The organism is Paenibacillus sp. OAE614 (assembly GCF_040546645.1).
Lineage (GTDB): Bacteria > Bacillota > Bacilli > Paenibacillales > Paenibacillaceae > Paenibacillus_AQ > Paenibacillus_AQ favisporus.
This window is the reverse complement of record NZ_JBEPOD010000001.1, coordinates 1,684,965-1,915,650: the sequence shown is the minus strand read 5'-3', so window position 1 is coordinate 1,915,650 and position 230,686 is coordinate 1,684,965. Positions and strand designations below refer to the sequence as shown.

221 protein-coding genes and 2 pseudogenes (2 of these 223 only partly in view) are annotated in these 230,686 nt (G+C 53.9%); 36 read left to right on the top strand and 187 right to left on the bottom strand.

Annotated features, from left to right (window positions below; all coding sequences use genetic code 11):
* The 77 genes from ABIE48_RS09195 to ABIE48_RS08815 all read right to left on the bottom strand — a co-directional run.
* Positions 1-2,482: the 5' portion of a DNA translocase FtsK gene (locus tag ABIE48_RS09195; protein ID WP_483312650.1), read on the bottom strand. It extends 197 nt beyond the left edge of the window; only the first 2,482 of its 2,679 coding nucleotides appear in the window; its start codon is at positions 2,480-2,482; the stop codon falls past the left edge of the window.
* A gap of 78 nt (positions 2,483-2,560) precedes the next feature.
* Positions 2,561-2,779, bottom strand: coding sequence for a YlzJ-like family protein (locus tag ABIE48_RS09190; protein ID WP_116231218.1), 219 nt, complete (start codon positions 2,777-2,779; stop codon positions 2,561-2,563).
* Complete coding sequence (locus ABIE48_RS09185) at positions 2,776-3,534, bottom strand: ClpP family protease (protein WP_145021850.1); 759 nt, start codon at positions 3,532-3,534, stop codon at positions 2,776-2,778. The genes ABIE48_RS09190 and ABIE48_RS09185 overlap by 4 nt, the downstream gene beginning before the upstream one ends.
* 258 nt (positions 3,535-3,792) lie before the next feature.
* Positions 3,793-5,472 (bottom strand): ribonuclease J, encoded by a 1,680-nt coding sequence (locus ABIE48_RS09180; protein WP_094593820.1) that lies wholly within the window; start codon positions 5,470-5,472, stop codon positions 3,793-3,795.
* A gap of 304 nt (positions 5,473-5,776) precedes the next feature.
* Positions 5,777-6,664, bottom strand: coding sequence for a 4-hydroxy-tetrahydrodipicolinate synthase (dapA, locus tag ABIE48_RS09175; RefSeq protein WP_145021853.1), 888 nt, complete (start codon positions 6,662-6,664; stop codon positions 5,777-5,779).
* Between the two features lie 50 nt (positions 6,665-6,714).
* Entirely contained in the window at positions 6,715-7,932 is a 1,218-nt protein-coding gene (dapG, locus tag ABIE48_RS09170; protein ID WP_105443600.1) for an aspartate kinase, read from the bottom strand.
* A gap of 458 nt (positions 7,933-8,390) precedes the next feature.
* On the bottom strand, positions 8,391-8,987 hold the full coding sequence (locus tag ABIE48_RS09165; protein ID WP_116231223.1) for a dipicolinate synthase subunit B: 597 nt from the start codon (positions 8,985-8,987) through the stop codon (positions 8,391-8,393).
* Positions 8,984-9,883, bottom strand: coding sequence for a dipicolinate synthase subunit DpsA (gene dpsA / locus ABIE48_RS09160; RefSeq protein ID WP_076168027.1), 900 nt, complete (start codon positions 9,881-9,883; stop codon positions 8,984-8,986). Before dpsA ends, ABIE48_RS09165 begins: the two co-directional genes overlap by 4 nt.
* Before the next feature lie 250 nt (positions 9,884-10,133).
* A complete protein-coding gene (gene dut, locus ABIE48_RS09155; protein ID WP_192714730.1) occupies positions 10,134-10,580 on the bottom strand; it encodes a dUTP diphosphatase in 447 nt (148 codons plus the stop codon).
* The gene (locus tag ABIE48_RS09150) at positions 10,555-11,784 is read right to left on the bottom strand and encodes a M16 family metallopeptidase (RefSeq protein WP_397341322.1); all 1,230 of its coding nucleotides are present in this window, start codon (positions 11,782-11,784) and stop codon (positions 10,555-10,557) included. Before ABIE48_RS09150 ends, dut begins: the two co-directional genes overlap by 26 nt.
* Before the next feature lie 190 nt (positions 11,785-11,974).
* Positions 11,975-12,964: a polysaccharide deacetylase family protein gene (locus ABIE48_RS09145; protein ID WP_145134886.1), complete on the bottom strand. Its 990-nt coding sequence runs from the start codon at positions 12,962-12,964 to the stop codon at positions 11,975-11,977.
* Between the two features lie 592 nt (positions 12,965-13,556).
* On the bottom strand, positions 13,557-15,653 hold the full coding sequence (pnp, locus tag ABIE48_RS09140; RefSeq protein WP_116231227.1) for a polyribonucleotide nucleotidyltransferase: 2,097 nt from the start codon (positions 15,651-15,653) through the stop codon (positions 13,557-13,559).
* Positions 15,654-15,803: 150 nt separating this feature from the next.
* Positions 15,804-16,073: a 30S ribosomal protein S15 gene (gene rpsO, locus ABIE48_RS09135; protein WP_076168040.1), complete on the bottom strand. Its 270-nt coding sequence runs from the start codon at positions 16,071-16,073 to the stop codon at positions 15,804-15,806.
* A gap of 161 nt (positions 16,074-16,234) precedes the next feature.
* Positions 16,235-17,215: a bifunctional riboflavin kinase/FAD synthetase gene (locus ABIE48_RS09130; RefSeq protein WP_438822497.1), complete on the bottom strand. Its 981-nt coding sequence runs from the start codon at positions 17,213-17,215 to the stop codon at positions 16,235-16,237.
* The gene (truB, locus tag ABIE48_RS09125; protein ID WP_116231229.1) at positions 17,215-18,135 is read right to left on the bottom strand and encodes a tRNA pseudouridine(55) synthase TruB; all 921 of its coding nucleotides are present in this window, start codon (positions 18,133-18,135) and stop codon (positions 17,215-17,217) included. Before truB ends, ABIE48_RS09130 begins: the two co-directional genes overlap by 1 nt.
* On the bottom strand, positions 18,132-19,109 hold the full coding sequence (locus tag ABIE48_RS09120; protein WP_145021874.1) for a DHH family phosphoesterase: 978 nt from the start codon (positions 19,107-19,109) through the stop codon (positions 18,132-18,134). Before ABIE48_RS09120 ends, truB begins: the two co-directional genes overlap by 4 nt.
* Before the next feature lie 25 nt (positions 19,110-19,134).
* The gene (gene rbfA / locus ABIE48_RS09115; protein ID WP_076168050.1) at positions 19,135-19,488 is read right to left on the bottom strand and encodes a 30S ribosome-binding factor RbfA; all 354 of its coding nucleotides are present in this window, start codon (positions 19,486-19,488) and stop codon (positions 19,135-19,137) included.
* 14 nt (positions 19,489-19,502) lie between these two features.
* Complete coding sequence (gene infB, locus ABIE48_RS09110; RefSeq protein ID WP_192714731.1) at positions 19,503-22,127, bottom strand: translation initiation factor IF-2; 2,625 nt, start codon at positions 22,125-22,127, stop codon at positions 19,503-19,505.
* Positions 22,120-22,443: a YlxQ family RNA-binding protein gene (locus tag ABIE48_RS09105; protein ID WP_076168054.1), complete on the bottom strand. Its 324-nt coding sequence runs from the start codon at positions 22,441-22,443 to the stop codon at positions 22,120-22,122. Before ABIE48_RS09105 ends, infB begins: the two co-directional genes overlap by 8 nt.
* Positions 22,436-22,744 (bottom strand): RNase P modulator RnpM, encoded by a 309-nt coding sequence (gene rnpM, locus ABIE48_RS09100; RefSeq protein ID WP_076168056.1) that lies wholly within the window; start codon positions 22,742-22,744, stop codon positions 22,436-22,438. Before rnpM ends, ABIE48_RS09105 begins: the two co-directional genes overlap by 8 nt.
* 25 nt (positions 22,745-22,769) lie before the next feature.
* The gene (gene nusA / locus ABIE48_RS09095) at positions 22,770-23,867 is read right to left on the bottom strand and encodes a transcription termination factor NusA (protein WP_105443609.1); all 1,098 of its coding nucleotides are present in this window, start codon (positions 23,865-23,867) and stop codon (positions 22,770-22,772) included.
* A gap of 38 nt (positions 23,868-23,905) precedes the next feature.
* Positions 23,906-24,367 carry a ribosome maturation factor RimP gene (gene rimP / locus ABIE48_RS09090; RefSeq protein ID WP_192714732.1) on the bottom strand — a complete coding sequence of 154 codons (462 nt, stop codon included), beginning with the start codon at positions 24,365-24,367 and terminating at the stop codon, positions 23,906-23,908.
* A gap of 195 nt (positions 24,368-24,562) precedes the next feature.
* The gene (locus tag ABIE48_RS09085; RefSeq protein WP_192714733.1) at positions 24,563-28,879 is read right to left on the bottom strand and encodes a PolC-type DNA polymerase III; all 4,317 of its coding nucleotides are present in this window, start codon (positions 28,877-28,879) and stop codon (positions 24,563-24,565) included.
* A gap of 196 nt (positions 28,880-29,075) precedes the next feature.
* Positions 29,076-30,524: a proline--tRNA ligase gene (gene proS / locus ABIE48_RS09080; protein ID WP_192714734.1), complete on the bottom strand. Its 1,449-nt coding sequence runs from the start codon at positions 30,522-30,524 to the stop codon at positions 29,076-29,078.
* A gap of 52 nt (positions 30,525-30,576) precedes the next feature.
* Positions 30,577-31,848 carry an RIP metalloprotease RseP gene (gene rseP / locus ABIE48_RS09075; protein WP_105443611.1) on the bottom strand — a complete coding sequence of 424 codons (1,272 nt, stop codon included), beginning with the start codon at positions 31,846-31,848 and terminating at the stop codon, positions 30,577-30,579.
* Between the two features lie 216 nt (positions 31,849-32,064).
* A complete protein-coding gene (locus tag ABIE48_RS09070; protein ID WP_105443612.1) occupies positions 32,065-33,204 on the bottom strand; it encodes a 1-deoxy-D-xylulose-5-phosphate reductoisomerase in 1,140 nt (379 codons plus the stop codon).
* An 18-nt stretch (positions 33,205-33,222) separates the two neighbouring features.
* Positions 33,223-34,023, bottom strand: a complete 801-nt coding sequence (locus ABIE48_RS09065) for a phosphatidate cytidylyltransferase (protein WP_192714735.1) — start codon at positions 34,021-34,023, stop codon at positions 33,223-33,225.
* Positions 34,024-34,044: 21 nt separating this feature from the next.
* Complete coding sequence (locus ABIE48_RS09060; RefSeq protein WP_192714736.1) at positions 34,045-34,812, bottom strand: undecaprenyl pyrophosphate synthase; 768 nt, start codon at positions 34,810-34,812, stop codon at positions 34,045-34,047.
* A 71-nt stretch (positions 34,813-34,883) separates the two neighbouring features.
* Entirely contained in the window at positions 34,884-35,438 is a 555-nt protein-coding gene (frr, locus tag ABIE48_RS09055) for a ribosome recycling factor (RefSeq protein WP_076168076.1), read from the bottom strand.
* A complete protein-coding gene (pyrH, locus tag ABIE48_RS09050; RefSeq protein ID WP_076168079.1) occupies positions 35,438-36,166 on the bottom strand; it encodes a UMP kinase in 729 nt (242 codons plus the stop codon). The genes frr and pyrH overlap by 1 nt, the downstream gene beginning before the upstream one ends.
* Positions 36,167-36,368: 202 nt before the next feature.
* Entirely contained in the window at positions 36,369-37,019 is a 651-nt protein-coding gene (tsf, locus tag ABIE48_RS09045) for a translation elongation factor Ts (protein ID WP_076168081.1), read from the bottom strand.
* A gap of 151 nt (positions 37,020-37,170) precedes the next feature.
* Entirely contained in the window at positions 37,171-37,869 is a 699-nt protein-coding gene (gene rpsB / locus ABIE48_RS09040) for a 30S ribosomal protein S2 (RefSeq protein ID WP_105443615.1), read from the bottom strand.
* 206 nt (positions 37,870-38,075) lie between these two features.
* A complete protein-coding gene (locus tag ABIE48_RS09035) occupies positions 38,076-38,711 on the bottom strand; it encodes an endolytic transglycosylase MltG (protein ID WP_192714737.1) in 636 nt (211 codons plus the stop codon).
* Complete coding sequence (locus ABIE48_RS09030) at positions 38,708-39,295, bottom strand: hypothetical protein (protein ID WP_181152878.1); 588 nt, start codon at positions 39,293-39,295, stop codon at positions 38,708-38,710. Before ABIE48_RS09030 ends, ABIE48_RS09035 begins: the two co-directional genes overlap by 4 nt.
* A 45-nt stretch (positions 39,296-39,340) precedes the next feature.
* Positions 39,341-39,652, bottom strand: a complete 312-nt coding sequence (locus tag ABIE48_RS09025) for a hypothetical protein (protein ID WP_105443617.1) — start codon at positions 39,650-39,652, stop codon at positions 39,341-39,343.
* A gap of 246 nt (positions 39,653-39,898) precedes the next feature.
* Entirely contained in the window at positions 39,899-41,308 is a 1,410-nt protein-coding gene (locus ABIE48_RS09020; RefSeq protein ID WP_105443618.1) for a flagellar assembly protein A, read from the bottom strand.
* A 30-nt stretch (positions 41,309-41,338) separates the two neighbouring features.
* The gene (locus tag ABIE48_RS09015; RefSeq protein ID WP_145156753.1) at positions 41,339-42,127 is read right to left on the bottom strand and encodes a FliA/WhiG family RNA polymerase sigma factor; all 789 of its coding nucleotides are present in this window, start codon (positions 42,125-42,127) and stop codon (positions 41,339-41,341) included.
* A 12-nt stretch (positions 42,128-42,139) separates the two neighbouring features.
* Positions 42,140-42,538 (bottom strand): hypothetical protein, encoded by a 399-nt coding sequence (locus ABIE48_RS09010; protein ID WP_076168097.1) that lies wholly within the window; start codon positions 42,536-42,538, stop codon positions 42,140-42,142.
* Positions 42,539-42,540: 2 nt separating this feature from the next.
* Positions 42,541-43,038, bottom strand: a complete 498-nt coding sequence (locus tag ABIE48_RS09005) for a chemotaxis protein CheD (RefSeq protein ID WP_192714738.1) — start codon at positions 43,036-43,038, stop codon at positions 42,541-42,543.
* Positions 43,031-43,624 (bottom strand): chemotaxis protein CheC, encoded by a 594-nt coding sequence (locus ABIE48_RS09000; protein WP_285855177.1) that lies wholly within the window; start codon positions 43,622-43,624, stop codon positions 43,031-43,033. The genes ABIE48_RS09005 and ABIE48_RS09000 overlap by 8 nt, the downstream gene beginning before the upstream one ends.
* A 36-nt stretch (positions 43,625-43,660) precedes the next feature.
* Entirely contained in the window at positions 43,661-44,122 is a 462-nt protein-coding gene (locus tag ABIE48_RS08995; RefSeq protein WP_105443621.1) for a chemotaxis protein CheW, read from the bottom strand.
* 80 nt (positions 44,123-44,202) lie between these two features.
* A complete protein-coding gene (locus tag ABIE48_RS08990; RefSeq protein ID WP_192714739.1) occupies positions 44,203-46,287 on the bottom strand; it encodes a chemotaxis protein CheW in 2,085 nt (694 codons plus the stop codon).
* A gap of 13 nt (positions 46,288-46,300) precedes the next feature.
* Positions 46,301-47,695 (bottom strand): protein-glutamate methylesterase/protein-glutamine glutaminase, encoded by a 1,395-nt coding sequence (locus ABIE48_RS08985; protein ID WP_192714740.1) that lies wholly within the window; start codon positions 47,693-47,695, stop codon positions 46,301-46,303.
* A 35-nt stretch (positions 47,696-47,730) separates the two neighbouring features.
* Positions 47,731-48,645, bottom strand: a complete 915-nt coding sequence (locus tag ABIE48_RS08980; protein WP_192714741.1) for a MinD/ParA family protein — start codon at positions 48,643-48,645, stop codon at positions 47,731-47,733.
* Positions 48,642-50,081, bottom strand: coding sequence for a flagellar biosynthesis GTPase FlhF (gene flhF, locus ABIE48_RS08975; RefSeq protein ID WP_192714742.1), 1,440 nt, complete (start codon positions 50,079-50,081; stop codon positions 48,642-48,644). The genes ABIE48_RS08980 and flhF overlap by 4 nt, the downstream gene beginning before the upstream one ends.
* Positions 50,078-52,111: a flagellar biosynthesis protein FlhA gene (flhA, locus tag ABIE48_RS08970; protein ID WP_076168118.1), complete on the bottom strand. Its 2,034-nt coding sequence runs from the start codon at positions 52,109-52,111 to the stop codon at positions 50,078-50,080. Before flhA ends, flhF begins: the two co-directional genes overlap by 4 nt.
* A gap of 21 nt (positions 52,112-52,132) precedes the next feature.
* A complete protein-coding gene (gene flhB, locus ABIE48_RS08965; RefSeq protein WP_325168650.1) occupies positions 52,133-53,221 on the bottom strand; it encodes a flagellar biosynthesis protein FlhB in 1,089 nt (362 codons plus the stop codon).
* A 22-nt stretch (positions 53,222-53,243) separates the two neighbouring features.
* On the bottom strand, positions 53,244-54,032 hold the full coding sequence (gene fliR / locus ABIE48_RS08960; protein ID WP_192714744.1) for a flagellar biosynthetic protein FliR: 789 nt from the start codon (positions 54,030-54,032) through the stop codon (positions 53,244-53,246).
* Positions 54,033-54,045: 13 nt separating this feature from the next.
* On the bottom strand, positions 54,046-54,315 hold the full coding sequence (gene fliQ, locus ABIE48_RS08955; RefSeq protein WP_076168126.1) for a flagellar biosynthesis protein FliQ: 270 nt from the start codon (positions 54,313-54,315) through the stop codon (positions 54,046-54,048).
* Positions 54,316-54,347: 32 nt separating this feature from the next.
* Complete coding sequence (gene fliP, locus ABIE48_RS08950) at positions 54,348-55,100, bottom strand: flagellar type III secretion system pore protein FliP (protein ID WP_089546549.1); 753 nt, start codon at positions 55,098-55,100, stop codon at positions 54,348-54,350.
* Positions 55,097-55,630, bottom strand: a complete 534-nt coding sequence (locus tag ABIE48_RS08945) for a flagellar biosynthetic protein FliO (RefSeq protein ID WP_105443623.1) — start codon at positions 55,628-55,630, stop codon at positions 55,097-55,099. Before ABIE48_RS08945 ends, fliP begins: the two co-directional genes overlap by 4 nt.
* An 8-nt stretch (positions 55,631-55,638) precedes the next feature.
* Positions 55,639-56,004: a response regulator gene (locus ABIE48_RS08940; RefSeq protein ID WP_076168133.1), complete on the bottom strand. Its 366-nt coding sequence runs from the start codon at positions 56,002-56,004 to the stop codon at positions 55,639-55,641.
* Positions 56,005-56,030: 26 nt separating this feature from the next.
* Positions 56,031-57,305, bottom strand: coding sequence for a flagellar motor switch phosphatase FliY (gene fliY / locus ABIE48_RS08935; RefSeq protein ID WP_105443624.1), 1,275 nt, complete (start codon positions 57,303-57,305; stop codon positions 56,031-56,033).
* A complete protein-coding gene (gene fliM, locus ABIE48_RS08930; protein ID WP_076168138.1) occupies positions 57,295-58,293 on the bottom strand; it encodes a flagellar motor switch protein FliM in 999 nt (332 codons plus the stop codon). The genes fliY and fliM overlap by 11 nt, the downstream gene beginning before the upstream one ends.
* A gap of 34 nt (positions 58,294-58,327) precedes the next feature.
* Positions 58,328-58,795, bottom strand: a complete 468-nt coding sequence (locus ABIE48_RS08925; RefSeq protein ID WP_076168140.1) for a flagellar basal body-associated FliL family protein — start codon at positions 58,793-58,795, stop codon at positions 58,328-58,330.
* Entirely contained in the window at positions 58,792-59,016 is a 225-nt protein-coding gene (locus ABIE48_RS08920; protein WP_076168142.1) for a flagellar FlbD family protein, read from the bottom strand. The genes ABIE48_RS08925 and ABIE48_RS08920 overlap by 4 nt, the downstream gene beginning before the upstream one ends.
* Before the next feature lie 56 nt (positions 59,017-59,072).
* Entirely contained in the window at positions 59,073-59,891 is an 819-nt protein-coding gene (gene flgG, locus ABIE48_RS08915; RefSeq protein WP_094593773.1) for a flagellar basal body rod protein FlgG, read from the bottom strand.
* An 83-nt stretch (positions 59,892-59,974) separates the two neighbouring features.
* A complete protein-coding gene (locus tag ABIE48_RS08910; RefSeq protein ID WP_116231250.1) occupies positions 59,975-60,364 on the bottom strand; it encodes a TIGR02530 family flagellar biosynthesis protein in 390 nt (129 codons plus the stop codon).
* Entirely contained in the window at positions 60,361-60,987 is a 627-nt protein-coding gene (locus tag ABIE48_RS08905) for a flagellar hook capping FlgD N-terminal domain-containing protein (RefSeq protein ID WP_145021926.1), read from the bottom strand. Before ABIE48_RS08905 ends, ABIE48_RS08910 begins: the two co-directional genes overlap by 4 nt.
* Before the next feature lie 18 nt (positions 60,988-61,005).
* On the bottom strand, positions 61,006-62,472 hold the full coding sequence (locus tag ABIE48_RS08900) for a flagellar hook-length control protein FliK (protein ID WP_192714745.1): 1,467 nt from the start codon (positions 62,470-62,472) through the stop codon (positions 61,006-61,008).
* Between the two features lie 78 nt (positions 62,473-62,550).
* Positions 62,551-63,486 (bottom strand): MotE family protein, encoded by a 936-nt coding sequence (locus tag ABIE48_RS08895; protein ID WP_192714746.1) that lies wholly within the window; start codon positions 63,484-63,486, stop codon positions 62,551-62,553.
* A 42-nt stretch (positions 63,487-63,528) separates the two neighbouring features.
* The gene (fliJ, locus tag ABIE48_RS08890) at positions 63,529-63,978 is read right to left on the bottom strand and encodes a flagellar export protein FliJ (RefSeq protein ID WP_105443629.1); all 450 of its coding nucleotides are present in this window, start codon (positions 63,976-63,978) and stop codon (positions 63,529-63,531) included.
* Positions 63,979-63,987: 9 nt separating this feature from the next.
* Positions 63,988-65,307, bottom strand: coding sequence for a flagellar protein export ATPase FliI (gene fliI / locus ABIE48_RS08885; protein ID WP_076168156.1), 1,320 nt, complete (start codon positions 65,305-65,307; stop codon positions 63,988-63,990).
* Complete coding sequence (locus tag ABIE48_RS08880) at positions 65,294-66,139, bottom strand: FliH/SctL family protein (RefSeq protein WP_089546542.1); 846 nt, start codon at positions 66,137-66,139, stop codon at positions 65,294-65,296. Before ABIE48_RS08880 ends, fliI begins: the two co-directional genes overlap by 14 nt.
* Positions 66,132-67,148, bottom strand: coding sequence for a flagellar motor switch protein FliG (fliG, locus tag ABIE48_RS08875; protein ID WP_076168160.1), 1,017 nt, complete (start codon positions 67,146-67,148; stop codon positions 66,132-66,134). Before fliG ends, ABIE48_RS08880 begins: the two co-directional genes overlap by 8 nt.
* 11 nt (positions 67,149-67,159) lie before the next feature.
* Positions 67,160-68,740 carry a flagellar basal-body MS-ring/collar protein FliF gene (fliF, locus tag ABIE48_RS08870; protein WP_145021935.1) on the bottom strand — a complete coding sequence of 527 codons (1,581 nt, stop codon included), beginning with the start codon at positions 68,738-68,740 and terminating at the stop codon, positions 67,160-67,162.
* Positions 68,741-68,838: 98 nt separating this feature from the next.
* Positions 68,839-69,150, bottom strand: coding sequence for a flagellar hook-basal body complex protein FliE (gene fliE, locus ABIE48_RS08865; protein WP_076168164.1), 312 nt, complete (start codon positions 69,148-69,150; stop codon positions 68,839-68,841).
* A gap of 41 nt (positions 69,151-69,191) precedes the next feature.
* The gene (flgC, locus tag ABIE48_RS08860) at positions 69,192-69,635 is read right to left on the bottom strand and encodes a flagellar basal body rod protein FlgC (RefSeq protein ID WP_234489631.1); all 444 of its coding nucleotides are present in this window, start codon (positions 69,633-69,635) and stop codon (positions 69,192-69,194) included.
* 12 nt (positions 69,636-69,647) lie between these two features.
* Positions 69,648-70,055, bottom strand: a complete 408-nt coding sequence (flgB, locus tag ABIE48_RS08855; protein WP_105443631.1) for a flagellar basal body rod protein FlgB — start codon at positions 70,053-70,055, stop codon at positions 69,648-69,650.
* A 527-nt stretch (positions 70,056-70,582) separates the two neighbouring features.
* Entirely contained in the window at positions 70,583-71,986 is a 1,404-nt protein-coding gene (gene hslU / locus ABIE48_RS08850) for an ATP-dependent protease ATPase subunit HslU (protein ID WP_076168169.1), read from the bottom strand.
* Positions 71,987-72,002: 16 nt separating this feature from the next.
* On the bottom strand, positions 72,003-72,545 hold the full coding sequence (hslV, locus tag ABIE48_RS08845) for an ATP-dependent protease subunit HslV (RefSeq protein WP_145948937.1): 543 nt from the start codon (positions 72,543-72,545) through the stop codon (positions 72,003-72,005).
* 18 nt (positions 72,546-72,563) lie between these two features.
* On the bottom strand, positions 72,564-73,904 hold the full coding sequence (gene trmFO, locus ABIE48_RS08840) for an FADH(2)-oxidizing methylenetetrahydrofolate--tRNA-(uracil(54)-C(5))-methyltransferase TrmFO (RefSeq protein WP_145021938.1): 1,341 nt from the start codon (positions 73,902-73,904) through the stop codon (positions 72,564-72,566).
* Between the two features lie 25 nt (positions 73,905-73,929).
* Complete coding sequence (topA, locus tag ABIE48_RS08835; RefSeq protein WP_145134945.1) at positions 73,930-76,032, bottom strand: type I DNA topoisomerase; 2,103 nt, start codon at positions 76,030-76,032, stop codon at positions 73,930-73,932.
* A gap of 53 nt (positions 76,033-76,085) precedes the next feature.
* Positions 76,086-77,204 (bottom strand): DNA-processing protein DprA, encoded by a 1,119-nt coding sequence (dprA, locus tag ABIE48_RS08830; protein WP_354518715.1) that lies wholly within the window; start codon positions 77,202-77,204, stop codon positions 76,086-76,088.
* A 128-nt stretch (positions 77,205-77,332) separates the two neighbouring features.
* Entirely contained in the window at positions 77,333-78,262 is a 930-nt protein-coding gene (gene sucD, locus ABIE48_RS08825) for a succinate--CoA ligase subunit alpha (protein ID WP_076168177.1), read from the bottom strand.
* Positions 78,263-78,296: 34 nt separating this feature from the next.
* Positions 78,297-79,457, bottom strand: a complete 1,161-nt coding sequence (gene sucC, locus ABIE48_RS08820) for an ADP-forming succinate--CoA ligase subunit beta (protein ID WP_076168179.1) — start codon at positions 79,455-79,457, stop codon at positions 78,297-78,299.
* A gap of 320 nt (positions 79,458-79,777) precedes the next feature.
* Positions 79,778-80,248 (bottom strand): MarR family winged helix-turn-helix transcriptional regulator, encoded by a 471-nt coding sequence (locus ABIE48_RS08815; protein ID WP_089546539.1) that lies wholly within the window; start codon positions 80,246-80,248, stop codon positions 79,778-79,780.
* A 337-nt stretch (positions 80,249-80,585) separates the two neighbouring features.
* Between ABIE48_RS08815 and ABIE48_RS08810 the strand changes: the two genes are divergently transcribed.
* On the top strand, positions 80,586-82,178 hold the full coding sequence (locus ABIE48_RS08810) for a YifB family Mg chelatase-like AAA ATPase (RefSeq protein ID WP_192714747.1): 1,593 nt from the start codon (positions 80,586-80,588) through the stop codon (positions 82,176-82,178).
* Between the two features lie 685 nt (positions 82,179-82,863).
* Here the strand turns inward: ABIE48_RS08810 and ABIE48_RS08805 are convergent.
* The 12 genes and pseudogenes from ABIE48_RS08805 to rplS all read right to left on the bottom strand — a co-directional run bounded on the left by ABIE48_RS08805 (position 82,864) and on the right by rplS (position 93,593).
* Positions 82,864-83,223, bottom strand: coding sequence for a phage holin family protein (locus ABIE48_RS08805; RefSeq protein WP_192714748.1), 360 nt, complete (start codon positions 83,221-83,223; stop codon positions 82,864-82,866).
* A gap of 355 nt (positions 83,224-83,578) precedes the next feature.
* Positions 83,579-83,965, bottom strand: coding sequence for a YraN family protein (locus tag ABIE48_RS08800; protein ID WP_260869272.1), 387 nt, complete (start codon positions 83,963-83,965; stop codon positions 83,579-83,581).
* Entirely contained in the window at positions 83,962-84,264 is a 303-nt protein-coding gene (locus ABIE48_RS08795) for an EscU/YscU/HrcU family type III secretion system export apparatus switch protein (protein WP_192714749.1), read from the bottom strand. Before ABIE48_RS08795 ends, ABIE48_RS08800 begins: the two co-directional genes overlap by 4 nt.
* Positions 84,261-86,318, bottom strand: a complete 2,058-nt coding sequence (locus tag ABIE48_RS08790) for a hypothetical protein (RefSeq protein ID WP_192714750.1) — start codon at positions 86,316-86,318, stop codon at positions 84,261-84,263. Before ABIE48_RS08790 ends, ABIE48_RS08795 begins: the two co-directional genes overlap by 4 nt.
* A gap of 440 nt (positions 86,319-86,758) precedes the next feature.
* Positions 86,759-87,442 (bottom strand): annotated as a pseudogene (locus ABIE48_RS08785) (ribonuclease HII); the annotation flags it as partial.
* A gap of 622 nt (positions 87,443-88,064) precedes the next feature.
* Complete coding sequence (locus ABIE48_RS08780; protein ID WP_192714753.1) at positions 88,065-88,814, bottom strand: amino acid ABC transporter ATP-binding protein; 750 nt, start codon at positions 88,812-88,814, stop codon at positions 88,065-88,067.
* Between the two features lie 18 nt (positions 88,815-88,832).
* Positions 88,833-89,510 (bottom strand): amino acid ABC transporter permease, encoded by a 678-nt coding sequence (locus ABIE48_RS08775; RefSeq protein ID WP_192714754.1) that lies wholly within the window; start codon positions 89,508-89,510, stop codon positions 88,833-88,835.
* 19 nt (positions 89,511-89,529) lie between these two features.
* A complete protein-coding gene (locus tag ABIE48_RS08770; RefSeq protein WP_192715335.1) occupies positions 89,530-90,324 on the bottom strand; it encodes an amino acid ABC transporter substrate-binding protein in 795 nt (264 codons plus the stop codon).
* Positions 90,325-90,514: 190 nt separating this feature from the next.
* A complete protein-coding gene (locus ABIE48_RS08765; protein ID WP_076168205.1) occupies positions 90,515-91,351 on the bottom strand; it encodes a YitT family protein in 837 nt (278 codons plus the stop codon).
* 145 nt (positions 91,352-91,496) lie between these two features.
* Positions 91,497-92,363, bottom strand: coding sequence for a ribosome biogenesis GTPase YlqF (ylqF, locus tag ABIE48_RS08760; protein ID WP_145157514.1), 867 nt, complete (start codon positions 92,361-92,363; stop codon positions 91,497-91,499).
* Between the two features lie 48 nt (positions 92,364-92,411).
* Positions 92,412-93,032 carry a signal peptidase I gene (lepB, locus tag ABIE48_RS08755; protein ID WP_105443639.1) on the bottom strand — a complete coding sequence of 207 codons (621 nt, stop codon included), beginning with the start codon at positions 93,030-93,032 and terminating at the stop codon, positions 92,412-92,414.
* A 216-nt stretch (positions 93,033-93,248) separates the two neighbouring features.
* Positions 93,249-93,593, bottom strand: a complete 345-nt coding sequence (gene rplS, locus ABIE48_RS08750) for a 50S ribosomal protein L19 (RefSeq protein WP_076168209.1) — start codon at positions 93,591-93,593, stop codon at positions 93,249-93,251.
* Between the two features lie 448 nt (positions 93,594-94,041).
* Here rplS and ABIE48_RS08745 point away from each other — a divergent pair, with 448 nt between their 5' ends.
* The gene (locus tag ABIE48_RS08745; protein WP_192714755.1) at positions 94,042-95,319 is read left to right on the top strand and encodes an MFS transporter; all 1,278 of its coding nucleotides are present in this window, start codon (positions 94,042-94,044) and stop codon (positions 95,317-95,319) included.
* Between the two features lie 97 nt (positions 95,320-95,416).
* Positions 95,417-95,965 (top strand): helix-turn-helix domain-containing protein, encoded by a 549-nt coding sequence (locus tag ABIE48_RS08740; RefSeq protein WP_192714756.1) that lies wholly within the window; start codon positions 95,417-95,419, stop codon positions 95,963-95,965.
* Between the two features lie 114 nt (positions 95,966-96,079).
* Here ABIE48_RS08740 and ABIE48_RS08735 read toward each other — a convergent pair whose 3' ends face one another.
* The 10 genes from ABIE48_RS08735 to trhA all read right to left on the bottom strand — a co-directional run bounded on the left by ABIE48_RS08735 (position 96,080) and on the right by trhA (position 103,756).
* Complete coding sequence (locus ABIE48_RS08735) at positions 96,080-96,322, bottom strand: hypothetical protein (protein WP_192714757.1); 243 nt, start codon at positions 96,320-96,322, stop codon at positions 96,080-96,082.
* 21 nt (positions 96,323-96,343) lie between these two features.
* Positions 96,344-97,303 (bottom strand): GNAT family N-acetyltransferase, encoded by a 960-nt coding sequence (locus ABIE48_RS08730; protein WP_145021970.1) that lies wholly within the window; start codon positions 97,301-97,303, stop codon positions 96,344-96,346.
* 392 nt (positions 97,304-97,695) lie between these two features.
* Entirely contained in the window at positions 97,696-99,051 is a 1,356-nt protein-coding gene (locus tag ABIE48_RS08725; RefSeq protein ID WP_192714758.1) for a dipeptidase, read from the bottom strand.
* Positions 99,052-99,197: 146 nt separating this feature from the next.
* Entirely contained in the window at positions 99,198-99,959 is a 762-nt protein-coding gene (trmD, locus tag ABIE48_RS08720; RefSeq protein ID WP_192714759.1) for a tRNA (guanosine(37)-N1)-methyltransferase TrmD, read from the bottom strand.
* Positions 99,959-100,480: a ribosome maturation factor RimM gene (gene rimM, locus ABIE48_RS08715; protein ID WP_192714760.1), complete on the bottom strand. Its 522-nt coding sequence runs from the start codon at positions 100,478-100,480 to the stop codon at positions 99,959-99,961. Before rimM ends, trmD begins: the two co-directional genes overlap by 1 nt.
* A gap of 125 nt (positions 100,481-100,605) precedes the next feature.
* Positions 100,606-100,836, bottom strand: a complete 231-nt coding sequence (locus ABIE48_RS08710) for a KH domain-containing protein (RefSeq protein ID WP_076168224.1) — start codon at positions 100,834-100,836, stop codon at positions 100,606-100,608.
* A gap of 22 nt (positions 100,837-100,858) precedes the next feature.
* Entirely contained in the window at positions 100,859-101,131 is a 273-nt protein-coding gene (gene rpsP / locus ABIE48_RS08705) for a 30S ribosomal protein S16 (protein ID WP_105443645.1), read from the bottom strand.
* Between the two features lie 87 nt (positions 101,132-101,218).
* On the bottom strand, positions 101,219-102,601 hold the full coding sequence (gene ffh / locus ABIE48_RS08700; RefSeq protein WP_076168228.1) for a signal recognition particle protein: 1,383 nt from the start codon (positions 102,599-102,601) through the stop codon (positions 101,219-101,221).
* Positions 102,602-102,625: 24 nt separating this feature from the next.
* Entirely contained in the window at positions 102,626-102,982 is a 357-nt protein-coding gene (locus ABIE48_RS08695) for a putative DNA-binding protein (protein ID WP_145021981.1), read from the bottom strand.
* A gap of 126 nt (positions 102,983-103,108) precedes the next feature.
* Positions 103,109-103,756 carry a PAQR family membrane homeostasis protein TrhA gene (trhA, locus tag ABIE48_RS08690; protein ID WP_116231771.1) on the bottom strand — a complete coding sequence of 216 codons (648 nt, stop codon included), beginning with the start codon at positions 103,754-103,756 and terminating at the stop codon, positions 103,109-103,111.
* A gap of 229 nt (positions 103,757-103,985) precedes the next feature.
* On the opposite strand from trhA, the gene ABIE48_RS08685 reads away from it, so the two are divergent.
* The 4 genes from ABIE48_RS08685 to ABIE48_RS08670 are packed head-to-tail and all read left to right on the top strand — an operon-like array spanning position 103,986 to position 106,765.
* Positions 103,986-105,011, top strand: coding sequence for a glycosyltransferase (locus ABIE48_RS08685; protein WP_192714761.1), 1,026 nt, complete (start codon positions 103,986-103,988; stop codon positions 105,009-105,011).
* A 19-nt stretch (positions 105,012-105,030) separates the two neighbouring features.
* On the top strand, positions 105,031-106,038 hold the full coding sequence (locus tag ABIE48_RS08680) for a polysaccharide pyruvyl transferase family protein (protein ID WP_192714762.1): 1,008 nt from the start codon (positions 105,031-105,033) through the stop codon (positions 106,036-106,038).
* A gap of 51 nt (positions 106,039-106,089) precedes the next feature.
* Positions 106,090-106,524 carry a hypothetical protein gene (locus ABIE48_RS08675; protein ID WP_234489606.1) on the top strand — a complete coding sequence of 145 codons (435 nt, stop codon included), beginning with the start codon at positions 106,090-106,092 and terminating at the stop codon, positions 106,522-106,524.
* A gap of 37 nt (positions 106,525-106,561) precedes the next feature.
* On the top strand, positions 106,562-106,765 hold the full coding sequence (locus ABIE48_RS08670; protein ID WP_105443649.1) for a hypothetical protein: 204 nt from the start codon (positions 106,562-106,564) through the stop codon (positions 106,763-106,765).
* 113 nt (positions 106,766-106,878) lie between these two features.
* Here the strand turns inward: ABIE48_RS08670 and ftsY are convergent, their stop codons facing one another.
* The 12 genes from ftsY to ABIE48_RS08610 all read right to left on the bottom strand — a co-directional run bounded on the left by ftsY (position 106,879) and on the right by ABIE48_RS08610 (position 119,463).
* Positions 106,879-107,892: a signal recognition particle-docking protein FtsY gene (gene ftsY, locus ABIE48_RS08665; RefSeq protein ID WP_116231274.1), complete on the bottom strand. Its 1,014-nt coding sequence runs from the start codon at positions 107,890-107,892 to the stop codon at positions 106,879-106,881.
* A gap of 31 nt (positions 107,893-107,923) precedes the next feature.
* On the bottom strand, positions 107,924-111,493 hold the full coding sequence (gene smc, locus ABIE48_RS08660; protein WP_192714763.1) for a chromosome segregation protein SMC: 3,570 nt from the start codon (positions 111,491-111,493) through the stop codon (positions 107,924-107,926).
* 156 nt (positions 111,494-111,649) lie between these two features.
* A complete protein-coding gene (gene rnc, locus ABIE48_RS08655; protein WP_076168242.1) occupies positions 111,650-112,357 on the bottom strand; it encodes a ribonuclease III in 708 nt (235 codons plus the stop codon).
* A gap of 12 nt (positions 112,358-112,369) precedes the next feature.
* Positions 112,370-113,608: a beta-ketoacyl-ACP synthase II gene (fabF, locus tag ABIE48_RS08650; RefSeq protein WP_145023174.1), complete on the bottom strand. Its 1,239-nt coding sequence runs from the start codon at positions 113,606-113,608 to the stop codon at positions 112,370-112,372.
* Positions 113,609-113,728: 120 nt separating this feature from the next.
* Complete coding sequence (acpP, locus tag ABIE48_RS08645) at positions 113,729-113,962, bottom strand: acyl carrier protein (protein WP_019638123.1); 234 nt, start codon at positions 113,960-113,962, stop codon at positions 113,729-113,731.
* A gap of 99 nt (positions 113,963-114,061) precedes the next feature.
* On the bottom strand, positions 114,062-114,811 hold the full coding sequence (fabG, locus tag ABIE48_RS08640) for a 3-oxoacyl-[acyl-carrier-protein] reductase (protein WP_076168247.1): 750 nt from the start codon (positions 114,809-114,811) through the stop codon (positions 114,062-114,064).
* Positions 114,812-114,856: 45 nt separating this feature from the next.
* On the bottom strand, positions 114,857-115,795 hold the full coding sequence (gene fabD, locus ABIE48_RS08635) for an ACP S-malonyltransferase (protein ID WP_192714764.1): 939 nt from the start codon (positions 115,793-115,795) through the stop codon (positions 114,857-114,859).
* Between the two features lie 114 nt (positions 115,796-115,909).
* Positions 115,910-116,899 carry a beta-ketoacyl-ACP synthase III gene (locus ABIE48_RS08630; protein ID WP_144025357.1) on the bottom strand — a complete coding sequence of 330 codons (990 nt, stop codon included), beginning with the start codon at positions 116,897-116,899 and terminating at the stop codon, positions 115,910-115,912.
* Between the two features lie 11 nt (positions 116,900-116,910).
* Entirely contained in the window at positions 116,911-117,909 is a 999-nt protein-coding gene (gene plsX / locus ABIE48_RS08625; protein ID WP_105443654.1) for a phosphate acyltransferase PlsX, read from the bottom strand.
* Positions 117,893-118,489, bottom strand: coding sequence for a transcription factor FapR (fapR, locus tag ABIE48_RS08620; RefSeq protein WP_076168257.1), 597 nt, complete (start codon positions 118,487-118,489; stop codon positions 117,893-117,895). The genes plsX and fapR overlap by 17 nt, the downstream gene beginning before the upstream one ends.
* Before the next feature lie 228 nt (positions 118,490-118,717).
* The gene (rpmF, locus tag ABIE48_RS08615) at positions 118,718-118,891 is read right to left on the bottom strand and encodes a 50S ribosomal protein L32 (RefSeq protein WP_036645943.1); all 174 of its coding nucleotides are present in this window, start codon (positions 118,889-118,891) and stop codon (positions 118,718-118,720) included.
* 62 nt (positions 118,892-118,953) lie between these two features.
* A complete protein-coding gene (locus ABIE48_RS08610; protein ID WP_076168259.1) occupies positions 118,954-119,463 on the bottom strand; it encodes a YceD family protein in 510 nt (169 codons plus the stop codon).
* Between the two features lie 176 nt (positions 119,464-119,639).
* Here ABIE48_RS08610 and ABIE48_RS08605 point away from each other — a divergent pair, with 176 nt between their 5' ends.
* On the top strand, positions 119,640-120,872 hold the full coding sequence (locus tag ABIE48_RS08605; RefSeq protein WP_192715336.1) for a nucleotidyltransferase: 1,233 nt from the start codon (positions 119,640-119,642) through the stop codon (positions 120,870-120,872).
* Here the strand turns inward: ABIE48_RS08605 and ABIE48_RS08600 are convergent.
* Entirely contained in the window at positions 120,862-121,920 is a 1,059-nt protein-coding gene (locus ABIE48_RS08600) for a SepM family pheromone-processing serine protease (protein WP_354518705.1), read from the bottom strand. The genes ABIE48_RS08605 and ABIE48_RS08600 overlap by 11 nt on opposite strands.
* Before the next feature lie 84 nt (positions 121,921-122,004).
* Here ABIE48_RS08600 and ABIE48_RS08595 point away from each other — a divergent pair, with 84 nt between their 5' ends.
* Complete coding sequence (locus tag ABIE48_RS08595) at positions 122,005-123,237, top strand: nucleoside recognition domain-containing protein (protein WP_192714765.1); 1,233 nt, start codon at positions 122,005-122,007, stop codon at positions 123,235-123,237.
* Here ABIE48_RS08595 and coaD read toward each other — a convergent pair.
* The 3 genes from coaD to ABIE48_RS08580 all read right to left on the bottom strand — a co-directional run bounded on the left by coaD (position 123,234) and on the right by ABIE48_RS08580 (position 125,144).
* A complete protein-coding gene (coaD, locus tag ABIE48_RS08590) occupies positions 123,234-123,728 on the bottom strand; it encodes a pantetheine-phosphate adenylyltransferase (protein WP_076168267.1) in 495 nt (164 codons plus the stop codon). The genes ABIE48_RS08595 and coaD overlap by 4 nt on opposite strands.
* Entirely contained in the window at positions 123,712-124,326 is a 615-nt protein-coding gene (gene rsmD / locus ABIE48_RS08585; protein WP_192715338.1) for a 16S rRNA (guanine(966)-N(2))-methyltransferase RsmD, read from the bottom strand. Before rsmD ends, coaD begins: the two co-directional genes overlap by 17 nt.
* Before the next feature lie 497 nt (positions 124,327-124,823).
* Complete coding sequence (locus ABIE48_RS08580; protein ID WP_116231283.1) at positions 124,824-125,144, bottom strand: WGxxGxxG family protein; 321 nt, start codon at positions 125,142-125,144, stop codon at positions 124,824-124,826.
* Positions 125,145-125,510: 366 nt separating this feature from the next.
* Between ABIE48_RS08580 and ABIE48_RS08575 the strand changes: the two genes are divergently transcribed.
* Together ABIE48_RS08575 and ABIE48_RS08570 are read left to right on the top strand one after the other, a co-directional pair.
* Positions 125,511-125,876: a hypothetical protein gene (locus ABIE48_RS08575; RefSeq protein WP_192714766.1), complete on the top strand. Its 366-nt coding sequence runs from the start codon at positions 125,511-125,513 to the stop codon at positions 125,874-125,876.
* 143 nt (positions 125,877-126,019) lie between these two features.
* Positions 126,020-126,346, top strand: a complete 327-nt coding sequence (locus tag ABIE48_RS08570; RefSeq protein ID WP_105443685.1) for an SPW repeat protein — start codon at positions 126,020-126,022, stop codon at positions 126,344-126,346.
* A gap of 230 nt (positions 126,347-126,576) precedes the next feature.
* Here ABIE48_RS08570 and ABIE48_RS08565 read toward each other — a convergent pair whose 3' ends face one another.
* The 7 genes from ABIE48_RS08565 to ABIE48_RS08535 all read right to left on the bottom strand — a co-directional run bounded on the left by ABIE48_RS08565 (position 126,577) and on the right by ABIE48_RS08535 (position 131,747).
* Positions 126,577-126,816, bottom strand: a complete 240-nt coding sequence (locus tag ABIE48_RS08565) for a hypothetical protein (RefSeq protein WP_145022011.1) — start codon at positions 126,814-126,816, stop codon at positions 126,577-126,579.
* Between the two features lie 145 nt (positions 126,817-126,961).
* On the bottom strand, positions 126,962-127,075 hold the full coding sequence (locus ABIE48_RS08560; protein WP_192714767.1) for a sporulation protein YjcZ: 114 nt from the start codon (positions 127,073-127,075) through the stop codon (positions 126,962-126,964).
* 122 nt (positions 127,076-127,197) lie between these two features.
* Positions 127,198-128,010: a glycoside hydrolase family 25 protein gene (locus ABIE48_RS08555; RefSeq protein WP_186325905.1), complete on the bottom strand. Its 813-nt coding sequence runs from the start codon at positions 128,008-128,010 to the stop codon at positions 127,198-127,200.
* Between the two features lie 185 nt (positions 128,011-128,195).
* A complete protein-coding gene (locus tag ABIE48_RS08550; protein WP_145022017.1) occupies positions 128,196-128,444 on the bottom strand; it encodes a helix-turn-helix domain-containing protein in 249 nt (82 codons plus the stop codon).
* Positions 128,445-128,498: 54 nt separating this feature from the next.
* Complete coding sequence (locus ABIE48_RS08545; protein ID WP_145022020.1) at positions 128,499-129,152, bottom strand: SGNH/GDSL hydrolase family protein; 654 nt, start codon at positions 129,150-129,152, stop codon at positions 128,499-128,501.
* A 129-nt stretch (positions 129,153-129,281) separates the two neighbouring features.
* A complete protein-coding gene (locus tag ABIE48_RS08540; protein ID WP_145022023.1) occupies positions 129,282-129,872 on the bottom strand; it encodes an HD domain-containing protein in 591 nt (196 codons plus the stop codon).
* Between the two features lie 204 nt (positions 129,873-130,076).
* Complete coding sequence (locus ABIE48_RS08535) at positions 130,077-131,747, bottom strand: glycoside hydrolase family 13 protein (RefSeq protein WP_192714768.1); 1,671 nt, start codon at positions 131,745-131,747, stop codon at positions 130,077-130,079.
* A gap of 237 nt (positions 131,748-131,984) precedes the next feature.
* Here ABIE48_RS08535 and ABIE48_RS08530 point away from each other — a divergent pair, with 237 nt between their 5' ends.
* The 3 genes from ABIE48_RS08530 (at position 131,985) to ABIE48_RS08520 (ending at position 135,224) form a co-directional block, all read left to right on the top strand.
* The gene (locus tag ABIE48_RS08530) at positions 131,985-132,410 is read left to right on the top strand and encodes a hypothetical protein (RefSeq protein ID WP_192714769.1); all 426 of its coding nucleotides are present in this window, start codon (positions 131,985-131,987) and stop codon (positions 132,408-132,410) included.
* Between the two features lie 114 nt (positions 132,411-132,524).
* Positions 132,525-134,510 (top strand): GTP-binding protein, encoded by a 1,986-nt coding sequence (locus ABIE48_RS08525; RefSeq protein ID WP_192714770.1) that lies wholly within the window; start codon positions 132,525-132,527, stop codon positions 134,508-134,510.
* 45 nt (positions 134,511-134,555) lie between these two features.
* Positions 134,556-135,224, top strand: a complete 669-nt coding sequence (locus ABIE48_RS08520; protein WP_192714771.1) for a tetratricopeptide repeat protein — start codon at positions 134,556-134,558, stop codon at positions 135,222-135,224.
* Between the two features lie 63 nt (positions 135,225-135,287).
* Here ABIE48_RS08520 and ABIE48_RS08515 read toward each other — a convergent pair whose 3' ends face one another.
* From ABIE48_RS08515 to fabF (ABIE48_RS08495), 5 genes are all read right to left on the bottom strand, one after another.
* Positions 135,288-135,920 (bottom strand): GDSL-type esterase/lipase family protein, encoded by a 633-nt coding sequence (locus ABIE48_RS08515; protein WP_354520605.1) that lies wholly within the window; start codon positions 135,918-135,920, stop codon positions 135,288-135,290.
* A gap of 154 nt (positions 135,921-136,074) precedes the next feature.
* Positions 136,075-136,503, bottom strand: coding sequence for a GNAT family N-acetyltransferase (locus ABIE48_RS08510; protein WP_076168379.1), 429 nt, complete (start codon positions 136,501-136,503; stop codon positions 136,075-136,077).
* 303 nt (positions 136,504-136,806) lie between these two features.
* On the bottom strand, positions 136,807-137,523 hold the full coding sequence (locus tag ABIE48_RS08505; protein WP_192714773.1) for a class I SAM-dependent methyltransferase: 717 nt from the start codon (positions 137,521-137,523) through the stop codon (positions 136,807-136,809).
* 107 nt (positions 137,524-137,630) lie between these two features.
* Positions 137,631-138,077, bottom strand: a complete 447-nt coding sequence (locus ABIE48_RS08500; RefSeq protein ID WP_145022044.1) for a zinc ribbon domain-containing protein — start codon at positions 138,075-138,077, stop codon at positions 137,631-137,633.
* Positions 138,078-138,207: 130 nt separating this feature from the next.
* On the bottom strand, positions 138,208-139,446 hold the full coding sequence (gene fabF / locus ABIE48_RS08495; protein ID WP_192714774.1) for a beta-ketoacyl-ACP synthase II: 1,239 nt from the start codon (positions 139,444-139,446) through the stop codon (positions 138,208-138,210).
* Between the two features lie 253 nt (positions 139,447-139,699).
* Here fabF (ABIE48_RS08495) and ABIE48_RS08490 point away from each other — a divergent pair, with 253 nt between their 5' ends.
* Positions 139,700-140,548, top strand: a complete 849-nt coding sequence (locus tag ABIE48_RS08490) for a helix-turn-helix transcriptional regulator (RefSeq protein ID WP_145022049.1) — start codon at positions 139,700-139,702, stop codon at positions 140,546-140,548.
* Positions 140,549-140,649: 101 nt separating this feature from the next.
* Positions 140,650-140,949 (top strand): hypothetical protein, encoded by a 300-nt coding sequence (locus tag ABIE48_RS08485; protein ID WP_105443693.1) that lies wholly within the window; start codon positions 140,650-140,652, stop codon positions 140,947-140,949.
* A 121-nt stretch (positions 140,950-141,070) separates the two neighbouring features.
* Here ABIE48_RS08485 and ABIE48_RS08480 read toward each other — a convergent pair whose 3' ends face one another.
* Genes ABIE48_RS08480 through rpiA form a run of 4 tightly spaced genes read right to left on the bottom strand, consistent with a single transcriptional unit; the run spans position 141,071 to position 142,949 of the window.
* Complete coding sequence (locus ABIE48_RS08480) at positions 141,071-141,268, bottom strand: YwbE family protein (protein WP_076168389.1); 198 nt, start codon at positions 141,266-141,268, stop codon at positions 141,071-141,073.
* A complete protein-coding gene (locus ABIE48_RS08475; RefSeq protein WP_076168391.1) occupies positions 141,265-141,732 on the bottom strand; it encodes a MarR family winged helix-turn-helix transcriptional regulator in 468 nt (155 codons plus the stop codon). The genes ABIE48_RS08480 and ABIE48_RS08475 overlap by 4 nt, the downstream gene beginning before the upstream one ends.
* Positions 141,733-141,789: 57 nt before the next feature.
* Positions 141,790-142,254, bottom strand: coding sequence for a VanZ family protein (locus tag ABIE48_RS08470; protein WP_145022051.1), 465 nt, complete (start codon positions 142,252-142,254; stop codon positions 141,790-141,792).
* 14 nt (positions 142,255-142,268) lie between these two features.
* Positions 142,269-142,949, bottom strand: coding sequence for a ribose-5-phosphate isomerase RpiA (gene rpiA, locus ABIE48_RS08465; RefSeq protein WP_181909017.1), 681 nt, complete (start codon positions 142,947-142,949; stop codon positions 142,269-142,271).
* 112 nt (positions 142,950-143,061) lie between these two features.
* On the opposite strand from rpiA, the gene ABIE48_RS08460 reads away from it, so the two are divergent.
* A complete protein-coding gene (locus ABIE48_RS08460) occupies positions 143,062-143,259 on the top strand; it encodes a hypothetical protein (RefSeq protein WP_105443696.1) in 198 nt (65 codons plus the stop codon).
* On the opposite strand, the gene ABIE48_RS08455 is transcribed toward ABIE48_RS08460, so the two are convergent.
* The 11 genes from ABIE48_RS08455 to ABIE48_RS08405 form a co-directional block, all read right to left on the bottom strand.
* Entirely contained in the window at positions 143,260-144,162 is a 903-nt protein-coding gene (locus ABIE48_RS08455) for a GNAT family N-acetyltransferase (RefSeq protein ID WP_105443697.1), read from the bottom strand.
* A gap of 25 nt (positions 144,163-144,187) precedes the next feature.
* Entirely contained in the window at positions 144,188-144,868 is a 681-nt protein-coding gene (locus ABIE48_RS08450) for an HAD family hydrolase (protein WP_145022053.1), read from the bottom strand.
* The gene (locus ABIE48_RS08445) at positions 144,861-145,298 is read right to left on the bottom strand and encodes a hypothetical protein (RefSeq protein ID WP_145022055.1); all 438 of its coding nucleotides are present in this window, start codon (positions 145,296-145,298) and stop codon (positions 144,861-144,863) included. Before ABIE48_RS08445 ends, ABIE48_RS08450 begins: the two co-directional genes overlap by 8 nt.
* 27 nt (positions 145,299-145,325) lie before the next feature.
* Positions 145,326-145,850 carry a GNAT family N-acetyltransferase gene (locus ABIE48_RS08440; RefSeq protein ID WP_192714775.1) on the bottom strand — a complete coding sequence of 175 codons (525 nt, stop codon included), beginning with the start codon at positions 145,848-145,850 and terminating at the stop codon, positions 145,326-145,328.
* A 224-nt stretch (positions 145,851-146,074) separates the two neighbouring features.
* Positions 146,075-146,992: an EamA family transporter gene (locus tag ABIE48_RS08435; protein WP_145022060.1), complete on the bottom strand. Its 918-nt coding sequence runs from the start codon at positions 146,990-146,992 to the stop codon at positions 146,075-146,077.
* 333 nt (positions 146,993-147,325) lie between these two features.
* The gene (locus ABIE48_RS08430; RefSeq protein ID WP_192714776.1) at positions 147,326-148,276 is read right to left on the bottom strand and encodes a GNAT family N-acetyltransferase; all 951 of its coding nucleotides are present in this window, start codon (positions 148,274-148,276) and stop codon (positions 147,326-147,328) included.
* Positions 148,277-148,479: 203 nt separating this feature from the next.
* A complete protein-coding gene (locus ABIE48_RS08425) occupies positions 148,480-148,953 on the bottom strand; it encodes a DinB family protein (RefSeq protein WP_192714777.1) in 474 nt (157 codons plus the stop codon).
* A 105-nt stretch (positions 148,954-149,058) separates the two neighbouring features.
* Complete coding sequence (locus ABIE48_RS08420) at positions 149,059-149,805, bottom strand: GNAT family N-acetyltransferase (protein ID WP_186325908.1); 747 nt, start codon at positions 149,803-149,805, stop codon at positions 149,059-149,061.
* Positions 149,806-149,860: 55 nt separating this feature from the next.
* Positions 149,861-150,607 carry a nucleotidyltransferase family protein gene (locus ABIE48_RS08415; protein WP_192714778.1) on the bottom strand — a complete coding sequence of 249 codons (747 nt, stop codon included), beginning with the start codon at positions 150,605-150,607 and terminating at the stop codon, positions 149,861-149,863.
* A gap of 60 nt (positions 150,608-150,667) precedes the next feature.
* Positions 150,668-151,480: an ABC transporter permease subunit gene (locus ABIE48_RS08410; RefSeq protein ID WP_192714779.1), complete on the bottom strand. Its 813-nt coding sequence runs from the start codon at positions 151,478-151,480 to the stop codon at positions 150,668-150,670.
* A complete protein-coding gene (locus tag ABIE48_RS08405) occupies positions 151,477-152,364 on the bottom strand; it encodes an ABC transporter ATP-binding protein (protein ID WP_192714780.1) in 888 nt (295 codons plus the stop codon). The genes ABIE48_RS08410 and ABIE48_RS08405 overlap by 4 nt, the downstream gene beginning before the upstream one ends.
* Before the next feature lie 219 nt (positions 152,365-152,583).
* Here ABIE48_RS08405 and ABIE48_RS08400 point away from each other — a divergent pair, with 219 nt between their 5' ends.
* Together ABIE48_RS08400 and ABIE48_RS08395 are read left to right on the top strand one after the other, a co-directional pair.
* Positions 152,584-153,186 (top strand): TetR/AcrR family transcriptional regulator, encoded by a 603-nt coding sequence (locus ABIE48_RS08400; protein WP_192714781.1) that lies wholly within the window; start codon positions 152,584-152,586, stop codon positions 153,184-153,186.
* A gap of 115 nt (positions 153,187-153,301) precedes the next feature.
* Complete coding sequence (locus ABIE48_RS08395; protein ID WP_354518694.1) at positions 153,302-155,350, top strand: LTA synthase family protein; 2,049 nt, start codon at positions 153,302-153,304, stop codon at positions 155,348-155,350.
* Here the strand turns inward: ABIE48_RS08395 and ABIE48_RS08390 are convergent.
* Entirely contained in the window at positions 155,280-155,927 is a 648-nt protein-coding gene (locus ABIE48_RS08390) for a CBS domain-containing protein (RefSeq protein WP_145022077.1), read from the bottom strand. The genes ABIE48_RS08395 and ABIE48_RS08390 overlap by 71 nt on opposite strands.
* Positions 155,928-156,093: 166 nt before the next feature.
* On the opposite strand from ABIE48_RS08390, the gene fsa reads away from it, so the two are divergent.
* Positions 156,094-156,768, top strand: a complete 675-nt coding sequence (gene fsa / locus ABIE48_RS08385) for a fructose-6-phosphate aldolase (protein ID WP_076168422.1) — start codon at positions 156,094-156,096, stop codon at positions 156,766-156,768.
* 209 nt (positions 156,769-156,977) lie between these two features.
* Here the strand turns inward: fsa and ABIE48_RS08380 are convergent, their stop codons facing one another.
* The 7 genes from ABIE48_RS08380 to yicI form a co-directional block, all read right to left on the bottom strand.
* On the bottom strand, positions 156,978-157,757 hold the full coding sequence (locus ABIE48_RS08380; RefSeq protein ID WP_145022079.1) for a DeoR/GlpR family DNA-binding transcription regulator: 780 nt from the start codon (positions 157,755-157,757) through the stop codon (positions 156,978-156,980).
* Between the two features lie 105 nt (positions 157,758-157,862).
* Complete coding sequence (locus tag ABIE48_RS08375) at positions 157,863-158,594, bottom strand: LutC/YkgG family protein (RefSeq protein ID WP_192714782.1); 732 nt, start codon at positions 158,592-158,594, stop codon at positions 157,863-157,865.
* Positions 158,591-160,096 carry a LutB/LldF family L-lactate oxidation iron-sulfur protein gene (locus ABIE48_RS08370; RefSeq protein WP_192714783.1) on the bottom strand — a complete coding sequence of 502 codons (1,506 nt, stop codon included), beginning with the start codon at positions 160,094-160,096 and terminating at the stop codon, positions 158,591-158,593. The genes ABIE48_RS08375 and ABIE48_RS08370 overlap by 4 nt, the downstream gene beginning before the upstream one ends.
* Entirely contained in the window at positions 160,074-160,823 is a 750-nt protein-coding gene (locus ABIE48_RS08365; protein ID WP_076168430.1) for a (Fe-S)-binding protein, read from the bottom strand. The genes ABIE48_RS08370 and ABIE48_RS08365 overlap by 23 nt, the downstream gene beginning before the upstream one ends.
* Before the next feature lie 183 nt (positions 160,824-161,006).
* Positions 161,007-163,076: a bifunctional aldolase/short-chain dehydrogenase gene (locus ABIE48_RS08360; protein ID WP_192714784.1), complete on the bottom strand. Its 2,070-nt coding sequence runs from the start codon at positions 163,074-163,076 to the stop codon at positions 161,007-161,009.
* A 212-nt stretch (positions 163,077-163,288) separates the two neighbouring features.
* Complete coding sequence (gene bcbE / locus ABIE48_RS08355) at positions 163,289-164,572, bottom strand: bacillibactin exporter BcbE (protein WP_192714785.1); 1,284 nt, start codon at positions 164,570-164,572, stop codon at positions 163,289-163,291.
* A gap of 204 nt (positions 164,573-164,776) precedes the next feature.
* Positions 164,777-167,098: an alpha-xylosidase gene (gene yicI, locus ABIE48_RS08350; RefSeq protein WP_145022090.1), complete on the bottom strand. Its 2,322-nt coding sequence runs from the start codon at positions 167,096-167,098 to the stop codon at positions 164,777-164,779.
* A 119-nt stretch (positions 167,099-167,217) separates the two neighbouring features.
* Here yicI and ABIE48_RS08345 point away from each other — a divergent pair, with 119 nt between their 5' ends.
* Positions 167,218-168,132 carry an AraC family transcriptional regulator gene (locus tag ABIE48_RS08345; protein ID WP_192714786.1) on the top strand — a complete coding sequence of 305 codons (915 nt, stop codon included), beginning with the start codon at positions 167,218-167,220 and terminating at the stop codon, positions 168,130-168,132.
* A gap of 40 nt (positions 168,133-168,172) precedes the next feature.
* Here the strand turns inward: ABIE48_RS08345 and helD are convergent, their stop codons facing one another.
* On the bottom strand, positions 168,173-170,524 hold the full coding sequence (helD, locus tag ABIE48_RS08340; protein WP_192715340.1) for an RNA polymerase recycling motor HelD: 2,352 nt from the start codon (positions 170,522-170,524) through the stop codon (positions 168,173-168,175).
* Positions 170,525-170,890: 366 nt separating this feature from the next.
* A complete protein-coding gene (locus ABIE48_RS08335; RefSeq protein ID WP_192714787.1) occupies positions 170,891-172,711 on the bottom strand; it encodes an adenine deaminase in 1,821 nt (606 codons plus the stop codon).
* Between the two features lie 208 nt (positions 172,712-172,919).
* Here ABIE48_RS08335 and ABIE48_RS08330 point away from each other — a divergent pair, with 208 nt between their 5' ends.
* Genes ABIE48_RS08330 through ABIE48_RS08320 form a run of 3 tightly spaced genes read left to right on the top strand, consistent with a single transcriptional unit; the run spans position 172,920 to position 175,680 of the window.
* Positions 172,920-173,864, top strand: a complete 945-nt coding sequence (locus tag ABIE48_RS08330) for a D-alanyl-D-alanine carboxypeptidase family protein (RefSeq protein ID WP_192714788.1) — start codon at positions 172,920-172,922, stop codon at positions 173,862-173,864.
* A gap of 24 nt (positions 173,865-173,888) precedes the next feature.
* Complete coding sequence (locus ABIE48_RS08325) at positions 173,889-174,578, top strand: response regulator transcription factor (RefSeq protein ID WP_145022100.1); 690 nt, start codon at positions 173,889-173,891, stop codon at positions 174,576-174,578.
* Complete coding sequence (locus tag ABIE48_RS08320; RefSeq protein WP_145022102.1) at positions 174,571-175,680, top strand: sensor histidine kinase; 1,110 nt, start codon at positions 174,571-174,573, stop codon at positions 175,678-175,680. The genes ABIE48_RS08325 and ABIE48_RS08320 overlap by 8 nt, the downstream gene beginning before the upstream one ends.
* A gap of 61 nt (positions 175,681-175,741) precedes the next feature.
* On the opposite strand, the gene ABIE48_RS08315 is transcribed toward ABIE48_RS08320, so the two are convergent.
* Positions 175,742-176,797, bottom strand: coding sequence for an FUSC family protein (locus ABIE48_RS08315; RefSeq protein WP_192714789.1), 1,056 nt, complete (start codon positions 176,795-176,797; stop codon positions 175,742-175,744).
* Positions 176,798-177,042: 245 nt separating this feature from the next.
* Here ABIE48_RS08315 and ABIE48_RS08310 point away from each other — a divergent pair, with 245 nt between their 5' ends.
* A complete protein-coding gene (locus ABIE48_RS08310; RefSeq protein WP_145022107.1) occupies positions 177,043-177,552 on the top strand; it encodes a hypothetical protein in 510 nt (169 codons plus the stop codon).
* 39 nt (positions 177,553-177,591) lie between these two features.
* Here the strand turns inward: ABIE48_RS08310 and ABIE48_RS08305 are convergent, their stop codons facing one another.
* The 5 genes from ABIE48_RS08305 to ABIE48_RS08285 form a co-directional block, all read right to left on the bottom strand.
* Positions 177,592-178,674: an AI-2E family transporter gene (locus tag ABIE48_RS08305; RefSeq protein ID WP_192714790.1), complete on the bottom strand. Its 1,083-nt coding sequence runs from the start codon at positions 178,672-178,674 to the stop codon at positions 177,592-177,594.
* A 117-nt stretch (positions 178,675-178,791) separates the two neighbouring features.
* Positions 178,792-179,433 carry a phosphatase PAP2 family protein gene (locus tag ABIE48_RS08300; protein ID WP_354518688.1) on the bottom strand — a complete coding sequence of 214 codons (642 nt, stop codon included), beginning with the start codon at positions 179,431-179,433 and terminating at the stop codon, positions 178,792-178,794.
* Positions 179,434-179,760: 327 nt separating this feature from the next.
* Positions 179,761-181,515, bottom strand: coding sequence for an ABC transporter ATP-binding protein (locus tag ABIE48_RS08295; RefSeq protein ID WP_354518686.1), 1,755 nt, complete (start codon positions 181,513-181,515; stop codon positions 179,761-179,763).
* A 309-nt stretch (positions 181,516-181,824) separates the two neighbouring features.
* On the bottom strand, positions 181,825-182,430 hold the full coding sequence (locus tag ABIE48_RS08290; RefSeq protein WP_192714792.1) for a hypothetical protein: 606 nt from the start codon (positions 182,428-182,430) through the stop codon (positions 181,825-181,827).
* A 22-nt stretch (positions 182,431-182,452) separates the two neighbouring features.
* On the bottom strand, positions 182,453-182,980 hold the full coding sequence (locus tag ABIE48_RS08285) for a MauE/DoxX family redox-associated membrane protein (protein ID WP_192714793.1): 528 nt from the start codon (positions 182,978-182,980) through the stop codon (positions 182,453-182,455).
* A 286-nt stretch (positions 182,981-183,266) separates the two neighbouring features.
* On the opposite strand from ABIE48_RS08285, the gene ABIE48_RS08280 reads away from it, so the two are divergent.
* Positions 183,267-183,926, top strand: coding sequence for a winged helix-turn-helix domain-containing protein (locus tag ABIE48_RS08280; protein ID WP_192714794.1), 660 nt, complete (start codon positions 183,267-183,269; stop codon positions 183,924-183,926).
* Positions 183,927-184,026: 100 nt separating this feature from the next.
* Here the strand turns inward: ABIE48_RS08280 and ABIE48_RS08275 are convergent, their stop codons facing one another.
* Positions 184,027-184,233, bottom strand: a complete 207-nt coding sequence (locus ABIE48_RS08275) for a DUF1657 domain-containing protein (protein ID WP_076168463.1) — start codon at positions 184,231-184,233, stop codon at positions 184,027-184,029.
* Between the two features lie 145 nt (positions 184,234-184,378).
* On the opposite strand from ABIE48_RS08275, the gene ABIE48_RS08270 reads away from it, so the two are divergent.
* From ABIE48_RS08270 to ABIE48_RS08255, 4 genes are all read left to right on the top strand, one after another.
* Positions 184,379-185,239, top strand: coding sequence for a DUF421 domain-containing protein (locus tag ABIE48_RS08270; protein WP_192714795.1), 861 nt, complete (start codon positions 184,379-184,381; stop codon positions 185,237-185,239).
* 12 nt (positions 185,240-185,251) lie between these two features.
* Positions 185,252-185,734 carry a stage V sporulation protein AC gene (gene spoVAC, locus ABIE48_RS08265; RefSeq protein ID WP_192714796.1) on the top strand — a complete coding sequence of 161 codons (483 nt, stop codon included), beginning with the start codon at positions 185,252-185,254 and terminating at the stop codon, positions 185,732-185,734.
* A gap of 8 nt (positions 185,735-185,742) precedes the next feature.
* The gene (gene spoVAD, locus ABIE48_RS08260; protein ID WP_192714797.1) at positions 185,743-186,753 is read left to right on the top strand and encodes a stage V sporulation protein AD; all 1,011 of its coding nucleotides are present in this window, start codon (positions 185,743-185,745) and stop codon (positions 186,751-186,753) included.
* A 221-nt stretch (positions 186,754-186,974) separates the two neighbouring features.
* On the top strand, positions 186,975-188,159 hold the full coding sequence (locus ABIE48_RS08255) for a foldase protein PrsA (protein ID WP_192714798.1): 1,185 nt from the start codon (positions 186,975-186,977) through the stop codon (positions 188,157-188,159).
* A 159-nt stretch (positions 188,160-188,318) separates the two neighbouring features.
* Here the strand turns inward: ABIE48_RS08255 and ABIE48_RS08250 are convergent, their stop codons facing one another.
* On the bottom strand, positions 188,319-189,743 hold the full coding sequence (locus tag ABIE48_RS08250) for an NAD-dependent succinate-semialdehyde dehydrogenase (RefSeq protein ID WP_192714799.1): 1,425 nt from the start codon (positions 189,741-189,743) through the stop codon (positions 188,319-188,321).
* Between the two features lie 300 nt (positions 189,744-190,043).
* A complete protein-coding gene (locus ABIE48_RS08245; RefSeq protein WP_192714800.1) occupies positions 190,044-191,303 on the bottom strand; it encodes an MFS transporter in 1,260 nt (419 codons plus the stop codon).
* Positions 191,304-191,647: 344 nt separating this feature from the next.
* Here ABIE48_RS08245 and ABIE48_RS08240 point away from each other — a divergent pair, with 344 nt between their 5' ends.
* The 3 genes from ABIE48_RS08240 (at position 191,648) to ABIE48_RS08230 (ending at position 194,320) form a co-directional block, all read left to right on the top strand.
* Positions 191,648-192,424, top strand: a complete 777-nt coding sequence (locus ABIE48_RS08240) for an ABC transporter permease (protein WP_089546469.1) — start codon at positions 191,648-191,650, stop codon at positions 192,422-192,424.
* Entirely contained in the window at positions 192,421-193,221 is an 801-nt protein-coding gene (locus ABIE48_RS08235; protein WP_145022120.1) for an ABC transporter permease, read from the top strand. Before ABIE48_RS08240 ends, ABIE48_RS08235 begins: the two co-directional genes overlap by 4 nt.
* Positions 193,222-193,309: 88 nt before the next feature.
* Positions 193,310-194,320, top strand: coding sequence for an ABC transporter ATP-binding protein (locus tag ABIE48_RS08230; protein WP_192715342.1), 1,011 nt, complete (start codon positions 193,310-193,312; stop codon positions 194,318-194,320).
* Positions 194,321-194,419: 99 nt separating this feature from the next.
* Here ABIE48_RS08230 and rfbA read toward each other — a convergent pair whose 3' ends face one another.
* From rfbA to ABIE48_RS08145, 17 genes are all read right to left on the bottom strand, one after another.
* On the bottom strand, positions 194,420-195,307 hold the full coding sequence (gene rfbA / locus ABIE48_RS08225) for a glucose-1-phosphate thymidylyltransferase RfbA (RefSeq protein ID WP_145022123.1): 888 nt from the start codon (positions 195,305-195,307) through the stop codon (positions 194,420-194,422).
* Positions 195,308-195,366: 59 nt separating this feature from the next.
* Entirely contained in the window at positions 195,367-197,550 is a 2,184-nt protein-coding gene (locus tag ABIE48_RS08220; RefSeq protein ID WP_192714801.1) for a right-handed parallel beta-helix repeat-containing protein, read from the bottom strand.
* 160 nt (positions 197,551-197,710) lie between these two features.
* Entirely contained in the window at positions 197,711-198,940 is a 1,230-nt protein-coding gene (gene cps2T / locus ABIE48_RS08215; protein ID WP_192714802.1) for a beta 1-4 rhamnosyltransferase Cps2T, read from the bottom strand.
* Positions 198,937-200,337: a glycosyltransferase gene (locus tag ABIE48_RS08210; protein WP_192714803.1), complete on the bottom strand. Its 1,401-nt coding sequence runs from the start codon at positions 200,335-200,337 to the stop codon at positions 198,937-198,939. The genes cps2T and ABIE48_RS08210 overlap by 4 nt, the downstream gene beginning before the upstream one ends.
* The gene (locus ABIE48_RS08205) at positions 200,334-201,554 is read right to left on the bottom strand and encodes a hypothetical protein (protein WP_192714804.1); all 1,221 of its coding nucleotides are present in this window, start codon (positions 201,552-201,554) and stop codon (positions 200,334-200,336) included. Before ABIE48_RS08205 ends, ABIE48_RS08210 begins: the two co-directional genes overlap by 4 nt.
* Before the next feature lies 1 nt (position 201,555).
* Positions 201,556-202,818 (bottom strand): glycosyltransferase family protein, encoded by a 1,263-nt coding sequence (locus tag ABIE48_RS08200; RefSeq protein ID WP_192714805.1) that lies wholly within the window; start codon positions 202,816-202,818, stop codon positions 201,556-201,558.
* On the bottom strand, positions 202,815-204,035 hold the full coding sequence (locus ABIE48_RS08195) for a hypothetical protein (protein ID WP_192714806.1): 1,221 nt from the start codon (positions 204,033-204,035) through the stop codon (positions 202,815-202,817). Before ABIE48_RS08195 ends, ABIE48_RS08200 begins: the two co-directional genes overlap by 4 nt.
* A gap of 39 nt (positions 204,036-204,074) precedes the next feature.
* Positions 204,075-205,196 (bottom strand): GNAT family N-acetyltransferase, encoded by a 1,122-nt coding sequence (locus ABIE48_RS08190; RefSeq protein WP_192714807.1) that lies wholly within the window; start codon positions 205,194-205,196, stop codon positions 204,075-204,077.
* Positions 205,197-205,247: 51 nt separating this feature from the next.
* Positions 205,248-206,378, bottom strand: a complete 1,131-nt coding sequence (locus ABIE48_RS08185) for a GNAT family N-acetyltransferase (protein ID WP_192714808.1) — start codon at positions 206,376-206,378, stop codon at positions 205,248-205,250.
* Positions 206,375-207,859 (bottom strand): lipopolysaccharide biosynthesis protein, encoded by a 1,485-nt coding sequence (locus ABIE48_RS08180; RefSeq protein WP_192714809.1) that lies wholly within the window; start codon positions 207,857-207,859, stop codon positions 206,375-206,377. Before ABIE48_RS08180 ends, ABIE48_RS08185 begins: the two co-directional genes overlap by 4 nt.
* Positions 207,849-208,967, bottom strand: a complete 1,119-nt coding sequence (locus ABIE48_RS08175; RefSeq protein ID WP_192714810.1) for a glycosyltransferase — start codon at positions 208,965-208,967, stop codon at positions 207,849-207,851. The genes ABIE48_RS08180 and ABIE48_RS08175 overlap by 11 nt, the downstream gene beginning before the upstream one ends.
* Positions 208,968-209,037: 70 nt before the next feature.
* Positions 209,038-211,041, bottom strand: coding sequence for a heparinase II/III family protein (locus tag ABIE48_RS08170; protein ID WP_354518678.1), 2,004 nt, complete (start codon positions 211,039-211,041; stop codon positions 209,038-209,040).
* A complete protein-coding gene (wecC, locus tag ABIE48_RS08165; protein WP_192714812.1) occupies positions 211,041-212,312 on the bottom strand; it encodes a UDP-N-acetyl-D-mannosamine dehydrogenase in 1,272 nt (423 codons plus the stop codon). Before wecC ends, ABIE48_RS08170 begins: the two co-directional genes overlap by 1 nt.
* Before the next feature lie 81 nt (positions 212,313-212,393).
* On the bottom strand, positions 212,394-213,290 hold the full coding sequence (galU, locus tag ABIE48_RS08160) for a UTP--glucose-1-phosphate uridylyltransferase GalU (protein WP_192714813.1): 897 nt from the start codon (positions 213,288-213,290) through the stop codon (positions 212,394-212,396).
* A gap of 295 nt (positions 213,291-213,585) precedes the next feature.
* Positions 213,586-214,272 (bottom strand): CpsD/CapB family tyrosine-protein kinase, encoded by a 687-nt coding sequence (locus tag ABIE48_RS08155; RefSeq protein WP_145022167.1) that lies wholly within the window; start codon positions 214,270-214,272, stop codon positions 213,586-213,588.
* A complete protein-coding gene (locus ABIE48_RS08150) occupies positions 214,253-215,002 on the bottom strand; it encodes a YveK family protein (RefSeq protein WP_192714814.1) in 750 nt (249 codons plus the stop codon). Before ABIE48_RS08150 ends, ABIE48_RS08155 begins: the two co-directional genes overlap by 20 nt.
* Before the next feature lie 39 nt (positions 215,003-215,041).
* Positions 215,042-215,782: a tyrosine-protein phosphatase gene (locus ABIE48_RS08145; RefSeq protein WP_192714815.1), complete on the bottom strand. Its 741-nt coding sequence runs from the start codon at positions 215,780-215,782 to the stop codon at positions 215,042-215,044.
* A 334-nt stretch (positions 215,783-216,116) separates the two neighbouring features.
* On the opposite strand from ABIE48_RS08145, the pseudogene ABIE48_RS08140 reads away from it, so the two are divergent.
* The 3 genes and pseudogenes from ABIE48_RS08140 to ABIE48_RS08130 form a co-directional block, all read left to right on the top strand.
* Positions 216,117-216,320 (top strand): annotated as a pseudogene (locus ABIE48_RS08140) (helix-turn-helix domain-containing protein); the annotation flags it as partial.
* Between the two features lie 176 nt (positions 216,321-216,496).
* Positions 216,497-217,144 carry a metal-dependent hydrolase gene (locus ABIE48_RS08135; RefSeq protein ID WP_076168532.1) on the top strand — a complete coding sequence of 216 codons (648 nt, stop codon included), beginning with the start codon at positions 216,497-216,499 and terminating at the stop codon, positions 217,142-217,144.
* Positions 217,145-217,510: 366 nt separating this feature from the next.
* Positions 217,511-218,431: a cation diffusion facilitator family transporter gene (locus tag ABIE48_RS08130; protein WP_076169574.1), complete on the top strand. Its 921-nt coding sequence runs from the start codon at positions 217,511-217,513 to the stop codon at positions 218,429-218,431.
* A 52-nt stretch (positions 218,432-218,483) separates the two neighbouring features.
* Here the strand turns inward: ABIE48_RS08130 and ABIE48_RS08125 are convergent, their stop codons facing one another.
* The 9 genes from ABIE48_RS08125 to ABIE48_RS08085 all read right to left on the bottom strand — a co-directional run.
* The gene (locus tag ABIE48_RS08125; protein WP_192714816.1) at positions 218,484-219,647 is read right to left on the bottom strand and encodes a DUF2264 domain-containing protein; all 1,164 of its coding nucleotides are present in this window, start codon (positions 219,645-219,647) and stop codon (positions 218,484-218,486) included.
* Positions 219,648-219,736: 89 nt separating this feature from the next.
* On the bottom strand, positions 219,737-221,536 hold the full coding sequence (locus ABIE48_RS08120; protein ID WP_192714817.1) for an alpha/beta fold hydrolase: 1,800 nt from the start codon (positions 221,534-221,536) through the stop codon (positions 219,737-219,739).
* A 269-nt stretch (positions 221,537-221,805) separates the two neighbouring features.
* Positions 221,806-222,765, bottom strand: coding sequence for an L-threonine 3-dehydrogenase (locus ABIE48_RS08115; RefSeq protein WP_192714818.1), 960 nt, complete (start codon positions 222,763-222,765; stop codon positions 221,806-221,808).
* A 34-nt stretch (positions 222,766-222,799) separates the two neighbouring features.
* Positions 222,800-223,993 carry a glycine C-acetyltransferase gene (locus ABIE48_RS08110; protein WP_105443752.1) on the bottom strand — a complete coding sequence of 398 codons (1,194 nt, stop codon included), beginning with the start codon at positions 223,991-223,993 and terminating at the stop codon, positions 222,800-222,802.
* Between the two features lie 300 nt (positions 223,994-224,293).
* Positions 224,294-225,574 (bottom strand): Gfo/Idh/MocA family protein, encoded by a 1,281-nt coding sequence (locus ABIE48_RS08105; RefSeq protein ID WP_192714819.1) that lies wholly within the window; start codon positions 225,572-225,574, stop codon positions 224,294-224,296.
* Positions 225,575-225,762: 188 nt separating this feature from the next.
* The gene (locus ABIE48_RS08100; RefSeq protein ID WP_192714820.1) at positions 225,763-227,379 is read right to left on the bottom strand and encodes an extracellular solute-binding protein; all 1,617 of its coding nucleotides are present in this window, start codon (positions 227,377-227,379) and stop codon (positions 225,763-225,765) included.
* Positions 227,380-227,440: 61 nt separating this feature from the next.
* A complete protein-coding gene (locus ABIE48_RS08095; protein ID WP_145022185.1) occupies positions 227,441-228,325 on the bottom strand; it encodes a carbohydrate ABC transporter permease in 885 nt (294 codons plus the stop codon).
* A gap of 14 nt (positions 228,326-228,339) precedes the next feature.
* Positions 228,340-229,299, bottom strand: a complete 960-nt coding sequence (locus tag ABIE48_RS08090; protein WP_076168555.1) for an ABC transporter permease — start codon at positions 229,297-229,299, stop codon at positions 228,340-228,342.
* Between the two features lie 568 nt (positions 229,300-229,867).
* Positions 229,868-230,686, bottom strand: partial view of a LacI family DNA-binding transcriptional regulator gene (locus tag ABIE48_RS08085; RefSeq protein ID WP_192714821.1) — the 3' portion only. It continues 219 nt past the right edge of the window; 819 of the gene's 1,038 nt are visible here — the last part of the coding sequence; its start codon lies off the right edge, out of view; it ends in the stop codon at positions 229,868-229,870.

Sequence of the window (230,686 nt, the reverse complement as noted above, 5' to 3'; positions counted from 1 at the left end):
CGGCCTGATCGTACAGCTCGTCCAGCTGGTCGTCGGCATCCTGCGACGATTCCTCCACTTCGGGAACGAGACTTTCATCGTATTTGGCTTCCCCTTGCTCGCGGACATAGTTAACGATGATCTCGACTTCCTGATCGGTCATAAAAGCCCCCTGCACGCGGATCGGCTTGGACGCTCCCATTGGCATGAAGAGCATATCCCCGCGGCCCAGCAGCTTCTCGGCGCCTGCCATGTCGAGAATCGTCCGGGAGTCGACCTGGGACGATACCCCGAAAGCGATCCGCGACGGGATATTCGCCTTAATGACACCCGTAATGACGTCGACGGACGGCCGCTGGGTGGCGATGATCAGGTGAATGCCCGCGGCCCGCGCCATTTGGGCGAGGCGGGTGATCGCTTCCTCGACGTCATGTGCGGCGACCATCATCAGGTCGGCCAGCTCGTCGACGATGACCACGATATAAGGCAGCACCGCTGCCGGATTGTCCTTCATCAGGTTGTTATAGCCTTCAATATTGCGCGTGCCGGATTTGGAAAACAGCTCATAGCGCTTTTCCATCTCGACCACGATCTTCTTCAGCGCCAAGGAAGCACGCTTCGGATCAGTAACCACGGGCGCCATGAGATGAGGGATGCCGTTATACACGTTCAGTTCGACCATCTTCGGATCGACCATCAGAAATTTCACTTCATCCGGCTTCGCCTTATACAGGATGCTCGTAATGATGCCGTTAATACAGACCGATTTACCGGAACCGGTGGCGCCGGCGACGAGCAAATGGGGCATTTTTGCCAGATTGCCGACGATCGTCTGTCCCGAAATGTCCCGGCCGAAAGCGATCGACAACTTCGACGAGGCGTCTTGAAAGACCGGCGTTTCCATAACTTCGCGCATCGTCACGAGCGAAACCTCATTGTTCGGCACCTCGATGCCGATGGCCGATTTGCCCGGGATCGGCGCCTCCATCCGGATATCCTTCGCGGCCAAAGCCAGCGCGATATCGTCCGTCAGCCCGACAATCCGGCTGACCTTCACGCCGATATCCGGCTGGATTTCGTACCGCGTCACCGCTGGCCCGCGAACGACCTCAAGCACTTTCGCCCGTACGCCGAAGCTCTCCATCGTCGCCTCCAGCTTGCGGGCGGTTTGCTTATAATCGTTCTGATCGCCTGCCTTGCCGCCATTCTGGGGCTTGGAGAGCAGCCTGAAGGGCGGGAGCTTGTACGGCTTCGGCGGAGGCGCAGGCGGCGTCATCGCAAGCTCCAGCGCCTCCGCCGGCTCAACCGGACTTCCCGCGGATTCTCCCTGGAGATCCGCAGCGGTTACCGGCACCCCGCCGTCCGGCGTCCCCGCGGTATCCTCATGGAATTCCGTACTGATGCCTTCAGGCGGAAAAGCAGCCCCGGCAGCTCCGGCGTATGCTTCGTCCGATTCCTCCGGATCGACGTTGCCTTCGGATTTCACATGCTCGAAAAAGTCGCGGATGATCGGCGAAGATTCGTTCCGCTTCGGTTCCGCCCACAGCGGCTCCTCGTGCAGGTCGAATGCATCGTTCTCCACCGTCTCCACCGCCTCGCTGAACCGCCCGCCTGCCTCGGAACGGGTGTCCCTGACCGGTTCAAGAATATCGCTGCCGTCCAGCTCATCATCAGCAAGCGGCGGCTGCGCTTCGTTCTTGGCAAACCTGCTGCCGAACAGCTGGAAGAACACCGGGGCGCTCCGCTTCGGCTTCGGCGGCACGAAATCCTCGTCCAATTCATCCTCATCGTCGTCAGCCGGGAGCGGCTGTGGTTTCTTCTGCCTGGACGAAGCCGCCCTTTTGGAAGCGACCTTGGCCGACTGGCGGCGGTTGTCCATCCGCTTCTGGACATTCTCGCCGGCCTTCACCAACCTGCTGCGGAAGATTCGCATCAGGTCGACATACGACAGATTCGTAATCAGCATAAAGCTGATAATAAACATAACGATCATCATCAGCTTCGAGCCCAAGGTCCCAAACAGCCAATACAGAGCCGCAAACTCGATGGCGCCGATGTAGCCTCCACTGATGTCCTTATTCAGCATGGAGTGGTCGCCGCGGGCCGATGGCGACAGCAGCGCTCCCTGCAAGTCCGTATGTACCTGGGATAATATGTTCCCGGTGCTCAATGCGCCAACCGGACCCAGTTTCTTTTCCAATGAAGAAATGCTGCTCATAAGTACCAAGGCCAGTACCAACAGCAGAATTCCGCTTCTCCGCGTATTCCACCGTTTCGGCCATTTTCGCTGAATCATGACGCTGAGGCCCAAGTAGATTCCCACCAGGGGGATCACAAAATAAAACCGCCCTAACAGCAGTCCGAACATTTTGGATAATGACCACCCTACCGTCGCTTCACCGGATAAGGCGATAACGGAAAGGGTGATCAGTATAATTCCGTATATTTCGTATTTCAGCACATTGGTCAGTACTGCCTTCTTCTTCTTTCTTCGCTTAGCCAAAATGTCACCCCCGGCCAATATTATACCATATAATACCGTGGGGCACCTATGTTCTGTTTCTGCTGCTAAAGGTCCATTTTACAGTGTCGGAATGTAGCGAATCACCTGTCCTGGGGCAAACGCCGGGTTGAGGTACGATTCAAGCGGGCAGTCGAGCAGCCGGACGATTTCGGCCCGGCCCGCATCAAGCGGTTTGACTTCCATCAGGACGCCCTGCAGCCTTACCTCCGCCGTTTGGACAGGGGTAAAGCCCTCCTCCCACACAGCATCAAGCGGCATAATCGTATGAAGCATCATTGAGTAATCCCCTCCGCCTCAACCGGTTGTTTACGCTCATCGATCAGCTTGTTCAGCTTGGCCAGAGCCTGGCCTATGCCTCCTACTTCGTCCATCAAGCCGTATTTAACGGCATCCAGTCCGCCCACCGCCGTACCGATATCCCGGTTCAGCTCGCCGGTGCGGAACATTAATTCCTTAAACCGCTCCTCCGTAATCCGCGAATGGGAGGTGACGAAGCGGACGACGCGCTCCTGCATTTTCTCCATATATTCGAACGTCTGCGGTACACCGATCACAAGTCCGTTCAGGCGGATCGGGTGAATGGTCATGGTGGCGCTCTCGGCGATAAGCGAGTACGTCGAAGCTACGGCGATCGGCACACCGATGCTGTGCCCGCCCCCGACGACGACGGTGACGGTAGGCTTGGTAAGGGACGTGATCATTTCGGCGATGGCCAGTCCAGCCTCCACATCACCGCCTACTGTATTGAGAATAATCATAATTCCGTCCACCTGTTTGCTTTGCTCCGCAGCGACCAGCTGGGGAATAATGTGCTCGTATTTCGTCGTTTTGTTCTGCGGCGGAAGGACCAGATGCCCTTCGATTTGCCCGATGATCGTCAGGCAAAAAATGTTCGACTCGGTCCCCTGCGGCACGTTCATTTGTCCCAGCTGCTTCAGCGTATCCAATGCCGTCGGTTCCGGATTTACAGCAGGGGCTTGTTCCGGCGCCTCCGTTTCGCTCATCGGCGCACGGCGTGTATTTTGTGTCATAATGTCCTCGTCCTTTCCTAACCATATAATTTCCTGTCATTGTAGTATGGTGGAGGAAAGACATGAATTATTCCGAAAAAATAACCCTATTCACAGAGCCTATGCCCGGCCGTCTCTTCAGGTTCCAGTTCCTTTCAGAATCACTCATCACATCGTCATTAAACGACAAAAAAGCCCCCTTCCGCAGGAAACCGTCCAATATTGCCTGCGGAAAGGGGGCGACTGTGTGCTGTTCAAGACGCTGGTTTATTCAATTGATTACACTTCCATGATGATCGGCAGAATCATCGGTCTGCGGCGGGTCTGCTCATAGAGGAACCGGCCCAGTGCATCCTTCACGCCTGTCTTCAAGGAAGCCCATTCATTAACATTTTCACTCATCAATTTCTGCAGTGTACTGGAAACAATGCGGTTCGCTTCATCCAACAGCCCTTCCGATTCACGAACATATACGAATCCTCTGGAGATAATGTCCGGTCCGGACATGATCGTGCCGTCTTGTTTGCTCAGCGTAACGACTACAACCAGAATTCCGTCCTGTGACAGCAGTTTACGGTCGCGGAGGACGATGTTGCCAACGTCTCCAACGCCCAATCCGTCAATCAGCACGTTGCCAGCCGTTACTTTACCGGCTTTACGGGCAGATCCGTTCTGGATTTCGACGATCTCGCCGATATCCGTAATAAAGATATTGTCCGGATCTACGCCGACAGACTCGGCCAGCAGTGCGTGACGGCGCTGCATGCGGTACTCACCGTGGATCGGGATGAAGAATTTCGGCTTCATTAAATTCAGCATGAGCTTCAATTCTTCCTGACTGCCGTGACCCGATACGTGTACTCCGGAATTCGAACCGCTGTAGATGACATCCGCTCCGAGACGGAACAGCTCGTCGATCGTACGGCCGACATATTTCTCATTTCCCGGTACCGGTGTCGCGGCAATGATAACGGTATCACCCGGCAGAATATCAACCTTGCGGTGTGTGGAACGGGCCATCCGCGTCAATGCGGACATCGGCTCTCCCTGGCTGCCTGTGCACAATACGACGACGCGGTCGGCGGCCATTTTGTTAACTTCTTCAGGCTCGATCAGCATGCCGTCCGGCACGTGAAGGTATCCAAGCTCGGATGCAATGGAAACGACGTTTACCATGCTGCGTCCGATGACGGTAATTTTCCGTCCTGTGGATTCCGCCGCATTGACCACCTGCTGAATCCGGTGAACATTCGAAGCAAAAGTAGCGATAACTACGCGCTGGGATGATTTCCGGAAAATATCTTCAAGGACGACACCCACGTTTTTCTCCGATGGCGTGAAGCCCGGTTTCTCAGCATTGGTACTATCCGACAGAAGCGCCAATACGCCTTCTTCTCCAATAGCGGCCATCCGCTGCAAGTTCGCATATTGTCCGTTAACCGGCGTATGATCGAACTTGAAGTCGCCTGTATGAACCACGTTGCCTTCCGGCGTTGAGATGCAAATCCCGACCGAATCCGGAATACTGTGGTTGGTTCTGAAGAACGTTGCTTTCAGCGTGGAGCCGAGCGCCACTTCGGAATCTTCGTGAATCAGAATCCGCTTCGTTTCGCCAAGGAGATTGGCTTCCTTCAGCTTGTTCTCCACCAGGCCAAGCGTCAGCTTGGTTCCGTATACAGGAACGTTCAGATGCTTCAGCACGTAAGGCAATCCACCGATGTGATCCTCGTGTCCGTGCGTCAGCAAAATGCCTCTCACCTTGTCACGATTCTCCGTCAGGTAGGAAATATCGGGAATGACGATATCGATCCCGAGCATGTCCTCCTCTGGAAACTTCAATCCGGCATCTACGACTACGATGTCATTGCCGTATTGGATGACATACATGTTTTTCCCGATTTCACCGACGCCGCCCAACGCGAAAATCGCCAATTTATCGTTATTATTTTTTTTAGACAAATGAATCTAACCCTCCTATGGTTTTGGACGTCGTACCATTTAATATTTATATTTCAAAAATATACCGCACCCAGTCACTTGACCTCATTATACATGATAAAAAAGTCAAAACACAAGTCACCCTGAAAGTAGGCATTAGAGTTCCCCAAATCCATGCTGTTTATTTGAAATATCCTTATGAACAAAAAGCCCATTCGAAAGCAGCGTCCCTGCTTAGGCCTTAACCCAAAGGAATGCATCCTAAACACAAAAAAACAGCGCCCTGGTAAGGACGCTGTTTCTGTCAGCTTATATGAGGATTCAATTATTCCGCAAGCGAATGAACCAACCGTTCGATAAATTCCGCTTCCTTCTCATTCGGTCCGATGAGCGGAAGCCGTACGCCTCCGACGGAATGACCCAACAAATTGAGCGCATACTTGACAGCAGCCGGATTTGGCAGCGGAGTCGGGGTCTCAAACAGGCCCTTAAATACAGGAAACAGCTTCTGGTGAAGCCGTGCGGCCTGCACCTGCTCACCTTCCAAATAGGCCGTAATCATGTCCTTCATGGAAGCGCCGATGATATGTCCGGCCACGCTCACGATACCGTATGCTCCTACGGCCATGGCTGGCAGACCCGATGCATCGTCACCGGAATAAACCCGGAAATGCGCCGGCGCACCGGCCGCGATCTGTGTTACTTGCTCGAGCGAAGCGCATTCCTTGGTGGCAACCACATTCGGAATCTCAGCCAGTCTAAGCGTCGTCTCGGTGCTCAGGCCTACGACGGTCCGTCCTGGGACGTTATACAGCATAACAGGCAGTTTCGTGCTGCGGGCAATGGCTTCGAAATGACGGTACAACCCCTCCTGGTTCGGCTTGTTGTAATAAGGCACAACGAGCAAAACGCCATCGACCCCGAGCTTCTCGGCTTCCTGGGTCAGATGGATTGAATGCGCGGTGCTGTTGCTGCCGGTACCGGCAATAATTTTGCAGCGCCCTTTGGCATGGTCCACCGCAAATTCGAACAGCTTGAGCTTTTCTTCCTCCGTCAGCGTCGGGGACTCACCGGTCGTTCCGCAGACAACCAGTGATTCGGACCGCTGGTCCTCAATTAAGTAATCGATCAGCTTGGCGGTTTCTGTCCAGTTCACATTCCCCTGCTCATCAAAGGGAGTCACCATGGCCGTAATCAACCTACCGAAATCCATCTTGTACAACCTCCTAATAGGACGTAAAAGTGCGTTTTCCAGATTTATGACTATCGATGCAGCTCGAATTTAGCGTGCAGCGCCCGAAGAGACTGTACCATGTCCTCTTTTTTCACCAGCACCCATATGGTCGTATTCGAATCTGCCGACTGCAGAATTTGGATATTTTGTTCACTTAGGGATTCGACGATTTTGGCCATGATTCCCGGCACTCCGTTGATCCCGCCTCCGATGACGGAAACCTTGGCGCAGCCGGAAAGGCTCTTAGGCCGGAATCCCAAATCCTGAAGCACCCGGATCGCTTTCTCCGAATCATGGTCAAAAACGGTATAGACCGCTCCTGTCGGGGTAACATTAATAAAATCGACGCTGATGGAATTTTCAGCCATGGCTTTAAACACTCTGAGTTGAAGATTATCTCCTTCGTTCTCGCATTCCACCGTGATTTGAGTGACGTTGCTCACGTAGGCGATTCCCGTCACATACCGGTCCATGAAGCCCAGCTGAACGTCCCTGAAGCCTTCCGGCTGGGTAACCAGCGTTCCTTCATCTTCCGAAAAGGTGGACCGCACCCGCACCGGCACATGCGCCTGCATCGCGATTTCAACGGCTCTCGGGTGGATAACCTTGGCTCCGTATTGGGCCATGTTGCAAATTTCAGCGTAGCTTACGACGGAGAGCGGTTTGGCGTCTTCGACGATCCGGGGATCCGCTGTCAGAATCCCGTTGACGTCCGTGTAGATGTCAACCATTTCGGCACGCAGCGCCGCACCCAGCGCCGTTGCCGAAGTATCGCTACCGCCACGCCCCAAAGTGGTGAAGTCCCCGGTTTCGGTCTGTCCCTGAAAACCGGTGACGACGACCACCTGATGCGTTTCAAGCTCCTTCACAATCCGCTCCGGACGGACGTCCTTAATCCGCGCGTTGCCGTATTGATCATCGGTGACAAATCCGGCCTGAGCCCCGGTCAGCACCGTGGAGGTGATGCCTTCATCCTCCAGCAGGCTGCACAGCGTGGCAGCCGATATGATTTCACCGCAGCACAGCAGTAAATCCCGCTCCCGCGACGGAAGAGCGTTCCCGTTCTGGGAGACCCAGTCCAGGAGCGTGTCGGTCGCATACGGCTCCCCCTTGCGTCCCATGGCGGAAACGACGACAACAAGCTGATAACCGTTGTCCAGCTCGCGTCTGATGTGCTTGATGACGAGTTCCCTTGCTTGCGGAGTCGACAAAGATGTACCGCCGAATTTCTGTACTAAGATGCTCATTTCAATTCCCCCATGCTAGATAAGAACGGCAGAACGTTTAGCTGCGTCGATTTCCTGTGACGTGTACAGCCATGACGGCTGTACCCTTCCTCAGAGCCAAAGCATGAACACATGCGCTTTGGCCAGCAGTTCGTAATCGCAGCCTAGTTTCCTGTTCCCGCCCGAATCGGCATCCTAACAAGATCCGGTGCCGCATCCAACCGGGATAAGCAAAACAGGCTGCGATCACTTCGATCGAGTCGTCCTACATTTACTATTTGGTCTCTACGACCATTTGGATCATTCAACTTATGTCCTGTACACTGATATTTATCCGATTACGGCGGCCCGGAATAAACGATGCAAACAGCCCCGTGTCTTACGGCATGGGGCGCAAAATTACCGCCCGCAGCATCTGCTAGGGGCTGGACAATGCAGTTTCGGGTGCCGGAACTCGAAACGAATGCAGCCGATCTGGATTACGCGGAAAACATGCGTTGAATCAGCATAGGCTGCAGTTGTCTTCCTTCAAGAGCCGCATCGCACGCTTCGGGGATCAGCTCCATGTTCGCAACCAGCGAATTGGGCTTCTGCACCGGATTATCCTGACCGAACGGAACAAAATAAATGTTCTTGGTCACAAGCAGCTTGGCGATATTCGCTGCGTTTAATCCCAATCCGTCATTGGTGGAAATCGCCAGCACCAGCGGACGCAAATTCCGCATCTGTGCCTTGGCGGCCATCAAGACAGGACTGTCCGTAATGGCATTGGCCAGCTTGCTTGTCGTATTGCCCGTGCAAGGCGCAATGACCAGCACGTCGAGCAGTTTGGACGGTCCCAGAGGCTCCGCATCCACAATTGAGGTGATGATCTCGCTCCCCGTGATGTTCTTCAGCTGTTCCAGCCAGCTCGCGGATGTGCCGAAGCGGGTGTCCGTTACCTGCACCGAATTGGAGACAATCGGCACCACTTTGGCACCGGCGTCCATAAATCGTTGAATCTGCGGCATAATTTCAGCAAGCGTACAATGTGAACCCGTAATCGCATAACCTACCGTTTTACCCTGCAAGTTCATTCCCCATCCCCCCGAATCTTGATCTCGTCCGAAATCAACTGTACCAAAGCATTGGCAATAATCATTCCAGCTGTTTTGGGAGCTACGATTCCAGGTAATCCGGGAGCCAGCAAGGCCTTAATTCCCCGCTTCTCCGCATACCGGAAATCACATCCTCCGGGAGCCGAAGCAAGGTCAATAATGACGGCGCTTTGGGGCATTCTTGACAGGATTTGCGCTGTGACTATCATAGTCGGAATCGTGTTAAAAATCAAGTCGACACTTCGCACATGATCCTCCAAATCCCTTGTCAGGAAAGGCTCCCAGCCCATGACCTCCGCTCTGGCAAAATCCTTTTCTGACCTGACGCCGGCCCTCACCTTCGCCCCGAGCCCCTGCAGGCTTTTCGCCATCGTAAACCCGGTTCTCCCCAATCCCAGCACAATACAATCCGAACCGTGGATCGTAAACGGCGTATTCTGAATCGCCATCACCAGTGCGCCTTCCGCCGTTGGGATGGAATTAAAAATGGCAACGTCATCCCGGTCCAGCAGCTCCAACAGGCGTACCTCATGGCTTGCGCATAGGCTGCGCAGATAGGGTTTGGCCATTCCCGTATAAACGGTACAATGCGACGGAAGAGCGGCCAAATGCTCATCCAGCAGCTTTAAGGACTCTCCAGAATATGGCGTCTGGATCGCTCCTGTATCATCACACCCGACAACAGGCAGCACGAGAACGTCTGCCGCAGAAAGCAGTTCAGAAGAGAGGCGTTCCCACGAGACTCCCAGGACCCTTTCATTCAGCTTGTCGAATCCGACCACGCTGACGGTGGCATCCATCTCCGAACATTTACGGATCACCTCGATCTGCCGTGCATCCCCGCCTAGGAACACAATATGAACTCCAGTCAGCACAAGGATGTCACTCCTTTCAGAAACACTGTTATGAATCCATCATATGCCGCTGCCTAAGGAGGGGTGAAAGACGCCCGTCAAATAAAAAACGTCTGTAGGCGCACTGTTCAGGGAGCCGGACCGCATTTAACAGCAATTTCCCTTGCGATATAGGAAGCAGGGTCTCTGAAGCTTATATTTCCTTCTATGTAAAAAAGCCTGGAGACCGAACCCTTTCGGGAACGAACTCCAGGCTGTATTGAACTATAAATCATTTGCCGGTGTGTCCGAATCCGCCCTCACCGCGAACGGTATCGGACAGCACGTCCACCTGCTCAAACGTCACCTGCGGCACTTCCATGAACACCATTTGGGCGATGCGCTCGTTTCGGGTGATCGCAAATGGCTCCTGGCCGAGGTTGATCAGCAGCACCTTGATTTCCCCGCGGTAATCGGCGTCGATCGTTCCCGGCGTATTAAGGCAGGTGATACCGTGCTTCAGCGCCAGCCCGCTTCTCGGGCGGATTTGTGCTTCCAGCCCGTCGGGCATGGCGATGGCAAACCCGGTCGGGATGAGCCTGCGCTCCCCCGGCTGGAGGACGACTTCTTCTTCAACGGCGGCGTACAGGTCATAGCCGGAGGCGGAGCCGGACATTTTCTCCGGCAGCCGCACATCCTCGTGACCAGGCAATTTATGAATTTGTACGTAGTGTGACAAAATCGTCCCTCCTTAACCCAGCAATGGCGCGGTCCGTCGATCCGACCATCGCCAGCGCGAACGGCTGGCTGAACATCCGGTCCAGCACCGCGTTCACATCGTTCATCGTCACGTTTTCGATCTTTTCGATCATGTCATCGAGCGAAAAATGCTTGCCCAGCATCAGCTCGTTTTTGCCGAGCCGGTTCATACGGCTTCCAGTGCCCTCAAGGCTCAGGATCAGGCTGCCCTTCAGCTGCTCCTTCCCTTTGCGAAGTTCGTCCTCGCTCATCCCATGAACGGCCACATCCGCCAGCACCTCTTTGGTTAAGCCCATGACCTCATTGGTTTGCTTCGGCGCGGTTCCGGCATAGATCGTAAACAAACCGCTGTCTTCGTTGGAGCTGTGGTACGAGTAGACCGAATAAGCGAGCCCCCGCTTTTCCCGGATTTCCTGGAACAATCGCGAGCTCATCCCGCCGCCGATGCTGTTATTGAGCAGAATCATGGCGTACTGAAGCGGGTCGTGGATCGAGCACCCCGGGAAGGACAGGCAGATATGATTCTGCTCCGTCTTCTTTTTATGATACAAGATCCCGCTCTGGAATGAAGGCACGGTCAATTCGCTCACCCGCCCGCTGGTTTGGAAACCGCCGAAATGGCGTTCCAGCAGCTCCACAACGTTATCGTCAATGTTACCTGCCACGCTGATGACGGTGTTCTGGATCGTATAGTGCTCATCCATGTAGGCCCGTAGGTCGGAAGATCCCATGCTTTCCAGCTGTTCCTTCGTTCCCAGAATCGGATAGGCGAGCGGATGATCCCCGTAGACCGCCTTAGCCATCAGGTCGTGCACCATGTCATCCGGCGTATCTTCGTACATCGAAATCTCTTCCAAAATGACGTTCTTCTCCTTGGCCAGCTCCTCACCGTCCAGCTTGGAACGGAAGAACATATCGGCGAGCACGTCTACGGCGATCGGCAGATGTTCATCCAGCACCTTGGCATAAAAACAGGTATATTCCTTAGAAGTAAAGGCATTCACATTGCCGCCAATGGCATCGAATTCCTCGGCAATCGCCTTGGCGTCAAACCGTTCTGTCCCTTTAAACAGCATGTGCTCGATAAAATGGGAAATGCCGTTGTTGGCCAAGGTTTCGTGGCGGGAGCCTGTCTTTACCCAAATGCCAAAGGAAACCGACCGCATCGTCGGAATTTTCTCCATAACTACTCTAAGGCCGTTGCTTAAGTTTATTTTTTTCACGCGAGAGGCCCTCCTAAAATTAATCCAATGAACCTCCAGGCTGCCCCTGTCCAGTTCTAACTAGTAATCCGTTCTTCATGCAAATGATGGCCAAGCCGTAACTTTCCTGACTACAGCCAGCGCAATCCCTATCCTATCAAAAAAAGCCGTCTCACTCAACCTTGGGCGCCGTGACTCTCTCGGGGGACAGCGTCTGGCTGACCGTGCCCAGTACAAGGCCTTTCGCCTTGATCACCCGGATCATGCCCTTCAGCGCCTGGGAGGAGGAGGAGGTCGGATGCATCAGAATCAAGGTGCCCGGCTCCACCTTGGCCGAGATCTTGTTGACGATGGAATCAGGTGAAGGCTTCCGCCAATCCACCGTGTCCAGTGTCCACAGCACCGTCTTCAGGCCGAGGCTGGCGGCGATTTGGACAGTCTGCTGATTAAAATCTCCGGAAGGCGGCGCAAACCACTTGTTCGTCACACCCAGCGTATCCTTCAGCAGCTGCTGGGTTTTGCTGATTTCGAGCGTGGCCCGTTCGCGGCTCAGCTGGCTCATGTTGGGATGCGTATACGCGTGGTTCTCCAGCTCATGCCCCCGCTTCTGGATCTCCTTGGCCATCTCCGGGTTTTTCTTCAACCAGCTCCCGTCAAAGAAGAAGGTTGCCTTTACGTTCTCCGCATCCAGCGTATCGAGCATCGGAACGATGTACTCGTCTCCCCATGCGACGTTAATCATCAGCGAAACCATCGGCTTTTTCGGGTTTCCTTTATAAATCGGTTCAACCGCCAAATCGCCCAGGTTCACCTTGGGGGGAATTTGACGGTACACATATGTAATCGGAGCCGTGGCTCCCTGGGCCTTAGCCCGCTTATAGGTCTCGTCTACGTCGATCTCCAGGCCGTTGTACCCCGGAATGGCCTTCCAGACGCGGTCCACGACCGCATCTACCGGCGGAATCCGCGTGGCCTCGGCCTTCTCCTGAATCTGCTTGTACAGCGGATCCAGCTGCTTCTCGTCCGTCTGGGGCTCAAACGCGGTCTGAGCAGTCAGGTGGTGCCGTACGTCCTGAAAATAGTCCCCGACCGCACCGGTCTGCGCGAGCCCGACGATGGTGGCAAAACAGGCAAGCACGATGGCTGTCCGTCTCCCGTTCATTTTTCCGCTCATCTCCCTTAACATACTTTGTCCCATCATATGAAGGGACGAGCGGGATTATGAATGGAGGCCGCGAGAGAGCATCCGGAGGTTTTGACCGCGTTCAAAGGTAATTTTTCTTGAAATATCAGGAAAAAATGGCTCTGGAGTTTATCCATTCTGATATTATAAGAAAAAGCGTCTATCGATGTATCTTCAGAGAAGACAGACCGCATTCAAAGGTAATTTTTCTTGCAATATCAGGAAGCAATGGCTCTGAAGTTTATCCATTCTGATATTATAAGAAAAGCGTCTATCGATGTACCATCAGAGAAGACAGACCGCATTCATAGGTAATTTTTCTTGCAATATCAGGAAGCAATGGCTCTGGAGTTTTATCCATTCTGATATTATAAGAAAAGCGTCTATCGATGTATCTTCAGAGATGACAGACCGCGTTCAAAGGTTATTTTTCTTGCAATATCAGGAAGCAATGGCTCTGGAGTTTATACATTCTGATATTATAAAAAAAGAGCCAGAAGTGAGTACTTTCTGTCTCTTAGACTGCATATGGTAGCAAGCGTGGCTTCTTGACGAAGCCGTTCCGCTTGATTTAAGCCTTGGATTCTGCAACCAATACCGCTTTGCGCGACAGGTTGATACGCCCCTGCTGGTCGATCTCGGTCACTTTGACGGTGATCGTATCTCCGACATTCACGACGTCCTCAACTTTGCCGACACGCTCGGTCGAGAGCTGGGAAATGTGCACAAGTCCCTCTTTATTCGGAAGCACTTCGACGAAAGCGCCGAATTTCTCAACCCGTTTGACGGTGCCGACATAAATTTCGCCGACTTCGACTTCACGGACGATGCCTTCAATAATAGAGCGGGCTTTCTGGTTCATTTCCTCATTGGACGATGCGATGAAGACGCGTCCGTCCTGCTCGATGTCGATCTTCACGCCGGTTTCCTCGATGATCTTGTTGATGATCTTGCCGCCTGCGCCGATCACGTCGCGGATCTTGTCCGGATTGATGTTCATGACGATGATCTTCGGAGCATATGGAGACAACGTCTCTCTTGGCTTCTGGATCGCTTCCATCATTTTGCTCAGGATAAACATCCGGCCTTCTTTGGCCTGCTTCAGAGCGTCATTCAAAATTTGACGGTCAATGCCGGCAATTTTGATGTCCATCTGAATGGCGGTTACCCCTTCAGCCGTACCGGCCACTTTGAAGTCCATATCGCCCAGATGGTCTTCCATCCCCTGAATATCCGTCAAAATGGATACATGCTCTCCGTCTTTAATCAGGCCCATGGCTACACCAGCAACCGGCGCCTTGATCGGTACCCCGGCATCCATCATGGCCAGCGTGCTTGCGCAAATACTTGCCTGGGATGTGGAACCGTTCGACTCCAGCACTTCGGAAACGAGACGAATCGTGTACGGGAACTCGGTCTCCGATGGAATGACCTTCGACAGAGCGCGTTCACCCAGCGCGCCGTGGCCGATTTCGCGGCGTCCCGGTGCACGAAGCGGACGGGCTTCGCCTACGCTGAACGGAGGGAAGTTATAATGGTGCATAAAGCGTTTGGTTTCCTGCAAATCGATGCCGTCCAGAATTTGCACGTCACCGAGCGCACCCAACGTACATACGCTGAGAGCCTGGGTTTGACCACGAGTGAACAAGCCTGTACCATGCGTGCGCGGCAGAATGCCCGTATCGCATTCGATCGGACGGATCTCGTCCAGACCCCGGCCGTCAGGACGGACTTTATCGTGGGTGATCAGGCGTCTTACTTCTTCTTTGACAATATCATGCAGCACTTCTTTGACATCTTTCAAGAGCTCAGGCGTCTCTATGTATTTTTGTTCAAAGAAAGTTACCGTTTCTTCGTTGATCGCATCAATTGCGTCCTGGCGGGCATGCTTCTCGGCGATACGTACCGCTTCTACGAGGCGCTGTGCAGCGAATTCGCGTACTTCGGCATTAACCTGGGCGTCAACCGCATGGAGCTTCACTTCCATTTTCGGTTTGCCGGCTTTTTGCGTCAGTTCGTCAATGACGGAAACGATCTTTTTGATCTCCTCGTGACCGAACATAATCGCTTCCAGCATCGTTTCCTCAGGAACCTCGTTCGCCTCGGCTTCAACCATCATGATGGCGTCTCTGGTGCCTGCAACGACCAGGTAAATATCACTTTTCTCCTGCTGCGCGATGTCCGGATTAATAATAAATTGTCCGTCTACACGTCCTACGATGACACCGCCGATCGGTCCGTCAAACGGCACGTCCGAAATACTCAGCGCTGCGGAAGTACCGATCATGGCCGCAATATCCGGCGAGCAGTCCTGATCCACGCTCATGACAAGGTTCAGCACCTGCACATCGTTACGGAAGCCTTCCGGGAACAGCGGACGAATCGGGCGGTCGGTCAGACGGCTGGCCAGAATGGCCTTCTCACTCGGTCTGCCTTCCCGTTTGATAAAGCCCCCCGGGATTTTACCTACGGCATACAATCTTTCTTCATAGTTTACAGTCAGCGGAAAAAAGTCCAGATCCTTCGGTTCGCTGGAGGCGGTCACTGTACAAAGTACGGCCGTTTCCCCGTAGCGGACCATCACGGCGGCGTTAGCCTGCTTCGCGAGGCGTCCGGTCTCCATGACCAGGGTTCTGCCGCCCAACTGCATTTCAACACGACTTTCCATGAAATCCCTCCTTTATTACTCAATCAGTATTCCCCAGATGGGGATAATTCATATAGTCCTGCATAAAAAGCAACCCGGTTGCCCCGCTGTCACTCCTAGAAGGACAAACGGTGAACAACCAGGCTGCTTTCCGTAGAACAATATGGATTATTAACGACGCAATCCAAGTTTTTCAATCAGAGCGCTATAGCGTTTAACATCCTTGTTTTTCAAGTATGCCAACAGCTTACGGCGTTGACCGACCATTTTCAAAAGACCGCGACGGGAATGATGATCCTTCTTGTGCGTACGCAGGTGGTCTGTCAAATTAACGATGTTCTCCGTAAGGATAGCAATTTGCACTTCAGGAGATCCTGTATCGGACTCATGAGTTTTGTGCTCTTCGATCAGTTGTTGTTTGCGTTCTTGAGTCAATGCCATCCTGTTCACCTCCTTAACATAAATAATCGCCGTTAGCCTAGAAACCGTCGGTGAGATCGTGTATCCAAGCTAAGGTTTCCTTCAGCCCATAGGCATCCAGCAACGTTTATCAGTATAGCATACTTCACCGGCAAAAGTAAATGTTCGCCAGCGCGTAAGCTTTAGCGGCCCGACTTCAAAAGTTCTCTGGCGCGATCCGCGTCCGCCTGGATCTGGGCGATGAGTTCCGGTACGGAAGGGAACTTCCGCTCATTCCGGATAAAATGGACCAGTTCCACCGAGACCTGCTCGCCGTAAATTTCCCGGTCAAAGTCAAACAAGTGAACCTCAAAGCTTGGCACCGTTTCGTTCTCATGAAACGTTGGTTTGACCCCCACATTCATGACGCCGGGAAAAATCCTTCCGTTCAAAAAGGCTCGTACCGCGTAGACACCCTTAACCGGAATGACGAACTTATCGTCCAGTTTCAGGTTGGCCGTCGGAAAACCGATGGTACGGCCGCGTTTTTCTCCGCCGACAACGGTTCCGCGCAGCCGGTAGCTGCGGCCGAGCAGACGGCCGGCCCGCTCCAGGTCACCCCTTTGCAGCGCTTTGCGAATTTCCGTACTGCTGACCTTGCCGCCTTCCAGCTCGAACGGCGGGATGACTTCGACGTCCAGCCGGCCGTTCCCCAGCAGGCGGAGCATCTCGGCATTGCCTTCCCCCTTGTGGCCAAAGCGGAAATCAAAACCGACCACGGCCGCCTCGATGCCCAAGGGAAACAGCATGCCTTCCACAAATTCCTGCGGACTTACATGGGAAAAGGAATCGTTAAACTCAACGACGTATACGATATCGACCCCCAGGCCGGCCAGCAGCTCCTGCTTCTCCTGCAGGGGCGTCAAGCTGCCCTCGTAGTCCCCTTTCTTCATCACGTCCTTCGGATGCGGATGGAATGTCATGACGGCCGAAGGGATGTGCTTGCCCTTTGCCAGATTCACCGCAGAAGAGATGACACTGGCATGACCAAGGTGCACTCCGTCGAACTGTCCGATGGCTGCGACCTGCGGCTGGGTATGCTCCCGGATGACCTCCGCAGGCAGCGGGTACGATAAATATACGGTCTTCACTGTTCTTTCACCTGCAATTCCATAGATAATCATTATGACTCTGGCAGAAATACCTTGACCGGAGCAATGGCCCCCGTCTCTGCCTGTTTTTCGAAAATGCCGAGAAACGTTCCCTTTGGATCATACAGTCGTATGCATCCGGGCAGCATGACCTCCGGCGTAACCGCTCTGCCCGAGAGCCTCTGACCCTGCAAGGCGGCAGCCGCCTTGTCCTCGGCCACAGTATGTGCCGGAAGATGCCGGACCGCTTCGTCGACCGGAATCAAATGCTCGTCCAGCTCACCCGTCGCCGTCAGGCGCTCGATATCTTCGAGCGTGAGGCACTTCGAAGCCGGAATTCCTGCCGACATCGTGCGCTCCAGCTTCACCATCGTTGACGGCAGATGCAGAGCCCGCCCGATATCTACGCATAACGTCCGAATGTACGTCCCCTTGGAGCACAGAACCCGAAAGGAAATGTCCAGATAAGGGCCTTGCCAGGCCGAGCCGGTCATTTCAATTTCGTGAATCGTCACCTCGCGGCTTTTGCGCTCAACCGTCTTGCCCTCCCGGGCCAGCTCGTAGAGCCGTTTGCCTCCGACCTTGACCGCAGAGTACATGGGGGGCACCTGGGAAATCGTCCCTTCAAAAGAGTGGAGCACCTTCTCCACATCTTCCGGCGTGACATGGACCTCGTCCACAGATTCCGTGACCGTACCGGTCAAATCCTCAGTGTCGGTGGCAATGCCCAGCCGCAGGGTAGCTGCATATTCCTTCGGAAGCTCCTGCATGTACTCCACCACCCGGGTCGCCCGGCCGAGGCAGAGCGGCAGAACACCGGTAACTTCGGGATCCAAGGTTCCGGTGTGCCCAATCCGCTTCATTTTCAATATACGGCGCGCCTTGGCAACGACATCGTGGGAAGTCATCCCCGCCGGCTTATCGATGGCCAATACACCTTCTAAGCTGCTCATAAGAATTGTCTCACCCGTTCTATAACCTGAGGAATAATCGTATCCAGTGTTCCTTCGATCCGGCACCCCGCTGCGCGGACATGCCCGCCGCCACCAAACGTCTGCGCCAGGGCGGCTACGTCAACTTTGCCTGCAGAACGCAGGCTTACTTTGACCGCTTGGTCATTGATCACTTTGAATAAAATGCCGACCTCGACGCCCTGAATATTCCGCGGATAGTTCACGATTCCTTCCAGGTCATCGTTGGCCGCCCCGGCTTCCACCATATGCTCGGGAGTGACGTATACCCAGCTGATTTTGCCGTCCGGCGTCATCTCGAGTGTATTCAATGCTTTGACCAGCACCTTCATCTGGGGCAGGGTCATTGCCTCGAGCAGGGTCTCCGACAGCTCCGGCCCGTTGACCCCATAGCCGAGCAGTTCGGAAGCCGCCGCCATCACTTTAGGGGACGTATTGGAATAACGGAAACCGCCGGTGTCCGTCAGCAGCCCGGTGTAGATCGCGGTCGCAATCTCCTTCGTCCATTGAAATCCGAAAGCATGGATCAGATCATACAAAATTTCGGCCGTCGCCGCAGCGTCCGGCTTGATCAGCGTCGCGCTCCCGTAACCGTTGTTGGTCGGGTGGTGATCGATGTTTAAGATCAAGGCATCCGGAGCGAAGCATTGCTGCGTCAATCCCACTCTCCCAAAATCGGCGCAATCCACACAAATGACATGCTTGAATGAACGTTCCGGTGGATGAAGCTCCATATTCACGATCTGCTCTGACAGGCATAAAAATTTCATCCGTTCAGGAATCGGCCCTTCATTGATCAGAGTAAATTTTTTGCCCAGACATGAGAGAAGCCAGCCCACGGCAACTGTGGAACTGACTGCATCTCCGTCCGGCTGAATATGAGACACTACAAGATAATCATCATGCGTCAGCAAAAACTCCTTTGCCTGCTCAAGCGATTGTTCATAGGTCTGCATTGGCCGTCTCCTTTAAATCTTTTATTTAGTTATCTTCGTTTTTTCCGATTTCACCGAGGAGCTTCTCGATGTGACTGCCATACGCGATGGATTCGTCAAACTTAAAAATCAGCTCCGGGGTATGGCGCAGCCGGACTCGCTTGCCGAGCTCCGAGCGGAGAAAGCCATTCGCCTTCTCCAGAGCCTTCAGCGTGTTGTTCTTCTGCTCGTTATCCCCCAGAACGCTTAAATAAACTTTCGCCTGCGACAAATCGTTCGTCACATCCACACCGGTTACGGTAACGAAACCGATGCGCGGGTCCTTCAGTTCGCTTTGGATAAGCTGGCTCAGCTCTTTCTTGATCTGCTCTCCAACCCGTCCAGCCCGAATTTTAGCCATGCCTGTTCACCTCTCTACTTGCGCTCCACCGTTTCCATGATGAACGCTTCAATAACGTCGCCTTCCTTGACGTCATTATAGCTTTCCAAAGTAATGCCACATTCATAACCCTGTGCCACTTCTTTAGCGTCGTCCTTGAAACGTTTGAGCGTATCGATCTTACCTTCATGGATGACGATGCCGTCGCGGATCAGGCGGACTTCGGCGTTACGCGCGATCTTGCCTGATGTAACCATACATCCGGCAATCGTACCCACTTTGCTGATTTTGAAGAGGTTGCGCACTTCCGCGTGGCCGATAACCACTTCTTTATATTCCGGATCCAGCATGCCCTTCATGGCCTGCTCGATTTCTTCAATGACGTTGTAAATGACGCGATGCAGGCGGATATCCACTTTTTCCTGCTCGGCGGTTGCACCAGCCTGCGGATCTGGACGGACGTTAAAGCCAATGACGATCGCATTGGACGCCGCTGCCAGAATGATATCGGACTCGGTAATTGCCCCTGCGCCGCTGTGGATGATTTTGACGCGAACGCCTTCCACTTCGATCTTGGAGAGCGAGCCTTTCAGCGCTTCGACCGAACCCTGCACGTCGCCTTTGATAATGACGTTCAGGTCCTTGATCTCGCCGTCCTTGATGTGCTTGAACAGATCGTCCAGCGTGACGCGGACGTTGCTGCCAAGATCAGACTGACGCTGAGTGATGGCGCGTTTCTCGGCAATCGAACGGGCCTTGCGCTCGTCTTCAAATACCATGAACGGATCGCCGGCAAGCGGAACCTCAGTCAGACCGGTAATTTCCACCGGCGTAGATGGTCCGGCTTCCTTCAAACGGCGTCCCTTGTCGTTGACCATCGCCCGGACGCGGCCAAAGCAGTTGCCTGCCACAAACGCATCCCCGACTTTCAGCGTACCGTGCTGTACCAGCACGCGGGCCACCGGTCCGCGGCCTTTATCCAGCTCGGCCTCGATCACCGCACCGCGGGCGCGTTTGTCCGGATTCGCTTTGTATTCGTTCACTTCGGCGACCAGAAGGATCATCTCAAGCAGATCCTCAAGCCCCATTCTTTGCTTCGCGGATACGTTGACGAAAATCGTGTCTCCGCCCCACTCTTCCGGAACGAGACCGTATTCGGTCAGCTCCTGCTTCACTTTATCCGGATTAGCATCCGGTTTGTCGATTTTGTTCACTGCCACGATGATCGGCAGCTCGGCCGCCTTCGCGTGGTTGATAGCTTCCACCGTCTGCGGCATGACGCCGTCATCGGCAGCGACCACAATGATCGTAATGTCGGTAATTTGCGCACCGCGCGCACGCATGGCCGTAAACGCTTCGTGGCCCGGCGTATCAAGGAACGTGATCTTCTTGCTGTTGATCTCCACCTGATAAGCACCGATGTGCTGGGTGATGCCTCCGGCTTCGCCGCCGGTTACGTTCGTGGAACGGATGGCATCCAGCAGCGTCGTTTTACCATGGTCGACGTGACCCATAATGGTGACAACCGGCGGACGCGACTTCAGATCAGCCGGATCGTCGTTCTCTTCGACGGTCTCGAAGCGATCGTCCTCGACCACGATCTTCACTTCGACTTCGACGCCAAATTCGCCGGCAAGCAGCAAAATCGTATCGATGTCGAGTTCCTGGTTGATCGTTGCCATGACGCCCATCTGGATCAGCTTCTTAATGACTTCGGAAGCATCCTTATGAAGCAGTTTGGCCGTTTCGCCAACGGTCATGTTGCCGCGGACGATAATCTTCTTCGGCGTGTTGTCGATCTTCTCGCGCGGCGGCTGCTGAGACTGTTGTCTGCCGCGGTTGTTCTTACCACCGCGATTGTTCCGGTTAAATCCTCCGCCCTGGCGGTTGTCGTCAAAGCGTTTCGAACCGTTGCTGTTGCCGCGGTTCTGACCGCGATTGCCGCCGCCGCGGTTATCGTTGCTTCTGGAGAAGTTGTTGTCGCCGCCGGCGTTTCCTTGCGGACCGCGGTTTCCGGTGGATTGCTGCTGCGGGCGTCCTCCGCCCGAGCGCTGGCCGCCACCCTGCTGCGATCCTTGAGGGCGATTGCCGCCTTGACCGGATCCTTGGGGGCGATTGCCGCCCTGGCCGGATCCTTGCGGACGGCCTCCTTGGGAACCTTGATTCCGGTTATTCGATCCGGCACCCGCGCCTTGCGGACGGTTGCCCGATCCATTCGATTGACCTTGCGGTCTGCTTTGCTGAGATCCTGAGTGACTTCTGCGGGAATCTTGCCCGCCCTGCGGTCTTTGCGACCCTGTTTGTGTGGTGTTATTCAATTTATTATTCATACCTACCTGCTTTTCCTGTTGTTTTTGTGATGGGTCCGATCCGGCTGCCCGGCCGCCCTGGTTACGCTGAGTGCCTGCCTCGTTTCTGACCGCGGAAGTGCTCGCCACGGTCTGGCGGTCTCCGCCTTCCCGCTTGGCGGCCGCATTCGACTTAATATCCTTGAAAAATTGTTCCACCTTCGAGACCGCATCATTCTCCATAACGCTCATATGATTGTTAACGGGAATATCAAGCCTTTTCAAAATGGTTATGATTTCCTTACTGCTCATATTAAGTGATTTTGCATATTCGTACACGCGCAGCTTATCTTTACTGTCCTGTTTACTCAATATACTCCACCTCCGAATTATCTCCAAGACTCTTGGAGATCATTTCTGCGAATCCTTGATCCGTAATGGCGAGCACAACCCTTTCGGGCTTTCCAATGCTTGTGCCCAGGCTTTCCCGGTCAAATCCGATCACCAGAGGAATGTTGTATGTTCCGCATTTGTCGCGGAACTTTTTTTGTGTATTGGCTGAGGCGTCAGCCGCCAGCATGACCAGTTTCGCTTCGGAAGACCGGATCGCTTTCAGGACGATTTCGTCGCCGGTGACCACTTTCCCCGCCCGCATGGCAAGACCCAGGCGGGATAAAGTTTTACTCATCAACCGAACGTTCCTTTACGGCCAAAAATTCGTCTTCCACGAGCACAAAGTCATCTGCGAGCTGTTCGTAAATTTCCGGTTTGACATGATGCTTCAGAGCCCGATCCAGTGATTTGTTCTTCTGTGCCAGTTTAAAGCAAGATACTTTGCCGCAGAGATAAGCCCCCCGGCCCGACTTCTTGCCAGTCAGGTCGATCAGCACTTCATCTTCCGGCGTTTTGACAATACGGATCAGTTCCTTCTTGGGCATCATTTCCTGGCATGCCACGCATTTGCGCAGCGGGACTTTTCTTTGTTTCATGCCGCGACCCCCGTCCTGTTTGGAATTAATCGACGGAGACGGAATCTTGATGCATCTCACCCGAGGATGTTTTCGGTCTGCCGAATTCCTGTTCCGCCTGGCTCTCACTCTTAATATCGATCTTCCATCCTGTCAGCTTGGCTGCAAGGCGGGCGTTTTGCCCTTTGATCCCGATCGCGAGAGACAATTGATAATCCGGCACGATGACACGTGCCATCTTCTCGTCCTCAAATACAATCACTTCCAGAACCTTGGAAGGGCTGAGTGCATTGGCCACATACTCTTCCACCTGTTCGGAATAACGGACGATGTCGATTTTTTCACCGCGCAGCTCATTGACAATGGTCTGCACACGCAAGCCCTTCGGCCCGACGCAGGAGCCGACAGGATCCACTTCCGGGTTGCGGGAATACACCGCGATCTTCGAGCGGAATCCGGCTTCACGGGCGACGGAGCGAATTTCCACGACACCGTCAAAAATTTCTGGAACCTCCAGCTCGAACAATCGCTTCAAGAGCCCCGGATGCGTCCGGGACAGCATGATTTGCGGCCCCTTGGTCGTATTCTCCACCTTCGTGATGTAGGCTTTGATCCGGTCGGCGTGCTTGAACTTTTCGTTCGGCATCAGCTCGTTGAGCGGCAGCACCGCTTCCACCTTGCCCAGATCCACGTAGAAGTTGCGAGGATCCTGGCGCTGGACCGTACCGGTCACGATATCCTCTTCTTTGTCGACGAAGGCGTTATAAATCAGGCCACGCTCCGCCTCACGGATCCGCTGCGTAACGACCTGTTTGGCCGTCTGGGCGGCAATCCGGCCGAAATCCCGGGGAGTGACCTCGATTTCCGCAATATCATCAATTTGGAAATGCGGATTGATCTCGCGGGCGGCAGGCAGGGAAATTTCGGTGCGGGGATCCAGCACCTCTTCCACAATCAGCTTGCGGGCAAACACTTTGATAACCCCGGTATTCCGGTTCATGTCGACGCGAACGTTCTGCGCCGTGTTAAAATTCCGTTTGTAGCTGGAGATCAGCGCCGCCTCAATGGCTTCGAACAAAATGTCCTTGCTGATTCCTTTCTCTCTTTCCAACTCATTCATCGCTTCAATAAAATCCATACTCATTGGAAATCAATTCCCCCTTTCAAAGTGCAGCCTTGTATTTAAAAAACAATCGCCAGTCTGGCGCTGGCAACTTTTGCATACGGGATGCTGTATTCCTTCTTGCCCGCAGAAATGACAAGAACGTCATCCTCGAACGAAAGAAGCCGGCCTTCAAATTCCTTCTGGCCTTCTACTTGCTCGTAAACCGTTACAAAAACATCTTTGCCGACGGCTTTGGCTACGTCTTCCTTCTTCTTGAGCGGACGTTCGGCGCCAGGGGAGGAGACTTCCAGAAAGTAAGCTTCGGGAATCGGATCGTTCTCGTCCAGCTTCCCGCTCAGATACTCGCTGATCATCCCGCAGTCATCAATGTCGATGCCGCCTTCCTTGTCAACAAAGACGCGAAGAAAGTAGTTGCTGCCTTCCTTCACGTATTCGATGTCGACAAGCTCGAAGTTATGCTCATCCAAATAGGGCTGTACCATTTGTTCCACAATTCCTTTGATCTTCGGTGTGCTCAAAGATTATAACCTCCAAGGCTTCAAATATCCTATATACCAAAGAGTAAAGAGTGGGTCGCCCCACTCTTTAAACAACGGTTTTATCTACATGATTACCAAAAAAATTATAACATAGTCTGGGAGTACTGACAAGTATGATGCCTTGACTAAACCTTGTGCAGCAAGGGGTTAGGGCGTTGCACGCAAAAGACGGAATTAAAATAACGAAAGCTGGTTGCTCTCCGGAAGCCCCCTGAAGCAGCCCATCCCAGTGAGCAGCTCGATGATCGTCTTGCTCGCTTTGGATTTCTGCTGGAAATCCTCAATGGAGAGAAACTCCCCGTATTCGCGGGCGGCAGCGATGTTCTTGGCCGCGTTATCCCCGATACCGGCCAGCGCCGAGAACGGTGGAATCAACGATTCTCCGTCCACCGTAAACCGGGTTGCATCGGAACGGTAGAGATCGATCGGCTTGAACGTAAAGCCGCGTGCGGTCATTTCCAGCGCCATCTCGAGGATCGAGAGCATGCTTTTTTCCTTGGTTGTCGCCTGGAAGCCCTTCTGCTCGATCTCTTCGATTTGCCGGTAGATGGCCTCATAGCCCTGGCAGCACAGCTCGATATCGAAGTCTTCTGCCCGGACCGAGAAGTAAGTGGCATAATATTCGATCGGATGGTACAGCTTGAAGTAAGCCGTGCGCACCGCAGAGATAACATATGCAGCGGCGTGCGCTTTCGGGAACATGTACTGGATTTTGAGACAGGAATCGATATACCACTGCGGCACCTTGCACCGCTTCATCTCCTCGATCCATTCCGGCGTCAAGCCCTTGCCCTTACGCACGCTTTCCGTAATTTTAAACGCCAGGCTCGCATCCATGCCGGCTTTGTATATCAGGAACAGCATGATGTCGTCACGGCAGCCGATCACCGTTTTGATGTTGCAGGTGCCGTTCTTGATCAGCTCCTGTGCATTGCCGAGCCATACGCCCGTTCCGTGGGACAGGCCCGAAATCTGCAGCAAGTCGGCAAAGGAGGATGGCTTCGACTCAATCAGCATCTGGCGGACGAACTTCGTCCCCATCTCCGGCACGCCGTAGGTGGCCACCGGTGTCCGGATTTGTTCGGGCCTTACCCCGAGCGCCTCCGTTGAGTTGAACATGCTCATGACCTTCGGATCGTTCATCGGAATCGTCGTCGGATCGACCCCTGTCAAATCCTGTAACATCCGCATCATGGTCGGATCATCGTGCCCCAGGATATCAAGCTTGAGCAGGTTCGCGTCGAAGGCGTGATAATCGAAGTGGGTCGTCTTCCATTCCGCGTTCGTATCGTCAGCCGGGAATTGAACCGGCGTGATGTCTTCCACTTCCATGTAGTCAGGGACAACGACGATGCCGCCCGGGTGCTGGCCCGTGCTCCGCTTGACGCCGGTGCATCCGGCGGCGAGCCGGTTCAGCTCCGCTCCGCGCCACTTCTGGTGATGGTCTTCCTCATATTTTTTTGTATAACCAAATGCCGTTTTCTCCGCCACGGTACCGATGGTTCCTGCGCGGAATACACTTTTCTCGCCAAACAGCACTTTGGTGTAATTGTGGGCATGAGGCTGATATTCCCCGGAAAAGTTCAAGTCGATATCGGGAACCTTGTCGCCCTTAAAGCCAAGGAACGTTTCGAACGGGATGTCCTGGCCTTCGCCCTTTAGCATTTGGCCGCAGTTCGGGCATTGCTTGTCCGGAAGGTCAAATCCGCTCGGCACGCTGCCGTCCAGGAACCATTCGCTGTGCTTGCATTCCGGATTTTTGCAAATATAATGCGCGGGCAGCGGGTTAACCTCGGAAATGCCGAGGAAGGTCGCGACGACAGACGATCCGACGGATCCCCGCGAACCGACAAGGTAGCCGTCCTGGTTCGACTTTTTCACCAGCCGCTCGGAAATGAGATAGTTGGCGGAGAAGCCGTATTTGATAATCGGCTCCAGCTCCTTCTCCAGCCGCGCGACGACAACTTCCGGCAGGTCTTCGCCATAAATCGACCGCGCCGTGGCATAGCAAGTGTTGCGGATTTCCTCATCCGCCCCCTCGATAATCGGCGTAAACAGCTTGTCCGGGAACAACTCGTACTCCTCAAAGCGGTCGGCCAGATCGTTGGTATTCTTCACAACCACTTCCATCGCCTTCTCCGGACCAAGGAACTCGAATTCCTCCAGCATCTCTTCCGTCGTCCGGAAATGGGCATCCGGCTTGCGGATATCCTTCAGCGGGCTGAAGCCCGTGATGCCGTGAATCGTAATGTCCCGGAACAGCTTGTCCCGCGGCTCCAGGTAGTGCACATTGCCAGTGGCAATCACGGGCTTGTTCAGCTTTTCCCCGATCTCGCACACCGTCTTGATGGCGTTCTTCAGCTCAACGGTGCTTCCGACGAGCCCTTTATCTACAAGGTGCATGTACATCGTCAGCGGCTGAATTTCCAAAATATCATAGAACTCCGCCACCTCGGTCGCCTCCTCCACCGTCTTGTTCAGCACGGTCTCGAAGAACTCGCCCTTCTCGCAGCCGGAGATGACCAGCAGCCCTTCGCGCATCTCCTCCAGCTTCGATTTCGGGATGCACGGCACCCGTTTGAAATATTCGGTGTGCGACATCGACACCAGCTTGTACAAGTTTTTCTTGCCGATCGCGTTCAGCGCGTAGATTCCGCAGTGGAACGGACGAGAATTGGACAGATCCTTGCCGACGTAATCGTTCAGGCGTTCCAGGCGGGTCAGCCCTTTGATCTTCTCGGCATCGGCCAGCAGTCCGTCCAGAATGCCGGCGAGGGCAATCGTATCGTCAATCGCCCGGTGGTGGCTTTCCAGCGCCACTTTATACTTATCCGCCAACGTGTTGAGGCGGTGGTTTTTCATCGTCGGGTGAAGCAATCTGGCCAGCTCCAGCGTATCCAGCGCCGGGTTGTCCAGTTCCGGCATGCCGAGCCCCTTCAGGGCAGCCTGGATGAAGCCCACGTCGAACCGTGCGTTGTGAGCCACAAGTACGCCGTCACCGACAAACTTGACGAAGTCCTGGATGACGGGCTCAAGCTCCGGCGCATCCTTGACCATCTCGTCGTTAATGTTGGTCAGCTGCTGGATGTGATACGGTATTTTTTCATGCGGGTTGACAAACGTAGCGTAACGGTCGACTTCCTTGCCTTCATGCATTTTGACGGCCGCAAGCTCGATGATTTTGTTGTTCGTGATCGACAGGCCGGTGGTCTCGATATCGAATACGATGTAAGTCGCAGACTTCAAGTCTATCGGCTTCGGCTGCATGACGACCGGAACGGAATCGTTCACCACGTTGGCCTCGACGCCGTAAATCATCTTGATCCCGTTTTTCTTCGCGGCTTTCGCCGCTTCGGGATAACACTGCACGCCACCGTGATCGGACACGGCAATCGCTTTGTGGCCCCACTTGGCGGCTGTCTTGATGTACTGGTCGATTGGCGTCACGGCGTCCATCGTGCTCATCGTCGTATGCAGGTGGAATTCCACCCGCTTCTCCGGAGCATTATCCTTGCGGGTAGGTGGCGCCTGGACTTCGATCAAATCCGAAGGGATCATGACCAGCTCGGGAATCGTCATAAAGCGGTCCATCTCGACGCGTCCGCGGGCTTTCACCCATTTGCCGTTGGCCAGCAGGCTCAGAACTTTGACATCTTCCTTCGTCTTGGCGAACATTTTCATCTGCAGGGAATCCGTAAAGTCCGTCAGGTTAAACATGAACAGCGTGCTGCCGTTGCGCAGCTCTTTGCGGTCCAGGCCAAAAATCGTGCCCTGAACCGTAATTTTCTTCTCTTCGTCCTGGATTTCCTGAATCGGAACCGGTTGCTCCTTAATATCGTAACCGACCTGAAGAAAGACTTCCTCATCGTCACCCTCAGCTGCGCGCGTCTCCGCCTCCATGCTGGATATCATCTTCTGGATAACCTCACGCTCTTCCTCGAGCTTCTTCTGCTCGAACTCCTCGTACATTTCCCGCTGGATTTCGCCGACTTGAATTTTGACGCGGAGAGGAACCTCGAAGTAATGCGCGAAGAAACGAGTGAGCGCCTGGTCGATCTGCTTTTTTCTCGCCAGCTCCAGCGACGTATTGTCGGACATCGTGACCATGAGGGTTTCCCCGTCCAGCTCATGCTTAGCCCGGGCCATCCAGCCGTTGACGGAAGGAATTTCTCGGTGAACCCACTCCAGGAAAAGGTTCCAGTATGCGCCGACGATATCTTTGCGGTCTACTTCTTCCGCATATCTGAACACAAACGACAGCTTTGCAATATGCTGCATTTTCTCCTGAAGCCTCAGACAGAACGTCCGGTACACCTCACCGGGGACCAAGGTTTCCTTCCAGATGGTGATTCTCCATTCCTGATTGCTCCGGCTGATCTCCACCTGTTCGATATGACCATCCAGAAAATAGGGATCCACGATCGCGGGCGGTATTTCCCCCTGCTTCATCAGCAGCTCGAACCGTTTTCTCTTTTCCCCCACGTTTTCCATGCTCTCCTCCCCCTTTAAAGCGCTAATCCATAAACATGAAGAGCCTCTGTTCACAAAAATGTCTCGATCTCGTGCACCGACTCATTTCTGGCAGAAGCTCCTCATCATTATTTCATCCGGCCTCTCTACCGATCCGCCGGGTTCTTCCCTGCTTATGCGGGAAACGAATCAAACTCGCAGCTTGGCTGCCGCAGTATTAATACGCTCTGGCAAAAACGACGGTGTGCTTGGCAGGCTGCCCGCATACCAGACAAGTATGCTTCTCTTCCGCAGGCTCGAAAGGAATGTTCCGGCTGGTAGCCCCGGTCTCTTCCTTCACCTTGCTCTCGCAGATTTCCGAACCGCACCATCCTGCCAGTGTAAATCCGCGCTGCTGTTCCATGCTGCTCTTCATTTCCTCCAGCGTATCCACCGAGTAGAAATGGTCGTTCATAAACTGCTTCGCACGATCAAACATTTCCTTCTGGACCTGATCCAGCATCGTCTGAACTTCTTCGACCAGATTGGCCTGCTGGACAACCTTCTTCTCGCCGGTAATCCGGGAGACGAGCACGCAGACGCCGTTCTCCATGTCACGTGGACCGATTTCCAAACGGACCGGAACGCCGCGCATTTCGTATTCGTTGAATTTCCATCCCGGACGAAGGTCGCTGCGGTCGTCCACACGCACGCGGATGCCTGCCTGCTTCAGCTCGGCGAACAGCTCGTCCGTGCGGCCAACGACGGCATCCCATGTTTTCGGCGGGCCGATCGGAATCATGATCACCTGCGTCGGAGCGACCTTCGGCGGCAGCGCCAGTCCGCGGTCATCGCCGTGCACCATAATCATCGAGCCGATCAGGCGCGTGCTTGTGCCCCAGGATGTCGTATGCACGTATTCCTGCTTGTTGTCTCTGCTTAAGTATTGAATGTCAAACGCCACCGCAAAGTTCGTGCCCAGGTAGTGGGAGGTTCCCGCCTGAACCGCGCGGCCGTCCTTCATCATCGCCTCGATGGAGAACGTCTCCACCGCGCCGGCGAATTTCTCGGAAGGTGTCTTCTGGCCGGTAATGACCGGAATCGCCAAAAACTCTTCCACGAATTGACGGTACACTTCCAGCATCTTCATCGTTTCTTCGCGCGCTTCTTCTTCCGTCTCATGAGCGGTATGGCCTTCCTGCCACAAAAACTCGCTCGTGCGGAGGAACGGCAGCGTGCGCTTCTCCCAGCGGACGACGTTGGCCCACTGGTTAATGAGCACCGGCAGGTCGCGGTAGGACTGGATCCATTTGGCGTACATGTGCCCAAACATCGTCTCGGACGTCGGACGGATCGCCAGACGCTCCTCCAGCTTGTCTCCGCCTGCCTCAGTTACCCAAGGAAGCTCGGGATTAAAACCTTCGACATGCTCTTTTTCTTTCTGGAAAAAGCTCTCCGGAATAAAGAGCGGAAAATAGGCGTTGCGATGACCCGTTTCCTTGAAACGGCGGTCCAGATCACGCTGGATGTGCTCCCAGATTTCGTAGCCGTCCGGACGGAAGACGATGCAGCCGCGGACCGGCGAATAATCCATCAGATCGGCTTTCTTGATTACATCAATATACCAGCGGGAGAAATCTTCTCCCTGCGGCGTAATCTCCGTCACAAATTGTTTATCGTTTGACATAAAAATGGACTTCCTCCCAAGTTCACCCCGTTCTAGCCGGGGACATCATTAGTTATCCGTTAATCAATCGTAATATATCATTGTAGGTTACGGCAATCATTAATAGGAACAGCATGGCGAAGCCCACAAAATGGACCATGCCTTCCCGGCTCGGATCGATCGGCTTGCCCCGCAGCGCTTCGACACCGAGGAACACCAGCCGGCTTCCGTCCATCGCCGGGATCGGCAGCAGGTTGAAGATCCCCAGGTAGAGGCTGAGAATCGCCGCCCAATACGTCAGCTGCACGATGCCCTGCTTCGCGATCTGGCCCGTCACCTCGAACGTCCGCACAGGTCCGCCCAGATCGTCCATGTTAAACTGCTTGATCAGCTGGCCGAAGCCCTGGAAAATAATTTTGGTCGTATCGACCATCGCGACTCCCGCTCCGCTGAACGTTTCGCCGATCGACGCTTTGCGGCTTGGCAGCTGCGGCGTAATGCCTACCTTGCCGCCTTCCTGGCCTTCCATTGCACGCGGAGTCAGCGTCACATTAAATACCTCGTCTCCCCGGCGGATCGTCCATTCCATCGGCTTGTCCTTGGATTTGGAGGTCAGATCGATCATTTTCTGATAATCCGCGCCGATCTTCACGCCATCGATCGATTCGATGATGTCGCCCTTCTTCAGGTTCGCTTCATAGGCAGGCATTCCTTTGGAGATGTCGCCGATCTGCACGTACGTCGGATTTTCCAGCGGAATCCCCGCCATCTGCAGATGGACCCCGAAGAGTACGAAGGCCAGAATAAAATTCATCAGCGGCCCCGCAAAAATCGAAAGCGCGCGCTGCCCCACCGTCTTGCTGGCAAACTGGCGGTCTCTCGGGGCTATTTGCGTCTCATGGGATTTGGCGACCAGCATCGCCTTCGGATAAATCGGATACTGCTGGCTCTCGCCGTCCACGTTCAGGCGGACCTTCAAATCATCGACCATATCGATGAATTCCACTTCTCCGCGGATGACGTTCTTTCGGTTGTCCAGCTGATCCAGATATATCTTCTTGACTTCGCCGCCGCTGACGCGGACCGCGATGGTCTGGCCGGGGTGAATTTCCACGATTTCAGGATCTTCCCCCGCCATCCGGGCATAACCACCAAAAGGCAGCAGCCGCAGCGTAAACTGCGTTTCATTCCGTTTATAAGAAAACAGTTTCGGACCGAAACCGATCGCAAATTCCCGTACCAGTATGCCGGCGCGTCTGGCAAAGTAAAAATGGCCCCATTCATGCACCGTCACGATGACGAAAAACATGAGTACCGTCAAAAATACTACCTGCACCATTTCCAAGCGTCGCATCCCCCTTAATTTGTCTGAGACCGAAGTTTCTGTCGCATCTATATCATCAGATGGATTAAAGCCCACAGCGCGAAAAGAAGCTCGTCTTTAATTCAGTCTATATAGATTATCATTATTCTCCGGTCCCGCACAAGAGAATCACATTCTCGTCATTTTTTAAAATCAGGGGAGTAGAGTGATGTATTGTTATGCCGCTTGCGTGCCCGCTTACAACTTGGCAGCAAGCAGCCGCGTATTCCGGTCGCACTCCTCAATGTCCGCCAGCTGCGGATTCGGAATGTTGGCATGCCGGTCAAGCACTTCCTCAATAATATCCTCTATTTGTAAAAACGAAATCTCCCTGTTTAGAAACCGGCCTACCGCCACTTCGTTGGCTGCGTTAAAAGCGGTGGTTGCTGTACCACCCATTTTACCACATTCATAGGCAAGTCTTAAACAAGGGAACCGCTCCATGTCCATTTCTCTAAAATGCAGCTTGCCCACTTCGGCCAGCGACAGCCGTTTGGCAGGCGAATCCCAGCGTTCCGGGTAGGTCAGTGCGTACTGGATCGGTACGCGCATGTCCGGATTGCCCAGCTGGGCGATGATACTCGTATCGCGGAATTCCACGAAAGAATGAATGATGCTCTCGGGGTGAAGCAGCACGTGGATCTGCTCATACGGAAGGCCGAACAGCCAATGGGCTTCAATCACTTCCAGCCCCTTGTTGACCATCGTCGCCGAATCGATGGTGATTTTCGCACCCATCGACCAGTTGGGATGCTTCAAGGCATCCTCCACCGTCACCGATTGGAGCTGCTCCCGGGTCAAATCCCGGAACGAACCGCCGGAAGCGGTCAGCGTGATGCCGGTCAGGTCATCGCGGCGTTCACCGTTCAGGCATTGAAATATAGCCGAGTGCTCACTGTCGATCGGCAGCATCTTCACGCCTTTTCGCTTAATGGCCTCAGTGACAAGATGTCCTGCGGTTACAAGCGTCTCCTTGTTAGCCAGTCCAATGTGCTTCCCGGCTTCGATCGCCGCCAGCGTGGAATGCAGCCCCATGCTGCCTACCACTGCCGTTACTACCGTATCGGCGTCCGTGCCGGCCGCTACCTCCACCAGCCCTTCATTTCCATAGAAAATTTCCGTACCTGGCGAAACCTGCGTTTTCACCTGTTCAGCCAGTTCTTTGGTCGCGACCGAAACCTTCTTCGGTCTGAACTGATGAACCTGCCGGAGCAGCAGCTCCACGTTCGACCCGGCCGCAAGCCCTTCGATTTGAAAATGCTCCGGATGCTTCGATACGACATCCAGCGTCTGCGTGCCGATCGAGCCGGTAGAGCCGAGAACGCTTAATTTCTTCATATTGAACCTTCTCTCGTATTAATAAGGCATCAGCATCATGATATGTACGAACGGAAATACGATAATCCAGCTGTCGCAGCGGTCCAGGATCCCCCCATGACCCGGCAGCAGATTTCCCGAATCTTTGATGCCGTATACACGCTTGTACGCCGATTGGACCAGATCCCCAAGCTGACCGGCCACCGCGCATGCCAGGCCGATCGCCAGCGCTCGTCCGATCGTGAGCAGACCGCCCGACAGAAACGCAAAGACCGCCGATGTCAACATGGCGATCACCACACCGCCAAGGGCGCCTTCGATCGTTTTATTCGGGCTGATCGCCGGCCACAGCTTGTGGCTGCCGATCCATTTGCCCACGAAGTACGCTCCCGCATCGCTCGCCCATATCGACACCAGCAGCAAAAACGTCCAAAACACCCCGTGCCCGTCCGGGGCGCTGCGGGATTCAGCAATGTACGAAAAGCCGACGCCCACATAAACGGATCCCAGAAAGAGCAGGGAGATCATCTGAATGTCCATCTTGTTTTTGGTAACGACGGTCACCAGCAGGAACAGGAACAGAAGCAGCCAGATGACGTGCCCGAGTGGAAGCGGAAAGCTGATATCCAGCAGCTTCCACGGGAACATAAATACAAGCACGCCCAGGTATCCCAGCATGGCCGTACCGCGAAACGGGGATACCCGGGTCATTTTTACAAATTCATAATATCCGATCATTGCCATCGCCAGGACTAGAATGTGGTACGGCAGGCCGCCAAGCAGGCAAAATCCCAGAAAAACGACACCCGCAACAATTCCTGTGATCAGTCGTTGTTTCAACGGTATTCATCCCCCATCAGGCTAAGTCAGTCCGCCGTATCGACGCGTTCTGCGCTGGTATTCAGCAACCGCTTCGTATAAATGATTTCGGTTAAATTCAGGCCAGTAAATATCGGTAAACCACATTTCGCTGTACGCGAGCTGCCACAGCATGAAATTGCTGAGTCGCATTTCGCCGCTCGTCCGGATAATGAGGTCCGGATCCGGCATGCCTCCCGACAGCAAATGACGGTCGATCAGCTCCGGGGAAATCTCGCCAGGCGACAGCCTGCCTTCCTGAATCTGTTTGCCCAGTTCCTTCATGCAATCCGTCATTTCCTTGCGGCTGCCGTAATTGAGGGCGAAATTGAGGACAAGCCCGTCATTGCCGGCCGTCCGGCGCATCGCTTCCTCCATGGCATTCAGCGTGTGCTTCGGCAGACCGTCGCGGTCACCCATCATGCGGACCTGCACATTTTTTTGGATCAATTCGTCCAACTCGATCGCCAGAAATTCCTGCGGCAGACGCATCAGAAAGTCGACTTCGTCTTTGGGACGCTTCCAGTTTTCCGTAGAGAAAGCATACAGCGTTAAATATTTAATGCCCAGCTCGTCGGCAGCTATGGTTGCCCGCTTCACTGCCTTCATCCCGGTCTGGTGCCCGACGATTCGCGGCAGCCCGCGACTTTTGGCCCAACGCCCGTTGCCGTCCATAATGATGGCCACATGCTCAGGAACGTTGTCCATGGATCGCTCTGGCAAAAGCTGCGAGTCCTTCTGTTTCCACCACGATCGAACTCGTTTGATCATTCTAGTTCCTCCAAGCGGGTTTCTGCAAAAAAGACACAAACCCCACCATAAAAGGAGGGGCCGCAAGTCTCTTATACTTCCATGATCTCTTTTTCTTTAGCTACGAGCACCTTGTCGACTTCCGCAATAAATTTATCCGTCGTCTTCTGGATGTCTTCCTGATGACGGTGCGATTCATCCTCAGAAATATCGGTTTTCTCCATCTTTTTGATGTCGTCGTTGGCATCTCTGCGAATGTTGCGGATCGCCACTTTCGCCTCTTCGCCGAACTTCTTCGTCAATTTCACAAGTTCCGTGCGGCGTTCTTCGGTCAGCGGCGGAATCGAAAGACGAATGATGTTGCCGTCATTGGCTGGCGTAAGTCCGAGGTCGGACTTCATAATCGCTCTTTCGATATCGGCCAGCGAAGATTTGTCCCAAGGCTGGATGAGCAGCGTGCGCGGATCCGGCGTGCTGATGTTGGCCAGCTGGTTCACCGGTGTCATCGCTCCATAATACTCCACTTGGATCCGGTCAAGCAGTGCCGGGGCGGCGCGACCGGCGCGCAGTGTGGCGAGGTCTCTCTTCAAAGCGCCGATGGCTTTTTCCATGCGTTCTTCTGCGTGTTTTTTTACCGTTTCTGGCATTAGTCTACGCTCCCTTTAACAATCGTTCCGATTTTTTCACCCAAAACGACCCGTTTGATGTTCCCTTGCTCGGTAACAGCAAATACGATCAGCGGAATGTTGTTGTCCATGCAGAGGGATGATGCCGTGGAATCCATCACACCCAGATTCTTGTTCAGCACGTCCATGTAAGTAAGCTGTTCATACTTCTCGGCCGTACTGTCTTTGAACGGATCGGCGGAGTACACGCCATCCACTTTGTTTTTGGCCATCAGAATCACTTCGGCCTCGATTTCAGCCGCACGCAGGGCAGCGGTTGTATCGGTCGAGAAGAACGGGTTACCCGTTCCTGCGGCAAAAATGACCACGCGGCCTTTCTCCAGGTGACGGATCGCTCTGCGGCGGATATAAGGCTCTGCAATTTGCTGCATGGCAATCGATGTCTGTACGCGCGTCGGCACGTCGATTTGCTCCAGGGCATCCTGAAGCGCCAACGAATTCATGACCGTCGCGAGCATCCCCATGTAGTCGGCTGTCGCGCGGTCGATCCCGCTGGAACTGCCAGCGATGCCGCGCCAGATGTTGCCGCCGCCGCAGACGATTGCAACCTGAACGCCAAGATCCACCACTTCTTTGACTTGCTCTGCAATGGATCCGATCGTTTCCGCATCGATACCATAACCGTTCTGACCTGCGAGGGATTCCCCGCTGACCTTCAAGACAACTCGTTTAAATACAGGCTGTTCCAAATGTTTACCCTCCACTTTAAAGACATCACCATATGGCGCCAGTTGCTGCAACTAACGTTCGGCGGGCCCTATCCGGTAAACACCACACCAAACCGATGTCATTCTCTTCAGAAAAAAAACGTCTGCTCTTTTAAAAAAGAGGGAACACTGCGTGTTCCGCTCTTCTCTTGTTCTAGTTATAGATGCCGCAAAAAAAGGGCTCTTATTGTTTAACTTGCGCCATAACTTCTTCAACGAAGTTGTCGACTTTTTTCTCAAGACCTTCGCCCAGTTCGTAACGAACAAAGCGGCGGATGGAGATGTTTTCGCCGATGGTGCTGATTTTTTCGTTCAGCAGCTGAGAAATCGTTTTGTCCGGATCCTTAATGAAGGATTGCTCCAGAAGGCAGAACTCTTCGTAGTATTTACCGATGCGGCCTTCAACCATTTTTTCAACGATTTTTTCAGGCTTGCCTTCGTTCAAAGCTTGGGCTTTCAAGATTTCTTTTTCTTTCTCTACTTCTGCTTGAGGCACTTCTTCGCGGGAAACGTAACGCGGGCTCGAAGCTGCGATATGCATCGCGATGTCGCGAGCGAACTCTTTGAACTGGTCTGTTTTACCAACGAAGTCGGTTTCGCAGTTGATTTCAACCAGAACGCCGATTCTTCCGCCGGCGTGGATGTAAGCTTCTACAACGCCTTCCGTAGCTGCGCGTCCAGCTTTGTTTGCTGCTGCAGCCAGACCTTTTTCACGAAGGAGTTCTGTTGCTTTGGTGATATCACCGTTTGCTTCTTCCAGCGCTTTTTTGCAATCGAGCATACCTGCGCCTGTTTTTTCACGAAGTTCTTTTACCGCACTAGCACTTACTGCCATCGAATATTCCCTCCAAATAGGATGCTAATTTTTCAGCCAGGCGTCACACCTGATCTTTGTTTTCATCTTAAAAAAAGGGCAGTGAGAGGTTATCCACCTACCAACCACCCTTTTCATTTAATTCATGTCTATATTACGTAACTGTCGAAACTTAGGCAGAAGTTTCTTCGCCTTGGTGAGCTTCCACCACAGCGTCAGCCATTTTGCCAGTCAACAGCTTAACGGCACGGATCGCATCGTCATTACCAGGAATAACGTAGTCGATTTCGTCCGGATCGCAGTTCGTGTCAACGATACCTACGATTGGGATACCCAATTTGCGGGCTTCGGCAACCGCGATGCGCTCTTTGCGCGGATCGATGATGAACAGGGCGCTTGGCAGGCCTCTCATGTTCTTGATGCCGCCCAGGAATTTCTCAAGACGATCTTTCTCTTTGCGGAGAAGGATGACTTCTTTCTTAGGAAGAACAGCGAATGTGCCGTCTTCTTCCCATTTTTCGAGTTCTTTCAAACGGTTGATCCGTTTTTGGATCGTTTCAAAGTTAGTCAGCGTTCCGCCGAGCCAACGTTGGTTGATGTAGTACATACCGCAACGTTCTGCTTCTTCTTTGACGGAGTCTTGGGCTTGTTTCTTCGTACCGACGAAAAGAATTGTTCCGTTCTCTTCTGCCACGCTTTTCACGAAGTTAAAAGCTTCTTCGACCTTTTTAACTGTCTTTTGCAGGTCAATAATGTAAATTCCGTTTCTTTCAGTGAAGATATATTTATCCATTTTCGGGTTCCAGCGACGTGTCTGGTGACCGAAGTGAACGCCAGCTTCGAGAAGCTGCTTCATGGAGATAACTGCCATCTTCACACACCTCCTAAGTTTGGTTTTTTATTGTGTCCTCCGCTGCTTTCATTTCCCGTCAAGACTCTCCATATGGAAAGCACCCTTTACGAAATCCGACAGCGTGTGTTTTAACACCGTCATTTAATATACCATATCTAAAAGCTCGATGCAACGCCTAAGGGACGGCTTTTTTTACATGCAAAAAACCGTCCAGCCGATTGTCGTTAGCGTGACGGTTTTGTCGTAATTTTAGCGATGATGGAACTGAATTCCTCGCCGGGTGAAAACGTGTATTGGCCGGTCTGGATTTTCGTGCTGATCTTGAGAGATCGGCCTTTTTGCACGAATTGGTCGGCGTCGGCGATGACCCCCGCCTTCTCCAGCTTGCCGGCGACGTCTTCCAAGTTGTTCCCGCTGGCGATTTTCACTTCAACCGCTTTGGCCGCCGGCATAGAAGGCGTTTGCGGCTGCTTGGCTGCTGAAGCCTCACCGGATCCCGGAGTGACCGACTGCGGCTGCTTAGAAGCGGTAGGCTGCTGCGGCTTATCCGGCTGGGCCGGCTGTTTGCCCGCGTCCGCGGCCTTTGGCGCCTTCGCTGCGTCTCCTTTGGGAACCGAGCTCTGCTCAACCATCTGCTGCTTCCACTCCTCCTCGGTCATCAGCTTGTCCTCCTTGCCGACGACCATCAGGTCCATCGTCTCCGCCTGCTGCTCAAGCTCTTCCTTCGTCAGGCTGGCAGCTGACGGAGCCTCTCCGGCCGGGCGGCCGGTACCCTGCCCAAGGATCATCAGCTGCAGCAGGAGGGCTCCAAGCAGGAGACCCAAGCCGAGTCCCATCATGAATGTCCGATTTCTGATCACAGCGTCTCCTCCTGTTTCGCAAGCTGAAGAATCAACTGGATTTCGCCGCGGTGCATGCCGGTCATTTTTCCAATCGCATCAATGGATTTGCCTGTGTCGTACAACTCGAACAGCTCCGGGTACCTGTCCCTGATCGATGGCTGCTGCTCAGGCAGCGTTGATTCCGTTCCATTCTGACCCTCTAGATCTGCACCAGCTGCTGGCTCCAGGAAAGCTCCCGGCTCCACGGCCGCGGCCGTTTCACGGCTAACCGTGGCCTGTCCGGCAGGCAGGCTCTCCATTTGCGAAAGCCTGGCATCCTGCTGCACAACCTGCTGTTCAAGCGAAACGAGCCGCTGACGCATCTCCGACAGCTGTTCCTGCTGGGACAGCTGCTTGGCCGCCATATCCTGCTTCATTTGGGAAACAAGCTCGACGAGCTCGACGTTTTCATTTTCAATTTCGGCCATGTACTGCTCCAGTGTAGCCTCGACCTGCTTGACCACGCTGCCCTGCTGGCTCTGCTCCTCCTTCCGCTTAGGAAGCATCATGGCATACACCAACGCGGCAGCGCCCAATATAACAACGATTAACCAAGGTTCCAAGTAGCGGTTCTCCTTTGACTGTAAAATTCATGACGGGGCAACGGATCATAGGGAAACATCCAGATGATGTCCCTTGAAGGGGTGCTGCGCATTTTGCAGGTCCTCATGCTCCCCTGCCGATGGACTATCGGTTTGATTACGCCGATGCTTGTTCCGTCCGCCCTCATCCCGAACGGCGGCGTCCGCCGCTTCGTCCACCGATTCGCTGCGCTTGCTCATTTCCGCTGTTTCCTTAAGCTGCTGTTCGGCCAAAAACTGCTGATCCTGTGCAGGCCGGTGCTGGAGCTCGTTTTGCACCTTCCCGGCCTCGCTGGTCCGTGGGATCGCAATTTGCATTTCAACCGCCTTCATACTCATTCGTCTTCCTCCTCTTATCGATAGGAATCGTATCCAGAGTACTTTGCTTCTTTTTAGAGATTGTTCAAAAAGACCGCTTTTGATAAGAAACCGTCTATCGACGTACCTTCAAGGAAGACAGACCGCGTTTAAAGGTAATTTTTCTTGCAATATCATGAAGCAATGGCTCTGGATGTTTATACTTTCTGATATTATAAGAAAACCAATCGAGGCCAAAACCCGACCTTCTTGAACTCGCACTTTATATTAAATGTACGGAGCCATCGTAATATCGCCCTCATGATAATAAAATGAAACCCGTTCCGCCGGGTCCTTAATAAATCTGGTGTATCTGCCGATAACTATTTTAGAGCCTCCGTAGACCACTTTCACGACGTCAACGCGGGCCCGCACTGAATCTTCCAATGTTTTCTCGATTTCCAGTATACGTTCTTTCGCTTCCATCTGCTCCCGGTCATTCGATTTCTTGGTGGCGTTCAGTTTGAGCCTAAGCGCCATCTTGTCGGGCGGTAGCTGTCCTGAAGCAGCCAGCTGATTCAACAAATACAATGCCTTGTCCGTCTTGTCCTGCGCCTCCGCCAGCTGCCTGATCTTGCCCCGCAGTTCGGATAGCTCGTTTCTTAGCTCCGGCAGAACCCCCACCTCAATCGTCGTCATGGTGGACATGCTGTTGCCGATAGTTCTGGCAATGACCCGCTCTCCCGCCTGAATGACACCGCCGACGATCAGCCCTTTGGTAGCGTTGCACAGTACGTTTCTTCCTGCCCGGATGTTGGAGTGCATGATGCTCTGCGAGACGATGACATCTTCCCCGGCGATGACGTTGCCGTCCTGGATGAAAGAGCTTTTTACATGTTGGCCCGCTTTCACATAACCTTTGTTGTAACCGATGATCCCGCTCGTAATTTCAATGGACCCTTCCGCTTCCAGCTCCGCGCCCTCTACGCCGCCGACCACGCGGATATCCCCTGCCGCTTTCACACGGAATCCGGTCAGAACGTTCCCACGGATGACCACGGTACCGACAAAGTCGATGTTGCCTACACTGTAATCCACGTCCCCATTCACCTCATAGACGGGAAAAACGTTGATTTTTCCTTTATCCGTCGTGGCGATCAGGCCGTCGATGGCGGCATACATGGCTGTGTTTTCCGGGTCGACCACCACATTTTTTCCTACCTTAAAATAGGCTTCTTTGCCGGGCTTGAACGGGATCATTTCCCCGGTAACGCTGAGTCCCGGTTTGCCAGGCTCGGGCGGGATCCGTTTGGCGATCAGCTGGCCCTTCATGACATTGTTGAGACTGATCAGTTCTTTATAGTCCACTCTGCCGTCTTCGGTCTCGAGCGGCCTGTGCTCCTTGTCATCTCTGAGGTTGAAGGCATACTCGATCCGGCCGTCCTTACCGCTGACCGGCTGCTCACCGAAGGCAATCGCGGTCCGTCCAAACATGTATTCCTGAGGATGGCTGCAGATCCGGCTCAGGACCGCCTGGTCCATGCCAAACTGGACTTGATGGCTCCTCAAAAAGAGCTGAAGCTCTTCCTCCGTCACCTCAAAATCCTCGGAACGCTTGGAGAACTGCAGATAGGCGACGCTTTTATCCTCCGAAAAGGTAATATCCAAATAGGTTTCAAGCGCGATTGGAGCTGTCAATCGTTTTCCTCCTTTCTACTCGTGCAACGGTTAATCGTTTTGCATCAGTAAATCCCGGTTCTTCTCCAGCGTTGCGCGCAGCCGTAAAATGGCCTTGGAATGAAGCTGGGATATTCTTGAAGGTGAAAGTGACATGACTTCTGCTATTTCGCTTAAAGATAAGTCCTCATAATACAGCAGGGATACGACGGTTCTTTCTTTCTCGGTAAGCTTCTCAATTCCTTTAATGAGAGACTCCCGCAAATAAAACTCGTTCACTTTGTAATCCGGATTTTTGGCCTTGTCGTCGACCATCACGGACAGACGCGTCTCGGATTCCTCCTCGCGGATCGGGTCCTCCAGCGAGCAGAGTGACATGACCGCGACTTCCTGAAGCATCTGGTGAAAATCTTTCTCGGACACGTTCAAATATTCACTCATCTCCAAGTCCGTCGCAGACCTCAGGTACCTCTGTTCGAGCTGCTGATAGGCGTCCTCGATCCGCTTGGCCTTCTCCCGGACGGAACGGGGCACCCAGTCCCCCTGCCGCAGAGAATCGAGAATAGCTCCCCTTACCCGGAAAGAAGCGTAGGTCTCAAACTGCAGTCCGCGTTTATAGTCAAATTTGTCAATAGCATCGATCAGGCCCATGACGCCGTTGCTGGCCAGATCATCCTTGGAAACATTCCTTGGAAGGCCGATGGCAAGGCGGCTGGAAACATAATCCACAATGTGGAGGTGTTTCTCGATCAGGGACTTTTTTGCTTCAATATTTCCGTGTTCTTTCCATTGCTCCCAGAGCTCGGCATGATTCAGGTGAGAAGCTTTGCGCTCGCTCATTTCCCCCACCCCCTATTTTTCTGACAGGTGTCGAACGGCTTTCGCCAGTTCTTCCGGATCTTTCGCCGAAACCAGCTTCGGCGGATTGAGTGGTGTAAAGCCTCCCCCATCCTCTTGAACGGAGGCGGGCTTCGGCGTCAACAGATCATTTAACTCATCGCTCTCATCCGGGGTCGTCACATCGAACCGGGCACCCCGCTCCTGTTCGGCTGCTGCCTCCTGCTCCGCTTCGGGAACGCTGACCACACCCCATACCCAGCGGAGCAAAAAGGCAAGCAGAAACCAGATGACAAAGGATATCAGCCCTCTGATCAAGCTGGTCATAAACAGGTTGTTTCCCATCGAGATCAGCAGCGTCAGCACGAATCCGACAGCACCAAACACAAGGTTAAACAACAAATTTCCTTTCATGGCTACAATTCCTTTATACCCATTTGTACACTGCGCACGGACAGGATTCCGCTGCCTGAATCCAGTTCAATGGTTCGTCCGTGACTTCCGCCCGTGTCTTCGGCGATTAACGGGATATGAAGATTTGACAGCATCATTTTGCATGATTCCACATTCCTGGGGCCGATTCTCATCGTATCCCCGGTACCGGCCATCAGGAACATTTGCGATCCTCCGGCCATCTTGGCGACAATTCTGGAAGGCGAGGCACCTATGGCCACAAGCCGCTCCAGCAAGGCAGGCACTGCGGTATCCGCATATTTGGCGATATTCAGCTGCCCTTCACGGGCAATGTCTGAGGACGGCAGCATAATATGAGCCATACCCGCAATTTTGAGCAGAGGGTCGTGAAGGGTAATTCCGACGCATGATCCGAGGCCCAGCGTGCGGATGACCCCGGGATCGCGCACGACGTTCATGTCGGCCATGCCTACTTTAACGATGCTTTGCTCTTCAATCATTCTCTAGAGGCACTCCCAGGGCTTGAAAAATTTTCGCGAACGAGTCCGGATCGGGGATCAGAAAGAACTTCCCTTCCACCTCATGATCGCCCTCGAGAAAAGTCGTATCGATCAGCAGCGCATCGTCACCCATTTGGCCAAACTGGAGCAGCCCGTAGCTCAGAACGGCGCCGGCCATGTCCATCGCCAGGCCAGGGACCGTCGGGGACAAATCCAGCTTCGTAAAGTCGGCGAGCGAGGACAGGTACGAACCGGCCAAAATATTGCCGATCTCGCAGAGTGCCGATTGCTCCATCTCATCGAACATCCCGTCCTGGTCGACCTGCATGCCGGCCAGTCTCTTCAACAGGCTTTTGGCTGCTTCCGGGCTTAGAATAAAGAACAAATTGCCTGGAGCGTCGCCTTCCACCCTCAGAAAAATAGCAATGACGATTCGCTCGGCCCCGCCGACCCTGTCGGCAATCTCTTCAAAGGGAAGCAGCTGCACTTTGGGAACCGCCATATCGACCGGCTTATCGAGCAGGCGGGACAGCGCCGTTGCCGCATTGCCCGCCCCGATATTGCCGACTTCCTTCAGGACATCCATTTTGAATTCCTTAAAATGCTTAAAGACCTCCACGAACTACTCCTCTAGGCTTTCCAGCTGAATGATTTCGCTCTTCTTCAGCACCTCGGACAAGTTCAGCATGATGAGCAGACGGTCATCGCCGATTTTTGCCACGCCGTCCAGGTATCTGGCCTTAATGCCTCCGACGACTTCCGGCGGAGTCTCGATCCGGTCTCTGTTCAGATCGATGACATCATTGGCCGAATCGACGATAAAGCCGACTTCCATTTCGCCTACCACCACGATAATGATCCGCGTTTGGTCCGTATGTTCGGTTTCCGGAAGGCCGAAGCGTCCCCGCAGGTCGATCACCGGAATAACGACGCCCCGCAGGTTGATGACGCCCCTAACGAACGTGTATGTCTTCGGAACGCGTGTAATGGGAAGCATGCGCTCAATCGTTTGGACTTTGTCGACTTCGATTCCGTACTCTTCACTGCCCAGCTTAAATACAATGACTTTGATATCTTCTCCCATGCCCTAAACCTCCTTATTTAAATGCGGCGTATTTGCAATTCTTTACTGTCGCCGCAAGCCTTCCTTTATCGCAAACCTTCCTATTTAATGAAGACGTTCGGGTCCAGAATCAAGGCCACCTGGCCGTCGCCCAGAATGGTTGCCCCCGAAATTCCTTTGATTTGCGGCAGATACTTTCCAAGGTTTTTCAGGACGATTTCGTTTTGTCCGATAAATTCGTCGACGGCCAAAGCCGCCAAACGGTCTCCCTTATGGATGACGATGATCTCGGTTTCGCTTTCGTCCTCTTCATTAAAGTCAGGAACTTCAAAAATGCGGCTCAGCGAAATGAGCGGGATCATCGATCCACGGAAATCCACCATTTTGTTACCATGCACCTGGCGGATTTGCTCCTTCTTGACGATGCCTGTTTCCACGATCGAGCTGAGCGGGATGGCATATTTCTCGGATCCCATCTTCACGAGCATCGCGGCGATGATCGACAGGGTTAGCGGCAGCTGCACCGAGAAATTGGTTCCTTTCCCCGGTGTCGAATAAATGGTCACCTGCCCGCCGAGCGAAGTGATCTTTGCCTTCACGACATCCAGGCCGACTCCCCGGCCCGATACGTCGGAGATTTTTTCGGCGGTGCTGAAGCCCGGCGCGAACAGCAGCTGGTGCACCTGCTCGTCCGACATGCCCTTCGCTTCCTCCTCGGTGACGATGCCTTTCTTCAGCGCGGATTTCAAGACGTTGTCACGATAGATGCCGCGCCCGTCTTCTTCAATTTCGATAAAGACGTGATTCCCGCTGTGGAAAGCCCGAAGGTGTACGGTACCCGTCTCCGGTTTGCCGGCGGCAACCCGGTCCTGGGGCGACTCAATGCCGTGGTCGACCGCATTGCGCAAAAGGTGAACGAGCGGATCCCCGATCTCATCGATAACGGTACGGTCAAGCTCTGTTTCTGCGCCAGTAATGACCAGCTCCAGCTTTTTATCCAGCGATTTGGCCAGGTCGCGGACCATCCGCGGAAACCGGCTGAACACCGTATCGACCGGCACCATTCGCAGCTTCAGGACGATATTTTGCAAATCGGAGCTGACGCGGCTCATATGTTCTACGGTCTCGGTCAAAGCATGGTTCTGCACCTCCGAAGCCAGCTGTTCCAGGCGTACCCGGTCGATCAGCAGCTCGCTGAACAGGTTCATGAGCACATCGAGCCGTTCGATATCAACCCGGATCGTGCGGGCCGGAGCACCGCCGGTTTTGGCGGCCGGCTTGGCGGCTGCCGCAGGTTTGTTATCCTTGCTCTCTGCCGCTGGCGCAGCGGCTGCCGGAGCGGCAGCGTCAGGTTTCGTTTCTTCGGCCACAGCCGCCGCGGATTGGGCGGATGCCGCCCCCATCTCGGCCATTTGCTGCAGGGATTCGTGATCGAGTTCTACTACTGAGGCTTGGTCAATCTCCGAAACGTTCAAAATTTGCTGTTTGAGTTCGGCAGGATCTTTTTGTGTTATGTAGTAGAGTGAGAAGCTTTTTTCGAATTTTTCCTGCTCAATATCCTGCACGGTTGGATGGGACTTAATGACTTCGCCGGACTTCTCCAGCAAATCAAACACCATATAGGCGCGGACCGCCTTCAGCTGGCAATCGTCCCGAATGGCGACGTCAATATACAGCACGCGGTGCCCTTCCCCTATAGACTGCTGTAAAACGGAGTATTGAAATTCATCAAGCTGGATGGCGGTATTGGTTTCTTGCTTGGCCGGAGCGGAGCCTGCGGACTTCGCGCTGCCGGTGGAAGGGGCTTCTCCACGAACGATCGCCTGAAGGTCGGCAACGATTGCCGATACGTCGGCTTTCCCTTCGCCGCCCTGGGTAATATCCTCCACCATAGCCTCAAGTGCATCGAGCCCTTTAAACAGCGTGTCGAAGATAAAGTCCTGCATCACCAGCTTTTCGTTCCGTACCAGGTCGAGCACGTTCTCCATTTGGTGGGTCAGCGACGCCAGGTCCTCGAAGCCCATCGTAGCCGCCATCCCTTTCAGCGTATGAGCCGAGCGAAAAATAATCTGGACGATGGAGAGATCATTCGGTGTCTGTTCGAGCAGCAGCATGTTTTCATTCAAGGATTGCAGATGATCATTGGACTCATCGATAAACATGGATAAATACTGATTCATGTCCATTATGAGACACCTCCTAATAAGTTTGCTTTCCGTTGCCTACAGCCTGGACGAGCCCTGCGGCAATATTGTGAAGCGGTAATACATGACTCACGCAGCCAAGTTCCACTGCGGAACGCGGCATGCCGTATACGATGCAGGTCTCCTCGCTCTCCGCAAACGTGCTGGTAACCCCGGCATCGTACAGCCGCTTCATCATCTTTGCCCCGTCACTTCCCATCCCGGTCATCAGCACCACGTGGCGTTTCAGGGAAGGAAGCTCAAGCAGGGATTCGAACATGACATCCACCGACGGACGGTGGCCGCCTACCGGACTCTCCTCCGTCAGCGAGATCATTAAGCCCCGGTTCGGATCCGGCACGATTTTCGTATGATAGCCGCCCGGGGCAATATAAGCGAACCCTGGCTCCAATGCCATTCCCTTTTCGGCTTCAACCACGGTCAGCGGGCTGAACGTATTCAGCCGTTGGGCGAGGGATTTCGTAAAATTGGGCGGCATATGCTGAACGATGACAACGGGTGCCGGAAAATCGGCCGGAATGCCCTCAAGGAGCGTCTTCAGCGCCCGCGGTCCGCCGGTGGAGCAGCCGACCGCAACAAGCTGTGTATACGCGGTTGCTGCCCTGCCCTCCGCTGTCCGGCTGGGCTTGGCGGCATCCGTTCCCGCAGGCTTGGTTGTTTTCGCTTCTTGTGCCGAAGGAGCGGATTCCAGCACCTGGTGCGTCAGTTCGCGCGTTGTCCTGCTATTCGGGGAGTCCTGATGTTTCTTTCCTGCTCCAGGCTTGGAAAGCTTCGTCGCCTTGGGCTTGTCAGGCTGCTGCAGAACAACCTCCTTATCGGGAGCGCTCTCCTGCGCGGCTGCCCCGTTACGAGCGCCGGTTTCTTTCGCCAAGTCCGGGAGCGGACGCCTCCGCCCAAGCTTTGGCAGGACTGCCGTTGAAACCGGAGCAGCCGTGGCGGGCTTGTTCTTCCGCTTCTCCTCCTCCGCTTTCCAAAGCGCTCTCCGTTCCTTGGCCGCCATAGCTGCCTTCATCTGCTCAAGCAGGGCATCCCGAACGTCATCGATCTGCTGCGCATGCGCTACGGACGGCTTGCGGATAAAATCAAACGCTCCGGCTTCAAGCGCCTTGATCGTCTCCCTCATGCCGGCCTCATTGATGCCGGACAGCATGATTACCGGCAGCGGATGCGCCTGCATAATGACCGTAAGCGCTTCGAGTCCGTTCATCACCGGCATCTCCACGTCCATCGTAACGAGGTCCGGCTGCTGGCTTATAATTTTGTCTACGGCTTCCTTTCCGTTAACAGCCGTATCAACGACCCGAAATGCGGGATCCTTTTCAATGAGATCGGATACGATCTTCCGCATGAAAGCCGAGTCGTCCACTACTATGACTTTGTATGGCGTCATGCCGCTTGTTCACCTCTGTTCCTTAGTACAGAAAATCATTTTGTACGACGAAGCCATTTATGCATAAACCCTTTGATTCCTGTCAAGGCACTTGGTTCCGGGGGAGCCGGTACGAGCAAGTAACGGTATGCGATCCGCTGCAGATCCTTCGCTGCATTGCAGTTCGGGTATGCAAGGGAAAAGGGAACCTGCTTCTTCACGGCTTGTACAACATGACTGTCATCTGCGATGTAACCCAGCATGGTCGTTTCCACGCCCAGAAAACGCCGGGCCGCCATGGCGATTTTGTCGGCGGTTTGAGCCGCTTCCTTCTCATCGCCCGCCCGATTAATGATCAGCTTGAAGGTAACGCCCGGTTCCGCGCCGCTGACCACCTTGATTAAAGCGTAGGCGTCGGTGATTGAAGTCGGCTCCGGTGTGGTCACAACCAGGCATTCATCCGCCGAACGGATAAAGTTCAGGTTCTCCTTGGACAGCCCCGCGCCGGTATCGAAGATGATATAGTCCATCTCGTCTGCCAGTCCTTCAATCTGCTCCGTAAAATAAACCAGATCCTGCTCGGAGAGTGACAGCAGCTCGGATAACCCGGAGCCCCCGGCGATAAAAGACAACGAATGTGGTCCCTTCTCGATGATTTCGCTCGCCGACTTCTCACGCTGGAGCAAATGGTACAGGTTGAATTTTGGCGAGATGCCCATCAGTACATCGATATTGGCCATACCGATATCGGCGTCAAACACCAGCACTTTCCGTCCCATCGCCTGCAGGGCAAGGGCAAAGTTGAGCGTAAAGTTCGATTTGCCTACGCCTCCCTTTCCGCTCGTGACGGTGATCAGCTTGGCGGTTTTCCCCTTCCCGGTCAGCCTGGGTTCCATTCCGGCTTCGGCTCCTCTCCCGCCGGATCCCTGCTGCCGGATCAAATCCCTTAATGCTTGTGCCTGGTCCATCATGGCGCCTCTTCTCCAAGCAGCATACGACACAGCTTCTTGCTGTCCGGAAGCAGAAGGTCTTCAGGCACGTTCTGGCCGTTAGTCATGTAGGACAGGTACAGCGGGTATTCCCGGATCAGGTTAAAGACGGAGCCGCAGCTTCCGGTCTCATCCAGCTTGGTGAAGATCACCTTGTCCAGCCCATACTTGCTGAAGTGTTCTGTGATCTTCTTCATATCCTGGCTCTTGGATGTCAGGCTGAGCACCAGAAAGGTTTCGCTGTGGTCCGTTATGGCGGAAAACAGGCTTTGCAGCTCCGAGACGAGCAGTTCGTTACGATAGTTGCGGCCGGCCGTGTCCATCAGGATGATGTCGCAGTCCTGAAGGCGCTGAAACGCCCGCTGCATATCACCGGGCGACTGCACCACCTCCAGCGGGACATTCAGAATGGAGGCGTACGTCCGAAGCTGGTCAACCGCCGATATCCGGTAGGTATCGGATGTGATCAGGCCAACTTTCCGGTGAAAACGCAGCAGCTGTTCCGCAGCCAGCTTGGCGATGGTCGTCGTTTTGCCGACCCCCGTAGGACCTGCGACATAGACGATCCGAGTGCGGTTGGCAATGCCTCCGCCAAACCGCTCCGACAGGAACGCCAGCACCTGGCTGCGTACATGTGCAAACAATTCCGTATCCCCGAGCGTCCGGCCGCTCTCTTCCCAATGATCGAAGGAGGAGGTAATCCACTCCTCGATGAGGTCAAAGTCAACCTCCTGCTGGATCAACCGCTCCTGCAGCTTCTCCAGCACAGCCGGCAGCTGCTGCTTCATCATCGACTGGCGGGAGATTTTGGCCATCCACGCCTTCATTTCCTGCAGCTCTTCCAGCAGCTTGGCCTCCACACTGTTTTTGGCCTCCGGCTCTCTATCCTCTGCCGGCTGAGGCTGTTCAGAGCGGCTGAGTGCTCCGGTGGTCTGCCCCCGTTCCGAAAGAGGGAACGTTACGTTGGAAGGCGGCGTCTCGTTCGCAGCTGCTGATTCCCCATAGCCTGCCGTCTGGGTCACGGCCTTGCCGGCTTGAACGGATGTCATCTCCGCCCCCCGAGGCTCCGGACGAACAGGAGCGGCCTCCGGCTGGGCTTGATCAGCAGTAACCTGGGCGCCGGTTGCGGCAAGGGTCAGCTCGGCGGTCTTCTTGTATGCCTGCGGCACGGCCTTCTGTGGGACGGCCGCCTTTTGAGGAGCCGGGGCCTGCGCCTGCCGCTGTTTCGTTGCTGTATTCGCCTGTTCGTCTGCTTCCACCGCGGCGATGACCTCGATTTTTTTCTTCTTAAACATGCCCAGGAAGCCGCCCAGCTTGGTCTCCTTCGTGCTCAGAATGACGGCATCGCTGCCCAGGTCATTGCGGATTTGGAGCATAGCTTCAGGCATCGTATCGACCACATATCGCTTTACTCTCATAAGTTCACCACTCCGACACTTTGAATTTCTACATTGGGTTCAAGCTCGCTGTAAGAAAGAACCGGAATATCCTGCATGGTCCGCTCGATCACCTGGCGCAAATACATCCGGATGGTCGGCGAGGCAAGCAAAATGGGTTGCTGTCCCGATTGAAGCAGGCGGTTGATCTGCTCACTGAGCTTCTGGTACACCGTCTGGGTAGATACCGGGTCCATCGCCAGATAACTCCCCTGATCCGTCTGCTGGACGCTGTCGGCAATCTTTTTCTCCAGCGTTGGCCCTACCGTAATGACCTTTAGCGTCTCGCCTTCCCTGGAGAACTGCTGCGTAATTTGGCGGGATAATGCCTGCCGCACATACTCGGTCAGCACATCGGGGTCTTTCGTATATTGGCCGTAATCGGCCAGCGTTTCAAAGATCGACACCAAATCCCGAATCGAAATTTTCTCACGAAGCAGCTTGGCCAGTACTTTCTGAACATCTCCGATCGACAGCACCGACGGAATGAGCTCGTCGACGAGAACCGGATAATTTTCGCGCAAATTGTCGACCAGCGTTTTCGTCTCCTGCCGTCCAAGCAGCTCGTGGGCATGCTTTTTGATCAGCTCGGTCAAATGGGTCGCCACGACGGACGGCGGATCCACTACCGTATAGCCCGAAAGCTCCGCGCGATCCTTCGTCGCTTCGTCAATCCACAAGGCCGGGAGTCCGAAAGCTGGTTCCAAAGTTTCAATTCCCGTGATCGATTCGTCATCGTATCCGGGACTCATGGCCAGGTAGTGATTTAATAGTAATTCACCGCTTCCGACGGTATTCCCTTTAATTTTAATGACATATTCGTTCGGTTTTAGTTGAATATTGTCGCGGATCCGGATCACCGGGACCACAAGTCCCAGCTCTAAGGCGCACTGTCTGCGGATCATAATGATCCGGTCAAGCAAATCTCCGCCCTGCTGTGTATCCGCCAAAGGAATCAATCCGTAACCGAATTCGAATTCGATCGGGTCCACCTGCAGCAGGTTGATGACACTTTCCGGACTGCGCACCTCTTCGATCTGCTGTTCCTCTTCCAGCTGCTCCACCTCGATCTGCTTTTTGTCCATGTTCCGCTGCATCCGGTAAGCGGCAAAAGCGAGCAGCCCGGCCAGCGGAAGCGTCGTGATGAGATGAATCGGAGTAAACAGCCCGAGGAGGGCAATCGTCGCCGCCACAATGTACAGCAGCTTCGGGTACGACAGCAGCTGTTTGGTCAGATCGTTCGCCAAATTGCCTTCCGAAGAAGAACGCGTCACGATCAAACCGGAAGCCGTTGAAATTAAGAGTGCGGGAATTTGACTGACCAGACCATCCCCGATAGTTAGTACCGAGTAGGTGGACATTGCATCCTGGAAGGACAGGCCCCGCATGGCGATCCCGATAATAAAACCGCCGACCAGGTTGATCAGCAGGATGATGATGCTCGCAATCGCGTCCCCTTTGACGAACTTGCTCGCACCGTCCATCGCGCCGTAAAAGTCCGCTTCGCGTTCTACTTTGCGGCGCCGCTCCCTGGCCTGCTGCTCATTGATCATGCCGGCGTTCAGGTCGGCGTCAATGCTCATCTGCTTGCCGGGCATCGCATCGAGTGTGAACCGGGCGGCGACTTCCGCCACGCGTTCCGATCCCTTCGTGATGACGATGAACTGCACGACAACCAGAATCAGAAAGACGATAAAGCCGACGGCGATTTCCCCTCTGGCGATCCAGCTGCCGAACGTTTTGACGACGTCGCCGGCAAAGCCCTCGGACAGGATAAGCTTGGTCGTCGAAATGTTCAGCGCCAGCCGGAACAGCGTCGTAATGAGCAGAAGCGAAGGGAAAATGGAAAACTGCAGCGCTTCCTGCGTATTCATCGCGACGAGCAAAATAATGAGCGCGAGCGAAATATTGATGACCAGCAGCACGTCGAGCAGCCAGGACGGGATCGGAAGAATCATCATCATTACAATGCCGATGACGCCGGTCAGTATCGTTATCTCTTTTAATTTCAAAGCTTCCTTACCTCCGATCCCTTATCTCACTTTGCCTTTTAATTTATATACATAAGCCAGTACTTCAGCCACGGCTTGAAACAAATCGGCGGGAATCGAGTCCCCGATCTCCGCCCTTTGAAACAGCGCACGGGCCAGCGGCTTGTTTTCCATCGTAATCACGCCGTTTTCCTTGGCGATCTCCTTGATCCGCAGAGCCACAAAATCCTGGCCTTTGGCTACGATTTGCGGGGCTTCCATGTTCGAGCCCTCGTACTTCAGGGCCACCGCGAAGTGGGTCGGGTTCGTGATGACGACGTCGGCCTTCGGCACTTCCTGCATCATCCGCTGCATCGCCATCCGGCGCTGCCGCTCCCTGATCTTCCCCTTGATCAGCGGATCCCCCTCCATTTTTTTATACTCGTCTTTAATGTCCTGTTTCGACATCCGAATGCTTTTCTCGAATTCATACTTTTGATACAAAAAATCCAGTGCGGCCATCACAAACAGGGCGGCCCCTATTTTTAGGCCGAGCGTCATCGTCAAACTGGCCACAAAATGAAACGTCTTCTCAATATTAACCTCGGACAGCTTGCCGATATCCGCGATGGCACCCCTTAGCGTTTGATAAACGAGAAAGCCGATGATCACCAGCTTTAAGATCGATTTCGCGAACTCGACCAGAGAACGGACCGAGAATATATTTTTAAACCCTTTGATCGGGTCCAGCTTGCTGAATTTGGGCTTCAGCGATTCCCCCGTCAGCATGAAACCGACCTGCATCAAATTAGCGGCGAGCGCCATGACGACGACGGTAAGAAACACCGGCGCCAGCAGCAGCAAAATGTCGATGCCGTATTCCACGGCGAGGCTCATGACGTTGTTAATCGACAAATCCATGGTCAGTCGGTTCAGAAAAATGTCCTTGAACAGTCCGACAAGCCGCTCCTTGAACGATGAGCCGAAGATGAGAAGGCTGAAAAAGGAAGCCAGCAGAACGACCGCGCCGGTTAAATCCTGGCTTTTGGCGACCTGGCCCTTTTTCCGGGTATCCTGCCGCTTTTTCGGGGTCGCTTTTTCGGTTTTTTCTCCGCCAAACAGCTGCAGATCCAGGGGATACCTGTAGGACACGTTCCTTCCCTCCATCCTCACATTACGCAGGCTTGTGACCGATAATCCCCAGAAGCGTCTGCATCGACTCAAACATGATCCCGAACAAGTCGCCGAAAATATAGGAAAAGCTCGGTACCAGCAAAAACAGAATCATCAGTCCGACAATAATTTTCAGCGGCATCCCGACGGCAAATACGTTAAACTGCGGTGCGGTGCGTGCCAGAAACCCCAGCCCGATGTCTGTCAGGAACAGCGCCGTGACGAGCGGAGCCGACATTTGAAAGGCAAGGACAAACGACTGGCCGAACGTCTTGATCAAAAATTCCGACAAGCTGCCATCCGCCATTCTCATAAACAACTCGTTGGAAAGCGGAACCCAGTCATAGCTCCGGATGATGCCGTCTAGCAAATAGTGGTGCCCGTTCATCGTCAAAAACAGCAGCAGGGCAAACATGTACTTGAAGTTGCCCAGCATTGGCGCTGAGGTGCCCGTCATTGGATCCAGCACGTTCGCGATCCCGAAGCCGATCTGGATGTCTGTGAAGGAGCCGGCCGTCTGGATCACCATAAACAGCACATAGGCGACGAATCCGAGCAGCAGCCCGATCAGCACTTCCCTGATGATCAAGAGGACGTAAGTCACATCTGCCGGAACGCTCTGATGCACGCCATAAGTTAGGTACACAAGCGCAGATACGAAAAAAGCGATGCCTATTTTGAAAATATTCGGGACTCCTTTGGAAGAAAGCACCGGAACGACAACAAAAAAGGCTGTAATTCGACAAAAAATAAGCATAAAAACCGGCAGACTTTCCAGCAGCATGTTCATTGAATAAGTCCGCCTATCCGATATATTTGTACAAGTTGTCCAAAATGTTAAAGGTGAAGTCCACCAGCGTCGTCAGGATCCATGGCCCAAAGAAAAGAATCGCCAGCAGTACGGCCACGATCTTTGGCACAAATGCCAGCGTCTGCTCCTGAATTTGGGTTGTCGCCTGGAAAATGCTGATCACCAGACCGACGATGAGTCCCAGCAGCAGCATGGGCGCACTGACCTTCAGCACGGTATATACCGCCTGGCCGGCGAGACCGATAATAAATTCCGAATTCATGGCTGAGCATCCCGCCCCTTCTTCATACTCATTCAGGTATTAAAGCTCATCAGCAGCGACTTGACGACCAAATACCAACCGTCCACCAGCACAAACAGCAAAATTTTAAACGGCAGCGAGATCATGACCGGCGGAAGCATCATCATGCCCATCGCCATCAAGGTACTGGATACGACGATATCTATAATGAGAAAAGGAATAAAGATCATGAATCCCATCTGAAAGGCCGTTTTGAGCTCGCTGATCGCGAACGCCGGCACCATGACCGTGAGCGGAATGTCCTTGTAGGTATTCGGCTTTTCGATCTTGGTATATTTCATAAACAGCAGCAGGTCCTTCTCCCTTGTGTTGGAGAACATGAACTTTTTCATCGGTTCCGCCGCTTTGTCCAAAGCCTGCGTCTGTGTCAGTTCCCCTTTTAAATACGGCTGCAGGGCCACATCATTGATGGAGGAAAAGGTTGGCGTCATGACAAACAGCGTCAAAAAAAGAGCCAGCCCTACGATGACCTGGTTAGGGGGCATCTGCTGAGTTCCAAGCGACGTTCTGACAAAACCGAGCACGATCACGATCCGCGTAAAACTGGTCATCAGCACAAGCAGCGCCGGCGCGATGCTGATGACCGTGATGAGAAGCAGAATCGAGAGCGAGCTGGTGCTTGGCTTCCCTCCGGAGTCCCCTACCTGGATATCGATATTCGGTATCGGATCCGCAAAGGCGGCCGTCACCGAGAGCAGGCTGATCAATGTAACGATGATACAAACGAACAAAACCTTCTTTTTCATGGCTCCCTCAACCGATCTGTAGTATTGTCTTCCCGCAGGAGCTCTTCCATCTTCTCTTTACGGTTCGACATCCGGCGCAGCTTCTCGTCAAATACTTCATGAAATTCCGGCGTTTCCTCCAGACTGATCTCCTCGGATACCGGTCCCGTTTTGCGCAGCTTTGCAGCAAGCTTGGCCACCAAAGGCGTTAACCCGTTCTGCGAGTATGCCGGATCCTGTTCAAACGATGCCAGGATGACGGCGACCTCGTCAGGGTCGGTAATTTTATCGACGAGGCGAATATCTTCGCCTACGCCGACCAAATATACGCTGCTGCCGATTTCAATGACCTGGAGCGATTTGTTCGGTCCCAGCCCGACAGCCCCCAGCGTCCGGATCGAACGGCTGCTGAACCAAGTTTTATTTTTCCGGCCGAGAAAACGGATCAGAAGAATAATGAGTGCAATAATCACCGCCAGGACGATGATGACATAAACCAGGCTGAGGGCGTAATTACCGGAGCCAGGAAGCGGCGTATCTGGATTACTCATCTAAAGTCCTAAACTCCCAGCGTCTTATTGATGGCTTCAATAACGCGGTCAGTCTGGAACGGTTTGACGATAAAATCCTTGGCGCCTGCTTGGATGGCGTCGATGACCATCGCCTGCTGCCCCATGGCGGAGCACATAATGACCTTCGCGGCCGGGTCGATCTTTTTGATTTCTTTCAGCGCGGCGATCCCGTCCATTTCCGGCATCGTAATATCCATCGTAATCAGGTCCGGACGAAGCTCTTTAAACTTCTCGATCGCCTGGGATCCATCCTGGGCCTCTCCGACTACCTCAAAACCGTTTTTAGTCAAAATATCACGGATCATCATTCTCATAAATGCAGCGTCATCCACGATAAGAATTCGATTTGCCATTGATTAAAAATCCTCCCTAAATTTTGCTATTGTAATTTTTGTATTCGGTCCCACTGGCTGAGAATATCCGTGACACGCACCCCGAAGTTTTCATCGATAACGACAACCTCGCCTTTGGCGATCAGCTTGTTGTTGATCAGGATGTCAACCGGCTCGCCCGCCAGCTTGTCCAGCTCGATGATTGAACCTTGAGACATTTCCAGGATATCCTTAATTTGCTTCTGGGTCCTTCCTAATTCTACGGTGACTTTAAGAGGAATGTCCATCAATAAGTTTAAATTATTTTGATCGACCTGGCCGTACGAGCCACCTTGTAAATTCGCAAATTGCACGGGCTGCACATTGACGTTGCGGTTAGGCATAGACCCGTAATGCTGCGGCATGGCCGCATAAGGATTCTGCATGTTCGGATCGTATGCTTGCCCCGGCATGGAAGCGGGCATCCCGGCAGCTGGAGCACCGTAGCCCGGCGCTCCGGACGGCATTCCGTAATCCTGCTGCTGCGGAGCCGGCTGACTGGCTGCCGGAGGAGGGTAAGAGGCCTCAGGCTGAGATGCCGGCCGCTCAGGCGCTTCAACCGCTGGAGCCGCCTGCTGCATCGACTGCTCCGCCTCGTCCGAACCATGGATCAGCATGCTGACCATATCCTTGGCGAACTGGACCGGAAGCAGCTGCATGATCGTGGAATCGATCAATTCTCCGATTTTGAGCCGGAAAGAGATCTTGATCAGCGTCTGCTCGGAAGGCAGGCTATTAACCCCGTCGCCGTTGGCCATGTCCAGAATGTCGATGCCTGGCGGCGAAATATTGACGAACCGGTTAAATATCGTCGACATCGAAGTGGCCGAAGAGCCCATCATTTGGTTCATCGCTTCCTGAACCGCGCTGATATGGATTTCGTTCAGCTCCGCATCCTGCGGATCACCTTCTCCGCCCAGCATCAGGTCGGCGATGACCTGCGCGTCACGCGTTTTAATGACCAAAGAGTTGATCCCTTCAAAACCGTCCACATACGTGACATGAACAGCCACATGGGGCTTGGGGAACTCTTCCTCAAACTGGCTGCGGGTAATGATCGACACCTTCGGCGTCGTAATGTCCACCTTCTTGCCAAGCAGCGTCGAAAGTGCGGTGGCTGCACTGCCAAACGTAATGTTGCCGATCTCTCCCAGTGCATCCTGCTCCAGAGGCGTTAAATAATCGTCTACCGTCGAACCCGCATTCCGGGAGAAGTCGGCCGCTTCGGTCTGTTTCAGCAGGGCGTCGATCTCTTCCTGGGATAAATAATCTTTACTCGTCAAGTTCCTCAGCTCCTTCGCTGACAATTTCGTCGATTTGCACGGCCACGCGGTCTTTGACGGTACCCGGGCTTCCTATAAACTTCAACCGGTCACCAACCTTGATTTTCAGTCCCGAATGTACCGGCTTGGCCAGGCTGATGACGTCCCCTACATTCAATCCCAAAAACTCGGATACGGAGATATAAGACTCCCCAAGCTCGGCGATCATGCTCAGCTTGGCTTGGCTGATCCGGTTTTTGAGCGACTCGGCTTCCTCCGGCACGCTGGACTTCTTCTCCGATACAAACCACTGATGGGCCGAGAGCTTCGACATGATCGGCTCCAGCACTACATGCGGAATACAGAGGTTGATCATACCCGTCGTATCGCCGATTTTGGTGCTGAGCGAAATCAGGGCGATGGTTTCATTCGGTGAGACGATCTGCATAAACTGCGGATTCGTCTCCATCGCTTCCATCCGTGGAGAGATATCCAGCACCGTTTTCCACGCTTCCGCCAAGCTCTCGAACGCCCGGCTGAAAATCCGCTCCATGATCGTCGTTTCGATTTCGGTGAGCGAGTTGATTTTGGAAGGAGCGTTTCCGACTCCGCCCAGCAGCCGGTCCAGCATGGCATAGGCCACGTTGGGGTGTACCTCCAGCACCATTCTTCCTTTCAACGGTTCCGCCTCAAAAATATTGAGAATCGTCATCTTCGGAATCGAGCGGATAAATTCGTCATAAGGAAGCTGCTCGACCTGAACGACGTTAATTTGAACAAACGTCCGCAGCTGTGCGGAAAAATAGGTCGTCAGATAACGTGCGAAATTTTCATGAATCCGTGTCAGACTTCGGATATGATCCTTGGAAAAGCGGACGGCCCGCTTGAAATCATAGGAACGGATTTTTTTCTGGGTCTCTTCTTTTTTAAGTTCCTCCGCATCCATTTCACCGGACGACAGTGCGGCGAGCAGGGCGTCAATCTCATTTTGCGATAATACATCAACCAATCATCTCACCCCCTTACGGTTTCCGGTCGTTATGTTACAGCGGCGTCAAAACAAAGTTCGTGATGGAGATTTGTGTCAGTTTCCCTCGTGTCAGGGTTTTATTGATCAGATTGATCAATTTTGCGCTTAATTGGTCTTTTCCTTTGGAGCCCTTCAGTTCCTCGGGTCTCGTATCGGCGAGCGTCTTAATAATGATGGGCTTGATTTCGAATTCTTTGATCTTATCGAATTCTTCCTTCGATTTTTTGTCGTTCAATTGGAACGCAAAATTCATCAATACGATATAATCCTGATCCGCGAGATTGGTCTTGATATCCGTAATCTCCGAAGTGATTTCCACAAGCTCGTCTGCCGATAATTTTGGAGCCTCGATCGTTTGGGCGGCCGATTTCGTTTCGTTTGAACTGCTCCCGAAATATTTATCCATCAGCAAAAATGCGGCAAGCACGATCAGTGTAATCGCCAGCAGTATCGTTATTAGCCAGGGCAGCATCTTTTTCATGGGGATTCCTCCGTTTGTTGCACTTTAATAGTTGCGTTGTGAACGCCGATTTCCTGATTGTATTGCTTCACCAGGGAAATGACTTCCGCCGCTTTTTCCAAAACAATCATTCGTTTGCCCGTAACCAGGGTAATATACGTGTCCGGCGTTTCTTCCACTGTTTCGATAAGCAGGGCATTCAGCCATAATGGTGAGCCGTTTAACCGGGTAACTAAAATCATAGCAGGCCTCCTATGGAAATCGGAGGAGGACAGGCCTCCCCCGTCACTTCACTCTACTAACGCTTCAGATTGACAATTTCCTGCAGAACTTCGTCAGAGGTCGTAATGATCCGGGAATTCGCCTGGAAGCCACGCTGGGCGACGATCATTTCGGTGAATTCGCCGGTCAGGTCGACGTTGGACATTTCCAACTGCCCGGCTACGATTGCACCAGTTCCTGCATCTGCGTCGTTCCCCGTTGTAGGGGTAAGCGTTCCACCATCGTTGGCGTTCAAAGTCATCCGGTACAGGTTACCGCCGATTTTCTCTAGACCTTCCGGGTTCGTCACCTTACCCACACCTATAATCGTTCCATTATCGGTAGTCCCGTCAGCCAGTTTCTGAATAATGGTTCCATCTTGGGAAATCGAGAATGAAACGGTCTCCGCTTGAAGCGTAATAGGAGTTCCATCGGAATCGCAAACGAACATCCCATCTGAAGTCACCAGATTTTTTTGCGCATCCACATGGAAGTCACCGGCGCGGGTCAGAAATGGTGTTTCCTGATCGCCTGACAGTTTAATAAGAAAGAATCCGTCTCCGTCGATCCGCAGGTCTGTAGGAACGTTGGTGGTCATCGCGCTTCCAGCCGTATGAACGGTATCAATCGAACCGATGGACACGCCGAGACCAATCTGCTTGGCATTAACTCCGGCTTGGTCTGTTCCGTCCGGCGCGGTCACGCCCGATACAGTCTGGCTCATGACATCCTTAAACATGACCCGGCCGGATTTAAAGCCCGTCGTGTTAACGTTGGCGATATTGTTGCCGATTACGTCGAGCTTGGTTTGGAATCCGCGCATCCCTGAAACGCCTGAATACATCGATCTCAACATTGGTCTGTTTCCTCCTAGGTTTGTGAAATGAACTGCGTCAGTCGGTCAGCAGTTCCCTGGCTTTCCGGTTCGGGCCAGCCAGCTTACGACAGCACGACCGCGCTGTCGATTTGGGTAAACACGTTGTCTTTCATGGATTTGCCGTCCATCGCTGTCACGACCGTCCGGTTAGGAACGTTGACGATGAGCGCCATATCCTTCATCAGGATCAGCGATTCCTTGCTGCCTTTGGCGGCAGCCTTTTCAACGGCTTGGTTCAGCTTGTCCAGCTGCTCCCCTTTGATCTCGATCCCTCTTTGCTCCAGCCGCTTGGCCGCATGATTGCTGAACTTGAGCAGGCTTCCCTGCAGCAGTTCATCAAATGACGTCTGGGACGAGGCGTCCGGCGTTGCGGCCGGTTTCGAAGTCTTGACGGGTGCTGCCGGATATATCCTTCCGGGATAGAGCTGTCCGATCGTCATCCGTTCGTTCATGCCGATTCCCCGTTCCCGCCTGTCGTGCCCTCTCCTGCCGCTGCGCTTGTTGCCTCGGCGCCTGTCTCTCCGGTTTCAGAGGCGCTGCCCGCAGAACCTTCTGCCGCGCCGCCCGCATTCGACGCACCGTCAGTTGATGGCGTTTCGGTATCCGCCGGCGGAGTACCCTCTTCCTGCTTGGCATTCATGATTTCGACGATCTTCGTAATCGGAATCGCTACCGACCCGACGGAAGCGTACTGAACGCCGTCCTTGACGATAATCGAATCCACGATGCCCGTTTTGATCTCAGACGTACTTTCGCCTGATTGATCGGAGCTGCTTCCGCTATCGACCCAGCTGATCTGTTTGCCGATCAGTCCCGATACGTTGCCAAGGGACTGGCTCATGGCGTTCAGCTGGCTGGATATGTTCATCAGCTGCTCGACCGAGGTGAATTGGGCCATCTGGGCAATAAATTCCTTGTCCTCCATCGGCTGCATCGGGTCCTGGTTTTTAAGCTGGGTCACCAGAATGCTCAGAAACTGGTCCTTGCCGAGCGTCTGCGTCTTCGTGCTGGCCTTCTGCACGTTGGAAGCCGAGTAGTTAGGCCAAATGTTGCTTGTCGATACGATATCTGACATAGTTGTTCACCTCCGTTTTTACGCTTTGGCTGTAAATGTATTTCCTTGATCCGCCTGCTGCCGGGCAAGCCATTCATTCAGCTCGTCTCCCAGCTCAGCCACGGTCAAGGCATCTTCGGAGGAAGCGTTCTTGTCCTTTTGCCGGCGGTTCGGCTGCTGCTGACCCGATTGGGATTGACGGCCGTCGTGATACATTTGGGACTGCAGCGAAGGGTTTTGCGTTACCACAAGTTTCTCAACCTGCACACCCTGCGACTGCAACGTACTGCGGAGCTGACTCATCTGCTGTTCCAGCAAATCCTTGGCTCCGGCGTGCTCGGTCGTAAATTGGGCAACGAGCTGTCCGTTTTGCATCGTCAGCTTAATGTCGACCTGGCCCAAATGTTCCGGGTACAGCGATATTTTCGCTTCCGAGATGCCTTCTTGCTTCACGATTTCCAGCTTGTTTACGACAAATGTGCTCATTTCTTTGGCAAACTGCGTAACGGGCACCGCTTGCGCCGCTGCTTTATGAGGCGACTGAATGCCTTCTTTCATCACGAGATGCCCTGCCGTTACCGTCGTCTGGCTGGTAAGCGGATCCTCCGGCTTCGCCGCCGCTTCCACCTCTTCTCCGGAAGAAGGGCTTGCAGCGGATGCTGCTGTTTGCGCATCGGCATTCGGCTGCTGTCTCGTCAAGATCGTACTCAGCACGGCCTTGCCGCTTGCAGCGGATGCAGTATCGCCTGCCGGCTGCTGCCGGATCGCTTCCAGCAACGCGGATATGCGGCTGGCTTGTCCTTCCGCTTTAGGCTGAAACATTGGTGCCGCATCCTGTGGTGCTGCCGATTCCGAGTCCTTGACCAGAGCCGCCGGCTTACTTTTCCCAGGAGCTGTGGCGTTCTGAACCAGGTTATGGAACGTTTCCAGCAGTTCTGCCGCCTGCGCCGTGGTGTCCGCCCCCGTACTTGGCTGCTGCAGCACCGTGATCAGCTGGGTCAACGCATCCTGTGCGGCAAACCGTGCCGTCGCCGGGTGGTTGGCCAGTGCCGTCAAGGCTTGATCTCCCTCATTAGCCGGGGTGTCTTCAGATTGTGCTTCGCCGTTTCCTTGAACGTTCAGCAGCAAGGTGGTTACCTGCTGAATCCAGCTTTGCAGAGCGCTCAGCACTTCAGGGTCTTCGGCAATCGCTTCATCCAGCTGATCGGCATCCAGAAGAAGGCTTTGCAGCAGGGCTGCGGTGTTCTGCTCATCACTGTCCCCGTTCTCTTGAACCGCTGTCGTTTGAGCATTTTTCAGCAGCCCTTCCAAAAGTGACGCCACGCCGTTCATGGCCGAAGCTTCCTGCGAACCGCCTGCTGTACCTGTCATCAGCTGCGTCAACGAGACTCCAAATGCCGGTACCAGTGCCGTTCCCGCCGAGGCGTTTGCCGCACCGCCGCTTGTTCCTGCTGTCTTCGCTCCGGCTGACGCACCTGCGGAAATGTTTTGAAATATCAGGCTCATCTTTGTTTTCACCTCCTTTCGCGTGCAGTACTACATTCAAGTACTCTGTTGAAAAGAAGCTCTGGTTGAAAAGAATCTCTACTTGCTGCTTAGCAATTTGTTGAGAATGACAGCGCTCGTCTTCTGGTCTGTTTTGCTCATCGAATCCAAAATGCTTGACCGTGTCGAATCTGCCACGGCGCCCAGAATCGTCAGTACTTTGTCCGGACTGATCTTGTACATGGCCAGCAGCAGATTGGCTGCGCTGTCCGCGTTCATCGACCCGAACGTCTGGCTGATTTGAGCCTTGTCGAGCCCGGTTGACGACGGTGTCGTCTGTGCGGCGCTGTCCTTGTTCACTCTGGATTGAAGCGCCGCGATCGCCAAATCGCTGGATGACACGGAGTCCTTCATATTCAGCGTGATATCGGCCGCCATCTTCGGATCCATCTTGGCGAGGATGTTCATTCGGCTGTCGGCATCCATGGCGCTAAGCAGCTGAACGACCTCTTCCGTGGTCATATTCTGCAGAATCGGCGCCGCTTTGCTCGGGCTCATGCCGGCGTACATTTTCGCCAAGTTTTTGACCTGCTTCTCGTAATCGTCGGCGGTATTTCCCGTCTGTGCATCCGAAGCCTGCGCGCTGCTCTCCTGCAGCTGATCGATCTGCGTCTGCAGCGATTTGATTTTACTGTCCTGCTGCTGCCGGTCTTCCTTAGCCTTCTGAAGATCCGCTTCTTTGGCTTCCAGCTGGCTTTTCAGCTCCTTGATCGTAGCGGTCGCGCTCTCCACCTGTGCTTTCGTTTTGTCCAGCTTGGCCGCTTCCGGATCCTTAACCGGGTCAGGGACCCAGTTTTTCACAACCGGAATTTTGTTGGCAACGCCGAGCACTTCGTTCCGCACGTTGGTGTTCAGCAGCATCAGAAGCACGCCCAGAAGCACCACCGTAAAGATGATTGGTATAACAAAAAACAAAAACCGTTCAAATCCCCCTGTTGATTCTTTCTCTAATTCTTCAAAACCTGTTCTTGCCACAGTTGTTCCACCCCCAAGCCAGCAGCTCTATATCACGTTCACTCATCTCGCCCTAGCGCCCATGGCAAACCGTACGGTCGCCATCTCGTCAAGCTCGTTCTGCTCATGCAGGAGCGCCTGCTGCTGAAATGCCGTCTTTGCTTTATCCCGCGCTTTTAACCAGACGTTTTCATCCAGCATCTTTGTGGACAAATGCTTCTGCTGCATCTGAACCTTCATATTGGCTCTGTTCACATCCACATGCTTCATCCGTATGCATTGGTCCAAATATTCGACATACGCCTGAATTTCCTGAATCATGGAGACAGGAACGCATTGGCCTGCGGCTTCCTGAAGCTGCTTGACCATGCTCTCCCGGATATCCAGCAGTTCTCCCAGCGACTTTTCTTCCGCCTGAAGCTTGCCGATGGCGCTGGACAGCATCCATTCCGCCTGGGTACGTTCGTTGCTTTTGAGGTCGACAATTTTTTGGAACGCGTACTGAAATCTCATCCCTTAAGGTCATCTCCTTGAAAATTCGGAAATCAAACGTTCTTGAACCTGCTCCAGCGTCACTTTTTCGTCTACGCGCTGCTTGGTAAAATCCCAGATGGCCTGGATGGAATCGATGGCTTCATCGATTTGCTCGTTCGAGCCTTTTTGGTAAGCGCCGATGTTGATCAGATCCTCGGACTCTTTATAGACAGCCATCAGCCGCTTCAAATTATCCGCAGCGTCCGTCTGCTCGCGCGGCGCAATATCCTTCATCACCCGGCTGATGCTGGCAAGCACGTCGATCGCGGGAAAATGGCCCTTGTTCGCGATGCCCCGGTTCAGCACGATGTGCCCGTCCAGGATTCCCCGCACCGCATCCGCGATCGGCTCATTCATGTCGTCGCCGTCGACGAGCACGGTGTAAAAGGCGGTAATGGAACCTTGCGGCCCTGTCCCCGCCCGTTCGAGCAGCTTCGGCAGGCTCGCGAACACCGACGGCGTATAACCGCGCATCGCCGGCGGTTCGCCGATCGCCAGCCCCACTTCCCGCTGCGCCATCGCATACCGCGTCACGGAATCCATCATCAGCATGACGTTCATGCCCCGGTCCCGGAAATACTCGGCGATGGTCGTCGCGATCAGCGCTCCCTTGATCCGGATCAGCGCAGGCTGGTCGGAGGTGGCCACGATGACCACCGAGCGCTGCAGTCCTTCAGGGCCTAGGTCGCGCTCGATAAAATCGAGCACTTCCCGTCCCCGCTCGCCGATGAGCGCGATCACGTTGACATCCGCCGCGGTGTTGCGCGCGATCATGCCCATCAGCGTACTTTTCCCGACGCCGGATCCGGCGAAAATCCCGACCCGCTGCCCTTTGCCGATGGTCAGCAGGCCGTCGATCGCCCGTACGCCAATGCTGATCGGTTCCAGCACCCGGGGCCGGTTCAGCGGGTTGGGCGGCGTGTTATACGTCGAGCTGTGCGGCATTCGGGTCGGAATCAGTGAGCCGTCGAGCGGCTGCCCCAAACCGTCCAGCACCTTGCCAAGCAGCTCGGAGCCTACCTGAACGCTTAGCGGCTTGCCCGTGCCGACCACATCGCACCCCGGTCCGATCGACTGCAGCTCGCCGAGCGGCATGAGCAGAACCTTGTTGTCGCGGAAACCGACAACCTCCGCCTGCAGCGGCTTGGCGCCTTTGCTCGGATAAATGTAGCAGACGTCTCCGACGCTGGCGTCCGGGCCTTCCGACTCGACCATCAGTCCGATGACCTGGGTGACTTTCCCATTGATCCGGACCGGATCAATGTTCCGCAAATGCTCCATATACCGTCCGCTGTCAAGCACCTTCATCTTGGTCTCTCCGTTCCCCTTCGTCCAGAGCGATACGTATCAGCTCTTTTTTGATTTCGGTCAGCTGTGTTTCCACGCGGGCGTCGACGCTGCCGAACGAGGAGCGGATAACGCAGCCGTGATCATGGACCGTAGCATCCGGCAGGATTTGCAGCTCCGCTTGCGAATCGATCGCCACGCTGAGCTCTTCCCGGGCCGCCTGCACAAAAGCGAAATGCTCCGGCGCCACGCAAAGCGTAATTACGCCCTGCTCCCGTTTGCGGGACAAGTTCTTCCGAATGAGATCGATCGCATAATCCCGGTCCACGGTCAGCTGCTTGTCGATCACCTTCTCGGCGATGGCACAGCTCAGATCTACGAGAAAGGGCTCGGCTTCCTGAATGATCTGCTCCTTGATCATATAGGCATGCCGCAAAACCGACTGGGCTTCGGCCATCATTTCCTGAAGCTTGGCCGCAAGATCCGCCTCCGCTTTCTCAGCGCCTTCCCGGTATCCTTCCGCGTAGCCTTCCGACTTCACGGCCTCGATCAGGTGCTCGTCCTGCTCCCTGCGTTCCTGCCACCAGGCATTGATCTTCTCCTCGTTCTCGGCCAGTATCCGCTGCGCCTCTTCAGACGCCTCACGGATGTGACGCTCCGCGAACTCCTTGGCATCCTGCAGCATTTCCTGGCTGAGACGTTTACTCTCTTCATCCGCCTGGGCCCGGATCTCTTCAATCTTTACCTCGTTGTTTACCTCATCCTGCTCCGGAAGCGCATAGTGCCTTGCAAGATCCAGCCGCTTGAGGGCTTCCACCGGTACGTACTGCGAAGACTTAATCAAATTAGACAATGATGTCATCTCCTCCGCCGCGGGCGATGATAATCTCCCCAGCTTCTTCCAGTCTGCGGATGGTGCCTACGATGCGGGTCTGAGCTTCTTCGACGTCACGCAGCCGCACTGGCCCCATATATTCCATCTCTTCCTTGAAGGTTTCGGCCATCCGCTTGGACATGTTGCGGAAAATGACGTCCCGCACCTCTTCGCTCGCCACCTTGAGGGCAAGCTGAAGGTCGGCGTTCTCGATGTCGCGGATGATCCGCTGAATGGAACGGTTGTCGACGTTGACGATATCCTCGAATACGAACATTCTCTTCTTGATTTCTTCGGCCAGCTCCGGATCCTGAATTTCGAGCGAATCGAGGATCGTTCGTTCGGTTCCACGGTCGACCCCGTTCAAAATCTGGACGATCGATTCGATGCCGCCGGCATTCGTGTAATCCTGTGTCACGGTCGCCGACAGTTTCTGCTCCAGCACGCGCTCTACCTGGGCGATAACTTCAGGTGACGTGCTGTCCATAACCGCGATTCTTCTTGCCACATCCGCCTGCTTTTCCTGCGGCAGGGAGGACAGAATCGCCGCCGCCTGCTCAAATTGCAGATAGGACAGCACCAGGGCGATCGTCTGGGCATTTTCGTTCTGTATAAAGTTCAAAATCTGGTTCGGATCCGCTTTGCGGGCAAAATCGAACGGGCGCACCTGCAGCGTCGCCGTCAGACGGTTGATGACCTCCAGTGCTTTTTGCGAGCCGAGCGCCTTTTCAAGAATTTCCTTGGCGTAGTTGATGCCGCCCTGCGAAATATATTCCTGGGCCAGACAGATTTGATGAAACTCGGACATAATCAGGTCCTTTTCCACACTGTCCACTTTGCGCACATTGGCGATTTCCAGCGTCAGCTGCTCGATCTCGTCGTCACGCAAGTGCTTGAAAATTTGTGCGGACACTTCCGGTCCCAGCGTAATGAGCAGGATGGCCGCTTTTTGGCGCCCGCTCAGTGCCTGGCTGTTTGCTTTTGCCATAAATCCACCCCCTATTCATCCGCGAGCCATGTGCGCAGCAGGTTGACGAATTCATCCGGCTTTCTCTTCGCCAGCGTCTCCAGCTGTTTGCGCACCTGACTTTCGTTCGTCACGCTCTCCAGATTAATGGAAGGAAACTCTGCCGCAGGCGGCAGCGGAAGATCTTCTTCGATTTCCTCTTTGTTCTTGCGGCGGCGGTAAATCAGGTAACCTCCACCCGCAAGCAGCGCAAGCGCGGCAAGGCCGATTCCCCACAGCATGCCTTGGGAAAGCTTGATTCCGCTCGGCTGGGTAACATTACCACTGAAAGGTTGCGAATAGACCGAAACTTTTTTAGCCAAATCAGCGTCTGTATATGTAATACCGGAATCGGCAAGCGATGCCCTTACGATATTTACCAAGATATTCTGAATGGCATCTCTGGTTTGTTGATCTACACTGGTTTGTCCCGTTGGTGGTTCAACTGCTACGTTTATGGTTAAATCTTTTACGGTATACGGACTGGCAACGATGTCTTTGGTAATATGGTTAACCTCGTAATTAATCGTCTTGGACAAATCCTCGGAAGTTACGTCACCTGTGGACGAGTTACTTGGATACCCCGGCACCTGGGTTTGGCCCGTGCCCGCCACTCCGCTATCCGGATTGCTCTTACCCGTATAATTCTTCGAAATTTCCTGAACGCTGATTTCAATGCCTTTCATGTTCTCCGTATCTACCGGTGTCACCATGTTTTCCTTGCTCTGAACTTTATCGAAATTCAGCTTGGAGACGACGAGGACATCGACTTTATTCGGTCCCATGAACTGGCTCAGAAATTCTTTGACGTTCTGGCGAACTTCGCTTTCGAACTTTTTCTGAAGCGCAAAATTTTCTTCGACGGACGAGGACAGCGTTCCCGAACCGCCTTGGGCCGACGACAGCAGCTCCGTATTGCCCTCTGATTCGGTGATGGTAATATTCTCTACCGGCAGATTCGGTACGGCGGTCTTGACCAAGTTGAAGTACCCGTCGATCGTTTGCTGGCTTGGATGATAACCCGGCTTAAAGCTAAGCACGACTGAGGCGCTTGCTTTCTCCTGATCTTCTTCGCTTGCAAACACACTTTCCTTCGGCAGGTTTACTAGGACTTTAGCCTTATTAATGCCGTTCATGCTCGTGAGCAGCTGCTCGACTTCTCCGTTCAATGCGTTGTTGTACTTGACGTTAAACTCGCTGTCGGTTGTGCCGATCGATGATGATTGATCGAATGTTTTGAAACCGATGGATCCGTTCTGAATGAGTCCCTGTGAGCCGACATCAACCTTGATGCGGGCCGCCTCCGTACTCGGTACCGAAATGGATGTTCCGTTAGGACTCAATTTATACGGGATGTTGTTCGTATCGAGGTAGTTCATAATGCCTGCGGAGTCGCTGGCATTCAAGTCCTTGAAGGCCACTTCATACTCCGTTTTGGAAAACTGCATGGTCAGCACGACAATGGCGATGATAATAAAAGCGATCGTAGAAATGAATAAAATTTTCTGTTTTTTGCTGAATTGATTCCAGTACTGAACGACCTTGTCCTTATACTGGACGATTCTTTCGTTCACAACGTCACCCACCCCACCCGAAAACTTAGCATAAATCTATGAATGAATAGGTTCAGGCGATCCGCCAAATCCTTCGTTCACTCTTTTGTCTGCAGCCTTTAAATTTGCGTCCGCATGATCTCCTGGTACGCTTCGATCGCTTTGTTCCGAATCTGTGTCGTCAGCTCCAGGCTGAGAAGCGCTTTTTGCGAAGAAACCATCACCTGGTCCACATCAACTTGTCCGAGCATGAACTGATTGCTCATTTCTTCGGCGGCTTTCTCTTGCCCGGCCACCTGGTTCAGCGCATTTTCCAGATAAGATCCGAAATCGCTAAGGGATTGGGCTGGCGTCTTGCTTGCGCTTGATGCGCTTTGCTTCATGTCGAGCGGTTGGATGCTTTGTGTCGAAAACATCGAGTTTTGAATCATCAATGTCCCTCCTTACCTGCATTTATTTATTCAGACTAGGCTTATCGGCCTATTTCCAAGGCCTTCGTGATCATCGCTTTTGAGGAATTCAGTGCTGTGACGTTCGCTTCGTAAGATCTCGTGGCCGAAATCATATCGATCATTTCTTTGGCGATATCCACGTTAGGCATGTAGACATACCCTTGCGCATCTGCATCCGGATGAGTCGGATTGTATACCGGCTTCAGCGGCGTCTGATCCTCCTGGATTGCAGCCACTTTCACACCTTTCCCCGCGCTTTGTCCGTTCATTTGTGCTTCCAGCATGCTGGAGAAATCCGATTCATTCGGCGAAAGCACAACCATTTTGCGGCGGTACGGCACCGCTTTGCCGTCAACTACCGACGCTCTCGTCGTTTCTGCATTCGCAATGTTGGACGAAATGACGTCCATCCGCAAACGCTGTGCCGTCAGCGCCGAAGCGCTGATCCCAAAGCTGCTGTTCATGTTCACCCGCGATTATCTCCCTTCAATGGCTGTCCGCATCATTTTGATCTGGTCGTTCATCTGCTGGATGTAGGCGTTGTACTGAAGCTGGTTGTCAGCCAGTGCGGACATCTCCCGGTCAATATCCACATTGTTCATATTGTTGTTCATCGCTGTCGATTGGTCCTCCGTTACAACTGGATCCGGGACCGAATTCGTAGGACCAATGACGAAGTGCCGGGGATCGGTGACCCTGCCGCGAAGCTGAGGTGCAGATCCATTAATTTCCTGCTGGAGCAGGCTTTCAAATGACACTTCGGACCGTTTGAAATAAGGCGTGTCGACATTGGCAATGTTGTTCGCAATGACTCTCTGGCGCGCGTTTGCCGCCTGAAGTCCGCCTTCCAAACGTTGAAAGCTGACGCTGTTCAGCAAATCCATTCCGTATCCCCCTTATTTTCCATAACTTTACTATTTGTCCGTGGGGAACTTTCTTCCCAATTTCACTTTTTTTCGACAAAAGTCCTTAGAAATATTGCTTATTCTAGGTCTAAAGTAGAAAAAATTACTATATTGTCGTATATCCTAAGTTTCTTAAAGATTGGGACATATTACAATAAGAAAAAAGCCCTATCTTTTACCAGAAAGAAGGTCTTTATTCTTAATTTCTCTGAAAATTTTGCTAAATCTTTGCAGGATAAGGGTTTGTGGGCTTACATAGGACAGGCCTGTTGTCACATTTCGATAAAAACTCAGCCTGAATAGTCCTAGAATTTCAGATTTGCGAAAGTGTCGTAAAATAACCTCTCCCTTGCATACGAGCGCAGGATAGTAGTTATACCCTCCCAGAGAGGTTCTTACGATGTCGGCACTGTCCTTCCAACGGTCCCTTCCTTAGCACAACAAAAAAAGACATGCCCGAAGGATCTTCATCCTTCTGACATGTCCCCGCAGTGACGGTTGTCGGTTTACAATATATATTGGCTCAGATCACGGTCCTGGGCGATGTCGCCCAGCTTTTCGCGCACGTATTCCGGCGTGATGGTCATATTCTCCAAGGTCAATTCAGGCGCCTCAAACGACAAATCCTCGAGCAGCTTCTCCAGAATCGTATGCAGCCTGCGAGCACCGATGTTCTCGGTATTCTGGTTGACGGTCGCGGCAATTTTGGCAATTTCCCGGATCGCTTCAGATGAGAATTCGACCTCGATGTCCTCGGTTTTGAGCAGCTCGGTATACTGCTTGGTCAAGGCGTTCTTCGGCTCGGTCAGAATCGACACAAAGTCGTCGAGAGACAAGCTGCTCAGCTCCACGCGGATCGGGAACCGGCCTTGAAGCTCGGGAATGAGGTCCGACGGTTTGGCGATATGGAATGCACCTGCAGCAATAAACAAAATAAAGTCCGTCTTCACAGGGCCGTATTTGGTCATGACCGTCGACCCTTCCACGATCGGCAGAATATCCCTCTGGACGCCTTCACGGGACACGTCAGGCCCAGAGCCTTTGCCCTGGCTGGCAACTTTATCGATTTCGTCGATAAAGATAATGCCCGACTGCTCGGCACGAAGAATCGACTCGGCGATGACGTCGTCCATGTCGATCAGCTTGGTCGCTTCCTCCTGCGTCAGCACCTTGCGCGCTTCCCGGATCGGCAGCTTCCGCTTCTTCGTCCGGCGCGGCAGCAGGCTGCCGAACATTTCCTGCATGTTCATGCCCATCTGGTCATTCCCCTGCCCGGCCAGCATATCCATCATCGTAGGCGAGTTGTCCTCAACGTCGATTTCGATCATGTCGTCTTCCAGGCTGCCGGACTGAAGCTTAAACTTCACCTGGCGCCGGCGTTCGGTCACGGTGCTGTCCTGCTCCTTATCCTCTTCCGTATCCTGTGCGTTCTGGTTGCCATTGCCGAACAGCATTTCAAACGGGTTACGCTGCGCCTTGTTTTTGCCAGCCGGCGGAACGAGAATTTGCACGATTCGTTCGTTGGCGAGCTCCTCGGCGCGGTCTTTTACTTTTTCCGTACGCTCCGCTTTGACCATGCGGATGGACGTTTCGATCAAATCGCGGACCATGGATTCCACGTCGCGGCCGACATATCCCACTTCCGTAAATTTGGTCGCTTCGATCTTCACAAATGGCGCATTGACCAGCTTCGCCAAACGTCTGGCGATTTCGGTCTTGCCCACACCCGTCGGACCGATCATCAGGATGTTCTTCGGTACAATCTCATCCCGAACATCCTCGGGAAGCCGGTTGCGGCGGTAACGGTTGCGCAGTGCGACGGCGACGGATTTCTTCGCCTGCTTCTGGCCTACAATGTATTTATCCAGTTCGGCCACGATTTGTCTTGGCGTCAAACTTTGGTTATCCATATGCATTCCTCCACCCTTACAGCTCTTCCACAATGATATTTCCATTGGTGTATACGCAAATTTCCGAAGCAATTTTCAAAGCTTCCCGCGCGATATCCTTCGCTTCCAAGTCCTGGGCGTGACGCTTCAGTGCCCGTCCGGCGGAGAGCGCAAAATTGCCACCCGAGCCAATCGCCAGCACGTCGTCGTCCGGTTCGATGATTTCACCGCCTCCGGAAATGAGCAGCATGCCGGTTTTATCCATAACGATCATGAGTGCCTCAAGCTTGCGGAGAATGCGATCCTGGCGCCAGTCCTTGGCGAGCTCCACGGCGGCACGTTGCAGATTGCCGTGATGCTCCTCCAGTTTGCTTTCGAATTTTTCAAAAAGGGTAATGGCGTCCGCCACGGAGCCTGCAAAGCCGGCAACGACCTGGCCTCTGTATAGGCGGCGCACCTTTTTGGCGGTCTGCTTCATAATGACATTTTCACCGAAGGTCACCTGGCCGTCACCGGCGATCGCCGCTTTTCCGTTATGGCGTACAGCACAAATGGTTGTCGCATGAAAAGATAAATCCATACCTACAGACCTCCTAATCTATACTTCCTGATGTTCGGTTGCCAGTCCGGCTTCCTTGATAAACGCGGCAATCGTCTCCAAAGCCCGATTGGCCAGCGCCTCGTTCTTTTCCTTTTTGTTGCGGATCTTCTTCTCCAATTTCGGCAGCAGGCCAAAGTTGGCGTTCATCGGCTGGAAGTGCTCCGAATCCGCGGTCGTAATATAATGAGCCATGCTGCCGAGTGTGCTTGTGTCAGGGAACACGACAAGGTCCTGTCCAAGCGCCTTTCTCGCTGCATTAATGCCCGCTATAAGCCCGGATGCGGCAGATTCCACATATCCCTCTACCCCTGTCATTTGACCGGCAAAAAACAGGTTCTCATTCGTTTTCAGCTGATAGGTCGGTTGGAGCAGCTTCGGAGAGTTGATGAACGTATTGCGGTGCATGACGCCGTAGCGCACATATTCCGCATTTTCCAGCCCCGGAATCATGGAGAATACGCGCTTTTGCTCTCCCCATTTGAGGTGGGTTTGGAAGCCTACCAGATTGTACAGTGTGCCGGCGGCATTATCTTGGCGCAGCTGCACGACCGCATAAGGCAGCTCACCCGTGTGCGGGTTGACCAGCCCTACCGGCTTCATCGGCCCGAACAGCGCCGTCTGCTTGCCGCGCTTCATCATGACCTCGATCGGCATGCAGCCCTCGAAGTATACTTCCTTCTCAAACTCTTTCAGCTGCGCGACTTCCGCATTGACCAGCGCGTCATAAAACGCGTTGAATTCCTCTTCGGTCATCGGACAGTTCAAGTAAGCCGCTTCGCCTTTATCATAACGGGAAGCCAGGTATACTTTGCTCATATCGATGGAGTCTTTCTCTACGATTGGAGCCGCAGCGTCATAGAAGTAGAAATACTCTTCGCCCATGAGTGCTTTGATCTCGGCGGAGAGCGCAGGCGAGGTCAGCGGGCCTGTGGCGATGACGACAATCCCTTCTTCTGGTATATGCTGAATTTCTTCGTTTACGACTTCAATCAGCGGATGGTTATGGAGAGTGCTCGTAATGTCCCCGGAAAAACCGTCGCGGTCCACCGCCAGAGCGCCTCCGGCAGGAACCGCATTTTTATCGGCGGACTTCAGGATCAGTGAATCCAGCATCCGCATTTCTTCTTTGATGACGCCGACTGCGTTACTAAGTCCGTTGGCACGCAGCGAATTGGTGCAGACGAGCTCGGCGAACTTGTCCGTATGGTGCGCGGGCGTCTTCACGACCGGGCGCATTTCGTATAATTTCACGGGAACCCCCCGGCTTGCGATCTGCCAGGCAGCCTCGCTGCCTGCCAGACCCGCGCCGATGACGGTTACCTGCTGTACTTCTGTCAAATTCATTACCCCCTGCTGTTTACAATTACATCATTTCTTCGTTGTCTTCGTTCTCTTCCAGGGGCTCGGTATGGTCGCATGCCGTGCATTGGAGACGTGCTCCCTGCTTGTTGCGCTTCTCAACCATCAGAGAGCCGCATTTCGGGCAAGGCTTCGGCGACGGTTTATCCCAGGATACGAAATCGCATTCCGGATAACGGTCGCAGCCGTAGAAAATCCGCCCCTTCTTGCTGCGGCGCTCGACCACATGCCCTTCCTTGCATTTCGGACAAGTGACGCCGATATCCTTGACGATCGGCTTCGTGTTCCGGCAGTCCGGAAATCCGGAGCAGGCGAGGAACTTGCCAAACCGCCCCAATTTGTATACCATCGGTCGGCCGCATTTGTCGCAAATCTCGTCCGATACCTCGTCCTCGATTTCGATTTCCTTCATTTCTTCCTCGGCTACTTCCAGGCGCTTTTCAAAGGAAGAATAGAACTCGGCCAGCACCTTGACCCAATCCTCCGAGCCTTCCTCGACATGGTCGAGATCGTCTTCCATGTGGGCCGTAAATTCCACATCAAGAATTTCCGGGAAAAATTGTTCCATTTGCTCGATGATCAATTCACCCAGTTCTGTCGGAACAAACTTTTTCTCTTCGATCGCCACGTAACCGCGCTTTTGGATCGTCTCCAGCGTCGGCGCATACGTACTTGGCCGTCCGATGCCGAGCTCCTCCATCGCCCGGACCAACCGGGCTTCGGTGTAGCGCGGAGGCGGCTGCGTGAAGTGCTGCTTCGGCTCGATATCTTCCTTCTTCAGCTTATCACCTACGGCCAAGGCAGGCAAAAACTTCTCTTCTTCCGTCGTGCCGTCGTCGTTGCCTTCTACGTATACCTTCATAAAGCCCTGGAAGCGGACTTTCGAACCGGATGCACGGAATACGGCTGGCCCGGCCGCAATATCAACGGAAAGCGTATCCAGTATGGCGGAAGCCATCTGGCTGGCAACGAAACGTTCCCAAATCAGCTTGTAAAGACGGTATTGGTCACGGCTCATGAACGACTTCACGGAGTCGGGATCGCGCATGACCGAGGTTGGGCGGATCGCTTCGTGGGCATCCTGGGCGTTCGCCGATTTTTTCGAATACTCCCGCGGAGTTTCAGGGACAAACGGATCCCCGTATTTCCCACTGATAAATTCCTTGGCTTCTTCCTGGGCCGATCCTGCAATCCGAGTGGAATCCGTACGCATATAAGTAATGAGGCCGACGGTCCCTTCTTTCCCGAGCTCTACGCCTTCGTACAGCTGCTGGGCAACAGACATCGTTTTGGCGGCACGAAAATTAAGCTTCCGGGCAGCTTCCTGCTGCAGGGAGCTTGTCGTAAACGGAGGCGAAGGATGCCGCTGGCGTTCCTTTTCCTTTACTTCGCTGACTTTAAAGGTGGCCCCCTTAATGGCAGCGAGTACTTCGTTCACTTCATCCTCGCGCGACAATTCTTTTTTCTGGCCGTTCAGCTGCTGGAATTTCGCTTCGAAAACGGAATCTCCCTTGGCGAGCTGGGCCGTAATGGACCAGTATTCCTCCGGAATAAACGCGTTGATTTCGTTCTCCCGGTCGATGATGATCTTGACCGCAACCGATTGAACGCGGCCCGCGGACAAACCTTTCTTTACCTTTTTCCACAAAAGCGGACTGATCTTGTAACCGACGAGCCGGTCCAGAATACGTCTGGCCTGCTGGGCGTTGACCAGGTCCATATTGATTTTGCGCGGCGTTTTAAATGCATCCTTGACCGCTTGCTTCGTAATTTCGTTAAACACGACTCGGCAGCTATCCGTATCGTCGAGCTCCAGGGCATGGGCAAGATGCCAGGCAATCGCTTCACCCTCGCGATCGGGGTCAGCTGCGAGATAAACCTTTTTCACTTTTTTGCTGGCGTCCTTGAGTTCCTTTAATACGGAGCCCTTTCCGCGGATCGTAATATATTTCGGATTAAAATCATTCTCGACCTCAACCCCGATTTGGCTCTTCGGGAGATCACGCACGTGACCCATCGAAGCTTTTACGATATACTTGCTGCCTAAATATTTGCCGATCGTTTTCGCCTTGGCCGGCGATTCGACGATGACAAGTGAGTCAGCCATAGGTTCATCCCCCTTTCCGAACAATTCTGTGAATGTTAGTCAATAGACTCTTGTTATATAAGCTTGTATATAGCACCAGATAATTGGGTAATCTGCTTTTTTATGATTAAAGATAACAGAACTGAATGCAAATGTCCAAAATCCCATCCGGTCTGCTGCAGCAGCTCATCCAATGTAGACGGCCCTTGTTCCAATATATGGTATATCCCAAGCTCATCCATTGTCAAATGATCTGCAGGCAGCCGCGTGTCCTCCAACATCTGACGCTCCCTATTGTATGTATCTTCAAACCCTTTTGGCAACCATGAATCATATTCTTCGATGACGTCTTCGGCATTCAGCACCATTTTGGCCCCTTGTTTAATCAAGTTCAGCGCCCCGCGGCTCTTGGGCGAGGTGACCGGCCCAGGTACGGCGAACACATCCCTGCCGGCTTCGAGCGCCAAATCCGCGGTAATCAAAGAACCGCTGCGCGAGTCCGCTTCGACGACCAGCGTCCCAAGCGTCAAACCGGCGATGATACGGTTGCGCTGCGGAAACAGGCCGGGATGCGATTTGGTCCCGGAAGGATACTCCGTCAGAATGAGTCCATCTTCGGCGATCCGCTCATACAATCCTCTGTTCTCCGGCGGATAGATCACGCCATGTCCGGTCCCCATCACCGCAATCGTATTTCCGCCGCGCGCTAGAGCGGCTTCATGGCACACGCTGTCGATGCCTCTGGCCATGCCGCTGACGATCGTGAATCCAGCCGCACTGATGCCCTCCGCCAGCTCCTGGCCGACCTTACGGCCATAGGCCGTCGGTACCCTTGTCCCGACCATGGCGACGCCGGGCGTTTGCAGTAATCCCCGTTTTCCAGTGCAGTACAATACCCATGGAGGCTCCGCAATCTCCTTTAAATACGCAGGGTAATCCTCATCCAAAAAAGTCAGGATGCCGGCGCCTCCCTCAAGCTTACGGGATTTCAGCTCTTCGATCAAATCGGTTGTGATTCGTTCAGATAAAAGCTTCGCCTTTTCCTCGGGAAAACCTGCTTCCTCCCAATCTCTACTATTATAATGGAGCATGTCTCCGGAGAACATACGCTGCCCGCGCAGCCTGGCAATACTCTTCCTCCCGACCCCCTCGGTCTCGTGCAGTGCGATCAACAGCCACCGTTCGACCTTCACGCCAATCCCGCCCTTCCTTATATTTTCCAGTTTTTTGGTGTTGAAAACACAAAAAAGCAACCCTTTATCCCCCGGATGGAGAAATAAAAGGTTGCTTACCTTTGAACCGTAAATAACGCCGGTTTATATTAGTGAGTCGTACATTTTTCCAGCAGGCCACGCTCTTCCAGAACGCTTACCAGCGTAGATCCCATTTCCGAAGGCGTCGGAGCGACCTTGATGCCGCATTCCTCAAGCTTGGCGATCTTTTCTTTCGCCGTGCCTTTACCGCCGGAAATAATAGCGCCCGCATGTCCCATGCGTTTGCCTGGAGGCGCAGTAACGCCGCCGATGAAGCCGACGACCGGCTTGGTCATGTTGGCGCGGATCCATTCCGCTGCCTCTTCTTCCGCCGTTCCGCCGATTTCGCCGATCATGATCACTGCATAGGTGTTCGGATCATCGTTAAAGCGGCTCAAAATATCGATGAACTCCGAGCCTTTTACCGGGTCGCCGCCAATGCCTACCGCAGAGGACTGGCCGATGCCGCGGGTCGTCAATTGATGAACCGCTTCGTAGGTCAGCGTTCCGCTGCGGGATACGACGCCCACATGGCCCGGAGTATGGATGTACCCAGGCATGATGCCGATTTTGCATTCTCCAGGTGTAATGACCCCTGGGCAGTTTGGTCCGATCAGGACGGTTTTCTTGCCTTCCATGTAACGGGACACTTTGACCATGTCCAGCACCGGAATGCCTTCCGTAATACAGATGACCAGTTCCATTTCCGCATCGACGGCTTCCATGATGGAGTCAGCCGCAAATGCCGGCGGTACGTAGATAACGCTTGCAGTCGCGCCAGTCGCTTCCTTGGCTTCTACAACCGTGTTATATACGGGCAGGCTGACCGTTTGGCCGTTCTCCAGCGTAATGTCAACCTTGGTGCCGCCTTTGCCCGGAGAAGTTCCTCCGACCATTTGCGTGCCGTAGTCGAGGGCGCCTTTCGCATGGAAAAGGGCGGTTTTGCCGGTGATGCCCTGTGTGATGACTTTTGTATTTTTATCGACCAAAATACTCACGTTTGTTCACATCCCCTATCGTATTTTAAAGATTCTATTTTACGAGTGAGACAATTTTTTGGGCGCCGTCAGCCATGGAGTCGGCAGGCACGATGTTCAGGCCGGATTCGGCCAAAATTTTCTTGCCCAGATCCACGTTGGTTCCTTCAAGACGCACAACCAGCGGACGGGTCAGGCCGAGCTGCTTGGCAGCTTCAACCACGCCTTCGGCGATGACGTCGCAGCGCATAATTCCGCCAAAGATGTTGACGAAAATGCCTTTGACCTGCTCATCCGACAGGATGATCTTGAACGCCTCGGTAACCTTCTCTTTCGTGGCACCGCCCCCTACGTCGAGGAAATTGGCCGGGTCTCCGCCGTAGTACTTGATAATATCCATCGTGGCCATGGCAAGGCCTGCGCCGTTGACCATACAGCCGATGTTGCCGTCGAGAGCTATGTAGCTCAGGTCGTATTTGGAAGCTTCGATTTCTTTTTCATTCTCTTCGTCCAGGTCGCGAAGCTCTTGAATGTCTTTGTGCCGGAACAGTGCGTTGGAGTCAAAGTTCAGCTTGGCATCGAGTGCCATGACATTGCCGTCACCCGTTACAACCAGAGGGTTGATTTCTGCAATGGAGCAGTCCTTGTCAACAAAAGCGGTGTACAGGGCGATCATAAACTGAACCGCCTTGTTGACCAGTTCGTTAGGGATGTTGATCGCATAAGCCAGTCTGCGTGCTTGGAAAACCTGCAGGCCAACGGCCGGATCCACCACTTCTTTGAAAATTTTCTCAGGCGTTGCAGCGGCAACCTCTTCGATTTCCGTTCCGCCTTCTTCCGATGCCATCATCACGACACGTCCGGTAGCGCGGTCAACAACGACGCCGACGTAATATTCCTTGCGGATATCGCAGCCCTCTTCGATCAGAAGCCGCTTGACTTCTTTACCTTCCGGGCCTGTCTGATGCGTAACGAGCACTTTGCCGAGGATTTCCTCCGCGTAAGCACGAACCTCGTCCAGGTTCTTGGCCACTTTGACGCCGCCGGCTTTACCGCGGCCACCTGCATGGATTTGCGCTTTGACAACCGTGACTTGGCTGCCCAGGGATTTAGCGGCTTCAACCGCCTCTTCCACGGTGTAGGCCACCTTTCCGTTCGGAACGGTAACGCCGTACTGCTTTAACACTTGTTTTCCTTGATATTCATGGATATTCATTTACGGTATCCTCCTATCAACATGACTGCTACAAGGCGGGTTCTGATATCTCTTGGAAAATAATATAAACCCAAGCTATTGTAACATGTTTTTAAAACGCTTACCTTAATAAACTGCGTTTCCATCGACAGCTTTTTGATATCGGTTTAATCCGTTTGAGAGAATATTTGGGATTTGATGGTAAAATCCGCCCTCTAAGTAACGTCTTAGGCCCGATATAATTCCATTGGAGCCTTGCATCGTTCCAACATGGTTTCATGGATAACAGGGAAAAAGAGCGACAAATTTGCAGATGTTGTCTGCAAAAATCGCTCTTCACTTCACATCTTGCCCTCTTGCTGTTCGTTGTTGTGATGGACACGGTTCAGCAGACTCTTGAACTGGCCCAGCAAATGCCCGAATTCGCTCTCGTTCAGGCACAGCTCCTGCTGCATGGCGGCCGGAACGTTCAGCGCCTTCTCCTTCAGCTTGTTTCCTTCGTCCGTCAACGTGATGATGACCTTCCGTTCGTCCTGGGCAGAGCGCTCACGGTGAATCAGACCAGCGGCCTGAAGTCTCTTCAGCAGGGGCGTCAAGGTGCCGGAGTCCAGGAAAAGAGCCTCCCCAAGCTCCTTCACGGTACACTGTCCCCGCTCCCAAAGCACAAGCAGGACCAAATACTGGGAATATGTCACACCGAGCTTCTCCAGATGGGGCTGATACAGCTTGGTGATTTCTCGCGAACAGGCATAGATGGTAAAGCACAGCTGATTTTCCAGCTGCAGCTGCGGATTCATTTCACTTGGTTTCATCACTTTCGTCTTCACCTGCCTTCTTGTCATAATATTATCATAATTTTGTCACATTATCATAGTAATTGCGCGATATCTTCTGCAGGGGCAACTGATGCCGTCCAATTTTATTGTATACTTTTAAATTTTAAACAACAAATCGGTCTTGAATCACTCCCTTACAAGCATACCTCTATTTCCCATCCCCGATGCCTTCCATCTTGACTTTTACTGCTTACGGTCCTACAATTTTTGTAAACTTAAGCGAAAATAAGGAAGCACCTTTTTTCCGTCAACTACGGCGATCCCGTTCTCGTTTGTCCAGGGAAACCGCCGGGGAATAGGGGTGCTTTATTGTATGTATGGAAAAATGCACAGTACATGTTTATACGGAATTGACGGGGTTATCATTCAGGTGGAGGTCGACATTTCCAACGGACTGCCGCAGACGAGCATTATCGGACTGCCGGACTCCGCCATCCGGGAAGCGGTGGAACGTGTCCGGGCGGGCATCAAAAATTGCGGCTTCACCTTCCCCCTTCAGCGCGTCACGATCAATCTCGCACCGGCCGATCTGAAAAAGGAAGGCTCCGCGTTTGATCTGGCCATTGCCCTCGGCATTCTCGTAACGAGCGGACAGCTTCTGCTGCCGCAGGATGAGAAGCTGCTTCTCATCGGAGAAATGGCGCTCGACGGCAGCCTGAGGCCCGTTAACGGCGTCCTGTCCATGGTGGACAGGGCGAAGCGCGAGGGATTCACCGCCGTTCTGCTGCCGGAAGAAAATGCCGGTGAGGCCGTCTTAATCGATCATATGAATATTTATGCCATCCGGCATTTGAACGAGCTGCGTCAGTTAGCCGCAGAACACTCGGATGCTGACGTGCCGGGCAAAGACCAGCCCCTCCGGATTCAAACCTTGTCCCCGCTGCTGAAAGCACCGGCTGTTGCCGCAGCTTCCGTACCTGATCACCTTCCTGCGGAAGATTATGCCGATGTGCTCGGCCAGCTCCATGTCAAAAGGGCGCTCACGATTGCTGCCGCCGGCATGCACAACATTATGCTGATCGGACCGCCCGGAACCGGCAAAACGATGCTCATCAAGCGCCTGCCGACCATCCTGCCCTTCATGACCGAGCAGGAAGCGCTCGAAACGACCAAAATATTCAGCGCGGCCGGGAAATTGAAGGAACCCGGCTCCGGCCTCATCCGCAGACGTCCTTTTCGTTCCCCGCACCACACCATCTCTTCCGGAGGACTGATCGGTGGAGGAACGATACCCAAGCCGGGCGAAGTCAGCCTAGCCCACCGGGGCATCCTGTTTCTGGACGAGCTGCCGGAATTCAACCGCCAGGTGCTCGAAGTGCTACGGCAGCCGCTGGAGGACAAAACGGTGACGATCAGCAGGGCGCGTGCCGTGCACACCTTCCCGGCGCACTTCATGCTGGCGGCTTCGATGAATCCGTGTCCGTGCGGATACCTCGGAAGCGATCACCCGGAACATCAATGCACATGCAGCTTCAGCCGGATCGCCCAATACCGCGCCAAAATCTCCGGCCCGCTGCTTGACCGGATCGATCTTCAAGTCGAGGTCCCCCGGCCTAAGGAATGGTCCACGGATGCACCGAGCCTGTCTTCGGCTGAAATGCGCAGTCAGGTGCTCGAAGCCCATGCCCGTCAGCAACAACGATACGGCAGCGGTTATGGCGGCTGGAACAGCGAGCTGACCGGCAGTGCGCTCCGGCGTTTCGCCAGGCTCGACTCCGCTTCAGCCGATATGCTCCATCAGACGATCGAAACGCTGGGCCTCAGCATGCGGGCATATGACCGCATCCTGAAACTGGCCCGGACGATCGCTGACCTGGACGGCCAGGAGAATATCGCCTTCAACCATGTGGCGGAAGCGATCCAGTACAGGAATTTGGACCGGCCGCAGATTACGGGGGTGGGGTAAATAGGAAGCAAATTTGCGATATAAACCCTAGTAATGTGATCCACGGTTTAAGTCAATATTTTGCTACTATTACGAAAAAAAATGATGCAGATTGCCCTTCGACCCCTCAGGCCATCCTTCTTCATGACCTGTGCTCTAAGCTGAAGAGATCGATATCTAAACTACAGAAAACAAGAACGTCGAGCTCTATCAGCAGCTAGATGCGCAGCATCAAACGATACAGGGATGCGAGGCGCCTTATTGTAAATCATCAGAAGAAACTGGACACTGGGGTTCACAAACAACGAATAACCTGCCATTTGAGGCAGGTTATTTCCGTCAATCCATTCTCTCTTCAAAACCCAGTCATCTCTTCTGGATATAATTTAAAACCTTGGCAGGTAATTCATCGGGCAGCCAACCGCCATATTGGCAGGATAGAACTTCACGTTATCCTTCATTTAATATTTGTTCTATCTATCTTTTTTCTATTCTCCAATGCGATCCATGAATAATACATTATCCAGAATATGGATGGACAAATCCCTAGTGCAATAGTCCGTTTATCATGTGGAAGCATAAATATAAAAACAATGAAAATGGGTAGCATAATGGCAAGTAGAATGAGATACTTTTTCCAGTGTCTATTTTTAAACACAGGCTCCTCCTCAATTCGTAAATGTCTCACAGGCTTTTTGCCATATCATTAATCACGTCTCTCTTTTACTTTCACAGTGAATAGGCTAAGAACCAAAGTAAGAATGACATATGTCCACCATCCATGTATTTCAAATCCATACAGGTATTTGTCCAGAAGCCAAAGTTTAATGGGTGTCAGCACGATGGAAGCCAACATTAAAGCCGGAGTGGTCAAACACCCAATCCCTACAGTGATCAGCATCACCGACATTACCATGGCTAAACTGAATAAAAGACTAATGATGAACATCAGAAGGGATGCAATCAGCAAAGTTTTAGTATCTGTTATCGAAAGATATGGATTAAAGTACTCATTGCCTATCCAGAACACCAACAAGGTAACAAGAAAATTCAGAATATTCCTCATGATACCTCCCACGAAATCGTCGTTTCCCCTTTCGATGAAGAACGGGTTGAGGTAAGCTCAAAAAAATGATACTGTCATCCTCTGATGTTGATACTTAGGAAAAATTCTATTTTAGGCAAGTTCACACATCACTCTTACTTAGATTATTCTATGATGAGTTCAAATTACCTTCACCATAAGGTAAAAAATTACAGTAATATATCCACTTTTCCACCTCTCAGATAAGAGCGGTCGCATCTAAATGTACTGCTGCTGTTATTCGTCTTTTGAGAGGACCGAGCTAACCCAGCGCAAATGGGGTAATAAAAAAACTTCCAATCGCATGGAATTGGAAGTTTTTGATTAGGGGCTCGTCCTAGAACGCCCCCTGTATATGATTAATCGCGGCAATGCTTAGATCGCGCCCCAGCTCCACGGCGACGACGTCAAAGCGTACCTCGCGGCCCTCCAGCCGCTGTGCGTGAAGATACACTTCGGCCGTGCTGCGGACCTGGCGGATTTTGCGGAAATTAACAGATTCTGCGGCTGTGCCGAAGGAGGTGCCGGCGGTCCGGCTGCGCACCTCTACAAAAACAATGACGCTGCCGTCCTCGGCGACCACGTCCAGTTCGCCGCTGCGGCAGCGCCAGTTCCGGTCACGGATGCGGTAACCTGTGGAGAGCAGCAGGTCGGTGGCCGCCTGCTCCGCGGCTGCTCCTTTTTGGCGGCGGTTATCCTTCATTTTTCCTTCCCGTCCGTTCATTCGAACGGCCTTTCCCGAGCGAGCCGGTCCGCCCGGTAAATGTAGCTGAGAACCTCCGCGACAAGGTGATACAGCTCCGGCGGAATCTGCTGATCCAGGTCCAGCTTGGAGAGGACCTCCACCAGCGCGGCGTCCTCCTGAACAGGAACCCCGTGTTCCTTCGCCGTCTCGAGAATCGTATCTGCCACTTTCCCCCGGCCCTTCGCCACGACGACCGGGGCATCGTTGTCACCGGGCGCGTATTTGAGGGCGACCGCCTTTTTCATACTTGGGGACGGCTCCTGCGGCTTGCTGCTCATACCCTCATATCCACCCCCTTGTAGCTCTGCGGCACGAAGTCCGCCACGCGGTGACCGCCCATGGCCGCACTCAAGCCAGCTGGCTGTTGTTCAGCGGCCGGAGACGGTAGGGGAGCGGCTTTAAGCGTCAGAAGCTGATAGCCGATGGAGGATAGGGCGTCAGCGATTTCAGGCCGTCTGTCTTCCACCAGGGACTGAGCCCATTCCTGATCATTGTGGACCTTCAGACTGACGATCCGGTCGACGATCTGGACGTCGATCAGCGTCTGTCCGAGATGCTTCATCTGAAGGTCGAACCACAGGCGGCAGTTGGATGCATCCAGTTCTCCTTTGGGGCCACGCCTGGACTGGACATGCACCGACGCCGTCTCCTGGCCGTCCGGCCCGTTCAAGGGCAGGAACAACGTGACCTGGGCGAACGGCGCCGTCCGGTCCGTGTTCAGGAGCAGCTGCTGGCCGGTCAGCTGCGAGATGACCTGCTGCGCCGCCTCCTTCAAGGCCGGCGGCGCAGCGTCGTCCTGGACGAGCTGAAGGAGGAGCCCCTTCAGCGTGTCGCGCTGCCCGGTTTCCTGCAGCGCCTGCTCTATCCGCGCAGCGGGCTCAGCCAGCTGCTCCGGCCGCACGGCGTGATGCGCCGGGCCGGGAGGCTGCTGCTGAACCGCATGCGGCCGGACGGTCAGCTCCGGACCGTCCACAGCTTCGGGAGCGGGCTGCGCGGCGGCGGCTCCTGCCGCGCTCGCCGCTCCCGGCGCAGGCCCCGGCTGTGCCGGGCCTGCCTCTGCCGCTGCACCCTGGCCTGCGGCCGGTGCAGCCAAGGGCTGCCGCGCGTTCCCCGCCGCGGCACCCGGCCCCTGCGGGGCCTCCTGCGCGGGCTGCAGCAGCGCCGCGCGCACACCCTGCTGCTCGTGCTCCGCACCGAGCAGCTTCAAGAGACGCCCCACCCACGGCTCCGCGCCGTGGGACAGGGGCGTCTTGGGCGAAGGCCCCGTGCCTGCGGGGCCTTCGCCTCCCTGCGCCGCGTGCTGCGGCGCAGGTTCCGCGGCCGGCGCGGCGAAGCCGCCGGCCGCAGGCCCGCCCGCCGGCTCAGCCGGCGCGGGCGTTGGTGCGACGGCACCCGTGAGCGGTGCCGCGCGCAGCTGCTGCAGCAGCGCCTGCAGCCTGGCGACCAGCGGCTGAAGCGCCGCCGCTGGATGGGACGCCGCGGCAGCCGTGCCGGCCGCGGATGTGCCGTCAGCCGCGCGCCCCGCCGCCTTCCCGGCATCCCCCTCTGCCTCGGTGCTCTTTGGGCTGCGGGCACCGGCCGTTGGCTCCGCTTCTGGAGCCGCTATGCTGCCAGCCCCCGGCTGCGTAGCCGCTCCGGGTAACGAAGCCAGCGGCTGCTGCCCCGAAGCCTGTGGCGTAATGACGCCCTGTCCGCTTTTGACTGCAGCCCCCGCTTCCTCCGAACCCGCTCCAGCCTGCGCGGTGAACGCATTCAGCTGTTCCTCCAGCACGTGAAGCAGCTGGTGCACCGGCGGGCCGAATACCGCCTGCTGCAGCCCGCGGACGCTTTCGGCCGTCAGCGGCAGTCCGCGCTGATTGGCAATCGATGCGGCGCCAAGCCACTGCTCTGTGCTGACCCCGGCAGGTTTTAACGCCAGCGCGTCTTTGAAGACGGCTGCGTTTTCTTTTGTCACATATACGCCCGAAGACCGCAGCGCCTCCAGCATGGCCCGATTCTCCGGCGTATCCGGCAGATCGAGCGATTGCAGCACATCCGCAAGCGACATCGGAGTCCCGGACCCATAGGGGGAACCCTCCATCGCTTTCAATACCGGAAGACCACCGCCATTGTCCGGCTGTACCTGCAGGACCGCTGCCTGCCCAGGCTGAAGCGGCGTTTCCAGCGCCGCCCGTACTTTGACGCCTTGGATCTGCAGGACGGCCTCCTGTCCGTCCTCAGAGACGCTCAGCACAACGCCGCGGACGACTTGCCCTTCCTTCAAATCCAGCTGTTTGGTCTCGCCCGCTTTGGTGTCTCCCATCATGCCGCGCAGTAGTGAACCGATATTCAATGTCCCTCTCCCCCTTCCGTATTCCTTCGCTTATTTATTTATCGGCCGAAAGAGCCAAGGGCTGTAGTCCGTATATCTGCGTTCACGATCTCCGTTGTTTCTTTTCACCCAAAGATCGTCCCCTATCTTCATAATTGCTGCAAATGCTCAGCTCTTCAAACATGAAATTTAAAATACCGTTCAACAAATTATGAATCTGGCTGAATAAGTTTTATCGGATGCTGGGGTCATCGTTACGTCCTGATTGGTCCGCGAGGAACAGAGACGACGCGAAACGGCGAGCCTGCAACTAAGGTTGGTCTGTTTTCTGAATCAAAGCTTGGAGATGCTTATCCAGGAAAACCCACCTTCCAAAAGTCTGATCAGCCAAACTTTTTCCTTATAAAAGTTTACATCGCGACACCCGAGTTTCCATTTTACCTGGCAAAAAAACAGCAGCCCTAAAACAGGGTCTGCTGCACAACTTCCACATTTTTCAAAAAACTGCGGCGATGCATCGGTGTCGGTCCCAGAGCTGCCAGCTGCTCACGGTGCAGTTTGGTTGCATAGCCCTTATGGATCGCGATGCCGTACTCGGGATACTTCGCCTCCCACTCTCCTTCACACAGCCGGTCCCGGCTAACCTTGGCCACGATCGAAGCCGCAGCGATCGATTGGCTGTTTGCGTCCCCTTTGATGATCGCCAGCTGTGGAACGGGCACGTCCACATGCTCCGCATCCACCAGCAAAAAATCCGCGGCGATCGTCAGGCCAAGCACCGCCTTTTTCATCGCCAGGCGGGCCGCCTGCTTAATATTGATTTCATCGATCGTTCGGGCATCCACGTACCCTACGCTGACGGCAAGCGCCTGCTCCATAATCACGTCGTACAGAAAGTCCCGTTTTTTGGCGCTCAATTTTTTCGAATCGTCGACGCCCTCCAGAACGAGTCCTTCCGGCAGGATCACGGCCGCCGCCACCACGTCGCCAAATAAACAGCCTCTTCCGACCTCGTCCACGCCCGCTATGTACCGGTAATCTTTTTCTATGTATTCGCGCTCATATTTTAGCAGGTCCCTCGGGGACTGCTCGATCTCTTCCGTATCCATGCTGTCTTTCCTCCTCCGTGCTGCAAGAGCCAAGGGGTATTCCCGCTCATTCCCCTGGCAAGTCTATCAAACTCGCAATCTATCCTTTTTATTGTACTATGTTCGGACGGCGGATTCCAACGAAAAACGACATCTGGCAGACTTCCAAAAATCGGGGTGCGAACTGCTGGGTACAGAAGATGCGCCGAGCCGTTATGGCCGAAAGCATTCACCGGTGAAAAACCTGGCCTCACGAAGCTAGGAGGAGAATGTGCTGTAATGAGAAGAATGTAACTGCAAAGTGATGAATGTACTGAAAAAGAAGAGTGTTCGGCAAAGAGGTGAATATGCTGTATGAGATGGATGTACTTCGAGGAGTGATCATGGATGCAGCTATATCGAACGACTTGAATATGGGTCATCGTGGTTTTGGCAATCCCGGATTCCACCGTGAACTGGCCAAACTCTTTGAAAAGTGTTACCCAACCAACTTCTACCTTACACAAGCTTTTTGACATCACCGCAACCAACCATATTTTCGTAAATTTCCAAATGCGGTTATTCAGCTGCTTGAGAAGGCACTACAACTTTAAACACCCGTGCACCACGATCCCCACACAAAAAAATAGCTGCATCAATGCAGCTATCGTCGCCGTGCCCGCAAGCACCTGCATGTATTTTACACCGGCTCGCTGAGCAGCGACAAAAACTGCCTTGTCCGCTCCTGCGCCGGATGGTTTAGCACCTCATTCGGGCTGCCATGCTCCATGATGATTCCTTCGTCCATAAATACGATCCGGTCCGCCACCTGGCTCGCGAATTTCATCTCATGGGTCACGATGGCCATCGTCATGCCTTCTACAGCCAGCTCTTTGATGACCTTCAGCACTTCACCGACCAGCTCCGGGTCCAGGGCGGACGTTGGTTCATCGAATAAAAGCAGCTCCGGACCGATGCCCATTGCCCGGGCAATACCGACCCGCTGCTGCTGTCCGCCGGACAGCTGGTGCGGATAGGAGTCCGCTTTGCCGGCAAGTCCTACCTTGCCCAGAAGCTCCAGCGATCTCGCTTTGGCCTCCGCTCTGCCCTTTTTCTGCACGATGACCTGCGCCTCCATCACGTTCTGCAGAGCCGTCATATGGGGAAACAGATTATACGATTGAAAAACCATACCGGTTTTCCTCCGGAAAGCCAGGATGTCTCCCCTTCCCGGCTTGTTTCCTTCCCTGAACGACAAGGTGGAGTCTCCGATCCGCAGCATCCCTTCCGTCGGGATTTCCAGCAGGTTGATGCAACGGAGCAGCGTCGTTTTTCCGGAACCGGAGGGCCCGATGATGACCGTCACTTGTCCTTTTTCGATCGACAGGTCGATTCCCTTGAGCACTTCATTGCTGCCAAAGCTTAATCTCAGATCGTTGATTTCAATCATGATGCATCCCTCGTTTCGCTATCTTGCGGCATAACGGTCAAACATGTGTTCGAGCTGATGCTGGACCGCCGACAGAACGGTGCTGAAGATCAGATAGATCAAGGCTACCTCGCAGTACAGCAGCAAAGGCTCATACACGACCGCCGTAATTTGCTGCCCCTTTTGGAACAGCTCTGTGAGTGTTACCGTCGCAGCCAGCGACGTATCCTTCAGCAGGCTGATAAAAGAGTTGGCCAGCGGTGGCAGCGATACCCTTGCCGCCTGCGGCAGAACAATCCGGCGCAGCGCCTGGGAACGGGTCATCCCGACCGAGTAGGCCGCCTCCCACTGCCCCTTGGCGATGGACTGGATCGCGGCGCGCATAATTTCGGAACCATAGGCTCCGACACTGATCGAGAACCCGATCACCGCGGCGGTGAATGCGTCGATAACAACGCCGATGCTCGGAAGACCGTAGAAAATGATAAACAGCTGGACAAGCAGCGGAGTCCCCCGGATGATCCACACATAAAACCAGGCGACCCGCTGGAGAATGCTCCAGCGCGACAATCGGGCCAGAGCGGTAAGGAACGCCAGCACGAAACCGAGAATGAAGGAAATGATCGTCAGGGGAATCGTGAACTTGATCCCCGCCATGAGCAGCGGCACAAAGGAGTCGATAAAAATATCGGTGAGGTGGGCGGTTCTGTCATTCATCGGTTAACCCCCATCCCGCTTATTTCGATACATCCGTACCAAAGTATTTTTTGGAGATGGCAAGGTACGTTCCTTCCTTCTTCATGTCGGCCAGCGCCTGGTTAATGGCGTCCCGCAGCTCGTTGTTGTTTTTGTTCATCAGTACGGCGCTGGTGCTGCCCGTATCGGTTTCGTCCACCACCTTGATCGGCGCGTCGGGACGTCTTGTTTTGAAGTCGAGATAGGACAGTTTGTCGTTCACCGTAGCATCGATGCGCCCGGACAGCAGCAAGTCGATCGCTTGGTTGAAACCGTCGACCTGCACGATCGTGGCACCGTTGTCTTTAGCAATTTGATTCAGATTGCTCGTCAGCGACTGCCCTGCTTTTTTGCCTTTGAGGTCGGCCAGCTTTTTAATGTCCTGATTATTGTCCTTCACAATCAATACCGCCTTGGAGGCGATGTAAGGGTCCGAAAAGTCGTATTTAGCCTTCCGCTCCGCATTAATGGATACTTCGTTCATCACCACGTCGAAACGCTCGGCGTCCAAGCCGGCGATCATGCCGTCCCATTTCGTTTCGATAAACTCCGGCTTCACGCCGAGCCTTTTGGCAATCTCCCGGCCCAGGTCAACGTCAAAACCGGTTAGCGTTCCTTTATTATCATGATAGGTAAAAGGTGCATATGTTCCTTCCGTGCCGATGCGCAGCTTGCCGCTTTGCTTGATCGTCTCAAGCAGGTTTTTACCCGTATGGGCACCCCCGGTTTGCCCTTCCTGCGGCTTCGTTCCCGTATTTCCGCCGCACGCCATCGTCACGGCCAGCATCAACGTCATCACGATTGCCCAATAAATCCGCCAGCTTCTCACATTTTTCCTCCTCTAACCGTTTTCACCTATTTTGCCACGATGCTGTATTTTCATGCGCGGCCGCCCGTACTTACGCTTGATCCCGACAAAAAAAGCCCATGACCCCAGGTCATGAGCTTTCCTATTCTCGATTCTAAGTCTATTTTGTGCTGCAGCACTATTTCGATATGTCGATAAATCCTTCCCCAAACACGTCCCGAACGTCATGGATCGTAATAAACGCCTGCTTGTCCGCCACCTTGACGATCTTTTTCAGGACAGGCACCTCCTGCTTGCTGATGACGATGTACAGCACTTCCTTGGCCGACTTGCTGTAATAGCCGTACCCCTTAAACACGGTGACTCCCCGGTCCATGACCCGGTTAACCTTCTCGGCGATCTCCGCATGCTGCTCCGATACGATCATCACCGCCTTCTTCGGGTTTAGGCCCTCGATGATGAATTCCATCACCTTCGTGCCGACGAACAGCATAATGATCGTCAGCATCAGGCTTTCCGCGCCAATGATAAAGTAGGAGGAGAACGCGACGATCAGATCAAAGAACAGCAGGGCGTAACTGATGTTCCAGTCCCAATATTTATGGGCAATCCGCGCCAAAATGACCGTACCGGCGGTGGTGCCTCCGGCCCTCACGATCAGCCCGATGCCGACACCGGCCAATACACCGCCAAAAATCGCATTGACGATCGGTTCGTTCGATGTAAGTGTCCAATTTTCGGTCAAATGGAGGAACAAAGAGTTAAACACGACAGCAACGATGGTGTACACCGTCGTCATTTTGTCCAAAAACTTATAACCAACGATCAGCAGGATCGCGTTCAAAATCAGGTTGACCAATCCCGGCGACCATGCAAACAGGTAGTACAGGATGATCGTAATCCCGGTCACACCGCCTTCGCCAAGGTCGTGGGGAATGACAAACAGATTGATATCGAGCGCAAAAATAAACGCCCCCGCGATGATCGTCATGATTTCCATCATTCTTTTTTTCATATGACGGCCTTCCTCTCCCATAAATCAACACGCAAAAAAAGCCCAGTACCTATAACGGAACTGGGCTTGTTCGTTCACTATGATACTGTACATCTCGCTTTGATACACGCGGGATACTTGGATCGTATCCGGCGTTCTTTTCCGATTAGTAAGGGGCTTCCATCGAGAACCGGCCCATTTTGCCGGCGCGCAGCTCCCGCAGCAGCGTCTTCGACGCTTTCTCCAGATCCACCCGTCCGCCGCTCATCAAGCAGCCGCGCTTACGCCCCACCGCTTCCATGATGGAGACGATTTCGTCGCTCTCGTCCGGGTTGTGCGGCATGTCCGCATCGATCTCGAAGCGCTCCCGGAAGGCGTCCCAGTAATACTGGACCAGGTATTTGACCGCAAAAAAGGCGACATCCTCTGCGTTCAGGATCTCTTCCTTGATCGCGCCGGTTACCGCGAGGCGGTAGCCAACGTTCTCGTCCTCAAATTTGGGCCACAAAATCCCCGGAGTATCCAGAAGCTCGATTTCTCCGCCTACCTTAATCCACTGCTGGCCTTTCGTCACGCCCGGCCGGTCCCCCGTTGCGGCAATGCTGCGCCCGGCGAGCCGGTTGATCAGCGTCGACTTGCCTACGTTCGGGATGCCGACGATCAGCGCACGGATCGCCCGCGGGTTCATCCCCTTGGCGATTTGGCGATCGATCTTCTCCTTCAGGAGCAGCTTCAGCTGTCCAGGAATCTCTTTCACGCCCGTGCCTGTAGCCGCATCGACCGGAAATGCCGTATGGCCTTCCTCTTTAAAATAATCCTGCCACTGCTTCGTTACCGAAGGGTCTGCCAAATCCGCCTTGTTCATAATGATCAGCCGGGGCTTCCCCTGCAAAATCTCGTCAATCATCGGATTGCGGCTGGACAGCGGAAGACGCGAATCGATCAGCTCGATCACGACGTCAATCAGCTTTAACTTATCCTGTATTTGGCGGCGCGCTTTGGTCATATGACCAGGAAACCATTGAATCGTCACCGTCATCACCTCATTCTCTTGTCCGCAAACAGCCTCATTCCGCGTTCATTAATGGTTGATCAAATGGATGTCCTTCACCGGCCAGAAGATGAGGTCAGCCCGTCCGACGATATCCCCGAGCGGCACATAACCGATCATCCGGCTGTCCGTACTGTCGGACCGATTATCCCCCATCACGAACACATGACCTTCGGGAACCTTGCCATCCGGAAACGCGCTGTTTGGAAAATCTTTGTCATTATACATCTGGCCTGCTTTATGGCTTGCATCGATGGCACCCTGTATGTAGGCTTCATTGACTTTTTTGCCGTTCACGGTTACCGTGTCGCCTTCCACCTTGACGGTATCGCCTGCGACGGCAATCACGCGTTTGATAAAATCCTTGCCTTCGGACGGAACATGGAACACGATAACTTCTCCACGATGCGGAGCCCGGATATCGTACAATATTTCATTGACGATCAACCGCTCGCCTGTATGAAAGTTTGGCTGCATGGAGGGTCCGTCCACAATAAACGGTTTGAAGAGAAGCCAGCGGATCAGTGCCACCAAAATCAGGGCAATGATGATCGCTTTCAGCCATTCTACGACTTCATTTTTCCCTTTTTTAGGTGGTTTATGATCTTCTTCCTTCAGTTCCACCGCATCGCTCTGAATGTCCTGCTGCATATATCCACCGCCCTCTCCTAGTTTTGCCGAAAAGAAAAGCTCCCATTACGGAGCCGTGTATGCTTTCTTTGGACCAGCGAAGCGAAAAGGCATTCGTGATCACCAGAAAAAACTCCGCTTCTCGCGGTCTGTCACTTGGTTCGTTCATCTATTTACGCCTTTTTTATCCTAAAACGAAAAGGGCTTGAAATCAAGCCCTTTAGCGTTGTTCGCTGATTAACGGCGAATCTCTTTAATTCTTGCTGCTTTACCGCGCAGTTCACGAAGATAGTACAGTTTGGCGCGACGTACTTTACCGTAACGAGCCACTTCGATCTTCTCGATTTTTGGCGAGTTGATTGGGAAAGTTCTTTCTACCCCAACACCGTAAGAGATTTTACGCACAGTAAAAGTCTCAGCGATGCCGCCTCCGCGACGCTTAATCACAACACCTTCGAACAACTGGATACGCTCGCGGGATCCCTCGATAACCTTAACGTGCACTTTCAAAGTGTCGCCAGGACGAAAGCTAGGGATGTCGGTGCGAAGCTGTTCTTTGGTAATCTCTTGTAGGATGTTCATTTAGGACTCCTCCTTCCGTACAGGTGTTCTTGCCTCTTCCGGAAAACCCTCTGTTTTCCTTCATCATCCGCAGCGGACCACCGTATTCCACACAACAGCATTTATTGTAGCATATTTGTTTCATCCTTTGCAACTATAAATCTTTCAGTTGTTGCGCTGCCCCTCGGTTGAAAAAATAGCAAAGTCTCTCTCTCCCAAAAACAGATACTTCACACCGAAAAATAGGCTGACCCAATTGTAAGAAAAACGTCTATCGACGTACCTTCAAAGAAGACAGACCGCGTTTAAAGGACGTTTTTCTTGCGATTATAGAATGGTTCAGCTTCGCTGAAATTTATTAATTCTATAATCTTAAAAAACTTCTTGCCAAAATCGGAATTGACGTTAAAATAAATTTATCATTAAAATAATTTTAACGTTAATAAAAATTGAATGGAGATGTCCTTTCATGAGCGAAACCGTATTGCTTCAGCAGAATCAAGGTGTGCGCAGGCTAGTGAAACACAAGTTGTATCTAATGATGATCACCGCCAAAATCATTTCACGATTCGGGGATTCCGTGGATTCCATCGCCTACAGCTGGATGGTCTACCTGCTTACCGGCTCCGAGCTGCTAATGGGAACACTGTACGCCATCAACTTCGTTCCAGGCATTGCTTTCAGTATGTTTACCGGCGTCCTGGTCGACCGCTGGTCCAAGAAAAAGGTCGTGATCGTGACGAATGCCGGCCGGGGCATCACCGTAACCGTGACGGCGCTGCTCTATTTCATAGGAGACTTGCAGCCGTGGCATCTGTTTATTTTTACGTTCATCAACTCTACGCTCGAATGCTTCTCCACGCCGGCGGAGATGTCCCTCGTTCCCCGCATTTTGCCCAAGGAGCTGCTGCTCAGCGGCAACTCACTGACGTCGTCTGCCTCCCGCACCGCAGAGCTTGCCGGTCTGGCCGCAGCCGGCGGCCTGATCGCCATGTTCGGCATTTCCGGAGCGATGCTGATCGACGCCTTGTCTTTTCTGCTGGCCGCCCTGATGTACGTCTGGATCCGCGTCGACCGGGATCACGGGCAGGAAGCCGATAACGACGAAGGTCTCATGCAGGCAGAGGAAAGCCCCTCTTACTGGAATCAGTTTAAAACCGGATTGAAGTTCGTTAAAGGCCACAAGCTGATGATGATGACCATGCTTTCGGCCGCATTCGTGAATCTGTGCCTCACGCCTAAAAACGTGCTTGAGCCCGTTTATGTCAAACAAATCCTCCACGCGGGCCCATACGGCCTCAGTTTGATCGGCATCGCCCTGATCACCGGCATGATTATCAGCGGCCTATGGATCAGCCAGAAGGGCTCCGCTTACCGCAAAAGCAGTCTGATCGTGTTCGGATTTTTGCTGCTCGGGGTTACGTACAGCCTTCTCTACGTCCCCGCCCTTCTAAGGGAATATCCTCTCTATGCCGCGGCCGCCTTTTGCTTTGGCATGGGATTCGCCATTTCGTTTATCAACACGCCGGTATCCACCTATATGATGGAAGTCACCCCCAAAGCGATGCTTGGCCGGGTCGGGGCGCTGTCGAGCACGATCTGCACCTGTGCCATTCCCGTCGGAAGCCTGCTGGCCGGTTGGGCCGGAGCCTTCGTCGGGGTCCATGTGCTGTACCTCGTTTTTGGGCTGCTGATGTTGATACCGGGGGTCTATCTGTGGAGCCAAAAAGGATTTATGAAAATCTAGGGGAAAGGAAACGTTTTGTGCTCGGGAGCCGTCTGGGCTTATAATGGGGATAAACGATCCGGAAAACAAGATACGGGAAATGTAGAGGTGCACAACATTGGAGACCAAAGAACTGAGCACGATCGAGGAGATCCGGATTTATTCCGATCCTTACCGTTTGAAAATATTAAGCTGCTTTCAGAAGGCTGACCAGCCAATGACGATCAAAGATATCGCTGACAAACTCGGCGAGGTTCCGGCCAAGGTCTACTATCACGCCAAAAAGCTGGAGAGCATCGGGTTAATTGTCCTCGTGTACACCAAACAAATCAACGGGATTACGGCCAAATATTATCAAGCCTTCAAAGGATCCGTACGGATTAAGCGCAGCAAGGACATTGATGAGGCGGCCCAGAAAATCTTCCGTTCCGAAACGCAAAAGCTGCTGGAAGATTTATATGAGGAGAGCAAGCGTAAGTTTCTGAAGGCCCAGAACCAGGAGGAACCTGCCGGGAACCTGTCCCACTCCGAAGTCTATTTGACGGAAGAGGAAGCCAAAGCATTTTTTGACCAAATTACCGAGTTTGTGGAAAAGCACACAGAGCGCCAGCACCCGGATCAGAAGCTGTATGACGTATTTACTACGATTGCCAAACTGGACGAATAGCCTCATACACCACAGCCAAAACCAGCCCCCGGCCATTTGCCGGGGGCTGGTTGTCTCCGAGCTGCGAAAATGACAGTTACCCCTTCTTCGCAGCTCTGACCATCCGCTTTGTGACTACAGGAGCTGCCTTGCGGCATGCTCATCCTCCTGGGCCACGTACAAGTCGTACTGCGTCATTCCCCGGCCCGTAAAGGTGTCCCGGCCGGTCGGCTGGCTCACGATGCGCGAGCGGTGGCGGATCCCTCCGCTCAGCAGTCTGGACTTGGCCCTTGCATAGCTGTCTGCGTCGAAAGATGTGAAGATCGGGATCCGCTCCTTGGGAAAAAAGAACCTCCAAATTGCTTTTGCCGGATTCATGCATCATCCTCCTTCTGGGAGCTACATCAGTGCTTTTTTGCCGATATTATATCCTTTCCACGTCCGAAAACCAAGTTTGGCATAAAAATCCACATATTCCGTCCAATCGATCACCAGGTGCTTCACGCCTCTGGCCGTCAGCTCCGCGACTCCGTCCTGAACGATCGCCAGCCCGTAGCCTTTCCCGCGGAACCGGTCGTCCACGCCGAGCGGCCCGATGCCGCCAAGCGGTTCACTGAACAGAGGCGCCCAATAAGTATTCTGGGCAATCAGCGGGGACTCGCCGTCGTTCACGCGGCAAAAGCCGATCATTTCGTCCCCAAGGAACAGGCCGACGAATTCCCGGCCCTGCCCTCCCCGTTCCCAATAGCACTGGGCCTCGTAATACCAGCGTCCCGGAAAGCACCGCTTGAAGAAACGGAGCATCTCTTCACGGTCTCCCGGGACAAGCAGGCGGGCGAAGGCTCCATCCCGATACTCGGGCCGCTCTAGGCCATCGTCCGAGGTTTCGTTCACCAGGTCGAACACCTCGTACAGGTATTCGTACCCGCGGCGCGCGAACCACGACTTAACCTCCGGCAGTGCGAGCGGCACCCCGGGAAAATAATGCCACGGGTCCCGCCCGATGCTGGCCGATACCGCTCCGGCTTCGCGCAAGGCGTTCTCCGCATGACTGAGCAGCCCTGACCCTATGCCCTGCCCCTGAGCATCGCTGCGGACGACGATGGCCTGTATCCATCCGCCGCCGTCACCCAGCTGCATTTCGCGCGCCGGCTCCTGCCACTTCTTGGCGATCACGAACCCAAGCAGACGGCCCTCCCCGTCAACGGCCAGCCCGGAAGCGGGGCCATACACGTTCACATCTTCAAAAGTATTTTGCTTCATCAGTTCCCTGCGCATCGGAAAGTGGCCGCCCAGTTCCCCGTTCCAAAGGTCACACATCGCGTCAAGCCATTCGGCATCCATCGGAATGATCTTCAAAATAACTCCTCCTTCTACTGTGGATCGTACGTGCAAACGAGTTCTGCAAAAAATATTGTCCATCGGGATATTTCATGTCAGCTCGACTCGTCTTTAGCTGCTGCTCTTTCAAGCGGGATAAGGATTGTAGCAAAAAGAATCATACGTCTCGTTATAAAATATTATTACAAAACAATTATATTTATTGTGTTATAAAATTTCAATGGAGAATAATTAGGTTCCACTTTCCGTAGTGATTTGAGATTACCATGGAATTCATCAGCATACGGTTCGATCCAGGCCAATCCTTATTGAAGGCTAATATAAAAATCGCCGGATCCGAGCTGACAGCTCTCGATCCGGCGATTTCATTCTTTTATGATCCTTTTCAGGACTCCTTATTCAGGAGGTCGTTACACTCTTTTCAGAAAATCGACGATGGTCAGCAGGCCAAGATCGAAGTTTTCCAGGTTAAAGTGCTCGTTAGGCGCATGCAGGTTTTCGTCGGGAAGGCCAAAGCCCATGCATACGACCGGAGCGGCCAGTACACGGGAGAACGTCTCCACGATCGGGATGGAGCCCCCGTCTCTCGTAAATACGGGACGCGTGCCGTATACTTCCTCGTAGGCTTCCGCCGCCTTTTGCAAAATCGGCGTGGACGGATCGATCGTAAATGCATTGCCCTTCTCGAACTGGATGACGGTTGCTTTGGCGCCCGTCGGTACGTGGCTGTAAATATGCTTTTCGATTTTGTTCAAGATGTCCTGCGGATCCTGATGTCCCACCAGACGGCATGTAATCTTCGCATGGGCTTCCTTCGGGATGACCGTTTTGCTGCCTTCGCCCTGGAATCCGCCATAGACGCCGTTCAGCTCAAGGGTCGGGCGTGCGCCCGTTCTTTCGGCGAACGTGTATCCCTCTTCCCCGTACAGCTCGTCAAGCCCAAGGTCGCGCTTCAGCTTGTTCTCGTCTCCTGACTGCTTCGCAAACTCGGCATGATCCGCCTCCGTAAGCTCCGGAACGCCTTCGTAGAAGCCTTCCACAGTCACGCGGCCCTTGGCATCATGCAGGGAATCGAGCAGACTGACCATCGCATGCAGCGCATTCGGCACGCCGCCGCCGTAGCTGCCGGAGTGCAGATCTGTATTCGCCGAATGAACATGAACTTCCAGTGAGCACAGACCGCGAAGACCGGTGCAGATCGCCGGTTTTCCTTTTTCCAGCAGGGACGTATCCGAGATCAGAACCGCATCGGCTTTCAGCAGCTCCTGCTGTGCCTCCAGGAACTTCGGAAGGTTCGGGCTTCCGACTTCCTCCTCGCCCTCCACGCAAAACTTGATGTTGACCGGAAGCTGCTTCTCCTGCTGAAGAATCGCTTCCACCGCCTTAATATGTAAAAAGATCTGCCCCTTATCGTCCGTTGCCCCTCTGGCGTACAGCTTGCCGTCGCGTTCGGCCGGCTCGAAGGGTGGTGTATCCCACAAGTTCAGTGGGTCTACCGGCTGCACGTCATAGTGCCCATAGACGAGAACCGTCGGCTGTCCGGGTGCATGCAGATGGTCCGCGTAGACGATCGGGTGGCCGTTTGTTTCGTGGATCTTCACGTTTTCAAGGCCGGCCTTTTTGAGTGTCTCCGCCAGCCATTCTGCCGCCCGCTTTACGTCCGGCTTATGCTCAGACAATGCGGAAATGCTCGGAATGGACAACCATTCCTTCAGTTCGTTCAGATGCTGATCGCGATGGGTTTGAAAATATGCTTTATAATCCATAATATCCTCCTGTCATGATCAAATTTTTACTGGGATGCTCGCGTCTTGTTCCCCATATTTCAGACAACCTTATATCCAGACTAACGCATCTGACGCTAAAAAACCACTCCCTTGCAGAACCCAGGGGCCGTGGTTTTACAGCTCGGTTATTCAAGTCCGCCATCGGTATCTTTCAGCCTGCGGAGCTTTTCCAATGTCTTGCGGTCCCGGTCGGTCAGCTCCACCTCATCCAGCAGGTCCGGCCGCCGTTCCAGCGTCCGCTTCAGCGCCTGCTCCCGGCGCCAAGCCTCGATGTTCGCGTGGTGGCCGCTTAACAGCATGTCCGGCACCTTCCAGCCCCGAAATTCCACCGGCCGGGTATAGTGCGGGTACTCCAGCAGCCCGGTGCTGAAGGAGTCCGTCACCGCCGACGTTTCGTTGCCCAGCACGCCGGGCAGCAGCCGGGAAACCGCATCGATCACGACCGCCGCCGGAAGCTCGCCCCCGGTCAAGACATAGTCGCCGATCGACAGCTCATCGGTGATGAGGTGCTCACGAATCCGCTCATCGTATCCCTCGTAGTGGCCGCAAATGAAGATCAAATGCTCTTCCTTCGCGAGTTCCTCCGCTTTTTTCTGGGAAAAGGTTTCCCCCTGCGGGCACATCAGAATGACTCTTGGCTTGGCCTGATGTCCCGCTTTCTCCAGCAGATCCTCGACAGCCGCAAAGATCGGCTCCGGCTTCAGAACCATCCCCCCGCCTCCGCCATAAGGCGTATCGTCAACCGTACCGTGCTTATTCCCAGAGTAATCCCGGAAATTGACGGTATGGAGCGAGATGATTCCTTTCTCCTGGGCCTTGCCGAGAATGCTTGTCCGGAAAACCCCATCCAGCATTTCCGGGAACAGGGTCAGCACATCCACTCTCATTAGTCCAGCAGTCCTTCCATAATATGAACGAGTATTTTTTGGTTCGGAATGTCTACGTCAAGGACGACATCATCAATGACGGGGATGAGGATACTCTTGCCACCCTTAGGCTGGACTACCCATACGTCGTTCGCGCCGGGTGTCAAAATTTCCGTCACGACCCCAAGCTCCTTGTCTTCATCGGTCACGACGGTGCAGCCGATAATTTCATGGAAGTAATACTCGTCTTCCGGCAGCTCCACGAGATGTTCCTTGCCGACTTTCAGCATGCTGCCCTTAAATTTCTCCACATCATTAATATTGTCGTAGCCGTCCAATTTGATGATGTACATATTTTTATGAAGGCGGGACGAATCGACGGTCACGTCGACCGGCTTGCTCCCGTCCTCCGGAACGATCATGAGCTCGCTCCCCTTGGCGAAACGGACCTCGGGAAAATCCGTGTACGACAACACTTTGATTTCTCCCTTGATGCCATGGGTGTTGACGATTTTGCCAACCTTATAAAGTGTTTCCGGCATGTTCTCCTCCTAGCTTCGTGGCGCCGGCGCTTCGGCGCGCCTTGTATTGCACGGATCTATTATATAATCTTCAGCATGTACGAAAAAGGGCTAGGACATGCATCCTAACCCCCTTTCGTATATCTTTAAGATATGATATCCACGGTCACGCGTTTATCCATTTTGACTGCTGCAGAAGTCACGACTGTTCGAAGCGCCTTGGCGATCCGGCCCTGCTTGCCGATGACCTTACCCACATCCTCGGGATGCACGGTCAGTTCGTAGACAATCAGGTGATCCTTCTCCACCGTCTTCACAGCCACCTCTTCAGGATGATCCACCAAAGCCTTAGCAATAACACCAACTAATTCTTCCATAGATAACCCTCACGATCAGTCATTATTTCTGCTGCTTGAGCTCATGGAACTTCTTCATCACTCCTGCTTTGCTCAGCAGGTTGCGGACTGTGTCGGATGCTTGCGCACCGTTTTGCAGCCACGCCAGTGCTTTATCTTCATCGATTCTTACGTCAGCCGGTTGGTTGACCGGATTGTAGTAACCGATTTCTTCGATAAAACGGCCGTCACGTGGGGAACGGGAATCCGATACCACGATACGGTAGAAAGGAGCTTTATGAGCACCCATGCGTTTCAGACGAATACGTACTGCCACGAAATTCACCTCCTTCAACAAAATAATCTCTGGGTGACAACCCTTCCCCCTAGCGGAGAGGCGGCTGTCTATATACAAATGCAGTGATTAACGGAAAGGAAACTTCATGCCGCCTTTGCCGGCCAATCCTTTCAGCTGCTTTAAAGCCTTGCCCTTCGGACCCTTCGGTCCCATCATATCCGAGAACTGCTTCATCATCCGGCGCATCTCGTCAAACTGCTTGATCAGCCGGTTGACCTCGGCGAGCGAGGTGCCGCTGCCGGTCGCAATCCGCTTGCGGCGGTTGTGGTTGATGATATCCGGATTCTGTTTCTCTGCCTTTGTCATCGAAAAGACGATCGCCTCAATGCGGCCCATCTGCTTCTCGTCGACCTTCAGATCCTTGGTCTGCTTCAGCTTGCCCATCCCCGGGATCATGTCCATGATCTGGTCGATCGGGCCAAGCTTCTTCACCTGCTCCATCTGCTCCAGGAAATCGTCGAACGTAAACTCGGCGTTACGCATTTTACGTTCCATTTCCTTGGCTTTCTCCGTGTCGATATTCGACTGGGCTTTCTCGATCAGCGAGAGCATGTCGCCCATGCCGAGGATCCGGGAAGCCATCCGCTCCGGATGGAACGGCTCCAGCGCATCGATCTTCTCGCCGAGCGCCGCAAACTTGATCGGACAGCCGGTTACGGCCTTAACGGACAGCGCGGCACCGCCCCGGGTATCGCCGTCGAGCTTGGTCAGCACGACTCCCGTCAGATCCAGCTGCTTGTTGAAGTGATCCGCGACGTTGACGGCATCCTGGCCTGTCATCGCGTCCACAACCAGCAGCACCTCGTCCGGCTTCACCTCACTGTGGATTTGGCGCAGCTCTTCCATCAGCTCTTCATCGATATGCAGGCGGCCCGCCGTATCGATGATCAGATAATCGTTCCCGTTATCCTTGGCATGCTGATAAGCCTGCTTCGCGATTTCCACCGGGCTTGTCTTGTCGCCGAGTGTAAATACCGGTACGCCGATCTGGTCACCCAGCACCTGAAGCTGCTTGATCGCCGCAGGGCGGTAAATATCGCCCGCCGCCATCAGCGGACGGTGGTTCTGCTTCTGCAGCATCTTCGCCAGCTTGCCTGATGTCGTCGTTTTACCGGCCCCTTGCAAACCTACCATCATAATGACGGTCGGAGGCTTGTTCGCCTTCGCCAGCTTCGCCTGGCTTCCGCCCATCAGCTCGGTCAGTTCTTTATTAACGATGTCGATGATGACCATGCCCGGCGTGAAGCTCTCCATCACTTCGGTACCGATGGCCTTCTCTTTCACCTTGGCGACGAAATCCTTGACGACCTTAAAGTTAACGTCAGCTTCCAGGAGCGCAAGACGCACCTCGCGCATCGCTTCGTTAACGTCATCCTCGGACACCTTGCCTTTGCCGCGCAGCTTGCTGAATACGTTCTGCAGCCGGCTCGTCAATCCTTCAAATGCCATGAACCGCCACCTCCTTCTAACGCTTTATTCCAATTGCTGCAATTGATTTATGATTTGATATATTCTCGTTTTATCGGATTCAGACATGCTGCTGGACCCCGTAATACTCTGCAGCCGCTCAAGTTCTTGGCTGCGCTGCTCATGCTTCTGCAGCAGTCCCAGCTTCTCTTCATACATGTCCAGCACCTGCTCAGCCCGCTTGATATGCTCATAGACGGCCTGACGGCTGATGTCGAACTCGGCTGCAATCTCCCCGAGGGAGAAATCGTCATGAAAGTAATATTTAAGGAACGTCTGCTGCTTCTCTGTCAGCAGCTGTTCATAGAAATCAAACAAAAGGTTGATTCGATTCGTCTTCTCGAGCCGATTCTCCTGACTCACTGAGGGACACTCCCTTCGTCAAGGAAAAACACTTTACAGTTCTTTAACGTTCCTTATCATACAGAAAACAAAGAAAGATGTCAAGCAAATATCCTTGTCATCTTGAAAAGTTTCTTGTTTCTATCTTTACGACCAAGGAAGCAGATAGATCAGCACCGCAAAGAAATGCATCACGCTCCCGCCCAGCACGAACAAATGCCAAATCGCATGGTGATACGGAAAGCCCCTCCACACGTAAAAAATGGTACCAAGCGTGTAAAGGATACCGCCGGCAGCCAGCAGCCAGATGCCTCCCGAAGCCACGGCAGCCGTCAGAGGCCCCCAGGCAACCACGACCATCCACCCCATGATAATGTAGAAAATCGTGGACATGAACAGAAATCGCTTCGTAAAAAATGCCTTGAACACGCAGCCGAGCAGTGCAATCCCCCATACAGTAGCGAACAGCGACCACCCCAGCGGTCCACGGATCGCAACCAGCATAAACGGCGTATACGAGCCCGCAATGAACAAGTAAATCGAGGAATGGTCAAAAATTTCGAACAGATCCTTGACCCTGCCCTCCTTAAAGCTGTGTACCAAGGTGGAGTTGATGTACAAAATCAGCATCGTCGTCCCGTAGATCGAAAAGCTGGCGATATGCCATGCCGTCCCTTTCATGGTGGAAAATACGATCAGCAGCACCAATGCGGCAACGCTGAGCAGTGCCCCGATGCCGTGGGTAATGGCGTTCGCCACTTCTTCCTTCCGGGTGTAAGTGTGTGTATTAGCCATAAACAACCCTTTCATCAATCCTTTTATTTTCTCCATTATAACCTCCAAGCCGCCCGCATTTCCACTTTCCCTGGGCTTATCCCATGGCGGGGCTCATGATGGACTGACATGCTATCCGTGTCGGCCGGGCTCTTTCCCCATTTCGGCTGTAATTGGTCCTTTCATCCAATTCTATAAAGCTATCAAAGCATATATTGTAAGCGGCTGGTTGAAAGGAGGTATGTAAACTATGGCAATCATTATTTATCCGAAAACGATGAACTGGAAGTACATGAAGCAGCGGCCGCAGCAGCTCATGACTCAGCTAGGGGCCAGGGGCCACCTCGTATTCTTTGAAAACCTGGCGCCGCTGGACCGTGAATTCATAGAAGTGGAGCCGAACGTGTTTTTGTTCACCGACCATCACGCATTTATGAAGAAGCTGAAGAAGCTTCGCGAAGACCATGCGGTCGTGGGCTGGACCACCTGGGCCAAACAGCGCACACGTCTGACTTCCCTCTACCGACCGGATGCCATCATCTATGATTGCTGTGATGAGTTTCCGCACTGGGCCAAGTATGAAGTCAAGATGGTGGATGCTTCCGACCATTTGGTCTGCACAGCCGAATCCATCCGGATGCGCCTGGAGCTGGCCTATCCTGATAAACCGGTAACGCTGATCCCGAACGGAGCTGACGCTTCCTTCTTCGATCCCGCCCCGTCCCAGCGTCCTCATGACCTGCCGCAGGGGAAAGTCGCCGCCTATATCGGCGCCTGGGCCTACTGGCTCGATCACGATCTGTTCGCGAAGATGGCGTCGCACTATCCGGACGTGCATTTCGTGTCCATCGGTGCCGCCTACGGCGATATCCCCGACTATGCGATGCTTCCGAATGTTCATGTGCTGGGCGAGAAGCCTCACACCGAGCTCAAAAAATATCTTCAGCATATCGACGTCGCGTTAATCCCTTTTCAGTATCACCCCATTACCCTGGCAACCAATCCTGTAAAAGCTTATGAATATATGGCATCAGGTGTGCCTGTACTGTCGACGGCGCTTCCGGAATGCATCCGCATGGAACCCCATGTCACGACGGCTACCACACATGACGATTTTATCGCCAAGCTGGGCCGGATGCTGGAAGAGCCCGACTCCCGAGAACAGCGTCTGGCTCGGATCGAATATGCGCGGAGCAACCGCTGGGAAGACCGGGGCGAAGCCGCGCACCAGGTCATTATGGACACGCTGCGGCGCAAGAGCGAGCCGAAGTCTTAATGAAAGGAGGCGTTTATCGTTGAACATTGGAGTATGCGGTTATTACGGCATGGGCAACTTCGGTGACGATCTTTTTCTGAGAACACTGCAGCAGGTATTCGAAGGCCATGTAGTGTACCCGTGGACCAGCCGTCTCGATCCGGCGCAAACCGACCACGTCATTATCGGGGGCGGGGACTTGATCACGCCGTATTCGTTTAACCCTTATTATTTTCCGGATGCGCTCAAGAACCACCCCAAATGGCTGTACGGCGTCGGCATCGTGGACAACTACCCCGAATCCAGCTGGCCTGCGGACCAGGTTGCGAAATACAGAAATTATATCCGCACGGCGCAAATGGCCGTATTCCGGGACAGCCGTTCGGCCGATATCGCCCAAAGAGCCGGATTCCATCAGCATGTTCAGCAGGCCCACGATATCGTATTTGCGTACAGGCAGCCTGACTACCCAGTCAAACGATTCTCCAGCCGGCCGACCATCGGCCTGTGCCTGTTTGCTTACCCTTCGTTCCCTTTTGAAAATATGCTGCAGCTGTCGCTCCACCTGATCCGGCAGGGTTACCACCTTGTGTTTATTCCCGTGATCAACCACCCCACTAATATTTACTCGGACCTTACGGTCTGCCAGCAAATGCTCTCCCGGATCAAGGAGGCCCTCCCGGGGGCATCCGCCGAAACGCTGCCTATGCTGATGGAATTAGACCTGACGTACAGCTATATCCAGTCGGTCGATTATTTGATCACCTACAAGCTCCACCCCGCCCTGGTCGCCCTGCGCGCCGGGAAACCGGTATTCGCCCTGAGCCAGATGCGCAAGGTTGAGAGCCTGCTGGATGCGTTCGGGATGAAAAAATACTACTGCGATTACAAGCTGCCTTACGAAGATCTGCAAAACAGGGTCGACGCGTTTCTGGAGGAAAGTCCCAAAGAAATAAAGCTGCAGGAAAAGGCGATCCGCCGCGCGGAGCGTGAAAGCCTGCATCAGCTGCGTCGGCTTAAGGAAGAAATCGAGTCTTACCGATCATAGTCCCTTTCGGGAAAGCAACTGCCAATGAATTAAAGGAGGAGAATGGGAGCCATGACGTTTTTCTGGAATCATAGGCATTGGAAAATCCGGATCCGACAGCTGCATGATCAGATCCTGCATCTAAGCCATGAGCTGCATCATGTGAAGGATGACGTGCGTCAGATTGAAGCAAAGCTGAATGAGCACTTGTGGGAATGGAAGGAGCTTAAGGAGGAAATCAGACGACTGGCCCGACGGATCGAGGAGTTAGAGTCGCTGGCGGACCGCGTTGCGAGACTGGAAGAAGAAGTCATGACGGGCATCACGGACAATCCCGAGCTGCACGCCTACTTCGCAGGCAAGATCGGCAGCGAGGTCCGGGTGGATACGGCCAGCGCTACCCTGCAGGGCGTCGTGCTGACGGTAGCTGAAGACGCGGTCGAACTCCGCGAGAGCGGCGGCGACCTGCTGATCATTCCGTTCAGCCGGATTACTTCGGTTCAGTAACCAAAGACAATCAATTCCATTCGAAAGGAGAACGACCATGGATTTCAAAGAATTGGTTCGCGGCTTCACAAACTCGGAAGTCGAAGTCATGACGCCAGGCGACATGATCACCGGCACGCTCATCTCAGTTAACGACGCTTCATTGATGCTGAAAGTTCCGCCGGTTATGTACGGCCCACCGGGGGATGTGGCCATTGTGCCGCTCCGGTCGGTCGAGTTTGTCAGAGTGCTGACGGATTAAAAATGCGGCAAGGCTGGAGGGATTTTGCTCGGCCAACGCAAAAAAAGAAGGGTGGCTGCATGCCATCCTTCTTTTTGTTTGTTTTTTATGCAAGTATCCCTGCCGTACACGGATCAGTGCTGCGTTTCATCCTGCGCTGCGCCTTCCGCCTCCTGCTCCTGGATCAGTCCGGCGAACAGGGCATGAACAAACTGCTGGGAATCAAACGGCTGCAAATCCTCCATTTTCTCACCAAGGCCCACGAGCTTCACCGGAAGGTTGAGCTCCTGGCGGATCGCCACGACGATACCGCCCTTCGCCGTACCGTCAAGCTTCGTCAGAACAAGGCCGGTGACCCCGCTCTTCTCCCCGAACAGCTTGGCCTGGCTGAGCGCGTTCTGTCCCGTCGTTGCGTCAAGCACCATCAGCACCTCATGCGGAGCACCCGGAATTTCCCGCTGAATGACGCGGAAAATTTTGTTCAGCTCCTCCATCAGGTTCGTTTTGTTCTGCAGGCGTCCCGCCGTGTCGCAGATCAGCACATCCGCCTGGCGCTGCTTGGCAGCCTGAACCGCGTCAAACATGACCGCGGCCGGATCGGAGCCGGCATGCTGCTTGATGACCTCTACGCCTGCGCGTTCGCCCCACACTTCGAGCTGCTCGATCGCCCCGGCACGGAAAGTATCGCCGGCGGCAAGAAGCACCTTTTTGCCTTCCTGCTTGAAGCGGTGGGCGAGCTTGCCGATCGTCGTCGTCTTGCCGACGCCGTTGACCCCGACAAACAGGATGACGGTAATGCCGTCTTCGTTCATGCGGAGCGCGTTGTCGTCATCGCCGCGCAGCAGCTCCATCAATTTCTGCGAAAGGATCGGCTGCAGCTCCACCGCGTCTTCGATCCGCTGCTTCTTCACTTCGGCACGCAGATCGTCGATCAGCTCCATGACCGTGTTCACGCCCACGTCCGCGCCGATCAGAATTTCCTCGAGCTCCTCATAGAACTCCTCGTCGATCTTTTTGCGGCGCGTCATCAGGTCGGTGACCCGTTCCACGAATCCTTTGCGTGTTTTTTCCAATCCGTCCCGGAACTGCTTCGTTACGGATTCGGTCTTGCTTGAAATGCTCTCTCTCAGCTTTCTGAAAAAGCTCATAGGTCTCCTCCATCTCTAAGGTTGAATATGCTTAAGCAATTTCCGCTTCGTCGTCTTCCAGCCGTACGGACACCAGCTTCGATACGCCGCCCTCTTCCATCGTAACCCCGTACAGGACGTCGGCTTCTTCCATCGTTCCCTTGCGGTGGGTCACGACGATAAACTGGGTCTGCTCGGAAAACTCACGGAGATACTGCGCGAACCGCGTCACGTTCGCTTCGTCGAGCGCGGCTTCGACCTCGTCCAGCACGCAGAACGGCACCGGCTTGACCTGCAAAATCGCAAACAGCAGCGCCATCGCTGTCAGCGCCCTTTCCCCGCCGGAGAGCAGCTGCAAGTTCTGCAGCTTTTTGCCCGGGGGCTGGGCCACGATGTCGATGCCGGTCTCAAGCAGTTGCTCCGGATCCAGCAGCACCAGATCCGCCCGGCCTCCGCCAAACAGCTTCACGAAGACGGTACCGAACTCGCGGCGGATGGCGTCAAAGGTATGCTTGAACCGCTTCGACATTTCGTCGTCCATCTCGCGGATGACCTCATAGAGCGTCGTCTTCGCTTCCACCAGGTCCTGCTTCTGCTCATTCAGGAATTCGTACCGCTCGTTGACCCGCTGGTATTCCTCGATCGCGCCGAGGTTGACGTCGCCCAGCGCGGTGATGCCCCGCTTGAGCTCGCGCACCTCGGTCTGGACCGCAGGCACGTCCTCCGGAATCGGATAGCGCTGCTTGGCCAGCTCGTAGCTCAGCTCGTAATCGTCGCTGAGCTTCTTCAGAATGTTCTCCAGCTCCACGTCAAGCCGGTTCACGCCGATTTCGGTCTGGCGCAGCTGATCCTCCACCGCCTTAAGGCGCGTCCGCTGCTCTTTCGTTTCGCTCTCTTCCAGCTCCAGCTTCTTCGACAGCTGCGTCCGGGCCGCCCGCTTGAAGTCCAGCTGCTCGGATGCCTGCTCCTTCTTGAGCCGGTACCGGTTCAAATCTTCGATCTGCTGGATGGATTCCTTCGCGTTCGTCTCCAGATCCGCCTCGATCGAAGCGAGCAGCGTCTTCGTCTGGCGCAGCTCTTTATCATGCGAATTGAATTCGCTCTGCATTCGTTTTAACTGCTCTTCCAAGGAGAAGCATTCCTGATCCAGCTTGCCTTCCCTGACTTTAAGCTGGGTAAGCTGGCTCTGCAGCTCCTCCTTCGCCGATTCGCTCGCCTTGCGGGCAAATTCGGCAGCTTGGATGGCTTGATGCGTCGCCTTCTCTTCTTCCTCAAGCTCGGCCAGCTTCTTAACAGCATTCGCCCGGGCTTCCTCAAGCTCCTTGTTCTCCTCGTTAAAGCCGGTCTTCTCCTGATCGGCCACTTCCACCTGTTCCAGCACATGCCGCAGCTCATGCTCCAGCTGCTTCAGGTCGCTGGACAAGCGCTGCTCCTCGATCCGCTTCTCGTCGCCGGACTGGCGCAGCTCGTCCAGTTTGGCCTGCGTTTCGGTCAGCTGAACCTTGACCTCCTGAATGCTCTGGCGGAGCTTGCGCAGCTGAACCTCCGTATCGTTGATCTCCTGATCGAGCTGGTCCAGCTGGCGCTTGCGGCCGAGCAGGCTGCTGTTCTTCTTATGCTGGCTGCCGCCTGTCATCGAACCGCCGGCATTGACGACGTCGCCTTCCAGCGTGACGACCCGGTAGCGGTATTGGCATCTGGCGGCAATCCGGTTCGCCACTTCCAGGCTTTCCGCGATGATAACGTTGCCGAGCAGGCTGCCGACGACCGGTGCATACCGGCCGTCGAACTGCACCAGGTCGGCCCCGATGCCGACAAAGCCTTCCACGCCTTCCACCATCGAGCGGTCACCCGCCGAAATGTTGCGGGGCCGGATGACGTCGAGCGGCAGGAAGGTCGCGCGGCCGAGCTGCCGCTGCTTCAGGAAGGAGATCGCCTGGCGCGAGACCGCTTCATTATCCATGACGATATGCTGAAGGGATGCGCCGAGCGCGGTTTCCATCGCCAGCTCCAGCTTCTCTGGCACGCGGATCAGCTCGGCCACCGCCCCGTGCACGCCGGACAGGATAGAGCGCCGGGACGCTTTCAGCACTTCCTTGACGCCCAGCATAAAGCCGTCAAAATCATCGGCCATCTCTTTCATCGTATCCCGGCGGGATACCTGAGCTTCGCGCTTCTGCTCCCATTTGCGGAGCGTGCCCTGGCTCTCGTCCAGAAGCCGCTGCAGCGATTGATACCGCTCGCTCTCGCTTATGTACCCGCCGCGCAGCTCGCGGATTTCCCCGCCCAGCTTCCCGATGGCCGAATCCAGCTGCTGCTTACGCTTCAGCAGCTCCTCCTTCTGGGTTTCCCACTTGCCGGTTTCCTCCGCGGCACGGTTCATCCGGCGGGAGAGCGCCTCCTGCTGCTGATCCGCATAGCGGATCTCGTTGCGGGTCTGCGCCATCTGGTTCATCAGCTCCAGCAGCGTACCCTTTAACGTTTCTTCCTGCTGCTGGCTGATGCCTCCAGTCACGCCGGCCAGCTTCGATTCTTCGGCCGACAGCTGATCCCGAAGCGCCTTCAGCTCGTCCTGCGAAGCTTCTAGCTTGGACTTCAGCAGGTCGATTTCCGCTTTGCGGTCTTCGAATCTCTCGTCCCCTGCCGTCAGCGACCCGGCCAGCTGCTCCCGGTTCGCTTCCAGGTTCCGCTTGCGTTCGCGGAGCACCTCCGCATAGCCTTCGCTTTTCTCATAAGCTTCGCTGTACTGAAGCAGATCACCCTGCAGCGTCTCCACTTCTTCCTCCAGCTTGCGGAGCTGGGCGCGGTCGCTCTCGAGCTTGGCGTCATGCGCCGACACGACGGTGGACAGCTGAAGCTGTTCTTCCTGCAGCACGGCGAGCTTGGCATTCGCTTCGCTCCAGGCAGCATGAATCTGCTCGATCTGGTACACGTAGAGCGAAATTTCCTTATGCTTCAGCTGCTCCCGCAGCTGTTTATAGTGGATCGCCTTCTCGGACTGCTCCTTCAGCGGGCCGATCTGATCCTCCAGCTCAACGACCAGGTCGTGGATCCGAACCAGATTCTGCTCGGTCTCATCCAGCTTGCGGACGGCGTCCTTTTTGCGGGATTTATATTTAACGATACCCGATGCCTCTTCAAAAATACCTCTGCGGTCTTCGGAACGGGTGCTCAAAATCTCCTCGATCCGGCCCTGACCGATAATGGAATATGCCTCTTTGCCGATGCCTGTGTCCATGAACAGCTCCGTGATGTCCTTCAGGCGGCAGGACTGCTTGTTGATAAAATATTCGCTGTCTCCGCTGCGGTGCACACGGCGCGTCACAGTCACCTCGTTGAAATCGAGGGACAGGGCATGATCCTCATTATCCAGGGTCAGCGACACCTCGCCGAAATTGACGGCTTTGCGCGCATCGCTTCCCGCAAAGATAATATCCTCCATCTTGCCCCCGCGCAGCGACTTGGCACTCTGTTCCCCGAGCACCCAGCGGATGCCGTCGGAAATGTTGCTCTTGCCGCTGCCGTTGGGACCGACGACAGCCGTAATTCCGCGGACAAATTCCATTTCCGTTTTGTCGGCAAACGATTTGAAACCGGCTAATTCGATCCGTTTTAAAAACATATTCCCTCAATCACCTCTAAACCTAATAATACCACAACATTGCAGCTTGCGAGGACAAGCATATTCCCAATGAATAAAGAGCAAAAAGCAGTCTGAAGGCTCTTCCTGCCATCCATCCGAAAGGCGACTGCTCTTTGCTCTTTGTTTGTCCATGCTTTACAGGGAGCCGTTACCGGCCAGCTTCAGCTGCTTCAGCGCTTCGGCCGCAGCCTGCTGCTCCGCCTCTTTCTTCGAGCGGCCCGATCCTCTTCCCACACGCTCATTCCCCATATACACCTCGGAGACAAACTCGCGTTCATGCGCCGGACCGCGTTCCTCCACAATCCGGTACTCCAGAACGCCCATGTTATGGTGCTGCGTCAGCTCCTGCAGCTCTGTCTTGAAATCGCTCATGTGCACTTTGCCGCCCTCTTCCAGCAGCGGGAACACGTAGCGGTCCAGAAACGCCCGCGCCGCTTCCAGGCCTTGGTCAAGGTAGAGCGCTCCTACAAACGATTCAAACACATCCGCAAGCAGGGCCGGGCGGGTTCTCCCGCCGGTCAGCTCTTCACCTTTTCCCAGCAGAACGTACTGCCCGAACTCCAGCTGCTCGGCAAATTTCACCAGCGACGGTTCACAGACGATCGCCGCACGCAGCTTGGTCAGCTCTCCTTCGGGCCGGTTCGGAAACAGGTTGTACAAATACTCGGAAACCGTCAGCTCCAGCACGGCGTCGCCCAGAAATTCCAGGCGCTCGTTATCCTGCTGCTGGCTGAAACGGTGCTCATTGACGTAGGAAGCGTGGGTAAAAGCCTGCTTCAACAGCAGCCGATTGTGAAATTGGATTTGAAGTTTCTGTTGTAACTGCTTCAGATCTCCACTCAACAAATCGTCCCCTTACTGCTCGAATTTCTTCAGGATTACAGTGGCGTTGTGGCCGCCGAATCCAAAAGAGTTAGACATGACAACGTCCAAATCAGCCTTTCGTGCAACGTTCGGAACATAATCCAGATCGCATTCCGGATCCGGGTTGTCCAAGTTAATGGTTGGCGCCAGCATCTGGTTCTGCAGCGACAGGCCGCAAATGACCGCTTCAACGCCGCCAGCGGCTCCCAGCAGGTGACCCGTCATCGATTTCGTCGAGCTGACCGCAACCTTGTACGCATGGTCTCCCAGCGCCTTCTTGATCGCGATCGTCTCGGAACGGTCTCCAACCGGCGTCGACGTGCCATGCGCGTTGATGTAGTCCACGTCCTCCGGCTGAATGCCCGCATCGCGCATCGCCATAGACATGCAGCGCGCCGGTCCGTCCGGATCGGGCTCGGTCATGTGGTGAGCGTCGCCGCTCAGCCCATAGCCGATCACTTCGGCGATAATGTTGGCCCCGCGTTTTTGCGCGTGCTCCAGCGATTCCAGAACGAGAATCCCTGCACCTTCACCCATGACGAAACCGTCACGGCCGGTGTCAAACGGACGGCTCGCTTTCTCCGGTTCGTCATTGCGGGTGGACATGGCGCGCATAGCGCAAAAGCCGGCCATTCCCGTCGGCCGGATGGTCGCTTCAGCTCCGCCGCAGATCATTACGTCGGCATCGCCGCGCTGGATCAGCTTGTACGAGTCGCCGATAGCGTGCGATCCGGTCGCACATGCCGTCACAGGCGTCGTGTTCGGGCCTTTGGCGCCCAGCATGATCGACAATTGGCCGGAGGCCATGTTCGCAATCATCATAGGGATGAAGAACGGGCTTACCCGCTTCGGTCCCTTCTCCAGCAAAACGTTATGCTGGTCTTCCCATGTTCCGAGGCCGCCGATGCCGGAACCGATGGATACACCCACCCGGTTCGGATCGGAGTGCTTCTGAATATCCAGCCCGCTGTGCTCAAGGGCCGCTTTGCCGGCGACAACGGCAAACTGGACGAATCGGTCCATCTTGCGCGCATCCTTCCGGTCCATATACGCCTCGGGATTAAAGTCTTTCACCGAAGCGGCAATCTGTGTAGGGTAGTCGCTGACATCAAAGGATTCGATCTGAGACACACCGGATTTGCCTTCCATCAGGTTATTCCAGAAAGTGTCCAAATCGTGGCCCAGTGACGTAACAACACCCATCCCGGTAACAACCACTCTGTGCATCAATAAGTTCACCTCTATATAAACAGCATCTGCAAAATCAATTATCCTATTTGTAAAGCCGATTCACTTGGAAAATGAGGAGAAGTCCCGCCTGTAAGAGCAGTACGGGACTTATCAAATGACTTAGGTATGAGATTGTATGTAGTTTACAACTTCACCTACGGTCGTAATTTTCTCTGCATCTTCATCAGAGATTTCCAGATCGAATTCATCTTCCAATTCCATCACCAGTTCAACAACGTCGAGAGAATCAGCACCAAGATCATCTTTAAAAGATGCTTCCAGTGTAACCTCGGCTTCGTCAGCACCCAAGCGATCGACGACAATGCGTTTTACACGCTCCAATACATCGGACATCCGGTTCACCTCCTCTTTGGTATTATACGAGAAAAGTTTTCAAAATGCCATAGAGGCAATGAAAACGGTTATCTCGCTGTTTTTCCTAGATTTCCGGTATTACATGTACATACCGCCATCCACATGAAGCGTCTGCCCTGTCATGTAGGATGCCCCTTCCGTCGCTAGGAAAACCACGACTTTGGCAATTTCTTCAGGCTGTCCGAGGCGGGCGAGCGGAATGTCTTCCAGCATCTTCGCCCGGAGATCCTCAGGCAGCTCTCGTGTCATATCGGTATCAATAAAACCTGGTGCGACACAGTTAACGGTGATGCCACGCGAGGCGAGCTCACGCGCAGACGATTTGGTTAGGCCAATTACCCCCGCTTTGGCGGCGACGTAATTGGCCTGCCCGGCGTTGCCCAGAACGCCGACGACCGATGAAATGTTGATGATCCGGCCGTAGCGCTGCTTCATCATCGGACGGCTGACCGCCTTCAGGCAGTTGAACACGCCCTTCAGATTCGTTTCGATCACCTGATCGAATTCTTCCTCTTTCATGCGCATCAGCAAGTTATCCCGGGTAATCCCCGCATTGTTGACCAAAATATCGATTTTGCCCCACGCTGCAACGACCTCTTTAACGAGATCCTCGGCCTGTTCGCTTTTACCGACATTGCCTTGAACGGTGATCGCCTCCACGCCAAGCGCACGGATCTGCTCCGCGACCTCCTTGGCGGCGGCTTCGCTGCCTGAATAGTTGACGGCTACGTTAGCCCCGGCTTCGGCCAGCGCAAGCGCGATGCTGCGGCCGATCCCGCGGGAGCCGCCGGTAACGAGTGCAGTCTGTCCCTGTAAAGGCTTAGACATGCCCATTCCTCCTTTCCTAGAGTATACCCAAAGTTTCTTGCGTAATCATTGTTCAAGACTGGCCTTGAGCGTCTCCAGGCTGTCCAGGCTGCTTACGTTAATCAGCTTGACGGATTTATCCGTCTTTTTGATCAAGCCGGTCAGCACGTTTCCGGGACCGATCTCGACAAACGTATCCACCCCTTGGGAGATGAGATAGATCACCGTATCCTCCCACAGCACGGGGGAGTAAACCTGCTCCACCAGCAACCCGCGGATTTCTTCCGCAGACGCGGCCGGACGGGCCGTCACATTCGCAACCACAGGAATGGCCGGTTCGTTAAAGCTAAGAGACTGCAGCTTCCCGCCCAGCTTCTCGGCAGCCGATTTCATCAGCGAGGAATGGAAAGGTCCGCTTACCTCAAGCGGGATCGCTCTTTTTCCTCCGGCTTCTTTCACGCGCTCGCCCACAAGGGCGACGCCCTCCTTCGAGCCGGAGACGACGATCTGCCCCGGGCAGTTCAGGTTGGCCAGCTCCACGAGATGTCCTTCGGCCGTGATGCTGCGGCACAGCTCGGCCAGCGCTTCGCGTTCGGCACCGAGCACGGCGGCCATGGCCCCTTGTCCGCCCGGAACCGCCTGCTCCATAAATTCGCCGCGCGCCCGGACCGTTCCTACCGCATCCTCAAAGCTCAGCACGCCGGAAGCCACTAGGGCGCTGTATTCGCCCAGGCTGTGTCCGGCGACAAAGTCAGGAGTAACGCCTTGTTCGCGAACCGCCTCGAACGCCGCAACGCTGGCCGTCAGGAGCGCAGGCTGCGTATTGAAGGTCTTCTTCAGCTCACTGTCCGGACCTTTAAAAATCATATTCGTCATAGGGAATCCCAGCACCTCGTCCGCACTTTCGAAAATGCGGCGGGAAGCGGGAACCGCATCATAGAAATCTTTACCCATTCCGACGGATTGGGCCCCTTGTCCGGGAAACACAAACGCAACTTTCCCCATTGCTCAGGCTCCTCTCGTATACTTCTTGATGCAAAGCTTCTATTGTATTGCTTGACTAAGCCAATTCACTTCTTATGCTATCGATTGATCATTCACATAAGATGAATCATATGATTACCAGATCAGCACGGATGCGCCCCAGGTCAATCCTCCGCCGAAGCCGACCATCAGCACGCAGTCGCCTTCCTTCATCCGGCCTTCCTCCGCCGCTTCCACCAGCGCAAGCGGAATGGAAGCCGCCGACGTATTGGCGTACTTATCTACGTTGATGACGCATTTATCCGGCGAAAGGTCCAGACGCTCCATGGCGGACTGAATGATACGGATGTTCGCCTGGTGCGGCACGAACAGGTCGATATCGGCCTTCGTTTTGCCGGCCTTGCGCAGGACGTCTTCCGTTGCCGTATTCATGACGCGGACCGCAAATTTGAACACTTCGCGCCCGTTCATATAAATGTAGTGCTTCTTGCCTTCGAGCGTCTCCTGGGACGCCGGCAGTCTGGAACCGCCAGCTTCCAGTTTCAGCAGCGTACCGCCGGCCCCTTCGGCTCCGAGGTCAAAGGACTGAAATCCCCGGCCTTCGGGAACTTCGCCCAGGATGACGGCTCCCGCGCCGTCACCGAACAGCACGCAGGTGTTGCGGTCGGTATAATCCGTTATCCGCGACAGCGTGTCGGCGCCGATGACCAGAGCGTTGTTGTACATGCCGGTCTTGATAAAATTGCTCGCCGTCGCGAGGCCGTAGACGAAGCCGGAGCAGGCAGCGGACAGGTCGAACGCGGCGGCTTGCTTGGCGCCGAGCTTGTCCTGCAGAATGCACGCCGTTGACGGAAAGAACGTATCCGGGGTGATGGTTGCGACAACGATCAGGTCCAGCTCTTCAGCCGACATCCCGGCGGACTCCAGCGCCTTCAGGGCCGCTTCATAACACAGGTCCGAAGTCGCTTGTTCCGGAGAAGCGATATGCCGCTCGCGGATCCCGGTGCGGGAGACGATCCATTCGTCGTTCGTCTCCACCATCTTTTCCAGATCGCTGTTGGTTAATATTTTCTCAGGAACATACTTGCCTGTGCCGATGATGCCTACTGAACGTAATTTTTCCATTCTCTTGTCACTCACTTCCCGCTGATTTCCTTGGATATACTCTCAACCAGTTGATTCTGCAGTGCAACACGGGCCTGCCGGACCGCGTTCTTGATGGCGTTGCCGTCCGCCGAGCCGTGACTCTTGACGACAAGTCCGCTCAGGCCGAGCAGAGGGGCGCCCCCGTGCTCCTTGTAGTCCAGCTTGCCTTTCAAATTACGCAGCTGAGGCATAAGCAGGGCGGCCCCAAGCTTGCTGCGCATATTCTGGGTGAACTGCTCCTTCAGCAGCTTGAACATCGCGCCGGCCGTTCCTTCCACAGCCTTCAGCAAGATATTGCCGGCAAATCCGTCGCACACGAGGACGTCGCAGCTCCCGAGCATAATATCCCGGGCTTCCACGTTGCCGATGAAGTTGATCGGAAGCTCCTGCAGCAGCGGGAACGCCAGCTTGGTGAGCTCGTTCCCCTTCCCTGGCTCGGTGCCCACGTTCAGCAGGCCGACCCGTGGATTCTTCACGCCCATCACCTTCTCGCGATAAAGGCTGCCCATCAGCGCATACTGCGCCAAATGCTCGGGCTTTGCGTCCATATTCGCGCCCAGATCCAGGGCCAGCACGCCGGCTTCGTCAAGCGTCGGGATCATAGGGGCCAGAGCCGGACGCTCAATCCCTTCCATCCGTCCGACAACCAGCAATCCGGTCGTCATCAGCGCTCCCGTGTTGCCTGCCGAAATCATGGCTTCCGCCTGCTTCTCCTTCAGCATCCGTCCCGCCACGACCATGGAAGCATCCTTCTTGCGCCGGACGGCCTTGACCGGTTCATCCTCGGCTTCGATCACTTCACCCGCATGATGGACCGTCAGATTGGAGGGAACCGTCCCTCCGCCTTGCTTCAGGAGCGGCAGCAACCGCTGCTCGTCCCCGACCAGAACGATCTGCGTATCTTTCCATTCGGCGGCGGCAGCCAAAGCTCCTTCCACGTTGCACTCCGGCGCATGGTCACCGCCCATGGCATCAATGGCGATCCGCATACTGTACTCCTCCTTCGCTGTTATCCTCGCCCGTCGATCTGTATATCAGAAAGTTCCCCTGGAACACCATTTCCTCGCCAACATACGTGAACACCTCAACCTTGGCCTTACCCTTCTGGCCGGCCATAGACCGGACATAAGCTTTGGCGATGCACTTCTCTCCCAGATGAACCTGCCGCAGAAACCGGATGTCTGCCGATGCGGTCAAGGCAATCTCGTCGTTAATGAGAGCAACTGCCAGCGAGTTGGCCTGGGCGAACACATAATGTCCGCGGGCGATATGGTTTCGGGTGAACACATGCTCTTCCCGTATTTCAAAAATGGAAATGCCGCTCTTATCCAGCTGCAGATCCACGACATCCCCGACAACCTCATCAAGCTGCAAGGAGCGAACTTGATCATAGGAGTGCTCTGCCATCTGCTTCATTCGTTCCCGCAGTTCCGGGATGCCTAGTTCCATCCGGTCAAGCCGGATCGTCTGAATGCTGACCTTCAGCTCCCGCGTCAGTTCGCGGTCGGTCACAAACGGATTTTGTTCGATAATCTTCAAAAGCTGCTGATGCCGCTGCTTCTTGGGCAACCGTTCGATGTGAGGCACCTCCCTGTCATGTCTTGTCCGTCCATGAAATGTGGAACACAAACAGTCTATGAAGTTCGTGAATAGAATTCACAGGAAAAAAGAATCAATCCGGACAGTTTTCATTAGAACCTGGTACTAATGTAGTATAAAGCATGACGGGTTAAAAAGAAAGTGACAAAAAAAATAGCACCTCACCAAAGATGAAGTACTACTTGATTGTTTTTGGCATTACTGCGAAATGATTTCTCTTGATTTATACGTTCCGCACACTTTGCATACGTGGTGAGCAAGCTTCAATTCTCCGCATTGTTCACATTTCACCATGCCCGGCACTGCCAGTTTAAAGTGAGTACGACGCTTGTCACGACGTGTCTTGGACGTTCTCCGTTGAGGTACTGCCATGTTCCCACCTCCTTATTTCAATCAACCGGGGTCCCGAAGGGCCCGGAGGAATGCATTCATGCTCATTTGAAAAAGTCTTTTAGCGCTGCAAGCCGTGGATCTACCACTTCATTATTACAGCCGCAGGCACCTTCGTTCAAGTCTCTTCCGCACGTAGGGCACAGGCCTTTGCAGGATTCCTTGCACACGACGGTCATCGGAAGATTCAGGATAAAGGATTCCTCCACGTAAGGGACGAGCTCCACAGTCTCGTTGTCCACATAAATGGTTTCATCTTCTTCGTCCTCGGCTTCCTCAGGCTGCTTCTTAAGCTTGAACTGCTCGTGGAATGGAATATCCAAATGCTCATGCACCGGTGTCAGACAGCGTGAACAGGACATGTCCAGCTGTACGGATAACTCGCCTTGAACATCCACTGTATCGGGACCGACATACGAGGCTGTAAGTTCCGCCGTGAGCGGCCCGTCGGCCTTGATGTCACCCAGTCCTTTAAGCAGCGGACTTACATCCACTTGCTGACGGAGCTGCAGCGGCTCGCTGCTGGCTGCCATTTTCCTGAATTGAAAGTGCATATACATCACTCCAAACAAACAAAAATTATTATACCGATTTCCGGGGAACTTTGTCAATAGTTTCACCTTGACCTTACGTTCCCCCTTATTGTGACTGGATGCCATTCGTTTTATGATATATTTTATAACAGCCGTTAACCACGGGTGCCCAAAATGAAACGATGGAGCTGAAGACCATGTCCGCAGTCGGCCTGATTGTCGAATATAATCCTTTACATAACGGCCACGTCCACCATTATACCAGAGCCAAGGAAGTGACGGGTGCCGAGCATGCCGTCGCGGTGCTGAGCGGGCCGTTCCTGCAGCGGGGCGAGCCGGGGATCGTCAGCAAATACGCCCGCGCTGAAATGGCGCTGGCCATGGGTGCTGACCTGGTAATCGAGCTGCCGGCCGCATATGCTGTTCAGCCCGCCGAATGGTTTGCCTATGGGGCCGTCGCGCTGCTGAACGCCACCGGTGTCGTCGACAGCGTCTGCTTCGGAACCGAAAGCGGGACGCTGGAAGTGCTGCAGCCGCTGGCCCGCATGCTGGCGCATGAAAGCGAAGAGCTTCAAGGCCATATCGCGCACTATTTGGGCCAGGGGATGAGCTACCCTTCCGCCTACGCGGCAGCCGCCGAAGCTCTGGCGGGAAGCGGAGGCTGGAAAGAGGATATTCTCCAGCTGCTCCACAAGCCGAACCATACGCTCGGCCTGCATTATTTGATCGCGCTCGAGCGCCTTGGCAACCGTATGCGCCCCTACACCATCCCGCGCATCCACGCGGGATATCACGATGAAGTGCCGGGGCATACGAATATAGCCAGCGCCACCGCGGTGCGCCGCATGCTGCTCGGCCCGGCCCCTGACGAGGCCGCTCCGTATGTGCCGGCCACGACGCTCGCCATTTTGAAGCGGGAATTTGCCGCCGGACGCGGGCCGATCACCTGGGAATCGTTCCGGCAGCCGCTTCTGCACCTGCTGCTCACCACGCCTCCCGAGCAGCTCGCGGCCCTGCACGAAGTGACGGAAGGGCTTGAGCATCGCCTGGGCAAGCTGCTGCCGGCCCTGACGGGAGCCGATGTGGCCGGCCTGCTCGCCGCCTTAAAGACAAAGCGCTATACCCATACGAAGCTGCAGCGGATGCTGGTGCATATTTTGCTTCGGCACTCGAAGGAGCAGCTCGCTCCTGCGCGTCTTGCGGAAGGCCCCGGCTATTTAAGGATCCTGGGATTCAACAAGACGGGACAGGCTCTGCTCAAGCAAATGAAAAAGACGGCCTCCCTACCGGTGGTAATGAAGCCGTCCGCCTTCTCCCATGACCAGCTGGACCTGGACCTCCGGGCGGCGGCGGCATATGCGAACGCGTACGACGCGCCGTCGCCGGACGATTGGTACCGCGACTATATGCAGCCGCCGGTCATGATTTAGCCTGCAGCTGGTTCATATAGTCCATCGCCTGCTCGAGGGTGCTGACCTGAACCAGCTTCATTTTCGTTTTAATCTGATCCGCTTTGGCTTTCGCCTCGTTATAGTTATCTTTCGGAACGAAGAAAATATCAGCATTCTCCCGGTCCGCCGCCACAATCTTATGCTGGACGCCTCCGATCGCCCCGACGGTACCGTTCTTGTCGATCGTGCCTGTGCCTGCGACCCGGTAGCCCTTGGTCAGATCCCCGGGCGTCAGCTGGTTGACGATTTCCATCGAGAACATAAGGCCGGCGGAAGGCCCTCCGATCCGCGTATCCTTGAACTGGACCTGATGGCCCGGATCCTTCGTCTTGACCGCCTGCATCGTCGCTATGGTGACCCCGAGGCCGGCCCGGGTGCTTCCCGTTTTCTGATCCTTGATCGGAATCAGCTTCAGCTTCTGCTCCAGCGTTTTGCCGCTCCGAAGCAGCTTGACGGTGACCTCATCGCCCACGTTCATCGGTTTCAGAATGTCGGCGAGCGCCGTATTGTCCGGGACCGGCTTGCCGTTGACTTCCTCAATGCGGTCTCCGGGCTTGAAGTATTTATTGTTCACCGAATCGTCCGGCGTCGAGAACACAAACAAATACTCAGGAACGATGCTGAACGGCACCTTGGCTTCCCGGTAAGCCGCCTCCATCGCGGAGGACTGGGAGTCGCTCATCATGTAGACCTGCTCCGCCGCATACTCATCCTCGCTCATATCCCCGAGTCTCGCCTGCTTCTTGGCTACCTCATCGTTCGGGTTGAACACCGACATGACGAGCATGGCGATATTGGCGTAACTTGCCGCCACCGTCGTCATCATGAAGGTTCCGCGCTCCTCCGTATCCCCTTTGGCAATCGACAGCATCGGCTTCACCTCGTTGGCGCTGCCCGGCTGATAAATAATGTATGGTGTCGGCATATATACGCACACATACACCATAACCGCCACCACGAAAATGTACAGCAGAAGGCGCAAGCCCTCTCTTCTGCGCGGCTGTCTCATATTGTTGCCATCTTTCATTCCCATCCCTGCTCCCTGGTCTTATGGTTGTCTTCCCCGCATAGATTGGGTACTAGCTATGTTTACTCTTAAGAGGTGAAAATCATGAAAAAAACGACGCAGCGTCCTTCTCCCAAAGCCATGACGCTTATGCTGGGAGCGTGCGCAGCAGCTCTCGTGGCCGGTATCGTCAGTTCCCCTGCCCCCGCTTTTCAGGCTTCCCTTCAAGGCCTGAACCTATGGTGGAAAATCGTGTTTCCCGGGCTTTTGCCTTTTCTCGTCCTGTCGGAAATTCTGATCGCGTACGGCTGGGTGAGCGCCCTGGGCGCTTTTCTGGAGCCGCTGATGAAGAAGCTGTTCCGGCTGCCCGGCACCGGCGGATGGGTCATGGCCATGGGGCTGACGACCGGTTTTCCGGGCGGTGCCCAGGCGGTTCAGCAGCTTCACGCCCAGGGCAGTCTTCAGGCCGAAGAAGCGGGCAAGCTCGCAGCCTTATCCCACTTCTGCAACCCGGTGATGATTCTCGTCGTGGTAGCCACCGGTCTGATGCACGATCCGGCCCTGGGCTACGGCTTGATCGCCGTTCATTGGATCGCCGGCATCCTGGCCTATCTGACCGTCCACCGGCGCGTCAGAACGAAAGGAGCCGCCCCTGCGTCAGACAAGCCCCGGCAGCAGCGGCTGGAGGGCAAGCCTGCCCCGCTGCCTGCCCGCGTTCTTCAAGCGGCGGAGGAGGCCCGCGCCAAAGACGGACGCAGCTTCGGCCGGCTGCTTGGCGACTCCGTCACGCATGCCGTCCAGGTGCTGATGATGATCGGCGGCTACATCATTATTTTCTCCGTTGTCATCCAAATTGCCGGCAGGGTGACGACCGCCCGGCTTCCGATTCCGGATTACGCATTATCAAGCCTCTTCGAGGTTCATTTGGGCGCCCGGGACATCAGTGCCGCCGCGTTTGCTTCCGGTGGGCTGCAGTGGTCCGTTCTGTCCGCTCTCCTCGGATTCAGCGGCATCAGCGCCCTGCTGCAGTCCATGTCCCTGATCCGCAAAACCGGGGCTCCGCTTATGCCCATGGTCTGGACCCGGATTCTTCATGGTGCGTATGCCTTTGCCCTGACATGGTTGACCTGGGCTCCGCTCGCCGCATTGTTGGGCCGTATTCATCCCGTTTATTCCTCTATCGGCCCGTTCAGCGGCAGCCGCGGCCCGATAGAGGATCTGTGGGTGCTGATGCCCCAGGTGCTGAAGTGGCAGGGACTCCTGCTCGCCTCCATCCTCGGCGCCTTAATCGTCCTTCTGATTGTGGTTCCCCGTCGCGCTAAAACGGTCCGGCGTTAAAATTTACTGCGCAGCGCCTTCTCCACTTCCGGCGGAACCAGATCCGTCACGTCTCCATGATAGGCGGCAATCTCCTTGACGATGCTTGAGCTGAGATAGGAGTACTTCGGATTCGTCATCATAAAGACGGTCTCCGCCTCCGGGTTCAGCTTATGATTGGTCGACGCCATCTGCATCTCGTATTCAAAATCGGTGACGGAGCGAATGCCGCGCATGATAGCCTGGGCATTCTTCTGCCGCACATAGTTGGCCGTCAGGTCGCGGAAGCTGTCCACTTCGATATTCGGGATATGCCCGGTTACCTGCCGGATCAAATCCATCCGCTCTTCTACCGTAAACAGCGGGTTTTTGCTCCGGTTGTTGAGTACAGCAACGATCAGCACGTCAAACTGCTTTGCGGCCCGCTGGATGATGTCGAGATGCCCCATGGTCACCGGATCGAAGCTGCCCGGATATACGGCAATGCGCTGCTTGCTATTCGTTTCGCTCATCTTGCCCTCCTGCCCGCAGATCGTCGTCGGACGAATCCGCTGTATGTTCTTCGTATCTATAGATCGATACGGCCGTTTCACCGTACACCGCATGCCGGATGCAGGTAAACGAGCCGAACTCGGCGGGGTATTCGTAGCCTGACTCATGCTCCAGAACAATGACCGCGCCTTGCCGTAGCATATGCTTGTCCTGCATAAGGAGCATGAGCTCGTCCCCGTTCTTCATCCGATACGGCGGATCCAGAAAAACAGCGTCCAGGACCAGCCCTCGCTTTTCCAACGCCTTCAGCGCCCGGACACCATCGTTCCGGTACACTTCCGCTTGTCCCTCCATCTTGGTCGCCTTGAGGTTCGCCCGAATCGTCTCAATGCTCTTCGGGTCCATGTCGACGAGCACCGCCCGTTCCATGCCCCGGCTGAGCGCCTCGATCGCCAGTCCCCCGGTTCCCGCAAATAAATCGAGAACGGTCCCTCCGTCAAAATAAGGCCCGATCATGCTGAAAATCGCTTCCTTGACCTTGTCGGTCGTCGGGCGGGTACCCATGCCCGGCACCGCCTTCAGCGGTCTGCCCTTTGCGCTTCCCGAAACAACTCTCACTTGCTTTTCACCCATTCTATCGATGAAACCGCAGTTTCACTTGATCTTGTCCGTATTCCGTTATTCTTTATCCTATGGCGTCATATCATGCCGAATTTCGCGAGGGATATCGAATTTTGCGGAATACGCAATTATGACGATATCGTACCACAATCCCCGCAAGTTTGAAAAATGGCCCTTGAGGGATTTTTCATCTTTTTTGGAAAAGCAATGTATAAAACATCTCTGCCTGGGAATGCTTAAATTATCGACATCAAACGAATGTCGTAGACAACCGCGGAGTAAGCTTACGTTTCCCCATAAGCTCTTCGTCCGGTTTCTCCTCTCCCATGAGGGCGTCCCGCAAGGGGCGCCCAATTTTATTTGGTTAACATCCGATTGTATTTGTATCTGGACGCGCTGCTCTTGTGCGGTTTGTTCCTAATCATAAAAAAGCACCCCGTCAGATCACAGAATCTGCAAGGGTGCTTTTGCTTGATTATGGGATGCCGAGTCGCTTAGGAGTGCTCACGGTTTCTTCCGCGGAGTCCAATCAATCCAAGCAGGCCAAGAAGTCCAAGCCATCCCCAATCCATGTCGTTGTTGTCATTAGCTGCGTTGGTACGGATCGTATTGTTATATCCGTTGTTGGTACCGTAGGTGCCGTAAGTATTGTTCATACCGTTGGTGCCATAGGTTCCGTTTGTGTTGTTGGTGCTGTATGTTCCTGTAGTTCCCGTAGTGCCAGTGCCAGTACCATTGCCATACGCAAATGCAGGCACGGCAACACTCATGGAAATGCAGGCTGTGAGCAGGGCTGCAGCGATACGCTTCTTCATCATTTTCACCTCCAGGTATAAGACTTCAATCGTAAGTTTCCCAAATGAGATATCACCTATGCAGTCCGCAGCCCGTATCTATTTCATCCCATGGAATATTTTGTATTTCCCGTTTTACGCAAAAAAATGACCCTGTCACAGCGCCAAGGCCGTCAGGGTCCATTCCGTACTATATATATCAAAGGGGGTTATATATATAAATATACAAACCAATTGTGAATGAAACATTAAAACAGCATTATGCCAGTATTAATTTTTGATGTCTGTTTGGTTACGGGGCATGCGCCCATTTTTACAGGGCACTTATCACGATTTTCGCCTTCCGGCATACGCTGTTTCCATAGTTGAAAAATGGGAGGCGTTAGAATGTCTTTAACTACTGGATCCCCTTATTCCTATTATCCTTATTCCTATTATCCTTATCCTTATCCTTATCCCTATCCTTATCCATACTACTCTCCTTATCCATATCCCTATCCTTATGCCGGATATCCCTATTTTGGCGGATACGGGGGATACGGGGGATACGGGGGATACGGGCATGGCGGGCACTATGACGGTTTTGGCGGCCATGGAGGCTACCCGGGCATTGGAGGTCATGGAAGTTATCACGGTGGCGGAGGCTATGGTAGCCCAGGTGGAGGACACGGCGGGGGACCTGGCGGCCATCGCGAACCATTCGGCAGTGTGCAGGATGACGGCGAATACTTCATCCCTCCTTTCAGCCAATGAAGGAGTCCCGGGGCAAAGATACGCTTTTCTAGGATCCAACTGACTCCAGATGTTAATTTGTGCAGCAGGTCATGAACTGGAATTATTTGCATATGATTTTTACGTATCCTGATGTTGGCAATTTATAAACCGGAGGTGTGTGTATGAAGCTCAGAAGCGTAGACAACACGATTGTCGCTCTGATTGGCATTTGGTTTATTATCGCTCCCTGGATTTTCGGGTTCTCTGACGATAACGGCGCATTGTGGACCAGCGTCATTATCGGTGCCGTTCAGCTGATCGCCTCATTGTGGGCGTTCTCCAGTTCGGGATGGGGCTCCTGGCAAAATTGGATTTCGCTTCTTGCCGGAGTTTGGTTCATCGTATTCCCTTTCGTTTATTCCGTAGATACAAGCGCATTATGGACCAGTATTATTCTTGGTGCCGTAACGGTGCTTCTCAATTTGATCACGATGGGCGCCAAAGATTAAACCCGAAGCATAAAAGCCGCGGATCAGAGTACCTTAGAACAACCCTTGTTACAATCAACTTAAGTTCTTGTTTCTTCTTACTAAAAAATAAAAGCCAGATCAGCCAACACCAGGCACCATGAGCAAATGACTGCAGCGGAGAGCATAGCAAAGCGCAGGCTTGTCCCATTTATAGGGGAGGAACCTGCGCTTTTTCTTTTCCTGATCCTGTCCGTAGGAAAGCCGGGCTGTTACGGTCGATATTTCTTTTCGCTGGAGGAGGAATCTTTGGTGTGCTCTTTATTCTGCTCGTCCTTCATATTTTCGGTTAAATCCTCCACGGGGATCGGATCCACGTTGCGTTCGCTTTCGAAGCGGTCGAACAGGCTTTCGCGCTCGGTGGCATACTGTTCCGGATGATCCATGCGTGCATGTTTTTCGTTTTCATCACGATTCACGGGCTCCTGCCGGTCCTTGTACTCCTTGTCCATGTTTCATCACCTCTTGGAGTACAAATACCCGGCTGCTCAAAAATGAATCATACCCGAAAGTATGTACAGTCTATAGCATCCAAAGAAAGCACCTGTCCCCGGCAGGACGCCGAAAACAGGTGAGCAAACTATATTTCTGTAGACGTTATATCCAGAAAGAACGGGTAATGATGACCAACAAAATAAAGAGGACCAAAATTGCACCTGTCGATGCGAAAGGATTTACGCCGCAGCCATAACCTCCAACGACTCCGCTCATTTCATTCCCTCCTCCGTTTTCATACTCTTATGGTATGAAAGCCCGCTCCCCATGGTCTGGTCAAAGACCCAATTTTCATGGCGGAGCACAGCCTATTTTGCGCGAAAGGTACGTTATGCCAATCAGGATTGCTTCTTGCCCAGGACATTCTGGGTATACTTGAGCAAAATGCTGCCCAGCGTCCCGATATCAACCGGATCTTCGGCCTTCCAGTCGGGACTGATTCCCACCTGGTCGATCAGCCATTGTCTTCCCGACTCTTTCCACTGCGGAGCTGTTTCGCTGGTGTTCGGCGTTGGATTGCTGTATGCTGCCATTAATTCCGCCTCGCTTCCTTTATACTCGTTCAGGTCAACGTCGCCGCTGATCCCCGGCACTTTGCCCTTGTTGGTATACTGGATAAATTCCCAAGCTTTCCAGCCCGCCTTGTTGGCTGGCGTACCACTGCTGTAATAGGCATACCACAGCGGGTAAGAACCGAGCGACGAATCCAGGTAAGAATCGATAAAGCTTGGAAACGTATAGATCATCAGGGTTCGGCCAGTCTGCTGCTTGAATTGGGTTCCCCATGTATTCACGATCTGGCTGATTCGCGCCTTGGTCTGGCCTTCCTTCGTTTCGATATCCAGCACAAACGGCAGCTTGAACGCGGACAGCCCCCCGGCGCTTTCAATCACCTGGAGGAAATGATCCACTTCGTTCTTGACATCATCCGGGGAGGCCGCACGGGTAAAATGGTATGCCCCGACAAGAAGCCCCGCGTTTTTGGCGCCCTGCGCGTTGGCCCGGAAGCGGTCGTCGACGATCCGGGATCCCTCTGTCGCTTTAAGAAAGGCAAACGAATATCCCGCGCCGCGGACCTTCTTCCAATCGATGATGCCCTGCCAATGCGACACATCTATGCCTTTGGCGTGGTTTGCGCTCCGGCTTTGCACTGACAACACCTCCATTCGGATTACCTTTACGGCATATATGGCTGATTGTAAGGTTATTTTATCCATATGTCATAAATGCACAAACGTATGGACAATCCAGACCCATTTGCAAAATGTGCTTCGGCCCACCCTTCCCGCGAAAAAAAAGAAGAAGCCCTGTCAAATCAGAGCTTCTTCCCCGAAATTTAATGCTGAACCGGTTCCGCCAAGGGCCGATCGATCGTCAGCGTTTCCCTTGAGCGGCCCCGCTTATCCATGAGCCCGGATTCCCCGTGCTCGCGGTATTTCCTCATCCATACCTTTAACCTGCCGATGTCGGCGATGCCTAATGCGGCAGCCACTTCTTTTTTGGTCATCCCTTGAAGACGCATATGTACGGCCTTCCGTTTGGTATCCAGGCTGTATGAGCTAAAAACTTGCCCCTTCTTGGCCATCCGTATCACCTCAACCTATATATCGGAAGGCAGGGCAACTTTTTCAATATTAACTTACCAGCTGAAGCCGACCGCTTTCAAAAATTCTCTCGCCAGCGTCATATGTCCTCGGGATCCCGGGTGGACACGGTCCCAGTTCGTAGCCAGCGAAGACAGATAGACATGCTCCGACAACGCGTCGAAAGCAGCCTGCGTATCGACGAAGATGGCGTCAAATTCCGCAGCGACCTTTTTCACAACGGCCCCATAGACGTCCATCGTTGCACGCATCGGGTCGTTCACGTTCGGATCGAGGTAATATGGAGTCATCAAGACGAGCCCCTTCAGCCTCGGCCGTGTCGCTTGTACCAGTTCCCTCAGCGTCGCTTCATATTCGTCCAAATACACATGCTGATCCGGATTCAGCGGACGGTCGAATTGGCGCCACACATCGTTGGTTCCGATCATGATCGAAAGCCAGTCCGGCTTCAGGTCGAGCACGTCGCTCTCCCAGCGCTCCTTCAAATGGCGGACGGTATTCCCGCCGATTCCCGTATTCAGCACCCGGATGTTAAGCTGCGGGTATACCGCGCTCAGCAGCGCGTCGACTTGTGCGACGTAACCGCTGCCCAGCTGGCCGAAGCCGCCTTCCCCGACCGGCCGGACGCGGCCGCAATCCGTAATGGAATCCCCAATAAAGAGTAATGTATCATTTTGGCTCAGCTTCATCGCTTTAGTCCCTCTCCTTTTTGCGTTCAGGCAAGTAATATGTAGATCGCAGTTCGCTTAGCAGTTACTATCATTCTATCACATTGGCGGGGACCGTCTATACTGAAAAGTCCCTTATTCTGTTCGGTATCAGGGGCGGAGATACCCCTGTTTGACCGCATCGTCGATCAAGTGCTGAACCAGCGAATACAGGTCCGGGAGGTCCTCCTGCAAAAAAACGATCCGCGCCCGGACGCGGTCTGCCGCAACTCCGTGTTCCTGCCACGCTTTTCCTCCGGTAAAATAATTGTGAAGCAGCGGCTGAATCCGGTCCATGGCCGCCGCATAGCGCGATTCCTGGGTTTCCCGCTGCTCGAATTCGAGCCACAGGGCCAGCATTTCATCACGCTGATCGACGGGCAGAAGCCCGAAAATCCGCTTGGCCGCGACCATTTCCCGCTCGAATTTCCCCTCCTGTCCCTGCTCATCATAAGCGAAGGTGTCACCTGCATCGATTTCAACCAAATCGTGCACCAAGAGCATTTTCATGACCCGAAGCAGATTTACCTTCCGCTGATCCAAATGCTCCTCGAGCAGCCAGGCCATGAGCGTAATATGCCAGGTATGCTCCGCATCATTTTCGTGCCGGGATTTGTCCATCAGGTACGACTGGCGGTAGATCGTCTTCAGCTTGTCGATTTCCCTGATAAATTCGATCTGCCGGTTCAAACGTTCATTCATGAATAACAACCTCCTATACGTTAGGACGAACATATCATATCCAGCAGCCCATGACAAAACGGACACGCTTCGGGCATTCCCGGCAATTTTTTTCTCCTTTTAACAAAGAAAGGCCCGGCCATGGCCGGGACGCTTTCCTTCATCGCGAGAGTACGTTCTGAGAAGTCTTTTCTTTGAGAAGTCTGTTCTTTGAGCAGCCGGACATTACGTAAACATCCGGTAGACTCTTGCTTCATAAGGGCGCAGCCGCTCGGGTTCCATTCCGTCCTCGGGATAGTTGCCGATGATCAGCTCCCTTTTCATGCCGCTGTACCTGTCGTCAAGTTCAAGGATCGCAGCCGATTCCGAAAAATTCAAAGCGATAAGCCATATCACCTCGCCCAAAGTACGGGTATACGCATAAATCTGCTCGTTATCCTGCAGCAGGAGCTGGTAATCCCCGTATACCATCACGGGATTCTGCTTGCGCAAAGCGATCAGCCGCTGATAATAGTGGAAGACCGAATCCGGATCGCTCATCGACGCTTCCGCGTTGATTTCCTTGTAATTGGGATTGATCCGGATCCAAGGCGTACCTGTCGTAAACCCGGCATTGGGCCCGTCGTTCCACTGCATCGGCGTTCTCGCATTGTCCCTTCCCTTGGCATGGATCGCCTCCATGATCGTTCCCGGATCCGCATTTCCCTGCGTGACCCGTTCCTCGTACATGTTCAAAATTTCAATATCCCGGTAGTCCTCAATGCTGTTAAATTGGATGTTCGTCATGCCGAGCTCCTCGCCCTGATAAATGTAGGGCGTGCCTTTAAGGGTGTGCAGCAGCGTAGCGAGCATTTTAGCCGAAGGAATCCGGTATTTACCGTCATTGCCGAATCTCGACACCATCCGCGGCTGGTCATGATTGTTGAGATACAGGCTGTTCCACCCGTCCTCCGCCAGCCCGGTCTGCCATTTATGAAGCACGCCGCGCAGCTTCTGAAGCGTCCATGGGACCACGGTCCATTTGTCGCCGTCGCCCGCATCGACGTCCATATGCTCAAATTGAAACACCATTTGCAGCTCTTTCCTGTCCGCTCCGGTATATTTCAGAGCTTCTTCCACCGATACGCCCGGTGTCTCCCCAACCGTCATCACATCGTATTTCGACAGCACCTGCTCGTTCATCTCCCGTAAATAGTCATGCACATGCGGGCCGTTCATAAAATAAGGGCTGCCATCTCCAAGTCCGTCCTCCCCGTCGTCTGGAAGCCCCGGAACTTTGGAAATCAGGTTGATGACGTCCATGCGGAAGCCATCCACGCCTTTATCCAGCCAAAAGGTCATCATCTCGTACACCGACTGCCTGAGCTTCGGATTGTCCCAGTTCAGGTCGGGCTGTTTCTTTGAAAACAGGTGCAAATAGTATTCTCCGGTCGTGTCATCATACTTCCAGGCCGACCCGCTGAAAAAGGACCTCCAGTTGTTCGGCGGCATATTCCCGCCTTTACCTAGGCGCCAGATATAATAGTCGCGGTAAGGGTTGTCCCGGGATGAGCGGGACTCCGCAAACCAGGCATGCTCATCCGAGGTATGGTTTACGACCAGATCCATAAGCAGCTTCATTCCGCGTTCGTGCAAGCCGTCCAGAAGCTGCGTCCAATCCTGCATCGTGCCGAATTCGTCCATGATCTCGAAGTAATCGCTGATATCGTAACCGTTATCGTCATTCGGCGACTTGTAGACCGGAGAGAGCCAGATGACGTCTACCCCGAGCTCCTGCAAATAGTCCAGCTTCGACACGATCCCTTGAATATCGCCGACCCCGTCGCCGTCACTGTCTTTAAAGCTGCGGGGATAGATCTGATACACGACGGCTTCTTTCCACCACGTGCGTTCCATATTCGTCATTCCTCCCATTTTGCATATACACCGCCAATGCCATACTCGCGGCAGCAGAATTCCATCCTTTTATGCTTACCCCAACCAGGGCGGCCTATAACGAAACAGCGTGTAAACCGTTATCCGCTGATTTCCCAAATTGCATATGGAACAATTTAACAAAAGGGGTTATAGTACGATAGGGGTCTACCTTATTAAAAGAAGTTCTATATGGACTAGAGCGAAAGGCGGTACACAATGGATTCATTCATCAAAAAATTAGGCTTATGGATCACTGCCGTTCTGTTGATCGTGGTTGCCGGCGCCACACCTGCCTTGGCTGCATCCGCTTCCGGCTGGAATGTCAAACTTGTGAGCGTTCAGTTAGTTAAGAACGAGCATGTTGGCAATGAGTGGTATTACACGGCTTCTGTGAACGGTAAGGAAGTGGAGGAGGGCAGTTCCGTCACCATCAAAAACGTGAGTTCGATCAACCTGTACGCCTACGCCGAAGAACAGGACAAGATCCCGGACGAAGGCAAAGCTCAGAAATCGATTAAAGTCAGCACGCTGACAAAGAAAACCCAGCTGGTGGAGATGAAAGTGACGGTCACGGAGAACCGGGGCCGATATTCGGGAAACCAGGCCGTATGGAAATTCACCTTTCAAATCTCGAAAAAATAAAACTGCTTGCAATCTTTCGGAGTCCTTGAATTCGCGCGAAAAAGGCTGCGGATCGTTCCCCCATGCTATAATAGAGTCACTATAATCCGAAGCATACGGGGTGGCATCAGCGCTATGACGACCAAAGAAACGAGAAACATCGGCATTTTTGCCCATATCGACGCAGGTAAAACGACCACGACCGAGCATATGCTCTTTGAGAGCGGCACGATCCGCACATTGGGCAGCGTGGACCAAGGAACGGCGCTGACCGATTCGCTCGAAGTCGAGCGGGAGCGGGGCATCTCCGTGCGTGCCGCCGCGACCACGCTCCATTGGAAAGGCAAACATATCAACGTCATCGACACGCCGGGCCACGTCGATTTTCTATCCGAGGTGGAGCGGTCGATGCGCGTTATGGATGGGGCCATCCTCATCGTATCCGCGGCCGAGGGCGTTCAATCCCAGACGGAAACGGTGTGGCATGCGCTCCGATCCTTAAACATCCCGACGTTAATTTACGTGAACAAAATGGACCGGACCGGCGTGTCCGCCGCTTCCGTCCTGGATGAAATCAAACGGCTCCTCTCTCCTCACGCCGTCCCGCTTCAAATTCCGATAGGTGAAGCAGAGGACTTTGCCGGCATGCATTCCATTCTGGACCCCGCCAAGGATGGGGAGCTTGAACGTCCGGAGTACGTACAGTTGGTGGAGGCCTGCGCAGATGTGGATGAAGAGCTGCTTTTGCGGGTTATCGAAGGGGAGCCGATTGCGCCGGAGGAGCTGCGAAGCATGCTCGCCCGTCTGACCCGTCAGGGCCGGTTATTCCCCGTCCTCTTCGGCTCATCGCAGAGAGGCATCGGTATCCGAGAGCTGCTGGATCATGCAGCAGCGTATCTGCCCGGGCCAACCGGCGATAATGAGGGCGAGCTTTCGGGCGTCGTGTTCAAAATCGAACGGGAAAAAACGATGGGACGCGCCGCCTACGTCCGGCTCTATAACGGCACTCTGAAAAACAGAGACGCTGTCCGTAACCTGACGCAGGACGTTCAGGAAAAGGTAACCCAAATCCGGAAAATGGACGGACGCAAATTCGCAGATTTGGGGGAGCTGCATGCCGGAGATATCGCCGCGGTATACGGCCTGTCCCAATCCAAGATCGGCGATATTCTGGGCAGCAGCGAGCGCATTCCCCCTTCCCCTTCCATCGCCGTACCGCTGCTAACCGTTCAGGTGCAGGCCGAGGAAGAAACGCGCTATCAGGACTTGGTAGAGGCGCTTCAGGAGCTCACCGACGAGGATCCGCTGCTCGATCTGCAGTGGCTTCCCAACGAGCGGGAGCTTCATCTTAAAGTGATGGGCTCCATCCAGCTCGAAATTTTGTCCAGCCAGCTGGAGAGCCGTTTCGGCCTGAAGGTCCGGTTCGGCCAGCCTTCCGTCATTTATAAGGAAACGCCGAGCCAATCCGGTGAAGGCTTTATCGCTTATACGATGCCCAAGCCGTGCTGGGCCGTGCTCCGGTTCACGATCGAACCGCTCCCCCGCGGGAGCGGCCTCGTATACAGCTCCCAGGTACGGAGCGAAGATCTGCTGACGAGCTACCAGAACGAGGTGGAGCGGCGCGTGCCGGAGGCCCTGCAGCAGGGGCTGCTGGGCTGGGAGGTCACCGACCTCAGGGTAACCCTCGTTGAAGGAGAGCATCATGTGTGGCATACGCACCCGCTCGATTTTGTCGTCGCCACGCCGATGGGCATCATGAACGGCTTGGCCGTGACGGGCACGACCCTGCTGGAGCCGATGCTTCGGTTCCGCATCACCACCCCTGAGGAATACGGGGGCAAAATCCTCAGCGACCTGGTGCAGATGCGCGCGGAATTTGAGCCGCCTTCCATCCTGCACGGACGCTTTATGGTCGAAGGCATCATTCCGGCGGCGACTTCGCTCGAATTTCCGGTGAAGCTGCGGTCCATGACCGGCGGCCGCGGCGTGATGGCTTCCTCGTTTGCCGGATATCAGGAAGCCCCGCCGGAAATCAATGCCGCCCGCCAGAGAAGGGGCGTCAATCCGCTGGATCAATCGAAATACATTTTAAGCGTACGAAGCGCACTGTCGAGCCAATAGGCTGCTCGCTGCAGCCTGGCCCGGCGTTTTTCATAAGGAGGCTTTATGTTTATTAAAATCGCCCTGTTTTTCATACTGGCCCGGCTGCTCGGAAACCCCTTCCTGGCCATCCTTGTCCTGCTGATCATCGTCTACTTGCTGGACAGAAAATTTGTGGGCATTTTTCCGAGCGTGACCAAGCCATTAAAACGGATGAACCGGATATCCAAGCTGAGAGCCCACGTGACGATGAGCCCTAGCGATGTCTCCTCCAAGCACGAGCTCGCCCGCCTGCTGATCGAACGGAAAAAGTATCCTGAGGCGCTCCATCTGCTGGAATCCATCGAAGCCCAGTCGGAGGATTCCGCCGAATATTGGGATGACCTCGGTACCGTCAAGCTCAAGCTGGGACGCATCCAGGAGGGGGAGCAGCATATTCTTCGCGCGCTTGAGCTGAACCCCCGCGTCAAATACGGCCGCCCTTATCTAAGGCTGGCGGATATTTATAAGAGCACCGACCAGGCCAAGGCCGTGAGCTACGTGCAGGAATTCCAGCAGATCCAGTCCTCCTCCTGTGAAGGCTACTACCTGCTCGGGATGATGTACAAAGCCCTGGGCCGGACCCAGGAAGCCAAAGCGGCGTTCCAGGAATCGATCGATCTGTACCGGGCGCTGCCCAAGTACAAAAAGCGCCAGGAACGAAAGTGGGCCGTCCTCAGCATGCTTCGCAAGTGAGTGCGGGGCCCGAGCAGCAAAAAACAGACCCGGCAATCGGATCTGTTTTTTGTGCCGGGCTGCTTAGACCAAAGGCCGATAACCCAACCCGTTAAGCTGTTCCGCAATGACCCGGTACCCCCTGCCGTTTGGATGCAGATGGTCAAGCGACAGCAGTTCCCGTTCCCTTCCCTGAAAGGAACCGTAAATGTTGGCGACCCCCAGGTTTCCGCCGGCGTATCCGTTTAAAAAACGGTTATACTGCTGTACCCAGTAACCCGCCTCTTCAACCTGCGGGTACGGGTTGTACAAGCCTACGACGCGGATAATGTAGGGACCCTGGCCCCCGCCTTTTAACTGGTTGATCGTGCGGAGAACTCCGGACACATTCGTTTTGCACTGGCTCAGCGCCTGATTGAAATGCTGGGAAGCCTTCGAGCCGAACGGTGCGCTTTTGGCCGCCCGGATCAGGTCGTTGCCTCCAATCGAGATCGTAATGATCTCCGCCTGCTTGATCGCCTGCCGCATCGCTCCATTCCGGTTGATGTGCTCATACAAGCCTGATGTCGTCAACCCGTTTACGCCAAAATTTTCATAGGCTACAAAAGCTCTTACATGCTGTTCCGCCATACCCCGATACACTGGAACAAAACCGTTTCCCGGCAAGGCTCCAAAACCGACGGTCAATGAATCCCCTATCGCGGTGTATGAATACACCAAAGCCTTCGCCCCCCTTCTGACTCATAAGCTGCTTACTGCAGTATATGTATCCGGGCCTGGGAGCGAAACGGGACCATGTGCGGGATTTTTGATTTTAAAAACCGGTCCCTTTCCGGAACCGGCTCTCGTTATTTTCATCTGATTTGCCGTTTTATTCCTCATCCTCTTCGGCTTCGTAAACGCAGCGGAAACGCTCCACTCCCGGGAACAGTTCGCCCAGGCTGTGCACCTCAAATCCGATGCTGCGGTAAAAGTCGACCGCCTCCTCATCCGTCTCCGCTACGACCCTGACGGGCTTTTCCTGCGTCAGCACTTCCAGGATCATGCCCCTTCCGTATCCGAGCCCGCGGTTTTCCGGAATGACCGAAATATGGCGGATCAGCAAGGTATCATCCATCTTTTCAAAACCGATCAACCCGACTAGAAGTTCCCCGTCTTCAAAACCGTACAGCTGCCAGGCGTCGTTGGCCTCGTACTGCTGGATCGCCTGCTCAATCGACCGGTCATCGGGAAAAACCGCATAGGAGATGAGCTCCATCGTCTCCGGCTTGCGTATGTAATTTTTGATATTTAACAGCATAGGTTCTGCCTCCTGTAAATTCACATTCACTGCTCTGCCCTATCATGGCAAAAAGAATTCTGTTTCGTTACTGTACCTTGTCTGCGCGTAAATTTCAACCGGACCGAATCTGCAGGGTGGCCCTGGAGCAAGCAGAACTCCTCCTGACGTCTCGCATGTCATCGCGTTTCCAACCCTAGCGTATTTGAGCGAAAAAAAGCCCCGTCAGCCGCTGGCTGTCATGGGGCAAAGGTTTGATAGATCTCATATCTTGATCAAACAGTTAAGCGGCGTAGGAGGGCTGCAGCTGCACGCACATCGGTTTTATCGGATCTTCTGTGCGGCAAACGTAATCAGGGAACAGCGAAAATCGATGCTGCGCCCATCCTTCACTTCCTCGATGCTCTGCGGTACCACCCGTTCGATCAGGATGTTCCAATCCCGGTAATGCTGCTGAAGCAGGGCCATAGCGTCCTGCTGCGCCAAATTGGTCTCGATTAATCCCTTCCGAACTTCTCCGGTTACCCGGTTAACTTCCTCTACGTCCGTGCTCATGGTGATACAGTGGATTCCGCCGGTCCGCGTCCCGCGCTTCATCCGGTCCAGCACCTGTTCCAGTGCGTCTACCGATGACGTATGCTCCAGTGCCGAGCACGCAATAATGTAATCGTAGGCATTCGCCTCGATCGCGTAATGCTCCACATCGGCGGCCTCAGATTCAACCAGCTCCTGTACACCGAATTCCACTGCGTATTCCTTAAGCTTGGCAGCGGCATCCTCCAATAGATCCACCCCGACCAACCGGCTCCGGGTTCCGCGCAACCGCTCGGCGACCGGAATCGTATTGCGGCCGACGCCGCAGCCGAGATCGAGCACCTGCGCATCCTCGCGATGCTGGAGCAGCCGCTCCAGCATTTCCATGACGACCGGTCCCGGCTGAGCCATCCAGGTACCCTGTTCAAACAGATCGTTATCTTCGTAAAAGCGCTGATGGTACTCCGCTTCCGAAGCCCTCGCTGCTTCAAAATGTTCTTTGGTCATCGGCCAGCCTCCTTAGTTAACAAGCTTCTACTTAAGATATACCCAAAGAAGTAGCCCCCGACCAGGCTGGCAGCCGAATTTCTTCTAGAAAATGATGGCGACACGCATTAAAAAAAGTACTTCACCGCAATCACGATCAGCCCGAGAACCATCAAAAGCTGCCCGGCGATCCGTTTATCCGGATCGCCGAGAACGACGGCCACCCCGCCTATGATGAGACCGGCCGGAGGAAACACCACCGTCGCCAGAATCAGCAAAATGATCGACACCGCACTTGGTCTAAACGGATCTTCATCCGGTTCTTCATAAATCGGTGCAGCGGGCTTTTTATAAATCGTCGTCCCGCAAAACTTGCACTTTCTCGCCCCCGGTTCGAGCTGTTCACCGCATGCAGGGCAGATGTTCTCATCGCGTCCGAGCGATATGCCCGCCCCTTTGTCGGCATCCGGAGTTCCGGCCACTTCGGCATTCTGCAAGGAACTGCCGCAGCGTACGCAGGTCCACGCCTGCTCCGGATTGGATTCCCCGCACTTCGGACAAATTTTGACGGCCAATTCTCATCCCCTCCAGTTATGGGTGCTGACTTATGGATAGATATCCCCATCATACCATATCGGTCCAGAGGACCGGGACTCGAGGGATTGGCCGCCAAAGAGAAGCCCGGAGGAAGGGATACGCCCTTGGTTACGCTTCGAATCGCTTCAAAACGATGACAGCATTATGACCGCCAAAACCGAAGGAATTGGACATGCCGATCTTGACTTCAGCGGTGCGCGCGATATTCGGAACATAATCCAGGTCGCAATCCGGGTCCGCTTCCCGCAGATTGATCGTCGGCGGAATCACGCCTTCCAGCAGCATCTGTACCAAAGCGATGGCTTGAGCGCCACCGGAAGCCCCAAACATATGTCCGAGCATCGATTTGTTCGCCGTCACCGGAACACGGTAAGCCGCCTCGCCGAACAAGCGCTTGATGGCCTGCGTCTCGGACTTGTCCCCGACTTCCGTACTCGTGGCATGAGCGCTGACCACATCGACGTCCACCGGACGGACGGCGGCTTCCTGAAGGGCAAGCCTCATCGCGTTGTAGGCTCCGATGCCTTCCGGATGGGAAGCGACAATATGATAGGCATCCGAAGTCGCCCCATACCCGGCTACCTCCGCATATATGCGGGCGTTCCGGCGGCGGGCGTGGGACAGCGACTCCAGCACTAGGATGCCCGCGCCTTCGCTCATGACGAACCCGTCGCGGCCAGCATCGAACGGGCGGCTTGCCAGCTTCGGATCCCCGTCCCATGCCGAAAGGGCCGTAGCATTGCCGAAGCTCGCCATCGAAATTTCGGAAATGGCCGCTTCCGTTCCGCCGACGATCATGACGTCCGCACCGCCCGAGCGGATCAGCCGGAACGCCTCTCCGATGCTTGTATTGCCGATCGAGCATGCCGTAACCGGCGACATCGTAGGTCCGGTGAAGCCGAACCGGATGCTGATCGTCGCCGCGGCCATATTCGAGATTATCATCGGGACGAGCAGCGGGCTGACTCGTTCCGGTCCCCGGGAACGAAGAACGTCCCCCTGCTCCATCAATGTCCCGATGCCTCCGATACCGGAGCCGACGTACACACCCGTCCGCTCCTTATCCAGGCGGTCCATGTCCAGTTCCGCATCCTTGAGCGCGTCTTCAGCCGCCGCCAGCGCAAATTGGCAGAAGCGGTCCATCCGCCGGGCTTCCTTGCGGCCGAACCTTGCCTCCGCATCAAAGTCCCGCACGATGCCGGCGACGGAAGCCTTCATGCGGGACGTATCAAACGCATCGATCCGGGATATTCCCGACTCGCCTCGAATCATGGCATTCCAAAAGCCGGGTACCGTGCTGCCCAGCGGTGAAACCAGCCCCATTCCTGTAACGACAACCTTCTCCATCTGGTATTCCTCCCAAACTCAAATTATGATATTATCTTTCCATAGCATTTATCCTATTACAAGTTATAGTTTATCCTAGTATAATCAACACCATCATAATCAACACCATCATAATGAACACCATCATAAGAAACACCCGGATGGCAACGGAACCTACGATGGAACTTATAATTGGATGTGCAAATAGAACTGAATCTAGATCTACAAAAGGAACTGCAAATGGGTCTTAACTTTGAAAGAGGTGCAAGAACAGATGAACCAGCAGACACGGCTTAATGCGCTTTCCGCTTTTTTGAAAAACCAGCGGGCCAAGCTGCAGCCGGAAACGGTCGGACTTCCGCAGGGCACCCGCCGGCGGACGCCCGGACTCCGGCGGGAAGAAGTGGCACAGCTCGCCGGGGTCAGCAGCACCTGGTATACTTGGCTTGAACAGGGACGGGACATCAAAGTGTCCGCTTCAGTGCTCGACTGCGTCGCGTCCGCGCTCCGGCTGACAGCGGACGAGCGGAAATATTTATTTTCGCTCGCCCTGGAGAGCGGCTCTGCTGCCGCCCCGATTCAGCAGGAGCACCCGCAGATCAGCCCGGCCCTGCAAAAAATCGTGGACGAGCTCCACTACTGTCCAACGATCATCTCCGACCGGCGTTTCCAGATTGTCGGCTGGAATGAAGCGGCCGCTCACGTGTTTCTCGACTTTACCCAGATTCCGCCTGAGGAGCGGAACCTGATCCGCCTTCTGTTTACCCGCAAGGAGCTGCGGAGGCTGGCGGTTAACTGGGAGCATTTTATTATGGGGTTTTTGTCGATCTTTCGCGCGTATTACGGGCAGTACGTCGATGACGAATGGTATGAGCAGTTTCTGCGGGAAATGGAGAATACCGATCCCGAATTCCTGACGCTGTGGAAACAGAGCCAGGTCAGCTCGGCACCGGAGGTGCTGATTGAGTTCAGGCATGCCAAAGCCGGAAAGATGCTGTTCGATTTAACGTCGCTGCAGGTACAGGGCGGCAGCGATTTGCGCTGCAGCATCTATACGCCGTGCGCCGGATCTCCGACCGAAACCAAGCTGAAGCGTCTGATGCAGCGTACGGCAGACGCTTAATCGGCAAGCAGGAATTTGCCAGGCGGAATAACTGGAAATGTGCGAAGACGTACGAATCATATCCGAAGACGAATGACGAAATAGATGGGGATGAATACAGGATGGCTTTTGGAATTAACCGCATTGAACTGAACCGGTGGAAGGAGGCGGTCAGCCGGGGAGAAATCGCGTATTTGACGCACTACTGGCTGGACCCGCGTTTTCCCGGGATGACGACGGTTACCAAGGTCGGCTGCTCGGATTTGGACCGGCTCGCCGGCTGGTGCGTCAGCCACGGACTTTCACCGAAATATATACACAACCGCTCTCCTTTTCCCCATTTTGACCTGATCGGGCCAAAACAGCGCGAAATTTTGCGCAAAGAAAAGCAGTGGGATCAGGTTGAACGGTTTCATCTGTGACCGTCCGAGGAATAACGGTCATCAATACAAAAAGAAAAACAGCCGCTCCCGCCCTTCCGGCGGGCAGCGGCTGTTTTTCATGCTTCAGCACGACTGCCAAGATTGTTCTGTTCCTAACACTTTATGGCGTGATGATTTCCTGCACCCGGCCGACCTGCCCGTCCGTCAGCCTGACCTTAATGCCGTGCGGATGCTGGGCGGAATTGGTCAGGATATCCTTCACGATGCCGCGTGTCCTTTTGCCTGTACGCTGGTCCTGCTTCAGTACGATATCGACCTCGAGTCCGGGCCTGATGTTTGCGCGAAGCTGTCCGTTCATATAGCCCCACTCTCCTTGAATTTCCGCTCTGCTGACAATCCGAGCTTGCGCAGAAGCTGAATCGCCTGCATCTTCTCTTCGCTGTCCAGATCTTCCACCGCGCGGACCAGAACCTGCTGATGCTGAGGAAAAATACTCTGGAAGAATGCTCTCCCCTCATCCGTCAGATCTGCAAATATGACCCGTCGGTCGTCCGGCGACGCCTTGCGGACAAGCAGATTCTTTTTCTGCAGCTTATCCGCCACGTACGTAATGTTCCCGCTGGATATCAATACCTTCTCCCCGATTTTTTGCAGTGGTTGGGGCCCTTTGTGATACAGCAGATCCAGGACTCCAAATTCCGTTGAATTCAAACCGTGGCTTTGAATATCACGAATGGAGTGGGCAACTACTGAATTATAGGCGCGGGCAAGGACAATAAATAAATCCAGGGACAATTCATCGTTGCTAGTTTTACCAGCCATGTAAAAACCTCCAAACGCGCTATCTTAATGCTAAGATAATCGAAAGACGCGATGATGTCAAACCTTTGTTCCTCTTTTTGTACCGATCCGTTCCCGCCAAATGCTGGAGATCAACCATCCGATCCACACGCCCGCTGTATTCAGGATCACGTCATCCACGTCAAAGCTGCCTACCCGCAGCAGCATCTGCGCCCATTCCACGACCAGGATGGACGAAACGAAGACGGCCGTAAGCACAAGCCACGACTGCAGCTTCTGGATCAGCAGCGGCAGCAGGAGGCCGAAAGGGACGAACACCGCCATATTGCCGAACAAATTGATGATCCATGTTTTCGGGGACATGGTCCAGCCATACTGTATGTACAGCCGGATCGTCCGCAAAGGAATCACATTATAATGAAAGGATGAACCCGGGCTCCGTCCGAACCCCAGGAACATCCAATAGAGGAGAAGAAGTGTATAAGCGACGATCAACACGGTCAGCAAATTTCGCCATGCAGCGGACAAGTCCGGTTGTTTCATGAAATGCGCCTGACCTACCGGTTTAACGGACGCTCCATGATTTTAACCGTTCCGTCGCTGCCGGCGATGACTGCCCGGTCCGCCATTCCAATGAACAACCCGTTGTCCACCACGCCCGGAATGTATAACAGCTGCTGATGCAGCTTCGCAGGGTCGGCAATCTCCCCAAAGCGGCAATCGGCGATATAGTTTCCGTTGTCGGTGACGTACAGCTGGTCGTTATCGGTGCGCAGCTGCGGGCTGCATCCGAGCTTCTCCAGCGATCCCAGCGTCCATTCATGCGCAAACGGGATGATCTCCACCGGGAGGGGAAATGCGCCCAGCGTATTCACTACTTTGTGCTCATCGGCAATAATGATCAGCTGCTTGCTGTGGTAGGCAACGATTTTTTCCCGCAGCAGCGCTCCGCCCCCGCCTTTAATCAGGCTCAGTTCCGGATTGACTTCGTCTGCACCGTCAATAGTCAGGTCCAGCCCGTCCAATTGGTGAAAAGGCACCAGCGGAATCCCTTCCTCGGCCGCCAGCTTCTCCGAAGCCTTGGAGGTCGCCACGGCCTGTATCGTCATCCCTTCCCTGACGCGTTCACCGATTCTCTTGATCGCCCAGTAAGCGGTGGAGCCTGTCCCCAGACCGACACGCATGCCGTCCTCAACGTATTCAACCGCTTTTTCCGCAGCCATTTTCTTCAGATTCATATTCCTCATCATCTCCTTGGTATAGTGGATGGGCCGATTCGGTTATGGACCTGCCCTTCAAGACTGGTATAATCATCATGGTACCGCAACAACTGCACATGGAGGGTTATCAATGAGAACCGAAAACCAGATTAAATCCAAAATGAACGAACTGCTGATGCAAAAAAAGTCGCTGCTCTCCCGCATCGAATCGGCTGAACCGGACACGCCGGTTCACGCCTCGCTGTCTGCCCAGCTGCTCCGCGTCGAAGACATGCTGACCATGCTGGAATGGGTCTTAAACGAACCCACAGGCAGCTATCATATGTAACTATTCGCCCGCCCGGTCGAATACATACACGATGGAATCCGCCGCCGGCTCGTAGCCGATATTCATGTAAATATGGTTGGACACCGGATTGCTGAGATCCGTGTACAGGCAGGTGAACTCGTAATCACTGCTTAGGAGCCGCCGGGTCAGTTCGGCTACGGATGAGCTTGCATAGCCCCTTCCGCGCAGCTCGGGAGGCGTGTAAACCAGCGTGACCACGATACCGCGTCGGGTCGGGCGCGATTTTTGGACCATGGAGACCGGTCCCCCATCATCCCAAATATAGAGGGAAGACAAGGTGACTCCCCTTCTGGCAATCCGTTCGGCGTCCTCCTGCGGGATCGGCTCCAGCGCTTCGCGGCTGAAGTCCAGCACCCACCTTGTAAGGAGCGGCAGATCATCTGGCCCAGCTTCCCTCAAGTGCCCCCCGCTTTCGGAAATAGGGTTTACTTTCGTGCAGCGGTATATCCGCTGATTCATTCCGACATGGTAGGAAATGCCGGTCTTGTCGCGCCACACCTCCGCAAACATTTCAGCGGTTGACGTTAACCCAATAATGCTAGGGATTTGGGATACCTCACCCTGACGGATGATATAGTCCACCGCCTCGCAACAGCAAGTCCGAAGCTGTTCCGGGCCGCCGACTTCATCGCTTGCGTACAGAATCAGATGCGACAGCGTCTGGATGAGTATGAGCAGGGGCTGCTCTCCGTTCTGAACCGTCGCCAGAAACAGCCGGCTGCTTCCCTCCCCATGCCGCGGAATGCCGCCTTCTTCTTTCATCGTGTCTACCAACCGGTACAGAATGCCAAGCGGAAGATTGTTCAGCAGTTCATTCTCAAGCAGCACCGGCTCCGTATGCTCCAAAAATGCTTCCGGATCCTGAAATTGAACGACATGCATTCGCCTTCCCTCCTTCGCCTCTTGTTTATCCTTTGCCCTGATTTAACCTGCCAATCAGCTCCGCCACTTGAAGCGGCGAGGTGAACCGATAATCGGGAACGGGAAGAAGATTGCTGCTCTGAATCGTTTCAAACCACATTGCACCGCCGATCCGGGTGCCTGCCGCCCGCCCGGCTGCCATATCGGCGTTGCTGTCCCCGATAAACAGCGTATCTTCCGGCATTACTCCGAGCACGGCCATCGCCCTATCGAGGCCCTCCCGATCCGGCTTGGGACGGGTAAGCTCATCCCCGGCAAAGCCAACGGTGAAATAAGACCCCATAGCGAGCTTGGCCGAAGAAATGTCGAGCGACCTGCGGCTTTTGCCTGTGATGATGCCCATCGGAATGGACATGTCCTGCAGCCGGTTCAGCATGCCGCGGATTTCTTCCGAAAGCGTGAGCATCCGGTCGTGATATGCGTCGTAGATCCGATAGTAGTCGTCAATAGCTTCCGGCAGTGACTCGTGAGATTTCAAAACCTGGCTGATAATGCCTTCCTCTGTCGGTCCAAACCAAGCCATGATCTCTTCGTTGCTGTACTCCTTCGCAGTATACTTGCGGAATACTTCCTGAAACGCGTAAAAAGACAATGGCAGCGTATCCGCCAGCGTGCCGTCGAAATCAAACAACACCGCCCGAATCGGCCGCTTTGTCAAGTCATCCATTGACCAGCCCCCCTGACGCGTTTAACTTGTGGTCCAAACGGGCGACAGCCTCCTTCTCCTCTTCGCCGATGACCGCTTCCATGACAGGAGACGCCGCCTTGAGCCGGCCCTTCGCGAGCACGTCCGCCAGCTTAGTCTCCATGATGCCGGTTGCTTCGGACAGCTTCAGCTCCCTTTCCCCGGTTACCCTGCTTAAGTACGCATACATCGTTCCTTGAGGATCCTCATACAAAATTCGATAAATCGGGGTGAAACGGCTGTTCTCCTCTTCATCTAAGCGGCTTGTCACCTGCACCGTATAGGTGTAGTGAATCGGTCTGGGGCCGGGCTGCTTCTTCTGTTCTGCGATGATTTTGGAATTTTTCCAAGCGAGCACGCCCGCCCCGATCATGATGAGAATACCTATTCCGAATGCAAAATACACGAACACTGCCCGTTCACCTCTATTTCCTCTGTCTTACAGCTTCTTGAGCATATGAATGTCTTCCGGCTCCTGCTGATACAGCTCCTCATCCACTTCCTCGGTGAGGTTTCCGCCGTTGGCACGATAGAAGCCGACCGCTGATTCCGTTTCCGTCGAGGATATGTATAAATAGCTCGCTCCGCGCTCCTTGGCCACGCGGCTCAGCTCGTTCATGATCCGGGTAGCCAGCCCTTGTCTCCGGTATGGCCGGCTGACATACATCAGATCCACCTGCAGCTGGTCTTGGTTGCGGCCTCTGAACCGGTGTCCGAGCACGCCAAAGCCGGCGAGCACTTCGCCGTCGAACGCCCCGTATGCCGTGCCTCCCTGCTCCAGCTCACGCTGGAAGCGGTTGACCATTTCATCCGTATGTTCCTCATCCCAGGTCGGACATTCATGTCCCATCGGAACGGTTTCAAGCTGCCCGTCGTTCATTTTGTAAATCCGGTCGATCTGTTCGGACCGGTCGATTTGGCGGATCTTGTCCGCCTCGTTCACATGCATTTGTCTGATAATCATAAGAAATTACCTCCATATTTTTAATGAAATCGAAGCTTTCTTTGATTACCCTAAACAGAAAATGCAGTCATTGCATGAATAATTGCAAATCAACCCCCTTCTTACTGATTCCATTATACAAAAAAAACAGCCTGCGGCTACGCGCCGAGGCTAAAATAAGAAGAGATGTCTACATGTTTACATTACCCTGTACCGTAATGCTTAATCTCGAGCCCGTCAAAAAGCTAAAGATGTGCGGCGCTTTCCGGTCGTTCATATATCGGCGGGCTTTGCTTCCTTGAAAAGCGGATTTGCGGGATGGCGATGCCGATGAAAATAAGTACAATTCCGAGCCACTGCAGACTGCTCACATGCTCGTGAACCAGCAGGACGGAAGCGACGACCGCCGCAGGCAATTCCGCAGCTCCCAGGATCGCCCCCGTGCCGGAGCCCACCTTCGGCATACCGATCGCGAAAAAGAGCACCGGGATCAAGATGCCTAGAATGCCAAGAATCAGACCGTATTTCCATAACCCGGCCACCAAAGCCCCATCCCACAAAAAAGCGGGAGAGAAGACGGACAATACGATGACGCCCGAGCCCGTGGTCATGAAGAAGCTTCTATTAAAGGCAGGAACCGTCGTTCCGACGCGTCCGCTGACAAACATATATAGCGCAAACGTAAAAGCGGACAGCAGACCGTATACGACGCCTCTTGTGTCCAGCGGTCCGGTACTTTCGCCGATGACGCCTCCAGCGAGCAGGGTCCCCAGGATCAAAATCACGATCGAAATGATTTTGCTGCGGCTTGGAATGCGACGATCCGCGGCGGCTTCCATTAATACGCCGATCCATGTGAACTGGAACAGCAGCACAACGGCAATCGAAGCGGGCAGCCGCTCAACGGCCTTGCCGTAAAAAACCGACGTGCCGCTCATGGTAATTCCCACCGCCAGCAATAAGAGCCACTGCTTCGGTGCAATCTTTTTCCGGGAAAAAATAAGCATCAGCACCAGCAGCAATGACCAACCGAAAATATATTGGCCACCAAGCATTTGGCTGACTGTGAAACCTTCCTTCATGCCGACCTTCATAATGGAGGAAAGCACGCCGTAGCTGCATGCACCGATCAGTATGAGCAGCGAGTATTTGAGCTTGTTCAAATGGATAACCTCCTGATGCCAGTACCCGCGCAACAACCAAAAGCCCCCTGTCGGTTAGGACAGGGGGCGAACGAAACCGATGACACTACGAAGTCTTCGTTAAAATTTCGCCACTCGCGAACGAATCGGAGTTTAAAAGCGGATGCTGCACGAACTTGATTGAAATGTTGAAATGAACCTTTCGAAAAGAAATTCTAAATCATTATGCTGTGAGCGTCAATGAGTTACGGTAGCAGGATAAAGCAGATGGCCCGATCAAGTTTTGGAAAATATGCCGGACGCTTCTTCCCAGTTCCCCACGCTTTGCTTCCGGATGCACTGGTTGCGGCCCACTCAGCCATACATGGTCATGGTCGATATAAACAGAGGACCAGGCATAAAGCCAAGTTGAAAGCACAAGGACTCATGCGGATGTCCATGTATGGCACGAATCCGCAGCAGCGGCAGCCCCAGTTTTTTTAACATCGTCAGCGCTTTTTGCACCATCTGGGTCGCCAGCCCACGGCCTCTGTAAGCCTTCATGACGGTGAGCACCTGAATCGTGGGACAGCCCGCCAGCATCCCAATGATACAGACCCCGATCAATGCGCGGGTCGACGTATCATACAACAGGCTTGAAGCCAGCGTTGTCTCCTCTGTCATATGCGCAGCATCGAGCCTGAGCATGGACAGCACGTCAGCAAATGAAGCGTCCTCCAGCTTGCTTCCCTCTTCATGCCATGCATGCTTGAACAAAAACAATCCGATCTCCCGTTCAAGCACGAGCCTCTGTTCTCCGCCCTCATGTTGGATTTCTACGGATTGAAAAGCTGATCCGCCGTTTCCGTGGGAATCATATTCGGCCGTTGGCCGCTGCATCCAGCGATGCCTATGGGGTGCCGGGAAAAAGCCTGCTCGCATATAGGCATCTTCCTGATCCGCAAAGACTTCATAGGCGTGGATCGTACGCGTTCCCCCTCCTGCTTCCGTCTCCCGGATCGCCTCGACGACAGCAATGATTAATCGGTTATCCACCTGATGGGGAGGAATCGTGAACAAATCCCGGATCGCACTGCCCGAAAGAGCAGCACCGCCGATCACCTTTCCGTTTTTTTTCAACCAATAAGGCATGAAGCCCGCAGGCAGAAATGAATCGGTATGAAGCGGCAGCTTGATCCCTGCAGCCATCTGTTTATCATAAATGCGCAGGTACCACTCCCATTCTGCCGGCTCGGCTTCGCTAATGCTTACGGATTCAGGGGTCCCCCCATGTGGGCTTGCTTCCAGCCGGTCCTCTCTGTTCATGCCAGACCTCCTTGGGCTCAGACAGATAGATTTTCTATTAGTCTACGGTCCGGCCATCCGATTTCATGCCAGATAAGCCCCGGAGAAATTCCCCGGAGCTTAAACGTTACTCAATGCTGTATTTTTAGACCTTCTGATATTATAAAAAAGACCGCCCGAAGTAATTTTTACCTCGTTACGGTCCTCTTGTTAGGAGAGCTGTTCTATTTGTGCCCGTTTGCTATGTAATTGTGGATCTGATTCATATGATGGCGGTCATGCCAGTAAAAATCGGCCAGATACTCGTTTACGGACAGCTTGCCGCTTCCGGTACTGTATTCGGAGGCATACTCATCTACCGGTATCCGCTTCAGCTCTCCGATGATCTGCTCCCGCCAGTGCACCGTCTGATCGATCAGTTCCTGGCGCCCTTGGCTGCGCGCATACGCGGCCGCTTTCCGGTTGAATTCGTCAAGCTCCACCTTTGGCATATCCATCGGTTCTTTGGCCGCCATCGGCCGGATCGCATGCTCCAGGAAATGCTTGTCCCACAGCATAATGTGCCCGATGATTTCCTGCGGCGACCACTTGCCTTCGGCAATCGCTCCCGTCCACTGATCTTTCGGAATATCCGCCAGTGCCTTCACCCCATCGATCAGTTCGCACATCGGCGCAAGTTTCTCCGGTATGTCGTTCATCCTCATCTCTCCCAATCCAAGTCAATCTGTCATGGCGCTGGCCATGCCACTCTATGATACCTGGGAATGGCATCTGAGACAAGAACAAACATTCGCCTAATTCCATTATTTAAGCACTCTGTACCAATAAGAGTAAACATGGCGATAACCAAGCTTGTCGTATAACCGGCATGCCGCCTCATTGGCCTGAACGACCTGAAGAAACGACGAATGTGCGCCCTGCTCCCGGCCCCATGCCAACATGCGCTGGATCAGCTTGAATCCAAATCCCCGCTCCCGGAAATCAGGATGTGTCACGATATCGTACAGGCCCAGCCATCCCTCCTGAATGACGCCGAGTCCGGCGGCTACCGTCTCACTCCCTTGCTGTAACAGGAAAAATCCCTGCTTGAGCGGAGTCGAGGCCAGCGTGTGCGCCAGGACCGATTGTCCGTGGCCCGGTATTTCGTTCATGAGGGACATCTGCTCGAGCCAGCCGGTATCCAGCCGGTCCCTGAACACGACATGAAGCCCCGGGTCAGCCGCCGGCGCCGTTTCTCGCTGAAGATCCAGAATCCGCACGCTGGATAGGTCCACCTGAATATACCCCCGCCCGGCGAGACGTTCATCTAGATCGGACGGCATAACATAAGGAGTCATCTTGAAAATGACCGGCTGAGAGGCATCCCGGTAAAACCGTTCGGCGGCGGCGATGCTGCCTTCCACGTCGCAGCCCGGGTCCAGGTAAATCGGACTGACCGAGTTCGCCCGCTTCGTGTATCCGTCCGCATAGCGGACCAGCCAACCGTTCATCTGAGCGGAATACTTGGCCGGCCACGTGTTGATCGTGATTTCCTCCAAAAACTTATACATGTATATCGCTCCTTCAGCACCATACGGATAAATATACATGTAAACTCATAAATATTCAATTCCCAAACAAAACTGCATAGTTCTCCGTCACCTCTCGGTAAGCCTCCGGCGTCCCGATGTCATAACTCGTTCCCCGTGCCCGGTATGCGGCCATCTCCTTGCGCTGGCACAGCCATTCAGGGAAATATCCCGGGGCATCCGGCTGATTCCCTTCATTCAGATATTCGCCGATGAGAGGCAGCGTGTCTTTGCGGTAAATGTACACGGCGAGCACGCCGAGATTTGTCCGGGGATTTGTCGGCTTTTCCTCGAAAGACAGGACGGTGTCCCCCTCATCAAGCTGGACGACGCCGATCCGCTGCAAGTCCTCCTTACGCTCCATCGGCTGAACGAGGATGCAGTCGCGCTGCCGTTTGTGATAAAAGTCGACATACTCCTGCAGTTCGAACGTAAACACGTTGTCCCCTGCCATGACCAGAAGGTCTTCTTCCATTCCCATTTCCTTCACGGCAAACGCCATGTCGCCGACCGCTCCGAGCCGGTTCCCTTCATGTGTGGAACCATCGTCTAGTACGCGCACCGGTACGCTACATTCGCGCGACTCGGCCCATGCCCGAAATGCGGAGGCAAACCTGTGGTTGCTGACCAGTACGATTTCCGAAATGCCGCTGACCCGCTCCACCTTGCGGACGATATGATCGAGGATGGTGCCGGGTCCGAGGGGGAGCAGGGCTTTGGGCACATCCCGCGTCATCGGGTACAGCCTCGTGGCGTAGCCAGCCGCCAATATGAGTGCTTTCATCGTGACCTCCTTGATCGGTCTCCTTGATCGGTATACCTGCTCCCCCTAGTATAGCTTGATTTACAGCGGCAGGCTTCTTTTCCGGAAAATAATCATGCCGGCGGCGAAGGCTGCCGCGCCCAGGCCGGCCAGAACCGCGATGGACACCGGCCAATCCGCCGTTTTGCCGACGATCTCGCCGGGATCAAATAAGGAAAAGACCGAAATATGCCGCATCCAGCTGAGCTGCCCGCTGATTTTGCCGATCAGGTTCAGGCTGAAAAATCCGATGGTGATCACGCCCGAGAGCGTCAGCGCCCGCTTCTCGTCATTGCAGCAGGCGGAAATCAAGTAAGAAATGCCTCCGATGCAGAAGAACAGCAGCAGGGCGCCTGCATTCAGCAGCACAAAGCCGGTACCGTCGAAATCCCCCAGATCCCCGATAAACCAGGCGTACCCGGCAAACCCGGCCAATGTCGTGACCGCGCATATCAGCACCAGTCCGGAGAGAAGCACGGCCGCCTGGGTCAGGGCTACCTTCGTCCGGGTGGTGGGAGCCGACAACAGGTACGCCATGGAGCCCTGGTCGACAAGCTTGGCAATCAGCTGCGTGGAAACCAGAATGCAGAAGATGGACAGAATCAGCAGATACAACAGGCCGTAATACTCGCCGGATATAAACGCGCCGATGCTGCCGAAGCCGTTTTCCAGGCCGAACGCCTTGCCCAAGCCCTCCGGCATCGCATCGATCAGCGAATTCAAACTGCCGCTGTTTTTGGCGATTCCCGGATAAATCCAAAACATCAACAATATATAAAAGGCCGATCCGACGGCATAATTCATGAACATTTTGAGGTTAATCGCAAGCATTTGTCTGTACAGCGGCATATTCATGGCGTTTGACCCTCCCGATCGTAATAATCCATAAAAATGTCCTCCAGATTCTGCGTGAACACATCGATATTGCGGACGTGAAAGCGGGCGGTTTCGCGGATAAACCGGTCCACGTCGCCCTGAACGGCCACCCGCACGCGATTTCCTTCCCGGGAATCGATCTTCAGGCCGCATTTCATGAAATCGTCCAGCTCCTGCTCCGTCTCGAACGTCACTTCGAACAGCTTGCGCTGCATCGACTGGAGCTCATGGATATCCTTGACCGCAATGATCTCGCCGTCCTTGATGATCGCCGCCCTGTCGCAGGTCCGCTCGATTTCCGGAAAATTATGCGAGGACATCAGGAAGGTCGTCCCCCTTGCCTTCTCCTCCAGCACGAGCTCGATGAACACTTTTTGCATGAGCGGATCCAGCCCTGACGTCGGCTCATCCAGGATAATGACCTCCGGCCGGTGCATGAAGGCGGCAACGATCCCGACCTTCTGCTTCATTCCCTTGGACATTTTCCGGATCGGCGTCCGGACGTCAAACTGCAGCCGGCGGATGAGCTCATCGCGCCAAGCCGAATCGACGCCGCCCTGCATGCCTGCCATAAAATCCAGAAACGCCTTGCCGGTCATCCCCTCGATAAACGCGATTTCGCCGGGAAGGTAGCCGATATATTTTTGAAACCGCCCCTGTTCCTTCCACGTGTCGTAGCCGCATACCTTTACGGAGCCTTGATCCGGCTTCAAAAAGCCCATGATATGCCGGATCGTCGTGGATTTGCCGGCTCCATTCGGTCCCAGGAAACCGAACACCTCACCGCGGCGGACCGAAAAGGTGACGTCCCGGATGCCTCTCCCGTTCGGAAAAATCTTGGTTACATGTTCAACGCTCAGCATGCCAGCGCCTCCAATGCGCATTTAAATTTATGAAATATTCTTGTTCCGATATTTCATAATCGGATCATACGCCTGCCGCTTTCCACCGTCAATACATTTTATGAAATATTTTTGTGTTATAATTTCATTAATTAGATCGAACCGGCGAGAGCCGATATTCTTCGTTCATTCGATCAAGCCGATGACCTATTTTAAAATAGTTAGGATGGTTCGTTAGAAATGAATGGATTTGAGAAGCGGGCAGTGCAGATTAAACAAAAGATCAAACAAACGGTATTGGAAATGCTGGGCGAATGGGAACCCCGGCAAATCCGCATTAAGGATATCGCAGCCAAGGCAGAAGTGTCGCAGGTCACCATATACAACTATTTTGGCAGCAAAGAAGCGCTGCTCCGCGAAGTGTTTAAGGAATTTGTCGCCATGCTGATGGAGGAGTATGAGAGCGTGCTGACGGGCGATGCGCCGCTGAAGGAAAAAATCGAATACATTATTTTTCAAAAAAGCCGGTTAAAGCTGCCCTTCACCCCATCCGCGCTCAAGCAGCTGATCGAAGCCGACCCGGAAATCAACCGGTTTATCCAGCAGCAGTATGAGGAACGTGCCATTCCCTTGATCACCAATTTTGTGCAGAAGGGGAAGCAGCGCGGAGAAATTTCAGAGAAAGTGTCCGTCCAAATGGTGCTTCTTTATGTAGGCATGATGACGGAGCAGTACGAAAAAATGCTGGATCTGGTCAATCAGAGTGAGGATCCCGAGGCGTTTACAGAGGATATGATTCATGTGTTCTTTTATGGCATTTGTGGTCCGCAATACCAAAAATGATTAACAGCGCGCCCTTTTTGTGTTAATTTAGTGTTCGCGGTATGTAAAATCGGGTTTAACATGACTATACTTGTAAATACCAACGAACACTGTAATGAAACAGAAAGGAGCAGGTATGATCGACTTCCGTTCCACTTATTCCAGACCGAAGACGCCCTTTATCGCCGTTTTCGTCGTCCTGCTGCTCAAGCTGCTGCTGCTCCGGTACTTTTTCTTCCATGATATTTTGTGGAGCCGGATCACCGCCGACGCGGCTGCGCTGCTGGTGCTGCTGTGCATTATTGAGCTGATAACCCCCGCGAAAGCGAAGGGATGGGTCTATTGGATTTTTAACGCCATTTTCTCGATTCTCATGTTTGCGTCGGCGCTTTATTTTCAGCATTTCAATTCGGTGCCGACCTATACGGCGCTGTCCGAGCTGAAGCAGGTGCTGCAGATCAAGGAAAGCGTTCAGTCAACAATCGAAATGGAGAACTATTTATTTTTTGCCGACGTCGTGATCGTCGCTCTCTTATGGCTGATCGGCCGCTGGGTACCGCTGCGGATTTCGCTGCGCACGCGGCTTCGTAAAATTTGGCCGGCAGCCCTCGGCGTCATCGGCCTGATCGTCTCGGCGCTGTACATTCATGCTGACCGCTCCATCACCAATGAGCTGATGCAGGCGGAGCATCTCGGCTTCCTGGATTACCAGGTTGCCGCCGGGATCCGAGCCAGCGAGGAGAACAGCATGATCGCCTCCGGCAATCTGGACGAGACCGTGCAAAAGGTCGGCCAGGCCGAGCAGTCGTACCCGTACGCAAGTAGGACTGCACAAGACAAGCCGGCGATGTTTGGAGCTGCCAAGGGCAAAAACGTCATCGTCATTCAAATGGAGGCGTTCCAGAACTTCCCCATCCATTTGTCGACGGGCGGCCAGGAGCTCACCCCCGTGCTGAACCAACTGGCTGACGGCGGCCTGTACTTTCCGCATGTCTTCCAGCAGATCGGGCAAGGCAATACGTCGGACGCCGAATTTATGAGCAATACGTCGATCTACCCGACCGGCACCGTTGCGATGTCGAGCGGCTTCGGCGACCGGGAGCTCCCGAGCATGCCACGTCTGCTCGAGCAGCTCGGTTATACGGCCGATACGTTTCACGTTAACGACGTGAAATTCTGGGACCGGGACCAGCTCTACCCGGCGCTGAACTTTACGAATTATTACGACAAAAAGTCGTACAAGAACGATCACTTCAACGATTTTGGCGCTTCGGACGAGGAGCTGTACCGGGTCGGTCTGGACAAGCTGTCCGAGCTGCATGAGCAAGGCAAGCCGTTTTACGCCCAGTTCGTCACGGCTTCCAGCCATTTTCCATTCAAGGTGCCGGAGGACCGCAAAAAAATCAAGGTCCCCGATTCCATCCAGGGAACCCAGTTGGGGGACTACCTGACGGCTGTGAATTACACCGACTATGCAATCGGCACCCTGATCGACGGTCTGAAAGCGAAAGGCATGTGGGACGACACCGTGCTCGTCATTTATGGCGACCATTTCGGGCTACAGCCGCAGGACAACGATCCGGCGGTCATCAAGCAGGCGCTTGGTATCCCTTATGACCAGCGGATTACCCGCTTCAACATCCCGCTGATCATGCATATTCCTGGCAAACAGGGCAAGGTCGTCGACCAGGTCGGCGGTCAGCTCGACATCATGCCGACGCTGGCGAACCTGCTGGGCATTTCGCTCAAGGACAAGCACTTTACCGCATTTGGCCACGACCTGCTCAACATCAACAAGAACGTCGTCGGTATGCGGTATTATCTGCCGACAGGCTCCTTCTTCAACAATGATATTTTGTTTGTGCCGGGCAAAGGCTTTGAGGATGGCACCGCCATCTCCCTGAAGACGATGCTGCCTGTCACCGACTTCTCGAAATACCGGAAGGATTACGACTATATTTTGAACCTGATGAAGCTGTCGGACGAATACGTAAGGCTGCTTCCAAGACGGGTAACGGCCAATGGCAAAAGCCGGCTGCTTCCATTCCATACGGGATGGGAGCAGCCGGCTTTTTTAGTTACTGTGTCTTGTAGTAGTATGTTCAAGAGAATCTTTAATTCGGGGCCGGCGAACCGCCTTTACCCGCGAGACCGATCAATACGCGTAAAATATCCGTTTTGGTGACCCGGCCGACCATCATGCTGTCTCCCACGCCGGAAACGACCGGCAGGCAGTTCACCTGATGCTTCACCAGCTTGTCAGCCGCATCCAGCACGGTCTCCTCAGGCGTCAGGGCCGCCATGTGTGCCCGGCGGGTCATCGCCAAACCGACGGGAATTGTGCTCAAATCCGCATGCCCCATCGTCAGCTTCAGCACGTCCTTGCGGGAGACAACCCCTTTCAGCTCACCTGACTCTCCGGTCACCATCAGCGTGCCCGTATTCTCGCACAGCAGCTGCACTACGGCATCGTAGGCCGTCGCATGCTCGGAGATGGTCACGGGAGTGCTGTATATATCCTTCACGTATATTTGCTGCAATCTTTGTTCAAACTCACCTTGGGAGCTTGGCGTATCGCCGGGAAAATACCCCACCTTCGGCTTAGCGCTGATCAAGCCCAGCATCGTGAGCAGGGACAGGTCCGCGCGCAGGGTCGGGCGGCTGAGGCCGATCATCTCAGCGATCTGATCGCCTGTAACGGGCGCATGCTCCCGCACAAGTTCCACGATATCCAGCTGTCTCGGAGTTAGTTGAATGGGAATCCTCTCCTTTGAGAAAAATCACCTGAAGCTGCAATTTCATTGTTATATCACTGGCAGCATGGTTTAAATAATTATTGTGTCATAAATCAGTTATGATACACACTATTATAAATTTTATTTTAACCGATAGCCATATCTTTTCATAACCGAAGGAGGAATCAGTGATATGAAGTTTTTCCTGGATACGGGCAACATCGACGAAATCAAACGGATCTCCCGCCTGGGACTGGTGGACGGGGTAACGACCAACCCTTCCCTGATCGCCAAAGAAGGCCGGGATTTCAAAGAGGTCATTCAGGAGATTTGCAGCATCGTCTCCGGCCCGGTCAGCGCCGAAGTCATCGGCACCAAAGCCGAAGACATGCTGAAGGAAGCGTACGAGATTGCCGAATGGGCACCAAACGTCGTCATCAAGGTGCCGATGACCGAAGACGGCTTGTATGCATGTCATGAGCTGACCAAAAAGGGCATTAAAACGAATGTGACGCTGATCTTTTCCGCCGCACAGGGCCTGATGGCCGCCAAGGCCGGGGCTACGTACGTCAGCCCGTTCGTCGGACGCCTGGACGATATCGGGGTCGAGGGCATGAAGCTGATTCGCGAACTGAAGCAAATCCTCGAAAACTACGGCATGACGTCCGAAATCATCGCGGCCAGCATCCGCAACATTAAGCATGTGGAGGACGCGGCCATCGCCGGCGCCCACATCGCGACCATTCCGGGCTCGCTGCTGCCGTCCCTGTGGAAGCATCCGCTGACCGACAGCGGGATCGAGCGTTTCTTGGCCGACTGGGAGAAAGTGCCTCAAGCGGCCAAAAGCCAGGCGAAGGCCGGCGAGTAACGTTCGAACAGCACACTTATAAAAGCAGCCCGGCTGGGAGTTTCCCGGCAGGGCTGCTTTTATAAGTAGGAGTCTTATGAGTTTTTCGCCGCCATTATCTCAGCTGCTTCTTATTTCTTTATCAAAATCAAACCCTCCCACAATCGCTGGAAGCCAGCACTGCGGGAGGGTTCTTACTGCTCCTATTGGTGATCGGGCGGTGGTACGGACTATCCTGCAGCGCTACCTGTCCCCGCAATGATCAGCTCGATCGATTTCTCCCGGAGCAGCGATGCGTCCATCTCCTCAACATGACCGTCGGTGATCAGCACGTCCACCTCGGCCCAATCGGCCAGATGGGTGAACGCCTGCACGCCGATTTTGCTCGCGTCGGCCAGGATGTACACAGTCTTCGCCTGCCGGATCATCCGGTGCTTGACCATCGCCTGCAGCTCGTTGGATTCGCTGATTCCGCGGTCCAAGTGCACGCCTTTGCAGGAAATAAACGCCTTATCCACATAATAGGATTCCAGGCCGCGTTCGGCGAGCGGGCCGACGTAAGACAAGGAATGGGCTGCCAGCATGCCGCCCGTCGAAATGACCTCGATCTTCTCTTTGGAGGACAGCTCCAGGGCAACCTTGATGGAATTGGTAACCACGGTCAAAGGAATGTCCGGCAGGATCGAAGCCATATACCACGCCGTCGAGCTGGCATCCAGGGCGATGCGGTCCCGCGGCTCGATCCGCCGCACCGCCTCTTCGGCAATCCGCCTCTTCTCGTCCTGATGGATGACCTCCCGCTCGAAATACGGGGTCTCCGCCTGGGTCTCTTTGACGCTAACGGCGCCGCCATGGCTCCGCCGCAGCTTGCCCTGCTGCTCCAGCCGGTCCAGGTCGCGGCGGATCGTCTCTTCGGTCACGCCGCACAGCTCGCTCAGCTCCGACACCCGGATGCTGCCGCGCTCATTGACCAGCCGCACGATGGTATCATAACGTTCCGCAACTAACATAGCTTCCCTCTTTCGTTCTATCGTACACCCATTATATAGATTTGCCCGTTCCCGGACAACGTGTTATCCCCATGCCCCTTTCAGCGGGGACACTCCCGAATCGGCTTATCCGACAATCAAAGCGTAGGCGATCCCCGGCCCGTGAACGCCGATGGTCAGGTCGTTCTCGATGTCCGAGGAGCGGCTCGGCCCCGAGATAAAGTGCACCCCAGCCGGCAGCCCCTCCCCGGCGCTGCGGGACAGGCGGCCCATGATCTCGCCGAGCCGCGTCTTCATGCGCTCCGCCGGGACGATGGCGATCAGCAGATTAGGCAGGAGGGACACCGACCGTCCCTTCTCCGCCGATGATGTGACCACGAGCGAGCCGGTATACGCCACCGCGTCATCAACAAGCACGATCCCGGCATCCGTATAGGCCGCAGCGGCCAGGGAGGCGTCCGGATCCTGCCCGTTCCACACCCGGTGCGCAAGCTCCGGCAAATGCTGTTCCAGCCGGAGTCCGGCCAGCTCCGGAAGGTCCTGGCGGATCGTTGACTGTGCCCCGTGCTCCTGCAGGGTGCGGGTCACGACGCCGGACAGCTCCTCCCAGCCGGCCACCCGCTCGGTATGGCCGCCGGCGGCACGCCAGTTCCCCATAAAGCGCTCGATCCGCTCTTCATGCGTCAGCTCGTAGCGGTTCCAAAAATCCGGTGCGCCACGATATGGATGCTCCGGCTTGCGGGATTCAGAAGACCCCCCACGACCGAGACGGCTGGCGATATGGCCGATGAACCGCTTCTGCTGCTCCCGGGATTGCTGCTCCATTTTCTCCAAAAATGACGGATCGGATGTGCTCATCGCTTCATCCCCCTTTCCTTCCGGCCGGCGACGATTCTCTCCATGCGGGACTTCATCGCTTCCGGCATCGGCGGAAGGCTGGCCCCGACCTCGGCGTCCAGCTGCGGCCAGCGTTCCCTGAACGATTTATTAGGCAGCGCAGGAATGTGCCTGTACGCCGTCCAGCCCTTGAGCGGGCCAAATTGGGAACGGATATATCCGTCCCGGACCAGCAGCTTCTGGCCCGTCTGCCCGAGCTTCACCGCCTGCTTAAAGCGGCCCGAGCTTTTCATCAGCATCTTGAAGCCTTTCATCGCCAGCTTTTCGCCGGCTGCGGTATAACCCCTCTCGACCTTCCGGTTGCGCAAATAGACAAGCATATCATGCAGCGGAATTTTGACCGGACAGGCTTCATAGCAGGCGCCGCATAGACTGGAGGCGTTAGCGATGTCCTGCCACTCCTCGGTATTCTTGTTCAGCGCCGGCGTCAGTACCGCTCCGATCGGCCCGCTGTACGTTCCAGGGTACGAATGCCCCCCGATATGGCGGTACACCGGGCAGGCGTTCAGGCATGCCCCGCACCGGATGCAGTTCAAGAGCTCCTGGAAATCCGGATCCCCGAGCTGCAGCGAGCGGCCGTTGTCGACGATGATGATATGCATTTCCTCCGGGCCGTCTCCATCCACTGTCCGGCGCGGCCCCGTGATGCCCGACATGTACACGGTCAGCTTCTGTCCGGTCGCCGAGCGCGGCAGAAGCGTCGCCATCACTTCGAGGTCATCCCAGGTCGGAATAAGCCGCTCCATCCCCATCAACGTAATTTGCGTTTTCGGGACCGTGCTCACCATGCGGGCGTTACCTTCGTTTTCAAAAATGACGATCGATCCGCTCTCGGCAATGCCGAAGTTGGCCCCGGTTAACCCGATGTCGGCTTCCAGAAACTTGTCGCGGAGCTTCCGCCGCGCAAATCCAGCCAAAATTTTCGTGTCCGGTGCCAGCGTTTCTCCCGCTTCCTTCGACAGCAGTTCGGCGATTTGATACCGGTTTTTGTGAATGGCCGGGATAATGATATGGGAAGGCGGTTCATTCGCCAGCTGGATGATGTACTCGCCCAGGTCGCTTTCGATGGATTCGATACCGATGCCCTCAAACGCTTCATTGATATGCACTTCCTCGGACACCATCGATTTGGACTTGACGACCGACTTGGCCTGCTTATGCTTGGCAATCTCTACCGCGGTTCGGGCGGCGTCCTTTGCTTCGGGAGCAAAATGCACATGCACGCCCTGCTCCCTGGCATTATTCACAAACTGGTTCAAATAGTAGTCGAGGTGGGCGATCGTATGGGCCCGGATCTGCCGCCCCCGCTCCCTCCATTCCTCCCAGTTGCCGTGTTCCGCCGTCGCCGCCTTCTTGCCGTTTTTCAGCTTTTCGGTCGTAAACTTGACGGCGTTAACGAGAAATTCGTCCTTCAGGGCGGTCTCCGCCCGCTCTTTTACGCTAGACCCCTGCGGTTTGCTCACGGTGCTTCACTCCCTCATACAGCAGTTCCGCCAGATGCATGACCCGGACCGGCTTGCCCTGATAATGCAGATTGCCGCCGATGTTCAGCAGGCAGCCCATGTCCAGCCCGACCAGCACCTCGGCCTCCGTCTCCAGCACGTGCTGGGTTTTCTCTTCAACCATAGCGCCCGAGATGTCGCTCATCTTGATGGCGAACGTCCCGCCGAAGCCGCAGCAGTCTTCCGCATAAGGCAGCGGAATCAGCTCCATGCCCTGGACGCTGGCCATCAGCTGCATCGGTTCGTCTTTGATGCCGAGCAGCCGGGAACCGTGGCAGGACGGGTGATAAGTGACTCTATGGGGAAAAACGGCCCCCACATCCGTCACGCCCAGCACCTGAACGAGAAATTGGGTGAACTCGTACGTCTTCTCCTTCAGCGCCAGCGCTTTCTCCTGAAGCTGAGGCTCATGTTCAAACAGCTTGGGGTAATAATGATGGATCATACCGGTGCAGGAGCCCGAAGGGGCGATCACAAAATCGCTGTCGTCAAACGCTTCCAAAATCGTCCGCGCCGAAGCTCTGGCTTCATCCCAATAGCCGCTGTTAAAGGCCGGCTGGCCGCAGCAGGTCTGCACCTGCGGAAAATCGAGCCGGACGCCGTACCGCGCCAGCAGGCGGGCCATCGCTTCGCCGATGGGCGGAAACAGCGCGTCGCTGATGCAGGTAATGAATAGCGAAACCTTCACGGTGTAATACCTCCTTTGCGGTTAACCTCAAAATTCTGGCAGAGCGCCGGCAGCGAGCCGGTGTCTGCCGTGTGTTATGGCAAGAGAGGGAGCGGCTCCCGCCAAACATGCCTGTTCAGCTGGTACCTGCTCCCTTCTATCAGACGTGCAATCTGCGCCAGTTTCCCCTTTAAGACCGACTGCCTACCGGGTAAATGCCGCCGGTACGCCGCCGTCGATCGTCAGCATGCAGCCGGTCGTCTTCTCCGACTTGGAGGAAGCGAAGTAGGCAATCCCTTCGGCCACGTCCTTCGGATAAATGTTGACCAGCAGCGTTGTTCTCTTGCGGTAATGCTCTTCCAGCTGATCCGGCTCGATGCCGTAGGCCGCGGCCCGCTCGTTCCGCCAATTGGAGTTCCAGATGGCCGATCCCTGCAGGATCGCATCCGGCAAAATCGTGTTGACGCGGATGCCGTATTCTCCGCCCTCAGCCGCGATGCAGCGGGCCAGGTGGGCTTCAAGCGCCTTGACGGAGCTGTAGGCCGTCACGTTCTTGCCTGCGTACACCGAATTTTTGGAGCCGACAAACACCATGCTGCCGCCGATTCCCTGCTCCTTCATCTGCTTGAACGCTTCTCTGGCTACCAGGAAGTAACCCGTGCCGAGGACGTTCATGTTCAGGTTCCATTCCTTCAGGGAAGTTTCGTCAAACGGACTCGAAGTCGCCAGCCCGGCATTGTTGACGATGATGTCCACGCCGCCGTAGGTCAAAGCCGTTTCTGCCAAAGCGTCCCTGACCATGTCCTCCTGGGTTACGTCCATCTTGACAGCCTTGGCCCGGCCTTCACCGTATTTGGCATTGATCTCGGAGGCCACCTGTTCCGCGCCTTCCAGGTTCAGGTCGGCCAGAACGACATGAGCTCCTTCCGACACGAAGCGGCGCGCCGTTTCGCTGCCGATGCCGCCTGCGCCGCCGGTAATAAAGGCGACCTTGCGGGAGAACTCCGCTTCCGCCGGAGCCAGGGACAGCTTGTAAAGCTCAAGCGGCCAATATTCCACGTTGTAGGATTCGTTCTCGCTTAAGGATACGAATTGTCCCAAGGCCGTAGAACCTTTCATCACCGCGATCGCCCGGTGGTACAAAGCTCCGCTGACCCCCGCCATATCCAGGCTCTTGCCGGTGTTGACCATGCCGATCCCCGGAATGAGGATGACGCGCGGAGCCGCCTCGGACATGACATCGCCCTCATTTTTGTTCCGTTCAAAATAGGCCTTGTACTCTTCCTTATTGGCTTCGACACCTTGACGCACCGCCGCTTTGAGCGAATCGGTATCACCGTTAGCCGGATCCCAGTCGATATACAGTGGAACCCGCTTCGTGTGCACCAGATGATCCGGGCAGGCCGCTCCCACCTGGGAGAGCTCCTTCGCGTCCCGGCTGTTGACGAACTGCAGCACGTCTTCGGCATCGTCGTAGGTGACGATCATTTTTTTGCTGTCGCTAACCGCGCCGCGGATCACAGGCAGCACTTCGGCCAGAAGGGCTTTGCGCTTCGCAGGCGCCAGCGCCGCCGTCTTTTGCCCGCCAAACACCTTCTCTTCCTGTACTTTTGCAGCAATATACGCTTCCGCTTTTTGGATCATGGCGATCGTCTGGTTGTAAGATTCCTCGGACGTCTGGCCCCATGTCACCAGGCCATGCTTCTCCATCAGCACCAGCTGAGCATTCGGATTGTTCCGGACGCCTTCGGCGATCATTTTGGACAGCGTAAACCCGGGACGGATATACGGTACCCATACGAACGTATCGCCGTAGATTTCATGGGCGATTTCTTTGCCGTTATCCGCGCAGCACAAGCTGATAATCGCATCCGGGTGGGTATGGTCGACGTGCGGATACGGAAGGAATGCATGCAGCAGCGTCTCGATCGACGCTCTCGGATGCTTGCTGTCGATCATGCAGTGGGACAGGTAAGCCACCATCTCCTCATCCGACATTTCATCACGCTCAATCAGCGGACGAATATCCTCAAGCCGCAGGCCGGTAAAATGCTGCGCTTTCATCGTCGCCAGGTCCGAGCCGCTCCCTTTTACCCACATGACCTCCACATCACGGCCGCGAAAGTCCTGCTCCACCGTCTTCAGCGACGTGTTGCCACCGCCCCAGTTGCAGACACTGCGGTCACTGCCGATCAGGTTGGACCGGTACACCAGCTGGTCAACGCCGGCTTTCTGCCGGGAAGCTTCATCGGAATTCCATCGATTTTGTACCATGATAAGGACAACCTCCAATAAGTTCTTTTGTTTTTGTTTGTTTATATTTGTATTGGCTTGATTATAGCAGACATCGTTTTGTTTTTATACCCTTTTTTCATCAAAAAACAAACAAAAACGCAGCAGATCCGAAAAATACAAACATTTTCCGAACCTGCCGCGTTCATTGGGTCAGGCATCATCCATATTCATTTGTTATTCCAAGATCACCCTCAGCGGGCACCAACCCGTCTGCTCAACCCGATTCCGCGCCGCCCCTTGCTTCGGGAGCTGCGGCCCGAATCCTCCGGCTTGCTGCTGTTCTCCTTCGGCTTCACGGCCAGCAGGGTCAGCAGAACGCCAATCGCCGCTACCACAGCCATCGAGCCAAACAGGATCCAATGGGTGCTCTTCATGAGAAGGGATACAACGGGCGGGCCGAGAGATACCCCGATGTACCTCATGCTGCTGTATAAAGAAGTGATCGTTCCGCGCTGCTTTTCCTCAATCCCTTCGGTGATCAGTGCGTCCATGCAGGGAAGGGTGGTGCCGATGCCTGCTCCGCAGACCGAGAAAAAGATCAGGAGAAACGTAATCTGGCTGCTGAATCCCGCAACGACCAATCCGGCCGTCAGCAGCGCCATGCCTGCAAAGCCGGTCCATTTCATCCTCTTTTTGTTTTTCCCGATCACCTTCCCGGCAATAAACGAGCACAGACATAACACTGCTAGCGGAATCGCCAGCACGAGGCCTTTTACGATCCCGTGCATGCCGTATTTGGTTTCCAGCGTCTCCGATAAAAAAAACAGCACGCCGAACGTAATAAACATGCTGATCCCGCCAATGGCGAAAATGGCGTACAGCCAGCGCCCTTTTTCACGCAAAATGTCCTTCGTGTCAGACAGAAATTCCTTGATTGACGTTTTGTTTTCGTTTTTCTTCTTTGGCGTTTTTACCAAAAAAGCAACCATAATCAGCGAAATAATGCACAGAACGGGGATCGCGAGAAAAGGCAAAAACCAGACCACCAGAGCCAGCGCGGAACCAAGAATCGGACTGACCACCTTGCCGAACGTATTCGAGGTTTCGATGATCCCCAAGCTTTTGCTGACATCGTCTTCATCATCAAACATATCGCCTACAAGCGGAAGCACGATCGGGAAAGCCCCCGCTGCACCGATACCCTGCAGGAATCTGCCCGCAAGAATGATCCAGTAAGCGGTGGCTCCGTCCGTCCACCAAGCGGCTGCCCCCGATATCGCTCCTCCCGCCGCGGCAATAATCAAGCTGGGGATAATGACGGTTTTGCGTCCGAACCGGTCTGATAAATAACCCGCAATCGGAATCAGCACGATCGCCACAACGCCAAACACCGTGATCAGCATGCTGACCTGAAAGGCGCTGACGTGCAGCTTTTGCGATATCTCGGGCAAAATGGGAATTAACATGGAGTTGCCAAGCGTCATAATGAGCGGTATCGAGGCAAGTGCCACCAGATCCCATTTTTTGTCTTCCATGACAAAACCACCTTTACGTTCGATGATAAATCATGTTTTATTGTGGTTCTTTTCAGTCATGGATATGCATGCGCTCCCAGTTCAGGCTTGGTAATTACATCTCCTCGATTCGGCTTAAAACACGGCTAAATGCTCTGATTTCTAAAAAACCGGACCGCAGCCATCTGCGGTCCGGTCCTATCCCTAAGCTGCCTCAGCAGCCCGTTACTTTAATGTGATTGTGACGGAAGAAGCGCCGGCCGCAGGTGTAATGACTGCACCATGTTCGCCGCTTGCCGCCGTGCCCTGATCTACGGACGCCACTTCGCCGATACCGCGGAGCACGAGCGTCCAAGGCTTGCCGGTCCCGGAGGCCTTCACTTCGATGACATTGCCGCTGCGGGATGCGGTTACGCTGAGCTCTTGTTCGGCCAGCGTATTCACGATGTCGGCCTGCGCCGAAGCGCCGTCGCCGAGCTCGAACAGATGCAGCGAGACGCCGTCGGCATAATCGTAGTCCGGTCTGCTGTCTTCTTTACCCACCGCAAGGAGGGTGTTCGGCTTAATCATCATCGGCAGGGTCATATATCCGTGGTTCTCGCTGTACCACCGGTTACCTTCCAGCACCTCGCCTGTCAGGTAGTTCGTCCACTTGCCTTCCGGCAGGTAGTATTGAACGTCACCTTCTTTATTGAAGATCGGCGCCACCAGAATCGAATCGCCCAGCATGTACTGCGTATCCAGTGTGAAGCAGGTCGGATCCTGCGGATACTCCAGCACCATGGCTCTCATCATCGGCAGTCCGCGTTCCGTGGATTCCACCGCCGAGTTGTAGAGATAAGGCATGATGCTGCATTTCAGCTTCGTAAACTTGCGCACCACGTCGACCGCCTCTTCGTCAAACAGCCAAGGCACCCGGTACGATGTGCTGCCGTGCAGGCGGCTGTGGGACGAGAGCAGGCCGAACTGCACCCAGCGCTTGTAGATATCCGGCGGAGCCGTATTTTCGAAGCCGCTGATGTCATGGCTCCAGAAGCCGAAGCCGGACAGGCCGAGCGACAGGCCGCCGCGGACCGTCTCCGCCATCGATTCGTACGTTGCGGAGCAGTCGCCTCCCCAGTGAACCGGGAACTGCTGGCCGCCGACCGTGGCCGAACGGGCGAACAAGGCGGCTTCCCCTTTACCCAGCTTGTCTTCCAGCACTTCAAATACCGCCTTGTTGTACAGGAAGGTATAGTAGTTGTGCATTTTCACCGGATCAGATCCGTCGAAATAGACGACGTTGGTCGGAATTCTTTCGCCGAAGTCGGTTTTGAAGCAGTCGACGCCCTGGTCGATCAGCACTTCGAGCTTGCTCTTGTACCATTTCACCGCATCGGGATTCGTGAAGTCCACCAGACCCATGCCGGCCTGCCACAAATCCCACTGCCATACGGAACCGTCCGGCGTTTTCACCAGGTACCCGTTCTCCATGCCTTCATCGAACAGGTACGATTTTTCTGCGATGTACGGGTTGATCCAGGCGCAGATCTTCAGCCCCTTGTCTTTCAGCCGTCTCAGCATGCCTTCCGGATCCGGGAACATATCCTTGTCCCACTCAAAATCGCACCACTGGTATTCCTTCATCCAGAAGCAGTCGAAGTGGAAGACGGAGAGCGGCAGATCGCGCTCGGCCATGCCGTCCACGAAGTGGTTGACGGTCGCTTCATCGTAATCCGTCGTAAAGGATGTCGTCAGCCACAAACCGAAAGTCCAGGCCGGCGGCAGCGCAGGCTTGCCCGTCAGCTTCGTGTAGTTGTCCAGCACGTCCTTCGGCGTGGCGCCGCCGATGATGAAGTATTCCAGATATTCGCCTTCGACGCTGAACTGCACTCTGGATACGTTTTCAGAAGCAATCTCATAAGACACCTTTTCCGGATGGTTGACGAACACGCCGTAGCCCTTGCTGGACAAATAAAACGGAATGTTTTTGTACGACTGCTCGCTGCTCGTGCCGCCGTCCTCGTTCCAGATTTCGACCACTTGGCCGTTCTTTACAAACGGGGTGAAGCGTTCGCCAAGGCCGTAAATGTACTCACCGACGCCCAGGTCAAGCTGCTCGCGGTAGTATGCTTTTTTATCCGGATCCTGGATATACGCAGGCGCTCTCCAGCCGCTGCCGGTAATCCGCTTGCCGGCATAGTTGAAATCGATGTTCCAGCCCTGCTTGCGGTTGACCTGCACGCTCAGCTGGCCGCTGGTCAGCACCGCGGTCTCTTCATCCACCGAAATTTGCACATCGGTATCGCTTGGGAACAATTCGAACGCAGGTCCTTTGTTTACTTTTCCTTTATGATGAAACAGCTTGACGCGGATCACATCCGGCATCGGGGAGCTGAAGTCGGCCTTGAGTAGCGTACCGTTCAGCGTGTCGCCCTTGGTCGCAATGATTTTCGTCGCCGCGAAAACCGTCATGGAGTCGCTTGTATGGGTAATATCGCGGATATCCGCAGGGTTTTGTACGTTATAGCCTTCCCGGATCAACCAGTAACCGTCCGTGAATTTCATGTTTCGTCCCTCCTAGAGTTTATACTATAATAATATTGATCTAATGAAGAGATTTCTTACGTTATTTTGACCAAATATATTAATATATTGATATTTGCTAGGAATGGAAGTGACATCATATGAATCGAGAAACGCTCAGGGAAAACCGCGTGCACGGACATCCTCTGTATCCCGTCAGCATCTACCCCAGAGTCGAGCAGCTCAACGGGCAGAGCATTCTGGACTGCCACTGGCATGACGAGATGGAATTCATCGTGCTGCATCAAGGCAGCGCCGTCTTTCAGCTCGATATGACGTATGTGGAGGTCCGCGCAGGCGAAGCATTATTCGTCAACAGCGGGGAAATTCACTCCGGGATGCTGGCCTCCGAAGAACCGTGCATCTTTTCAGCGGTCGTGTTCAGCGCCGACCTGCTCGGCAGCCCGGATTTTGACATCATCCAGGAGAAATATATCGATCCCTTGATAAAAAAAAGCTTTATGCCGCGCCAGCACATCACCGGAAAATCGGAATGGGAAAAGGATATTTTGGACGCGCTGCACCGGATTATCTGCGAAAACGAAGCCAAATTTCCGGCTTACGAGCTGTCGACGAAAGCGCATCTGCTCCGGATCTTCGCCCTTCTGTCGACCCAGGCGCCGCTGGGCGAAAACAGCAAAAGCCGCCCCACCGGAAGTCATGACAAGGTGGAGCGGCTGAAGACCGCGCTTCATTATATACATGATCATTACGCCGAGCCGCTTAAGCTCAAAGAGCTGGCGGGACAGATCAACATGAGCGAAGGGCATTTCTGCCGCTTTTTCAAACAGATGACCCAGAAGAGCCCGGTGGAATACGTCAACCATTACCGGGTGCTCAAGGCTTGTAAGCTGCTGGAGAACACCGACAAAAAAATCGTCGAGGTTGCCATGGATGTCGGCTTTGACAACCTCAGCTACTTCATTACCGTCTTCAAGCATCATAAAGGCTGTACCCCGTCCAAATACCGCAAGCCGTTCGAGGAACAGGCTTACGTGCTGACGGAACCCGTGTGAACCTGCCGGATTTGGCGGGACTACCGGTCCACGCCTGACTCTAGGCCAAAACGTATTTATCTTCCGCCACATCCGTGATGAAGCGGCTGGGCTCGCCTAGGCTGTATACATGGAGCTGGTGCATCGCCCGGGTACAGGCCGTATAGAACAGCTTCCGTTCGGACTCCCGGCTGTATTCGCCTTCCGACGCGTCATAGATGATGACCGCATCAAACTCGACCCCTTTTGCCAAGTAGGACGGAATGACCAGCGTCCCGTTAGCAAAGGAAGGGGTCGTTTTCGTAATCCTTTTCAGCGGCAGGCGGTCCTTCAGCGCTTCGTAGACCGTCTCGGACTCCTCCGCCGTTTTGCAGATGATGGCCGTGTGCTCATAGCCTTTGGCGTTCAGCTCCATAATGTCCGTGACGATCCGGTCATGAAGCTCTTCCCGGTCCTGCTGAACCCGTACGAGCGGCTTCTCCCCGTTCCGGTTAAACGGCACGATCGCTTCCCCGCCCGGCATCATGCTCCGGGTAAAATCCACGATCTCATACGTCGAGCGGTAGCTGCGGGTCAGCGAAATGACCTCCGTCTCTTCCGGGCCGTACAGTTCCTGCAGTGACGCCAAACTCCCGCCGAGTACATCAGTATGCGGATAGATTCCCTGGTTCAGGTCTCCCAGCGCCGTCATGCGCGCCCGCGGGAACAGCCGTTTGAGGTATTCCAGCTGGAACGGAGAATAATCCTGAACTTCGTCGATGAACACGTGCCGGATCAGGCTGTTGACCTGAAAGCCTTTCATCAGCTCCTGCATGTACAGATATGGCGTCGCATCCTCGTAGGACAGCCTTCCCACCATGAGATCCTGAACCGTCTGGGCGCCGATCTCATGATACCGCTCCGGCAAATCGCCTGTACCGCTGACCCGGGCAAACAGCTCCTCATTGACGAACAGCTCACGGTACAGCGCCTTTACGTCGACGAACCGCTTGCGCTTGATCCATTTGCGAACCGGCTTCAGCCACTCGTTGACGATCATTTTGGCCAGCAGGTTCCGTTCGCGCTCGTGATCGTCGAAGGTGTCTTTCTTGGACGCAAGCTTTCTGCGGACATGGGTGTACGCCTTTTGGTATTCCTCCGCGCTGAGCAGCTCAATCTGGTCATCGACCCAGGCCGCCTTCCGCTCCTGCTTTGCAAAAGCGGCAAGCTCCTTCTGCAGCCACTCCCGCATCAGCTCGATCCGGTTGGCCAGGCGAACCGCAGGGTCATAGCTGTAAAATTTCTCTTTTATCGCTTCAGCCGAAACGATAAGATGCCCCTTGAAGCGGATCGGCTTAAAGATCATGCCGTCATGCTCCAAATAATCCTTGTAGCTGCGGATGATGCTCAGGAACGCCGGCGAGGCCTTGAAGGCGATCGACGCCTTTTTATTCTCGAGCCATTCCCCTTCCTCCGCATTCAGAATCGACTCCATTTGCGAAAACACGTCTTCCAGGTCGAATTCCTTGCTGAGCCGGTGTTCCAGGTACGCCTGGAACGTCGTCTGCATCATGTTCTCCTCGCCCAGCTCCGGCAGGACGGTGGAGACATAGCTGTTAAACAGCGGGTTGGGGGAGAACAGAAGCACCTGGTCGGCCTTCAAAATTTCCCTGTATTTATAGAGCAGATAGGCGACGCGCTGCAGGGCCGCAGACGTCTTGCCGCTCCCGGCCGCCCCCTGCACGACCAGCATCCGGCTCTTGTCGTTCCGGATCACGGCGTTCTGCTCCTTCTGAATCGTCGCCACGATGCTTTTCATCTGGCTGTCGGAGCTGTGGCTGAGCACCTGCTGCAGCAGCTCGTCGCCGATTGTGACGCCGGTGTCGAACATAACGTCGATCCTGCCGTCCTTAATGACGAACTGACGCTTCAGTTCCATCGTCCCTTCAATTTCGCCGCCGGGTGTTTGGTAGGAAGCCGGCCCGGGCGCACCGTCGTAGTACAGGCTGGAGACGGGAGCCCGCCAGTCGTACACAAGGAAGGTCTCCTGGTCATCATCCAGAAACGAAGCGATGCCAAGATAAATCTGTTCCGTCTGCTTCTGACCGTTTTCCGTAAAATCAATCCGGCCGAAATACGGCGATTTCTCCAGCAGCCGCAGCTTCTTCAAGGATTCAAAAGCCTGCAGATGGCTGCGCTCGCGCTCCGACAGCACCTGGGACTGCTGCCGCAAACTGGTCGAGGTCTCTCCGAGGTCGTCGGCGCTGCTGAAGTTGACGCGGACCTCATCCCAGAAATCCTTTCTCAGCTCCACGACATCTCCCCGGACCGTTCCGACCTCCGCTTCAAGCGCTTTTTTGCGGCGGGCGATTTTCCCGGTGACCTGAGTTACCCGCTCCTGCTCCTGCTGCCAGTCCTGATCGTTTAAATCCATGCCGATATCCATCCCCTTTTTAATGTTTGACAAACTCATCCCAATGTGATAAAATCCGTATAGGATTATTATTTTTATTTGTATTTTTTTAGAGTCACAAGTTCTATAATACCAACTTTTGAATTGTAAATCAATGCAGGATAAGGGGAGCCTCCGGCTCCCCTTTTTGGCGTACCTCGTCCTTCCAGAGAGGGCTGTGGCATCGCCCCGATTTCCTTCGTGACTCAGCCTGTATCATATTATAATTCGCGGACGGCCCGTCCGTTTCCTTTTACTTCACCCAATCTTTGCCCACTAAAAAGACCGGCGGGGCCATATATGGCGCCCGCCGGTTCGGATGTTGTCCGCCCTCTTCAAATTCCTTGCTTAGCTCCGGAACAGCGGCACGATCTCAATGCCATCCGCCGAAATTCGGACCAGTCCTTTATCCGACAGTCGCAGCTCCGGAATGACGACCAGCGCCAGAAGCGACAGCGTCATGAACGCGTTGTTCAGCAGGCAGCCGGACTGAATCAGCGCCTGGCTGATTGCTTCGGACTGGCTCGCGACCGTTTCAAACGGCTGATCGGACATCAGGCCGCCGACCGGCAGCGGAAACTCCGTCCGGCCCGTGCGCGTGAGCATCACGACGCCGCCCTGCATCTCGGCCACGCGGTTTCCCGCCTGCGCCATCAGCCGGTCATCATTGCCGATGACCGTTACGTTATGGCTGTCATGGGCCACGGTCATTGCGATGGCTGCCGGTTCTTCAAAGCCGATCCCCGCCACGATGCCGAGAGCATGGCCTCCGCCTTGACCGTGGCGTTCAAATACCGCCATTTTGCAGAGGCCGCTCTCCGGCGTAACGCGAAGCGCCGAATCTTCCACCGGCACGCTCACCCACGTTTCCTTCGTCTCCACATGGTTCTCCACGACCCCAATCGCCCGGACCTCAACCGTTCCGTCCGTCTGCGGCGCGGCGATGACCAAATCCCGTTCTTCAATCGGACGCCCCAATTTGACGGTGCCGTACGCCTCTGTCGGTATGGCATATGGCTCCCACTCGGCGGTCATCCGGCCTTCCTCCGCCACAACCTGTCCGGCCGCGATCGTCATCGTGACGTTCACGTCGGCCAAATTCCCGTCCAGCAAAATGATATCCGCGCAGAGCCCGGGAGCGATCGCTCCGATGTCTCTGGCCACCCCGAACCGTTCTGCCGTATTGATCGTGGCCATCTGGAAGGCCGTTACCGGCTTGACGCCCTGCGCAATGGCGTGGCGGACGACAAAATTCATATGCCCTTCGTTCATCAGCGATTCGGAGCTTCGGTCGTCCGTGACCAGAATCATGCGCCGGGTATCCAGGCCGCCTTCGGTATGCGCCTTGATGGTGGCAGCAACGTCATGCCAGGCCGAGCCCTGCCGCATTTTGGCGTACATGCCGAGCCGGACGCGCTCGATGACATCCTCCGCACTCACGCATTCATGGTCTCCATCAATGCCGCTTGCTGCATACACCGGAAGCCTCCAATCCCCTGAGCTCCATGTAAAGTGGCCGTCCGCGTATTTCCCGGCCCGCAGCGTCGCCTCGATCTCCCCGATCATTTTGTCGTCGCCGTAGACGACGCCGGGAAAGTTCATCACTTCACCCAATCCGATCATATCCGGCCCCCAGCTGAGCGCTTCCGCCACCTCTTCAGGACCGATGTAAGCCCCGGTGGTTTCCAGCCCGGGGTGGGTCGACGGCACGCAGGATGCGACCTGCATATAGGCGGCCAGAGGCGTCGTTCTCGCTTCCTCCAGCATGAAGCGAAGGCCCGGCAGTCCGAGGACGTTCGAAATTTCATGCGCATCGAAAAACCCGCCGGTCGTGCCCAGCGGAAGCACCGCTCTGGCGAATTCGGTTGCCGTAAGCTGCGTGCTCTCAATATGACAATGTCCGTCCAGCAGTCCAGGCGCTGCATATTTGCCTCCGGCATCAATGACCACGGTCCCTTCGCCGATGGTATGGCTCACGTCCTTGCCGACATATGCGATCCGCGGCCCCTGTACCGCAATGGACATCTCCGGCACGATTTCGCCTGACAAGACGTTGACCAGTCTCACGTTCAGGATGACGAGGCTTGCTTTGCGGTCCCCGCGGGCGGTGGCGACCAAATCCCGGACACAGTCGGCCATCGGGAGTCTTTTCCAAGTGTTGTTGTGCATTGTAAACCCTCCAGTCTCTCTATCTCTCGATCGATATCTGTAACTTTATCCATGCTGCCGGACGGCATTAGGTTAGTCATATTATATATCCGAACAGGGACGAAAACTTTACATTTCTTAAGATTTTCTTGTAGGGCAATTAAAGTTTGATGGTTAGACTGGTAAAAGAATGAAAGGTATTCAAAACGGATAAACGAGGTATGGTGCAATGAAATCAAAGCAAAAGCAAAAAAGAAAACTGATTGCGCTGGCGCTGCTGTCGAGCTTGACGGTGGCCGCGGCCGTCAGCCTGATCCGGTTTCCGATGATTACGATCAAGGCGCAGGCAGCCGTTCTTATGGATGCGGAGACCGGAAAGGTATATTATGAGCATAACGGGTCTCAATCACTCCCGCCGGCCAGCATGTCCAAAATGATGACGGAGCTGCTCGTGCTGGACAGCATCCATCAGGGGCAAAGCACCTGGGATGAGCCTGTCACCGCCAGCCGGTATGCCGCGAACGTGACGGGTTCGGAGATCGGACTCCGCGAAGGCGAGACGCTGACGCTGCGCCAGCTGTTCGAAGCGATGGTTGTGCACTCCGCCAACGATGCGGCGGTGGCCATCTCCGAACATATCGGTGGCAGCGAGAAAGAATTCGTCAAACGGATGAACGCCAGGGCCAAGGACATCGGCCTGTCCCCCCAAGCCGTTTTCGCCAATGCGACCGGACTGACCTCAAGCGATCTGCGGCAGTTCAAGTCGGCGTCTTCGCGGGGAGAGACGATGCTTAGCGCGCAGGATGTGGCCAAACTAGCAAAGTGCCTCATTGATTCCTACCCCGAAATTTTAAATATTACGCAGAAGGCCGATGTCAGCATCCCCGAGAAACGAATTACGCTGCACACGACCAACGCGATGCTCCCCGGCGAGCCTTACGCCTATCCCGGCAACGACGGCTTCAAAACCGGGTATACGGAGCGGGCCGGGTACTGCTTTACCGGAACGACCGAAAAGGACGGCAAGCGGGTCATTGCCGTTGTCATGGGAGCGCCCGACACCGAGACCCGGTTCCAGGACGCCGCGGCCATGTTCGATTACGCCTTCGAGCATGCGGACAATCCTGCCCGCAGCTGGCTGACCCGAACGGTCCGCTCCGTCTCGAACTTATAGACAAGCACTGATGGAGGTTTATGCATGCGCAACATTATGGTCGTCGACGACGACAAGGAAATCGCCAATCTGATTTCGATTTATTTGCAAAATGAAGGTTTTCACGTCATCTGCGCCTATCATGGCGAGGAGGCGCTCCAGCTGCTGAACGAGCAACCGGTCGATCTCATCGTGCTGGACGTGATGATGCCCAAACTGAACGGCCTTGAGGTCTGCCGCCAGGTTCGGGAGAACGAGTCGACCATTCCGATTCTGATGCTCAGCGCCAAGACCGAGGATATGGACAAAATTCTCGGCCTGATGACGGGTGCAGACGATTACATGATCAAGCCGTTTAATCCGCTGGAACTGACCGTGAGGGTCAAAACGCTCCTCCGGCGTTCTTTTCAATATAACGAGCCGAAAGAACAGACGGATTCCACCCTTCGGATTCACGATGTGGAGATCAACCGGACTTCCCATAAGGTGACCGCCCGCGGAACCGACGTACAGCTCACCGGCCGTGAATTCGATATTCTCCACCTGCTCGCCTCCCATCCAGGAAGGGTGTTCAGCGCCGAGGAAATTTTCCAGCGGGTCTGGAAGGAAAAGTATTACGTCTCCAACAATACGGTCATGGTTCACATCAGCAACCTCCGGGACAAGCTGGAGAAAGAACTGGGCTACAAGCTGATCCAGACCATGTGGGGAGTTGGTTATAAAATCGATGCGTAGCATATTTAACAAGCTGCAGTGGAAAATCGTCACGTTATTTTTCCTCAGCGTCGCCCTGACGTTCGCTACACTGATGATCGCCAAGCCGATCCTGCAGGCGGTCTACGACAATCATTTCAAAACGCTGTATCCCTTTGTGGAAGCGATCATCCGGGTCAACCGGATTTTTGGGTTTTCCGTGTGGCAGGCCGTCGTCGTCATTATGCTGTTCATTTTTTACTGCATGATTCTAAGCTGGGGCACGACCCGGAATTTGACCAATATTATCCGAGGAGTTCAGCGCATGTCTTCCGGCAATACGGATGTCCAGATTCCGGTTCGATCCAAGGATGAGCTCGGGCTGCTCGCCGGGCAGATCAACGCGCTGGTCTCCCAGCTGGAAGCCTCCAGGGAGGAGGAGCGTCTGGCGACCCAGGCCAAAAACGATCTGATCACCAACGTTTCCCACGATCTCCGTACGCCCCTGACGTCGATCATCGGCTATCTCCGGCTGATTGAGGAAGACAAATACAAGGACGAGGTGGAGCTGCGGTACTATGTCAATATCGCCTATGAAAAATCCAAACGGATGAATCGGCTCGTGAACGACCTGTTCGACTATACCCGGATGGGCTTCGGCCAAATTCCGCTGCACCGCACCCCTATCGATCTCGTGCAGCTGATCGGTCAGCTGACCGCGGAATTTTCGCTCCAGCTGCGCAACCAGGACATGGAGATCGTCTTCTCGCCGCCGCAGGAGAAGCTGATGATCCAGGCCGATGGCGACAAGATCATGCAGGCGTTTGAGAACCTCATTACCAATGCGATGCGCTATGGTAATGACGGGAAGCAGATCCGGGTCGAGGCCAAGAAGTCGGAGCAGGAGGCCGAGGTCCGGGTCATCAACTACGGACCGCCGATCCCGCCGATGGACCTCCCTTATATTTTCGAACGCTTCTACCGCGTCGAGAAATCGCGTTCCCTGGACACCGGCGGCGCCGGTTTGGGGCTGGCCATCGTCAAGAGCATCATCGAGCTTCATGACGGACAGATTTATGCTTCGAGCAACACGGCGGAAACGGCGTTTATCGTGAAGCTGCCGCTGATCGATCTGAAGGCTTAGCAACTTAAAACCCCGGTCAACTGCGTCTCTGCCGCAGATGACCGGGGTTTATGCATTCCTTTTATTTTTTAATCCACGATGCCCAAAATCCGGATTCATCGTCATCAGTTTTGTGATAATGCTCGACCAATCGGTTAAGCCGCTCCAGCTGATACCCGTAATCATACATCGTGGCCCCCACGATGGATAAGCGCAGCCTGCCTTCGGGCTCCTCGATGGCCAGGCTCAGCACGCCCTGGATAAACGCGGTGTTTTCCTGGTCCAGCTGCGAAGCTTCCAGGCAGTTCGGCTTGAGCTTCTCCTCGAATTTGAGCAGGATGTGCTCGTGAAACTTGATCAGCCGCTCCAGCTGTTCGTCAAAGATCCGGTCGGTGCCGGCTTCCCGGTCCGACTGGAAATAATGCTCCTCCACCGCGTCCAGCACTTCGCGCCCTTTCCGCAGAGCATTCAGCATCTGCTTATAGACGACCAGCAGCCGGGTCTGGCTGAAGGAGGCCCGCTTCATCTTCTTCTGCTCCTCTTCAAACAGCTGATATTTGCTCGACAGCGATTTAATGGCATCCTCCAGCTCGCGCTTTTTATCACGGAACACATTTTCCTTGATTTCGTCCGAAATGGCCGTTCGCATCAGCAGCGACATCCGGTCGAACGTATTTTGGATCTGCCCGATAAACTGCTCCTTGGGCTTTGGCGGAAACAGCAAAATATTAATCAAAAAGGCCGAAACGATGCCGATCAAGCTAAGTGAAAACCGGGTCAGCGCAAACTGCCATTGCCCGGAAGCCTCCATCACGGCAATGACCGTAACCAGCGTCAGGCCGATCGTATCGCCCATCTTCAGCTTAAGGCATATCATGATGACCAGGATGCACACCAGGCCGACGGCAATCGGCTCGTTCGAGAACACCTGGCCTGCCAGCAGTGCCAGAACGGCTCCCAGTGTATTGGTCTGGAGCTGGTCCAGAAAGTACCGCCATGAGCGGTAAATTGACGGCTGCATGGCAAAGATGGCCGCCACTGCCGCCATCACCGGCGAAGACAAGTTAAGCCAAATGCTGATATATAAAGCGAGGGTAACCGCGATTCCCGTTTTTAACATCCTCGCGCCAAAAGTCACGCTCACCCCTCCTAATTCCATCGTTGTATAGATTGAGCTAAGTTTTCATTTTTCTATATAGTACATATTGTATCGTCTTCCCGAATTAATTACCCGGTGAAGCCCTTTGTGATACCAAACCAAATATTACAGCCCAGCCCGAGGGCCCAGCATCTTTGAATATACATGTATGTTTTTCCAAATCAGGCGCATAATAGGACAGAAAAAATAAAGCATGACCCAATTCAACCAAGAGGTGAACTGACATGAATCCAATCAAAAATGCGCTGCTGGCCGGTACGCTGGCCTGCATCGTGTTCGCCGGATCCCACGGCATCGCTTTCGCCGACCCGGCGCCTGTTACGCCCCAAACGGACGACTCCCCATCTGCCCATATAGCTACGCCGGATCAGGACCGGAAGGAGAACGGCCATCACATCCGCCATGGACATCACGGCCGTAAGTACATTCTGCTTAAAGACGCTGCGGATCTGCTCGGCATGAGCGTCCAGGATCTCAGCAAGGAATGGAAGCAGGGCAAAACGCTGCAGCAGATCGCCAAGGAGAAAAAAGGCTGGAGCGGCGACGAGCTCGTCAAGAAGATGACAGCCGTCCAAAGCTCCAAAATCGATGCCGCCGTCAAAGCCGGCAAAATGACCCAGGAGCGTGCCGATCAGCTCAAGCAGAAGCTGCCCGCTTCCTTGAAGCGGTTTACCGAGCGGACGTACCGCCCGCACTCGGACCGCACTCAGCCGGGTTCCTACTCGCACATCTAACGCAAGGATATCCGCACAATAAAATCCTAACTTCAACCGTTAGGATTTTTTGTGTGGTATTTTTTTGTTCTTCCTGGCGGCTCCAGCGGGTTCATCTTTCGGCCCGTTGACCGGCACCTCCAGCAGATCCAACAGGAACATGAACACCGGAACGCCGAGAATAAGCCCCCACACCCCAAAGAAGTGCTCGGAGATGATCAGTACAGCAAACGTATAAAATATCGGCAGATGCGTTTTATCCGACATAAACTTCGGATTCATGACGTACGCCTCGAACGCGTGCAGGACGGCCACCATGATCAGGACGTAAACGACCTTCATCACTCCGCCGATGCTGAACGCGATGGCACACAGCGGCACCAGTGAGACGATCACCCCCATGACCGGCACGAGGCCGAGCAGGAAGATCATCAGCCCGAGGGCGAACAGGTTGGGAAATCCGAGGATCCACAGAAACAGCGTGGAAGCCGCTGCGTTAATAATGGAAATCAAAAACTGGACCTCGATCACTTTTCCGAAAGAAAACGTAAATTTTTTCCCGAAATAAGCTAATTCATCATAAAAGTAGGCGAATTTGCTGCTTCTGAACTTATCCGTGAAATGGGTCACTTTCTCTTTCTCCAGCATAAAGAACAAGCTCATGATGATCGCGATGGCAAAATTGATACCGACCTTGCCGATGTTGGAGATCGTTCCGGTCAGCAGGTTGTAGCCTTGCTTGACGTACTGCGAAATATCAATCTTATGGATGTACTCCAGCACGTAGTCGATGACTTTATTGTCGGTAAGCTCCAGCGGCTTGCTGTAGAACGAAATAACCTGGTTGATCAGCACGTTCAGTTCACCCAGCAGCTTCGGAGCGTATTGATAGGTTCCGATCGACAGGGCTCCAAGAAAAATGGCATAGATAATTAGTACGGCGATCTTCTTGCTGATTCCCATTCGGTTCGTAAACCGCCGGGTGAGCGACGAATGAATCCGGTTCACCAGGTACGTAATGATGAAGGTAATCAGAATGAGGTTCATCATGCTCCGGAAGACATACAAAAACAGCACGAGCAAAATGAGAACCATCACTTTTTTAACGGCAGGCAGTTGAACAAAATCTCTTAGCGACGTCATCGGACCGAAGCCATACACCCTTTCCTTTAAAAAGATCTTTATGCAATCATATTACGCGAGCGAGGCGTTTTCATGCAAGTTTCTGCCGCCTGATGTACGGTTTTCATTTCCTGGCGCCTATGGCCTTGGCTTCCAGTACTTTTCAAAGATATAAATGGACAGCATCAGCCACGTTGCGCTCGCCAAATACCCGCCGAAGACGTCGCTCGGATAATGCACCCCGAGATAGATCCGGCTGATCCCGATCAGCAGCGTCAGGGCCACCCCGATAACGATCATCGCAATCCTTCCGGCCAGCGCGGGAATATGCCTCCACAGCAAGTAGGTCAGCGTCCCGTACAGGGCGAACGCAGCCATCGAGTGCCCGCTCGGAAAGCTGAATCCGCTGATTTCGATCAGCCGATGCGTGTTGGGGCGCTGCCGCTGCATCCAATTTTTGATGATGATATTCCAAATTTCCGAGCCCCCCACCGACAAAAGAAACATCAGCAGCTCCTTGCGGTGCCGCAAAACGAGCCACAGAAACAGGAATGCGATCACGCTCAGCAGCGTCGCCACGAGCGATGACCCAAGGAAGGTGAAGCCCTTCATGATTCGGGTCAATCCCTCATTCTCCATCCCCTGAACTGCATCGATGATCGATTGGTCAAACCAGGCGATCCGGTCCGCTCCGACCAGGACCATCATGATCACGAACAGCACGCCCAGCACCAGGCTCATGGTTAAAAATTTCTCAAGTCGTTTTTTAGTTATGTACATAATTTGTTCCCCTTCTTTATATAAATCACAGGTTGGACAAGTAGAAGATAGCGACTTATATACTACCAATTTTTATATATGGTTGTCACCCTTTGAAATGATTCCTTAAACTGAGTGAAAGTAACTTCCCATAATTCACTGTAAGTTCATAATCCAGTAAAACTTAGTGGGGGTGAAGAATCTATTTGCTCAAAGGTCTTAAAATATTGTCATATCATAAATTTTCATAGAAAAACACCTCATTATTTGGAATGTGTTTGCTTTACAAACCCAATTCACCCAAAATAAGTGGTGTTTTTTTCATTATCTCTTCGCTTTTAATTTTATTCAAAATGTACTAATAAATTTAGACCCACTTTCCTTTGTATACCATTCGGATTGAGCTAAATACATATCCTTATATAACAAACCATTTTCCAATAATTCATCATGAGTTCCTATTTCTTTAATTTCCCCATCATCCAATACTATGATTTTGTCAACTAACTTGCAGAGTCCCAGTCGGTGAGTGAGAATTATAGAAGTTTTACCCTTAGAGACTTCAAAGAATTGCTTATATATTTCGTTTTCAGCTAAGGGATCTATTGCTGAAGTAGGTTCGTCCAAGAAAATAATATCAGCGTCTTTATAATACATTCGAGCAAGTGCAGTTTTCTGCCATTGTCCTCCTGATAACTCTACTCCTTGATTAAATTCAGTGCTAATAAAAGTAGCTGATCCATCAGGAAGTGTATCAATAATGCTTACTGCGTTACTTAAATTTAAAGATCTAGAATAATCTAAATTGTTATTGTTCTTTGATACATCCCCCATTCTAATATTTTGTTCAAAAGTCAATGGGTATTTACCAAAATTTTGAAATAAAACAGCTACATTTTTTCTAAAAGAGACCTTGCTAATTTCATTACAAGAAATATCGTCATATTTCACAGTTCCTTCTTTTAAATCATCATATAAACCAAGCATACATTTTACTAAAGTTGTTTTACCTGAACCATTACGGCCAACAATTGCAACACTTTCTCCTTTTGAGATAGTGAAATTCAACTTTTTAAGTGTAAAATTCGATGCATTCTTGTACTTAAAAGACAAATTTTCAATTTTTATATTTTGATTAAGACCATTAAATAATACGCCTTTTTCTACATCTTCCTCCGGTAGAGAAAGAAGGCTGAAATAAGATGGCAGATAAATTAAAATTTGATGAATTTGACTTGCTGCCGCAACAAATTCATTAGCTTGCCCCTGAATCTGTATTATTGCTTGTGTTAGTAACATAAATGAACCAATTGATATGGCTGAATTTGATGTAGTATTCAAAAATAAAATAAACATTAATAATTGAATAAGATTAATAAAAATCTGTATAGAGTGAATAAGAACACTTCTCTGATTATTGAGGCGTTTATTTGGGATTTCAACTTTCCAAAATAATTCTGTCCATTTAGTTGTAAAAAATCCGTGTAAATTAAAAATTCTGCTTTCAGATATTAGATCTCTGTCGAAAAAAATTCTTGAAAAATAATCTCTTAATCTTATATTCTCGCTGGTTTCATTAAATATATGCAACTGCAATTTATTAAAAATATGAGTAATAAATAAGTTCATAATGCTTAATAAAATTAGCAAAATAATTACAAGTACATTTATGTTTTTCAAAACATAAATCATACCCAAAACAGCAAGAACAGATTGAAATAATGAAACCAAACTTTTTAATAAAGGTAAACCCAATTGAGGTAAAAATTGTTGTACTGTCATAATTTTATTATGAATTTCAGAATCATCAATTAAATTTAATTTTATTTTCGTTAATTTTTCTTTAATTGTTTTATTTATATAAAATAAAAATTTGGGGGTTAATTTGTTCTCTATAAATTTGTTAATTAACATAATAACTTGTAAGGCTATAAAAAGAGAGGCTTGAATTATTAGAAGTTCTATTGTGAACCCTAAATTATTATTAGATAATGAATCCCCTATTTTTTTAGTAAATATTAAAATAACATTTTGAAAAAAAGGAATTGAACAAGAAAATAAAACAAATGATATCATTAAAAAAATTGATATTTCTCTATACATTTTTATCATTTCAAGAATAATAAACAATTTAGTTTTAATAATACCACCACCTATTTAACAGATCATATTAGAAGTACAAAAGAACTCAATTCATATAATTGAGTTCTTTTGTACTTCTTCATTTAATCTAATAATAAATTAACATCCACAACTTGGGGAAGGAACTATAAAACTACATCCAGCACAATTACAAGTAGTAACTGTTTCAAATCCAAGACAGAATGCATTATATCTACATGAAGTATAGCAACATACTTTAGGATCGCACTTCACATTTTACACCTCCCTTCATGAAATATTGAAAATCATTCAAGAGACCAAGTTTTTAGTTGATATGAATTCCAAATGATTAACTATAGATTGATAATGGCCTGAGTAGGTACCTTGTACTTTTCCATCAGGATTTACTTTAATCAGTGTTGGAAAAGAATTAGTTTTCAAAACACTTAGGACTTTTTCATCTATAATCATTTGAGAATCCGAAATATTGGAAACTAATTTTAAATGCCTTTCTCGTACTTCTATTTGAGTAGAGTTAGGATTGTCAAAAGAAAGGAATATTAAGTTTTGATTTACTTTTTTTAAATCAACATGTGCAATTTTACTTAATGTATCTTCACAAGGAAGACATCCAATTCCAGTAATAAGAATAATATTCTCTTTACCTTCACTTAACTTCAGTTCTTGTGAAATTCCTCTATCATTCATTACAGATATAGCAGGGAATTCCTCTCCTTCTACTAACCCATAATCTGCTAAATAATTAATATTTTTATTTACAGTCATAGCACTTTCTATATCAGTTATCTTTAAATTAACTCTTTTAAATAATTTTGTTATTTTCCATAAGTAATAACCGTATAATGCAAGAATACCTAAAATCAAAATGAAAATAACTGCATTAATACCATTCATTGAAAAACCTCCTATAATAAAATCAAATTTTTAGATTTGAATTCGCTTTTTGTATAAACTTATAAACAAACAAAACAATTAATACAGAAATTCCAGAAAATATTATATCGACAATATGAAAGTTTTTATTATTTTCGGTAAAAAATAATATAAACACCAAAATTAGTGATAATATGCTATTTCTAATAGGTATTTCTTTACTAATGTTATTTTTCCCCATAAATCCCCCACAATTACAATTAATTTTTATTTGTTTTGAAAGTTTATACATAACAGCAATGCTAAAAAAATTTAACATAATAATGATTAAAATCATAGAAACTAAATAAAACACTGGGATCCATAGCGTTAGAGATAAGGTAATTTCAGTTATAACTACTAGTATTGCTAGTAATTTAAGTATTAAATTACTAGTGATTTTTGTTTTACTGTTGATAAAACAAAATTCTCTTACTGTAGATATGAATTCAGGAAATGATTTTATTTTTGATAATCCAGTGCTTAAAAAAATAAGTGTTACTAATATTTTCCCAAATAGCAATAATGACATGCTCCTCATCTCTTTCTTTATATTGAAAAATTTAATTAAATAAAACTTACCACATTAATTCTGCAACATCTTCCAAAATTTGTTTAAATTACACTAAATTTTTCTTAAGTTTAAATTAAAATCACTCTATCTAAATTGAAAAAAAGGTAAAAAGTTGTAAAATAGAAAATATTATGGAATAATCTTTTGAATAGATAGATATTTTTGTGTTTTTTTGGACATGGTATAATGCATTTTTCAAATTTATTTAACTTTTTTTAGTAATGGGAAGGATGGATTAATTGAAATGGAGATAATTCTTTTTTCAAACAAGTTTTTTATTCAAGAGACTTTTGTGAAAAGTATTTTCAAGGAATCTAATATTAAAATTACTCATATATATAATTTCGTTAGATTACAAGAAATTTTATTAAATCAGCAAAAGAAGTACATAGCCATTTTAGTAGATCTACAAATTTGTACCCCTGATCATATTAATTACTGGGATAAATTATTGTCATCATCACCATTACCATTATTTCTATTTAGTTCTGATACTAAGATTATGTATCGAGAAATGTTACTGCAGAAATTTTCCACACAATTAGCGAAGCCATTATTTGAAATGTTTGAATATTTACATAAAATCAAAGAAGAGAAATTCAATTTAGAAAATAGCCCATACATACCTTTAACATCTAAAATGTCTTTTAATATTGGAGAACATTGTATAGAAAAATTCAACAAAAGAATCCCATTATCCATTGTTGAGTTTAAACTACTTTACCTATTACTTAGCAACAGAGGGGAAGTTTTCAGCGCTAATGAACTATTAGATAAATTAGAGCTCTCAGGACTATCTACACTTTATGTTCATATTCAAAATGTAAGATCAAAAATTGAAGATGACCCTCATAATCCTAATCTGCTTATTAACTGTAGAGGTCAAGGTTACAAGTTATTGTGAAAAGGTAATATAATAAAAACGAGCCAAGAGATTTTCTTCTCTTGGCTCGTTTCTTTTTCTCTGTTGTTACATTTAGTTTATACTCTTACTTTTCACGGTATTAGAAACCTTTATATTGAGGCTCCTCGTTTTCAAGCTGTTGTACCCGGCTTTCCACCTGCTGCACGATTTGCTGGGTTTGCTGGGCAGCTTGAGAGAACAGGTTTTTAGCTTCCTGGTTTTGCGTGCTGAGAGCAAACGTCTCCAAGCTGGCTTGGGCGCTTTTCAGGGATGCAAGTGTCGTTTTGACTTGGGATGCAACGGTCATTGTTACTTTCACCTCCTTTACAGGATAAGTACGAAACATAATCTAACCTGTCTGAAATCAAAAAATTCATAAAACGAGAAGTTACTGCAAATAATTTTGTTATCCGCGTTTAAAGCAAAGATCTGGAATGGAGGAATTTATAGATATGCCGGATTGGATAGAGGTTATCGTTCGGACTTTGGCTTCTGTGGTCTTTCTGTTTGCCTTGACCCGTCTCTTGGGCAAAAGACAAATCTCCCAGCTGTCCTTCTTCGAGTACATTACGGGGATCACGATCGGTGACCTGGCGGCCTCCATCTCGCTTGATTTGAAAGCCACCTGGTACCTTGGCGTCATTTCGCTCGCCGTGTGGGTAGCCGTTTCGCTCATGATTGAATTTTTGCAGTTAAAGAGCAAGAAAGCCCGGGATTTCATTGACAGCACCAGCACCGTGCTGATCAAGGACGGCAAGATTATGGAGGACAATCTGAAGAAGGAGCGGCTGACAAATGAAGAGCTGATGGAGCAGCTCCGCGGGAAAAACGCCTTTAAAGCAGCGGAGGTCGAGTTTGCGGTTATGGAGCCGAACGGACAGATCAACGTGCTGATGAAAAAAGAAAATCAACCGCTGACCCCCACCCATCTCGGCATCAAGGTCGGGCCGGAGAGCGAGCCGCAGACGGTCATTCTGGATGGCAAAATCATGGACGAGCCGCTGGCTACAAGGGGCCTGAACCGGCGCTGGATCCATACCGAGCTCGAAAAGCTGGGCGTATCGCTGGACAACGTCTATATCGGGCAGGTGGATGCGTACGGACAGCTGTACGTCGACCTCTTCGACGATCAGATCAAGGTTCCCGAGCCGCAGCAGAAAGCGATGCTGTATGCGGAGCTCAAAAAATGCCAGGCGGACCTGGAGATGTACGGACTTTCGACCAAAAACGAGCAGAACAAGGCGATGTACGAGCAGGTGTCCGCCCAGCTGGAGCAGGTTATCTCGGACGTCAAGCCACTATTAACCCGTTAGGAGTGAAGCATCATGGTCAGCAAAAAGAAGAAGAAACTGACGCCTGTCCAGCAGGAATACCAGGAATTGGCCAAAAAGCGCGAACCCAGCAAGTTTACGTTCAAAAATTTATACAGGGCCTTTCTCGTCGGCGGCCTGATCTGCCTGCTCGGACAGGCGGTGCAGCAGATGTTTATCCACTGGTGGGGCTTTGAGGAAAAGGCGGCCTCAAGTCCGACCGTAGGCGTCATGATCATGATCTCCGTCATTCTCACCAGCTTGGGGGTATATGACAAAATTGCTCAGTGGGCGGGCGCTGGAACCGCCGTCCCGGTCACCGGCTTCGCCAACGCCATGGCTTCGGCGGCGATCGAGTACCGCCGGGAAGGGCTCGTGCTCGGCCTCGGCGGCAGTATCTTCAAGGTGGCCGGACCCGTCATCGTGTTTGGTTCGGTCGCAGCCTTTTGCGTCGGCATCGCCTACATCATTTTTGATCCTAATATTGTAGGGGGGTAAGGATTCATATGCTGAAAGGCCATCAAAGCTGGGTGTTCGAGAACAAGCCTTCCATCAAGTCGAAAGCGGCGATCGTCGGCCCGTTTGAGGGTCAGGGTCCGCTGGCCGACGACTTCGATATTATCCACGGCGACATGTATTTGGGACAGGACAGCTGGGAGAAAGCCGAAAAGGCTTTAATGGAGGAAGCGGCCAAAATGGCGGTGCAGCACGCCGGACTGACCGAGGGGCAAATCCAGTTTTTTCTCGCCGGCGACCTGATGAACCAGATTATCAGCAGCAGCTTTTCCGCGAGAGCGCTGGCCATTCCTTATCTCGGCCTGTTCGGCGCATGCTCCACGTCGATGGAGAGCCTCGCGCTGGCCTCTTATATCGTCAACTCGGGCGGGGCAAAATACGTGCTCTCCGGAACGTGCAGCCATAATGCCAGCGTGGAGAAGCAGTTCCGTTATCCGACCGAGTACGGCTCCCAAAAGCCCCCCACGGCTCAGTTTACGGTGACCGGGGCCGGCGCGGTCGTCCTGTCGCAGGACGGGGACGGGCCATACGTCACTTCCGCCACGATCGGCCGGGTGGTCGACATGGGCATCAGCGACCCGTTCAATATGGGCGCGGCAATGGCGCCGGCAGCGGTAGACACCATGGAAGCGCATTTCCGCGACCTGCAGATCGAGCCGGGTTACTACGACCTGATCGTTACCGGCGACCTGTCCAAGGTCGGGTATCAAATCGCCAACGATCTGCTGAAGAAGCATAACATTCCGATTCATCAGACGACCTATTCGGACTGCGGCATGATGATTTACGATTACGGTAAACAGAATGTTCAGGCCGGGGCCAGCGGCTGCGGCTGCTCGGCGGTTGTGACGTACGGCCACCTGCTGAACCGGATGCAGCGCGGCGAGCTGAACCGCATCCTCGTCGTAGCGACGGGCGCCCTGCTCTCCCCCCTCTCCTATCAGCAGAAGGAGAGCATTCCTTGTATTGCGCACGCTGTATCGATCGAACGGCAAAAATAAGGCATATAGCTATGGCCGCTCCCGGGGAATTCCCGTCCGGAGCGGTCTTTTATTTGGACGCAGCGTCTGCTTCCTGATTAAAACCGCCGCAAACAGCCGAATCTTAAAACAGGATTAAAAAAAATATGTCACAATTTATGTCTTCTTAAGGATTATTTACGGCAAATCTGGTAAAGTGAACCCATAAGCGTTTTGCATATATTAAAGGAGGACAAGATTTAATGACAGACAAAGAAAGAGAATCGTTAAACAACGAAGAGCTGAACAATACCGAAACAACGGGGGAATCATCTGAACGGACCAGCAAACCGGCAGCCCCTTCCGAGAGCGGCGCACCGGTCCTCAGCGAAATGAAGCGCGACGGCGAGACGCCGGCCAAGCCAAATAAAGAGAAGACGCCTGCTCCCAAAGCGTCTGCTGCGGCGTCCGGTCCTGCTCCGAAAGCATGGTCAGGCGGAACTGGCAAGGTATGGATGGCCGTATCGCTCGTGCTTGCCGTCATTCTCGTCATTGTGCTGATCAAGCCTCCTTTTAATTCGGGAAGCAACCCGACGGTAGCGACAGTCAACGGCACGGACATCAAAAAGGACAAGCTCTATGATGCGCTGGTGGATGCTGGCGGAGCGCAAACGCTGGACAGCCTGATTTCTGAAGAACTGGTTAACCAAGAAGCCGATAAGAAAGGCATTAAAGTAACTGATGCCGATGTTACCAAGGAAATGGACGATATCAAGAAGGGCTTCAGCAGCGAAGAGGAATTCCAAATGGCTTTGCAGCAGTCGGGCATGACAGAAGCGGGTCTTCAGAAGCAAATGAATATGCAAGTGCAGATCCGCAAGCTGCTCGAACCGGAAATAAAAGTGACCGACGACGATATCAAGAAATATTTTGATGAAAATAAAGCATCTTTCAACACGCCGGAAGAAGTCAAAGCTTCCCACATTCTGGTGAAGACAAAGGAAGAAGCCGAAGGCATCCTGAAGCAGCTCAAGGGAGGCGCCGATTTCGCCACGCTGGCAAAAGAGAAATCGATCGACCCAGGCTCCAAGGACAACGGCGGCGACCTTGGCTTCTTTGCCAAAGGCGTGATGGAAGCACCGTTTGAAGAAGCGGCATTCAAGCTGCAAAAGGGCGAAATGAGCGGCATCGTGCAGTCCAGCAACGGCTACCACATCATCAAAGTTACCGACCGCAAAGCGGCTCACACGGCAACACTTGACGAGAAGAAAGCCGATATTAAGGAGGCGCTCATTACACAAGGCATTTCCTCCAAATTTACAACCTGGATTGCCGACCTCAAGTCTAAAGCCAAAATCACCAACTCGCTGGACGATTCGGCTAACGCGGCAACCGATACGGCTGCAGGCGCAGGCGCAGCCGATACAGCGGCAAATACAACGAAATAACAGCTTTGTTATTGAAGAAGCCCGAGGATCATCACCTCGGGCTTCTTCTTTGTTTTTGATTGGCGGCTTGCATGAGATCTTGGTCGGAACTCTGCCTGGTGCATTTCCCAGATGCGGGGGCAGCGCCCAATCACCGTGCGTTTTGGGCAGCTCCTCCGATTAGAGCCTGAGCGATACATATTTGACCTCGAGGTATTCCTCGATGCCGAAATGGCCGCCTTCCCGTCCGAGTCCGCTCTGCTTGAATCCGCCAAACGGAGCCTGCGCCGTGGAAGGCAGCGGATCGTTTACGCCGACGATTCCGTATTCGAGTGCTTCGGCGGCGTACAGCGCCTCTTGGATCCGCTCCGTGAAGACGTAAGCGGCCAGCCCGTAAGGACTGCGGTTGGCCCGCTGCACGGCTTCCTCCAGCATACGGAAGGTCGTAATCGGAGCAAGCGGTCCAAACGTTTCGTGTAACATGCATTCCATGTCATCCGTCGCCTGTTCAATCACGGTTGGCTGCACGAAGTGTCCGCCGGAATGCTGCAGCGCCTCGCCGCCCGTCACGATGATCCCGCCCTTAGCTCTGGCGTCCTCAATTTGCCGCAGCACTTTGTCCACCGCTTCGGCATTGATGAGCGGACCGATATCCACGCCTTCCTCCATGCCGTTGCCTACCTTAAGCGCGGCCGTTCGTTCCGCCGCTTTGCGGGTGAACTCGGCGGCGAGCCGTTCATCCACATACACCCGGTTGGTGCAGACGCAGGTCTGGCCGCCGTTGCGGAACTTGGACTTGATCAGCCCGTCCACCGCTTTGTCCAGATCCGCCGCGGCGGTCACGATAAACGGGGCGTGTCCGCCCAGCTCCAAGGAAATCTTCTTGACGGTTTCGGCCGCTCCCTTCATCAGCTCCTTGCCTACGGCGGTCGAGCCGGTGAAGGAAATTTTGCGCACCCGCTCGTCCTGCTGCCAGCGGCCGGCGATCGCTGTCGCCTCGCCGGTCACCACGTTGATCACGCCGGCCGGAAGTCCGGCCTGGTGTGCGAGCTCAGCGAGCTTCAAGGCCGTGTACGGCGTCTCCTCCGACGGCTTGATCACGACGGTGCAGCCGGCGGCCAGCGCCGGCGCAACCTTGCGGGTAATCATCGACGCAGGGAAGTTCCATGGCGTGATCGCCGCCACGACGCCGACCGGCTGCTTCTGCACCCAGATCCGCTGCGAAGCGGACGAGGCCGGTATGCTCTGCCCGTAGACGCGCTTGCCCTCCTCCGCGTACCAGGAAATAAAGCTGTTCGCGTAGCCGATTTCGCCAGCGGCTTCCTTCAGCGGTTTGCCCTGCTCCGTCGTCATAATCCGGGCGAGCTCGTCCGTATGTTCGGTGATCAGTCCGTGCCATTTCATCAGCAGCGCCCCCCGCTCGTCCGCCGTCAGCGCGGACCATGCCGGGAACGCTTCATACGCCGCATCCGCGGCATCGCCAGCCTCCTTCGCGCCGCCGTTCGGTACGGTACCGATCACGTCACCGGTGGCCGGGTTCAGGACGTCGATGTGCTCCGTGGCATCCTTCCAGGCGCCATTTATATACATTTGGTTGATAAACATAAATGATTCCTCCCTGCTCCTTAATTCACCTCTACTTATTCATTATACCCCCGAATGGAAGGTTCACGCGAAAAGACGGACTTTGGTTTGGGGCTTGAAGTGCCTGCTCGGCAGGTGTGAGGCGTTTACTCGTAGCGCTGTGTTTGGCGGTTGTGAGACGCTCCGCGCGTTTGCATAGCTTCAAGCAACAAAAAACCTCCCATAAGAAGACGGAAGCTCAAGTTGCCGTCTTCTTATGGGAGGTACCCTCAACCCTTCGCATTCGATTAGGATGAACATTGACCTTTTTTTCTCGAGCCCTCACGAATTCCGCAGAATTTTCCGGCCTAGACTGACCGTCAGCAGCAGCATGCTCAGGCCGACGACGATCTGCACGCCATAGATCCGGGTCCATTCCGGCCAATGGCCGATGAGCTCGTAAAGATTGCCCCCGATCAGCGGGCCAAAGAACGCTGCGACACCCGTAATCGCCGCGTACATCGCCATATACATCGGACGCTCCGCCTTCGGCGTGTCACCGATCATGAAATTGAACGCCAGCTGGTTGAATCCGCCGACACCGATGCCAAAAATCATGTGTGCCGCAATCAGCACAGGCAGCATCGGCAGTACCGACAGCACCCCCCAGCATAGGCAGGATAATGCGATGATCGGCAGCGTCCAGAACAGCAGCCTGCGGTTGCTGTGCCGAACGTTCAGATTACCCCACACATAGAAGCTGGCCATCATGGACACCGTTTGCAGCACGTTCAGCAGCGACAGCGTCTGATAATTGATGTGCAGCATTTCCAGCATGACGTACGAATACAGCGGCACAACCAGGTTTTGCAGAAACAGGAATCCGGCCAGGAAGAGCGTCGCCTTCAGAAAAGAAGCGTCGCGCAGCGGTTTTTTCAGCATCGGGATAAAACGCTTCTCCGAGGACCGCTCAAACGGAATGTCCGGATAGAAGAAGAACACGGCGATATTGGCCGCAATGCAGACCCAGACGATGATATAGAGCAGCAGAAATCCCTTTCCGCCCGGCTCATGATCGAGGATGACTCCACCCCCGTACATCACCAGCGTTCCGAGCGCATTCAGAATCGTGTTCCGGATGCCGAAGTACCGTCCTCTGACTTTGGGGTGGACCATATCGCTGATAAGCGAGTTCCACAGGATGCCCCCCAGCGTATTGAACATGAAGGCCACCGTGTACAATACGATAAACGCGGGCACCCAGTAAGGCTTCGGGACAATAAACGGCACGAGACCGGTGCTTCCCCAAATGACCCGGTGCACGGCTACGAACAGCACCAGCGTCCACTTCCGGCTGCGCAGCCTCTGGATCAGATACGCGGCAAAAATTTGGACGATGTTGACAAAAGTCGTGATCGCCAGCACGAATCCAATCTCACCCGAGCTTGCGCCAAGGTACAGCAGATAACCGGTCAAAAACTGCCCGCCGAGCAGGGTCATAAACATCACGGCCGGGATGCCTTCCAGGCTGGCTACCCTCAGGTTTCTGCGCTGCATGGAAGTCTTGCGGCGGTGCTGCGGCCGCGTCTTGAATGATATCATCGGGTACTCTCCTCCGGTGCCTTCAAACCGAATCATTTTGTCGTTTTCACTTCGTCTTTGCTCCCATTCTACTCGGAAGGAAGGGCAAGTCAATATGCGCCGGACCGCCTCTGATTACAAAAATAATTGTGGGAAATCACGTGGAAAAAGCGGCAAGAAAGCGTTATAGTGGAATGTCATGACGCTGCATGCGCACGGCAGCAGACAAGGATGTATCTGCCTCCGGCCGAAAACTTTTCCTTGTCGCGCCATCCTATTTTTGGTATGATGGAAATCCTTCTCACTCACCCGCCTTGACTGAAGTTGACGGTTCTCGTCGCCACAAAACTTATCGGAGGTGTGTAATGCTTTATTTCTCACTTGCTTCAAAAGCGTATGCGCGCAACCTGCAGTACCGCGGGGCCCATATGCTGCACAACGTTGCAAGCGCCCTGTTCGGCTACCTGTATGCCTGCATCTGGATCGGCATCGGCCAGGACAGGCCGCTCGGCGAATACGGCGTGCACGGGATGATCGGCTACATCGCTTTTACCCAAGCGTCGCTGTGGATTTCCGGATTTACGACCAATGGGCTGGGCATTCCCCAATCGGTCAGGACAGGCCAGATCTCGCTGGATCTGATGCGCCCGGTTCATCTGTTCGTTCATTTGATGTGCCGGGAATGGGGTCAAATCGCGTACCAGTTTGTGTACAAGTCCGTTCCGATCTATCTGCTGTACGTCCTCGTATTCTCCCTGTCGCTTCCGCAGCAAGTCACCACCCTGCTTCTGGCACTGGCCGGTTTGGCCGCGGCCGCCTATTTATCGATCTGCATGAATTACATCATCGGGGCTACGGCCTTGTGGACCACGGAATCCAGCTGGCTGTATTGGATGAACCATGCCCTGATCAACCTGCTGGCAGGCTTTTTCATTCCGGTGGAATGGCTGCCGCGCTGGCTGCAAACGGTTTCCTGGATCTCCCCCTATCCTTACCTGCTGTACGTACCGACCCGGATTTACCTCGGGTTTGAGGATGCCTCCCGGCTGCTGGGCTCTCTCGTATGGTGCGTACTGATGACTCTGGCTTGTCTTGGCGTAACGGCGGTCGTTCGCCGCAAGGTGGAGGTGCAGGGCGGATGAACATTCGGTATTGGCTTCATCTGTATTTCGTATTGATCCGGTCCAGCATCCGCAGCGGGATGCAGTATAAGATGAACTTTCTGCTTGGGACGTTTCTGGCCGCCGGGATCCAGATCGCCGAGTTTCTCATGATTGCCATCGTGCTGAACAAGTTCGGCGCGGTGAAAGGCTGGTCGCTCTATGAAGTCGGCTACCTGTTTGCCGTCATGACGCTGTCCAAGGCGCTGTACCGCAGCTTTGCCAATGATGTTCATCATCTTGAGAACTACCTGACGTCAGGCGACCTGGATCAGCTCCTGACCCGGCCGGTCCCTGTTCTGCTTGCCCTGATGTCGCAAAACTTCCGGATGATGCCGGGGGAACTGCTGCAGGGCGGATTTATTCTGACCTGGGCGCTGCACGGGATGATGCAGGCCGGGCAAATTACCTGGATAGCGGTTCCCTTCACTTTTCTGGTGATCCTTACGGGAGCAGTCATCCTGTTCGCCATCGGTCTCACCACCGCTACCGCCGGGTTCTGGCTGACCCGAATCAACGAGCTGCAGACGCTGACGGAGGACGCCTCCCAGACCGCGGTCCGTTACCCGCTGGTCTTGTATCCTGTCTGGCTCCGGTCCATCCTGCTCGTCGTCATTCCCGTCGGTTTTGTCAATTATGTACCTTCGCTGTTTATCCTGCGCGGGGAGCTGGGCGCCTGGGTCCTGCTTGGCATCGTCCTGGTGGCGGCAGTCTGCCTCTTCGCCAGCATGAAATTGTGGACATTCGGCATGTCCCGTTACCAAAGTACCGGAAGCTAGAAAGGAGAAGATCGATATGGGAATCATGACAGAATCAGCCGTACGGACAGAGTTGGATCAGTCGGCGGATAAGGATCGGCCCCAGCCGATGATTGAAGCCAGGGGGCTACACAAGCAGTTTAAAACGCCTGTGGTCAAGGAGGGGAGCTTCGCGGGCATCCGCACCTTGTTTACGCGGGACTACCGTGTCAAGGAAGCGGTGAAAGATATCAGCTTTACGATCAACCAGGGGGATTTTATCGGCTATATCGGGCCGAACGGTGCGGGCAAATCGACGACGATCAAAATGCTGACCGGCATCCTTCATCCGTCATCAGGGGAAGTCCGCATCGCCGGGGTCGATCCGCATCGGCACAGGCGACGCGTCGTCAGCCGCCTTGGCGTCGTCTTCGGGCAGCGAAGCCAGCTGTGGTGGGATCTGCCGGTCAAAGACTCATACGAAATATTGGCCCATATGTACAAAGTTGGGGACAAGGAGCGAGACCTGCGTCTCGGACAGCTGTCCGAGCTGCTCGGCCTGGGGGAATTTTGGACGACGCCGGTGCGCAAGCTGTCCCTAGGACAGCGGATGCGGGCCGACATCGCGGCCTCGATGCTGCATGATCCGGACGTCCTGTTCATGGATGAGCCGACGATCGGCCTCGATGTCACCGCCAAGCGCAGCATCCGCGAATTTCTGAAGACGCTGAATACCGAGTTCGGCAAGACGATCCTGCTGACCACCCATGACATGGACGACATCGAGCAGCTCTGCGAGCGCGTGATGGTGATCAATCACGGGCAGCTCAGCTATGACGGGACGATCGATGAACTCCGGGAGAAGATCGGTCTTCCGACGACGATCCGGGTAACTTTCGCAGGAGCTTGGTCCATCCCGCTACCGCCAGGAGAGAGCCTCCAGCTCCCGCTTGAAGTGCGCCTCCCCACCGGGGAAGCGTTCCGCGTCGTCGAGACCGGACCCGATTACGTCCGGGTTGAAGCGAACCGCCAGCTGATCCGTGCGGTAGACATTCTGCGCGAAATGTCCACATGGGGCGAAGCAGCCGACATCCATACGGAAGAGCCGGCTTTTGAGGATGTGATCCATAAAGTTTACTGAGGAAGCAAGGAAACAGCAAAGCTGCTGGGCCTGCTCCCCATTCACAGCCGGCCCTCTGCCGCAGAGGCGCCGGCTTTTGGTATGTATCCAGCTGATCCATCATTGATAGATGGCTTGGACGTTACCGGCGGCAAGCTGCATGAGATAGGCCCCGTATGCATTTTTGCTCATCCGCTCGGCAAGCAGAGTCAGCTGCTCCCGGTTGATATATCCTTTGGAATAGGAAATTTCCTCAAGGCAGGCCACCTTCAGACTTTGCCTTTTCTCAATCGTCTCAATATATTGGGAAGCCTCCAGCAGCGACTCATGCGTTCCCGAATCAAACCACGAAAAACCGCGGCCCAATATTTCCACACGCAGCTGTCCACGCTCCAGATACATCCGGTTAATATCGGTAATTTCCAGCTCCCCCCTGTCTGATGGTACGATTTGCTTGGCGTAATCCACAACGTTCCGGTCATAAAAGTACAGTCCGGTTACCGCGTAATTGGACCGCGGCTCTGCGGGTTTCTCTTGAATAGAAACGGCCCGCCCGTCTGCATCGAACTCCACCACGCCGAATCGGCCGGGATCCTGCACATGGTAGCCGAAGATCGTGGCACCCTGCTCGCGCTGGACCGCCGTCTGCAGCATTTCCGTCAGTCCATGGCCGTGGAACAAATTATCTCCCAGAATCAAAGCCACGCTGTCCCCGCCGATAAACTCCTCGCCGATGATGAACGACTCCGCAAGCCCGTTCGGCTGTTCCTGCACTGCATAAGACAGCCGGATTCCGAGCTGCTCACCTGTGCCGAACAGCTCTTCAAACCGGGGAGTGTCCTGCGGCGTCGATATGATCAGAATATCCCGGATTCCCGCAAGCATAAGAACGGACAACGGGTAATATATCATCGGTTTGTCATAAATCGGCAGCAGCTGTTTGGAAATGATTCTGGTGAGCGGATACAGCCTGGTGCCGCTGCCCCCTGCCAAAATGATGCCTTTCACCTGCGAACAACCCCTCTCTCTATCATCATATGATCTGCACACCACAGGACATCCCTTGATTATGGGTTCACACTAACGATGTTACCGCTGAAATCTCTCCAATTTGCGCCGTCATAATAGACCGGCTTTTTCCGAACAGTATCGTAGTAGGTGTCGCCTTCGACCGGGGTTTTCGACACTTCGGTACTTCTTTTCAAATTGATGAACTTATCCTTCAGCACAACCTCCGCGTACTTGCCGTTGGAATTAATCGGTTTACCGCGGTAGAACAGCCTTCCCGTTTGGGTCTGATAGCTGAAAAATCCCGGTGCATAGTCTCCGGACGGGAACCCGGAGGTGCTCTTCTCATCCAGAACCAGCGGGGTCAGCATCGTTTTATCGTATCCTTTATAAAACAATGCCCGCTTGCTGTGGTTATACCATACAGTTCCGGGGTCCACCCCTGTCATGACACCGTTGTTGACGTCGCCCGGCAAGGACGAAAACCGTACGAAAGGGGTCCGTTCGGCAATTTGGTGCCCGGCCCAGGCCAAATCGGCTTCCACATGGTCGTCAATCAATAAATTCTGGGGATTGATATTGCCCCGGATCAGATGCCGGCCTTCCACTACAGAAATGGCTTTTACGATATTTTTTCGGCCGGGTCTCGTGTCCATCAGCAGATTCCCTTGAATCAGGCAGCAGTCGGCATTGAACAAATTAATCCCGCAGATCTGGTCATGATTGGTCGCGGGGCTCAGGTCAAGGTTGTTCCAGTTCAAGATCCGGTTGCTCGTGATGATGATATTCTGGCACCGGGACTCCGCATATTTCGGTCCGTTGACCAGTGCAATCCCGGAGGTAGGCACATTCTCGATCGAATTGCCGTCGATGATGACGTCCTTCGTCGCGAAAATGTTGATCGCCCCGAAGCTGTACTCCTTCATCGCGGGCGCACTGATGCTGTTCCCCTCGATCACGCCCTGCCTGACACCCCAAAATTCGATCCCGTTATACCGGTTATTGATGCAAATATTGTTTACGACCGTTATATCATAGGTTTCGTATTGTTTGGAAGCAAACGCCGTAATCCCTTCCTGCCCGTTCCCGATCACGATATTGCCTGCGGCAATGTTGCTGAAGCAGGCCCGGGACGCAGCGTCCGCAATCCCTGTATTGGTGTCGAAGCAGATGCCCTGACCGCCGCAGTTTTCCACATAGTTATTGACGATTTGGCAGTAGCTGGAGGAGGAAATATTGATTCCCGTATTGCTGTTCGGATCTGCGCCGTTGAACAAGGTCTGATTCCGGATCTGGTTGCCCTGAACGAGCATACGGGTACAATCGTTAAGGTATATGAATCGTTCGTCCTTATTGGCGGACTCCACGATGCGGTTATCCATAAGCTGTCCGTCCTCGGACTGGTAGATATGCCATCCCTCCACATTTTGACGAACCCGGAGATTCCGGATGACGAAATCCGAACTGGATAGGATGTTCAAGCCGATAGGTCCTTCAAGGTCGGCTACCTCAAATCCGGCTGCTCCGGAAGCGGTCAGTTTTGCATCCTGACCCGCGGTAAACGGCTCCAGTACTGCCCCCTTCTCTCCTCTCAGCTTCATACGATTCTGAAGCTTGATTTCCCTGATTTTGTACGTTCCTGCAGGCAGGACCACGGTCGCCCCCGAACCATCCGCTGCGTTGACGGCGGCCTGAATGCCGGCTGAATCGTCCGCGTTCCCGTCGGCAGCCGCTCCGAACCACTGCGGATAGTATTCGGCCAGCGCCCCTTTCATGATGCCTGAACCTGTAAAGATGGGGTACAATCCGGCCTCCACACCGCCGTTAATGGTCAGCACTTTTCCTTGTGCGATGTTTAGCCGGGCCCCGTTCATCAAGCGAAGGGTAATGCCCGGATCCACCACTGTATCGGCCGGGATCGGATAATCTCCCGCGGGCACTACGAGCACGCCACCCCCTTGGGCTTTCAATCGGCTCAGGGCATCAGCGAAGCCTGCGGCGGCAGGGACGCTCAGCCAGGTTAAACCGAGCTTGTCGGCAGTGACCGAATGTTCGGCGATTTTGGTCGTCACCACGGCCCCATCCACCAGATTGGACGTACCCACCGAGTTCAGCGGAAGATTCCCGCCGGTCGCTTCAGCCGCCGATATGGAAGCGATTTTCTTCTCCGGCTTAGCGCGGCCCCCGTTTCCCCGCTGCCCCATCCCCTTCTTATGCCGATGCCTATCGAAAAGACGACCCATAGGCAAAACCTCCCCATCTACGAATGTCAAGTCCAATGCTATTGTATTCGGGGCAGACTTGCTTAGCTTTGGACATTTCCCTAGGGCCGCTTGCCTATTTTACCTGCCGCAGGTTCCATATAGCCAAGTGCTGTACCCTGACGAATGGGCCCAGTTCACTTCACAAAGGTGTTGTCGTCCCTTTGGTGCGCGCCAGCCGGCTTCCGCCCGCCTGCTTCGCCCGCACATAATCGTTCCCTTGAAACAGCGTTTCGTAGGATTGCACGATATGATCCCACGAATATAAGCTCCGGATCCGGTGCTTCGCCCGTTCCCCAAGCTCCTCCAGCTGTTCGTGACTCCACGATTCAGCCTCATCAATCAGCCTGCTCAAGGCGCCGGATTCATTCGAAAAATAGTGACAGCTCTCCCCGCCGACTTCCCGGTTGAATACGACGTCAAACAAAAGGTTCAGCCTTGTCGATGCCAGCGATTCCAACAGGGACGGGTTCGTTCCGCCCACTTCATGACCATGGCAGTATCCGTATGCCTGCTCCCGGATCTTTTTCAAGAGCGGCTGCTCGTAGACGGTTCCTACAAATTTGATCCGCGGATCCGAATCGAAACCCGTTCTTTGCCGCAGCTCGTCATAAAACGGCTGCTGCTGGGCCCCCGTCACAATGACCAAGTCTTTGGCGGTGCCCGACTTCATAAACTCGCGGATCATCAATTCATAGTTGTTCTCCGGAACAAAGCGGCCGATGACCAAATAATATCCGTATTTGGACAATCCGAACCGGTCCATCCAATCCGTAAACCGGTGATCCTCATCGCCCAGCGGCGACGGCGTCACGTCCGCCCCGTAGGCGATAAAGGTGGTATTCGGCTCATACCGGGCGTACATGTCATGAATGTACTGCTCGATCCCGCGGGAATCGCAAACGAGAAGATCCGCGTGCTTCACCATCAGCCGCTCGGACCACTTCCAGTAGCGTTTGACGGGTGCGCTCCATTTTCCCCTTTTCCATTCATGACCGTCAGGATTGACGAACACAGCAACCCCCAGCTTTTCGAGCTGCCTTTTCAGAATATAGAAAACAGGGCCGATCCGGCAGGCCAATACATAAACGATGCTGTTCTCAAGCCGATGGGTTTTGATATATTTCAGGCACTCCAGCAGGCTGAGCACATCGTAGACGACCGCCCTTGCACTTCCCATCTTCGGTGTATGCACCGGAAAGCAGCGCGCATCCTGATACATAAATTCCTCTGCTTTGCGGTCGGACAGGCAGGCGACATGATATTGGGTATCCCCGTCGGTCTTTCTTCCGGTCAGCTGGTCGACGAAGGTCTCAAACCCGCCGTACTTCGCCGGTATTCCTTTCGAGCCAACGATAAACACGTGCTTCATTTGACCACGACCTCTTCTCCGATTTGAAGATACCAATCATAGATATCCTGGGCATGACGCTGCATGGACAAGTCCAGTTCGCTGTTCACGATGCTGCGGTTCGCCGCGGCCAGCAAATGCCGATTGGCCAGCAGGTGTGTAAGAGACTGCGCCAGATCCGCGGGATCAGGCTCAAAAATCCATCCGTTGACTCCGTCTGCGATCATATCCTTCACACCCGCCTGTCTGGAGACCAGCACCGGTACCCCGTGCGACAGCCCTTCCAGCCCGACGAAACCGAACGTTTCCTTCCATATGCTGGGGACGATCAGCAGATCGGTTTCCGCGAAAATACCGGCAAGCTGATCCGGTTCGTAGCGGCCATGAAAAGTGCAGTGTTCGGCAGGTGGTGCCGATGCCGGGATGCCGTCATTTCCGTAAACGTGAAGATGCCAATGGCCCGCATGGGTATCCGGCAGCTGATCCAGCGCCTCCTGCAGCAGGAAAAATCCTTTATACCGGTCAACCGGACCCAAATAAGCGATGCGCAGGGGTTCATCCGCGGAAGGAAATGATTTTAAGACTCTCCGGTCGGCCATATGACGGTGGCGGATGGACAGGACTTTTCCTTTCACGTTCAGGTAAGCCGTAAAAATTTCCTTGGCCACCTGGCTGTTGAAATGAAATTCGTCGATCATTTGATACATTTCCAAGTAATAGCTTCTGAGCTCTTTGTATTCGTTGGCTCGTTCCGGATGAATCATAGGTTTGGAATCCCCCGCTTTCCTAGGCATATGGCTGGAAGTGCTGGAAGTTCGTTTTTTCACGGCCCTGCGGGCCTTTTGCAAAATCCGGCTGTTTTTCAAGCGCCTGTAGCTGTAGGACTGCATTATGTAGATCATGTGCGGCGAATACGCATGCTGGTTGCAGGATATGCAGCTCTTTCCCTGGTCAAAATCGTCGCAGTGGTCTCCTGCCGCATTCAGGAGGTTAACCTTGGGGCAGATGCCGAAGTAGTCGTGCGACGTATATACCGTCCGGATTCCCAGCGCTTTGGCCGCCTCCAAGAGTTCTTTATGGATTCCCATCAAAGTGTGAAAATGGATCAGATCCGGCTGTACTTCCCGGAGCAGCTCAAGGAATACCTCCGGATCCCCGGCTCGGGAGAATGCGGGTGGGCGACCGATCCCTCCGAGAAGGGGAACCGGAAGCGGATTGATGATCTCGTATACGCCGATGCCCTCATACGGAGGGTTTGGCTTAGTTTTCATTTTTCCGGACCATGTATAACGCCCCGGATACAGCAAGCTGACTTCATGCCCCTGCTGAAGCTGGGACAGCATGAGATCGACGCTGTATTTCGTCAGTCCGCCTGTTCGGTATGGGGGCAATCCAAGGGTGACATGCAGCAGTTTCATGACTTCAACTCCAAGGTCCCCGTGCTCTGAACGCCTGCGGCGGGCAGATTCTCAGCGGGAACAGGATTTGGGCTGCGGCTGTGCCGAAGCAAATAGGGATTGGCTATGATGCCATACACAATCCAATTGACCGGGTTCGTAAAATATCCGCCGGCGATTTGGTAGCTGACAATAAAGAAGAGAAGCGCGTATTTCAATATTTTTTCTTCCGGACGAACCGGAAGGATCAATGACAGGAAGAAGACTGCGAGGAGAAGGAGCATCAGCCACCCTCCCTCGGCCATGGCGTACATAAAGGAGTTGGAGATGACATCCACCAGCCCGAAGCCGGCATAGGCGTTATGGACCGTGTCCGTGTTCAGATTGCCGAAACCGATGCCGAAATAATGAGTGTCCATCAGCATCTGTTTCATGACGCGAAAGCTGACGTTAAACCGGTAGACGACCGACCCGTCATTTCCATTCACGATATCGTTAAAGCGGAGATAGAAGCTGTTATTGCTGTTCACGACCGCCAGCACACTAAGAACCGCCAGAAAGATCAGGGCAATCAGCCCGAGCACCCGGACCGTGCTGAAGTTTTCCTTCAAATAAAATAAGTACATCACGACACAGGCCAGTGACAGGCTGAACATGCCGCCCATGCCGGCCGAGAGCACCACAATGACCAGATTCGCGCCGATCAGCGCAAAGTGGAGAAGATTCCTGGACCCTGATTTTTCCCGCAGGGCAAAGAAAACGAGCAGCAGGACCAGCAAGGCGGCATGAAAAGAGGCTTCGCTCGGTTCGAAGTACAGGAGCGACAGCCTCGTTTTTTGATAAATATTGACCGTTTCGTCCAATCTCCACAGCCATTCCGTTTTAAACGCAAGGCTGACGGCAAGAAGGAATACATGAAGCAGGGAGGAATAGACGGCCATTTTTCTCCATACCGGTAATGGAATTTTCGATTCCTTGATTTGTATGAATAAAAAGACGTTCAGAAAGATTTTCGCGACGTTAATCACCAGTCTTGGAATCTCGATCTGGTCGTTCAGCACGATCTGCAGCAGGGCATACAGGACGACAAGGTAGATGTAACCCAGTGCTTTGACCGTCAGCCGTTTGTTTTTATAGATATCCGCGAAAATCAGGACAAGGCTGAGAAAGTACAGCAGGTCCAAATTGGCGGACAGCAGTTCATGCAGCACGTAGGAACACGACAAAATCAGCGCCATTTTATACCCTCTTTACTCTTTTTTGCGTCGCTCCACGAATGTGCTCCCCGATCATGGCCAGAAGCTGCTCCGCCTGGTTCGTACGGGAAAAGGCTGACCGGCCGGAGAAATCGAACTCCTTGGCGATCAAGTCCGCCAAACCATCGGCCACGGAGTCCCGGTGATGGCCCGCGCAGATGCCATACCGGCCGTGGACCAATTCCACCAGCTCCCGGTCAGCCGTAACGGCCAGGATCGGCTTGCACGCCCCGATATATTCAAAGGTTTTGCCCGGGATGGCATAATCGCTGCCCTTGGTATGCGTAAGAATGACCGCTACGTCCGCTTCTTTCAGCAGAGACGACGACGCCTCATGCCTGACGCTTCCTACGATCTCCACCGTAACCCCGTCACCTGTCATGTTCACATTGGATAGATCCCTGGCCGCCTGCTGGTCAAGCAGCCCCGCAACTTTAAGCTTGATCCGTATGCTGGTCCTCTCGTGAAACAGCTGCAGCCCCTCGATCAATGCATGTATATTTCGTCCTTTATAGATGGAGCCAATATGAGCCATGGTCAGCTCGCGGATATTGTCGGAAATACGTTGATATACGCAGTTTTGGAACGGTTCCTCGTCGTATCCGTTGCGGATCAGCCGTATAGACGGCCGTTCTTGCCCAAGTTCATAATGCTGCCGGATCCCCTGGGACACGGCCACGATTGCGTCGGCCAGCCGGGGGATCATCCTCTCCGCCCTGCGGTAGGCCTGACGGGGCTGACCTTCCCCGATGTTATGGTTGATGATGTCCCTGATCTCGAGCACTACCGGAATTCCCGGCGCTTTGCGTTTGATGTGGTCAATGATGTACAGTCCGTACACATCCGGTATCGTCAAAAATACGGCTGATACCTCGTTCTGCTCCAGGCATGCGTCCAGCTCGCGGAAGAGGCGGATGTTCATGCGCCTGAAAACATAGGAGCTGTATTTATAGTTCCTCCATGCCGTGATCGTCCATTTGTTTCTGAGCACACCTTCAATAAGCTGCTTGATTCCCCGGCCGGAAGGCTCCCCGCCAACCATCGTCTGCGTAAAGGTACTGCTGGGCGTATCGTATTTGTAATTGACAGCGGCAAACCGGCTCGGCGCCGGACCGCATTTCCGGTCGTTCACGACGATAAGGCGGTATTGTTCCATAAAATGCTTCATCAATCCGGCATACCGGACCGATGCGACCACCGGCGCGCCTTCGATATAATCCGAGATGACGATCATCGTCTGCTTCATCTGATTTCACCTTCCCGAATGAAATATTCCCCTTTCATGACCGGAAGGTTCGCAATCCCGGCCGTCACCCGGACTGCCGTGCCGTCGGGCAGCAGGATGCTTGCAGGATTAGACGGGTCCAGCTTCAGCGAGAGAATGCCGCCGTTTCCGTATCTGGATTCGTGTTCGAGAGTAAACATCCTTTCCTCACCCGGATAAGTCACGACCTGCACGTGATCCCGGAGGTTCACGTAATCGGCAAGCTCCGACCCGGTGCAGTACCATACGTTTTTCCCCTCCAAATAACGAAAGATCGCCTGCAGACTGCCGCAGTCGTCAAAAATGTTGGGGGACTGCCTCTTCCCATCGTCGCGTGCGGGGGAAATATGCTCCTGAATCCCGATGACCAGCCTGTTCTCCAGCAAATAATCCAGCTCACGGAGCTTCCAGCGGCGAAGCGGCGTCTTTAAGAACCGTTTGGCCATCCCCTTCAAGGAAGCTTCCGGCCGGTAAATCCCATTCAGCAGCCCTCCGTCCACCGTCGATGGAATGTCGATGACGCCGCCTTCGCCAAAGCGTTTAATATCGTAGTTGGTGAGCGGATCTGAATCCCCGCCGCTGATCCGTTTCATCGCAGGGTCTCCCGCCCCCCGGTTCCAGTATCTGCACCACCAAATGAACCCCGCCCGATCAATGCTTTCATCCGAGCAATCGTTGCCGGCGTACCCGCAGTATTTGCCGCCTTTCGGCCTTTCGCCGACGGCATCGGCATAGACCGATATCCCTTCCAAGGTACGTTCCAATGCTTCTTCGGCGCTTTCGAACAGCTCCCATTCCTGTACAAAATCCTCCGGATTCGGTCCCGTTCGTCCATGGGTCGTACCATGATAGGCGAGTTCATAGCACGGGTGCCGGTGAATGCCGCGGAAGAAAGCCCTGCTCTCCTCGTCGGCGTTGATCGGGCGGGAGGTTTGCCTGCACACCGGATGATCGGACATACCGGCCCGGACCCCTACCGGAACAAAGAAGGTTACCTTGACCTGCGGAAAATGCCGCAGGATTTGCTCATTCAAGTACCGGAAGGATGAGTTTTCTCCATTTTTGCAGTATCCCCAATCCTCCTCCAGATCGGGAATTCCGTTATGGTTGACGTCCACCCACGTATTGGCCAGATCATCGATCATAAAGAAAACAGGCGAATTGGCGCCGTTAAACCATTTGCATTTCTCCAAGTGCATGACGTTTTTCCCCTTATCCCTTTCCTTCACCCTGCTGCATCAGGAATGCACAGCGTTTTTCCGGTTCAGGTACTTCAAGATTCCCCTCCCCTTTACCAGCATTCGGTACAGCCTCGTGTGAAGGCGGTCATTGTTCCACATTTGCAGCGAATACATGACGGTAAATTGATTGGTCCACCGGAACTTCCACGGGTACGAACCGGCGCCCAGATCGATGTCCGTCACCTGCCCCTGCTCGATCAGCCTGCGGATCGTTTCCAGCATCAGTACGTCGAAGACGCCGTATTTCGCATAATCGGGGGAATACCCGGTATTCCAGCCGTACAGCTTTCCCCTGTGCAGAAAAAACAGCTGGTAGGCGATCATCACGTTCGAATCCTCAAGCTCGAGGAAGGACGCAATGACCTGGTCGTTGTTCATAAATACCCGCTTGTAAAACTCCTCATTCTTCTGGTCTTCAAACAGGCTTCTGCGGTCGATCCTTCCCCTCTGCTCGTGCAGATATGCCTTCTCCTGCTTGTGAACATTGGAGATCCGGTCATAAATATCCCCGCTTTGCCGGCAGTCCACCATTTTGAACTGATAATCGGTCTCCTGCTGGAGCTTCCTCAGCTTCTTTTTCGCCTTGGCATTGATTCCGCTCGTATCCCACCCGGCTGCGGTATCCCATCCGCCGATCCGGATGCTCGGACAGGAGGTGAGGTACTTGATGCTCGGATTGTACCTGTCATGGCGCAGTAAAAAGTGAAGCAGCGATGTGTCGGTTGCAAGGTGCGTCAATTCGATTTTGTCCCACAGGTCGGAATGGTCCTCGATGGCTTTGAAAATTTCCTTGATAATCGCAGCCGGACTGCCCTTTTGGGAATGGAGGATGAAATTGAAATAATCGCCCTTGCCCATAAAGCCGAGCACATGGCATTTCACAATTTTTTTATCCACCGTACGGATGACAAGCGGAGCGATGCCGACCATTTCGTTGTCCCGGCTGCAGCAAATAATGAACAGCTTGTTGTTCCGGTCCTCTCCAAAGGTCAGCCACCATGCGTAGTTATATTGAAAAGTGCTGTAGTAGGTCAATTCGTCGTCCAGCTCCTGCAAGCGCTCCCAATCCTCTTGAATGCTAAGGAATCCATCGGTATCGGTAACAATTTTTATACTCATGGTTCCAGTTAAACTCCTTTATCCTTGAGTCAGCTCGGCTGCCGGTAGACATTACAGCATGATTTCGATCATTCCGGTCATAATGAAGGCGGTCTGAAGCATCGTTTTGAATCCGGACAAAAACCGGTACAACCGGCCCCTGGCTTTCAGCAGATTCCACATCTTGAACGTATAGTTTACGTTGAACCGGCTGGTCCATTTAAACTTCCAGGCATAGCTGCCCGCCCCGCAGTCGAGCCGCTTGCCGAGCTTCTCCTTGAACAAATGCTCCAGCGTTTCGATCATGAGCACGTTGGATAGGCCGTGAAAAGTCGAATATTCGGGGGCGTAACCCGAATTCCAATCGTACAGAACATCCTTGTAAAGATAGCAGATGCTGTAGTTGATAATCTCCCCGCGTTCATCCTCAAGCATAAAGACGACCACCTGCTCGTTATTGCAGAAAAGACGCCTGAGAAATTCGTCAGTGTACTCGTTTTCAAACAAGCTCCGCCTTTCGGACCTGCCTTTTTCGGTCTGCAGGTACTCCTTCAGCAGCCGGTGAACCCGGGCTACCCGGTCGTAGATTTCCGCGTTCTGCTCACCGGTGACGACCTTGAACCGGTAGTTCACCTGTTTGCGGAGCTTATCCCGCGTCTTTTTCATTTTGATAAAATCCTTTGTTTGGCTCAGCCGCTCGTAGGTCTCATGCTCCCTGATCGGGATCACCGGACAGGAAGTGAGGTACTGCACATGTTCGTTATACTGCTCATGGCGAAGCAGGTAGTGGAGCAGCTGCGACTCCTGCGTCAGATGGGTCAGCTCGAATTTGTCCCAGAGGCTGTCATGGGCGTGAAAAGCGCCGAACAGCTCCTTCAGGATTTTGATCTCGCTTCCGCTACCCCTTTCGAGCAAAAAGGTGAAATAATCCCCCTGACCGATAAAGCAAAGCGTGCTGCAGCTGAACAGCTTGCTGCGGTCACGGCGGATCATGAGCGGGGCGATCCCCACCACCCTGTTGTCCAGGAGGCAGCACACGATAAAAAGCCGTTTGCCCGGGTTCTTGGAGTGGGTTTTCCACCAGAAATAATTGAACTGAAACGTACTGTAATAGGTCGCATCCGGATCCTGAAGCTCCAACCGCTCCCAGTCTTCCTGAAGGCTTTGAAACCCCTCCATATCGGTCACAATTCGGGTATTCATAGCTCGGATTGGACTCCTTTCATGGACATATTGGACTTCTGCTTGAGCACCTGCCGGATCATCCCGCCCAGCTCCGCCCGGGTCACCAGCTTGCACAGCAGGCATAAGTAAACGAAGCCGCAGCAGAGAATTCCATTAAACAGAATCTCCAGCAGCACGGAATGGATGACCTGCATCAAGACGAAATAAATGCCGTAAATCGGCAGGGTAACGGACAAGTACTTGTACGGAAACAGCAGGCCGAGCCCAATCGAATAATACTTGGTGCCAAACCGGTAAAACAAATAATTCGAGGCCATATAAGCGATCACGGTGGATATGGCCGATCCGTACAGCCCAAGAAGCGGAATAAGCGCCAGGTTGCAGCCGACGTTGATCAGGGCGGCCGTAATGATAATGATCGAGTACAGCTTCATTTTTCTGGCGATATGGAGCCCCAGCGCATAGAAATCCGCCGCACCCGCCAAAAAATACGAAATCGCCACGATCGGGATAATGTAGTTCGCATCCCGGTATGCCTCGGTGGCGACCAGCTGCGTGGCAATGTTGGCAAACAGCGAGAGCCCGAGCACGCACAGCCAGCCTACGAAGTTGTACAGCCTGAACATTTTACGGATCTGCTCCGGTCCGGCCGTTTCCTTGTACATTGCGTATTTGAACGGCGTGAATACGGACATGAACGGGTTGATGAACACCGGATTGATCAGCATGCCGATTTTGTATCCGATGGAATACACCGCTACCGAAGACAGGTTCAGAAAGCCCTTGATCAGAAAACGGTCGCTGAGGGACAGAACCCATGCGGAGACATCGCCGATCATCAAACCCGTGCCGTAGCCGAGCATCATCCGCAGCTTCCGGATACTCAGCCTGAAACGGTACTGCCGGATATGAATGAGAAAAAGCAGGACGAATACCGTCAAGTGGCCGAAGAGCTGGGCCTGCAAAATACCAAGAATCCCCATCTTCAGCACCAGAAAAAAGTACAGCGCGTAGACCAGCGTGAACACCACGGTGGCGATTTGGATGCTGCTGGCGAGCAGCGCCTTAAACTGCATCGTATAGTAGCTGGTATAGATCAAGTTATGACAGGCCAGCACCGAGCTCATCACGACATAGGGAATAAACAGATGGGTGGAGTCCGAGAGCTGAACGAACACATGGGGATAGATCCAGGGATTTACGGCCCATGCCACGAGGATAAATGCCAGCCCCCACAGCAGGGAAAAATTCACCGCCGTATTTCTCAGCTCCAGCTTGTTGTCGTATTCATGGTAAAACCGGACCATGCCTGAATATACGCCCAGCGTAATCCCGAGCGCCAGCAGCTGCTGAATGCTGAGAATGATGTCATATTGTCCGTACTGCTGCTGGCTTAAGTTGCGGGTGTACAGCGGGATGAGGATCAGGTTCACCATTTGGGTCATCAGGGAGGAGCAGAAATAGGCGACGCCGTTGGAGAGAAATTTTTTATTTTCCATAGACCTCCACAGCCGGCTTGCCACTCGGCGATTCCTTTCCTGCGATGCTGGAATACACCTGGATGAGCTCTGACGCATAATCCTCGACTTGAAGGTCCTGCAGCTGATCCTTGTAATGCGGATAGCGGTCGATGATGTCGCTCACTTTGGCGGCAAGGTCCGCCAAGTCCCGGGAGCGGAACAGAACCGTCCCCTCCGGCCGCCTGCATACTTCGCTCGCCGCGCAAGGAATGCGCCCGTGCAGCGACTCCGCAATGGACATGCCGTAACCGTCCGTGTTCGTCGGCCGGATGAATAAGTGGCTCTTCTTCAGAATCGGATAGAACTCCGTATCGTCCACTTCATAGAACATGACATCGCCGCTGAGGCCGTACTCGTTGAGCTCCCGTTGAAGCCTCATGTAGTGGCTTCGTTCCTCCCCGGTTTGCGTGGAAACCCCCATGACCGCAACCAGCAGCCGGATCCGCCTGCCGCGTCCGCGCAGTTCCTTCATCAGCTGGATCAACAAATCGAAGCCGTACAAATCCTCCCCGCGGTAAAAACGCACATAGCCGTTAGCACAAATCGCAAAATCCGCTTCTTCCAAAAACGTGTACACCCCGGCAGGGATGGCTCTGGCCTCCTCTGCTCGTTCCGGCGGGTGAATATATGCCGGGATCGTTACGACCCGGTCATGACGAAATCCCAGTTCGCGCAGGAACCGGGTCGTGTCCTCATTGACGCATATGATCAGGTCGATGCTCTTCAGGCTGCGGAGAAGAATCCGCCGCCTCAGCGGACCGGCATGCCGGATCTGATCCTCCAGATTGACGCCGTGAACCGTGAGGATGATTTTTTGGCCAAGCCGCTTATACAGCCCAAGCAGACTGCGTAGCCGTGGGTCGATCGTATGGAAATGAAGAATGTCCCCCTTCAGAAAAGGGATCTTGAACAGAAACCGCCGGTACCGGTTCAAAGGATGGACGTGCGGGCTGCGGGCCGCGCCCTTGGCTTCGTTATATATCTCATAATCGATGCCCTGCTGCTCCATGACGGCGGACAGACGGCTGAGATGGACGGATACGCCGCCGCGCGGAGGCGGAAGCGGACCGATGAATACGACTTTCATGGAAGGATCACCTCGTTCACTTGAGCTGCTGCGTTTGATTACGAAGTCAACATGTGCATCTGCTGCGATTTTATTTCCAACGGATGCGGGTGCTAAGCCCTTCCGGATGACTGCTTCGAACCCGGATCAGCCGGCTTGCGCGCCGCACGCCATATCGTTTCGAAACCCAGGAATCTTCCAGCTGGATGGCGGACGCCCCCTCAAAACTCATATGTATCGTTACTCCGGCTTGGCGTATGAGGACGATGCCATCCGTTTGGGCTGCAGCGGCACCCGGTGCCAGCATGAATGAAGCCGTAAATTCCCGGATCTCTTCCGCTCCTGGTGACACCGGATCCAGACGGTCGGACAGCGTCAGTTCTCCCTCATGAAATTCAAACACGCGCCGATGGATGACGCTGCACTTGCCGGCATAACCTGAATGACTGCCTGCGAAAAAGCCTTCCCTGAACGCATCACAGCGCGCGAATGTCTGCTCCCGCATCAGAAACAGCTCGTGTTCATCAAAATCGTTTTGCTCATGCCCGCCCACTTGAACGGTGTTGTGCATACCCGTACTGCGGAACAGGTTGCGCAGCCGGTAATCGGCAGAGTAAATATAGGCACCCGGATCGACAAAGATGTCCTGGCCGGACACCTGAAGCTCAAAGCTCAGCTGGTCGTTATGGCTGTGGGCCCCATGGCCGCGGAAAGACAGCTCGCCGCAGCGCACCAGGCAGTACGCCAGGCTGCTGCGCAGCACATAATACCCGCCGTCCGGATACGCTGCGCAAGGCCGGTTCGAGGGCGCTCTTTCAGGCGCTGCATATGGCCGGAGCGTGGACAACCCGGCAATCCACATCGCTTCCTCACGGTGCAGGCGTCCGGCGGCGCGGAAATCGTCGCGGTCGAACAGCTCGCCGGCCACGGCCAGCATATGGCGGCAATCCGCCGGCGCCCACCGGCCGTAACCGGCCGCGATCATCACGCGTCCGTCGTCCGCGTCGCCGACGACCGGCGTTCGCCCATCCTGCTTCACGAGGTCCAGCAAGAACTCGTGCATCTTCTCGAGCCGCTTCATGTATTCCGGCGTGAATTCAATCCCGTTGCCGCGGCACCAGACCGCAGACAGGACAAACAGCTCGGCGACGAGCCGGTGATAGGAAGTGGAAGCCTCGTAGTTCGATCCGTCCACGTTCACCTGCACGAACATTTCCCGCTCGGTTTCCCGTATGCCGTAAGCGAGCCACTCTTTGGGGCTTGAGCCGCTTATTCCTTTGCCTCGCACCTCTATATCCCCAAAATAAAGGCCCAATCCGATCAGTCCGGCGAGATTGGACAAATAGTGGTTTCCCGTATGCTCGCCCGTGTTTTCCAAATTATCCATAATAAAACCGCCGTGCCTGTACAGCGACGCATGAAGCCGGTCCCAGAACGCTTCGGGCAGCGAAGGGCTGTCCCGGAAAAAATAAATGCCCGCAATCCAGTTGACGGCACGGATCGCCACATCCATCGCGCAGGTCCAGTTTACCGACATTTCGGGTGGATTCTCCTGGATCCAGTCATCCAGCTGGGCTTGAAATTCTAGCGCATACGCCTCTCTGCCTGTCAGCCAATAAGCTTTCCCCAGCGTAAAGACATGCTGAAAACGCGAAAGCTCCCAGGGAACCTTCACGTCAGCCCGGTTCGATAAATCGACCGTTCGGATTCGTTTATAATACCGGGGCTCCCAGCGGAATCCCGTCTTGAAGTCTTCGTGCCAGGGAAGCCGCTCTCCGAGGGTCACGGGACCCGATCCCAGCAAATCGAACTCGTGGACGCAGATCCGGTCCGCCTGCCGGATAATCTCCGTATCGGACCGCCCTTCGCGCAGCAGCTCCGTATACCGCTCCTTATCCTGCGGATCGAACAGGAAGCGGCCGCGGCTTCGGAATCCGCTGAACAGGCTCGGCTTCAGCACGGCCGGAGCCAGCCTGTGTCGGATGCTGAGATAGGCGGTGCGCGTTTCATCAAGCGCTTTTTCCGCGACCTTGGCCGCCGCCGCATGCAGCGGCATCCTGCGCAGCTTTTTTACTTTCATCATCAGCGTGGACATCAATGCACCCCGACCCGTTCCCGGGGCGATTCGCTGAAGAAGCCCCTTGTATCGATCACGATTTTTTCCTGAAGCAGGTTGCGGTCCATATGGGAGAAAGCGTCGTGATTCACGAGCAGCAGCACAATATCCGCCTTGCGGACCGCCTCCACCGTTTCAAGCAGCTGAACCCCGGCTTCCGCAAGCGAGGCCGGCAGAAGCTGGATATGCGGCTCCACGGCATAAATGTCCCCGATCCGGGCCTTCGCCAAATGCTCCACGATTGCAAGCGCGGGGCTTTCCCTCAGGTCGTCGATGTTCGCCTTAAAAGAAAGTCCCAGGCAGGCAATGACGGGCGACTTCAACCGTTTGGCCCGCTCCGTCACCTTATTCACCACGTAACCGGGCTTATAGTCGTTAACGATTCTAGCGGTATGAATCAGCTTGGCCTGTTCCGGCGCCGCATGGACGATAAACCACGGATCGACCGCGATGCAGTGTCCTCCCACGCCCGGTCCTGGCTGAAGAATGTTCACTCTGGGATGGTGGTTTGCCAGCCGGATCAATTCCCACACGTTGATGTCCAGCTGGTCACAGATGAGAGACAGCTCGTTCGCAAAAGCGATGTTGACATCGCGGAAGGAATTTTCGGTCAGCTTGGCCATCTCCGCCGTTTTGGCGTTGGTTTCAAGGATTTTCCCGCTGACGAACTGCTTGTAAAAGGCCACGGTTCGCTGGGTCGACTCGATATCGATCCCCCCGATAATCCGGTCGTTTTCCACGAGCTCGCGGAGGATTTGCCCGGGCATCACCCTCTCGGGGCAATGGGCGACATAGATCCGCCGGGCGGCCTGCTGCGGTGATCCGGACACGGTCAGGTCGGTCCGGGCGTCCAAAATCGAGCGTGCAACCATCTCGGTCGTCCCCACCGGACTCGTAGATTCCAGGATAACGATGTTGCCCGGCCGGAGGAAAGGAGCCACGGAAGCAGCCGCCTGTCTGACGTAAGACAAATCCGGCTTCTGGTTCTCCTCGAAAGGGGTTGGAACGGCCAGAATAAATACATCTGCCTCCTCCGGTTCTTCCGAGACATGCAGCTGTCCGCTCTGGACGGCCGCCTTGACCATAATGTCCAAATCCGGTTCCACAATATGAACTTCGCCCTGGTTAATCAGCTCGACCGCATGTCGGTTCGTGTCCACGCCATGCACTTCAAAGCCTTTAATCGCAAGCAGACTGGCTGTTGGCAGTCCGATATAACCCAGCCCCACGACGCAAATTTTTTTGACCATAAGTCCGCCCCTGCCTTCATTTCAAATGGTAATGACCTTTCTTTCACCGCTCATACGGCTGATCAGTCACGCTGATCCCGGTCAAATCTTCGGCTCCACGTTATCGATTTGCAGAATCCGGTCCAGTTCCCTTAAGAGGGGTGTCCGAAGTTCTCCCTGGCGAAGCGCAAACTGAATGGTGGTCAGAATGTACCCGAGCTTCTCGCCGACGTCGAAGCGCTCCCCTTCGAATTCATAGGCCAGACAGCGATGCTTGACAATCAGCTGCTGGATGGCATCTGTAAGCTGGATCTCCCCGCCATACCCGGCTTCCTGGTGTTCCAGCAGGCTGAATATTTCCGGGGTGAGCACATAACGGCCCATAATGGCCAAATTCGACGGCGCCTCTCCCGGAGCGGGCTTTTCCACCACTTTCCGCAGCTCAAAGGTCCGTTTGTCCGTGTCGTGAATCGCACTCGGGTCGATGATGCCATACCGCGATGTGTGCTCGGATGGCACCTGCCCGACGCCGACGACGGAGCAGCCGTGCTTTTCGTACTGGCGGACGAGCTGTCCGATGCAGGGCGCTTCCGCGCGGACGATATCATCTCCGAGAAGCACCGCGAAGGGCTCGTCACCGATAAAATTCCGCGCGCACCATATGGCATGGCCGAGGCCTTTGGCTTCCTTTTGCCGGATATAATGGATCTCTACGGCTGACGAACGCCGAACCATCTCAAGCACGTCCAGCTTCCCTTTTTCCAGCAGGCTGAGCTCCAGCTCGAAGGAGTAATCGAAATGATCCTCAATCGACCGTTTTCCCTTGCCGGTGACTATAATGATGTCCTCGATTCCCGCCTCGATCGCTTCCTCCACGATGTATTGAATGGTCGGCTTGTCGACGATCGGCAGCATTTCTTTGGGCATCGCTTTGGTTGCCGGCAGGAAACGGGTACCGAGTCCGGCAGCCGGTATAATGGCCTTTTTCACTTTTTTCACTTGAATAAACCCCCAACTTCATAATGTTGTATCCTTCGGTTTTATGTTTTCTTCTGTTTATCAGGATGAAAGGATGAGCTATACCGCCTGCAGGCAGCATAGCTCATGCTTCCATCCGAAGCATGAGCGTTACTCGGGCATTGAACCCGACCTCACATCACACTTTCGACGATAAACGTCTAAGGTATCCGAATACCCACAGCATGATCGAGTGCCTACCCGTGATAAAGGTACAGTAGACATGACCTGTAAAGACATGCTTCATTAACACGCGGTTTCCTTGATACCCGAAAAACTATTGATGACCGTAATAACGGTACTGGTTCGCCTCGGACTTACTGTATTTTTTCTGATTCAGAACGACGCCGAGAATCGTTGCCTTCGCAAGCTCCAGCTTCTCTTTCGTTTTCTGAATGTACTCCCGCTTGACCTTGCCCGATAGAACAACGAGGATCACCCCGTCGCACACGGAGGAGACGATCAAGCCGTCGGCGACAGCCATCACCGGTGACGTGTCGATGAGGATGATGTCGTAAACGGGCTTCCAGCCGTCGATCACTTCCTGCAGCCGGTCCGATGATAACAGCTCCGTCGGATTCGGAGGAACCGGTCCGGCGGTGACCAGCGACAGGTTCTCCACCACGGTCGTCTGCACGACATCACCAAACGCGCATTGTTCGGCGAGAAGATTCGAGAGCCCAAGCCGGTTCGGCACGTTAAAAATGCTCTGCAGCGACGGGTGCCTGAGATCGGCGTCGATCAGCAGCACGTTTTTTCCTTCCTGGGCATAGGCAACCGCCAGATTGCTGATCGTCGTCGATTTCCCTTCCCCTGCCTGGGTCGAGGTCACGGCAAGCACCTGCAGCTTTTGATTCCAGCCGGAAAATTGGATGTTGGTCCGAATGTTGCGGTACCCTTCCGAGATCGACGACCTGCGGTTGACGTTCATGATCAGCTTGTTTCTATTGGCTGACTGACGCATACTTTTCACCTGCCTGTTGTTTGGATCGGGCGGTCGCCCGCGTTCGCAAGTCCCGCTTTTTCATTTTCCGGATCGCGCCCAGGGTCGTAAGCTCAAGATACCGCTCCACGTCCTCATCGGACTTGATCGTGTCATCCAAGTACTCGATAAACAGCACCACGCCAACGATGATCATGAACGATGCGGCAAAAGCGATGGCGATGTTAAGGACAACATTCGGGCTGACCGGATCGGGAGCACTCGTCGACAAGGTGCTGTCCAGAATCGAAATATTGTCCACTTTCATGATTTTGGGGATTTCATGCTTGAACACGAGCGATACGGCGTTTACGATCTCTTTGGCATGCTGGTAGGAGGCATCGCGGATTTTCAATTCGATGATTTGCGAGTTTTGGGTCGTAACGACCTCGACCCGGTCCATCAAGTCCTGCGCGGTCTCATGCAGACCGGGGTACTGGGCGACGACCTTTTCCATGATGGAAGCGGAGCTGATAATGACCTTATAGGAGTTGATCAGCATAATGTTAGAATTGATTTCATTAATATCGAGCGTCGGTTTTCCCTCGCTGTCCAAATTGGACTTATTGACGATCATCGTGCTGCTTGCTTCATAAACCGGCTTCATGACATAGATGCTGTAGGCACCGGTGCCGGCCGAGCACAAGACCACCACCAATACGATCAGCCAAAGACGCTTTCTTAACATTTGCAGCAGCAGCTTGAATTCCATAATCCTTCCCCCCAATTTCATCGAATGGTTGCCTCCGCTCTAGACGGTGGGTTGATGAAACGTTCCGATCTCCTTTCCGCTGATGAGCTGCACCGCATGGTCCTCCAGGCTCTTCCGAAAGCCTGCTCCACACAGCTTGTCGATGATGCCGAGCCCTTCCTGTGCGTAAAATTTCCGCCGGACCGTGTTGTGCGCATCCGTTCCTATCAAATGGACCAACCGGTGTTTGCACAAGTACGCAGCTGTGCTCTGTACCGATTCCCCAAAAAATCCGGCAAGAGATTGGGTCGTTACCTGCAGCAGGACGCCGAAGTCCCGAATCCATCCCGCCACTTGATCGGGCTGATCGATAATCCCCAAGTTCCGTTCCGGATGGGCAATGACGACCCGAATATCGGCCCGTTTCATGAAGGCAAGAAAATCTGTAAAATACCCGGGTACCTTGCGGGAGGGAAGCTCTACGAGTAAATAGCGGCTGCCGGCAAGCGTCTGGATCCGGCCGCGCCGGAATTCGGTGGGATAACGTTCGGTAAGGTGGTACTCCTGTCCAGGGAGCACCTTCAGGGGGATCCCGACGCGCTTGAGCTTGGCGTTAAACAGCTTCACGCGGCGGTTGATTTTTTTGGCGGAGTTCAAATAATGTCTCTCTCGGTGGTGCGGGGTGGCGATGATCGTCGTAATCCCTTCTTCCACTGCAGCCGCAGCCAAGCGAAGTGCTCCATCGATCGTTTTCGGCCCGTCGTCCACAGCCGGCAGGATATGGCAGTGTGTATCGATCATACGTATCAGCATCCATCCCTTTGATTTTTGAAAAACAATGCAACATTATGTATCATTAAATATGGAAGCTCGACAGAATATGCACTGGTTCCGGCTTCCTGGTGTAACCGATGGTGACGAATTGCGTCTTTATTCCTGGTATTGGCTTAATCTATGAATAAAGATTGACTTTCCAAGAGGAGAATGAACCTGTTTTTTTGGGTAAATCGGTTCAAAAACAGCTTGCACTATTGACGACACTGTTAATTTACGATACATTTTGTATCATGTCAAGCGTTATTTAGCAGGTCCAAATGCTCACGCATACCCGGGTATCCAAGGGGGGGGGAAAGAAATGAATTACGGCAACCGAATATCAGAGCTCAGGGAGCAGAGGAAATTGACTCAAGAGGCATTGTCCATAACCCTTGGGATCAGCCGGGCGGCCTTGTCCCACTATGAGAAGAACCGCAGGAAACCGGATTTTGATACGCTGTCGAAACTGGCTGATTATTTTCAAGTCTCCATAGATTATTTGCTTGGACGAACAGAGGCAGCCGCGGCGGACGAAAATTCGGATACAGCCAATCCGGCTGATTAACGGACCTGATGGTTACACGAACTTTAGTCCTATCCTCTCTGACAGGCATATACACGTGACACCAAAACGTGTATAATACGATAGCAAACATATGTTTGCCTGCAATCATCCTGATGTCAGTCAGAGGAGGAGAAATGAAGGGTTCGACACATCTCGCTATAGGCGTAGTGATCGGTGCTGCCGCCGCAGCCCATTATCCGTTTACGCTGAAGCATGCGGCGATGTACATCGCGGTTTCCGCCTTATCAGCGCTCAGCGCAGACCTCGACGGCCCCAGCATGCTCAGTTCTACCCTCGGCCGGTTCTCGAAATGGCTCAGAGAATGGCTGTACTGGTCCGGGCTGCTGCTCGTGATCGTCCTGGGGTACCTGTATATCGCTAAGGGGAGCTTTTATCTCGAATATTCCATCTTGGCGCTCGTTCTGTTTCTGCTCGGACTGATCATTAAAGACGGCATGATTCGTAACGTGCTCGTTAGCCTGATTGGCTGCATATTGATTTACGCCGGAATACATAACGCCATGGTCTGGATGTCCGGACTGGGTGCATTTGTGGGTATCGCCCCTTGGCTCAAGCACCGCGGCATGACCCATACCGTCTGGGCGGTTTGGCTTTGGGCATGGATCAGTTCCGGACTGGAGGCATACCTCAATCTGGAAGGGATCATGCTCGTATCCACCGCCGGGTACTTGTCCCATCTGATCGCCGATTCGATGACGCCAAGCGGTGTGAAGTGGCTGTATCCGCTCTACAGGAAATCCTTTAAACTTCCGTTTAAATAGCCTCCGCCGTTAGACGATCCAGCCTTGTACCGGAAAAGCTTCTGTTTCATCAACCAAGCAGCGACAATTTAGGCCTCATAACCGGCATAAGCCTCCTGTTATTTGTCAGCCTCCTGCACCTCATTTTGTGCGGAGAAGACAAATGTCACGGGAGGCTTTTGTTCTGTTGCTTGAGCCGGAAAGTGGGAATATGATGTATACGATTCCACCTTTTTCCGAATACTTTTAACTCGGAGGACTCCCGAGGCGCGATATTGTCGTGTCATGCGGGGGTTATCTTTGTCCGCGATGCATGTTTTGGCGTAATAAGAAATGTTTATTTTTGGTTATATAAAAAGAAATAAACCCAAGAATGGAGCGAGGAGACTGGAGTCCGTGGCCAGCAAATCAATATTGGCGGTATGGGTCAGCCTCATCAGCAACGTCTTGCTGACCCTTCTCAAAATCATCGTCGGGCTGTTATTCGGCAGTAAGGTTCTCGTAGCCGACGGGATTCATAATGCAGGCGATGTCGTGGCGACGATCGCGGCACTTACCTCGGCCATGGTATCCCGCAAGCCGGCGGATGAAGATCATCCCTACGGGCATGGGAAAGCCGAAGCGATCGCATCGGGCATCGTGGCGATCATTCTCGTCATGGCGGCGCTGCTGATGGTGTATAAATCAATCGAATCGCTGTTCGTTCCTCCGGCCGAAGCCAGTTGGATCGCTCTTGCGGCCGCGCTGGTTTCCCTGATCTGGAAGCAGATCCTGTACATGTACTGCATCCGGATCGGCAAGGCTGAGAACAGCCGCAGCCTGATTGCCACGGCCTACGACCATATCGCGGACGTCTACGCTTCCGCAGCCGCGTCCATCGGGATCGGCATTTCGCTGATTGGCGAAGCCTATCATATCCCCTATACGGAATACGGCGACCCGGTCGCCGGGATTATCGTATCGTACCTGGTGATCCGGCTCGGGTACAAAATGGGACGGGAGTCCGTCGACATTCTGATGGACAAAAACATCACGAACGAGCAGCTCGCCATGCTAAGCTCGATCATCTACTCCGTACCCAACGTAAAGCGCGTCGACAGCATTCGGGCCCGAGAGCTCGGCAACGCCATCATCGTCGACGTCAAAGTCAGCGTCCCCAACCATCTCACCGTACAGGAAGGGCATGACGTCAGCCGGGAAGTAAAAAAAACGATCATGGAGCGCATGAAGCAGGTGGCCGACGTCATGGTGCACCTGAACCCATGGTACGATGACGGACAAGAGGCTGTCCCCGCCAGGCCGAAGTAGCCTGGGGGACAGCCTCTTGGTTTGTGACACCCCCGGTTCCACCATCCGGTGCTTAATGTCCAAGCGCATGGTCGATTCGGCCATGCCCGCCGCTCCAAATCCGCTTGGACGTCCACTCGGCTTCGCCCTGCCAGAACGGATCGTTCTCCGGCAGCGCGAGAGGCAGCAGGACGGTCGCGCATAGATACAAGCTGCCCGTAGAAATATAACCCTCGCCCAGCTCCGGCTGATGACCGCTGAGGCCAATGCGCAGCCAGCCTTCGGCGTCGTACGTCCCGGCTGGCCCGAAGCAGCGCTTCATGACGGCCGTCAGCGCGCCGCGCACCTGCGCCGCGTCCAGCCCTTCCGGCAGCCGCTGCTGCCAGGCCAATTGGGCCAACAGATGGAAGGCGCCCGTCCGGTAGCTGATGGACCGGCCGACCACCGGAAAGCTGCCGTCCGGGGCGATCATGCGCTCCAGCTGCTCCGCGTACCGCTGCGCCCGGACGAGCGCCGGTCCCTTGTGCGCCTCCCAGTCCGGCTGCAGCGCGCCGGCGTGATCCAGCACGTCCAGCAGCATCGGGTGGATGACGAAGCTGTTGTAGTAGTCGGCGTGGTACTCCGGCCCGTCGCCGTACACTCCGTCACCGGCGTACCACTGTTCCAGCTGCTTCAAGGCGTAATCGATCCGCATCGGATCCCAGTCCCGGTCGCCAAACCGGGCCAGAGCCGTCTCGATGACCGCAGAGAACAGCAGCCAGTTGTTGAAGAACGGCTTGCGCGTGCGGGTCAGCTTCCAGGTGGATAGCCATCTTTGCTTCTGCTCGTCCGTTAACGGATCCCATAAAACATGGGGCGCACGGAGAAAAGCTTGGCACAAGAAGGCCGTGTCCACGATGGGCTGATGCCCTTCGCCAAAATTCAGCACGTCCGGGGAGGCCGGGTCGCTGGCCTGCTCCAGCGCTTGATGCGTCAGCCCCAGCAGCTCTGTGCGCAGCCGCTGCTCCTCCGCGCTTCCACCCTCCGCTCCGAGCCAAGGGGCGATGCCGTCCAGCAGGCGGCCGAATGCCTCCAGATGGGTGTAAGCCTCCCGGCCTTCCCCGCTGCTCTCCACCGGCATCTCTGCGCGCAGCCTTCCCTCCGCAAGCCGCGTCAGCACCGGACGCGCCCAGCGTTCCAAATGATGAAGCCAATACAGCCGCTCTTCCCTGCCAGCATGTTCTGTTCGTTCCGACATTCCTCTGTCTCCTCTCCCGGCTTCACGGCCGGCCCTAAGTTGGATAAAATCGCCGCCTTCGCGCGGGCTTACAAAAGCCCTTCCACTCGCTACTGGCAGCGGTTCATGAACTCCACCATGCGGGTGTACGCGATTTTTTCGTTGGCCTTTTTGGTCATGCCATGACCCTCGTCTTCGAACACAATATACTCAACGTCGCGGCCCTTGGCCTGGAGCGCTTCCACGATCTGGTCTGACTCCGCCTTGACCACCCGCGGATCGTTGGCCCCTTGAATGATCAGCATCGGGTTGACCATCTGATCCAGATACGTTATCGGCGAATCCTTGACGAACCGTTCGCGGTCGCGTTCCGGATCGCCGAGCCAGCGCTCCATGATCGACTTCCAGTGGTCCGGCACGGAATGGTAGAACGTAAACAGATTGCTTACGCCGAAAATATCCACGGCCGCCCGGAAATACTCGGGATTGCGCCCGGCCAAGAGCAGGGTCATATATCCGCCGTAGCTGCCGCCGACCACGAACAGCTTATCCCTTGAGGAAATACCTTGCTCGAACAGCCACTCCATCCCTGCCAGGCAGTCCTTGCGCGGCCCTTCGCCCCAGTCCTGCTCCACCAGCTTCACAAAAGAGCTGCCGTAGCCTGTGCTGCCGCGGAAGTTCGGGCAGAAAATGTTGTAGCCCTGCGCGATGATATATTGGAACATCGACCGGAACTGCTTGCGCTCTGCGGCCTGCGGCCCGCCGTGCGGCCAGAATACCGTATACCCGTTGGCGGCGTCCTCCTTCGCCCGGTACAAGAGCGCCTCCATCTTCATCCCGTCAAAAGAGGAATAGGACACCACTTCGGGCGCGGACAAATCCTCCTCGGTCAGTCCCGTCAGCACGTTTTTCGTCAGCATTGTCCACTGTCCGTCCGCGTAACGGTACACATTCAGCGGCTTGACAGCGCCGCGTGCAAGCACGTACAGGTTCCCTGACCGGGTTACGGTCAGCTGGTGCACGATATCGGCGGGCAGCGGAATCGGCGTCAGCTCGCCGGTGTCCAGCGCATACGCGTACAGCCGGTCCTCGACCCCGCGGTCCGTCACCAGATACGCCGTCCGCGATTCCCGGTGCAGACGGATCAGCTCCACACTTTCCCGCTCGATGTGCAGCCGTTGTTCAAACGTGCCGGTTGCCGGATCGAAGGAAGCCAAATAAGCAAATTCAGCATCATAATCAGTGGCAAAGACCACCTCCCCATCATTTAGAAAATGAACCTCACCGGCATTATGGACCCGCCCGGGATCCGGCGTCAGGCACTGATCCGCCTCGTCCCCTACCCGGCGTAAATAACTGACGTTGTATGTATTGGCGTAGCTCTTGGTGTATGCGAAAGTCTGCTCATCCGGGCTGACGGCTGTAAGGCTGGTCGTCGTTTCTTCGCCCTGCAGGAGCAGCCGGTCCACTCCCGTATCCAGGCGGTACACCCGGGAATTCAGAAACATCGGGTTATCCCGGGAGGTGCTGTAATACAGGCGGTTGCCGTCTTCGGACAGATGGACAAAGTAATGCTTTTCATCCGGAGCACTCTCAGGAAACAGCGGCAGCGGCTGTCCGCCGTTCCACTTCAGCGCATGGAAATGGTAGTTCTCGTCGCCGTCGCGGTCAAACGCCGTCAGCAGATGCCTTCCCTCCGGGTCCGGCTTAACGAAGCTGGCCATTTGATCGTTGTACGTCAGCGGGTACGGATACGATGTATCCCCTTTCAAATCCATGGCCCACACATTGAATTTCCCGCTCAGGCTGGCGCTGAACACAAGCCTCGACTCGTCGGCGCTCACGCCGAAGCTGCTGATGACATAGCTCTGAAAAAACTGCTCCACATCCGGTTTTGGAAATGATATCATGCCTTCGCCTCCTTTGATTAGGTGTGATTAGGCGCTTGTATACTAGCTGCTGCAATGATGCTTCGTGTTGGCTGCGCCTGTACGCTTTCTTACCCATTATATCGAAAAAACGGCCTGTGGAAGGGAGATCATCCCTACTTTTTTCCGCCAAAAAACCAAAAAAGCCGCACCCCCAAGGTCCATGCATCCCATTGCATTCCTTCCTTGAGCGTACAGCTTTTTTCCTTGTTACAGCTTTCCAGCTTCATTGAATGTTCGTATCCCTTGAATCAAGCTTTACGGAGCAGTTGTCTCCCGCCAAGATGGCCCAGCATATCCTTCGTCATGGCGTCCAGGTCGTAACGCGCCCGGAATCCCCATTCGGCCTTCGCCGCCGAAGCGTCGATGGAGTGCGGCCAGCTGTCCGCAATCGCCTGCCGCTTCGGATCGACATTGTAGTCCAGCGTGAAGCCTGGGATTTCTTTGCGGATCGCCGCGGCGATCGCTTCGGGATCTACGCTCATGGCCGTCACGTTAAAGGAATTGCGGTGCGTCAGCCGCGACGAGTCGGCTTCCATCAGATCAATGATGGCGGTCAGGGCGTCCGGCATGTACATCATATCCATGTTGGTGCCCTTGGCGATATAAGACGTGTACTTGCCTTGAGTGACGGCCGCATAATAAATCTCCACCGCATAATCCGTCGTCCCTCCGCCGGGAGGCGTCACATAGGAAATCAGCCCGGGAAAACGGAGGCCACGCGTATCCAGCCCATATTTATGGAAATAGTAATCGCACAGCAGCTCACCGGACACCTTATTCACACCGTACATCGTGTTGGGGCGCTGAATCGTGTCCTGCGGCGTGTTGTCCTTCGGCGTCGACGGCCCGAACGCCCCGATGGAGCTTGGCGTAAAGAACTGGCATTTCATCTCTCTGGCCACCTCCAGCGCATTCATCAGCCCGCCCATGTTCAGATTCCAAGCCAGGAGCGGCTTCTCTTCGGCTGTTGCCGACAGCAGCGCCGCCAAATGAATGATCGTATCGACCTGATATCGCTTGGCAATTTCATGCATCGCCTTGTCATTGGTTACGTCCAGCAGCTCGAAAGGACCCGTCCGGGTAATTTCGTGGGCGGATGAACGCAGATCTGTCGCAACGACCGCGTCGTTGCCGTATATTTCACGCAGCTTGGCAACCAGCTCGGAGCCGATTTGCCCAAGCGCCCCTGTCACCAGAATCCTTTTCACGCGTCATTCCTCCTTGGAAAATTCACTAAAAAATTTACCCGATCAGGTTCATTTCCTTGCCGACCTTTTCGTATACACCGATGACCTGCTCCAGCATTTCCTTCGTATGAGCGGCTGTCGGCATGTTGCGGATCCGGCCCGTTCCCTTCGGCACCGTAGGGAATACGATCGATTTCGCATAGACGCCTTCCTCAATCAGCCGCTTGCTGAACTGCTGCGTCTTCACTTCGTCCCCGATGATGCAAGGGGTGATCGGCGTTTCGCTGTGCCCGATGTCATAACCGAGCGCGCGCAGACCGTCTTTCAGGAAACGGCCGTTCTCCCACAGCTTGTCGATAAGCTCCTTGTCGTTCATCAGAATGTCCACCGCCGCGATGCAGGCCGCAATGACCGCAGGAGGCTGGGAGGTCGAGAACAGGAACGGACGGCTTCTCAGCTTCAGCCACTCGATCAGCTGCTTCGAACCGGCGACATAGCCCCCTACAACGCCAATCGCCTTCGATAATGTACCAATTTGAAAATCGATCCGGTCGGACAGGCCGAAATGCTTGACGGTTCCCGCTCCTTCGCCCAAAACGCCGGAGCCGTGAGCATCGTCAACATACGTAATGAGGTCGAATTCCTCGGCAATCTTTACGATTTCCGGCAGCTTGGCGATATCGCCGTCCATCGAGAACACGCCGTCCGTGATCACCATAATTTTGTTGTACAAGCCGGATTCCTTGGCTGCTTTCGCCTGGCTTCTCAGATCTTCCATGTCCGAATGCTTGTAGCGGATCACTTTCGCCTTCGAAAGACGGCAGCCGTCGATAATGGAAGCGTGGTTCAACTCATCGGACAAGATGGCGTCGTTTGCGTCCATTACCGCAGAAATGGCGGCCATGTTGCAGTTAAAGCCCGATTGGTACACGATGACAGCTTCCGTGTGCTTGAACCCGGCCAGCTTCTCCTCCAGCTGGTTATGCAAATCCAGCGTTCCGTTGATCGTTCTGACGGCGCCGGCACCCGCACCGTGCGTCTTGGCTGCCTGCACCGCCGCGTCGACCAGCCGGGAATCGGTGGCGAGACCCAGGTAGTTGTTGGAGGAAAGGTTAATCAAGGACTTTCCGTCAATTTGGATCACCGGGCCGTTCGGTCCCTGCACCGTATCAATCACGTTATACAATCCCTTGGCTTTCAGATCCTCAATGTTCGTGCTTAGAAACAAGTCCAATGCCTGACTTGCCATATCAATCCCTCCTCAATATACATATGTCCTCTCATAGTAGACATTTAAAATCCGGTATATCCCTTGTCATTAAAGGATTTATTTAATTTTTAATGTATCACCTTTTATTCGATTTGTACATCCACTGAGGACAAAAATATTTTGGATTTTTTACGGGGCAAAGCACCTGCCGGGCTGATGAACAGCGGAAATGAAAAACAACTAAACCCGAGGTATCGGAGTTTAGTTGTTTTCTGGGCGTGCCGTTCAACTGAAAAACAGGACAGCGACGTCTTGTTTCCCCCCGCTTGCTTCATCGCCCTATTTCGGCTGCTCGGCCGTTTGCTTCCTGGTCGTCCATGCTTTTGCAAATTCATTCAAATCGATCGATTTTCCTTGATGAAGCCGCGATTCCTCTGCCGCAAACGCCATCAGATGGCTGCGCACCGATGCGCTTGCCGACGTCAGGCTTTCCTGGCCGTTGTAGCCGCGGACTTCCTTGAGGAAGCTGCGGACGATGCCGCTGTCCCCGCCGCCGTGGCCGCTCGCCTGGGACGGGATGGCGATTTCCGTCTGCTGATGGGTCAGAAAATCGAAGACGGTGACCTTCCCTTCCTCGCCGCGAAGCTCTCCGCGCGTACCCATGATCTGAATCCGGCGCTCTTGTTCAAAGGTAAAGCCGCACATGCTGAACATCGCCGTAGCTCCGCCTTCAAATTCCATGTTGACCACCTGGTGGTCAACGACGTTGTTGTCGCTGCGGTAGACGCAGCGGCCGTAGTCCGTCTCGCGCAGGCCCTGGATGATGCTCGCCTTCGTCAACTCCGGCGTGAAATGTCCGGCCCAGCCTTTGTATTGGTCGCTGAGGTAGAACCTCGGCGCCGAATACGGGCAGTCCGGCTCGACGGCGCAGTCCAGGCAGCGGTCCGCCGAGCCTTCCGGCGCGCGGCCTTCATGGAAGTGCATCAGCGAGCCGTACGAGCTCACCCGCATGCATTGCTTATCCATAAGCCATGACAGCACATCCATGTCGTGGCATGATTTGGCCAGAATCATCGGGCTGGCCTTGTCCGAGTGATTCCAGTTGCCGCGGACGAAGCTGTGGGCGATATGCCAGTAGCCCACGTTCTCGTTCAGCTGGATCGAAGCGATTTCGCCGATCGCCCCGCTGTCGATCACCCGCTTGATCGTGCTCCAGAACGGCGTGTACCGCAGTACATGGCAGATCGTCAGCAGCCGGTCATGGTCCCTGGCCGCCTGCTCCATATCCAGGCATTCGCCCGGATCCGGGGACATCGGCTTTTCCAGCAGGACGTGATACTTTTGCCTCAATGCCTGCATGGTCGGGCCGTAATGCATCCGGTCCTGCGTGCAGATGACGGCGATGTCCGCCATCCGCTCCGCGGCGAGCAGCGGCTCCCAGGATTCGAAGCACCGCTCCGGGTCAATGCCGTGCTTCTCGGCAAAACGGAGCCGCCGCACCGGATCCGCCTCGGCCACGGCCACGAATTCCAGCTCATGCGGATAGTCCAGCGCGTATGGGGCATAACCTCCGGCTCCGCGGGCGCCAGCGCCGATCAGAATCGCTTTCAGTTGCGTCATATTTTGTTCGCTCCTTTGAAGTCACTATATCAGTTGAACAATTGAACTGGATGATGGAGCAAGTACGTAAAATGTCCCTACGATCACTTTAGTTTTCGGATTACTTGATTGGCGATCGCTTCGCTTCTTCGGGATCATTTTACTCCCTTGCCTGCATCGTATTCTTTAGTTCAACCTATACATTGCAATTATTTGGAATAACGGTCCGCCGCCGACTGATAGATGGCGATGTAGCGGTCAAGGCCCATTTTTTGCAGCGTGGACACGTACGCATCCCACTCGTCAAAGGAGGCGTTGCCGGATATGAATTTGTCGCGCATTTCGTCGACGTAGGTCGTAATATCCGTCTGGATGCCCGTCAGGTCGGCCTGCTCCTCGGCGGTGAAGTTGAACGGCGGCCAGATTTGATCCTGCGGCACGACATGCGGCTCCGCTTTTTTGGCATTGTCCACGGACGTCGGCAGCCCTTCGGCTCCTTTGAAATATTTCTGGGTAACAAAGCCGGGATAATAGCCGCCTGGCCAAATCAGGTACTGCCCTACCGCCTGGTCCAGATTCAGGCCGTTCGGGTTGTTTTTGATGTCGTCCACGTAATCCACGCTGCCATCTGCGTTTTCTTTATAGGTCTCATCTTTCCAGCCCATGAAGAACATCTTGATGCCTTCGTCGCCGTAAAAATAGTCCATCCAGCGCATCAACGCCTCGGGATTTTTCGCTTTATCGGTCAGTACAAACATCCCGATGTTTCCGAGCGGCGATCCGGTCGCGCTGAACATTTGGTCGCCATGCGGCCCCTTGAGCACCGGCAGCCCGACATAGCCATTCTGGTTGTAAATCGCCACCGGGTCGACATTATCCACAACCCCGATCAGCCCTTCCATCCCTTTCGCATCGACTTCGGTGCTCTTGACAGACATGATGTCCTGTTCCAGCAGCCCGTCCTTGTAGAGCTTGTTGACATACTGAAGCAGCTCTTTGTAGCGCGGATCGGTCGGGATAAATCGGACTTTGCCGCTTTGCGGATCGGTATCGACATAAATATTTGACGTTCCGTGGTTGTTCAGGCCGAAAGAGCCGCGCAGGTAATTGACCAGGCCAGCCGCTCCGACCGCACCCCATGCGATTTCGTCCTTCTGTCCGTTACCGTTCGGATCATTCTCCTTAAACGCCTTCAGCATGTTATAAAATTCATCCAGCGTCTGCGGCTCCTTCAAGCCCAGCTTGGTGAGCCACTCGCTTTTCACCCATGGCGTCCCGTACAGCACGGACTTGAATTCCGGATCGTACAGCGTCGGCAGACCGTAAATGTTGCCGTCCGGCATCGTGATGCCTTTTTCGATGATCGGGTACTTCTCCATCAGCGCCTTAAAGTTGGGCGCGTATTTGTCGATCAGGTCGTTCAGCGGAAGAAATGCGCCCTGTTTGCCGTATTTGAGCAGGTCGGCCCGGGGAAACGCGGAAGCGTAGAACATTTCCGGGTAATCGCCGCCGGCCAGCAGCAGATTGCGCTTCTCGGCCAGATTGTCCTTCTGGACCGTGTCCCACTGGACATGGACGTTGGTCATTTTCTCGTATTCCTGCCACAGCTTGATGTTGTTCCAGTCGGCATTGGCGAAAAACTTGCCCGCAAAAGCGGTCACAGTCAGCTTGTCGGTTACGATCGGCATCCCGGCCTCATTAACCTGTCCCCCGCCCTTCGTTTCCGCGGCTGCGCCGCCTTCCTTATCCCCCGAGCTGCAGCCCGCCGCCAGCGATACCGTCAGCACGCAGGTCAGCAGCAGACTCCCCCATTGCTTCAGCTTCATCCAAGATTCCTCCCTTTGATCTGATTCCAACCACGATTCCATCATTTATCCATGCAAGGAATTATCCTTTGATGGCTCCGATCATGACACCTTTGACAAAATAACGCTGCAGGAACGGGTACAGCACGAGCACCGGAATGTTGGCCACCACAAGCACGGCGTATTTGATGCCTTCCACCTCGCGCTGCTGCTTGATCGCCGATTCGGTCGACATTTTGACCATGTCGTTCGTCTGACCCTGGATCAAAATTTCGCGGAGCACCAGCTGCAGCGGGAACTTGTCCTTGTCCGTCAGGTAGAGCAGCGCGTTAAAAAACGCATTCCAATGGCCGACCGCATAAAACAAGATCGTGACCGCGATGATCGGCATCGAGAGCGGCAGTATAATGCGCGTCAGAATCTGAATGTTGGAGCAGCCGTCGATCGTCGCCGCCTCCTGCAGCTCATGCGGGATGGACTGCTGGAAGAAGGTCCGCATAATGATGATGTTCCAAATGGAGACGGCGTTCGGAATGATCATGACCCAGAGGGTGTTCAGCATGCCGAGGTTTTTGATCAGCAGGTATGTAGGGATCAGGCCGCCGCTGAAAAACATCGTGAACACCAGCAGCGCCATAATGCCGTTTCTTCCCACAAAGTCTCGGCGGGACAACGGATAGGCAGCCAAAATCGTCATGACGAGATTGATCGCCGTCCCCAGCGTCGTGTAAATAAGCGTGTTGGTAAAGCCGCTGATGATGTCTTTGTTCTGAAAAATTTTCTCGTATGAGTTCAGGTTAATGCCCTTGGGCCACAGCAGCATTTCGCCGCGCAGCACCGTCTGCGGGTCGCTGAACGAAGCGCTGAGCACAAACACGAGCGGGTACAGCACCACCAGCGTAACCAGAATCAGAACGAAGTAGTTAATGATGTTAAAAATGCGGTCTCCCTTGGATTCGATAAGCATGCCTCATGCCTCCCCTACCATAGACTTGTCTCGCTGATGCGCCGGGAAATCTGATTCACGACGACCAGCAGCACGAAGTTGATGACGGAATTGAACAAACCGATCGCGGCAGAAAAGCTGTATTCGGCGTTCTGGATCCCGCTGCGGTACACATAGGTGGCGATGATGTCGGAGGACTCCAGATTCAGATTGTTCTGCATCAGCAGCACCTTCTCAAACCCGACGCCCATGATGCTGCCGATGTTCAAAATGAGCAGGATGACGATCGTCGGCATAATGCCGGGGATGTTGATGTGCCAGATCCGCTGGAGCCGGGTGGCACCATCGACGCGGGCCGCTTCATGCAGCTGGTTGTCAATTCCGGCCAGGGCGGCCAAATAAATGATCGAGCTCCAGCCCATCGTCTGCCATACGTCGGAGAGCACATACAGCGATTTGAACCAGGCGGGCTCGGTCATGAAATTGATCGGCTGGCCCCCGAACAGCTGAATGGCATGGTTGACCATCCCGTAGCGTGGCGATAGAAAAATCATCATCATGCCGACGACGACGACGGTAGACAGGAAATGCGGCGCATAGGTAACGGTCTGTACAAATTTTTTGAATTTCTCGGCCCTTACCTCGTTCATCAGGAGAGCGAGGATGATCGGGATCGGAAAACCGACGGCCAGGCTGTACAGGCCGATACCCAGCGTATTTTTCATCAGCCGCCAGAAAAAGTAGCTGTGAAAGAAACGCTCAAAGTGGTCAAAACCGACCCATGGGCTGCCCCAAATGCCTTTGGTCGCAATAAAATCCTTGAAGGCGATTTGGATGCCGTACATCGGAACATATTGGAACAGGATGTAATAAGCGATCACCGGGGAAATCAGCAAATAGAGCTGCCAGTTCCGGTAGATCCGATTCCACTTCAACGCCTTGCGTTTTTTGCCGGCTGCCGCCTGCACGGCGGGTTGTACTTGAATGTCAGCCATACGACATCACCTCGAATGAAGGATAGGATAAGCGCAAACCCTGTCATGACTGGAGATCGCAAACAAACGACCCGTTTATATGTAATATAAAATGACATAACAGCAATTGGAACTGAGTTTGGAGATGTGTCGCTTACAGGAACGGAGTGGTTTGGATTACTTTTGGATAATAATTCGGATTTAATTTGGATTAATTTTGGATATAAACAATCATCTATAGGACAAAACCGGGATATCCCGGGGAGTTATCGTTAAAGGGAGGAATGACCTCATTTTCATAATTCCTTTATTTAAAGTAAATGAAAACGCAATCATGTAACATATGGTTCGCGGAAAATTTGGACTTCGTTCACTCCAAAAGGATGAAAACCAATCCAAACGTTGTTTAATTTTTTCTCATCATAATATAGCTTTTTGGGGATGTCAAACATTATTTTGGATTGTTTTGGTTTAAAAACCGCTCAAATTTTGCTTAAAAATGCAAAAAAGCATCCGCCGGAACCTGCTCCCAGCCGATGCTGCTCACAAAATCGCGTTATTATTATGTAATATTATCGAACATAAAAAGTCATTTTATGTTGTAACTGGACGACTCTCTGATAATCAATGAACAGGACAGCAAAATCTTGGTTCCTGCCGGATAGTGCCCGTCCAAATAGTCGACAATCGATTTGGCGGCAACCCGGCCGATTTCGTGCTTGGGCACCGAAACTGAAGTTAACGGAGGCGTTGTATATTGGGCGACATCAATATTGTCCATGCCCACGATAGCGATATCCTGCGGGATCCGGCCTTCATGCTCCACAACGGCCCGCATCGCCGGGATCGCCAGCATGTCGCTGGCGCAGAAGATCGCCGTCGGCCATTCCGCTTTCGGAAGCCGGCTCAGCAAATCGCTCACCCCGCTGTAGCTGCGGTCCACGTTCCAGCCCGTATTGATCAGCCAGTCCTGGCGCAGGGCAAGTCCCTCCTCCAGCATGGCGAATTTATACCCGACAAAACGCTCCTCGCTCTCCATCTGCCTGGAATAGGCAGGACCACCAACAAATCCGATCCGCGTATGTCCCTGTTCGATCAAGTGGCGCACGGCCGCCCGTGAGGAGAAGATCCGGTCGCAGTCCACGACTGGCACCGCCAGCCTATCGTCGTTCAGGCTCACGCCCAGGATGGCGATCCCTTCCTTCTGAATCAGCCCGAACAGCTCCTCGTCATACCAGCTGATGGCCACGACGCCCTGCGCCCCGGTTTCCCTCAGCATCTGCTTCAGCCTCTCGGCATCCGACACTTCCTCCGATGTGCGGACCATCGCCGGCGGCTGTCCCATCTCTTCCATCTTTTCATGGAAGCCGGCCAGCACCTTGGAGAAATACGGATGATCGTCCATCAG

Bases quoted from the DNA above. Each gene is read 5' to 3' on its own strand.
- tsf (WP_076168081.1), bottom strand. From the start codon at position 37,019: ATGGCAGTAAGTGCTAGTGCGGTAAAAGAACTTCGTGAAAAAACAGGC.
- ABIE48_RS08305 (WP_192714790.1), bottom strand. From the start codon at position 178,674: ATGACGTCGCTAAGAGATTTTGTTCAACTGCCTGCCGTTAAAAAAGTG.
- truB (WP_116231229.1), bottom strand. From the start codon at position 18,135: ATGAGCAGCTTAGAAGGTGTATTGGCCATCGATAAGCCGGCGGGGATG.
- coaD (WP_076168267.1), bottom strand. From the start codon at position 123,728: ATGAGCGAAACGAATAGCAAGCAGCGCATTGCCGTATATCCGGGCAGC.
- ABIE48_RS08335 (WP_192714787.1), bottom strand. From the start codon at position 172,711: ATGCACAACAACACTTGGAAAAGACTCCCGATGGCCGACTGTGTCCGG.
- rbfA (WP_076168050.1), bottom strand. From the start codon at position 19,488: ATGGCTAAAATTCGGGCTGGACGGGTTGGAGAGCAGATCAAGAAAGAG.
- ABIE48_RS09145 (WP_145134886.1), bottom strand. From the start codon at position 12,964: ATGAACGGGAGACGGACAGCCATCGTGCTTGCCTGTTTTGCCACCATC.
- ABIE48_RS08775 (WP_192714754.1), bottom strand. From the start codon at position 89,510: ATGAATGACAGAACCGCCCACCTCACCGATATTTTTATCGACTCCTTT.
- ABIE48_RS08545 (WP_145022020.1), bottom strand. From the start codon at position 129,152: ATGAAGCTGAGCCAAAATGATACATTACTCTTTATTGGGGATTCCATT.
- ABIE48_RS08995 (WP_105443621.1), bottom strand. From the start codon at position 44,122: ATGGGAGAAGATATCAAAGTCATTGTATTTAAGCTGGGCAGTGAAGAG.
- ABIE48_RS08920 (WP_076168142.1), bottom strand. From the start codon at position 59,016: ATGATTTTAGTTACCCGGTTAAACGGCTCACCATTATGGCTGAATGCC.
- ABIE48_RS08480 (WP_076168389.1), bottom strand. From the start codon at position 141,268: ATGAACGGACAGCTTCGCGCAAACATCAGGCCCGGACTCGAGGTCGAT.
- ABIE48_RS08275 (WP_076168463.1), bottom strand. From the start codon at position 184,233: ATGACCGTTGCATCCCAAGTCAAAACGACACTTGCATCCCTGAAAAGC.
- ABIE48_RS08325 (WP_145022100.1), top strand. From the start codon at position 173,889: ATGCGCAACATTATGGTCGTCGACGACGACAAGGAAATCGCCAATCTG.
- ABIE48_RS08300 (WP_354518688.1), bottom strand. From the start codon at position 179,433: ATGTACATAACTAAAAAACGACTTGAGAAATTTTTAACCATGAGCCTG.
- rpmF (WP_036645943.1), bottom strand. From the start codon at position 118,891: ATGGCAGTACCTCAACGGAGAACGTCCAAGACACGTCGTGACAAGCGT.
- ABIE48_RS08745 (WP_192714755.1), top strand. From the start codon at position 94,042: ATGAGCGAAACCGTATTGCTTCAGCAGAATCAAGGTGTGCGCAGGCTA.
- ABIE48_RS08710 (WP_076168224.1), bottom strand. From the start codon at position 100,836: ATGGAAGAATTAGTTGGTGTTATTGCTAAGGCTTTGGTGGATCATCCT.
- bcbE (WP_192714785.1), bottom strand. From the start codon at position 164,572: ATGGAAGACAAAAAATGGGATCTGGTGGCACTTGCCTCGATACCGCTC.
- fabF (WP_192714774.1), bottom strand. From the start codon at position 139,446: ATGGAGAAGGTTGTCGTTACAGGAATGGGGCTGGTTTCACCGCTGGGC.
- ABIE48_RS08095 (WP_145022185.1), bottom strand. From the start codon at position 228,325: ATGCTTATCGAATCCAAGGGAGACCGCATTTTTAACATCATTAACTAC.
- ABIE48_RS08925 (WP_076168140.1), bottom strand. From the start codon at position 58,795: ATGAAAAAGATGCTGCCCTGGCTAATAACGATACTGCTGGCGATTACA.
- rimM (WP_192714760.1), bottom strand. From the start codon at position 100,480: ATGCCGGAAACACTTTATAAGGTTGGCAAAATCGTCAACACCCATGGC.
- ABIE48_RS09120 (WP_145021874.1), bottom strand. From the start codon at position 19,109: ATGCAGACCTATGAACAATCGCTTGAGCAGGCAAAGGAGTTTTTGCTG.
- ftsY (WP_116231274.1), bottom strand. From the start codon at position 107,892: ATGAGCTTTTTCAGAAAGCTGAGAGAGAGCATTTCAAGCAAGACCGAA.
- ABIE48_RS08940 (WP_076168133.1), bottom strand. From the start codon at position 56,004: ATGGCAAATCGAATTCTTATCGTGGATGACGCTGCATTTATGAGAATG.
- rplS (WP_076168209.1), bottom strand. From the start codon at position 93,593: ATGAACATCCTACAAGAGATTACCAAAGAACAGCTTCGCACCGACATC.
- ABIE48_RS08535 (WP_192714768.1), bottom strand. From the start codon at position 131,747: ATGGAACGCACGTGGTGGAAAGAAGCCGTCGTGTATCAGATCTATCCC.
- ABIE48_RS08520 (WP_192714771.1), top strand. From the start codon at position 134,556: ATGTTTATTAAAATCGCCCTGTTTTTCATACTGGCCCGGCTGCTCGGA.
- ABIE48_RS09025 (WP_105443617.1), bottom strand. From the start codon at position 39,652: ATGAGTATGAAGGCGGTTGAAATGCAAATTGCGATCCCACGGACCAGC.
- ABIE48_RS08685 (WP_192714761.1), top strand. From the start codon at position 103,986: ATGGCAATCATTATTTATCCGAAAACGATGAACTGGAAGTACATGAAG.
- ABIE48_RS08150 (WP_192714814.1), bottom strand. From the start codon at position 215,002: ATGGAATTCAAGCTGCTGCTGCAAATGTTAAGAAAGCGTCTTTGGCTG.
- ABIE48_RS08610 (WP_076168259.1), bottom strand. From the start codon at position 119,463: ATGCACTTTCAATTCAGGAAAATGGCAGCCAGCAGCGAGCCGCTGCAG.
- ABIE48_RS09150 (WP_397341322.1), bottom strand. From the start codon at position 11,784: ATGGAGAAAATTCCGACGATGCGGTCGGTTTCCTTTGGCATTTGGGTA.
- ABIE48_RS08280 (WP_192714794.1), top strand. From the start codon at position 183,267: ATGGAGATAATTCTTTTTTCAAACAAGTTTTTTATTCAAGAGACTTTT.
- ABIE48_RS08295 (WP_354518686.1), bottom strand. From the start codon at position 181,515: ATGTATAGAGAAATATCAATTTTTTTAATGATATCATTTGTTTTATTT.
- plsX (WP_105443654.1), bottom strand. From the start codon at position 117,909: ATGCGGATCGCCATTGATGCCATGGGCGGTGACCATGCGCCGGAGTGC.
- ABIE48_RS09105 (WP_076168054.1), bottom strand. From the start codon at position 22,443: ATGAGTAAAACTTTATCCCGCCTGGGTCTTGCCATGCGGGCGGGGAAA.
- ABIE48_RS08290 (WP_192714792.1), bottom strand. From the start codon at position 182,430: ATGAATGGTATTAATGCAGTTATTTTCATTTTGATTTTAGGTATTCTT.
- ABIE48_RS08105 (WP_192714819.1), bottom strand. From the start codon at position 225,574: ATGACGCAACTGAAAGCGATTCTGATCGGCGCTGGCGCCCGCGGAGCC.
- ABIE48_RS08345 (WP_192714786.1), top strand. From the start codon at position 167,218: ATGAATCGAGAAACGCTCAGGGAAAACCGCGTGCACGGACATCCTCTG.
- fsa (WP_076168422.1), top strand. From the start codon at position 156,094: ATGAAGTTTTTCCTGGATACGGGCAACATCGACGAAATCAAACGGATC.
- rnpM (WP_076168056.1), bottom strand. From the start codon at position 22,744: ATGAAACAAAGAAAAGTCCCGCTGCGCAAATGCGTGGCATGCCAGGAA.
- ABIE48_RS08185 (WP_192714808.1), bottom strand. From the start codon at position 206,378: ATGAATACCCGAATTGTGACCGATATGGAGGGGTTTCAAAGCCTTCAG.
- ABIE48_RS08600 (WP_354518705.1), bottom strand. From the start codon at position 121,920: ATGAAAGATGGCAACAATATGAGACAGCCGCGCAGAAGAGAGGGCTTG.
- ABIE48_RS08175 (WP_192714810.1), bottom strand. From the start codon at position 208,967: ATGAAAGTCGTATTCATCGGTCCGCTTCCGCCTCCGCGCGGCGGCGTA.
- ABIE48_RS08575 (WP_192714766.1), top strand. From the start codon at position 125,511: ATGTCTTTAACTACTGGATCCCCTTATTCCTATTATCCTTATTCCTAT.
- ABIE48_RS08630 (WP_144025357.1), bottom strand. From the start codon at position 116,899: ATGGAAAAATTACGTTCAGTAGGCATCATCGGCACAGGCAAGTATGTT.
- ABIE48_RS08440 (WP_192714775.1), bottom strand. From the start codon at position 145,850: ATGATTATCAGACAAATGCATGTGAACGAGGCGGACAAGATCCGCCAA.
- dapA (WP_145021853.1), bottom strand. From the start codon at position 6,664: ATGGATTTCGGTAGGTTGATTACGGCCATGGTGACTCCCTTTGATGAG.
- ABIE48_RS08550 (WP_145022017.1), bottom strand. From the start codon at position 128,444: ATGGCCAAGAAGGGGCAAGTTTTTAGCTCATACAGCCTGGATACCAAA.
- ABIE48_RS08240 (WP_089546469.1), top strand. From the start codon at position 191,648: ATGCTTTATTTCTCACTTGCTTCAAAAGCGTATGCGCGCAACCTGCAG.
- topA (WP_145134945.1), bottom strand. From the start codon at position 76,032: ATGGCTGACTCACTTGTCATCGTCGAATCGCCGGCCAAGGCGAAAACG.
- ABIE48_RS08400 (WP_192714781.1), top strand. From the start codon at position 152,584: ATGAATGGATTTGAGAAGCGGGCAGTGCAGATTAAACAAAAGATCAAA.
- ABIE48_RS08450 (WP_145022053.1), bottom strand. From the start codon at position 144,868: ATGGATGACTTGACAAAGCGGCCGATTCGGGCGGTGTTGTTTGATTTC.
- ABIE48_RS08220 (WP_192714801.1), bottom strand. From the start codon at position 197,550: ATGGGTCGTCTTTTCGATAGGCATCGGCATAAGAAGGGGATGGGGCAG.
- ABIE48_RS08110 (WP_105443752.1), bottom strand. From the start codon at position 223,993: ATGGCAAGTCAGGCATTGGACTTGTTTCTAAGCACGAACATTGAGGAT.
- fliJ (WP_105443629.1), bottom strand. From the start codon at position 63,978: ATGAGATTTCAGTACGCGTTCCAAAAAATTGTCGACCTCAAAAGCAAC.
- ABIE48_RS08235 (WP_145022120.1), top strand. From the start codon at position 192,421: ATGAACATTCGGTATTGGCTTCATCTGTATTTCGTATTGATCCGGTCC.
- ABIE48_RS08565 (WP_145022011.1), bottom strand. From the start codon at position 126,816: ATGGACAAGGAGTACAAGGACCGGCAGGAGCCCGTGAATCGTGATGAA.
- ABIE48_RS08605 (WP_192715336.1), top strand. From the start codon at position 119,640: ATGTCCGCAGTCGGCCTGATTGTCGAATATAATCCTTTACATAACGGC.
- ABIE48_RS08990 (WP_192714739.1), bottom strand. From the start codon at position 46,287: ATGGACATGAATCAGTATTTATCCATGTTTATCGATGAGTCCAATGAT.
- fliI (WP_076168156.1), bottom strand. From the start codon at position 65,307: ATGAAGGTGCTTGACAGCGGACGGTATATGGAGCATTTGCGGAACATT.
- ABIE48_RS08255 (WP_192714798.1), top strand. From the start codon at position 186,975: ATGACAGACAAAGAAAGAGAATCGTTAAACAACGAAGAGCTGAACAAT.
- ABIE48_RS08470 (WP_145022051.1), bottom strand. From the start codon at position 142,254: ATGAAACAACCGGACTTGTCCGCTGCATGGCGAAATTTGCTGACCGTG.
- ABIE48_RS09005 (WP_192714738.1), bottom strand. From the start codon at position 43,038: ATGATTGAAGAGCAAAGCATCGTTAAAGTAGGCATGGCCGACATGAAC.
- ABIE48_RS08245 (WP_192714800.1), bottom strand. From the start codon at position 191,303: ATGATATCATTCAAGACGCGGCCGCAGCACCGCCGCAAGACTTCCATG.
- ABIE48_RS08580 (WP_116231283.1), bottom strand. From the start codon at position 125,144: ATGAAGAAGCGTATCGCTGCAGCCCTGCTCACAGCCTGCATTTCCATG.
- ABIE48_RS09000 (WP_285855177.1), bottom strand. From the start codon at position 43,624: ATGGATGTCCTGAAGGAAGTCGGCAATATCGGGGCGGGCAATGCGGCA.
- ABIE48_RS08425 (WP_192714777.1), bottom strand. From the start codon at position 148,953: ATGAACGACATACCGGAGAAACTTGCGCCGATGTGCGAACTGATCGAT.
- ABIE48_RS08090 (WP_076168555.1), bottom strand. From the start codon at position 229,299: ATGGCTGACATTCAAGTACAACCCGCCGTGCAGGCGGCAGCCGGCAAA.
- ABIE48_RS09010 (WP_076168097.1), bottom strand. From the start codon at position 42,538: ATGAAAGGAAATTTGTTGTTTAACCTTGTGTTTGGTGCTGTCGGATTC.
- ABIE48_RS08120 (WP_192714817.1), bottom strand. From the start codon at position 221,536: ATGATATCATTTCCAAAACCGGATGTGGAGCAGTTTTTTCAGAGCTAT.
- ABIE48_RS08905 (WP_145021926.1), bottom strand. From the start codon at position 60,987: ATGTCAGATATCGTATCGACAAGCAACATTTGGCCTAACTACTCGGCT.
- flgC (WP_234489631.1), bottom strand. From the start codon at position 69,635: ATGAACAGCAGCTTTGGGATCAGCGCTTCGGCGCTGACGGCACAGCGT.
- flhF (WP_192714742.1), bottom strand. From the start codon at position 50,081: ATGAGAGTAAAGCGATATGTGGTCGATACGATGCCTGAAGCTATGCTC.
- acpP (WP_019638123.1), bottom strand. From the start codon at position 113,962: ATGTCCGATGTATTGGAGCGTGTAAAACGCATTGTCGTCGATCGCTTG.
- fliE (WP_076168164.1), bottom strand. From the start codon at position 69,150: ATGATTCAAAACTCGATGTTTTCGACACAAAGCATCCAACCGCTCGAC.
- ABIE48_RS08460 (WP_105443696.1), top strand. From the start codon at position 143,062: ATGAGAACCGAAAACCAGATTAAATCCAAAATGAACGAACTGCTGATG.
- helD (WP_192715340.1), bottom strand. From the start codon at position 170,524: ATGGATTTAAACGATCAGGACTGGCAGCAGGAGCAGGAGCGGGTAACT.
- ABIE48_RS08595 (WP_192714765.1), top strand. From the start codon at position 122,005: ATGAAAAAAACGACGCAGCGTCCTTCTCCCAAAGCCATGACGCTTATG.
- ABIE48_RS08670 (WP_105443649.1), top strand. From the start codon at position 106,562: ATGGATTTCAAAGAATTGGTTCGCGGCTTCACAAACTCGGAAGTCGAA.
- ABIE48_RS08395 (WP_354518694.1), top strand. From the start codon at position 153,302: ATGATCGACTTCCGTTCCACTTATTCCAGACCGAAGACGCCCTTTATC.
- ABIE48_RS08505 (WP_192714773.1), bottom strand. From the start codon at position 137,523: ATGACCAAAGAACATTTTGAAGCAGCGAGGGCTTCGGAAGCGGAGTAC.
- ABIE48_RS08135 (WP_076168532.1), top strand. From the start codon at position 216,497: ATGAAGGGTTCGACACATCTCGCTATAGGCGTAGTGATCGGTGCTGCC.
- ABIE48_RS08805 (WP_192714748.1), bottom strand. From the start codon at position 83,223: ATGAGGAATATTCTGAATTTTCTTGTTACCTTGTTGGTGTTCTGGATA.
- ABIE48_RS08380 (WP_145022079.1), bottom strand. From the start codon at position 157,757: ATGTTAGTTGCGGAACGTTATGATACCATCGTGCGGCTGGTCAATGAG.
- ABIE48_RS08725 (WP_192714758.1), bottom strand. From the start codon at position 99,051: ATGGATTATAAAGCATATTTTCAAACCCATCGCGATCAGCATCTGAAC.
- rpsO (WP_076168040.1), bottom strand. From the start codon at position 16,073: ATGGCATTGACTCAAGAACGCAAACAACAACTGATCGAAGAGCACAAA.
- ABIE48_RS08910 (WP_116231250.1), bottom strand. From the start codon at position 60,364: ATGAACGAACGGATGACGATCGGACAGCTCTATCCCGGAAGGATATAT.
- ABIE48_RS08765 (WP_076168205.1), bottom strand. From the start codon at position 91,351: ATGAAAAAAAGAATGATGGAAATCATGACGATCATCGCGGGGGCGTTT.
- sucC (WP_076168179.1), bottom strand. From the start codon at position 79,457: ATGAATATCCATGAATATCAAGGAAAACAAGTGTTAAAGCAGTACGGC.
- ABIE48_RS08230 (WP_192715342.1), top strand. From the start codon at position 193,310: ATGATTGAAGCCAGGGGGCTACACAAGCAGTTTAAAACGCCTGTGGTC.
- ABIE48_RS08285 (WP_192714793.1), bottom strand. From the start codon at position 182,980: ATGTCATTATTGCTATTTGGGAAAATATTAGTAACACTTATTTTTTTA.
- ABIE48_RS08770 (WP_192715335.1), bottom strand. From the start codon at position 90,324: ATGACGTTGATGCTGGCCGTGACGATGGCGTGCGGCGGAAATACGGGA.
- nusA (WP_105443609.1), bottom strand. From the start codon at position 23,867: ATGAGTATGGATTTTATTGAAGCGATGAATGAGTTGGAAAGAGAGAAA.
- wecC (WP_192714812.1), bottom strand. From the start codon at position 212,312: ATGGTCAAAAAAATTTGCGTCGTGGGGCTGGGTTATATCGGACTGCCA.
- ABIE48_RS08430 (WP_192714776.1), bottom strand. From the start codon at position 148,276: ATGAACAGAGAGGACCGGCTGGAAGCAAGCCCACATGGGGGGACCCCT.
- ABIE48_RS08180 (WP_192714809.1), bottom strand. From the start codon at position 207,859: ATGGAAAATAAAAAATTTCTCTCCAACGGCGTCGCCTATTTCTGCTCC.
- ABIE48_RS08810 (WP_192714747.1), top strand. From the start codon at position 80,586: ATGTATGGAAAAATGCACAGTACATGTTTATACGGAATTGACGGGGTT.
- ABIE48_RS08795 (WP_192714749.1), bottom strand. From the start codon at position 84,264: ATGAGCAGCAAGCCGCAGGAGCCGTCCCCAAGTATGAAAAAGGCGGTC.
- ABIE48_RS08375 (WP_192714782.1), bottom strand. From the start codon at position 158,594: ATGAGCACATCCGATCCGTCATTTTTGGAGAAAATGGAGCAGCAATCC.
- ABIE48_RS08125 (WP_192714816.1), bottom strand. From the start codon at position 219,647: ATGTCGGAACGAACAGAACATGCTGGCAGGGAAGAGCGGCTGTATTGG.
- yicI (WP_145022090.1), bottom strand. From the start codon at position 167,098: ATGAAATTCACGGACGGTTACTGGTTGATCCGGGAAGGCTATAACGTA.
- ABIE48_RS08980 (WP_192714741.1), bottom strand. From the start codon at position 48,645: ATGATGGACCAGGCACAAGCATTAAGGGATTTGATCCGGCAGCAGGGA.
- ABIE48_RS08560 (WP_192714767.1), bottom strand. From the start codon at position 127,075: ATGAGCGGAGTCGTTGGAGGTTATGGCTGCGGCGTAAATCCTTTCGCA.
- ABIE48_RS08410 (WP_192714779.1), bottom strand. From the start codon at position 151,480: ATGAATATGCCGCTGTACAGACAAATGCTTGCGATTAACCTCAAAATG.
- ABIE48_RS08800 (WP_260869272.1), bottom strand. From the start codon at position 83,965: ATGAACGGACGGGAAGGAAAAATGAAGGATAACCGCCGCCAAAAAGGA.
- ABIE48_RS08540 (WP_145022023.1), bottom strand. From the start codon at position 129,872: ATGAATGAACGTTTGAACCGGCAGATCGAATTTATCAGGGAAATCGAC.
- ABIE48_RS08205 (WP_192714804.1), bottom strand. From the start codon at position 201,554: ATGGCGCTGATTTTGTCGTGTTCCTACGTGCTGCATGAACTGCTGTCC.
- pnp (WP_116231227.1), bottom strand. From the start codon at position 15,653: ATGGAAAGTCGTGTTGAAATGCAGTTGGGCGGCAGAACCCTGGTCATG.
- ABIE48_RS08195 (WP_192714806.1), bottom strand. From the start codon at position 204,035: ATGCACTTGGAGAAATGCAAATGGTTTAACGGCGCCAATTCGCCTGTT.
- ABIE48_RS08330 (WP_192714788.1), top strand. From the start codon at position 172,920: ATGAAATCAAAGCAAAAGCAAAAAAGAAAACTGATTGCGCTGGCGCTG.
- ABIE48_RS08270 (WP_192714795.1), top strand. From the start codon at position 184,379: ATGCCGGATTGGATAGAGGTTATCGTTCGGACTTTGGCTTCTGTGGTC.
- ABIE48_RS09185 (WP_145021850.1), bottom strand. From the start codon at position 3,534: ATGACACAAAATACACGCCGTGCGCCGATGAGCGAAACGGAGGCGCCG.
- ABIE48_RS08525 (WP_192714770.1), top strand. From the start codon at position 132,525: ATGACGACCAAAGAAACGAGAAACATCGGCATTTTTGCCCATATCGAC.
- ABIE48_RS08900 (WP_192714745.1), bottom strand. From the start codon at position 62,472: ATGAGCCTGATATTTCAAAACATTTCCGCAGGTGCGTCAGCCGGAGCG.
- ABIE48_RS08570 (WP_105443685.1), top strand. From the start codon at position 126,020: ATGAAGCTCAGAAGCGTAGACAACACGATTGTCGCTCTGATTGGCATT.
- proS (WP_192714734.1), bottom strand. From the start codon at position 30,524: ATGTCAAACGATAAACAATTTGTGACGGAGATTACGCCGCAGGGAGAA.
- ABIE48_RS08100 (WP_192714820.1), bottom strand. From the start codon at position 227,379: ATGAAGCTGAAGCAATGGGGGAGTCTGCTGCTGACCTGCGTGCTGACG.
- hslU (WP_076168169.1), bottom strand. From the start codon at position 71,986: ATGGATAACCAAAGTTTGACGCCAAGACAAATCGTGGCCGAACTGGAT.
- ABIE48_RS08455 (WP_105443697.1), bottom strand. From the start codon at position 144,162: ATGCATGTCGTTCAATTTCAGGATCCGGAAGCATTTTTGGAGCATACG.
- fabG (WP_076168247.1), bottom strand. From the start codon at position 114,811: ATGTCTAAGCCTTTACAGGGACAGACTGCACTCGTTACCGGCGGCTCC.
- ABIE48_RS08735 (WP_192714757.1), bottom strand. From the start codon at position 96,322: ATGAATCCGGCAAAAGCAATTTGGAGGTTCTTTTTTCCCAAGGAGCGG.
- cps2T (WP_192714802.1), bottom strand. From the start codon at position 198,940: ATGAAGCACGTGTTTATCGTTGGCTCGAAAGGAATACCGGCGAAGTAC.
- ABIE48_RS08405 (WP_192714780.1), bottom strand. From the start codon at position 152,364: ATGCTGAGCGTTGAACATGTAACCAAGATTTTTCCGAACGGGAGAGGC.
- ABIE48_RS08945 (WP_105443623.1), bottom strand. From the start codon at position 55,630: ATGAGTAATCCAGATACGCCGCTTCCTGGCTCCGGTAATTACGCCCTC.
- frr (WP_076168076.1), bottom strand. From the start codon at position 35,438: ATGCCAGAAACGGTAAAAAAACACGCAGAAGAACGCATGGAAAAAGCC.
- trmD (WP_192714759.1), bottom strand. From the start codon at position 99,959: ATGAGAGTGGATGTGCTGACCCTGTTCCCGGAAATGCTGGATGGGGTT.
- ABIE48_RS08510 (WP_076168379.1), bottom strand. From the start codon at position 136,503: ATGCTGTTAAATATCAAAAATTACATACGCAAGCCGGAGACGATGGAG.
- fliP (WP_089546549.1), bottom strand. From the start codon at position 55,100: ATGAAAAAGAAGGTTTTGTTCGTTTGTATCATCGTTACATTGATCAGC.
- ABIE48_RS09060 (WP_192714736.1), bottom strand. From the start codon at position 34,812: ATGATCAAACGAGTTCGATCGTGGTGGAAACAGAAGGACTCGCAGCTT.
- ABIE48_RS08170 (WP_354518678.1), bottom strand. From the start codon at position 211,041: ATGTCCACGCTGATGATGAAAGTAAAAAAGCTGCGCAGGATGCCGCTG.
- ABIE48_RS08190 (WP_192714807.1), bottom strand. From the start codon at position 205,196: ATGAGTATAAAAATTGTTACCGATACCGATGGATTCCTTAGCATTCAA.
- smc (WP_192714763.1), bottom strand. From the start codon at position 111,493: ATGTTTTTAAAACGGATCGAATTAGCCGGTTTCAAATCGTTTGCCGAC.
- dapG (WP_105443600.1), bottom strand. From the start codon at position 7,932: ATGAGCATCTTAGTACAGAAATTCGGCGGTACATCTTTGTCGACTCCG.
- ABIE48_RS08415 (WP_192714778.1), bottom strand. From the start codon at position 150,607: ATGAAAGCACTCATATTGGCGGCTGGCTACGCCACGAGGCTGTACCCG.
- ABIE48_RS08145 (WP_192714815.1), bottom strand. From the start codon at position 215,782: ATGATCGATACACACTGCCATATCCTGCCGGCTGTGGACGACGGGCCG.
- ABIE48_RS08360 (WP_192714784.1), bottom strand. From the start codon at position 163,076: ATGGTACAAAATCGATGGAATTCCGATGAAGCTTCCCGGCAGAAAGCC.
- hslV (WP_145948937.1), bottom strand. From the start codon at position 72,545: ATGGATTTATCTTTTCATGCGACAACCATTTGTGCTGTACGCCATAAC.
- ABIE48_RS09165 (WP_116231223.1), bottom strand. From the start codon at position 8,987: ATGAACTTGCAGGGTAAAACGGTAGGTTATGCGATTACGGGTTCACAT.
- ABIE48_RS08475 (WP_076168391.1), bottom strand. From the start codon at position 141,732: ATGGCTGGTAAAACTAGCAACGATGAATTGTCCCTGGATTTATTTATT.
- ABIE48_RS09190 (WP_116231218.1), bottom strand. From the start codon at position 2,779: ATGATGCTTCATACGATTATGCCGCTTGATGCTGTGTGGGAGGAGGGC.
- flgB (WP_105443631.1), bottom strand. From the start codon at position 70,055: ATGGATTTGCTGAACAGCGTCAGCTTTCAACGTTTGGAAGGCGGACTT.
- rpiA (WP_181909017.1), bottom strand. From the start codon at position 142,949: ATGAATCTGAAGAAAATGGCTGCGGAAAAAGCGGTTGAATACGTTGAG.
- ABIE48_RS08780 (WP_192714753.1), bottom strand. From the start codon at position 88,814: ATGATTGAAATCAACGATCTGAGATTAAGCTTTGGCAGCAATGAAGTG.
- ABIE48_RS08310 (WP_145022107.1), top strand. From the start codon at position 177,043: ATGAATCCAATCAAAAATGCGCTGCTGGCCGGTACGCTGGCCTGCATC.
- fliR (WP_192714744.1), bottom strand. From the start codon at position 54,032: ATGAACATGCTGCTGGAAAGTCTGCCGGTTTTTATGCTTATTTTTTGT.
- ABIE48_RS08250 (WP_192714799.1), bottom strand. From the start codon at position 189,743: ATGTTTATCAACCAAATGTATATAAATGGCGCCTGGAAGGATGCCACG.
- fliG (WP_076168160.1), bottom strand. From the start codon at position 67,148: ATGGCAAAAGCAAACAGCCAGGCACTGAGCGGGCGCCAAAAAGCGGCC.
- ABIE48_RS08210 (WP_192714803.1), bottom strand. From the start codon at position 200,337: ATGAAACTGCTGCATGTCACCCTTGGATTGCCCCCATACCGAACAGGC.
- fabD (WP_192714764.1), bottom strand. From the start codon at position 115,795: ATGGGGAAAGTTGCGTTTGTGTTTCCCGGACAAGGGGCCCAATCCGTC.
- ABIE48_RS08815 (WP_089546539.1), bottom strand. From the start codon at position 80,248: ATGAAACCAAGTGAAATGAATCCGCAGCTGCAGCTGGAAAATCAGCTG.
- ABIE48_RS08420 (WP_186325908.1), bottom strand. From the start codon at position 149,805: ATGTATAAGTTTTTGGAGGAAATCACGATCAACACGTGGCCGGCCAAG.
- ABIE48_RS08490 (WP_145022049.1), top strand. From the start codon at position 139,700: ATGAACCAGCAGACACGGCTTAATGCGCTTTCCGCTTTTTTGAAAAAC.
- fliQ (WP_076168126.1), bottom strand. From the start codon at position 54,315: ATGAATTCGGAATTTATTATCGGTCTCGCCGGCCAGGCGGTATATACC.
- ABIE48_RS09015 (WP_145156753.1), bottom strand. From the start codon at position 42,127: ATGAGCGAGCGCAAAGCTTCTCACCTGAATCATGCCGAGCTCTGGGAG.
- ffh (WP_076168228.1), bottom strand. From the start codon at position 102,601: ATGGCATTTGAAGGATTGACGAGCCGGCTGCAGAACGTATTCAGCAAG.
- spoVAD (WP_192714797.1), top strand. From the start codon at position 185,743: ATGCTGAAAGGCCATCAAAGCTGGGTGTTCGAGAACAAGCCTTCCATC.
- ABIE48_RS08985 (WP_192714740.1), bottom strand. From the start codon at position 47,695: ATGACGCCATACAAAGTCATAGTAGTGGACGACTCGGCTTTCATGCGG.
- ABIE48_RS09085 (WP_192714733.1), bottom strand. From the start codon at position 28,879: ATGGAAAACGTGGGGGAAAAGAGAAAACGGTTCGAGCTGCTGATGAAG.
- ABIE48_RS09130 (WP_438822497.1), bottom strand. From the start codon at position 17,215: ATGATTATCTATGGAATTGCAGGTGAAAGAACAGTGAAGACCGTATAT.
- ABIE48_RS08320 (WP_145022102.1), top strand. From the start codon at position 174,571: ATGCGTAGCATATTTAACAAGCTGCAGTGGAAAATCGTCACGTTATTT.
- flgG (WP_094593773.1), bottom strand. From the start codon at position 59,891: ATGTTGAGATCGATGTATTCAGGCGTTTCAGGGATGCGCGGATTCCAA.
- ABIE48_RS08200 (WP_192714805.1), bottom strand. From the start codon at position 202,818: ATGAAGCAGACGATGATCGTCATCTCGGATTATATCGAAGGCGCGCCG.
- trhA (WP_116231771.1), bottom strand. From the start codon at position 103,756: ATGGCTAATACACACACTTACACCCGGAAGGAAGAAGTGGCGAACGCC.
- spoVAC (WP_192714796.1), top strand. From the start codon at position 185,252: ATGGTCAGCAAAAAGAAGAAGAAACTGACGCCTGTCCAGCAGGAATAC.
- ABIE48_RS08675 (WP_234489606.1), top strand. From the start codon at position 106,090: ATGACGTTTTTCTGGAATCATAGGCATTGGAAAATCCGGATCCGACAG.
- lepB (WP_105443639.1), bottom strand. From the start codon at position 93,032: ATGCAGCAGGACATTCAGAGCGATGCGGTGGAACTGAAGGAAGAAGAT.
- ABIE48_RS09070 (WP_105443612.1), bottom strand. From the start codon at position 33,204: ATGAAGAAATTAAGCGTTCTCGGCTCTACCGGCTCGATCGGCACGCAG.
- ABIE48_RS08530 (WP_192714769.1), top strand. From the start codon at position 131,985: ATGGATTCATTCATCAAAAAATTAGGCTTATGGATCACTGCCGTTCTG.
- rpsB (WP_105443615.1), bottom strand. From the start codon at position 37,869: ATGGCAGTTATCTCCATGAAGCAGCTTCTCGAAGCTGGCGTTCACTTC.
- ABIE48_RS08155 (WP_145022167.1), bottom strand. From the start codon at position 214,272: ATGCGTCAGTCAGCCAATAGAAACAAGCTGATCATGAACGTCAACCGC.
- ABIE48_RS08485 (WP_105443693.1), top strand. From the start codon at position 140,650: ATGGCTTTTGGAATTAACCGCATTGAACTGAACCGGTGGAAGGAGGCG.